This is a genomic window from Roseovarius faecimaris, assembly GCF_009762325.1.
GTDB classification, from domain to species: domain Bacteria; phylum Pseudomonadota; class Alphaproteobacteria; order Rhodobacterales; family Rhodobacteraceae; genus Roseovarius; species Roseovarius faecimaris.
Genome location: NZ_CP034348.1, coordinates 2838778 through 3065362 on the forward strand (window position 1 = coordinate 2838778; position 226585 = coordinate 3065362).

The 226585-nt window shown below is 63.9% G+C and carries 217 protein-coding genes and 1 other RNA gene (1 of these 218 cut by a window edge); 97 read left to right on the plus strand and 121 right to left on the minus strand.

Features of this window, described 5'->3' with window-relative positions; translation table 11 throughout:
• A protein-coding gene (locus EI983_RS14325; RefSeq protein WP_157708041.1) for a translocation/assembly module TamB domain-containing protein crosses the window boundary here: on the plus strand, window positions 1-475 show its 3' end. 3248 nt of this gene lie to the left of the window's left edge; only the last 475 of its 3723 coding nucleotides appear in the window; its start codon lies beyond the left edge, outside the window; the stop codon is at window positions 473-475.
• A gap of 13 nt (window positions 476-488) precedes the next feature.
• On the opposite strand, the gene glpK is transcribed toward EI983_RS14325, so the two are convergent.
• From glpK to EI983_RS14365, 8 genes are all read right to left on the minus strand, one after another.
• On the minus strand, window positions 489-1970 hold the full coding sequence (gene glpK / locus EI983_RS14330) for a glycerol kinase GlpK (protein ID WP_157708042.1): 1482 nt from the start codon (window positions 1968-1970) through the stop codon (window positions 489-491).
• Window positions 1971-1994: 24 nt separating this feature from the next.
• Window positions 1995-3566 (minus strand): glycerol-3-phosphate dehydrogenase, encoded by a 1572-nt coding sequence (gene glpD, locus EI983_RS14335; RefSeq protein WP_157708043.1) that lies wholly within the window; start codon window positions 3564-3566, stop codon window positions 1995-1997.
• A gap of 9 nt (window positions 3567-3575) precedes the next feature.
• The gene (locus EI983_RS14340) at window positions 3576-4862 is read right to left on the minus strand and encodes an amidohydrolase family protein (protein ID WP_157708044.1); all 1287 of its coding nucleotides are present in this window, start codon (window positions 4860-4862) and stop codon (window positions 3576-3578) included.
• Between the two features lie 9 nt (window positions 4863-4871).
• Entirely contained in the window at window positions 4872-5813 is a 942-nt protein-coding gene (locus EI983_RS14345; protein ID WP_157708045.1) for an ABC transporter permease, read from the minus strand.
• Window positions 5813-6886 carry an ABC transporter permease gene (locus EI983_RS14350; RefSeq protein ID WP_425500907.1) on the minus strand — a complete coding sequence of 358 codons (1074 nt, stop codon included), beginning with the start codon at window positions 6884-6886 and terminating at the stop codon, window positions 5813-5815. Before EI983_RS14350 ends, EI983_RS14345 begins: the two co-directional genes overlap by 1 nt.
• Window positions 6886-8403 carry an ABC transporter ATP-binding protein gene (locus EI983_RS14355; protein ID WP_157708047.1) on the minus strand — a complete coding sequence of 506 codons (1518 nt, stop codon included), beginning with the start codon at window positions 8401-8403 and terminating at the stop codon, window positions 6886-6888. The genes EI983_RS14350 and EI983_RS14355 overlap by 1 nt, the downstream gene beginning before the upstream one ends.
• Before the next feature lie 47 nt (window positions 8404-8450).
• Window positions 8451-9446, minus strand: a complete 996-nt coding sequence (locus tag EI983_RS14360) for a BMP family protein (RefSeq protein ID WP_157708048.1) — start codon at window positions 9444-9446, stop codon at window positions 8451-8453.
• 97 nt (window positions 9447-9543) lie between these two features.
• Window positions 9544-10422: a MurR/RpiR family transcriptional regulator gene (locus EI983_RS14365; protein ID WP_157708049.1), complete on the minus strand. Its 879-nt coding sequence runs from the start codon at window positions 10420-10422 to the stop codon at window positions 9544-9546.
• A 90-nt stretch (window positions 10423-10512) separates the two neighbouring features.
• Between EI983_RS14365 and EI983_RS14370 the strand changes: the two genes are divergently transcribed.
• From EI983_RS14370 to EI983_RS14400, 7 genes are all read left to right on the plus strand, one after another.
• Window positions 10513-11286, plus strand: coding sequence for an N-formylglutamate amidohydrolase (locus tag EI983_RS14370; protein ID WP_157708050.1), 774 nt, complete (start codon window positions 10513-10515; stop codon window positions 11284-11286).
• Window positions 11279-11875 carry a TRAP transporter small permease subunit gene (locus EI983_RS14375; RefSeq protein WP_157708051.1) on the plus strand — a complete coding sequence of 199 codons (597 nt, stop codon included), beginning with the start codon at window positions 11279-11281 and terminating at the stop codon, window positions 11873-11875. Before EI983_RS14370 ends, EI983_RS14375 begins: the two co-directional genes overlap by 8 nt.
• On the plus strand, window positions 11875-13197 hold the full coding sequence (locus EI983_RS14380) for a TRAP transporter large permease (protein WP_157708052.1): 1323 nt from the start codon (window positions 11875-11877) through the stop codon (window positions 13195-13197). The genes EI983_RS14375 and EI983_RS14380 overlap by 1 nt, the downstream gene beginning before the upstream one ends.
• Window positions 13198-13244: 47 nt before the next feature.
• The gene (locus EI983_RS14385) at window positions 13245-14279 is read left to right on the plus strand and encodes a TRAP transporter substrate-binding protein (RefSeq protein WP_157708053.1); all 1035 of its coding nucleotides are present in this window, start codon (window positions 13245-13247) and stop codon (window positions 14277-14279) included.
• Window positions 14280-14385: 106 nt separating this feature from the next.
• Window positions 14386-15741 (plus strand): glutamine synthetase family protein, encoded by a 1356-nt coding sequence (locus EI983_RS14390; protein ID WP_157708054.1) that lies wholly within the window; start codon window positions 14386-14388, stop codon window positions 15739-15741.
• 56 nt (window positions 15742-15797) lie between these two features.
• The gene (locus EI983_RS14395; RefSeq protein WP_157708055.1) at window positions 15798-17180 is read left to right on the plus strand and encodes an aldehyde dehydrogenase family protein; all 1383 of its coding nucleotides are present in this window, start codon (window positions 15798-15800) and stop codon (window positions 17178-17180) included.
• Entirely contained in the window at window positions 17177-18322 is a 1146-nt protein-coding gene (locus tag EI983_RS14400) for an iron-containing alcohol dehydrogenase (protein ID WP_157708056.1), read from the plus strand. Before EI983_RS14395 ends, EI983_RS14400 begins: the two co-directional genes overlap by 4 nt.
• Before the next feature lie 24 nt (window positions 18323-18346).
• Here EI983_RS14400 and EI983_RS14405 read toward each other — a convergent pair whose 3' ends face one another.
• Window positions 18347-19294: a GlxA family transcriptional regulator gene (locus EI983_RS14405; protein WP_157708057.1), complete on the minus strand. Its 948-nt coding sequence runs from the start codon at window positions 19292-19294 to the stop codon at window positions 18347-18349.
• 78 nt (window positions 19295-19372) lie between these two features.
• Between EI983_RS14405 and bcoG the strand changes: the two genes are divergently transcribed.
• The 10 genes from bcoG (at window position 19373) to EI983_RS14455 (ending at window position 28651) form a co-directional block, all read left to right on the plus strand.
• The gene (bcoG, locus tag EI983_RS14410) at window positions 19373-20284 is read left to right on the plus strand and encodes a 3-dehydrocarnitine:acetyl-CoA trimethylamine transferase BcoG (RefSeq protein WP_157708058.1); all 912 of its coding nucleotides are present in this window, start codon (window positions 19373-19375) and stop codon (window positions 20282-20284) included.
• Window positions 20281-20616 carry a hypothetical protein gene (locus EI983_RS14415; RefSeq protein ID WP_157708059.1) on the plus strand — a complete coding sequence of 112 codons (336 nt, stop codon included), beginning with the start codon at window positions 20281-20283 and terminating at the stop codon, window positions 20614-20616. The genes bcoG and EI983_RS14415 overlap by 4 nt, the downstream gene beginning before the upstream one ends.
• Complete coding sequence (locus EI983_RS14420) at window positions 20604-20960, plus strand: hypothetical protein (protein ID WP_157708060.1); 357 nt, start codon at window positions 20604-20606, stop codon at window positions 20958-20960. The genes EI983_RS14415 and EI983_RS14420 overlap by 13 nt, the downstream gene beginning before the upstream one ends.
• On the plus strand, window positions 20957-21721 hold the full coding sequence (locus EI983_RS14425) for an SDR family oxidoreductase (RefSeq protein WP_157708061.1): 765 nt from the start codon (window positions 20957-20959) through the stop codon (window positions 21719-21721). Before EI983_RS14420 ends, EI983_RS14425 begins: the two co-directional genes overlap by 4 nt.
• Window positions 21718-22257, plus strand: a complete 540-nt coding sequence (locus EI983_RS14430) for a lipocalin family protein (protein WP_246162194.1) — start codon at window positions 21718-21720, stop codon at window positions 22255-22257. Before EI983_RS14425 ends, EI983_RS14430 begins: the two co-directional genes overlap by 4 nt.
• A 13-nt stretch (window positions 22258-22270) precedes the next feature.
• The gene (locus tag EI983_RS14435; RefSeq protein WP_157708062.1) at window positions 22271-23677 is read left to right on the plus strand and encodes a carnitine 3-dehydrogenase; all 1407 of its coding nucleotides are present in this window, start codon (window positions 22271-22273) and stop codon (window positions 23675-23677) included.
• A 5-nt stretch (window positions 23678-23682) separates the two neighbouring features.
• On the plus strand, window positions 23683-24846 hold the full coding sequence (locus EI983_RS14440) for an acyl-CoA dehydrogenase family protein (protein ID WP_157708063.1): 1164 nt from the start codon (window positions 23683-23685) through the stop codon (window positions 24844-24846).
• A gap of 7 nt (window positions 24847-24853) precedes the next feature.
• Window positions 24854-25753 carry an alpha/beta hydrolase fold domain-containing protein gene (locus EI983_RS14445; RefSeq protein WP_157708064.1) on the plus strand — a complete coding sequence of 300 codons (900 nt, stop codon included), beginning with the start codon at window positions 24854-24856 and terminating at the stop codon, window positions 25751-25753.
• A 70-nt stretch (window positions 25754-25823) separates the two neighbouring features.
• On the plus strand, window positions 25824-27869 hold the full coding sequence (locus EI983_RS14450; RefSeq protein ID WP_157708065.1) for an acetate--CoA ligase family protein: 2046 nt from the start codon (window positions 25824-25826) through the stop codon (window positions 27867-27869).
• On the plus strand, window positions 27866-28651 hold the full coding sequence (locus EI983_RS14455) for a carnitinyl-CoA dehydratase (protein WP_157708066.1): 786 nt from the start codon (window positions 27866-27868) through the stop codon (window positions 28649-28651). The genes EI983_RS14450 and EI983_RS14455 overlap by 4 nt, the downstream gene beginning before the upstream one ends.
• A gap of 60 nt (window positions 28652-28711) precedes the next feature.
• Here the strand turns inward: EI983_RS14455 and EI983_RS14460 are convergent, their stop codons facing one another.
• A complete protein-coding gene (locus EI983_RS14460; protein ID WP_157708067.1) occupies window positions 28712-29479 on the minus strand; it encodes a sulfite exporter TauE/SafE family protein in 768 nt (255 codons plus the stop codon).
• A gap of 145 nt (window positions 29480-29624) precedes the next feature.
• Here EI983_RS14460 and EI983_RS14465 point away from each other — a divergent pair, with 145 nt between their 5' ends.
• A complete protein-coding gene (locus EI983_RS14465) occupies window positions 29625-31313 on the plus strand; it encodes an acyl-CoA dehydrogenase family protein (protein ID WP_157708068.1) in 1689 nt (562 codons plus the stop codon).
• Between the two features lie 29 nt (window positions 31314-31342).
• On the opposite strand, the gene EI983_RS14470 is transcribed toward EI983_RS14465, so the two are convergent.
• The 3 genes from EI983_RS14470 to EI983_RS14480 form a co-directional block, all read right to left on the minus strand.
• Entirely contained in the window at window positions 31343-32044 is a 702-nt protein-coding gene (locus EI983_RS14470; protein ID WP_157708069.1) for a histidine utilization transcriptional repressor HutC, read from the minus strand.
• 82 nt (window positions 32045-32126) lie between these two features.
• Window positions 32127-33089, minus strand: a complete 963-nt coding sequence (locus tag EI983_RS14475) for an SLAC1 anion channel family protein (RefSeq protein ID WP_157708070.1) — start codon at window positions 33087-33089, stop codon at window positions 32127-32129.
• A complete protein-coding gene (locus tag EI983_RS14480) occupies window positions 33086-33793 on the minus strand; it encodes a fumarylacetoacetate hydrolase family protein (protein ID WP_157708071.1) in 708 nt (235 codons plus the stop codon). Before EI983_RS14480 ends, EI983_RS14475 begins: the two co-directional genes overlap by 4 nt.
• Window positions 33794-33895: 102 nt before the next feature.
• Here EI983_RS14480 and EI983_RS14485 point away from each other — a divergent pair, with 102 nt between their 5' ends.
• Window positions 33896-34585 (plus strand): DUF1045 domain-containing protein, encoded by a 690-nt coding sequence (locus tag EI983_RS14485; RefSeq protein ID WP_157708072.1) that lies wholly within the window; start codon window positions 33896-33898, stop codon window positions 34583-34585.
• Here EI983_RS14485 and EI983_RS14490 read toward each other — a convergent pair.
• Both EI983_RS14490 and fosX read right to left on the minus strand, forming a co-directional pair.
• Window positions 34582-35430, minus strand: coding sequence for a DMT family transporter (locus tag EI983_RS14490; protein WP_157708073.1), 849 nt, complete (start codon window positions 35428-35430; stop codon window positions 34582-34584). The two genes, EI983_RS14485 and EI983_RS14490, sit on opposite strands and share 4 nt — an antisense overlap.
• The gene (fosX, locus tag EI983_RS14495; RefSeq protein WP_157708074.1) at window positions 35427-35843 is read right to left on the minus strand and encodes a FosX/FosE/FosI family fosfomycin resistance hydrolase; all 417 of its coding nucleotides are present in this window, start codon (window positions 35841-35843) and stop codon (window positions 35427-35429) included. The genes EI983_RS14490 and fosX overlap by 4 nt, the downstream gene beginning before the upstream one ends.
• Before the next feature lie 124 nt (window positions 35844-35967).
• On the opposite strand from fosX, the gene EI983_RS14500 reads away from it, so the two are divergent.
• Complete coding sequence (locus EI983_RS14500; protein WP_157708075.1) at window positions 35968-36486, plus strand: TetR/AcrR family transcriptional regulator; 519 nt, start codon at window positions 35968-35970, stop codon at window positions 36484-36486.
• Entirely contained in the window at window positions 36483-36881 is a 399-nt protein-coding gene (locus EI983_RS14505; RefSeq protein ID WP_157708076.1) for an META domain-containing protein, read from the plus strand. The genes EI983_RS14500 and EI983_RS14505 overlap by 4 nt, the downstream gene beginning before the upstream one ends.
• Here the strand turns inward: EI983_RS14505 and recO are convergent.
• The gene (gene recO, locus EI983_RS14510; RefSeq protein WP_157709109.1) at window positions 36865-37593 is read right to left on the minus strand and encodes a DNA repair protein RecO; all 729 of its coding nucleotides are present in this window, start codon (window positions 37591-37593) and stop codon (window positions 36865-36867) included. The genes EI983_RS14505 and recO overlap by 17 nt on opposite strands.
• A 166-nt stretch (window positions 37594-37759) precedes the next feature.
• Between recO and EI983_RS14515 the strand changes: the two genes are divergently transcribed.
• Window positions 37760-40315, plus strand: a complete 2556-nt coding sequence (locus EI983_RS14515) for a vWA domain-containing protein (RefSeq protein WP_157708077.1) — start codon at window positions 37760-37762, stop codon at window positions 40313-40315.
• A 33-nt stretch (window positions 40316-40348) separates the two neighbouring features.
• Here EI983_RS14515 and EI983_RS14520 read toward each other — a convergent pair whose 3' ends face one another.
• The 14 genes from EI983_RS14520 to folK form a co-directional block, all read right to left on the minus strand.
• Window positions 40349-40681 carry a DUF1491 family protein gene (locus tag EI983_RS14520; RefSeq protein ID WP_157708078.1) on the minus strand — a complete coding sequence of 111 codons (333 nt, stop codon included), beginning with the start codon at window positions 40679-40681 and terminating at the stop codon, window positions 40349-40351.
• 42 nt (window positions 40682-40723) lie between these two features.
• Window positions 40724-41629, minus strand: coding sequence for a GTPase Era (gene era / locus EI983_RS14525; protein ID WP_157708079.1), 906 nt, complete (start codon window positions 41627-41629; stop codon window positions 40724-40726).
• Window positions 41630-41642: 13 nt separating this feature from the next.
• Complete coding sequence (gene rnc, locus EI983_RS14530) at window positions 41643-42326, minus strand: ribonuclease III (RefSeq protein ID WP_157708080.1); 684 nt, start codon at window positions 42324-42326, stop codon at window positions 41643-41645.
• Complete coding sequence (lepB, locus tag EI983_RS14535) at window positions 42323-43354, minus strand: signal peptidase I (RefSeq protein WP_157708081.1); 1032 nt, start codon at window positions 43352-43354, stop codon at window positions 42323-42325. The genes rnc and lepB (EI983_RS14535) overlap by 4 nt, the downstream gene beginning before the upstream one ends.
• Window positions 43351-44187, minus strand: coding sequence for a signal peptidase I (gene lepB, locus EI983_RS14540; RefSeq protein WP_157708082.1), 837 nt, complete (start codon window positions 44185-44187; stop codon window positions 43351-43353). The genes lepB (EI983_RS14535) and lepB (EI983_RS14540) overlap by 4 nt, the downstream gene beginning before the upstream one ends.
• A gap of 59 nt (window positions 44188-44246) precedes the next feature.
• Window positions 44247-44669: a holo-ACP synthase gene (gene acpS, locus EI983_RS14545; RefSeq protein ID WP_157708083.1), complete on the minus strand. Its 423-nt coding sequence runs from the start codon at window positions 44667-44669 to the stop codon at window positions 44247-44249.
• An 86-nt stretch (window positions 44670-44755) separates the two neighbouring features.
• The gene (locus tag EI983_RS14550; protein ID WP_157708084.1) at window positions 44756-45193 is read right to left on the minus strand and encodes a hypothetical protein; all 438 of its coding nucleotides are present in this window, start codon (window positions 45191-45193) and stop codon (window positions 44756-44758) included.
• Window positions 45190-45627 carry an ABZJ_00895 family protein gene (locus EI983_RS14555; RefSeq protein WP_157708085.1) on the minus strand — a complete coding sequence of 146 codons (438 nt, stop codon included), beginning with the start codon at window positions 45625-45627 and terminating at the stop codon, window positions 45190-45192. Before EI983_RS14555 ends, EI983_RS14550 begins: the two co-directional genes overlap by 4 nt.
• A complete protein-coding gene (locus tag EI983_RS14560) occupies window positions 45624-46388 on the minus strand; it encodes a pyridoxine 5'-phosphate synthase (RefSeq protein ID WP_157708086.1) in 765 nt (254 codons plus the stop codon). The genes EI983_RS14555 and EI983_RS14560 overlap by 4 nt, the downstream gene beginning before the upstream one ends.
• Before the next feature lie 71 nt (window positions 46389-46459).
• Entirely contained in the window at window positions 46460-47068 is a 609-nt protein-coding gene (gene cobO, locus EI983_RS14565; RefSeq protein WP_157708087.1) for a cob(I)yrinic acid a,c-diamide adenosyltransferase, read from the minus strand.
• A 67-nt stretch (window positions 47069-47135) separates the two neighbouring features.
• Complete coding sequence (locus tag EI983_RS14570) at window positions 47136-47792, minus strand: DUF2062 domain-containing protein (protein WP_157708088.1); 657 nt, start codon at window positions 47790-47792, stop codon at window positions 47136-47138.
• A 12-nt stretch (window positions 47793-47804) separates the two neighbouring features.
• Complete coding sequence (locus EI983_RS14575; protein ID WP_157708089.1) at window positions 47805-49946, minus strand: RelA/SpoT family protein; 2142 nt, start codon at window positions 49944-49946, stop codon at window positions 47805-47807.
• Between the two features lie 200 nt (window positions 49947-50146).
• Window positions 50147-50506, minus strand: coding sequence for a DNA-directed RNA polymerase subunit omega (gene rpoZ / locus EI983_RS14580; protein ID WP_157708090.1), 360 nt, complete (start codon window positions 50504-50506; stop codon window positions 50147-50149).
• 110 nt (window positions 50507-50616) lie between these two features.
• Window positions 50617-51186 (minus strand): 2-amino-4-hydroxy-6-hydroxymethyldihydropteridine diphosphokinase, encoded by a 570-nt coding sequence (gene folK / locus EI983_RS14585; protein ID WP_157708091.1) that lies wholly within the window; start codon window positions 51184-51186, stop codon window positions 50617-50619.
• A 139-nt stretch (window positions 51187-51325) separates the two neighbouring features.
• Between folK and EI983_RS14590 the strand changes: the two genes are divergently transcribed.
• The 7 genes from EI983_RS14590 (at window position 51326) to EI983_RS14620 (ending at window position 55832) form a co-directional block, all read left to right on the plus strand.
• Window positions 51326-51898, plus strand: coding sequence for a LabA-like NYN domain-containing protein (locus EI983_RS14590; protein ID WP_157708092.1), 573 nt, complete (start codon window positions 51326-51328; stop codon window positions 51896-51898).
• 117 nt (window positions 51899-52015) lie between these two features.
• On the plus strand, window positions 52016-52966 hold the full coding sequence (ispH, locus tag EI983_RS14595) for a 4-hydroxy-3-methylbut-2-enyl diphosphate reductase (RefSeq protein ID WP_157708093.1): 951 nt from the start codon (window positions 52016-52018) through the stop codon (window positions 52964-52966).
• Window positions 52963-53424, plus strand: a complete 462-nt coding sequence (locus EI983_RS14600; RefSeq protein WP_157708094.1) for a DUF3429 domain-containing protein — start codon at window positions 52963-52965, stop codon at window positions 53422-53424. The genes ispH and EI983_RS14600 overlap by 4 nt, the downstream gene beginning before the upstream one ends.
• A 132-nt stretch (window positions 53425-53556) precedes the next feature.
• Window positions 53557-54168 carry a LysE family translocator gene (locus tag EI983_RS14605; protein WP_157708095.1) on the plus strand — a complete coding sequence of 204 codons (612 nt, stop codon included), beginning with the start codon at window positions 53557-53559 and terminating at the stop codon, window positions 54166-54168.
• Window positions 54165-54758: a class I SAM-dependent DNA methyltransferase gene (locus tag EI983_RS14610; RefSeq protein WP_157708096.1), complete on the plus strand. Its 594-nt coding sequence runs from the start codon at window positions 54165-54167 to the stop codon at window positions 54756-54758. The genes EI983_RS14605 and EI983_RS14610 overlap by 4 nt, the downstream gene beginning before the upstream one ends.
• Window positions 54751-55215 (plus strand): ribonuclease HI, encoded by a 465-nt coding sequence (gene rnhA, locus EI983_RS14615; RefSeq protein ID WP_157708097.1) that lies wholly within the window; start codon window positions 54751-54753, stop codon window positions 55213-55215. The genes EI983_RS14610 and rnhA overlap by 8 nt, the downstream gene beginning before the upstream one ends.
• A complete protein-coding gene (locus EI983_RS14620) occupies window positions 55212-55832 on the plus strand; it encodes a trimeric intracellular cation channel family protein (protein WP_157708098.1) in 621 nt (206 codons plus the stop codon). Before rnhA ends, EI983_RS14620 begins: the two co-directional genes overlap by 4 nt.
• Window positions 55833-56116: 284 nt before the next feature.
• Here the strand turns inward: EI983_RS14620 and EI983_RS14625 are convergent, their stop codons facing one another.
• From EI983_RS14625 to def (EI983_RS14645), 5 genes are all read right to left on the minus strand, one after another.
• A complete protein-coding gene (locus tag EI983_RS14625) occupies window positions 56117-56353 on the minus strand; it encodes a GlsB/YeaQ/YmgE family stress response membrane protein (protein ID WP_157708099.1) in 237 nt (78 codons plus the stop codon).
• Between the two features lie 10 nt (window positions 56354-56363).
• A complete protein-coding gene (locus EI983_RS14630) occupies window positions 56364-56606 on the minus strand; it encodes a hypothetical protein (protein ID WP_157708100.1) in 243 nt (80 codons plus the stop codon).
• A gap of 13 nt (window positions 56607-56619) precedes the next feature.
• Window positions 56620-57528 (minus strand): methionyl-tRNA formyltransferase, encoded by a 909-nt coding sequence (fmt, locus tag EI983_RS14635; RefSeq protein ID WP_157708101.1) that lies wholly within the window; start codon window positions 57526-57528, stop codon window positions 56620-56622.
• Window positions 57529-57604: 76 nt separating this feature from the next.
• Window positions 57605-58102 carry a peptide deformylase gene (def, locus tag EI983_RS14640; protein WP_157708102.1) on the minus strand — a complete coding sequence of 166 codons (498 nt, stop codon included), beginning with the start codon at window positions 58100-58102 and terminating at the stop codon, window positions 57605-57607.
• 6 nt (window positions 58103-58108) lie between these two features.
• Window positions 58109-58627 (minus strand): peptide deformylase, encoded by a 519-nt coding sequence (gene def / locus EI983_RS14645; RefSeq protein ID WP_157708103.1) that lies wholly within the window; start codon window positions 58625-58627, stop codon window positions 58109-58111.
• Window positions 58628-58726: 99 nt separating this feature from the next.
• Between def (EI983_RS14645) and EI983_RS14650 the strand changes: the two genes are divergently transcribed.
• Window positions 58727-59899 (plus strand): MalY/PatB family protein, encoded by a 1173-nt coding sequence (locus EI983_RS14650; protein WP_157708104.1) that lies wholly within the window; start codon window positions 58727-58729, stop codon window positions 59897-59899.
• A 79-nt stretch (window positions 59900-59978) separates the two neighbouring features.
• Here EI983_RS14650 and EI983_RS14655 read toward each other — a convergent pair whose 3' ends face one another.
• The gene (locus EI983_RS14655; protein WP_157708105.1) at window positions 59979-60338 is read right to left on the minus strand and encodes a hypothetical protein; all 360 of its coding nucleotides are present in this window, start codon (window positions 60336-60338) and stop codon (window positions 59979-59981) included.
• Between the two features lie 284 nt (window positions 60339-60622).
• On the opposite strand from EI983_RS14655, the gene EI983_RS14660 reads away from it, so the two are divergent.
• Both EI983_RS14660 and dddP read left to right on the plus strand, forming a co-directional pair.
• Window positions 60623-61597 carry a glutathione S-transferase family protein gene (locus EI983_RS14660; RefSeq protein WP_157708106.1) on the plus strand — a complete coding sequence of 325 codons (975 nt, stop codon included), beginning with the start codon at window positions 60623-60625 and terminating at the stop codon, window positions 61595-61597.
• Window positions 61598-61743: 146 nt separating this feature from the next.
• The gene (gene dddP, locus EI983_RS14665) at window positions 61744-63087 is read left to right on the plus strand and encodes a dimethylsulfonioproprionate lyase DddP (protein WP_157708107.1); all 1344 of its coding nucleotides are present in this window, start codon (window positions 61744-61746) and stop codon (window positions 63085-63087) included.
• Here dddP and EI983_RS14670 read toward each other — a convergent pair.
• Entirely contained in the window at window positions 63071-63841 is a 771-nt protein-coding gene (locus EI983_RS14670) for a GGDEF domain-containing protein (protein ID WP_157708108.1), read from the minus strand. The two genes, dddP and EI983_RS14670, sit on opposite strands and share 17 nt — an antisense overlap.
• Window positions 63842-64082: 241 nt before the next feature.
• Here EI983_RS14670 and EI983_RS14675 point away from each other — a divergent pair, with 241 nt between their 5' ends.
• Window positions 64083-65294, plus strand: a complete 1212-nt coding sequence (locus EI983_RS14675; protein ID WP_157708109.1) for a bifunctional alpha/beta hydrolase/OsmC family protein — start codon at window positions 64083-64085, stop codon at window positions 65292-65294.
• 3 nt (window positions 65295-65297) lie between these two features.
• Here EI983_RS14675 and EI983_RS14680 read toward each other — a convergent pair whose 3' ends face one another.
• Entirely contained in the window at window positions 65298-65660 is a 363-nt protein-coding gene (locus EI983_RS14680) for a response regulator (protein WP_157708110.1), read from the minus strand.
• Between the two features lie 213 nt (window positions 65661-65873).
• Between EI983_RS14680 and cbiB the strand changes: the two genes are divergently transcribed.
• Genes cbiB through EI983_RS14695 form a run of 3 tightly spaced genes read left to right on the plus strand, consistent with a single transcriptional unit; the run spans window position 65874 to window position 69109 of the window.
• Entirely contained in the window at window positions 65874-66788 is a 915-nt protein-coding gene (gene cbiB, locus EI983_RS14685) for an adenosylcobinamide-phosphate synthase CbiB (protein WP_157708111.1), read from the plus strand.
• Between the two features lie 42 nt (window positions 66789-66830).
• Window positions 66831-67997, plus strand: coding sequence for a lytic murein transglycosylase (locus EI983_RS14690; protein ID WP_157708112.1), 1167 nt, complete (start codon window positions 66831-66833; stop codon window positions 67995-67997).
• A complete protein-coding gene (locus EI983_RS14695; protein ID WP_157708113.1) occupies window positions 67994-69109 on the plus strand; it encodes a THUMP domain-containing class I SAM-dependent RNA methyltransferase in 1116 nt (371 codons plus the stop codon). Before EI983_RS14690 ends, EI983_RS14695 begins: the two co-directional genes overlap by 4 nt.
• A gap of 6 nt (window positions 69110-69115) precedes the next feature.
• On the opposite strand, the gene smc is transcribed toward EI983_RS14695, so the two are convergent.
• Entirely contained in the window at window positions 69116-72571 is a 3456-nt protein-coding gene (gene smc, locus EI983_RS14700) for a chromosome segregation protein SMC (RefSeq protein ID WP_157708114.1), read from the minus strand.
• A 250-nt stretch (window positions 72572-72821) separates the two neighbouring features.
• Here smc and EI983_RS14705 point away from each other — a divergent pair, with 250 nt between their 5' ends.
• The 4 genes from EI983_RS14705 to EI983_RS14720 are packed head-to-tail and all read left to right on the plus strand — an operon-like array spanning window position 72822 to window position 76985.
• Complete coding sequence (locus tag EI983_RS14705; RefSeq protein WP_157708115.1) at window positions 72822-73466, plus strand: HupE/UreJ family protein; 645 nt, start codon at window positions 72822-72824, stop codon at window positions 73464-73466.
• Window positions 73467-73486: 20 nt separating this feature from the next.
• Window positions 73487-74485 (plus strand): cobalamin biosynthesis protein CobW, encoded by a 999-nt coding sequence (gene cobW, locus EI983_RS14710; RefSeq protein ID WP_157708116.1) that lies wholly within the window; start codon window positions 73487-73489, stop codon window positions 74483-74485.
• The gene (locus EI983_RS14715) at window positions 74479-74940 is read left to right on the plus strand and encodes a GNAT family N-acetyltransferase (RefSeq protein ID WP_157708117.1); all 462 of its coding nucleotides are present in this window, start codon (window positions 74479-74481) and stop codon (window positions 74938-74940) included. The genes cobW and EI983_RS14715 overlap by 7 nt, the downstream gene beginning before the upstream one ends.
• Entirely contained in the window at window positions 74937-76985 is a 2049-nt protein-coding gene (locus EI983_RS14720) for a cobaltochelatase subunit CobN (RefSeq protein ID WP_157708118.1), read from the plus strand. Before EI983_RS14715 ends, EI983_RS14720 begins: the two co-directional genes overlap by 4 nt.
• Here the strand turns inward: EI983_RS14720 and EI983_RS14725 are convergent.
• Both EI983_RS14725 and EI983_RS14730 read right to left on the minus strand, forming a co-directional pair.
• Window positions 76982-77371 carry a hypothetical protein gene (locus EI983_RS14725; protein WP_157708119.1) on the minus strand — a complete coding sequence of 130 codons (390 nt, stop codon included), beginning with the start codon at window positions 77369-77371 and terminating at the stop codon, window positions 76982-76984. The genes EI983_RS14720 and EI983_RS14725 overlap by 4 nt on opposite strands.
• Before the next feature lie 39 nt (window positions 77372-77410).
• Window positions 77411-78520: a mandelate racemase/muconate lactonizing enzyme family protein gene (locus EI983_RS14730; protein ID WP_157708120.1), complete on the minus strand. Its 1110-nt coding sequence runs from the start codon at window positions 78518-78520 to the stop codon at window positions 77411-77413.
• A gap of 120 nt (window positions 78521-78640) precedes the next feature.
• Between EI983_RS14730 and EI983_RS14735 the strand changes: the two genes are divergently transcribed.
• From EI983_RS14735 to EI983_RS14755, 5 genes are all read left to right on the plus strand, one after another.
• On the plus strand, window positions 78641-78991 hold the full coding sequence (locus tag EI983_RS14735; protein ID WP_157708121.1) for a Lin0512 family protein: 351 nt from the start codon (window positions 78641-78643) through the stop codon (window positions 78989-78991).
• Entirely contained in the window at window positions 78984-79352 is a 369-nt protein-coding gene (locus EI983_RS14740) for a Lin0512 family protein (protein WP_157708122.1), read from the plus strand. The genes EI983_RS14735 and EI983_RS14740 overlap by 8 nt, the downstream gene beginning before the upstream one ends.
• Before the next feature lie 188 nt (window positions 79353-79540).
• Window positions 79541-80941 (plus strand): selenium-binding protein SBP56-related protein, encoded by a 1401-nt coding sequence (locus EI983_RS14745; protein ID WP_157708123.1) that lies wholly within the window; start codon window positions 79541-79543, stop codon window positions 80939-80941.
• A 3-nt stretch (window positions 80942-80944) separates the two neighbouring features.
• Window positions 80945-81604 carry a hypothetical protein gene (locus EI983_RS14750; RefSeq protein ID WP_157708124.1) on the plus strand — a complete coding sequence of 220 codons (660 nt, stop codon included), beginning with the start codon at window positions 80945-80947 and terminating at the stop codon, window positions 81602-81604.
• A 172-nt stretch (window positions 81605-81776) separates the two neighbouring features.
• Window positions 81777-82544 (plus strand): FadR/GntR family transcriptional regulator, encoded by a 768-nt coding sequence (locus EI983_RS14755; protein ID WP_157708125.1) that lies wholly within the window; start codon window positions 81777-81779, stop codon window positions 82542-82544.
• 200 nt (window positions 82545-82744) lie between these two features.
• On the opposite strand, the gene EI983_RS14760 is transcribed toward EI983_RS14755, so the two are convergent.
• The gene (locus EI983_RS14760; RefSeq protein WP_198389306.1) at window positions 82745-83155 is read right to left on the minus strand and encodes a hypothetical protein; all 411 of its coding nucleotides are present in this window, start codon (window positions 83153-83155) and stop codon (window positions 82745-82747) included.
• A 309-nt stretch (window positions 83156-83464) separates the two neighbouring features.
• Here EI983_RS14760 and EI983_RS14765 point away from each other — a divergent pair, with 309 nt between their 5' ends.
• From EI983_RS14765 to preA, 4 genes are read left to right on the plus strand one after another with little or no spacing between them, the layout of a single operon-like run.
• Window positions 83465-84790 carry an NAD(P)-dependent oxidoreductase gene (locus tag EI983_RS14765; protein WP_157708127.1) on the plus strand — a complete coding sequence of 442 codons (1326 nt, stop codon included), beginning with the start codon at window positions 83465-83467 and terminating at the stop codon, window positions 84788-84790.
• A 3-nt stretch (window positions 84791-84793) separates the two neighbouring features.
• Window positions 84794-85174, plus strand: coding sequence for a hypothetical protein (locus tag EI983_RS14770; protein WP_157708128.1), 381 nt, complete (start codon window positions 84794-84796; stop codon window positions 85172-85174).
• A 10-nt stretch (window positions 85175-85184) separates the two neighbouring features.
• Complete coding sequence (locus EI983_RS14775; RefSeq protein WP_157708129.1) at window positions 85185-86018, plus strand: class I SAM-dependent methyltransferase; 834 nt, start codon at window positions 85185-85187, stop codon at window positions 86016-86018.
• 16 nt (window positions 86019-86034) lie between these two features.
• Complete coding sequence (gene preA, locus EI983_RS14780) at window positions 86035-87339, plus strand: NAD-dependent dihydropyrimidine dehydrogenase subunit PreA (protein ID WP_157708130.1); 1305 nt, start codon at window positions 86035-86037, stop codon at window positions 87337-87339.
• 10 nt (window positions 87340-87349) lie between these two features.
• Here the strand turns inward: preA and EI983_RS14785 are convergent, their stop codons facing one another.
• From EI983_RS14785 to EI983_RS14800, 4 genes are all read right to left on the minus strand, one after another.
• Complete coding sequence (locus EI983_RS14785) at window positions 87350-89299, minus strand: tetratricopeptide repeat protein (RefSeq protein ID WP_157708131.1); 1950 nt, start codon at window positions 89297-89299, stop codon at window positions 87350-87352.
• A 91-nt stretch (window positions 89300-89390) separates the two neighbouring features.
• Window positions 89391-89621: an N-(5'-phosphoribosyl)anthranilate isomerase gene (locus tag EI983_RS14790; protein ID WP_157708132.1), complete on the minus strand. Its 231-nt coding sequence runs from the start codon at window positions 89619-89621 to the stop codon at window positions 89391-89393.
• 34 nt (window positions 89622-89655) lie between these two features.
• Window positions 89656-90270, minus strand: coding sequence for a TetR family transcriptional regulator C-terminal domain-containing protein (locus EI983_RS14795; RefSeq protein WP_157708133.1), 615 nt, complete (start codon window positions 90268-90270; stop codon window positions 89656-89658).
• A 46-nt stretch (window positions 90271-90316) separates the two neighbouring features.
• Window positions 90317-90949, minus strand: a complete 633-nt coding sequence (locus EI983_RS14800; RefSeq protein ID WP_157708134.1) for a TetR/AcrR family transcriptional regulator — start codon at window positions 90947-90949, stop codon at window positions 90317-90319.
• Window positions 90950-91074: 125 nt separating this feature from the next.
• Between EI983_RS14800 and EI983_RS14805 the strand changes: the two genes are divergently transcribed.
• The 7 genes from EI983_RS14805 (at window position 91075) to EI983_RS14835 (ending at window position 98053) form a co-directional block, all read left to right on the plus strand.
• Complete coding sequence (locus EI983_RS14805; protein WP_157708135.1) at window positions 91075-92325, plus strand: Zn-dependent hydrolase; 1251 nt, start codon at window positions 91075-91077, stop codon at window positions 92323-92325.
• Between the two features lie 168 nt (window positions 92326-92493).
• Window positions 92494-92784, plus strand: coding sequence for a GIY-YIG nuclease family protein (locus EI983_RS14810; RefSeq protein WP_157708136.1), 291 nt, complete (start codon window positions 92494-92496; stop codon window positions 92782-92784).
• Between the two features lie 46 nt (window positions 92785-92830).
• Window positions 92831-94294: a dihydropyrimidinase gene (gene hydA, locus EI983_RS14815; RefSeq protein ID WP_157708137.1), complete on the plus strand. Its 1464-nt coding sequence runs from the start codon at window positions 92831-92833 to the stop codon at window positions 94292-94294.
• Between the two features lie 2 nt (window positions 94295-94296).
• Complete coding sequence (locus tag EI983_RS14820; RefSeq protein ID WP_157708138.1) at window positions 94297-95082, plus strand: ABC transporter ATP-binding protein; 786 nt, start codon at window positions 94297-94299, stop codon at window positions 95080-95082.
• A gap of 228 nt (window positions 95083-95310) precedes the next feature.
• On the plus strand, window positions 95311-96183 hold the full coding sequence (locus EI983_RS14825) for an ABC transporter permease (protein ID WP_157708139.1): 873 nt from the start codon (window positions 95311-95313) through the stop codon (window positions 96181-96183).
• Window positions 96183-97028, plus strand: coding sequence for an ABC transporter permease (locus EI983_RS14830; RefSeq protein WP_157708140.1), 846 nt, complete (start codon window positions 96183-96185; stop codon window positions 97026-97028). Before EI983_RS14825 ends, EI983_RS14830 begins: the two co-directional genes overlap by 1 nt.
• 32 nt (window positions 97029-97060) lie before the next feature.
• Entirely contained in the window at window positions 97061-98053 is a 993-nt protein-coding gene (locus EI983_RS14835) for an ABC transporter substrate-binding protein (protein ID WP_157708141.1), read from the plus strand.
• 64 nt (window positions 98054-98117) lie between these two features.
• On the opposite strand, the gene EI983_RS14840 is transcribed toward EI983_RS14835, so the two are convergent.
• Window positions 98118-98762: a TetR/AcrR family transcriptional regulator gene (locus tag EI983_RS14840; RefSeq protein WP_157708142.1), complete on the minus strand. Its 645-nt coding sequence runs from the start codon at window positions 98760-98762 to the stop codon at window positions 98118-98120.
• Window positions 98763-98996: 234 nt separating this feature from the next.
• Between EI983_RS14840 and EI983_RS14845 the strand changes: the two genes are divergently transcribed.
• Window positions 98997-99938 (plus strand): homocysteine S-methyltransferase family protein, encoded by a 942-nt coding sequence (locus tag EI983_RS14845; RefSeq protein ID WP_157708143.1) that lies wholly within the window; start codon window positions 98997-98999, stop codon window positions 99936-99938.
• Between the two features lie 295 nt (window positions 99939-100233).
• Complete coding sequence (locus tag EI983_RS14850; protein ID WP_198389307.1) at window positions 100234-101739, plus strand: D-alanyl-D-alanine carboxypeptidase family protein; 1506 nt, start codon at window positions 100234-100236, stop codon at window positions 101737-101739.
• A gap of 33 nt (window positions 101740-101772) precedes the next feature.
• Here EI983_RS14850 and ccoS read toward each other — a convergent pair whose 3' ends face one another.
• The 5 genes from ccoS to EI983_RS14875 form a co-directional block, all read right to left on the minus strand.
• Window positions 101773-101931 (minus strand): cbb3-type cytochrome oxidase assembly protein CcoS, encoded by a 159-nt coding sequence (gene ccoS, locus EI983_RS14855; protein WP_157708144.1) that lies wholly within the window; start codon window positions 101929-101931, stop codon window positions 101773-101775.
• A gap of 2 nt (window positions 101932-101933) precedes the next feature.
• Window positions 101934-104123 (minus strand): heavy metal translocating P-type ATPase, encoded by a 2190-nt coding sequence (locus EI983_RS14860; RefSeq protein WP_157708145.1) that lies wholly within the window; start codon window positions 104121-104123, stop codon window positions 101934-101936.
• 5 nt (window positions 104124-104128) lie between these two features.
• On the minus strand, window positions 104129-104590 hold the full coding sequence (locus EI983_RS14865) for a FixH family protein (RefSeq protein ID WP_157708146.1): 462 nt from the start codon (window positions 104588-104590) through the stop codon (window positions 104129-104131).
• Between the two features lie 2 nt (window positions 104591-104592).
• Window positions 104593-105921 (minus strand): cytochrome c oxidase accessory protein CcoG, encoded by a 1329-nt coding sequence (gene ccoG / locus EI983_RS14870; protein WP_425500874.1) that lies wholly within the window; start codon window positions 105919-105921, stop codon window positions 104593-104595.
• A 207-nt stretch (window positions 105922-106128) separates the two neighbouring features.
• Window positions 106129-107010 carry a LysR family transcriptional regulator gene (locus EI983_RS14875; RefSeq protein ID WP_157708148.1) on the minus strand — a complete coding sequence of 294 codons (882 nt, stop codon included), beginning with the start codon at window positions 107008-107010 and terminating at the stop codon, window positions 106129-106131.
• A 102-nt stretch (window positions 107011-107112) separates the two neighbouring features.
• Here EI983_RS14875 and EI983_RS19260 point away from each other — a divergent pair, with 102 nt between their 5' ends.
• Window positions 107113-107268, plus strand: a complete 156-nt coding sequence (locus EI983_RS19260; protein WP_198389308.1) for a hypothetical protein — start codon at window positions 107113-107115, stop codon at window positions 107266-107268.
• Between the two features lie 138 nt (window positions 107269-107406).
• Here EI983_RS19260 and EI983_RS14880 read toward each other — a convergent pair whose 3' ends face one another.
• The 5 genes from EI983_RS14880 to ccoN all read right to left on the minus strand — a co-directional run bounded on the left by EI983_RS14880 (window position 107407) and on the right by ccoN (window position 112532).
• On the minus strand, window positions 107407-108879 hold the full coding sequence (locus EI983_RS14880; protein ID WP_157708149.1) for a sensor domain-containing diguanylate cyclase: 1473 nt from the start codon (window positions 108877-108879) through the stop codon (window positions 107407-107409).
• Window positions 108880-109106: 227 nt separating this feature from the next.
• A complete protein-coding gene (gene ccoP / locus EI983_RS14885) occupies window positions 109107-109970 on the minus strand; it encodes a cytochrome-c oxidase, cbb3-type subunit III (protein WP_157708150.1) in 864 nt (287 codons plus the stop codon).
• A 4-nt stretch (window positions 109971-109974) separates the two neighbouring features.
• Complete coding sequence (locus tag EI983_RS14890; RefSeq protein ID WP_157708151.1) at window positions 109975-110169, minus strand: cbb3-type cytochrome c oxidase subunit 3; 195 nt, start codon at window positions 110167-110169, stop codon at window positions 109975-109977.
• 13 nt (window positions 110170-110182) lie between these two features.
• On the minus strand, window positions 110183-110911 hold the full coding sequence (gene ccoO, locus EI983_RS14895) for a cytochrome-c oxidase, cbb3-type subunit II (protein ID WP_157708152.1): 729 nt from the start codon (window positions 110909-110911) through the stop codon (window positions 110183-110185).
• A 16-nt stretch (window positions 110912-110927) separates the two neighbouring features.
• Complete coding sequence (ccoN, locus tag EI983_RS14900; RefSeq protein ID WP_157708153.1) at window positions 110928-112532, minus strand: cytochrome-c oxidase, cbb3-type subunit I; 1605 nt, start codon at window positions 112530-112532, stop codon at window positions 110928-110930.
• A gap of 297 nt (window positions 112533-112829) precedes the next feature.
• On the opposite strand from ccoN, the gene EI983_RS14905 reads away from it, so the two are divergent.
• Complete coding sequence (locus EI983_RS14905) at window positions 112830-113669, plus strand: universal stress protein (protein WP_157708154.1); 840 nt, start codon at window positions 112830-112832, stop codon at window positions 113667-113669.
• 474 nt (window positions 113670-114143) lie between these two features.
• On the opposite strand, the gene fnrL is transcribed toward EI983_RS14905, so the two are convergent.
• On the minus strand, window positions 114144-114890 hold the full coding sequence (gene fnrL, locus EI983_RS14910) for a transcriptional regulator FnrL (RefSeq protein ID WP_157708155.1): 747 nt from the start codon (window positions 114888-114890) through the stop codon (window positions 114144-114146).
• A gap of 68 nt (window positions 114891-114958) precedes the next feature.
• Here fnrL and hemN point away from each other — a divergent pair, with 68 nt between their 5' ends.
• A complete protein-coding gene (gene hemN, locus EI983_RS14915; protein WP_157708156.1) occupies window positions 114959-116314 on the plus strand; it encodes an oxygen-independent coproporphyrinogen III oxidase in 1356 nt (451 codons plus the stop codon).
• 75 nt (window positions 116315-116389) lie between these two features.
• Here the strand turns inward: hemN and EI983_RS14920 are convergent, their stop codons facing one another.
• The 6 genes from EI983_RS14920 to EI983_RS19505 form a co-directional block, all read right to left on the minus strand.
• Window positions 116390-117274, minus strand: coding sequence for a sulfotransferase domain-containing protein (locus EI983_RS14920; RefSeq protein ID WP_198389309.1), 885 nt, complete (start codon window positions 117272-117274; stop codon window positions 116390-116392).
• Window positions 117271-118863 (minus strand): ABC transporter ATP-binding protein, encoded by a 1593-nt coding sequence (locus EI983_RS14925; RefSeq protein ID WP_157708158.1) that lies wholly within the window; start codon window positions 118861-118863, stop codon window positions 117271-117273. Before EI983_RS14925 ends, EI983_RS14920 begins: the two co-directional genes overlap by 4 nt.
• Window positions 118860-119966 (minus strand): ABC transporter permease, encoded by a 1107-nt coding sequence (locus EI983_RS14930; RefSeq protein ID WP_157708159.1) that lies wholly within the window; start codon window positions 119964-119966, stop codon window positions 118860-118862. Before EI983_RS14930 ends, EI983_RS14925 begins: the two co-directional genes overlap by 4 nt.
• Window positions 119967-120069: 103 nt before the next feature.
• Window positions 120070-121158 (minus strand): microcin C ABC transporter permease YejB, encoded by a 1089-nt coding sequence (locus tag EI983_RS14935; protein ID WP_157708160.1) that lies wholly within the window; start codon window positions 121156-121158, stop codon window positions 120070-120072.
• Window positions 121159-121232: 74 nt separating this feature from the next.
• The gene (locus tag EI983_RS14940; RefSeq protein ID WP_157708161.1) at window positions 121233-123170 is read right to left on the minus strand and encodes an extracellular solute-binding protein; all 1938 of its coding nucleotides are present in this window, start codon (window positions 123168-123170) and stop codon (window positions 121233-121235) included.
• A 180-nt stretch (window positions 123171-123350) separates the two neighbouring features.
• Entirely contained in the window at window positions 123351-124256 is a 906-nt protein-coding gene (locus EI983_RS19505) for a c-type cytochrome (protein ID WP_343038611.1), read from the minus strand.
• Window positions 124257-124452: 196 nt separating this feature from the next.
• Here EI983_RS19505 and EI983_RS14950 point away from each other — a divergent pair, with 196 nt between their 5' ends.
• A complete protein-coding gene (locus EI983_RS14950) occupies window positions 124453-125286 on the plus strand; it encodes a prephenate dehydratase (RefSeq protein WP_157708163.1) in 834 nt (277 codons plus the stop codon).
• A gap of 12 nt (window positions 125287-125298) precedes the next feature.
• Here EI983_RS14950 and EI983_RS14955 read toward each other — a convergent pair whose 3' ends face one another.
• Entirely contained in the window at window positions 125299-126939 is a 1641-nt protein-coding gene (locus tag EI983_RS14955) for an amidohydrolase (RefSeq protein WP_157708164.1), read from the minus strand.
• Window positions 126940-127026: 87 nt separating this feature from the next.
• Window positions 127027-128562, minus strand: a complete 1536-nt coding sequence (locus EI983_RS14960) for an ABC transporter substrate-binding protein (RefSeq protein ID WP_246162197.1) — start codon at window positions 128560-128562, stop codon at window positions 127027-127029.
• Between the two features lie 202 nt (window positions 128563-128764).
• Between EI983_RS14960 and EI983_RS14965 the strand changes: the two genes are divergently transcribed.
• Window positions 128765-129568: a helix-turn-helix transcriptional regulator gene (locus EI983_RS14965; protein WP_157708166.1), complete on the plus strand. Its 804-nt coding sequence runs from the start codon at window positions 128765-128767 to the stop codon at window positions 129566-129568.
• A gap of 24 nt (window positions 129569-129592) precedes the next feature.
• Here the strand turns inward: EI983_RS14965 and EI983_RS14970 are convergent, their stop codons facing one another.
• Together EI983_RS14970 and EI983_RS14975 are read right to left on the minus strand one after the other, a co-directional pair.
• A complete protein-coding gene (locus EI983_RS14970; protein ID WP_157708167.1) occupies window positions 129593-130918 on the minus strand; it encodes a DUF1513 domain-containing protein in 1326 nt (441 codons plus the stop codon).
• A gap of 4 nt (window positions 130919-130922) precedes the next feature.
• Entirely contained in the window at window positions 130923-131342 is a 420-nt protein-coding gene (locus EI983_RS14975; RefSeq protein WP_157708168.1) for a hypothetical protein, read from the minus strand.
• A gap of 238 nt (window positions 131343-131580) precedes the next feature.
• On the opposite strand from EI983_RS14975, the gene EI983_RS14980 reads away from it, so the two are divergent.
• Both EI983_RS14980 and EI983_RS14985 read left to right on the plus strand, forming a co-directional pair.
• Window positions 131581-133242 carry a sensor histidine kinase gene (locus tag EI983_RS14980; protein ID WP_157708169.1) on the plus strand — a complete coding sequence of 554 codons (1662 nt, stop codon included), beginning with the start codon at window positions 131581-131583 and terminating at the stop codon, window positions 133240-133242.
• Between the two features lie 209 nt (window positions 133243-133451).
• Window positions 133452-134132 carry a response regulator transcription factor gene (locus tag EI983_RS14985; protein WP_198389310.1) on the plus strand — a complete coding sequence of 227 codons (681 nt, stop codon included), beginning with the start codon at window positions 133452-133454 and terminating at the stop codon, window positions 134130-134132.
• 90 nt (window positions 134133-134222) lie between these two features.
• On the opposite strand, the gene EI983_RS14990 is transcribed toward EI983_RS14985, so the two are convergent.
• The gene (locus EI983_RS14990; protein WP_157708171.1) at window positions 134223-135146 is read right to left on the minus strand and encodes a PHP domain-containing protein; all 924 of its coding nucleotides are present in this window, start codon (window positions 135144-135146) and stop codon (window positions 134223-134225) included.
• Window positions 135147-135588: 442 nt separating this feature from the next.
• Between EI983_RS14990 and EI983_RS14995 the strand changes: the two genes are divergently transcribed.
• Window positions 135589-136071 carry a hypothetical protein gene (locus EI983_RS14995; RefSeq protein WP_157708172.1) on the plus strand — a complete coding sequence of 161 codons (483 nt, stop codon included), beginning with the start codon at window positions 135589-135591 and terminating at the stop codon, window positions 136069-136071.
• Between the two features lie 71 nt (window positions 136072-136142).
• Here the strand turns inward: EI983_RS14995 and EI983_RS15000 are convergent, their stop codons facing one another.
• Both EI983_RS15000 and nudC read right to left on the minus strand, forming a co-directional pair.
• The gene (locus EI983_RS15000) at window positions 136143-136622 is read right to left on the minus strand and encodes an SRPBCC family protein (RefSeq protein ID WP_157708173.1); all 480 of its coding nucleotides are present in this window, start codon (window positions 136620-136622) and stop codon (window positions 136143-136145) included.
• Window positions 136623-136679: 57 nt separating this feature from the next.
• Window positions 136680-137648 carry an NAD(+) diphosphatase gene (gene nudC / locus EI983_RS15005; RefSeq protein ID WP_157708174.1) on the minus strand — a complete coding sequence of 323 codons (969 nt, stop codon included), beginning with the start codon at window positions 137646-137648 and terminating at the stop codon, window positions 136680-136682.
• 298 nt (window positions 137649-137946) lie between these two features.
• On the opposite strand from nudC, the gene EI983_RS15010 reads away from it, so the two are divergent.
• Window positions 137947-139749 (plus strand): bifunctional 2',3'-cyclic-nucleotide 2'-phosphodiesterase/3'-nucleotidase, encoded by a 1803-nt coding sequence (locus EI983_RS15010; RefSeq protein WP_246162425.1) that lies wholly within the window; start codon window positions 137947-137949, stop codon window positions 139747-139749.
• 50 nt (window positions 139750-139799) lie between these two features.
• Window positions 139800-139896, plus strand: an RNA gene (ffs, locus tag EI983_RS15015) — signal recognition particle sRNA small type.
• A gap of 104 nt (window positions 139897-140000) precedes the next feature.
• On the opposite strand, the gene EI983_RS15020 is transcribed toward ffs, so the two are convergent.
• Window positions 140001-140483 (minus strand): protein-tyrosine phosphatase family protein, encoded by a 483-nt coding sequence (locus tag EI983_RS15020; RefSeq protein WP_157708175.1) that lies wholly within the window; start codon window positions 140481-140483, stop codon window positions 140001-140003.
• 9 nt (window positions 140484-140492) lie between these two features.
• Window positions 140493-141326: a KPN_02809 family neutral zinc metallopeptidase gene (gene ypfJ / locus EI983_RS15025; protein ID WP_157708176.1), complete on the minus strand. Its 834-nt coding sequence runs from the start codon at window positions 141324-141326 to the stop codon at window positions 140493-140495.
• A gap of 280 nt (window positions 141327-141606) precedes the next feature.
• Here ypfJ and EI983_RS15030 point away from each other — a divergent pair, with 280 nt between their 5' ends.
• From EI983_RS15030 to EI983_RS15045, 4 genes are all read left to right on the plus strand, one after another.
• On the plus strand, window positions 141607-143367 hold the full coding sequence (locus tag EI983_RS15030) for a DNA polymerase III subunit gamma/tau (RefSeq protein WP_246162199.1): 1761 nt from the start codon (window positions 141607-141609) through the stop codon (window positions 143365-143367).
• Window positions 143368-143497: 130 nt separating this feature from the next.
• Window positions 143498-143842 carry a YbaB/EbfC family nucleoid-associated protein gene (locus EI983_RS15035; RefSeq protein WP_157708178.1) on the plus strand — a complete coding sequence of 115 codons (345 nt, stop codon included), beginning with the start codon at window positions 143498-143500 and terminating at the stop codon, window positions 143840-143842.
• Between the two features lie 124 nt (window positions 143843-143966).
• Window positions 143967-144560 (plus strand): recombination mediator RecR, encoded by a 594-nt coding sequence (recR, locus tag EI983_RS15040; RefSeq protein WP_157708179.1) that lies wholly within the window; start codon window positions 143967-143969, stop codon window positions 144558-144560.
• 135 nt (window positions 144561-144695) lie between these two features.
• Entirely contained in the window at window positions 144696-144833 is a 138-nt protein-coding gene (locus tag EI983_RS15045; protein ID WP_157708180.1) for a hypothetical protein, read from the plus strand.
• A gap of 133 nt (window positions 144834-144966) precedes the next feature.
• On the opposite strand, the gene EI983_RS15050 is transcribed toward EI983_RS15045, so the two are convergent.
• Complete coding sequence (locus EI983_RS15050; RefSeq protein ID WP_157708181.1) at window positions 144967-145722, minus strand: DUF1013 domain-containing protein; 756 nt, start codon at window positions 145720-145722, stop codon at window positions 144967-144969.
• A 128-nt stretch (window positions 145723-145850) separates the two neighbouring features.
• Here EI983_RS15050 and EI983_RS15055 point away from each other — a divergent pair, with 128 nt between their 5' ends.
• From EI983_RS15055 to EI983_RS15070, 4 genes are all read left to right on the plus strand, one after another.
• Entirely contained in the window at window positions 145851-146480 is a 630-nt protein-coding gene (locus EI983_RS15055; protein WP_157708182.1) for a ribonuclease T2 family protein, read from the plus strand.
• A gap of 560 nt (window positions 146481-147040) precedes the next feature.
• Complete coding sequence (locus tag EI983_RS15060; protein ID WP_246162200.1) at window positions 147041-147703, plus strand: sugar transferase; 663 nt, start codon at window positions 147041-147043, stop codon at window positions 147701-147703.
• A gap of 141 nt (window positions 147704-147844) precedes the next feature.
• Entirely contained in the window at window positions 147845-148582 is a 738-nt protein-coding gene (locus EI983_RS15065) for a CpsD/CapB family tyrosine-protein kinase (protein ID WP_198389311.1), read from the plus strand.
• A 130-nt stretch (window positions 148583-148712) separates the two neighbouring features.
• Window positions 148713-150020 carry a GumC family protein gene (locus tag EI983_RS15070; RefSeq protein ID WP_157708185.1) on the plus strand — a complete coding sequence of 436 codons (1308 nt, stop codon included), beginning with the start codon at window positions 148713-148715 and terminating at the stop codon, window positions 150018-150020.
• Between the two features lie 80 nt (window positions 150021-150100).
• Here the strand turns inward: EI983_RS15070 and EI983_RS15075 are convergent, their stop codons facing one another.
• A complete protein-coding gene (locus tag EI983_RS15075) occupies window positions 150101-151459 on the minus strand; it encodes an oligosaccharide flippase family protein (protein ID WP_157708186.1) in 1359 nt (452 codons plus the stop codon).
• A 235-nt stretch (window positions 151460-151694) separates the two neighbouring features.
• Between EI983_RS15075 and EI983_RS15080 the strand changes: the two genes are divergently transcribed.
• Window positions 151695-152903, plus strand: a complete 1209-nt coding sequence (locus tag EI983_RS15080) for a glycosyltransferase family 4 protein (RefSeq protein ID WP_157708187.1) — start codon at window positions 151695-151697, stop codon at window positions 152901-152903.
• 44 nt (window positions 152904-152947) lie between these two features.
• Here the strand turns inward: EI983_RS15080 and EI983_RS15085 are convergent, their stop codons facing one another.
• The 8 genes from EI983_RS15085 to EI983_RS15115 all read right to left on the minus strand — a co-directional run bounded on the left by EI983_RS15085 (window position 152948) and on the right by EI983_RS15115 (window position 170940).
• Entirely contained in the window at window positions 152948-153787 is an 840-nt protein-coding gene (locus EI983_RS15085; RefSeq protein ID WP_157708188.1) for a glycosyltransferase family 2 protein, read from the minus strand.
• Window positions 153784-155478, minus strand: coding sequence for a hypothetical protein (locus EI983_RS15090; RefSeq protein ID WP_198389312.1), 1695 nt, complete (start codon window positions 155476-155478; stop codon window positions 153784-153786). Before EI983_RS15090 ends, EI983_RS15085 begins: the two co-directional genes overlap by 4 nt.
• On the minus strand, window positions 155475-156419 hold the full coding sequence (locus tag EI983_RS19265; RefSeq protein ID WP_198389313.1) for a hypothetical protein: 945 nt from the start codon (window positions 156417-156419) through the stop codon (window positions 155475-155477). Before EI983_RS19265 ends, EI983_RS15090 begins: the two co-directional genes overlap by 4 nt.
• A 37-nt stretch (window positions 156420-156456) precedes the next feature.
• Complete coding sequence (locus EI983_RS15095; RefSeq protein WP_157708189.1) at window positions 156457-157164, minus strand: 4'-phosphopantetheinyl transferase family protein; 708 nt, start codon at window positions 157162-157164, stop codon at window positions 156457-156459.
• Entirely contained in the window at window positions 157161-161732 is a 4572-nt protein-coding gene (locus EI983_RS15100; protein ID WP_157708190.1) for a MupA/Atu3671 family FMN-dependent luciferase-like monooxygenase, read from the minus strand. The genes EI983_RS15095 and EI983_RS15100 overlap by 4 nt, the downstream gene beginning before the upstream one ends.
• Entirely contained in the window at window positions 161729-162742 is a 1014-nt protein-coding gene (locus EI983_RS15105) for a glycosyltransferase family 2 protein (RefSeq protein ID WP_157708191.1), read from the minus strand. The genes EI983_RS15100 and EI983_RS15105 overlap by 4 nt, the downstream gene beginning before the upstream one ends.
• The gene (locus EI983_RS15110) at window positions 162742-169203 is read right to left on the minus strand and encodes a type I polyketide synthase (protein ID WP_198389314.1); all 6462 of its coding nucleotides are present in this window, start codon (window positions 169201-169203) and stop codon (window positions 162742-162744) included. Before EI983_RS15110 ends, EI983_RS15105 begins: the two co-directional genes overlap by 1 nt.
• Window positions 169204-169473: 270 nt before the next feature.
• Window positions 169474-170940 carry a hypothetical protein gene (locus EI983_RS15115; RefSeq protein ID WP_157708193.1) on the minus strand — a complete coding sequence of 489 codons (1467 nt, stop codon included), beginning with the start codon at window positions 170938-170940 and terminating at the stop codon, window positions 169474-169476.
• A 203-nt stretch (window positions 170941-171143) separates the two neighbouring features.
• Here EI983_RS15115 and EI983_RS15120 point away from each other — a divergent pair, with 203 nt between their 5' ends.
• Window positions 171144-171902 carry a WecB/TagA/CpsF family glycosyltransferase gene (locus EI983_RS15120; RefSeq protein ID WP_246162203.1) on the plus strand — a complete coding sequence of 253 codons (759 nt, stop codon included), beginning with the start codon at window positions 171144-171146 and terminating at the stop codon, window positions 171900-171902.
• 51 nt (window positions 171903-171953) lie between these two features.
• Here the strand turns inward: EI983_RS15120 and EI983_RS15125 are convergent, their stop codons facing one another.
• The 6 genes from EI983_RS15125 to EI983_RS15150 are packed head-to-tail and all read right to left on the minus strand — an operon-like array spanning window position 171954 to window position 177315.
• On the minus strand, window positions 171954-172913 hold the full coding sequence (locus EI983_RS15125; protein WP_157708194.1) for a glycosyltransferase family 2 protein: 960 nt from the start codon (window positions 172911-172913) through the stop codon (window positions 171954-171956).
• Window positions 172910-173956 carry a glycosyltransferase family 2 protein gene (locus EI983_RS15130; RefSeq protein ID WP_157708195.1) on the minus strand — a complete coding sequence of 349 codons (1047 nt, stop codon included), beginning with the start codon at window positions 173954-173956 and terminating at the stop codon, window positions 172910-172912. Before EI983_RS15130 ends, EI983_RS15125 begins: the two co-directional genes overlap by 4 nt.
• Window positions 173953-174510, minus strand: coding sequence for a hypothetical protein (locus tag EI983_RS15135; RefSeq protein WP_198389315.1), 558 nt, complete (start codon window positions 174508-174510; stop codon window positions 173953-173955). The genes EI983_RS15130 and EI983_RS15135 overlap by 4 nt, the downstream gene beginning before the upstream one ends.
• The gene (locus EI983_RS15140) at window positions 174507-175622 is read right to left on the minus strand and encodes an exo-alpha-sialidase (protein ID WP_157708197.1); all 1116 of its coding nucleotides are present in this window, start codon (window positions 175620-175622) and stop codon (window positions 174507-174509) included. Before EI983_RS15140 ends, EI983_RS15135 begins: the two co-directional genes overlap by 4 nt.
• Before the next feature lie 7 nt (window positions 175623-175629).
• On the minus strand, window positions 175630-176613 hold the full coding sequence (locus EI983_RS15145) for an NAD(P)H-quinone oxidoreductase (RefSeq protein WP_157708198.1): 984 nt from the start codon (window positions 176611-176613) through the stop codon (window positions 175630-175632).
• A 12-nt stretch (window positions 176614-176625) separates the two neighbouring features.
• Entirely contained in the window at window positions 176626-177315 is a 690-nt protein-coding gene (locus tag EI983_RS15150) for a COQ9 family protein (RefSeq protein ID WP_157708199.1), read from the minus strand.
• A 115-nt stretch (window positions 177316-177430) separates the two neighbouring features.
• On the opposite strand from EI983_RS15150, the gene rpsU reads away from it, so the two are divergent.
• The 3 genes from rpsU to aqpZ all read left to right on the plus strand — a co-directional run bounded on the left by rpsU (window position 177431) and on the right by aqpZ (window position 179375).
• Window positions 177431-177637: a 30S ribosomal protein S21 gene (gene rpsU / locus EI983_RS15155; protein ID WP_074220072.1), complete on the plus strand. Its 207-nt coding sequence runs from the start codon at window positions 177431-177433 to the stop codon at window positions 177635-177637.
• Between the two features lie 273 nt (window positions 177638-177910).
• Entirely contained in the window at window positions 177911-178573 is a 663-nt protein-coding gene (locus EI983_RS15160; protein ID WP_157708200.1) for a hypothetical protein, read from the plus strand.
• A 115-nt stretch (window positions 178574-178688) separates the two neighbouring features.
• Window positions 178689-179375, plus strand: coding sequence for an aquaporin Z (gene aqpZ, locus EI983_RS15165; protein WP_157708201.1), 687 nt, complete (start codon window positions 178689-178691; stop codon window positions 179373-179375).
• 19 nt (window positions 179376-179394) lie between these two features.
• Here the strand turns inward: aqpZ and EI983_RS15170 are convergent, their stop codons facing one another.
• A complete protein-coding gene (locus tag EI983_RS15170) occupies window positions 179395-180429 on the minus strand; it encodes a succinylglutamate desuccinylase/aspartoacylase family protein (RefSeq protein ID WP_246162205.1) in 1035 nt (344 codons plus the stop codon).
• A 158-nt stretch (window positions 180430-180587) separates the two neighbouring features.
• On the opposite strand from EI983_RS15170, the gene EI983_RS15175 reads away from it, so the two are divergent.
• The 4 genes from EI983_RS15175 (at window position 180588) to EI983_RS15190 (ending at window position 184794) form a co-directional block, all read left to right on the plus strand.
• Window positions 180588-182030 (plus strand): aldehyde dehydrogenase family protein, encoded by a 1443-nt coding sequence (locus tag EI983_RS15175; RefSeq protein WP_157708202.1) that lies wholly within the window; start codon window positions 180588-180590, stop codon window positions 182028-182030.
• A gap of 10 nt (window positions 182031-182040) precedes the next feature.
• On the plus strand, window positions 182041-182802 hold the full coding sequence (locus EI983_RS15180; RefSeq protein ID WP_157708203.1) for a glycosyltransferase family 25 protein: 762 nt from the start codon (window positions 182041-182043) through the stop codon (window positions 182800-182802).
• Window positions 182795-183649, plus strand: a complete 855-nt coding sequence (locus EI983_RS15185; RefSeq protein WP_157708204.1) for an alpha-1,2-fucosyltransferase — start codon at window positions 182795-182797, stop codon at window positions 183647-183649. Before EI983_RS15180 ends, EI983_RS15185 begins: the two co-directional genes overlap by 8 nt.
• A gap of 101 nt (window positions 183650-183750) precedes the next feature.
• Entirely contained in the window at window positions 183751-184794 is a 1044-nt protein-coding gene (locus EI983_RS15190) for a phosphotransferase (RefSeq protein WP_157708205.1), read from the plus strand.
• 36 nt (window positions 184795-184830) lie between these two features.
• Here EI983_RS15190 and EI983_RS15195 read toward each other — a convergent pair whose 3' ends face one another.
• A complete protein-coding gene (locus EI983_RS15195) occupies window positions 184831-185475 on the minus strand; it encodes an RluA family pseudouridine synthase (RefSeq protein WP_157708206.1) in 645 nt (214 codons plus the stop codon).
• Between the two features lie 107 nt (window positions 185476-185582).
• Between EI983_RS15195 and EI983_RS15200 the strand changes: the two genes are divergently transcribed.
• Complete coding sequence (locus EI983_RS15200) at window positions 185583-186866, plus strand: flavin monoamine oxidase family protein (RefSeq protein WP_157708207.1); 1284 nt, start codon at window positions 185583-185585, stop codon at window positions 186864-186866.
• On the opposite strand, the gene EI983_RS15205 is transcribed toward EI983_RS15200, so the two are convergent.
• The 13 genes from EI983_RS15205 to EI983_RS15265 all read right to left on the minus strand — a co-directional run bounded on the left by EI983_RS15205 (window position 186863) and on the right by EI983_RS15265 (window position 199328).
• The gene (locus EI983_RS15205) at window positions 186863-187546 is read right to left on the minus strand and encodes a hypothetical protein (protein ID WP_157708208.1); all 684 of its coding nucleotides are present in this window, start codon (window positions 187544-187546) and stop codon (window positions 186863-186865) included. The genes EI983_RS15200 and EI983_RS15205 overlap by 4 nt on opposite strands.
• Entirely contained in the window at window positions 187543-189012 is a 1470-nt protein-coding gene (locus tag EI983_RS15210) for a PucC family protein (RefSeq protein ID WP_157708209.1), read from the minus strand. The genes EI983_RS15205 and EI983_RS15210 overlap by 4 nt, the downstream gene beginning before the upstream one ends.
• A gap of 100 nt (window positions 189013-189112) precedes the next feature.
• Complete coding sequence (locus tag EI983_RS15215; protein ID WP_157708210.1) at window positions 189113-189448, minus strand: light-harvesting protein; 336 nt, start codon at window positions 189446-189448, stop codon at window positions 189113-189115.
• A gap of 12 nt (window positions 189449-189460) precedes the next feature.
• The gene (gene pufB, locus EI983_RS15220) at window positions 189461-189613 is read right to left on the minus strand and encodes a light-harvesting antenna LH1, beta subunit (RefSeq protein ID WP_157709114.1); all 153 of its coding nucleotides are present in this window, start codon (window positions 189611-189613) and stop codon (window positions 189461-189463) included.
• 384 nt (window positions 189614-189997) lie between these two features.
• Entirely contained in the window at window positions 189998-192442 is a 2445-nt protein-coding gene (locus EI983_RS15225) for a GcvT family protein (protein WP_157708211.1), read from the minus strand.
• A 76-nt stretch (window positions 192443-192518) separates the two neighbouring features.
• The gene (locus tag EI983_RS15230) at window positions 192519-193415 is read right to left on the minus strand and encodes a homocysteine S-methyltransferase family protein (protein WP_157708212.1); all 897 of its coding nucleotides are present in this window, start codon (window positions 193413-193415) and stop codon (window positions 192519-192521) included.
• Window positions 193412-194482: a zinc-binding dehydrogenase gene (locus EI983_RS15235; RefSeq protein ID WP_425500876.1), complete on the minus strand. Its 1071-nt coding sequence runs from the start codon at window positions 194480-194482 to the stop codon at window positions 193412-193414. The genes EI983_RS15230 and EI983_RS15235 overlap by 4 nt, the downstream gene beginning before the upstream one ends.
• Window positions 194479-196926 carry a GcvT family protein gene (locus EI983_RS15240; RefSeq protein WP_157708213.1) on the minus strand — a complete coding sequence of 816 codons (2448 nt, stop codon included), beginning with the start codon at window positions 196924-196926 and terminating at the stop codon, window positions 194479-194481. The genes EI983_RS15235 and EI983_RS15240 overlap by 4 nt, the downstream gene beginning before the upstream one ends.
• A gap of 42 nt (window positions 196927-196968) precedes the next feature.
• Window positions 196969-197592: a LysE family translocator gene (locus tag EI983_RS15245; RefSeq protein WP_157708214.1), complete on the minus strand. Its 624-nt coding sequence runs from the start codon at window positions 197590-197592 to the stop codon at window positions 196969-196971.
• A gap of 6 nt (window positions 197593-197598) precedes the next feature.
• Complete coding sequence (locus EI983_RS15250) at window positions 197599-197970, minus strand: GFA family protein (protein WP_157708215.1); 372 nt, start codon at window positions 197968-197970, stop codon at window positions 197599-197601.
• Window positions 197967-198350 (minus strand): GFA family protein, encoded by a 384-nt coding sequence (locus EI983_RS15255; RefSeq protein ID WP_157708216.1) that lies wholly within the window; start codon window positions 198348-198350, stop codon window positions 197967-197969. The genes EI983_RS15250 and EI983_RS15255 overlap by 4 nt, the downstream gene beginning before the upstream one ends.
• The gene (locus EI983_RS15260; RefSeq protein WP_157708217.1) at window positions 198343-198744 is read right to left on the minus strand and encodes a GFA family protein; all 402 of its coding nucleotides are present in this window, start codon (window positions 198742-198744) and stop codon (window positions 198343-198345) included. The genes EI983_RS15255 and EI983_RS15260 overlap by 8 nt, the downstream gene beginning before the upstream one ends.
• An 11-nt stretch (window positions 198745-198755) precedes the next feature.
• The gene (locus tag EI983_RS15265) at window positions 198756-199328 is read right to left on the minus strand and encodes a helix-turn-helix domain-containing protein (RefSeq protein WP_157708218.1); all 573 of its coding nucleotides are present in this window, start codon (window positions 199326-199328) and stop codon (window positions 198756-198758) included.
• Window positions 199329-199495: 167 nt separating this feature from the next.
• Between EI983_RS15265 and EI983_RS15270 the strand changes: the two genes are divergently transcribed.
• Window positions 199496-199804: a DUF1294 domain-containing protein gene (locus EI983_RS15270; RefSeq protein WP_157708219.1), complete on the plus strand. Its 309-nt coding sequence runs from the start codon at window positions 199496-199498 to the stop codon at window positions 199802-199804.
• Here the strand turns inward: EI983_RS15270 and EI983_RS15275 are convergent.
• The gene (locus EI983_RS15275; RefSeq protein ID WP_157708220.1) at window positions 199767-200231 is read right to left on the minus strand and encodes a GAF domain-containing protein; all 465 of its coding nucleotides are present in this window, start codon (window positions 200229-200231) and stop codon (window positions 199767-199769) included. The two genes, EI983_RS15270 and EI983_RS15275, sit on opposite strands and share 38 nt — an antisense overlap.
• Window positions 200232-200280: 49 nt before the next feature.
• Window positions 200281-201453, minus strand: a complete 1173-nt coding sequence (locus tag EI983_RS15280) for a thiolase family protein (protein WP_157708221.1) — start codon at window positions 201451-201453, stop codon at window positions 200281-200283.
• 147 nt (window positions 201454-201600) lie between these two features.
• On the opposite strand from EI983_RS15280, the gene EI983_RS15285 reads away from it, so the two are divergent.
• The 3 genes from EI983_RS15285 (at window position 201601) to EI983_RS15295 (ending at window position 204333) form a co-directional block, all read left to right on the plus strand.
• A complete protein-coding gene (locus tag EI983_RS15285) occupies window positions 201601-201942 on the plus strand; it encodes an STAS domain-containing protein (protein ID WP_157708222.1) in 342 nt (113 codons plus the stop codon).
• A 120-nt stretch (window positions 201943-202062) separates the two neighbouring features.
• Window positions 202063-202518, plus strand: a complete 456-nt coding sequence (locus EI983_RS15290; protein WP_246162206.1) for an ATP-binding protein — start codon at window positions 202063-202065, stop codon at window positions 202516-202518.
• A 237-nt stretch (window positions 202519-202755) separates the two neighbouring features.
• A complete protein-coding gene (locus EI983_RS15295) occupies window positions 202756-204333 on the plus strand; it encodes a gamma-glutamyltransferase family protein (protein WP_157708224.1) in 1578 nt (525 codons plus the stop codon).
• A gap of 83 nt (window positions 204334-204416) precedes the next feature.
• On the opposite strand, the gene hspQ is transcribed toward EI983_RS15295, so the two are convergent.
• Window positions 204417-204743 (minus strand): heat shock protein HspQ, encoded by a 327-nt coding sequence (gene hspQ / locus EI983_RS15300; RefSeq protein ID WP_157709116.1) that lies wholly within the window; start codon window positions 204741-204743, stop codon window positions 204417-204419.
• A 225-nt stretch (window positions 204744-204968) separates the two neighbouring features.
• Here hspQ and EI983_RS15305 point away from each other — a divergent pair, with 225 nt between their 5' ends.
• Window positions 204969-205553 carry a transglycosylase SLT domain-containing protein gene (locus tag EI983_RS15305; RefSeq protein ID WP_157708225.1) on the plus strand — a complete coding sequence of 195 codons (585 nt, stop codon included), beginning with the start codon at window positions 204969-204971 and terminating at the stop codon, window positions 205551-205553.
• Window positions 205554-205588: 35 nt separating this feature from the next.
• Here EI983_RS15305 and EI983_RS15310 read toward each other — a convergent pair whose 3' ends face one another.
• From EI983_RS15310 to EI983_RS15325, 4 genes are all read right to left on the minus strand, one after another.
• A complete protein-coding gene (locus tag EI983_RS15310; protein WP_157708226.1) occupies window positions 205589-206188 on the minus strand; it encodes a LolA family protein in 600 nt (199 codons plus the stop codon).
• A 187-nt stretch (window positions 206189-206375) separates the two neighbouring features.
• Window positions 206376-209249 carry a DNA translocase FtsK gene (locus EI983_RS15315; RefSeq protein ID WP_157708227.1) on the minus strand — a complete coding sequence of 958 codons (2874 nt, stop codon included), beginning with the start codon at window positions 209247-209249 and terminating at the stop codon, window positions 206376-206378.
• A gap of 19 nt (window positions 209250-209268) precedes the next feature.
• Window positions 209269-210444 (minus strand): aminotransferase class I/II-fold pyridoxal phosphate-dependent enzyme, encoded by a 1176-nt coding sequence (locus tag EI983_RS15320; protein ID WP_157708228.1) that lies wholly within the window; start codon window positions 210442-210444, stop codon window positions 209269-209271.
• Between the two features lie 159 nt (window positions 210445-210603).
• Complete coding sequence (locus EI983_RS15325) at window positions 210604-211938, minus strand: amidase (RefSeq protein WP_157708229.1); 1335 nt, start codon at window positions 211936-211938, stop codon at window positions 210604-210606.
• Between the two features lie 52 nt (window positions 211939-211990).
• Between EI983_RS15325 and EI983_RS15330 the strand changes: the two genes are divergently transcribed.
• The gene (locus tag EI983_RS15330; protein WP_198389316.1) at window positions 211991-213241 is read left to right on the plus strand and encodes a UbiH/UbiF/VisC/COQ6 family ubiquinone biosynthesis hydroxylase; all 1251 of its coding nucleotides are present in this window, start codon (window positions 211991-211993) and stop codon (window positions 213239-213241) included.
• A 70-nt stretch (window positions 213242-213311) separates the two neighbouring features.
• On the opposite strand, the gene EI983_RS15335 is transcribed toward EI983_RS15330, so the two are convergent.
• The 3 genes from EI983_RS15335 to EI983_RS15345 are packed head-to-tail and all read right to left on the minus strand — an operon-like array spanning window position 213312 to window position 215505.
• Window positions 213312-213710: a hypothetical protein gene (locus EI983_RS15335; protein WP_157708230.1), complete on the minus strand. Its 399-nt coding sequence runs from the start codon at window positions 213708-213710 to the stop codon at window positions 213312-213314.
• Window positions 213711-213757: 47 nt separating this feature from the next.
• Entirely contained in the window at window positions 213758-214303 is a 546-nt protein-coding gene (gene rsmD, locus EI983_RS15340; protein ID WP_157708231.1) for a 16S rRNA (guanine(966)-N(2))-methyltransferase RsmD, read from the minus strand.
• Window positions 214300-215505 carry an NAD(P)/FAD-dependent oxidoreductase gene (locus EI983_RS15345; RefSeq protein WP_157708232.1) on the minus strand — a complete coding sequence of 402 codons (1206 nt, stop codon included), beginning with the start codon at window positions 215503-215505 and terminating at the stop codon, window positions 214300-214302. The genes rsmD and EI983_RS15345 overlap by 4 nt, the downstream gene beginning before the upstream one ends.
• Before the next feature lie 88 nt (window positions 215506-215593).
• Between EI983_RS15345 and EI983_RS15350 the strand changes: the two genes are divergently transcribed.
• A complete protein-coding gene (locus EI983_RS15350) occupies window positions 215594-216082 on the plus strand; it encodes a peroxiredoxin (protein ID WP_157708233.1) in 489 nt (162 codons plus the stop codon).
• A 139-nt stretch (window positions 216083-216221) separates the two neighbouring features.
• Here the strand turns inward: EI983_RS15350 and EI983_RS15355 are convergent, their stop codons facing one another.
• From EI983_RS15355 to EI983_RS15380, 6 genes are all read right to left on the minus strand, one after another.
• A complete protein-coding gene (locus tag EI983_RS15355; protein WP_157708234.1) occupies window positions 216222-216524 on the minus strand; it encodes a 4a-hydroxytetrahydrobiopterin dehydratase in 303 nt (100 codons plus the stop codon).
• Window positions 216521-217711: a GNAT family N-acetyltransferase gene (locus tag EI983_RS15360; RefSeq protein WP_157708235.1), complete on the minus strand. Its 1191-nt coding sequence runs from the start codon at window positions 217709-217711 to the stop codon at window positions 216521-216523. Before EI983_RS15360 ends, EI983_RS15355 begins: the two co-directional genes overlap by 4 nt.
• 51 nt (window positions 217712-217762) lie before the next feature.
• A complete protein-coding gene (locus EI983_RS15365; protein WP_157708236.1) occupies window positions 217763-218518 on the minus strand; it encodes a glycerophosphodiester phosphodiesterase family protein in 756 nt (251 codons plus the stop codon).
• Window positions 218515-218976, minus strand: coding sequence for a RidA family protein (locus EI983_RS15370; protein WP_157708237.1), 462 nt, complete (start codon window positions 218974-218976; stop codon window positions 218515-218517). The genes EI983_RS15365 and EI983_RS15370 overlap by 4 nt, the downstream gene beginning before the upstream one ends.
• Window positions 218977-219092: 116 nt before the next feature.
• Window positions 219093-220397 (minus strand): HlyD family type I secretion periplasmic adaptor subunit, encoded by a 1305-nt coding sequence (locus EI983_RS15375; protein WP_157708238.1) that lies wholly within the window; start codon window positions 220395-220397, stop codon window positions 219093-219095.
• Complete coding sequence (locus EI983_RS15380) at window positions 220394-222127, minus strand: type I secretion system permease/ATPase (RefSeq protein ID WP_157708239.1); 1734 nt, start codon at window positions 222125-222127, stop codon at window positions 220394-220396. The genes EI983_RS15375 and EI983_RS15380 overlap by 4 nt, the downstream gene beginning before the upstream one ends.
• A gap of 230 nt (window positions 222128-222357) precedes the next feature.
• On the opposite strand from EI983_RS15380, the gene EI983_RS15385 reads away from it, so the two are divergent.
• Together EI983_RS15385 and EI983_RS15390 are read left to right on the plus strand one after the other, a co-directional pair.
• On the plus strand, window positions 222358-223140 hold the full coding sequence (locus EI983_RS15385; protein ID WP_246162207.1) for an MlaA family lipoprotein: 783 nt from the start codon (window positions 222358-222360) through the stop codon (window positions 223138-223140).
• Entirely contained in the window at window positions 223130-223735 is a 606-nt protein-coding gene (locus EI983_RS15390) for an MlaC/ttg2D family ABC transporter substrate-binding protein (RefSeq protein ID WP_157709118.1), read from the plus strand. The genes EI983_RS15385 and EI983_RS15390 overlap by 11 nt, the downstream gene beginning before the upstream one ends.
• Window positions 223736-223778: 43 nt before the next feature.
• Here EI983_RS15390 and EI983_RS15395 read toward each other — a convergent pair whose 3' ends face one another.
• Window positions 223779-225959, minus strand: coding sequence for a transglycosylase domain-containing protein (locus EI983_RS15395; protein WP_157708240.1), 2181 nt, complete (start codon window positions 225957-225959; stop codon window positions 223779-223781).
• A 270-nt stretch (window positions 225960-226229) separates the two neighbouring features.
• Here EI983_RS15395 and EI983_RS15400 point away from each other — a divergent pair, with 270 nt between their 5' ends.
• On the plus strand, window positions 226230-226568 hold the full coding sequence (locus EI983_RS15400) for a P-II family nitrogen regulator (RefSeq protein ID WP_157708241.1): 339 nt from the start codon (window positions 226230-226232) through the stop codon (window positions 226566-226568).
• Window positions 226569-226585: the final 17 nt, after the last annotated feature.

Here is a 226585-nt window from a genome sequence, read left to right on the forward strand (position 1 = left end):
TTTGCGGTTTGTGGCAGAAGCGCGCTCCGACGATGCCATGCTCCTGGTAATCCTCGAAGGGTTGGCCAGCGCTCCCAACGTGATCTTCACCTCCAGCCCCGAACTGCCGCAGGAAGAGGTGGTCGCCCGCCTGCTCTTCGGGCGCGACCTGGCCTCGATGTCGGCCTTTCAGGCGGCACAGCTTGTCTCGGCAGTGGCCACACTCTCCGGTCGATACCAGGGAGGTATCACCGGGCGGTTGCGCGACAGTCTCGGCCTGAGCGATCTCGACATTACCACAACCGATGACGGCGCCACGCAGTTCACCGCCGGGGCCTATATCTCGGACAATGTCTATTCCGAGATCACGGCGGACAGCGAAGGCAATCAGGAGATCAACCTCAACCTCGATATCTCCGACAGCGTCACCCTCAAGGGCAGCGTGAACAACGAAAGCAATACCGGGATCGGGGTGTTCTTCGAAAAGGACTATTGATCTTCGCGATGGGTCAGACCGAGAGCGTGGCCGCAACCGCCTTTTTCCATCGGGCATAGAGCGCCTCGCGCGGGTCCGCATCCATCCGCGGCTCAAATCGGCGATCGCGGTGCCATTCACGGCCAAAGGCGTCCATATCGGGATAGACCCCGGCGCGCATCCCCGCGAGCCAGGCCGCGCCAAGAGCGGTCGTCTCAAGCACAACCGGCCGGTCCACCGGCGCGCCGATGATGTCCGCAATAAACTGCATCGTCCAGTCCGAGGCGCTCATTCCGCCATCAACCCGGAGCACGGACTGCCCGCCCTGCCCCTGCCAATCCGCATGCATGGCCTCGAGCAGGTCACGGGTCTGGAAACCCACGCTTTGCAACGCCGCGCGGGCCAGTTCCGCCGCACCGGTATTGCGTGTCAGACCATAGACCGCGCCCCGGCACTCCGCGTTCCAGTAGGGCGCACCCAGCCCGGTGAAGGCCGGGACGATGATCACATCCTGCCCCGGATCCGCCGCATCCGCGAGAGCGTGCGTATCTTCGGCCCGGGTGATGACCTTCACCCCGTCACGCAGCCATTGCACCACCGCACCCGCCACGAAGATAGATCCTTCGAGCGCATAGGTCGGCTGCCCGTCGAGCTGATAGGCGATGGTGGTCAGCAGCCTGTTCTGCGAGGCAACAGGGTCGGGGCCGGTGTTCAGCAAGGCAAAACAGCCGGTGCCATAGGTCGATTTCATCATCCCCGGGGCAAAACACGCCTGTCCCACGGTGGCCGCCTGCTGATCCCCTGCAACCCCCAGGATCGGCAGGGAGGTGCCCAGCAGGTCCACTTCGCTATGCCCGTATTCTGCTGCACAATCGCGCACCTCGGGCAGCATCGTCATGGGCACCCGCAAAAGCGCGCACATCTCTTCGCTCCAACCGCCTTTCCGGATGTCATAAAGAATGGTGCGCGAGGCGTTGGTGGCATCCGTGGCATGGACCTTGCCGCCGGTCAGACGCCAGATCAGAAAACTGTCCACCGTACCAAAGAGCAACTCTCCAGCCTCGGCACGCGCCCGCGCGCCCTCCACGTTGTCGAGGATCCAGGCCAGCTTTGTACCCGAGAAATAAGGGTCCAGCAGCAGGCCGGTGATCTCGCTCACCCGTGCCTCGTGCCCCGCCTCCCGCAGGCTGCGGCAAAGCTCTGCCGTGCGCCGGTCCTGCCAGACAATCGCATTATAGACGGCCTTGCCCGTGACCTTATCCCAGACCACGGTCGTTTCGCGCTGGTTGGTGATGCCGATGGCGGCGATCCCGGCCTCCGGCACCTGCGCCATCGCCGCGCGGCAAGTGGCGAGTGTGGTTGACCACAGATCTTCCGGGTCATGTTCAACCCAACCCGAATTGGGAAAATGCTGGGCAAACTCCTCCTGCGCCACGGCGGCGACATGCATGTCTGCGTCAAACAGGATCGCGCGCGACGAGGTCGTCCCCTGATCAATTGCCAGTACATGTCCCATAGCCGCCCTCCCCTTTACCGCGTCTCAAGTGTTACGTCCGCGCATCCATTCGTCCAGTGCCGATATTTCGGCTTCGCTCATCCGCAATCCCAGCTTGCTGCGCCGCCAGACGATATCCTCGGCCTCGCGGGCATATTCGCGCTGCATGAGCCAATTCACCTCCGCCTCGGTGAGCGTCGCTCCGAAGGTGTGCCCCAGATCATCCGCGCCCTGTGCATCGCCCAGCATCTCCCACGCGTCGGTGCCATAGGCCCGGATCAGCCGCAGCGCCCAGCGATCATTCAGAAACGCATAATCTCCCTTTAGCCGGGCCACGTGCGCCGTAACACCCTCTACCGGGAAGTCACCGCCTGGAAGGGCAACGCCCGCAGTCCAGGCCGCCGACAGACCGGGGAAATCCGGTGCGATTTTTTCAAGCGCGCTCTCGGCCAGACGACGATAGGTGGTGATCTTGCCGCCGAAGACATGCACGGCCGGGGCGCCCAGTGACGTGTCGCGCAGAAGCGTATAGTCGCGCGTCGCCGCCGTAGCACTGCCCGAGCCGTCATCATAGAGCGGCCGCACCCCGGAATAGGTCCAGACGATCTGATCGCGGGTCACGGGTTTCTTGAAATACTGCGAGGCGAAGGCACAGAGATACTCCTGCTCCTGCTCGGTGCAAACCGGCTTGGTCGATGGGTCAGGGTGGTCCATGTCGGTGGTGCCGATCAGGGTGAAATCCGTCTCATAGGGAATGGCAAAGATGATGCGCCCGTCGGTGCCCTGAAAGAAATAGCATTTGTCATGATCGTAAAGCCGCGGCGTCACGATATGGCTCCCCCGCACGAGGCGGATCCCCGCACCCGTATTCGTATGCAGCTTGTCGTCGATGACCTGGCGCACCCAGGGCCCACCCGCATTGACCAGCGTGCGCGCCCGAACGCTCTGTGCCTCGCCGGTCACGACATCGCGCAGATGCACCTGCCAAACCCCGTCCTGCACCTCGGCGCCTGTCACTTCGGTGCGGGTCAGAATACGTGCACCGCGCGCCTCGGCATCGCGGGCATTCAGCACCACGAGCCGCGAATCCTCGATCCAGCAATCGGAGTATTCATACGCCCGCGCAAACCGCTCCTGCAACGGCTCCCCCTCGGGTGCGCGGCGCAGGTCGAGCACCTTGGTGCCGGGCAGGATCTTGCGCCCGCCAAGCGTGTCATAAAGAAACAGCCCCGCCCGGATCATCCAGGCCGGTCGCCGCCCCCGCAGCCAGGGCATGACCGTTCCCAGCAACCGCGCCACCGGGGTTTCGGTGTCAAAGCGCATGTCCTTCGCATAGGGCAGCACGAAGCGCATGGGCCAGCTGATATGCGGCATGGCGCGCAGCAGGGTCTCACGCTCGATCAGCGCCTCGCGCACCAGCCGGAACTCGAAATAGTCGAGATAGCGCAGCCCCCCGTGAAAAAGCTTGGTCGAGGCCGACGAGGTGGCCGAGGCAAGATCGCCCTTCTCGGCCAGAGTGACCTTCAGGCCCCGCCCCGCCGCATCACGGGCAATACCACAGCCATTGATCCCGCCGCCGATGACAAAGACATCGCAGACATCGGTGGGATCAGGCATCGGAAATCCTCAGGCGTTGGGAGCGTATGATGCCGGGTCTAGCGCCTCTGTGCGCCCCGTCAAGGCAAGCTTGGTGATCTGACGCGGGGTTTCGGCAATCACCCGGCCGCCCCGGATCACTGCCAGCCGCGCGGGCCGCAACCTCACCGCCTCGATTGCATCGCGCGCCTGCAGGATCACCATGTTGGCGCGGCTACCCTTGGCAATCCCGTATCCTTCCAATCCGAGGATCTTCGCGGAATTCCGCGTCACCGCATCAAAGCACCAGGCCATATCCTCCCGGCTGCAAAGCTGGCCAACATGCAACCCCATAAAGGCGATGTCGAGCATGTCGGCCTTGCCCAGCGAATACCAGGGGTCCATCACGCAGTCCGACCCGAACCCGATCGTGATCCCTGCATCGCGCAGCTCGCGCACCCGGGTCATGCCACGCCGCTTGGGATAGGTGTCATGTTTGCCCTGGATCATGATGTTGATTGCAGGGTTCGGGATGGCATGCACCCCTGATTCGACCATCAGCGGGATCAGTTTTGAGACATAGTAATTGTCCATCGAATGCATCGACGTCAGGTGCGATCCCGCCACCCGGCCCTGCAGGCCCAAACGCTGTGTCTCATAGGCCAGCGTTTCGATATGGCGGCTCAGCGGATCGTCGCTTTCGTCGCAATGCATATCGACACGCAGCCCGCGGTCCGCGGCGATCTCGCACAATGCTCTGACCGAGGTTGCGCCATCGGCCATGGTCCGCTCGAAATGCGGGATACCGCCCACCACATCGACCCCCATATCCAGCGCCCGGAGCGTATTGCTCATCGCGGTCGGGTCGCGCAACACGCCATCCTGCGGGAAGGCGACAAGCTGCAGGTCGAGATAATCCTTGACCCGCTCGCGCACCTCCAGAAGTGCGGTCACGCCCTTCAGTTCATCGTCGCAGGTGTCCACATGGCTGCGAATGGCCCCGATCCCCTGCGCCACAGCCAGATCGCAATACCGCAAGGCGCGTTCAATGATCTCGTCCACGGTTTGCAAAGGCTTCAACTCGCCCCAGAGCGCGATCCCCTCCAGGAGGGTGCCCGAGACATTCATCCGCGGCCGACCCAGCGACAGGGTGGCGTCCATATGAAAATGCGGGTCCACAAACGGTGGGCTGACCAGGCTGCCCTCAGCGTTGATCACCTGGCCCGCCTCGGCCGTGATCCCGGCCTCCACGGCAGCAATCTCGCCACCGTTGCAGGCAATATCGACACCCGTTTGCCCGTCCGGCAGGGTCGCATTCCTAACGATCAGGTCGAACATGGCCCTCTCCTATCGTTGCCCCTTGAACCAGGGCGTAAGCAGTGCCCGGGGATAATCGGCAGAGCGCGCGGCAATCACAAGAGCGATGATCGAAAGGATGTAAGGCGCCATCAGGAAAACCTGCCCCGGTACCAGCGCCCCCACCTCTGTCTGAAGCCGCACCTGCAGGGCATCGAAGGCCCCGAAGAGCAACGCTCCCAGCAAAGCCTTGCCCGGCCGCCAACTGGCAAAAATCACCAGCGCGATGCAGATCCAGCCGCGCCCGTTCACCATGCCGAAGAAAAACGCATCAAAGGCCGACATGGTCAGGAAAGCCCCGCCAAGCGCCATCAGGGCCGAGCCCGCGATCACCGCGCCCATGCGCAGCGCATAGACCGAAAGCCCCTGTGCATCGACGCTGCTCGGGTTGTCGCCTACCGCCTTCAGGGCCACGCCCAGCGCGGTGCGGTTCATTACATACCAGACAAGCCCGACACACAGGAACGCAAGCCAGGTCAGCGCCGTTTGCTGAAACAGGACCGGGCCAAGAATCGGCAGGTCGGACAGGATCGGAATATCGAGCGCCCTAAAGGGCTCGATCCGGGGCGGAGACGAGACATTGGGCAGCGCCGTGCGATAGGTGAAATAGCTCACCGATGTGGCAAAGAGTGTCACCCCAAGTCCAGAGACGTGCTGACTGAGGCCAAGGGGCACGGTGAGAATCGCGTGAATGAGGCCAAAGAACGCTCCCGCCGACGCGGCCACAATCACCCCGCCCCAGAGGCCGAGCCCAAGCCAGACCGCCATCCAGCCGGCCATGGCTCCGGCAACAAAGATCCCCTCGATGCCAAGATTCAGCACGCCGGATTTCTCACACAGAAGCGCCCCCAGCACCCCGAAAATGAGCGGCGTGGCAATCCGCAGCGACGCGGCCCAGAAGCTTTCGGAGACGAGGATTTGCAGGATGTCCATCACGCCGCGCTCTCCTGCCCGGGGCGCACACGGGTGATCCGGAAGCGTGCGAAAAAGCCACCGATGAGCACGCATAGCAGCGACATGGCGACCACCAGATCCGCGAGGTATGACGACACGCCCATGGCACGGCTCATACTGTCGGCGCCGACAAAAACGGATGCGATGAAAATGGCCGACACCACGACACCAAGCGGATTGAGCCCCGCCAGCATGGCCACAACGATGCCGGTATACCCAAAGCCCGGCGACAGGTCCGAAGTCAGATACCCCTTGAGGCCCGCCACTTCGCTTACCCCCGCCATGCCCGCAAGCGCACCGGACACAAGTGCGACGCTCATCAGGGACCGGTTGACCCGGATGCCCGCATGGCGCGCGGCAGCGGCATTCTCGCCCACGGCACGCAGACGAAAACCCCAGACCGACCGCGCCAGCATGAACTGGGCGACCACCGCACAGACCAGCGCGATGATCAGACCCGAATGCAGGCGCATCCGCTCCATCAGCGGCGGCAGCATACCCTGATCCAGGATGGGCGAGCTTTGCGGCCAGCCAAGGCCCATCGGGTCCTGCAGCGGCCCTTCAAGCATCATTTGCAGGAAGATCAGGATCACGAAGTTGAGCAGCAGCGTGGTGACCACTTCGTCAGCCCCAAAGCGCGTCTTGAGCATCGCAGGCAATGCCATACCCGCCGCCCCCGCCGCGCAGCCCGCCAGGATGATCAGCGGGATCAGCACAAGCCCCGGCGCGTCGATCCAGCCCGCGCCGACGGCGACAGCGGCCATCGCCCCGAGGTAAAGCTGCCCCTCCGCCCCGATATTCCAGAGCTTCGCACGAAAGGCGAGGGCAGCGGCAAGGCCGGTGAAGATCAGCGGCGTCGCCCGCGTGAGCATCTCGGAGACGGCAAACATCGACCCAAAGACACCTCTGGCCATCTCGCCATAGGCGGTAAACACATTGGCCCCGGCAAACGCCAGAGGAACAGCCGCCAGCGCCAGTGCGATCAACGCCGACAGAACCGGCACCCCGAATGTCAGCGCGCGCGAACTGCGGGTGCGGGGTTCAATGCGGATCATGCAGCTTCTCCCGCCATCAGCAGCCCGATCGCGGCGCGGTCTGTGTTGTCTGCCTCGATCAGATGCCCGTCATGGATCACCATGATCCGGTCCGACAGGCTCAGAATTTCGTCGAGGTCTTCGGAAATCAGGATGACCCCTGCGCCCCGCGCCCGTGCCTCAAGCAGGCGCCGCGCCACCTCGGCAGCGGCCCCCATGTCCAGACCGCGCGTAGGTTGATTGGCCAGGATCAGGTCAGGGGATTGTTCGAACACGCGCGCCAGAATGAGCTTCTGGATGTTGCCGCCCGACAGAAGCTGGGCTCGGGCCTGCACACCCGGTCCGCGCACGTCATAGGCCTGCGCCAGACGCTCGGCATTGGCGATGATGGACTCGCCGCGGAGCAACCCGCGCGACTGCACTTCCGGGTCGTCCAGCCGCTCGATCACCATATTCTCGGCCACGCTCATCGCGCCCACGATCCCGTCATGATGCCGATCCTCGGGGATACGCCCCACCCCGGCGCGGATCATGTCGAGCGGCGTGGCGCGGCTGACAGGTTTATCGCCGACGATGACCTCGCCCTTGTCGGCCCGCCTGAGCCCTGAGATCAGCCCGGCCAGCGCCGATTGACCATTGCCCGACACGCCCGCGATGCCGAGAATTTCATGCGCGCGTACTTCCAGCGACACGTTATGCAGACTGTCGCGCTTGGAACTGCCTGTAACAGTCACGCCTCGCATCTGCAGCACCGGCGCGCCCGGGGGGATGGGCGTGCGGTCGGTCACGGGCGTTTCCGCCCCGACCATCATCAGCGCAATGGCGGCCTCGTCGGCCTCTTTCGTGGCCATCTCGCCCACTTTGACCCCATGCCGCAGCACCGCGATCCGGTGCGAAAAGGCCAGCACCTCGCGCAGCTTGTGCGAGATGAAGATCACCGACAAACCGTCGCGCGTCATGGCGCCTATGTTCTCGAACAGCGCATCGGCCTCCTGCGGGGTCAGCACCGCCGTAGGCTCGTCCAGCACCAGAATGCGCGCGTCCCGGTAAAGCGCCTTGAGGATTTCGACCCGCTGACGTTCACCAACCGAAAGGCGGCTCACACGCGTGTCCAGCGGCGCGGTGAGGCCGCTTTGCTCCATGATCCGCCCAACCTTCTCGCGCGCTGCGCGGCGGTTGCGGCGCAGGGACATAAGCGGCTCGGAGCCAAGCAGAATATTGTCGAGAACGCTGAGATTTTCAGCCAGCGTGAAATGCTGATGCACCATGCCGATACCAGCCGACAACGCCGCCTGCGGATGGCCAAGCGGCAAGGCCCGCATCCGACCCGCCTCATCGGCGACCTCCACCGTGCCTGCATCGGGCAGGTAATGGCCAAAGAGCATGTTCATCAGCGTGGTTTTGCCCGCACCGTTTTCGCCCAGCAACGCCAGCACTTCGCCCTTGTGCAGGTCGAGATCGACGGCATCATTGGCCACCACCGGGCCGAACCGTTTGCTGAGGCCCTTCAGGGAGAGAACTTTTTGGGATGTCATGCGATATGTTCGGGGCCGGGTCACCGACCCGGCCCCGTCCTTGAGCTTTAGTTGTCCGAGACCGGGCGCTCGTCGTTCACGTTCACGCGGAACAGACCGTCCATGATCTCCTGCTCTTTGGCTTTCACCGCCGCGACCACCTCGGCGGGGATGAGGGTCTCATCCATCACCAGCGATCCGCCGCCATAAGCCATGAAGCTGTACTGACCATAATCCGCGGCCTCAAAGCTGCCTGCGGCCACACGCTCGATCGCCTTGTCGATGGTGGCTTCCATGTGCCAGATCGCCGAGGCCAGGATGGTTTCGGGATAGTCGCCCGAGGTGTCGATCACGTTACCGATGGCCTTCACACCGCGCTCTACGGCGGCATCGGACACACCAAAGCGCTCGGCATACATGATGTCAGCGCCCGCATCCATCATCGCAAAGGCGCTTTCCTTGGCCTTGGGCGGGTCGTACCAGCTGTCGATGAAGTTCACCATGAACTTCACATCCGGGTTGGTGGCGCGTGCGCCTTCCATGAACGCGTGCATCAGACGGTTCACTTCGGGGATCGCATAACCGCCGACCATACCGATCAGGTTCGACTCCGTCATCTCGCCCGCGATCATGCCGCTCAGATAGCTCGGCTCGTGAATCCAGTTGTCAAAGACCGAGAAGTTGGGCGCCACGGGGCCAAAGCTCGACCCCATCAGGAAAGCCGTGTCCGGATAGTCCTTCGCCACCTTGCGGGCGGCGCGTTCCAGACCGAACACCTCACCCACGATCAGCTGCGCGCCGCCTTCGGCATATTCCCGCATGACACGCTCATAGTCTGTATTGGCGACGTTTTCCGAGAAGGTGTATTCGATATCGCCCCGCTCGGCGGCGGTGTTCAGTGCCAGGTGAATACGGCTGATCCATTGCTGTTCAACGGGCAGCGTATAGATCGCGGCCACCTTGACCTTTTCCATGGCCATTGCCGCGCCCGCACCCAGCGTGACACTGGCCGCAGCCAGCGACGCCAGCACTGTGCGGCGCGTCAGGTTCATCAGTGATTTCATGTGTCATCTCCCCATGTTTTTGATTGGCGTCAGTTTGGTGAATTTTACCGGTTAGTCAAACCATTGCCCCGGTCTGTGGATAAGTTTTCCGCCCCTCTCATCCGGGTGGCTTTCGGAACAGGCGCGATTGGCTGAAAAGTTCATCGAGGCGCTCATATCTTTCGCGTGTTTCGGGCCAGAGCGCTTCTTGTGTGGCGGCGATCAGCGCCTCAAGCAGCATCATCGTGGCGATGTTGCTGTCCCAGGCCGAGGGGATTTCGACCCAGCAGGTAAAGACCAGTTCAGCCACGTCCGCCACCGGGCTGGTCCATTGATCGGTAATCAGAATAACCTTGACCCCGCGCTCCACCGCCAGTTCCGCAAGCCTGAGCAGATTGGCTTCATACCGGCGGATATCGAAAAGCAGCAGGATGTCACCCGCCTCCATATCCAGCACATAATGCGGCCAGGTGGCGGAGGACGCCGTCAGATGCGTCACGCGCGGGCGGATCGCCTGAAAATGGGTAAAGGCATAGTCGGCCAGCGCCCGGGTGATCCGCCCGCCTACCGCGTAAAGGCCGCGATCGTTCTGCGACAAAAGCGCGACCGCCGCATCAAAGCCGACCCTGTCGATATGGGCAAAGGTGTGCTCCAGGTTTTGCGTCATCGCCTGTGAAAACCGGTTCAGCAGATGCCCCTCCGGCGCGTCGGTCACCCAATTGGCACGGCGTGCGGTTGGCCCCGACACGGCCGCCTGCAACTCGGTCAGCAGGGCCTTGTGAAACTGCGGAAACCCCTTGAAGCCCAGCTTCTGGACCATGCGCGCCACCGTCGGCGTCGACACGCCTGCGGTCTCGGCCACCACGGTGATCGAGGCCAGTCCGGCCCCCGGGTAATCCTCCAGCAACGCCTGAGCGAGCTTGCGCTCGGACTGCGTGAGCTCGGCAAACTGCGCACGAATGCGGTCGCGCACCGTGGCTTTCGCGGCTTGGGTCATGCGCCCCTCCCTGGCAGCGCGATGAAGTATCTGAACAAATATTGACAGAAATTTCCAATCATGAAAACAATTTTCCAAACAGGGTGAAAAATGCAGCTTAGCGAATCGGACGTGGTCGAGAAGGTGAATGAGGATGGCCGTGGGCCTGTCCTTTTGCTGTGTGAACATGCCTCAAACCATGTGCCGGGCGAGCTCGGGTCACTGGGTCTGGATGACGCGGCCCTCTGCAGCCACATCGCCTGGGATCCCGGCGCGCGCGCGGTGTCCCTGGCGCTCTCGGCGGCCCTCGATGCGCCCCTTGTGGCAAGCCGCATCTCGCGCCTTGTATATGATTGCAACCGTCCGCCCGAGGCGCCGGGCGCGATGCCCGAACGCTCCGAGACGACGGACGTGCCTGGCAATCGCGGGCTGAGTGCCGCGGATCGCGCCGCCCGGACCGAAGCGGTCTATGTTCCTTTCTGCACGGCCGTGACAGATGTGATCACCCGGCGCAAAGCGGCGGGGCTTGCGACGGTTCTTGTGACAATCCACAGCTTTACGCCGGTTTACTTCGGCCAGCCGCGCGCGGTTGAAATCGGGATCCTGCACGACACGGACAGCGCCATCGCCGATCACATGCTGGCCGAGGCACATGCCCTGCCGCACCGCACCATTGACCGTAACTCACCATATGGCCCGGAAGATGGCGTGACCCATTCGCTCAAGCTGCATGGCATTGCCCACGGCCTGCCCAATGTGATGCTGGAGTTGCGCAACGATCTTATCGCCGATGCCGCCGGGCAGGCAAAACTGACCGAGGAAGTGCTGACCCTGCTGCGGCCTGCTCTGGCCAAGATTGTCGGGGATGTGCATCGCCATGCCTAAAGTGATCCACGCCTATATCCGCGCCATCGACGCGATGAACCGCTTTATCGGGCGCATTGCGATGTATCTCATTTTCGTGCTGGTGGGCGTTTTGCTCTGGTCCTCGATTTCCAAGACCTTGCTTACCCCTGCCCATTGGACGCTGGAAACCGCACAATTCGTGATGGTGGCCTATTACGTGCTTGGCGGCCCCTACTCGATCCAGATGGGCTCCAATGTGCGGATGGACCTTTTCTATGGCAATTGGAGCCTGCGTCAGAAGGCCTGGGTGGACGGATTTACGGTGTTCTTCCTGATCTTCTATCTCGGCGTTCTGCTCTATGGCGCGATCAGTTCAACAGCCTATTCCCTGGGGTATTTCGGCACAGAGCCCTTCTCCTTTTTTGCCGATCTCACTTGGACTTTCCTCACCGGGGGACCGGATGCCGCGCAGGAAAAGCTCGGGTTTCTGGAGCGCAGTTCGACCGCCTGGCGGCCCTATCTCTGGCCTGTGAAGATCATCCTTTGCCTGGGTGTTTTCCTGATGCTGCTGCAATGCCTTGCGGAGTTCTTCCGCGACATCGGCCGGATCAAGGGTGAGGCGCTCTGATGTCTTATGAGATGATCGCCCTGCTGATGTTCGCCTCCATGATGCTGATGCTCATGACCGGGCAGCGCGTCTTTGGTGCCATCGGCTTTGTCGGGGCCGCCGCAGGGATGATGCTCTGGGGTACGGGCGGCTCCGAGATCCCCTTCTCTGCCGCGATGAAGCTGATGAAGTGGTATCCGCTCCTGACCCTGCCGATGTTCATTTTCATGGGCTACGTGCTCAGCGAAAGCCGCATCGCCGATGATCTTTACAAGATGTTTCATGTCTGGATGGGACCGGTCAAAGGCGGGCTGGCCATCGGTACGATTGGCCTCATGGTGCTGATCTCGGCGATGAACGGGCTCAGCGTGGCGGGCATGGCCATTGGCGCCACGATCGCCCTGCCCGAACTGCTGCGGCGCGGCTATGACAAGATCATGGTGACGGGTGTGATCCAGGCGGGCTCGTCGCTGGGTATTCTCGTGCCGCCTTCGGTCGTCCTGGTGCTTTATGCGATGATCGCGCGGCAGCCGGTGGGACAGCTATGGCTTGCGGGGGTGTTGCCGGGGCTGATGATGGCCACGATGTTCATCATCTACATCTATGTGCGGTGCCGGTTGCAGCCGCACCTTGGCCCGCCCCTGCCGGAAGAAGAGCGCAATGTCAGCATGGCTGAAAAGCTGCGCCTGCTGCGCGCGGGGCTTCTGCCTCTGTTGATTTTCGCCGCGATGATGGTGCCGTTCGTGAAGGGCTGGACCAGCCTGGTGGAAAGCTCGGCCATCGGGGCGATGACGGCGTTTCTCGCCGCCATCCTCAAGGGCCGCATGACGCGGCAAGTGTTCGAGACCTCGGTCCGCCAGACGCTGGGCATTTCCTGCATGTTCATGTGGATCATCCTTGCCGCGCTTGGCTTCGGGGCGATTTTCGACGGGCTGGGCGCGGTCAAGGCCATTGAGAACCTGTTTACCGAGCAGTTGCATCTGAGCCCCTGGGTGATCCTGATCCTGATGCAGCTCAGCTTCATCGTGATGGGCACGTTCCTCGATGACACCGCCATGCTTGTCATCGTGGCACCGCTCTATGTCCCGCTTGTGGGCGCGCTTGGCTTCGATCTTATCTGGTATGGTGTGCTTTACACAATCACCACGCAGATCGCCTACATGACACCGCCTTTCGGCTATAACCTGTTCCTGATGCGGGCCATGGCCCCGCCTGAAATCGGATTACGTGATATCTATGTCTCGATCATCCCGTTCGTTGCGGTGATGGTGGTGGCGCTCAGTCTGGTGATGATCTTCCCGCAGATCGCGCTTTGGCTGCCTGACTATGTCTACGGAAAATAACCCAGAAGAGCCTCGTCCGGGGGCCATATTTCACAAGGAGAAAACACATGACCACAAGACGTAAGTTTTTGAAAACCGCCGGGATGGGCGCTGTTGCCGCACCTTTGGCCACGCCCGCGCTCGCGCAGTCGACAATCACCTGGCGGATGCAGACCTATGCCGGGCCCGCGCTCGCCGAGCATGTGGTGAAACCCGCGATCGACATGTTCAACAAGATTGCCGGCGACCGGATGCAGATCGAGCTGTTCTTTGCCGATCAGCTGGTGCCCACGGGCGAGTTGTTCCGAGCCATGCAGCGCGGCACGATCGACGCGGTGCAATCGGATGACGATTCGATGGCCTCGCCCACCGAAGTGACGGTGTTTGGCGGCTATTTTCCGTTCGCGTCGCGCTACTCACTCGATGTGCCGGTGCTGTTCAACCAGTACGGTCTGAACGAGATCTGGGACGCGGAGTATTCCAAGGTCGGCGTCAAGCATATCAGCGCAGGCGCCTGGGACCCCTGCCATTTCGCCACCAAGGATCCGATCAACAGTCTGGAAGACCTGAAAGGCAAGCGCGTCTTCACCTTCCCGACCGCGGGCCGGTTCCTCAGCCAGTTCGGTGTCGTGCCTGTCACCCTGCCCTGGGAGGATATCGAGGTCGCCGTGCAGACCGGCGAACTTGATGGCATCGCCTGGTCGGGCATCACCGAGGATTACACCGTTGGCTGGGCCGATGTGACCGACTACTTCCTGACCAACAACATCTCGGGCGCCTGGGCCGGATCGTTCTTTGCCAATATGGACCGCTGGAACGAACTGCCCGAAGACCTGCAGACATTGTTCCGGGTCTGCTGTGATCAGTCGCATTACTACCGTCAGTGGTGGTATTGGGGCGGCGAAGCCAGCCTGCGCGTGAATGGCACGAAGATGAAGCTGACCTCGATCCCCGATGAAGAATGGGCACAGGTCGAAGCCGCCGCGCGCGTCTTCTGGGACGAGATTGCAGCCGAGTCCGAGACCAAGGCGAAGGTCGTGGAAATCTTCAAGCAATACAACGAAGACATGGAAAAGGCGGGGCGGCCCTACCGCTATACCTGATCCATAAATGTCCCCCGGTCTTGCCGGGCCGGGGGACAATTTTTTGAGAAAAAATTGGCAAAATTCTTACGAAGAATTTTGGCCCCGATGGAAACGGATCGAGACAATGACCCTGAGCTTCGACGCACTGAAAGAGAAAACCAACTCCGGTGAGATCGACACCGTGCTGGCCTGCTTTGTGGATATGCAAGGCCGCCTGATGGGCAAGCGCTTTGTCGCCGCGCATTTCATCGACGGGGCCTATGAAGAAACCCATTGCTGCAATTATCTGCTGGCCACCGATCTGAAGATGGCCACGCCCGATGGCTATGCTTCCACCTCCTGGGAGCGCGGCTATGGCGACTACATCATGAAACCCGACCTCTCCACCCTGCGCGTGACACCCTGGCTGGAGGGCACGGCGATGGTGCTGTGCGACATTCTCGATCACCACACGCATGAAGACGTGCCCCATTCCCCCCGCGCGATCCTGAAACGCCAGATCAAGCGGCTGGAGGCGATGGGCTATGAGGCGATGATGGCGACCGAGCTGGAATTTTTCCTCTTCGCCAAAAGCTTTGACCAGATCCGCGCCGAGAAGTACCGCGATCTGCAACCGATCTCCGGCGTGAACGAGGATTACCACATCCTGCAGACCAGCCGCGAAGAGCATGTCATGCGCCCGATCCGCAACCATCTTTGGAATGCGGGCATTCCGATCGAGAATTCCAAGGGCGAAGCTGAAACCGGCCAGGAAGAGCTCAATATCAAATACGCCGCGGCCATGGCCACGGCGGACCACCACAGCATTGCCAAACATGCGATCAAGGAAATTGCCGATCAGATGGGGCATGCGGCATCGTTCCTGCCGAAATGGCACCATGAGAAGGTGGGCAGTTCGTCCCATGTGCACCAGTCGCTCTGGAAAGACGGCAACCCGGCCTTTTACGACGCGAATGACAGCCTGGGCATGTCCGCACTGATGAAAAGCTACATGGCGGGCCTGCTGAAATACGCACCGGATTTCACCTATTTCCTGGCCCCCTATATCAACAGCTACAAGCGGTTCCAGAAAGGCAGCTTCGCGCCCACGCGCACGATCTGGTCGGTGGACAACCGCACCGCGGGCTTCCGGCTTTGCGGGGACGGCACCAAGGCGGTGCGCGTGGAGTGCCGCATCGGTGGGTCGGACATCAACCCCTACCTTGCCATGGCCGCCCAGCTGGCCGCCGGGATCGCCGGAATCGAGGAGAAATTGGAGCTTTCTCCGCCGTTTTCGGGCGATGCCTACGCAGGCGAGACGGGTATGATTCCGCAAAATCTGCGCGATGCACGCGAGACTTTGATCAGTTCGGCCATGCTGCGCGCAGCGATGGGTGATGAGGTGATCGACCACTATGCTCGTGCCGCGGAAGTGGAGATCGAGGAGTTCGACCGCGTCGTGACCGACTATGAGATCGCGCGCGGGTTCGAGCTGGCGTAAAAGACTATCTTGCCTCCGGCGGGGCTATTTTGACCAAGAAGAAGGACGACAGGGCGATGGCTCAGGTGTTGAAATGCATTTCTCCGATTGACGGCTCGGTCTTTGCCGAGCGCGAGGTGCTGAGCCGGGACGCGGCGCAGGCCGTGGCCGACAAGGCGCGGGCAGCACAGGTCGGCTGGGCCGCGCGGCCGCTGGCAGAGCGGATCGAGCTCGTGCTTGCCGGAGTGGCCGCCGTGGGTGCGATGAATGACGAGGTGGTGCCCGAGCTCGCACATATGATGGGGCGTCCCATCCGTTATGGCGGAGAGTTTGGCGGCTTCGAGGAGCGCGCCACCCATATGGCGAAGATCGCTGAGGACGCGCTGGCGGATATCGCCGTGGGCGAGGATGCGACCTTCAAACGATATATCAAACGCGTTCCGCACGGGGTGGTGTTTGTCGTGGCGCCCTGGAACTACCCTTACATGACCGCGATCAACACAGTGGCCCCGGCGCTGATCGCCGGGAACACGGTGGTTCTGAAACACGCCACGCAGACGCTTCTGGTCGGGGAGCGCATGGCGCGCGCTTTCCATTCTGCTGGCGTGCCGGAAGAGGTGTTTCAGAACGTGTTCCTGGATCATGACACCACGTCGGCCCTGATCGCGGGACGCGCCTTTGACTTTGTCAATTTCACCGGCTCGGTGGGGGGCGGCCAGGCGATGGAGCGCGCGGCGGCAGGCACGTTCACCGGCCTTGGGCTGGAGCTTGGCGGCAAGGATCCGGGCTATGTGATGGAGGATGCCGATCTCGACGCGGCCGTGGACACTCTGATTGACGGGGCGATGTTCAATTCCGGGCAATGCTGCTGCGGCATCGAGCGGATTTACGTTGCCGAGAGCCTTTTCGACAGCTTTGTGGAGAAAGCCGTGGCGATCGTGAAGGGCTACAAGCTGGGCAATCCGCTGAACCCCGAGACCACACTGGGCCCGATGGCCAATGTGCGCTTTGCCGATGAGGTGCGCGCGCAGGTGAGCGAAGCGCTGGCCGATGGGGCGACGGCGCATATCGAGACCTTTGCCGAGGATGATGGCGGCGCTTATCTCAGCCCGCAAATTCTGACCAATGTGACCCATGACATGCGGGTGATGCGCGACGAAAGCTTTGGCCCTGTCGTGGGCATCATGCCGGTCAAGGATGACGACGAAGCCGTGGCGCTGATGAATGACAGCCAGTTCGGCCTGACCGCGAGCCTCTGGACGCGCGACCTTGACCGTGCCGCTGCCGTGGGCGACCGGATCGAAACCGGCACCGTGTTCATGAACCGGGCCGATTACCTTGACCCGGGCCTGTGCTGGACCGGATGCAAGGATACCGGACGCGGCGGCGGGCTCTCGGTTATCGGTTATCACAATCTTACACGTCCCAAATCCTACCATATGAAAAAGGTGACATCATGAGCCTGACAGGAAACTGGTCCTACCCGACCGCCATCAAATTCGGCGCAGGGCGCATTGCCGAACTGCCCGCCGCCTGTGCGCAGGCGGGCATCACCCGGCCCTTGCTGGTCACCGACAAGGGGCTCGCCGACTTGCCGGTGACCCAGGGCACGCTCGACATTCTCGACGCCGCGGGCTTTGGCCGCGCGATGTTCGCAGAGGTCGACCCGAACCCGAACGAACAAAACCTCGACGCGGGGATACGCGCCTACAAGGAAGGCGGACATGACGGGGTGATCGCCTTTGGTGGCGGCTCGGGGCTCGATCTGGGCAAGATGGTGGCCTTCATGGCCGGGCAAACGCGGCCCGTCTGGGATTTTGAGGATATCGGCGATTGGTGGACACGCGCGGATGCCGATGCGATTGCCCCGATCATTGCCGTGCCCACAACGGCGGGCACAGGTTCGGAAGTGGGGCGCGCGAGCGTGATCACCGACAGTGTGAGCCATGTGAAGAAGATCATCTTTCACCCCAAGGTGCTGCCCACCGTGGTGATTTGTGACCCGGAACTGACCGTTGGCATGCCCAAGTTCATCACGGCGGGGACGGGGCTTGATGCCTTTGCCCATTGTGTCGAGGCCTATTCCAGCCCGCATTACCACCCGATGAGCCAGGGGATCGCCCTGGAGGGTATGCGGCTCGTGGTCGAGAACCTGCCCCGTGCTTACAAGGACGGCACCGATATCGAAGCGCGGGCCAACATGATGTCCGCCGCCGCAATGGGCGCAACCGCCTTTCAGAAGGGTCTTGGCGCCATTCATGCCATGAGCCATCCGATCGGCGCGCATTTCAACACCCATCACGGCACCACGAACGCGGTCTGCATGCCGGCCGTTCTGGCCTTTAATGCGCCCGCCATCGCCGACCGGTTCGATCAGGCGGCGTCCTATATCGGCGTGAAGGGCGGGTTTGACGGGTTCCGTAAGTTTGTCGACGAGTTCAACGACTCCCTTGGCATCCCGAAACGGCTCAGCGATCTCGGGGTGACAGAGGACAGCATTCCCGACCTGGTGAAAGGCGCCATCATCGACCCGAGCTGTGGCGGCAATCCGATTGCGCTCACAGAAGAAAATCTGGACGGGCTGTTCAGGGCCGCGCTCTGAACCGGGTGCGTGATATCACGCACCCTACATCCGTCTCAGACCGGAAGGCGTAGCCCCGTAGTAGCGCTTCATCGCGCGGCTGAGTGCTGCGGGGCTTTCATACCCGTTGCGCAGCGCGATCTCGGCGATGCTGAGCGTACTGCCTTCCAGCATCTTGCGCGCCGAGGCAAGTCGCAAGTGGCGATAGACCGTGCCGGGCGGCGCACCAAGGCGGCTGCGATAGCGCCGGTCGAGCGTGCGCGGCTGGCACGAGAGGCGCCGTGAGAGATCATGGAGGCTGAGCGGGCGTTCCAGGTTCTCGCGCATCAAGGCGAGCGCCCGCCGCACCAGCGGATCCAGCACGGCGCCACGCTCCTGCGGGCTGTCCACCGGCGGATCGCCACGCATGAACAGCGCCTCGACATCAAGCCGCGTGGCCAGCCCTGCATGATCGGCAATCAGGTCGAGCGTCAGATCAAGCGCGGACATCGCCCCGGCGCAGGTCATCACACGGCCATCGCGCACGACCCGGACGCGCTCGGCCTCGACCTCCAGAAACCGTTCGGTGAAGCTGTCCAGCAGGTCCCAATGCACCGTGGCGCGCCGGCCATTGAGCAACCCGGCGGAGGCAAGAAGCCACGGCCCGGCATCCATTCCGACCGTTACACGCGCCTTGCCCGTAGCCTGGCGCAGGGCGCGGCGGGTTTGCGGCGTGTCATGCACGTCATGCGCATAGCTTGCCAGAACAAAGAGATAATCGCAGGAACTCAGGCCGCCCAGCCGTGCATGGGGAACCACCTGCATGGCGCTGGAGGACAGCACGGGCGCACCGGTCTGGGTGAGGATATCCCATTCAAAGACACGCGCACGATTGAGCGTATTGGCGGCGCGCAAAGGCTCCAGGCAATTGGCCAGACACAGGTTGGAAAACTGATCGAAGATCAGGATGGCGATGCGCACGGGCGCGGTGGTCTCTTTTGTCCATTCCGGCATAATAATTGTCACTTACAGCAAACTCACGACTCATAGCAGAGCGCTACGCTCTGGCAAACCACATTCCGGAGGATCGTTATGCCGCTTGAAATGAATCGCGAGGTTTTCATCACCTGTGCCGTGACCGGCGGAGGCGGCACGCAGGACCGCAGCCCGCATGTGCCGCGCTCGCCCAAGCAGATCGCCGAGAGCGCGATTGCCGCGGCCAAGGCCGGGGCGGCGGTGGTGCATTGCCATGTGCGCGACCCGGAAACGGGCGCACCGGCGCGTGATCCGAAGCTTTACCGCGAACTCACCGATCGCATTCGCGACGCCGAAACCGACGTGGTTCTGAACCTGACCGCCGGCATGGGAGGCGATGTGATCTTCGGCTCACCGGAATCCCCCCTGCCGCTCTCGAACAGCACCGACATGGTCGGGGCCACCGAACGTGTGGCGCATGTGGCCGAATGCCTGCCCGAGATCTGCACGCTCGATTGCGGCACGATGAACTTCGCCGAGGCCGACTATGTGATGACCAACACGCCCGGCATGCTGACCGCCATGGGCCAGATGATGACCGATCTCGACGTGAAACCCGAGATCGAAGCCTTCGATACCGGCCATCTGTGGTACGCTAAGGAGCTGGTGAAAAACGGCGTGCTCAAAAGCCCCGCCCTGGTGCAGCTGTGCATGGGTGTGCCCTGGGGCGCGCCCGATGACCTCAACACCTTCATGGCCATGGTCAACAACGTGCCGGACGACTGGACCTTTTCCGCCTTCGGGCTGGGCCGTCACCAGATGCCCTATGTGGCCGCTGCCGTTCTGGCCGGGGGTAACGTGCGCGTCGGGCTGGAAGACAACCTGATGCTCGACCGGGGCGTGCTGGCCGAGAACTGGCAATTGGTGGAACGCGCGGGCACGATCATCGAAAACCTCGGTGCACGTGTCATCGGCCCCGAGGAAGTCCGCGCCAAGCTTGGCCTGACGAAACGCGCGCCGGTGTCATGATCCGCACCGGAGCCGTCCTGTTCGCCGTGATGACCCTGGCCGCATGCCAGCCTGAACCGTTCGGGCGCAGCACGATCGAGCTGCGCGACGACCGGCGGCAATGCGAGGCTGAGGGCGGGCGGTTCGAGAGAGGCGGCCTCACCGGTGCGCTGATGTGTTTCCAAGAGACCCCTGATGCCGGGGCGGCCTGCACCAAAGGGACCGATTGCAGCGGTCTGTGCCTTGCAAATGCAGACGGCCCCGGCGGGGCGTGTTCCTCGGTCAGGCCGCTCTTTGGATGCCATGAGATGTTTGACGAACGCGGAGAGAAGGTAGTGATATGCATAGACTGACATGCCTCACGGCCATGATCTGCCTCCCGGCGCTGGCCCAGGCTGCCCCCTGGCACGGCATCTGGAGCGCCGAGCCCGACTGGTGCGTCAACGCCGAGCGGATCGGCAGTGTGACCCCTGCCCCGATCCTGCTGAGCGCGTCCGAAATGCTGGGCTATGAAAACAGTTGCGATATCACCGCCGTGGACGAGGTCGACGGGCTGAGCGCCTGGCAAATCGACATAACCTGCCAATCCGAAGGCGATCTCTATGAAGAGCGCCGCCTGATCATGGTGGATGGCGACCGTATGTGGATGTGGTTCGGCGCGGACGAGCCGCTGCTCTTTACCCGGTGCCCCGCATGAGCCGCCGGGTGCTGATCACCGGGGCGGGCTCGGGCATCGGGTTGACCCTTGCGCGCCGCTTTGCGGCCGAAGGCGATCGCGTTGCCCTGTGCGATGCCCGCGCCGACGCGATTGCGAAGGTGCAAGCCGAGCACCCGGATTTCCTTGCACGCCAGGCGGATGTGATCGACGAGGCGCAAATGGACGCGTTTCTGTCCGAGGTCGAGACCGAGTGGGGCGGCGTCGATGTCGTCTGTGCCAATGCAGGTACGGGCGGGCCCGCGGGCCGGATCGAGGATATGACCTATGACGACTGGAAAGACTGCGTCGCGGTCAACCTCTTCGGCACGTTCCTGACCTGCCGCTGGGCCGCACGCCTGATGCGCGCACAAGGTCATGGGCTGATCATTCTGACCACCTCCACCGCGGGCCTGTTCGGCTACCCGCTGCGCTCGCCCTATGCCACGGCCAAATGGGGCCTGGTGGGCCTGACCAAGACCTTAGCCGGTGAACTGGGATCGGCGGGCGTGCGCGTGAATGCCATTGCGCCGGGGGCCGTGGAAGGCGACCGGATGGAGCGGGTGCTGGCCAATGAAAGCGCCGCTTCGGGGCGGCCCATCGAGGAGCTGCGCCAGACCTATGTGAAGGGCGTCAGCCTCAAAACCTGGGTCAGCGCCGACGATCTGGCGGATATGGCGCTGTTTTTAGCCTCCTCCGCCGCATCCAAGATCTCGGGTCAGATCATGGCCGTCGACGGCCACACCGAAAGCCTGGTGCCATGAGCCTGCGTCCGGCTGCCGCCGCCGGCCTTGCTGCGACGCTTCTGGCGGGCTGCCTTGCGGCACCCTCGTCCGACGACCCCAGTCTGTTGCGCAACCCGACCGTGCCGCTGTCAATCATCTCGCGCGGCGGGGCCGATGCGATGGCAGGGACATGGCAGGTGCGGGCCTCTTCACCGGGCTATGGTGACATTCAGACGCTGGACTTCGATACCAAAGGCGGCGGCCAACACTCTGTCGCGTTCCTGCAAGCGGGATGCGATGCATCCGGTGGCTGCGAGGCCGTCACCGATGGTTGGCTGGCCGAACCTCTGGCACAGAACCGCTGGCGGCTGACCTCGGAAACCGACGAGAGCGATATGGAACTCTGGGTGATCTGGATCGACGACGGCTATCGCACCGCCGCCATCGGCTCGCCCGACAGTGATCTGGCCTTCATCCTCGATCGCAAGCCCAAGGGCGGGGCAGACCGCATCACTGCGGCGCGCGAGGTGCTGGCCTTCAACGGATACAACATGGCCGCGTTCGTGACGCGCTAAGGGAGACACGTATATGACCAAGACAGCAGCAATCATCGGCGGTGGTGTGATCGGCGGCGGCTGGGCCGCACGGTTCACGCTCAACGGATGGGACGTGAAGGTCTATGACCCCGACCCGGAAGCGGAACGCAAGATCGGCGAGGTCATGACCAATGCCCGCCGCGCCCTGCCGATGCTGGTCGATCAACCCATGCCCGAGCCAGGAAGCATGACGCTCTGTTCGACACTGGAAGAGGCCGCGACCGGGGCCGAACTGATCGTCGAGGCCGTCCCCGAGCGCGTCGAGATCAAGCATAAGGTCTATGCCCAGATCGAGGCGGTGAACACCGATGGGATCATTGCCTCCTCCACCTCCGGCATCATGCCCACCGATCTGCAATCGCAGATGGCCCATCCCGGCCGCCTGATCGTCGCGCACCCGTTCAACCCGGTCTACCTTCTGCCGCTGGTCGAGCTGGTGGCAGGCGAAAAGACCGACGCGCAGCATATCGAGGCCGCCAAGGAGATTTACAGCTCTCTCGGCATGTATCCGCTGCATTGCCGGGTCGAGATCGAGGGCTTCCTCAGCGACCGCCTTCAGGAAGCGCTCTGGCGCGAGGCGCTCTGGCTCCTGCATGACGATGTGGCCACCGCCGATGAGATCGACGCCGCCATCGCCTATGGTCCGGGCCTTCGCTGGGCCCAGATGGGCACGATGCAGACCTTCCACCTTGCCGGCGGCGAAGGCGGTATGCGCGCCATGCTGGCCATGTTCGGCCCCTGCCTCAAATGGCCCTGGACCAAGCTGATGGACGTGCCTGAGCTGACAGATGACTTCGTCAACAAGGTCGGCGGCCAGTGCGAGACGCAGGCAGGCGACCTTGGCCCGCGTGACCTTGAGCGTATTCGCGACGACAATCTCATCGGCATTATCCGCAGCCTGAAACAGAACAACTGGGGCGCCGGGGCCGTGGCCCGCGCGCATTCCAACGCCCTGCGCCCGGCGATGGACGACACTAAGCCGCTGCTCACGCAAAACCGTGTGGTGCCTGTGGACTGGACCGATATCAACGGCCACATGAACGAAGGCCGCTATGGCCAGATCTTCAGCGACGCCGCCGAAGAGGTCATGGCCCATGTCGGCGCGGATGAGGCCTATATCGAAGGGGGCCTCAGCTATTTCACCGTCGAGACAACGGTGAAGTACATCGCCGAGACCCATGCAGGCGAGCGTGTGCATGTCTACACCACCGTCACCCAGGGCGAGGGCAAGAAGCTGCGCTGTTTCCACGAAATGAAACGCGCCAGCGACGGCGAGCTGATGGCCACCTGTGATCAGTTCATGCTGCATGTCAGCCTGGAAACCCGTCGTACCTGCGACCCCGCCCCCGATGTCAAAGCCAAAGTCGAGGCGCTGGCCGCCTTGCATGCCTCGGAGTAAGCCCCATGGATTTCGCGCTCACCGAAGAACAGCAGATGATCATCGACACCACGCGCAGTTTTGTCGAGAACGAGCTTTACCCGCATGAGCTGGAGATCGAGCGCACCGGTCATCTGCCGATGGAGCTTATCAAGGAGATCCAGGCCAAGGCGATGGAGGCCGGGCTTTACGCCGCCAACATGCCCGAAGAGGTGGGCGGGGCCGGCCTCGATACGCTGACCTGGCTGATGTATGAGCGCGAGCTGGGCCGTGCCAACTACGCCCTGCACTGGACCTGCGTCGCGCGTCCCTCGAATATCCTGTTGGCAGGCACCGACGAGCAGAAGGAAAAATACCTCTTCCCCTGCATCCAGGGCGAGAAATGGGACTGCCTCGCCATGACCGAGCCGGGGGCCGGCTCTGACCTGCGCGGCATGAAGGCGACGGCGCGCGAGGATGGCGATGATTTCATCCTGAATGGCACCAAGCATTTCATCTCTCATGCCGATATCGCCGATTTCTCCATCGTTTTCATGGCCACCGGTGAAGAGGACACGCCGCGCGGCCCGAAAAAGCTGATCACCGCCTTTTTCGTCGACAAGGGCACGCCGGGCTTTAGCGTGCGCGAGGGCTATCGCAACGTGAGCCACCGAGGCTACACAAATGCCGTGCTGGAATTTGATGACTGCCGCCTGCCCAAATCGGCAGTGCTGGGCGAAGTGCATAAAGGCTTTCAGGTGGCCAATGACTGGCTTGGGGCCACGCGGCTTCAGGTCGCCGCCACCTGCCTGGGACGGGCCGAACGCGCGCTGGAACACGCCACCGCCTATGCCGCCGAGCGTCGCCAGTTCGGCCAGCAGATCGGCAAATTCCAGGGCATTTCCTTCAAGCTGGCCGATATGGCGACTGAGCTGCGCGCCGCCGAGCTGCTCACCTGGATGGGCGGCTGGAAGTTCGATCAGGGCACGGTAACCGAGACAGACATGTCCATGGCCAAGCTCAAGGCCACCGAGATGCTCGCCATGGTGGCCGATGAGGCCATTCAGATCCACGGCGGCATGGGCCTGATGGACGAGCTGCCGCTGGAACGGATCTGGCGTGACGCGCGGGTGGAACGCATCTGGGAAGGCACATCGGAGATTCAGCGCCACATCATCAGCCGCGAGATGCTGCGCCCGCTTGGAGGCTGATCCGCCCATGCCCCCACCGTTTTCCCCCAGCGCCGAAGCCCTGGCCTTTCTCGCGGACCCGGCCAACCGCAACACCTGGAGCTATGACGTCAGCGCCCTCCCGGCGGAACGTGCCGCGCGCCGGGTCGAGGGCGAGGCGATGCGCCCCGGCATCCTGGCGCGCACCGGTGTCACGCTGGACTGGCAGGACGTGGCCGGGATCGAAACATTGGTGATCACGCCGGGCGGCTGGGATGGCTCTGCGCAGGCGCTCTATCTCTTCGGCGGGGCGTTCATCATGGGCGGGCCGATCGAGGATCTGATGATCAGCGCGGCCCTCGCCGCCCAGACCGGCCTTCAGGTGCTCAGCCCCGCCTATCGCCTGGCCCCCGAGGCCCCCTTTCCCGCCGGGCTTGACGATGCGCTTGCCGTTGCCCGCGCCATGCACCCCCGCGCCGTGATCGGCGAATCCGCCGGTGGCAACTTTGCGGTCTCCGTCACACGCGCACTTGTGGAGGATGGCACGCCCCCCGCCGCCCTCGCCCTGCTGTCGCCAGCGGTCGATATGTCGCCCGCGTTCGACCCTTACGATGCACCGGATGATCCCACGCTCTACCCCCCGCTGGTGGCAGACCTGCCGGGACATTACGCTCCCGGAACTGACCCGTTCGACCCGCGCCTCTCACCCCTTTATTGCAGCTTCTCCTCCGCATGGCCGCCCTGCCTGATCACGACCGGCACGCGGGACATGTTCCTCATCCAATGCGCCCGCCTTGCCCGTGCCATGCGCGAGGCCGAGGCCCCTGTCAACCTCCGTGTCTGGGACAGTCTATGGCATGTGTTCGAATACTACCCCGATATCCCCGAAGCCGCGGCCTCGCTCGCCGAAATCGCCCGCTTCCTGACAGAGGTCACGCCGTCCGAATGATGCCCCACCCTTCTTTCATTGTTCCGAAAATACTCAAATCTCTGCCACAGCCGCTTGCGAAAGGCCTGCCATGCCGCGTGATCTGAGCCGCCTGTTCCGCCCCCGCTCCATCGCCGTCGTGGGCGGTGGGGCCTGGTGCGCCAATGTGATCGAGCAATGCCGCAAGATGGGCTTTGATGGCCCGATCTGGCCGGTGCACCCGACCAAACCCGAGATTGGCGGCCTGCCTGCCACGGCACGGCTCGAAGACCTGCCGGAACCGCCCGATGCCACCTTCATCGGCGTGAACCGCTATGTCACGGTCGAAACGGTGCAGCTTTTGTCCTCCATGGGCGCGGGTGGTGCGGTCTGTTTCGCCAGCGGTTTCCGCGAGGCCGAGGCCGAGACCGGCGACGGGGCCAGCCTGCAGGAGGCATTGCTGAAGGCGGCGGGCGAAATGCCGATTGTCGGGCCCAACTGCTACGGCTTTATCAACTATCTCGATGGGGCGCTTCTGTGGCCCGATCAGCATGGCGGACAGCGCGTCGACCGCGGCGTGGCATTGCTTACGCAAAGCTCCAACATGGCGATCAACATCACCATGCAGACCCGTGGCCTGCCGCTCGCCTATGTGGCGACCGCGGGCAATCAGGCGCAGGTCGGGCTGGCCGAGATCGGTCAGGTGCTGCTCGCTGATGAGCGGGTCACCGCGCTTGGCCTGCATATCGAGGGGATCGGCGATCTGCGCGCCTTCGAAGCCCTAGCCGAGACGGCGCGCGCGACTGGCAAACCCATTGTCGCCCTCAAGGCGGGCCGCTCCGAACAGGCCCAGAAAGCGGCCATTTCGCATACCGCCTCTCTCGCGGGTAGCGACGCGGGCGCGCGCGCCCTCTTCCGGCGGCTTGGCGTGGCCCAGGTCGAAAGCCTGACCACGCTCATGGAAACATTGAAACTGCTGCACCTCGCCGGGCCGCTCAAGGGCAACGGCGTCGCCTCCATGTCCTGTTCGGGCGGCGAGGCCAGCCTGATGGCCGATACCGGGCTTGACCATGACATCCGCTACCCGCCGCTCGGCCAGGACCAAATCACCGGGTTGCGCGCAGCCCTGGGGCCAATGGTGGCGCTGGCGAACCCGCTGGATTACCATACGTTCATCTGGACCGACACCGAGCGCATGGCGCAGACCTTCACCGCGATCATGGCCGGGCCCGAGATCGATATGGGCTGTATCCTCTGCGATTTCCCGCGCGAAGACCGTTGCAGCGCCGCCGATTGGGACAGTGTGATCGACGCCGCTGCGGCCACGACCCAGACCACGGGCAAACCGCTGGCGCTTCTGGCCACCATCCCCGATGCCTGCCCCGAACCTTTTTCCGAAAGGATCATCGCGGCAGGGCTCATTCCGCTTCTGGGCATCAATGACGCGCTGGCCGCCATCGCCGCCGCCGCATGGCTGGGGCGACCACGCCCGGCCCCTGCCCCGCTGCTGTTACCGGGTGAGGTCTCAGGGTCGCGGGTGCTGAGCGAAGCCAGCGCCAAGGCCGCCCTCGCACAGCATCGCCTGCCCATTCCCGCTGCCGCCCGCGCCGCCGGTCGCGACGACCTGCCCGCAGTGCTCGGCAGCATCCCCGCCCCTGTCGTGCTCAAATCCGAAGGTCTGGCGCACAAATCCGATCAGGGCGGGGTGGCGCTGGGTCTGACCTCTGCGGAGGAGGCTCTCACGGCTGCCGCCTCCATGCCTGGTGACAGCTTTCTCGTGGAGGAGATGATTGCCGGCGGCGTGGCCGAGCTTCTCGTCGGCGTGCTCAGCGATCCCGCTCATGGCTTCGTGCTGACCCTCGCGGCGGGCGGCGTGATGACGGAAATCCTGCAGGACAGCACATCGCTCCTGCTGCCCACCACCCCCGATGAGATCACCGCGGCCCTTGGCCGGCTGAACATCGCCCCCCTGTTGGCGGGCTACCGCGGCAAGCCCGGCGCCGATATGGCCGCCCTTGTCGAAGCGGTCCTCAGCGTGCAGTCTTATGTCACCGCCCACGCAGCGCATCTGCAGGAAGTGGAGATCAACCCGCTTATCTGCACCCCCACCCGTGCCGTCGCCGCCGACGCGCTGATCAGAACAGGAGAGCCCGCATGACCGACAGCCCCATCAAAACCGAGCGCCGCGGCCCCGTGCTCGAGGTGACCCTCGACCGCCCCAAGGCCAATGCCATCGACCTGCAAACGAGCCGGATCATGGGAGAGGTCTTCCGCGACTTCCGCGACGATCCGGACTTGCGGGTGGCCATCATCACCGGCGCGGGCGAGAAGTTCTTTTGCCCCGGCTGGGACCTCAAGGCCGCCGCTGACGGGGACGAGGTGGATGGCGATTACGGTGTCGGCGGCTTCGGCGGCATTCAGGAGATGCGCGCGATGAACAAGCCGATCATCGCCGCTGTCAACGGCATCTGCTGCGGTGGTGGGCTGGAATGGGCGCTTAGCGCCGATATTATCCTTGCCGCCGATCATGCCAGTTTCGCCCTGCCCGAAATCCGTTCCGGCACCGTGGCCGACGCCGCAAGCGTCAAGCTGCCCAAACGCATCCCCTATCATATCGCGATGGAAATGCTGCTGACCGGGCGCTGGATCGACGCCGAAGAGGCCGCCCGCTGGGGTATGATCAACCAGATCCATCCCGCCGCCGACCTGATGGCCAAGGCGCGCGAAATGGCCGATCACCTCGCCTCCGGTCCGCCCCTGGTTTATGCCGCGATAAAGGAAATCATACGAGAGGCCGAGGCGATGACCTTTCAGGATGCAATGAACCGGATCACCAAGCGCCAGTTCGGCACCGTCGATGTACTCTATTCCTCCGAAGATCAGCTTGAAGGCGCTCGCGCCTTTGCCGAGAAGCGCGACCCGGTCTGGAAGGGACGGTAACGGCCTGGCGCTGCTCATCGCGCTCTTGCGTGCGCGCCTCGCGAGGCTGGCACGCAAGGGTCAGACGAGCCCCCGCCGCACCAGATTGAGCCCCCCGAAAAGCAGCACGAACAGGGTAACCTTGCGAAAGGTCTCCTGATCGAACCGGTCGTGCAACTTGAAGCCAAGCGCCATACCCAAAAGCGCAGGTGGGACGAGAGAAGCGGTCAGCGGCAGCGTCTCGGCGCGCAGCACACCCGAACCGAGATGGGCCACCACCAGAACGAGCGACCCCAGCCCATAGATCACACCCTGCACCCTTATCTGCTCGGCCTTTTCCGTGTTCATCGCGGTCAGCATCGCCACGGTTGGCGGCCCCCAGATCCCCGACAGCCCCCCGAAAAACCCCGCAATCGCGCCGAAGACAGGCTCGGCCCGGCTGCGCGCGCCCGAAGACAGGCGAATCCGTATTCCGAGGATCTGCAACAGAACGAAAAGCGTAATGCTTATCCCCAGAAAGAGCAGCAACAACTGGCCTGGCAACCACGGAACAAGTTGGGCCGACAAAAGCATGATCGCACCGCCGGTAAGCAGAAACGCCCGGAACCGCAGGATCGAGGCCCAGGCGGCACGCGGCCCCTGCCGCAAGGCCTGCCACAGGTTCGTCACCAGTGTCGGCAGGATCATTCCGGCAATCGCCACCTCCGCCGAAGCGATCGTCGCCAGACCCGACACCATCACCATCGGCATCGCAAATCCGACAACACCCTTGATCACGCCGGCTGAAAAGCCGATGAACAGAGCCAGCGCCAGGGTTGCGCCCGTTTCGATGCCAAAGAACATATCCATGGCCTCTTGTAGCAGCGACGCATAGCGCGGGCATGTGCAAAATCAATGCGCAACTTTTGATAATATTTGTCGCATCTGCGGCATTATAGTTGCGCTGCACCTGCGAAATAGATAGAAGGCCGGGAACAGTTGAAGGATGTGATTCATGGCTCATGACGGACAGGATGCTGCAATGGCAAACACGGTGATCCTCGATGATCTGCTGTCGCTTACCGGTGCCGCCATTGCCCCGGTGGAAAGCGTGCTTGAGGCCGCCAAAGCCAGCGTCGGCCAGATGGTCACGGTGGATGGCCGCGTGTCGGGCGGCGCCATCGAAGCGCATCAAACAGCGGCCCACGGGCTGGCCTGGCTGGCCACTTACGTCGAATCGCTGCGGCAGATGCAGGCCTGGGCCGAGCGGCTCAAGGCCGATGGCAAATTCGGCGAGGTCGAAGAGCTCATTCACCAGATCGCCTTTGGCGAATACCTGCACCAGATTGCCGGTGGCATCCCGATGAACCAGGGCGAAATCCTGCGGCTCGCGGATATGGGCCTTGGCTGGGACGCACTGAGCGGCTTCCAGTGCCATGAGGTACAGACCCTGATGAGCAGTGGCAACACCCAGGCCGCGCGCTCCCGTCTGGTGGAACTGATGCAGGAGCGCAGCGCCGAGATCACTGTCGGCGCCTCCGGCCTCGACGAAGAGCTTGAGATGATCCGCGAACAGTTCCGCCGTTATGCCGTCGAAAAGGTGGAACCTGTGGCGCATGACTGGCACCTCAAGGACGAGTTGATTCCGATGGAGGTGATCGAGGAACTGGCCGAGATGGGCGTGTTCGGCCTGACCATTCCCGAGGAATTCGGCGGCTTCGGGCTCTCCAAGGCATCGATGGTGGTCGTGTCCGAAGAGCTCAGCCGGGGCTATATCGGTGTCGGGTCGCTCGGCACCCGGTCCGAGATCGCCGCCGAACTGATTCTCTGCGGCGGCACGGATGAACAAAAAGCCAATTGGCTGCCCAAACTGGCCAGTGCTGAAATCCTGCCCACGGCGGTCTTTACCGAACCCAACACAGGCTCGGATCTGGGATCGCTGCGGACCCGTGCGGTCAAAGAGGAAAACGGCGACTACCGCATCACCGGCAACAAGACCTGGATCACCCATGCCGCGCGCACCCATGTGATGACGCTGCTCGCGCGCACCGATCCCGACAGCAAGGACCACCGAGGCCTCAGCATGTTCCTCGCCGAGAAGACACCGGGCACGGATGAGGCCCCCTTCCCGACCGAGGGCATGTCAGGCGGCGAGATCGAGGTCCTGGGCTATCGCGGCATGAAGGAATACGAGCTCGGCTTCGATAATTTCCACGTGAAGGGCGAAAACCTGTTGGGCGGCGAAGAAGGCAAAGGCTTCAAACAGCTTATGGAAACCTTCGAAAGCGCCCGCATTCAGACCGCCGCGCGGGCGATCGGCGTGGCACAATCCGCGCTCGACGTGGCGATGCAATATGCCGTCGACCGCAAGCAATTCGGCAAGTCGCTGATCGAATTTCCGCGTGTTTCGGGCAAACTGGCCATGATGGCCGTGGAAATCATGATCGCCCGCCAGCTCACCTATTTCTCAGCCTGGGAAAAAGACCACGGCCACCGCTGCGACCTCGAGGCCGGCATGGCCAAGCTGCTGGGCGCGCGCGTGGCCTGGGCGGCGGCGGATAACGGACTGCAGATCCATGGCGGCAACGGCTTTGCCATGGAATACAAGATCAGCCGCATCCTGTGCGACGCGCGGATCCTCAACATCTTCGAGGGTGCGGCGGAAATCCAGGCCCAGGTGATCGCGCGCCGCCTCTTGGGGTAACTCCGTAGGGTGCGTGATTTCACGCACCCTCAAAGCTCGGTCTGCATCCTGTAGCCTTCATGAAAGAATTGCTGCACATGGGTAATGGCCTGACCGCCATCCCATGTGATCCGCGAGATCACAAAGATCGCGGCCCCCTGGCGCAGTGCCAGATGAGCGGCCACTTCCGCATCCGCATTCACTGCGGCAAACGAGATTTGCCCATGTGTGAAGCGCGCATGACGCACCAGCCATTCATTGGCGCTGATCGCCTCGAAATCCGTCTTAGCCGCCTCGGGAACCGTCGTCAGATTGATCCAGCGATCCTCAAACACGAACGGCGCGCCATCGGCCGTCTGCACCGACTTCACGTGCAGGAACCTGTGGCCTGCCCCGGCCTGCATCGCGCTGCGCACCTCTTCGGGCGGAGCGTGCTCGGCGATCTGCACAGCCGTATAGCCATAAACAGCGCCCTGTCCCTCGATCTCATACCTCAGCACCGGAATATCGAGGGTGGCCTTGCGCACCGGGTGCAGCGCCACGCGCGTGCCCGCCTTGCGCCGCCGCTCCAGAAGACCCGCCTCTGACAGGCTTTGCAGCGCCCGGTTCACCGTTGCGCGGGCACAGCCGAATTCCTCGGCCAGCGCCTGCTCATTGGGGATCATCTCCCCTGGCGCCCAGATCCGCGCATGAATCCGGCGCAGCACTTCGGCTTGCACAGCTTGCCAGGAGTTGACGTCAGACTTGGCCAATGGACCCCCATTTCGACAGGGTGATGACAGGGCGCCACCTTAACCCGCATCCCGCCGCCGCGGCAATTGCCCGGTTAAGCCGTTACGCCTCGAACGCAGCACCGCTTCGGATTGCCGCTATGGTGCGCAGGATCAGCATGCCAAGGATCACGCACAAAACGGCAAAAACGCCAAGACCAATCCCGCTATGCACCGGTGAACCCATGGCCCCGCCGTAAAGCAGGCTTGCCGTCGAGAGGGCGGCCACCGGAAAGCTGAGCGCCCAAAAGGACAGGCTGAACGGCACCCGAAGAATACGCGGCAGCTGCACCGCCACGATCAGCGCAAACAGAAACGCCACGTTCAACAGCAGACGCGCGAACAGGTCCACACCACCCACCAGCTGCGTCCACCCGACAAAGCCGATGGCGGGCGGGGCGATCAGGATCACCAGCGTCGGCATCAGCCGTTCGGGAAGAGGATCGTGAAAGATAAGCCGGTTCATCACCAGCGACAAAAGCGACACCCAGAAGATCAGCCCCGCCGCCATGAAGAAGGTGCTCAGCTCCACAAATCCAAGCGGCGCACCGGCAATCGGAGCGATGACATTGCCCACCACCGGGATGAACCAGGCAGGTGTGAGATGTCCATGCTGAAAGGCGCGGTGACTGATCCAGCCCGAAATCACCGAGATCGTCAGCACCAGTTGCAGAGCCACGGCGACAAGCCAGATCACACTGGCCGCGCCCTGTGAATACGGCAGAACGATCGCAGCGATCAGCAGCATGGAGATCGACATCGCCGGGAAGAAGGCCAGCTTCACCGGATGGTTCCACTCAGCGAGCACGGCCTCCCGGTGGCGCAGCAGTTTGACCAGATAGCCCAGCGCGACCACCGCAAATACCAGCGCAGTCAGCATAAACGCCCCGGTCGAAAGAAGGGCGGTCATGCCCAACTGTGCCTCGACCGCCCGCAGAGCGAGCGTGAACCCGGCCAGCCCCATGACAATGGTAAAGAACGCCACCGGCCAGGCGACGAGAATACGGCTCGGGGTGTTCGCACTCATGACAGCTCACCCGCGATGGTCACCGTAATCGGAGTGAGCCCGTCAACCTGTCCCTCAAGCCGACTGCCAGCCGCGACAGGTCCGACACCGGCCGGGGTGCCTGTATAGATCAGATCGCCCGCATCCAGCGCATAGAAACGCGACAGGTGGCTGATGATCTCGGGGACGGACCAGACCATATCGCTCAGCTTTGCCGATTGCACCTCAACCCCGTCATGCATCAGCCGGATCGCCTGATCACCGGGTTGACCGAACGCATCCGAGCGCGTGATCGGCGCGATGAGGGCTGCGTTGTCGAAATCCTTGCCGATATCCCAGGGACGGCGCTTATCCTTGGCCGCGGCCTGCAAATCGCGCCGGGTCAGATCGATCCCGCAGGCATAGCCAAAGACCACGCTCAAGGCATCGTCCTCGCCTATCTCCCGCGCGGAAGAACCCAGTGCGACGACAAGCTCCATTTCGTAATGACAGTCCCGCGTGCCCGCGGGATAGGGAATTTCCGAGCCGGAGAGGCACAGCGCATAAGCGGATTTTGTGAAGTAGAACGGGGCCTCACGGTCCACCTCATTGCCCATCTCGGCGGCATGAGCGGCATAGTTCCGTCCAACACAGAAAATCCGGCGCACGGCGAATCCCTGCCCCTCTGCCCCGTTGATCGGGATCAGGGGCGGCGGGGCAACGGGAAAGATCGGGACCAGGGTCATGAGGCGGCTCTTGTGGCTATAGCGTGGTGAAACGGCATTGGCGTGAGCGGTGCGATGTGTCAAGACGACGAGGCGCAACCGCTTTTCACCGGAGCCTGCAGGATGGCAGCCGCTGCCAGGACATACAAGCGATATGCCCTCTACGTCACGCCTGACGGCGCGCCGTGGGCACGGGTCGCGCAGGCATGGCTGGAGGCTGAGCTGAGCGACCTGCCCGCGTTGCCGCAACCGCTGTCGGAGATCACCGCGGCACCCCGCCGCTACGGGTTGCATGGCACCATTGTTCCGCCCTTCTTTCCTGCCTCACCCGACACCGGGCTCCCGGCCCTGCACGCGGCCGTAAAGCACTTCTGCGCCACTCACGAGCCGATCTGCACCACCGGCCTCAGGATCACCCAGCTCGGGCGTTTCCTTGCCCTGACCCCCGAAAAAGACAGCCCGGCATTGCGGCTTTTTGCCTCCGCCGCGCTTGAGCTTTGCGACCCGTTCCGCGCGCCTCTGTCCCAGGCCGATCTGCAGCACCACCTCGCCAAGGGGCTGAGCCCGGCGCAAGAGGCGCTTCTGCGCCGCTGGGGGTATCCTTATGTGCGCGATGCTTTCCGTTTTCACATCACACTGACATCCAGATTGCCCAAGCGCGATCTGCCCGCGATCCGTGCGCTGCTGGAGGCGCGTCTCGCACCGCTCCTGCCCGCACAGTGGTCAGTCGATCACCTGTCGCTCATGGGCGAAGACGCGGAGGGACGCTTTCATCTGATCGAGCGTTTCGCCCTTGGCTGCCAACCGGCTTAACCCTTGGCAAAACGCAGAAGCGCCGCGCCGGAAAGCGTCATCGCGGTGGCAAGCACCTTGATCAGGTTCAGCGGCTCCTTCAGGACCACCACACCGATCAGCAGCGCAAAGACAATGCTGGTCTCGCGCAAGGCGGTGACAAGCGCGATCGGCGCCTGAGTGAACGCATAGACGACCAGCGAATAGGCCACGAAGGACGCCCCTCCGCCCAGCACCAGGATACGCCAGTTGCGCACCGCAGGAGCAAGCACGCGCGGCCGGATCATGCCACACATGGCGGCGTAACAGATGGCGTTGATCCAGGCGAGCCAGGCATAAAACCCAAGCGCCGTCCCCGCGATCCGCGCGCCAATGCCATCGACCATGGAATATGCGGCGATGAACACCCCCGTCGCCAGCGCCAACCCGGCAGCCTGCCCCTGAAAAAGCCCGTCCGTGCTGCGTACAAGGCTGATACTGGCGATCCCGATGGCGATCATGGCGATGGACAGCATCTCCAGCCCGCTGAAGCTCGCCCCCAGCAAAAGCGCCGAAACTCCAGCCACGATCAGCGGGGCCACACCCCGGGCGATGGGATAGACCTGGGTCATATCCCCGCGCTCGTATGCCGCGACGAGAAACACCTGATAGCCGATATGCAAAACCACCCCACTAACAAGCCACGGCCAGCAGCCAGGATCGGGCAGCGGCGCGCCCGCGGCGATACAAAGCAGCCCGGCCAGACCCTGACCCAGCACCACCGCCGTCATCGACACGGTCTTGTCCGCCCCACCCTTGACCAGCGCGTTCCAGGTCGCATGCAGCAAGGCCGCCAGCAGAACGATGAGAAAAACCGTGGTGCTCATGTTGCTCGCCGCCCTTCCGCATAGCGCCTGAGTCGCTGCTCGAGCGTGCCGGTATGCAGCTCGAACAGGTGATTGTCCGGTCCGTAGAAATACAGGGACCGCCCCTCGCCTTCGACCCGTGGACGCGGCGGGCGCAGCTCCAGCCCTAGCGACAGAATGCGTGTCTGGCGATCATCAAACTCGTCTTCGTCGATCTGAAAAGCGATGTGGTTATAGCTGCGCTCTGTCAAAGGCGCGCCCTTCATCGTGGCCAGCCAGATGTCCCCCACCAGAAAAAACCGTTCCTCGGAAAGTGAGAACGTGTCTTTGCCGCTGTCATACACGCAACGGCCTTTCAGCACCGTTTCGACAAGCGCCTGCATTCGATCGAGATCGGCGGTGATCAGGGTAATATGCGACAGGCCCACGCTCATGACGCCCTCTCTTTAGGCTTGGCGCTCACCATAGAGGCAACAGTCCGGCCTTGACCATGGCAAAGCTTTGCCTGTGGCAAAACGGGGGATTGTCGGGCCTTCGGCACAGGCATAAGACGAGCCCATGAGCAGCCTCGCCAAACCCCGCCTCACCCAAGATACCTGGATCGACGCCGGCCTCGACGCCCTGGCCGAGCACGGGCCCGAGGCGCTGAAGGCGGAGCCGCTGGCGCGGCGTCTGGGCACCACAAAGGGCTCTTTCTACTGGCATTTCAAGGATGTGCCCGACTTTCACCGCGCACTGCTCGGACGTTGGGAAGCCGCGGCACAACCAGCCCTGCCCTCCGGCAGCGCTGTCATACAGCTCCGAGAGCTCGCTCAGGCGCTGGCCACGGCGGACCACTCGGAACCCGCGATTCGCGCCTGGGGCCGCAGCAACGCACAGGCCAAGGCCGCCCTGAAGCGCCTCGATATGGCGCGGTTGGAGCTTCTGGAGGATTTGCTGGCCCAGGTCGGCATTGGCAACCCGGAAATGGCCCGGATCCTTTATGCCACTGCGCTGGGAATGCGGGGAATGGAAAGCGACGCGCCAGGCCCCGACGCCATGGGAACACTGGTTGATCTGGTGCTGGCGCTGCGATGATACGCTCGGCACTTGCCGTTCTGCTCACGGTTCTTGCCCTGGCGGGGTGCCGGGCGGATGAAACCGTGACAGCCTATGGCGGGGCCGACAAGATCTGGCACCTTCAAAGCCTCGACGGCGACGCGTTCCAGGCCACTGCAACGCTCACCTTCCCCGAGCCGGGGCAAATCAGCGGTCAGGCGCCTTGCAACAGCTTCACCGCCACGCAATCGGCCCCTTATCCCTGGTTCACGACAGGCCCGGTCGCCTCGACACGCAGGGCTTGCCCCGCGCTGAAGGCCGAAACCGCCTTTCTCACCGCGCTCAGCGAGATGAGCCTCGTTGAGGTGCTGGGCGACACGATGATCCTGAGCAACGATGCCGGTCGGCAGATGGTGTTCAAAGCCGCTTCATGAACTGATCGACAAAGCGCTGCCGTGCTTCGGGCAGTGGTTTGTGTCCAAGCTCGGGCGCAAGCTGGGTATGCAGGAAATGCCCGGTCACGCGCAAACCCTCGGCAATCTCCTCATCCGGGGCCGGTCCCTGACCCAAAAGACAGGGCGGCAGGGGCAGCAGCCGGTCCGCCCAGTCACCTGCCCCAGCGCGCGATACCGCCCGCCCGGTGCGCGGCGAGATGTAGCTCAGATCGTTCGCCTTGGCCCCGTTCACCGCGCAGGCGCTCAGATCCAAGCCAAAGCCCATCTCTTCGAGAAGGGCCAACTCCCAGTTGAGATAGGCCAGAGGCCAGAGCTCAGCCTGCCCCAGCAGATCAAGCAATGTCTCGGTGCGCCGGTAGAGGCGCGGGTGCGCTTCGCGCTCGGGCAGTGCAAAGAGCAGAAGCGCCGTCACCGCGTTCAGGCCCGCAAGCGACAGACGGTCACCCAGCGACGCCGCGGCGCGTGAGCGCAGCGGTTCGGCCTGAAAGGTGCCGATATGCTCCTCCAGCCGCGCCCGCCACGCCAGATCGAGCTGCGCTCCCGGCTGCAGGACAGGGGCAAGTTTGCGCGAGGCCCCGCCCCGCACCACGCCTGCATGCCGCCCCCGCTCCGGCGTGAACACCTCGATAATGGCCGAGGTCTCGCCGTGGGAGCGGGCCGCAAGCAATATCCCCTGATCGCGCCATTCCATCGACAGAACTGTTCCCTCTGTTGCGTGCATCTCACACCAGCGCGCACCGCTTGCCAAGCCCAAGCCGCACACGCGGCGCCCAAGTTGCAGATCCCGATGGTGACAAACCCCTCCGCCATATGTTTGACTGTGCCCAGATTTGACAAACCTGATTGCGAGGCCCCCCATGACCCGATTGAAACACACCCTCTTTGCCGCCTTTTTTGCCTGCGGCCTTGGCCCCGCGGCGCAGGCCGGTGAAAATGTCATGGTGGTGTTTGACGGGTCCAATTCCATGTGGGGACAGATCGACGGGGTGGCCAAGATCGAGATCGCCCGCAATGTGATGGACAACCTTCTGGGCGACTGGACTGCGGAGCGCGATGTCGGCCTCATGGCCTATGGCCACCGCCGCCGGGGCGATTGCAGCGATATCCAGACCCTGGTCGAACCCGGGGCGGACAACCGCAGGGACATACTGGCACGGATCAACGCCATCACCCCCACCGGCAAGACACCGTTGACCGATGCAGTAGAGCAGGCCGCCATCGCGCTGTCTTACACGGACCGGCCCGCCACGGTCGTGCTGATCTCTGACGGGCTGGAAAGCTGCGAACGCGATCCCTGCGCCCTGGCCGAAGCGCTGGAACAGCGCGGTGTGGAGTTTACCGCGCATGTGGTCGGCTTTGGCCTTGGCGGCGACGAGGATACCGCCTCACTTTCCTGCATCGCCGAGAAAACCGGGGGGCAGTTCCTCTCCGCCTCGAATGCCGAGGAACTGGGCGCGGCCCTGAGCGCGGTCGGCACCGCCGTCGCCCGGACACCGGACCCCGAACCGGTTGTCGAACCCGAGCCCGAGCCGGAACCGGAATTGCCTGAGGTGACGGTCACCGGGCCAGAAACGGCCATCACCGGATCGGATTTCGCTGTAAGCTGGAGCCCGGTTCTGGGAAAGGATGACTATGTGAGCATCGTGCCCGCCGGGTCAGAGGATGGCACCTATGGCAATTACACCGTAACCCGCGACAAGACCGAAGGCAGTCTGCGCGCCCCCGCCGATGCGGGTCTTTATGAGTTGCGCTATGTCGACCGCAGCACGACCGCGACGCTCGGCGCGGCGCCGATCGAGATCGTTGAGCCCGAGATCACCATCTCCGCCCCCGAAGGGGTCATCACCGGCGCCGCATTCGAGGTCAGCTATACCGGCGCGGTGAACAAGGATGACTATGTCACCATCGTGCCCGTAGGCGCCGACGAGCGCAGCTATGGCAACTATCAGACCGTGCGCGACAAGAGCGAACGCACGCTCAGGGCCCCGGCAGAGCCCGGCCTTTACGAAGTCCGCTACATTCTGCGCGAAGGCAACAAAACCATGGCGCGCACATCCGTAGAGGTCACGCTGGCCGAGGTGACGATCTCGGGCCCGGCCTCGGTTCAGACCGGGCAGCCCTTCACCGTCAGCTATACCGGAGCCGTACACGAGGATGATTATGTGACCATTGTCCCCCTCGGGGCCGATGAGGGCAGCTATGGCAATTATCAGACCGTTCGCGACAGGACCGAGCGCGATCTCAAGGCCCCCGCAGAGCCCGGCATGTACGAGCTGCGGTATATCCTGCGCGAGGGCAACAAGACCATGGCAAGCGCGGCCATCGAAGTGACCGACGCGCAGGTGACGCTCACGGGCCCTGCAAGCGCCGTCACCGGAGCCGAGATAGATGTACGCTGGTCCGGCGCCGTGGCGCAGGATGACTATATCACCGTGGTGCCGATGGGGGCCGACGAGGGCGCGTTTGGCAACTATATCCTTGTCCGCGACAAGAGCGAAGGCGCGCTGCGCATGCCCGCCGAAACAGGGATGTATGAGCTGCGCTATGTTCTGCGGCAAGGGTCCAAGACGCTGGCCACGCACCCTATCGAAATCACCTTTCCCGAGGTCACGGTCAGCGGCCCGGCCACAGCCATCGCGGGTGCGGATATCCGCGTAAGCTGGACCGGGACAGTTTCGGAAAACGACTATATCAATATCGTGCCCGCCGGGGCGGATGAGGGGGCGTTCGGCAGCTATCAGCTGGTGCGCGACAAATCCGAGCTCAATCTGCAACTGCCGGGCGATCCCGGCCTTTACGAGCTCCGCTACGTGCTGCGTGAAGGATCAAGGACAATGGCAAGCCAGATGATCGAGGCCAAGCAAGCCGACGTCACTCTGGAGGCCGCCGACCAACTCCGCCTGGGCGACAAACTCCGCGTCAGCTGGTCCGGCACGGTGGGGGCGCGCGACTATATCAACCTTGTCCCCATGGGCAGCGACGAAGACGCCTTCGGAAGCTATTTCCAGGTGCGCGACAAGACGCAGAATGACATGAAATCGCCCGATGCCACCGGGCTCTACGAGCTTCGGTACATGCTCCATGCCAACAATCGTGTTCTGGCACGCAGGACGGTCGAAGTTCTGGCCGCCGATGCCGCGCTGAATGCCGGGGCCAGCCTGAGCGCACCGGAAAGCGCAGCACCGGGCGCTATGGTCGAGATCGGCTGGAGCGTGGACAGCGACAGCGCCGATCAGCGGATCACCATCGCCAACCCCGATCAGGCGATCTTTACCTGGATCCGGGCGGTCAAGACCTCCGAGGGTCCGCCGGTGCAGATGCAGATGCCTGACCAGCCGGGGACCTACGAACTCAGGTTCCTTGATGTCAGCAACCAGGCCGTGCTGGCGCGTCAGGTCATCACGATCGAATGACTTTGCAGGGTGGGCGGGCAGCCCAGTTTGCGGTCAATCGCTCAGCCCCTGCTCGTCAAGCAGGTGCCGCCCGGCGCGGTCCTCGACCTCGATCACCCAGAGATCGGGGTCAAAACTCTTTTGCCGGTCGATGGCCGCATCCACCTCCCGCTCCTCCCCAGTGGCGAGCTCGGCCCAGTTGCGCGCCTCTGACATCAGATCAAAGCTGCGCTGAAACGCCGTGGCCTGCCCGTCGAGCGTGTTGAGCTTCACCAGAACCGCGCCCGCCGTATCATCCCCATGCGCGGTGACAAAGGCCGGGATATCCTGAAGCCGCAGGCGGGTGAGATAGGCCTGCACCCAGAATTCGGAGGTCAGTCGCGCCATCGGCGCACCTCCATTTTGAGTATTTGGGGAACAATGAAAGGGCTAGGTCGCATCTTTGAAATCAAGCCCCATCTCGGTATAGCGCTCCGCCTCATCCAGCCAGCCGGGACGCACTTTCACCTGCAGGAAAAGATGGATGCGCCGACCCAGGAATTCTTCCAGCTCGGCGCGCGCGGCGGTGCTGACGGCTTTCACTGTCTCGCCCTTCTTGCCCAGCACGATGCCCTTGTGGCCGTCGCGCGTGACATAGATCACCTGGTCGATACGCGCGGATCCGTCCTTGCGCTCTTCCCAGTTCTCGGTCTCGACGGTCAGCTGATAGGGCAGTTCCTGATGCAGGCGCAGGGTCAGCTTTTCGCGGGTTATCTCGGCAGCGATCATCCTGAGCGGCAGATCGGCGATCTGATCCTCGGGATAGAGCCACGGCCCCTCGGGCAGCTCTGCCTCAAGCCAAGTGCGCAGCGCATCGACGCCGTGGCCTTTTTCGGCGGAGATCATGAAGGTCTCGGCAAACTCGAACCGCTCGTTCAGAGCCTTTGTCAGGCCCAGCAATTCCTCGGCCTGCACCCGGTCGATCTTGTTGATGGCAAGCGCCACCTTGCGGCCCTTGGTGACGTCGGCAAGCCCCTCCAGGATGCGCTCCACGCCCTCGGTGATGCCGCGATGCGCCTCCACCAGAAGGACGATCACATCCGCATCCGCCGCACCGCCCCAAGCCGCGGCGACCATCGCGCGGTCCAGCCTGCGGCGCGGTTTGAAAAGCCCGGGCGTGTCCACGAACACAAGCTGCGACTCACCCTCCAGCGCCACACCGCGGATGCGCGCGCGAGTGGTCTGAACCTTGTGGGTCACGATCGACACCTTCGCGCCCACCATCCGGTTCAGCAGCGTGGATTTTCCGGCGTTGGGCTCTCCGATCAGAGCGATGAAGCCTGCGCGTGTGGTCATGTTCGTCTCCGTCTCAATCGTCTACGGTCTGGTCAAGCAGGGCGCGCGCCGCCGCTTGCTCGGCCTGCCGTTTCGAGCCTGCCGTCGCCATCGCCGACAGCCCGCTGGAGAGCCGCGCCCGAATGGTGAATTGCGGCGCATGATCCGGGCCCGTGCGCGCCGTTTCCACGTAGTCAGGCGGCGGCAGCCCGCGCGCCTGCGCCCATTCCTGAAGCGCCGTCTTGGCGTCGCGCGCGTCGTCCTGCACATTATGCACCCGCGCGCCCCAGAGCCGCCGCACCAGATCGCGCGCCGCCGCAAAGCCCGCATCGCGATAGACGGCGGCTATCACCGCTTCCATCGCATCGCCAAGCAGCGCCTGTTTGCGCCGCCCGCCCGACATCATCTCGGACCGGCCGAGCTTCAGCACCTTGCCAAGGTCGATCTCGCGGGCAACCTCGGCGCAGGTCTCCTTGCGCACCAGCGCATTGAACCTCGGAGCCAGCTGGCCCTCGCTCGCCTCCGGATCCACTTCGAGAAGCGCCTCGGCCATCACCAGCCCAAGCACCCGGTCACCAAGAAACTCCAAGCGCTGGTTATCGCCCCGCGTGGCCGAGGACATGGACGCATGTGTGACCGCTCGCAGCAGCAGTTCCGGGTCGGCAAAGCTGTGGCCAAGCCGCGTTTCGAATGCCTTGAGATCCGCCGAGAGCTTCATTGCACCCCTTTCAGAAACCGGCCCTTGCGCCAGGTCCAGGCCTTGAGCAGATGCGTGCCTGACGAAGAGAAAAGCACCAGCGCCACTTTGCCGACAAGCTCGTCTCGCGGGATCATTCCCAGCCCTCCGGCGGTATGCGGCAGCCGCGAGTCGGCCGAGTTGTCCCGGTGATCCCCGATGAAATAGTAATACCCGTCGGGAATCGTGACCGGCGCGATATTGTCCGTGGCATGCGGGCTGATATCCAGCACGTCATAGCGGCGACCCCCGGGCAGCGCCTCGGTCAGTTGCGTCTTGATGCATGCCTCGTTTTCGTTCGGCTCATTGAGGCATCGCGGCATGATCCGCAGCGACCCTTGCGGCGCGAAGGCCTCGACAAACTCACGCGGCCTGTCCTGGGGTAGCGCGGCTCCGTTCAGAAAGACGACCCCGTCGCGCAGCTCGACGACATCACCCGGCATTCCGATCAGCCGCTTGATGAACTCCGCATCGCGATTGGGTTCACGAAACACCAGAATATCGCCGCGCTCGGGCTGATTTACCGGGATCACCGCAATGAAATCACCCACCAGCAGCGTAGGCTTCATCGACCCGGCCGGAATCCAGTAAGGGGCCCAGAAGGCCCGGGAAAGCAGCATCGCGCCAAAGGCCAGCGACACCGCGAAGCCAAGCCGCGAATAGCCTTTATCGGCGGCGGCGGTGAGGTCTCCACCCGGCTTGAAAGCGAGCAGGATGGTCAGGATCAGCCCGACGACCGGCAGGATCGCCACCCACATCAACCAGCCCGACCAGCCCACGTCCCGCAGGCGGCGGCGGGTATGTCCTAGCCAGATCGGGAAGATCATCGTCAGCGCAACGAAAACCGCTGTATTGCCCCCGGAGAAGTTGCGCGTGACCGGGATCAGGGACGCAAGGCCAATTGCGGCAACACTGACGAGGATATAGGGCAAGCGCCCGGTGGTGCCTGACCAGTCGAAACCGCGCCGGATCAGGTTGGAGGCGGTGCTATTGCGCGCGGGCGTGTTCACTCAAGCCCCTTGAAGAAGCGGTCGCCCCGCCAGGTCCAGAAAAACAGCATCGAGCGCCCCGAGGAGGAAAAGATCACCCGCCCGGCCCGCCCGATCAGGTTTTCATAGGGGACGAACCCAACCCCGCCCACGGTCTGGGGAAAGCGGCTGTCGGTTGAATTGTCACGGTTGTCACCCATGAAGAAGTAATGCCCCTCCGGCACGGTAAAGACACCGGTTGAATCCGAACGCTGCGTGGTGATGTTCAGGGTCACATAGCTACGCCCGCCGGGCAAGGTTTCCCGATGGCGCGACTTGAGGCACGCGGCCCCCTCACCCACCACGCCGTTTTCACAACGCGGGCGCCGTTGCATCGGTCCCTGGGCGGCGAATTCCTCTTCGAACGTGCCGGCATCCTCCACCTTCACCGCTTCGCCGTTGAGGTGAAGCACACCGTCCTTCATCTGCACGGTATCGCCCGGCAGGCCGATCACGCGCTTGATGAAATCCGAGCCGTTCACCGGATGCCGGAAAACGATGATATCGCCACGCTCGGGCTCGCCCCCCATGATCCGGGTGTTGTCGCCGTCCATCCAGCCACAGATATCCTTGGCATCAATGTCGATGCCCAGCCGCTGGATGCGGACCGACGGACAAGAGGCATAGGAGTAGCCATAGACGAACTTGTTGACGAAGAGAAAATCACCAATCAGCAGCGTGTCTTTCATCGACCCCGAGGGGATCCAGAAGGGCTGAAACAGGATCGTGCGGAAAATGCCGGCGATCACGAGCGCCCAGAAGACCGTTTTGATCGTCTCCCAGATGGCACTGCTTTTCTTGACGTCCGATGACATGCATCACTCCGCTTATCGTCGATGGGTTCGGGGTTACATGAGGGGTGGCTTGGGGGGTGTCAAGCCGTGGCGTCCGCGCGCGGGGCAATTGGGCGGGCTTCGATCACGACGAAAGCCTGCGCCCAGGGGTGATCGTCTGTGAGCGTGACATGGATGATTGCCTCATGGCCCTCCGGCGTCATCTCCGCCAACCGCTCGGCGGCCCATCCGGTCACATGCATGACGGGCTGGCCGGAGCGCAGATTGCTCACCGCCATGTCCTTCCAGGAAATCCCCATCCTGAGCCCGGTGCCCAGCGCCTTGGAACACGCCTCCTTAGCGGCCCAGCGCTTGGCATAGGTGCCGGGCGTGTCTGCCCGGCGCTCGGCCTTGGCCTGTTCGACCTCGGTGAAGACCCGGTTGCGGAACCGGTCGCCAAACCGTTCCAGCGTCCCGGCAATGCGCTCGATATTGGCCAGGTCCGTACCGATACCGAGGATCATCGGGCCACCCGTCTGGTCAGGCCGCTATCGCGTCGGATCGCGCGGAAGTGGAGGGAAGGCGCACGCATCTGTCTCAAGCCCAGCCCCTATTGAAGCGCCGTCGCGATGGCGCCGGTGGCCTGGTTGAGAGTGAAACCCAGGCTTCGCGGAACAACATTACCGCCTGTCCCCATCACGCCGACCTCCATGCCGAAGATCAGGCCGACCGCCGGGTCATAGCCCGCCGTCAGGCTTGTGAAATCCGCCTGGGCAAAGCCCATCCCCTGCCCCAGTCCCAGGGTCCGGCATTGCCGCCCGCCCACCTCATCATAGGGCGGCGACAGGATCAGCAGGTGAAACGCGCCCGCCGCGGGCTCGATCACGTCCAAAAGGGCCAGTCGCACCGCACCATTGGCAAAGGTCCGGCTATGTGCCTCCCACGGCTCGACAATGGCATCGGCCCGCGCGATCCAGTCGCATGGCCGCACCTCTTGCGCCGCGACCGGAGCGGCGAGACCCGCGAGAAGGAGGGCAAGCACCCTCATTCCGCCTCTCCCCGATTGCGCATCAGGCTGAGCTGATTGCCCGCGCCCAGCCCCGCAAAGAAGCGATTGCAGATCAGATATCCGCCCGCATAGAGCCCCAGAAGGATCAGGAATTGCTGGCCCAGGAGGGGCGCAATGGCAAGCTTGTCAAACTCCGGCGCGAACCCGCTCGCGCCATAGGCCAGCGCCACGTTAAGCACCACGGCCACCCCGGTGGCAATCCATGTGAAACCCCAGATCTCGCTGCTGTCGGGCTTGCGTTTCTGCGCCTTGGCGAATTGCTGACCTTCGATCAGGGCAGCGATCATCGCAGGCACCATCAGCTGCGCCGAGGAACCAAGGACCGTATCAAGATTGGTGTTGAGCGCCCGGACCGCCAGCGCCGCGCCAAGGGCGACCACCAGAAAGACCAATCCGTAGCGGATGTAATTCATATGGCTGACCGGTATTCCGGGCCGCGCGCCTCGTCCATCAGACTGCGCATGTGACGGATGGCGGGCTCCAGACCCATGAAGATTGCCTCACCAATCAGGAAATGCCCGATATTGAGCTCCATCACCTGCGGGAAGGCCGCGATCGGCTGCACGCAATCATAGGTCAGCCCGTGACCCGCATGCACCTCCAGCCCCAGCGAATGGGCAAACTGCGCCATTTCCTTCAATGCCGCATATTCGCGGTCGCGCTCCTCAAATCGGCCTTCGGCATGGGCGTCGCAATAGGCGCCGGTATGCAGCTCGATCACCTCGGCCCCGATCCGGTGCGCCGCTTCGATCTGGCGCTTGTCGGCGGCAATGAAAATCGACACCCGGCAGCCAGCTTCGCGCAGGGGGGCAATGAAATGCGCCAGCCGGTTCTCCTCGCGCGCCACTTCCAGCCCGCCTTCGGTGGTGCGCTCCTCGCGCTTTTCCGGCACGATGCAGACCGCGTGCGGCTTGTGGCGCAGGGCAATCCGCTGCATTTCCTCGGTTGCGGCCATCTCGAAGTTGAGCGGCACCGAAAGCGCCTGCATCAGCCCGTCGATATCTGCATCCGTAATATGACGCCGGTCCTCGCGCAGATGCGCGGTGATCCCGTCGGCCCCCGCCTCTTCGGCCAGCTTGGCGGCCCTGACCGGATCGGGATAGGCCCCGCCACGCGCATTGCGCACGGTCGCCACGTGGTCGATATTCACCCCAAGGCGCAGTTTCCCTGACATAATTCAGCTCCTTTGCAGACCGCACCAGTCTAGTGCCTTTGCCACCCCTCCCGCAACCGATGCGTCGAGGCTCAGAATTCCACCCCGCGCTGGGCGACGACCCCATCCTCGAACGGATGCTTTTTCAGCGTCATTTCGGTGACCAGATCGGCGGCGGCCAGAAGCTCGGGCTTGGCGTCGCGTCCGGTCAGGCAGACATGGGTCATCGCGGGTTTCTGCGTCAGCAGAAAATCGACCACCTCATCGATATCGAGGTAATCATAGCGCAATGCGATATTGATCTCATCGAGCAGGACGAATTTGATTTCAGGGTCAAGGATCTGCTCCTTGGCGATCTGCCATCCATTCTCTGCCGCTGCAATGTCGCGCTCGCGGTCCTGGGTTTCCCAGGTGAAGCCTTCGCCGGAGACAAAGAACCGGCACTCTTCAGCAAAGCGGTCGCGCAGGAATTTCTTTTCGCCGGTTTGCCAGTTGCCCTTGATGAACTGCACGACAGCGCATGGGATGCCATGCCCGATACACCGCATGATCATGCCAAACCCCGAAGAGGATTTGCCCTTGCCGTCGCCCGTATGCACGATGATGAGACCCTTTTTCTCTTTCTTGGTCTTCATCAACTCGTCGCGCGCAGCCTTGATCTTGCGCATCTTTTCATTGTGGCGGGCGTTGATATCGTCCATGGCGCGTCTCTCCTGTTGGCAGAACCCCGACCCTAGGCCGTGCTGCCCTTGCGTCAATGCAAACCGGTCAGTCGGTGCTTTTTGGCTTCGCCTTCGCAGTCTTTTCCTTGAGCGCGGCGAGCTTGGCCTTGATCGCCCCTTTGCGGCGATTCTGATAGGCCTTGATCAGTGGCAACGAGATATAATAACCCCCCAGGCCGAAGATTGCGCCGGGGATGAGGCCGCCCACAAGATAAGGCAGGAACACCTCGTCATAAAAAACGGCCAGATGGCTCCAGTCCATCTTGTCATGGGTGAAAATGGCCGTGAAATTGTGCCACAGGTCCTCGCCGGCATCCACGAACTTGCCGCCAAGGGACCGCTGCACTTCTTCTTCGCTCAGCTTGTTGAGGCCCAGAAGAAAATACCCGGTATTGAGCGACATCGCCCCGATGGGCACAAAGGTCAGCGGGTTGCCGAAAAACGTCGCCAGAAGCGAGGCCACGATATTGCCGCGCATCAGCCAGGCAACCATCGCCGCCAGCAGGAAATGCAGCCCGAAAAGCGGCGAGAACGTCACGAAGATTCCGGCAAAGATACCCCGGGCAATCCGGTGCGGCGGATCCGGCAGGCGGCGCAACCGGTGCTTGATATAGTGAAACCCCCGCGCCCAGCCGCCCTTGGGCCAGACGAAGTCTGCAATGGCTTTGTACCAAGGCCGTCTGTCTCGGCGTTTGAAGACCACGCGGGAAGGCTCCTATAGTGCTGTCTGCTGGGCGCCCATGGCGCGCGACGGATCGCGCAGGCGCTCGATGGCGGCAACATCGCTTTCCGCCTCAAGCGCCGAAATAACGCTGTGAAGATGTTCGGCATCGCGCAGTTCCACATCGAGCAGAAGGCGATAAAAATCCGGTTTACGGTCAACGAATGTCAGGTCCGAGATATTGGCCTTCTGTTCGCCAATCAAGGTGCAAATACGTCCCAGCACCCCGGCATCGTTGCTCATCGTGATATCAAGCGTCACGTCCGAGGTCGCCGGATGCTTGCCTTCATGCCAATGCAGGTCCAGCCAGCGCTGCGGCTGATCGTTGTAGTCGGACAATCTGTCGCAATCGATCGCGTGCACAACCACGCCGCGCCCACGATAGGTGATCCCCACGATACGCTCACCCGGCAGGGGCTGGCAGCAACGCGCGCGCTCAAAGCTCTGATCGGCGGCAAGTCCGATCACCGCCCCGTCGCGGCCCACTTCCTCGCCCTCGTCCGGCGCAAGCTCGGGGTAAACCGCCTGCAACACCTGCCGCGAGGTTAGCTCTGCACTGCCCAGCCGCGCCAGGATGTCCTCCGCCGTGCTCAGCCGCAAATGACGGGCCGCAGTTTCCAGCGCCTTGTCGGTGGCTTTCTTGCCGACATGTTCGAAGGCCGCCCGGGCCAGTTCGCGCCCCAGTTTGATGAACCGGTCGCGGTCAATCTCGCGCAGCGCCCGGCGGATGGCCGAGCGCGCCTTGCCGGTCACCGCCATATCAAGCCAGGTCGATTGCGGTATCTGACCGTCGGCGGTGATCACCTCGACCGACTGTCCGTTCTTGATCCGGGTCCAGAGCGGCACGCGCATCCCGTCGATCTTGGCGCCAACCGTGGCATGGCCGATGCGGGTGTGAATGGCATAGGCGAAATCAATCGGCGTCGCCCCGCGCGGCAGCTTGACCACCTCGCCCTTGGGGGTGAAGCAGAACACCTTGTCGGCATACATCTCCAGCTTCACTGCTTCGAGGAATTCGGCATGATCCTCCTCGGCATCGAACTGCTCGGTCAGGCTGGCGATCCAGCGCGCGGGGTCCACGGCAAAGGGGTTCTTGGCCCGTACGCCGTCACGATAGGACCAGTGCGCCGCCACGCCGGTCTCGGCCACGTCATGCATGGCCTGGGTGCGGATTTGCACCTCCACCCGCTTGCCATCGCGCCCCGAAACCGTGGTGTGAATGGAGCGATAGCCGTTGGATTTGGGCTGACTGATGTAATCCTTGAACCGCCCCGGCACCGCTGCCCAGCGCTGGTGAATCACGCCCAGCGCCGTGTAGCAATCCATTTCGCTCTGGGTGATGATGCGAAAGCCGTAGATATCCGACAGGCGCGAGAAGCCGATTTCTTTCTCCTGCATCTTGCGCCAGATCGAATAGGGCTTCTTGGCGCGCCCCAACACCTCGGCCCGGATCCCCGCCTTGTCGAACTCGGTGCGCATATCCGACGTGATCCGTCCGATCACATCATCCGACGCCTTTTGCAGCGTCAGGAAACGCCGGATGATCGAGGCCCGCGCTTCGGGGTTGAGAACACGAAACGCAAGGTCTTCCAGCTCCTCGCGCATCCACTGCATCCCCATCCGGCCCGCCAGCGGCGCGAAGATGTCCATCGTCTCGCGTGCCTTTTGCGCCTGCTTTTCCGGACGCATGGCGCGGATCGTGCGCATGTTGTGCAAGCGGTCAGCCAGTTTCACCAGAATCACCCGCAGATCCTTGGACATCGCCATGAACAGCTTGCGGAAATTCTCGGCCTGCTGGGTTTCGGTCGAACTCAGTTGAAGGTTGGTCAGCTTGGTGACCCCATCCACCAGGTCCGCGATCTCTCCACCGAATTTCTCGGCAACGGTGGCATAGGACGCGCCCGTATCCTCGATCGTGTCATGCAGCAGCGCGGTGATGATCGTGGCATCGTCCAGCCTCTGCTCGGCCAGGATCGCGGCCACAGCGACCGGGTGACTGAAATAGGGTTCACCCGAATGACGAAACTGGCCTTCATGCATCGCAAGGCCATAGTCATAGGCGTGGCGGATCAGCGCCTCTTCGGTCTTGGGGTTGTAGGCGCGGACCAGTTGTAGGAGGTCATCAACAGGGATCATCCGCGCATCGGTCCATCAATAGGAAAAGGCCCCGGGCTGGGCGCACAGGGCCTCTTGGGTTTCGGTACATCTCCGAAGGTGCAGGTATGGCCCCTTTTTGCAAGCAGTCATGACGCAAAGATGGGCGTTTCTGGCGATATTCACCAACCAGCATGCCGATTTTGCAACCATACCGGGAAAGCGGGGCCTCAGACCCGGGCTCAGCCCTCGCCTTGCGCTTCCATCAATGCACGCAGAAGCTTCTCTTCCGACATGTCGTCATCGGCCGGCTTGTCCATCTCGCTGCCGCCCCCCATGAGCAGCGCCATGCTGTCCTCTTCGGGTTCGTCTACTTCGATCTGGGTCTGATTCGATTCGATCAGACGCTCGCGCAGCTCTTCTGCCGACTGGGTCTCTTCCGCGATCTCGCGCAGGGCAACGACCGGGTTCTTGTCATTGTCGCGGTCCACGGTAATGGGCGAGCCAGCCGAGATTTCGCGGGCGCGGTGCGCGGCAAGCATCACCAGATCAAAACGGTTGGGAACCTTGTCGACGCAATCTTCGGTGGTTACGCGGGCCATGGGAACTCCGGGCAGGTTAGGAAAGAAGCCCCGTATCTAAGGGCAAAGGGGCGGATTTACAACCCCCGAATATGTCGGTCCGGACAGGGCGAAACACCTGCCCGGGCAGCTCAGAGAGCGACCACGTCCGACACGTCCTCATCAGGCAGCCCGGCCACCATTTCCGCCACTGTCAGACCAAGCACCGGATGCACCCAGTCCGGTGCCACATCCGCCAGGGGCACCAGCACGAAAGCCCTGTCCTGCAAACGCGGATGGGGCAGAATCAACTCGTCCGGCGTCGCCTCGACCTGGCGCTCGGGCGGCAGGTTGCGCCAGCGTTCATGGGTCGCCTCGTCCGGCAGAACGCGCGACCCCGCGGCAATCAGATCAAGGTCCAGCGTCCGTCGGCCCCAGCGTTCCACGCGCTCGCGCCCCAGGCCGGCTTCGACCGTGTGCAAAAGGTCCAACACCTCTTTCGGGTCACCGTCATACCCGATCTTCGCCGCCGCATTCACATAGTCCGGCCCCGCCCCTGGCGGAAAGCAGGGCGTCCGGTAAAAGGCGCTAACAGCCTTGAGTTGCACGCCAATCTGCTCAAGTCGCGCCAAGGCTGCGCGCAGCGTTTGCTGCGGCACCCCCAGTTCAGACCGCAGGTTTCCGCCGAGAGCGATCAGGTATTCTTGACCGGATGTGACCATAACCTATCCTTTTGCATGGGCTACAAACTGTTGCGCATCTGCTAGAAATACCTAGTTTCACGTGTCGGGTCTGCCTATTTTTTGACCACTCACGACATTAAACCCACGGGCTGACCCTGTCGATCGGAAGGACTTTTGTATGTTTTACAAAGACGAACGGCTTGCGCTGTTCATCGATGGCTCGAATTTGTACGCGGCGGCGAAATCGCTCGGGTTCGACATTGATTACAAACTTCTGCGCTCCGAGTTCATGCGTCGCGGCAAACTTCTTCGTGCGTTCTACTACACGGCGCTTCTGGAAAATGACGAGTATTCGCCCATTCGGCCGCTGGTGGATTGGCTGAATTACAACGGCTTTTCGATGGTGACCAAACCGGCCAAGGAATACACCGACAGCCAGGGCCGCCGTAAGGTGAAGGGCAATATGGATATCGAACTAGCCGTGGACGCGATGGAACTCGCGCCCCGGGTCGACCATATCGTTTTGTTCTCCGGCGATGGCGATTTCCGCCCGCTGGTGGAGAGCCTGCAGCGGCAGGGCGTGCGCGTCTCCGTCGTCTCGACCATCCGCAGTCAGCCGCCGATGATCTCCGATGAACTGCGCCGCCAGGCGGACAATTTCATCGAGCTCGAAGACCTCAAAGAGGTGATCGGCCGGCCGCCGCGCGACCCGTTGCCCGAACGCGAAAACGCCTACGAGCGTCAGGACTGAGCGGAACCGGGGCCATCGCGCCCCGGTTTTCGATTTCGCAGAGACGCATCGTACCGGCAAGGGCTGGACCCGGCACCAGTTTGCCCCTACCTATCGGGGCAAGCAGGAGCCCGACCCATGACCAAACCGCCCCTCACCGTCTATCTCGCTGCCCCGCGCGGGTTCTGCGCCGGGGTGGACCGCGCCATCAAGATTGTCGAACTGGCCCTCGAGAAATGGGGCGCCCCGGTCTTTGTGCGCCATGAGATCGTGCATAACAAATTCGTCGTGGACGACCTGAAGAACAAAGGCGCCGTCTTCGTCGAAGAGCTGGACGAATGCCCCGATGACCGTCCTGTGATCTTTTCGGCCCACGGCGTGCCAAAATCGGTCCCCGCCGAGGCCGCCAGCCGCGAGATGATCTATGTCGATGCCACCTGTCCTTTGGTCTCCAAGGTGCATATCGAGGCCGAACGGCACCATGAAAACGGTCTCCAGATCGTCATGATCGGCCATGACGGCCACCCCGAGACCATTGGCACGATGGGCCAGTTGCCCGAAGGCGAGGTGCTTCTGGTCGAGACGGTCGAGGATGTCGCCGGGCTTGCCGTGCGCGACGAGGCGCAGCTGGCCTTTGTCACGCAGACGACCCTTTCGGTTGACGATACCGCCGATATCGTCGCGGCCCTGCAGGCGCGCTTCCCGGCCATCCGCGGCCCGCACAAGGAAGATATCTGCTACGCCACCACCAACCGGCAGGAAGCGGTCAAGGCGATTGCCACAAAGGCGGAAGCCATGCTCGTGGTCGGTGCGCCCAATTCCTCCAACTCGCGCCGCCTCGTGGAAGTCGGGGCCAAGGCCGGCTGCGCCTATGCCCAGCTTGTCCAACGCGCGACCGAGATCGACTGGCGCGCACTTGAAGGGATCGGCTCCATCGGCGTCACCGCCGGTGCCTCGGCCCCCGAGGTGCTGGTGGACGAGGTCATCGCCGCCCTCGCCGAGCGTTATGAGGTGCGTGTCGAAGAGGTCGAGACAGCTAGCGAATCCGTGCATTTCAAAGTGCCGCGCGTCCTGCGCGAACTGGCATGACCAGAAACATCCCGCGCACCGCGCTCTGGCTCGGCCTTGCCGGGCTGTTGCCGATGGTCTGGGGCGTCGGCGAGACATACCTGCCCTTCGTCCGAAGCTTCACCGAAGTCTGGGGCAATGACTGGTTTCTCGCCCCCTACGCCACCCTGCGCTATGCCGAGATCATCCTTGCCTTCATGTCGGGCGTGCTCTGGGGGTTTGCCGCGCGCTCAAACGCGGCCACGGCGGGCACTGGCTATGTGCTGTCGGTCCTGCCTGCGCTCTATGCCTTCTTCTTTGTCATTGGCGGGGTGCATGAAGTGGCGGTCAAGCTTGCCATCGGCTTTGTGCTGGTGCTCTTCATCGACCGGCTGTTCTCGCGGCAGGGCCTCACCCCGGACTGGTGGATGCCGCTGCGGATCATGCTGACGGCGGGCATGGTCGCCTGCCTTTTGCTCATCGCCTACGCGCATTACTGACACCCGCACAAAGGGCCGTGACCCGGCTTCGTCCGCGGCACGCTAAATCCGCCTCTCGCCACAGCGGCCTGCCGGTTGACTTCACCGGCTCGCTATGGCCTCACTCCCGAAACACTCCTGAGGGGCCGACAGATGACTCTGCAATTCCTGATCACCGCCTTTGTTGTCGTCATCGCCCCGGGCACGGGCGTGATCTATACGCTGGCCATCGGCCTCGGCCAGGGTCACCGCGCGGCGATCTGGGCAGCCTTCGGATGTACAATCGGGATTGTGCCGCATCTTACCGCTGCGATGCTCGGCCTCGCGGCAGTGCTCCACGCCTCGGCCCTGCTGTTCCAGTTGGTGAAATTCGCGGGTGTCGCATATCTGCTCTATCTGGCCTGGTCGGCGCTCAGCTCGGACGGGGCGCTCTCGGTCAAGCCCGACAAGCGGGTGGAAAATGGCTGGATCACCGCCCGGCGCGGCGCGCTGATCAACGTGCTCAACCCAAAACTCTCGATCTTCTTCCTCGCTCTGCTGCCGCCTTTCCTGTCGGGCAATCCGGCCACGGCCAGCGCCGAGATGATCGCAATGGGCGCGGTCTTCATGGCCATGACCTTCGGCGTCTTCGTCCTCTATGGCATCTTCGCCGCCGCCGCGCGCACCCATATCCTTGGCTCCGCCCGCATCATGCGCTGGCTCAACCGCAGTTTCGCGGCTATCTTCGCCGCCCTCGCCGCGCGCCTGGCACTGGAGAAAGCATGAGCAGAGACGATGAAACCCTAAGCGTCTATGCCGCACGCGCCGACGACTATCTGAAGATGGTCGAGAAAGAGGCCGAAAGCCCGATCCTCGCCGCCTTTATCGGCGGGCTACCCAAGGGCGCGCATGTGCTCGATCTGGGCTGCGGGCCGGGCGTGTCCGCCGCGGTAATGGCGCAATCAGGCCTCACCGTTGAGGCCACCGACGCCGTGCCGGAGATGGTTGAACGCGCCGCGGCCAATCCCGGTGTCATGGCTCGGCTGGCCACATTTGACGACATCACGGGCACCGATCTTTACGATGGCATCTGGGCCAATTTCAGCCTGCTGCATGCCCCCAAAGCGGACATGCCGGGCCACCTGGCCCGCCTGCGCGCGGCCCTCAAACCGGGCGGGCTGTTTCACATCGGCATGAAAACCGGCAGCGGCGAGCACCGCGACAGCATTGGCCGTTTCTATGCCTATTACACCGAGGAAGAGCTCTGCGACCTGCTGACCGCTGCCGGGTTCAAGCCCTTCTCCTCCACCCGTGGCAACGAGCCGGGACTGAGCGGTGAGCCCGCTCCCTGGGTCTGCATCGCCGCTCATGGCTGAACTTTTCGCCTATACCGACGGGGCCTGTTCCGGCAATCCCGGCCCGGGGGGCTGGGGCGTGCTGATGCGCGCCATGGAGGGCGAGAGGATCCTGAAAGAGCGTGAACTCTCAGGCGGCGAGCCCGAGACCACCAACAACCGAATGGAGCTTCTGGCCGCGATCAACGCCCTGGAAGTGCTGGAGCGTGCCAGCGCCATCACCATCGTCACCGACAGCGCCTATGTGAAGAACGGCGTCACCGGCTGGATTCACGGCTGGAAGCGCAATGGCTGGAAAACATCCAACAAGAAACCGGTCAAGAACGTGGAGCTCTGGCAAAGGCTCGACGAGGCCCAGGCCCGCCACAACGTCACCTGGGAATGGGTCAAGGGCCATGCGGGCCACCCCGAGAACGAACGCGCCGACGAACTTGCCCGTGCGGGCATGGCCCCCTTCAAGCCGGGCAAGGACACATGAGCCTGCTGTCGTTTCTGGATTATGCCTCTGTTGCGATTTTCGCCCTCACCGGCGCGCTGGTTGCGTCACGCGCCCAGCTCGATATCGTGGGCTTTGCCTTTATCGCCTGCCTCACGGCGGTGGGCGGCGGCACATTGCGCGATGTAATGCTCGACCGAAACCCGCTCTTCTGGATGGGCAACCCGAATTACATCCTCATCGCCTGCGCTGCTGCATTGCTCATCTTTTTCACCGCACATCTGGTCGAGAGCCGCTATCGCTGGCTGCTCTGGCTCGACAGTTTCGCACTGGCCGTGGCAGTGCCCGCCGGGGTCGGGGCGGCAATCCAGATGCACCAGCCTGCGCTGATCGTTGTGCTGATGGGTGTCGTGACCGGCTGCATGGGCGGATTGATGCGTGATGTGGTGGTGGGCGAGGTGCCTCTGGTGCTGCGACAGGGCGAGCTTTATGTCTCGGCCGCTTTCGCGGGTGCGCTGGCAGGGGTCATCCTGAGCACACTCATTGCCCCCGGACCGGCCCTGCTTGCCTGTGCCGGCGTGACCTGGGCGATGCGCGCAGGCTCCCTGCTCTTTGGCTGGCGTTTGCCGGTTTACAAGGCACGACCGCCGAAAAACTAAGCATTTCGCAGGCGCAGCAAAAGCGCGCACAATGCTTGATCAGATATCGCAGGAATGATCAGGTTTTCGGCAATTGGCATTGATATATAAGAAATTTTTGTGAAATCACCCATTCCCCCTTGCGCTAACGCCGCAATGCAGCAAACTGGGGTTACTTCGAAGCGACCCGCGCCCCATTCCTCCTCCTCCCTGGGTGCAACGGTCCAATAAGATAAGTCCAACAGGGCGCGGCCGGGTCACCTTTGACCCGGCCGCTTTTTGTGAAACGGCCCTGCCGTAGGCGCCTATTTCTTCACGTATGTCTGCCAGAGCCAGATCAGAACCAGCGCGCCCAGAACGGCCCCGACAAAGCCCGCAAGCGCCCCCATCACCGTAAGCAGCACCTGCAACACCAGCCCGCCCACGATGGCTCCGGCGATCCCGATCGCGATGGTCGGCAGGATTCCGGCCTCGATCTTCATCATCCGCGTCGCCAGAAATCCGGCCGCGGCCCCGATGATAATCAGCACAATAACATGCATCGCCTTCTCCTTATCCGCGTCCGCGCCAATGGGTCGGCACGATGATCAGCGCCCCCACCGATGAGATGATCGCATCCAGACCAGGTGCGCCGAACTTCACGCCGAACATGATCCGCACGAAGTAAAACAGGAACGCACCCCCCACGCAAATGATGATGGAAGGCAGGTACCCATTGCGCGTGAACCCGGTCTTTTCGCTGACATAGCCAACGATGCCCGCAATCACGACCGTGCCAAAGAGCACCATAAACATCAGCGCATATCCTTCATGTCAGTCGCGTCCCCTTCAGCAGCGGCATGCCGCGCAGGAACTCTTGGGCATCCTGCGCCTTGCCGCCTGCCCGTTGCAAGCGCAAAAGCCGCACCGCACCGCGCCCGCAGGCCACGTTGAGCGCCTCATCCAGAATCTGCCCCGGCGCGCCGCAACCCTGCGCCATCCGCGAGGCCAGAAGCTTGATCCGCTGGCCATCGGCCTCGCACCATGCGCCTGGAAACGGCGACAGGCCTCGGATCTGCCGGTCCACCTCCTCCGCGCGCCAGGCCCAGTCGATCCGCGCCTCCGCCTTTTCGATCTTGGCCGCATAGGTCACGCCTTCCTGCGGCTGTGGCTCGGGCGTCAGCGTCTCCAGCCGCTCCAGCGCCTCGACGATCAGACGCGCGCCCATCTCCGAAAGGCGGTCATGCAACTGCCCTGTCGTCTCCTCCGCGCCGATCGGAGTGGCCTCGCGCCACAGCACCGGGCCGGTATCGAGCCCGGCTTCCATCTGCATGATGCACACGCCGGTCTCGGCATCGCCCGCCATGATTGCGCGGTGAATGGGTGCCGCGCCGCGCCAGCGCGGCAGAAGCGAGGCATGGATATTGACGCAGCCATGTCTTGGCGCATCCAGTACCGCTTGCGGCAGCAGAAGCCCGTAGGCCACGACCACGGCAATATCCGCCTTCACATCCGCGAAGGCCTCTTGCGCACCCGGATCTTTCAGACTGGTCGGATGGCGTACTGGCAAGCCCAGCGCCTCGGCCCGCGCCTGAACCGGGGTGGGCCGGTCCTTCTTGCCCCGGCCGGCCGGGCGCGGCGGCTGGCAATAGACCGCGGCAATCTCATGACCCGCCTCGACCAGCGCATCGAGCACCGGCACCGAGAACTCGGGGCTTCCCATGAAGATCACGCGCATTGTCTCTCTCCTCCGGCGGGGTGGTGCGTGTAAACACACACCCTACATCCTGCCTTTATTGGTAGGGTGCGTGATCTCACGCACCGATCTTCCGCGCCTTGCGCAACAGCATATCGCGCTTCACCTTGCTCAGCCGGTCGAAATACATCCTGCCCCGCAGATGGTCGATCTGATGCTGCACGCTGGTGGCCCAGAGCCCGACGAAATCGCGCTCTTCCACCTCGCCCTCTGCATTCAGAAATCGCACCGTCACCGCGCGCGGGCGCTTGATGGTCGCAGACACACCGGGCAGATTCGGGCTGGCTTCCTCATGTTCGCGCAGCTCGATACTGGCGTGCAGCACCTCCGGGTTGGCCATGCGCACCGCCTGCCCGCGCTCTGCAGACGCATCCACCACCGCCAGCCGCTGCATCACTCCGATCTGAACCGCTGCCAGCCCCACACCGGGCATCGCCTCCATCGTGTCGATCATGTCCTGCCAGATCGCGCGGGTCTCACCGGTGACCGCGTCTACATCCGCCGCCGCGCTCCGCAGCCGCTTGTCCGGCCAGGGCAGGCACCGCCGCACCGCCATCCGCGGTCAGGCCCGCGCCTGTTCGCGCTTGAGCTTTTGCATCCGCCGGGTGATCAGCTGCCGCTTCATGGGCCCCAGATAGTCGATGAAAAGCTTGCCGTTCAGGTGATCGATCTCGTGCTGCACACAGGTGGCCCAAAGCCCGTCGAACACCTGTTGCCGGGGGTTTCCGTCCCGGTCGATCCAGGCCACCTCGACCTCTTTCGGCCGGGTCACATCTGCAAACTGATCCGGGATCGAAAGACAGCCCTCTTCATAGACGTTCTTTTCATCTGAGGACGCCACCACCTCCGGGTTGAAGAGCACCATCGGCTGGGGCGGCTCGCCTTCGCCTTTCACGCAATCCATCACGATCAGGCGGTCGAGCACACCAATTTGCGGCGCAGCCAGGCCGATGCCGGGCGCGTCATACATCGTCTCCAGCATGTCGTCGGCCAGCTCGCGCAGCGCGTCGGAAATATCCGCCACGGGCGCGCAAACCTTTTTCAGGCGCGGATCGGGGTGAATGAGAATAGGCCGTTTCATGGCGCTTCATTTAGGACCAATGCGCGCGCACTGCAACGGCTCTTGAACCCGCGCCGCATTCCGCTAGCTTGCGCTGCGCGTATCCGAGGAGACTTTTTCATGAGTTTTGACGAAATCATCGACCGCTTCGGTTCTCATTCAGCCAAATGGGACATGATGGAGCCGATCTATGGCGTGCCCGCCCAGGACGGGCTGGCCATGTGGGTGGCCGATATGGATTTCCGCCCGCCCGCTTGCGTGGGCGATGCCGTGCAGAAAATGCGCGACCATGGCGTCTACGGGTATTACGGCGACGAGACCTCGTATCGCAGCGCGATCCAATGGTGGATGAGAGAGCGTCACGGCTGGCAAATTGCACAGGATGCAATCTTCACCACACACGGGCTGGTCAATGGTACCGGGCTTTGCGTCGATGCCTATACCGCGCCCGGTGACGGGGTTGTCCTCTTTACCCCCGTCTATCACGCCTTCGCGCGGGTGATCAAAGCCGCCGGGCGCGAAGTGGTCGAATGCGAGCTTGTGAACACCGCAGGCCGCTACGAGATGGATTTTGACGCCTATGACGCGCAAATGACCGGCAACGAGAAGCTGGTTATCCTGTGCTCTCCCCATAACCCCGGCGGGCGCGTCTGGACCCGTGACGAACTGCAAGCTGTGGCCGATTTCGCGCGGCGGCATGACCTGATCCTGGTCTCGGATGAAATTCACCACGATCTGGTGATGCCCGGACAAAAACATATCCCGATGCCGCTGGTGGATGACAGCATCATGGACCGGCTTGTGATGATGACGGCGGCCACCAAGACCTTCAACATCGCAGGTTCACATTCGGGCAATGTGATCATCCCCGATCCTGCCCTGCGCGCCCGTTTCGCCGCGCGAATGGCGGGGCTCGGGATTTCGGCCAATTCCTTCGGTCTGTTCATGACCGAGGCCGCCTATAGCCCCGAGGGCGCGGCCTGGGTTGATAATCTGATGAGATATCTCGACGGTAACCGACGGCTCTTTGACGAGGGCATTAACGCCATTCCCGGTCTTGCCTCCATGCCGATGCAGGCCACCTATCTGGCCTGGGTCGATTTCGGAGGTACCGGAATGCATCGCGAAGAATTCACCGCCCGGGTCGAGAAAACCGCGCGGATCGCGGTCAATCACGGGCCGACCTTCGGCAAGGGCGGCGAGAGCTTCCTGCGGTTCAACTTCGCTACACCCCGCGCACGGGTCGAAGAAGCTGTCAGCCGTATGGCAGAGGCCTTTGGCGATTTGCAGTAACCCCTAACCCCGTCCCGGATCCGGTCCGGGGCTCCGCCCGTTCTGACAGGAGGCCCAGGGTCAAGCCCGGGGCGTTTGGCTAGACTTCCCGCACCGGCCCGAGCAGGGCAATCGGCGCATCGGGGGCGCGGTAGAAATCCAGTGGCTGGGTGTCATGCGCCTCGGTGATGCGCTTGTATTCGAAGCGCAACTCGCCCTCTTCCTCCTCGGAGGCGATGATCAGGCAATGCGACAACAGCCGCGCCCCATCATAGAGCGCCACGCGCCCGCGCAGATGCGGTGCGGTCTCGGCTTCAAGCGCGAAACCTCCGTCCCACGCCCGCAGAACAGGATAACTCCGCTCGCCCGCCTCCACGCGCAAACGGGTGGCCTTGCGTCGTGCCAGACGCCGCGCAGCATCCAGCCCGGCCTGCACCTCCGGCGGCAAATAGGTGGTCATGATAAGCCCCTCACTCCATCCGCGGACAAGTCTGTCGCAGCCCAATACATCGGTCACGTAAAATCTTGATTACGCCGCGATTTAAACCGAAGCTGTCGTATTTCCACTCGGATTGTGCAGGTTTTGAGGACAATGGCCGGTTTTGCGGCTCATTTCCGACGATCCATGCAAAACACCGCAGATTCGCCTTCGTGCATCAGCACACGTGCGCTGTGCGCTCATTCGCCTAGGCGCATCCCCCGAGCCGACCTACATCTGCGGCAACACGCAAGGAGGCAAAGATCATGGGCCAACTGGTCGAAGGCGAATGGCGCGACGAATGGTATGACACCAAATCCACCGGCGGAGCGTTCAAGCGCTCCACCGCGGGATTTCGCAACTGGATCACGCCGGATGGCAGCGCCGGGCCCACGGGCGAAGGCGGTTTTGACGCCCAAAGCGGGCGGTATCACCTGTATGTCTCTTATGCCTGCCCCTGGGCACACCGCACACTGATCTTCCGGGCGCTGAAGGGGCTTGAGGATCATATCGAGGTCTCTGTCGTACACCCGGATATGCTGGGCGAAGGCTGGACCTTCGACACCGATTTCCCCGGCGCCACAGGCGACAGGCTGCACGGCCTGCCCTTTGCGCGCGATATCTATCTCAAGGCCGACCCGAAAGTGTCGGGCCGCGTTACCGTGCCGATCCTCTGGGACAAGACACGCGAGACGATCGTCTCGAACGAAAGTTCCGAAATTATCCGTATGTTCAACTCGGCCTTTGACGCGATCACCGGCAACAGCGACGACTATTGGCCCGAGGAGCTGCGCGACGAGATCGAAGAGGTGAACAGCCGGGTCTATGACACGGTCAATAACGGCGTCTACAAGGCCGGGTTCGCCACCTCGCAAGACGCCTATGACAAGGCGGTGGCCCCCCTCTTCGACAGTCTCGACTGGCTCGAAGACCGTCTGGTTACCTCACGCTATCTGATTGGCGACCGGATCACCGAGGCCGACTGGCGGCTTTTCACGACCCTGATCCGCTTCGATCTGGTCTATCACCTGCATTTCAAATGCAACCGCGCGCGGATCATCGATTATCCAAACCTCTGGGGCTATCTGCGCGAGCTCTACCAATGGCCGGGGGTAAGGGACACGGTGCATTTCGACCATATCGTGCGGCACTATCACTATAGCCACGACACGATCAATCCGAACCGGATCATCCCGACGAACCCGGTGCTGGATTTCGATGAACCGCACGGGCGGGGCTGACCGCGCGCAGATTATCGTAGGCAGCGAAATCGCGAGGTGCGTGAGATCACGCACCCTACATCAAAAAAACGCCGCCGCAGGTCGCTAACTGGCAAGCGGTGCGTTGCCGCGCGTAGGAGCATGGGCCGCAACCAGGGAGGCCCGCGATGAACACCCATTACCGCGATACGCGCAAGATCGACCCGACCAAGGGCAGCATGCTGGGGGACAACACCCCCAATGACAACGACCGGATCGAGATCGGCCCGACGCAGCTTGCCTTTCGCGAATGGGAGGCCGCCGGGCTGACCCTGCCCGACCTGCCGCGCATGCGCGACTATCGCTGGAAACGCCTGACGCAACATATCGTTGATCGTGGCTATGCGGGCCTTCTGATGTTCGACCCGCTCAACATTCGCTACGCCACCGACAGCACCAACATGCAGCTCTGGAACACCCACAACCCGTTCCGCGCGCTGCTGCTCTGCGCCGATGGCTATATGGTGATCTGGGACTACAAGAACTCGCCCTTCCTCAGCAAATTCAATCCCCTGGTCAAAGAGCAACGCTCTGGCGCGGACCTCTTTTATTTCGACCGGGGCGACAAGATTGACGTGGCGGCCGATGTGTTCTCGAACGAGGTGCGCGTGCTTCTGGAAGAGCATGCCCCGGGCAATACCCGCCTCGCCGTGGACAAGATCATGCTGCACGGGTTGCGCGCGCTTGAAGCGCAAGGCTTCGAGATCATGGAAGGCGAGGAAGTGACCGAGAAAAGCCGCGCCGTGAAGGGCCCGGATGAGATCCTCGCGATGCGCTGTGCCTCCCATGCCTGCGAGGCCGCTGTGCAGGCGATGGAGGATTTTGCCCGTGCCGAAGTGCCCAAGGGCGGGGTCAGCGAAGATGACATCTGGGCGGTCCTGCATGCCGAGAATATCAAGCGCGGTGGCGAATGGATCGAAACGCGGCTTCTGGCCTCGGGCCAGCGCACCAACCCGTGGTTCCAGGAATGCGGCCCGCGCATCACCCGGAACAATGAGATCATCAGCTTCGACACTGACCTGATCGGCAGCTATGGCATCTGCATCGATATCTCGCGCAGTTGGTGGATCGGGGACGAAAAGCCGCCCGCCGAGATGGTCTATGCCATGCAACACGCGCATGAGCATATCATGCACAACATGGACCTTCTGAAACCCGGGCTGATGATCCCCGAACTGATCGAGAAATCGCATCGGCTGGATGAGAAATACCAGGCGCAGAAATATGGCTGCCTGATGCATGGCGTGGGTCTGTGCGATGAATGGCCGCTTGTCTCGTACCCTGACAAGGCCGTCGCCGGGGCGTTCGATTATGCACTGGAACCCGGCATGGTGCTCTGCGTCGAGGCGCTCGTGGGCGAAGTGGGCGGCGGTTTCTCGATCAAGCTCGAAGATCAGGTGCTGATCACCGAAGACGGGTATGAGAACCTCACGCGCTATCCGTTTGACGCAGCTCTCATGGGGCAGGCATAGCCGCCATCCGGGTCTCGGCGTGGCGCGAGGCCGGTTCGATATCGAGGCGCGGATCATATGCGCACACCCGGTCGCGCCCGGTGCTCTTGGCCCGGTAAACAGCCATATCCGCGTGATGAATGGCGCGGTCGACATGGGCGACGCTATCCACCTCCGCCACCCCGAAACTGGCGGTAAGCTGGATGTATCGCCCCTTCAGATGAAGCGGCGTCTCCCGCACTTTCTGGCTCAGCCGCTCGGCCGCCTTTACCGTATCGCTCTGGTTGGCATGTTTAAGAAGAATGACAAACTCCTCCCCGCCGAACCGCGCGATAATGTCGTTGTCGCGGCAATGCCTGATGAGCGTCGCGGCAAATGATTTCAGCGCGGCATCGCCCGCCTGGTGACCATAGCGGTCATTGACCAGTTTAAAATGATCGATATCCGCCACGATGATGGCAAGCTTCATATCCACGCAATCCGCGATCTCCTTGTAAAAGCTCAACCTTGTATGCACCCCTGTCAGCGGATCATGATCTGCCGCGTGTTCAAGTTGCTCTGTTAGGTGGTGCACATCGAGCATCTTGGTCCCGACAAAGAACGAAATCGGCGCGGCGAGGATCATCGTGATGATGGTGCCGGGAAGAAGGGTGAGATCCGCCAGGCTGTGCGGCATGAACAGATAGGTCAGAATGAAATTCCCGACCAACGCGATCAGGGTGATCACAAGGGCGAATACACGCACATCCCGCTGGGTTCTCAATCTCAGCTGCATCACCTCGCTCCACCACCTGAGGACAAAGCCATACGCCAAAAAGGTTAACCAACCTCTCGGAGGACAGGGAAACGAGACGTCGATCACCCTTCAATTCGATGCGAATCTTACACAACCGGCAGAAAGGCCATGTTCTGGCCGAGCACACGACACGCTCACCATCGCGTGACAAAACTGTCACAAGGCTGGCAGCCCTTGCGCGCATTCCCTACCTTGACGCGGCAAGCGCGAAGGAACCGACATGCCCACAGAACGCCTTACCTTTACCGGCCATGACGGCTCGACCCTGGCGGCCCGGCTGGACCTGCCCGATGGCCCGCACCTGGCCACCGCGCTTTTTGCCCATTGCTTCACCTGCTCCAAGGACATTCCCGCCGCCCGGCGCATCTCGGCACGTCTGGCCGGGGCCGGTTTTGCCGTTCTGCGGTTCGATTTCACCGGGCTTGGTCATTCCGAAGGCGAGTTCGAGAACACCTCCTTTGCCTCCAATATCCAGGATCTGATCCTGGCCGCCGACGCCCTCGGCGCGCGCGGCATGGCGCCCAGCCTGCTGATCGGACATTCGCTCGGCGGGGCCGCCGTTCTGGGCGCCGCGCGCAAGATCGACAGCGCAAAGGCGGTCGTCACCATCGGCGCGCCCTTCGATCCCGGCCATGTCACCCATAATTTTGGCGACGCGCTGGACAAGATCGGACGCGAGGGCGTGGCCGAGGTAAAGCTTGGGGGCCGCACGGTCCGCATCGGCCGTGATTTCGTCGAAAACGTGAAGGCCGAATCCCTGGAAGGCGAGATCGCAAATCTGCACCGGGCCCTTCTGGTTCTGCACGCCCCTCTGGATCAGACCGTGGGAGTCGAGAACGCCGCTCAGATCTTCTCTGCCGCAAAGCATCCCAAAAGCTTCGTAACGCTCGACGATGCCGACCACCTGATCACCCGGCCCAAGGATGCCGAATACGCCGCCGAGGTCATTTCGGCCTGGGCGCGCCGCTACCTGCAACTCAGCCCGCCCGCCCCGCCGCCCTGTGCCCCCGAAGGTGTCGTCCGGGTCAGTGAGGCCGACCCGGACGGGTTCTTGCAGGATATCAATTCCGGACCGCATCATCATGCGCTCGCTGACGAGCCGGTGGCCTATGGCGGCACCAACAAGGGGATGTCGCCCTATGGGTTCCTGTCCTCGGGGCTCGGGGCCTGCACCTCGATGACGATCCGCATGTATGCCCGCCGCAAGAACTGGCCGCTCGACCATGTGCGCGTCGATGTCTGTCACGACAAGGTCCATGCGCAGGATGCCGAAAAGGCCGTCGGCGGCAAGGCCGACAAATTCACCCGCGTGATCTATCTCGACGGGGATCTGACCGACGACCAGCGCGCCCGCCTTCTGGAAATCGCTGACCGCTGCCCGGTCCACCGCACGCTGGAGCGTACCTCCGAAATAGAGACGCGCGCGGGCTGACGCTCAGACTGCGCGCCCGAAATGCTCGACCACCGCCGTGAGGTCCTCCGGCGGGGTATCGGCCTGCAGGAATGCGCGGGCATTGGCATTGAGCGAAAAAATGGAACCATCCGAGAAAAAGGACGTGCCGGTGACAAAGATAATCTGCGTGTCCGGGTGCCGGTAGGACGCCAGATCCGCCACCGCCAGCGCGCTGCCCTCGGCCAGCACGATATTCATCACGATCACATCAAACCTGTGCTCCACCAGAGCATAAGCCGCCTGGGACTGCCCGTGCACAAGCTGCACATCGAGCCCGTGTCGTTCCATGTGGTTTTGCCAGAGACGCCCCAGATCGGCGTCGCTCTCTACGATCAGAACTTTCATGCGCTGACACCACCTCTCGCCCGGCGTTACCTAGAAGTTAACGCTGGGACCTCCTGTCTGTCGTCCGAAGAGTTAACAATTCATTAACATCAACCTCACCCTATCCTTTCGAAGCAAGCACCGCTTGAGCTTTGTGCGGAAATCCGCTTGAACAGGCCGCGATGGGCGATGCGAGGATGAAAACCTCTGCCATCCGAACCTGAGGAGACGCATGTGGACCTGGCTGTGATTCTCTGCCTCGCGATGCTGCTGGATGCCGCTCTGGGCGAGCCGCGCTGGCTCTGGTCACATCTGCCGCATCCTGCCGTGCTCATGGGCCGGGCCGTGGCCGCACTGGATCAGCAGCTCAATACCGGTGCCGCGCGACAGCTCAAAGGGGTGCTGGCGATGACGATCCTCGCGGCGCTCGCCATCTGCATCGGACTGGCTTTGCAACTGCTCGGAGCCCTTGCAGAACTCATTGTCGCCGCCATCCTTCTGGCGCAACGGTCCCTGGTCGACCATGTGCGCGCGGTGGCCGATGCGCTGCGCCTCTCGGTCCCCGAGGGGCGGCGCGCCGTGGGCCATATCGTCGGGCGTGACACCTCGGCGATGGATGAGGCCGACGTTGCCCGCGCCGCGATCGAATCCGCGGCCGAAAACTTCTCTGACGGGGTCATCGCCCCGGCCTTCTGGTTTCTTGTCGCCGGGCTTCCGGGCCTGTTGCTGTACAAGATCACCAACACCGCTGACAGCATGATCGGCCACCGCACCCCGCGCCATGAGGCGTTCGGCTGGGCCGCGGCGCGGCTTGATGATGTGTTCAACGTGATCCCGGCACGGCTCTCCGCGGCCCTTATCGCGGTTTCCCACCGCCTCAGTGGCACATGGCGCGACATCGCCCGCGATGCCCGTCTGCACCGCTCGCCCAATGCCGGCTGGCCCGAGGCGGCCATGGCCCGTGCGCTGGATGTCGCCCTTGCCGGTCCGCGGTCCTATGACGGCACCCGGCGGCATTTTCCCTTCGTCAACGACCGCGGCGCAAAACAGATCGGCGCGCTCCAGATCGAGGCCGCCTGCACTGTGCTCTGGCGCGGTTGGGGGACGGCCCTGGCGCTCATCGCGCTGATCGCTGTTGTCACGGGCTAAGCGCGACCATAGGTTAACGCGAGATTGCAGAAGAGGATTTCCATGCGCGTTTTTTTCAGCACCCTTGCCCTTTGTCTCACTGCCAGCTTTGCGCAGGCGCAATGCGGCGGCTCTTTCTCCGGTTTCGTGAACGGCCTCAAGGACGAGGCCGCCTCCCGTGGTCATGATCGTCAGAGCGTCGATCAGTTCTTCGGCTCCGTCCGCCAGGACCCGAAAGTGATCGCCGCCGACCGCCGTCAGGGCGTGTTCCAACTGCCCTTCACCGATTTCGCCCGCCGCCTGATCAGCTCGGGCCGGATCAACACCGGCAAATCCAAAGCCAGACAATATGACGCCGTTTTTGACCGCATCGAGCGCGAATTCGGTGTCAGCCGGGGCGTGCTTCTGGCCTTCTGGGCGTTCGAGACCGATTACGGCTCCTTCCAGGGCGATTTCAACACGCTGAACGCGCTCGTGACGCTCAGCCATGACTGCCGCCGCCCCGAGCTGTTCCGCCCGCAGATCTTCGCGGCGCTCAAACTTTTCGAGAACGGGGATTTCGACCCGCGCCGCACCACCGGCGCCTGGGCAGGCGAGATTGGCATGGTGCAGATGCTGCCGCAGGACATTCTGGACAATGGCGTCGATGGCGATGGCGATGGCCATGTCAGCCTCAAGACTTCGGCGCCTGATGCGCTGATGTCGGGGGGCAAGATGCTGCAACACCTGGGCTGGCGCGCGGGCGAACCGTGGTTGCAGGAGGTCAGCGTGCCAGACAATCTCGACTGGTCTCAGACCGGGCTGCGCACCACCAAACCCGCCGCTGAATGGGCCGCGAAAGGCGTCACGCCCCGCCATGGGCAGATCGCGGGCACCCTACCCGCCAGCCTGATCCTGCCGCAGGGGCGCAAGGGGCCCGCCTTCCTCGCTTATCCGAATTTCCGGGTTTATTTCGAATGGAATCAGAGTTTTACCTATGTTCTCACCGCTGCTTATTTCGCCAACCGGCTGGAAGGTGGGCCGGTCTTTGACGCGGGCAATCCCGAGCAGGGCCTCAGCGGCGAACAGATGAAGCGCCTGCAGCAAAAGCTGAGCCAGCGCGGCTATGACGTAGGTGAAATCGACGGCATTCTCGGGGCAGGCACCCGCGCGGCCGTTCAGGATGTGCAACAGCAGCTTGGCCTGCCCGCCGATGCCTGGCCCACACCGGCCCTGCTCAACGCTCTATGAAGGCTGCGCGCAAGTTCGAGATTTTCCTTGCCGCGCCGCCGGGGCTGGAGCTTGTCCTGAAAGCCGAGGCGCTGGAACGCGGCTTCAAAAAGGCCAAGGCGGTGCCGGGAGGCGTGCAGTTTCGCGGCAACTGGCACGATGTCCGGCGCGCCAATCTGGAGCTGCGCGGCGCGGGCCGGGTGCTGGCGCGGATCGACAGCTTCCGCAGCACCCATCTGGAGCATCTGGCCAAAACCGCCCGCGCCTTTGACTGGGCCAGCCTGCTGCGCCCGGATGTGCCTGTGCGGGTCGAGGCCACCTGCGCCCGCTCGCGCATCTATCATCAGGGGGCCGCCGCCGAGCGCGTCGGCCTTGCCATCACCGAAAGCCTCGGCGCGACGATCAGCGACGAGGCCGAGTTGCGCGTCATGCTGCGGATCGAAGACGATACCTGCACGCTCAGCCTCGACACCTCCGGCGCCCCACTTCACAAGCGCGGTCTCAAACAGGCCGTGGGCAAGGCGCCTCTGCGCGAGACGCTCGCCGCCCTCTTCCTGCGCCAATGCGGCTATACGGGGACCGAGCCGGTGCTTGACCCGATGTGCGGCTCAGGGACGATCCCGATCGAGGCGGCTGAGATTGCCCTTGGCCTCGCCCCCGGCCGCGCGCGGTCTTTCGCCTTCGAAAACCTCGCCAATTTCGACGCAGACGCCTGGGCCCGGATACGCGCGTCACAGACCCCACAGACCACCAATATGCACTTTTTCGGCAGTGACCGCGATGCGGGCGCGATCCGCAACGCCACCGAAAACGCCGCCCGCTCGGGCGTGGATGCGATCACCCGCTTTGCCTGCCACGCGGTCAGCGACCTTGAGCGCCCGGATGGCCCGCCCGGCCTCGTTCTGCTCAACCCGCCCTATGGCGCGCGCATCGGGGACAAACGGCAGCTTTTCGGGCTCTATGGCGCCTTAGGCAAGGTGCTGAAGGAGCGGTTCGCCGGGTGGCGTGTCGGGCTGATCACCACCGAAGGCGGGTTGGCCAAGGCCACCGGCCTGCCCTTCGCCGAACCCGGCGCACCGGTCGCCCATGGCGGGCTGAAGGTGCGGCTATGGCAGACAAGCGCGCTGCCCTAGGAGGGCTTACGCCACCATCTGCTCGGCTTTCTTGAGGTCCACCGACACAAGCTGACTGACCCCCTGCTCGGCCATGGTCACCCCGAAAAGGCGGTCCATCCGGCTCATCGTCACCGCATGGTGGGTGATGATCAGGAACCGCGTCTCGGTCCGGCGGCACATCTCGTCCAGCAGGTCACAGAACCGACCCACATTGGCATCATCCAGCGGCGCGTCGACCTCGTCGAGCACACAGATCGGCGCCGGGTTGGCCAGGAAGACGGCAAAGATCAGCGCCAGCGCGGTCAGGGTCTGTTCGCCGCCCGACAGCAGGCTCAGCGTGGCCAGCTTCTTGCCCGGCGGCTGACACATGATCTCCAGCCCCGCCTCCAGCGGGTCGTCGCTTTCGACCAGTACCAGATTGGCCTCGCCGCCCCCGAAAAGATGCTTGAACAGCATCGCGAAATTGCTGTTGACCTGTTCGAACGCCGTCAACAGGCGCTCGCGGCCTTCGCGATTTAGGCTGGCAATCCCGTTGCGCAGGGTGCGGATCGCTTCCTCAAGGTCGGTCTTTTCAGTGACAAGGCTGTCATGCTCTTCCTGGACTTCCTTGGCATCCTCCTCGGCGCGCAGGTTCACGGCACCCAGTGCATCGCGCTGCCGCTTGAGGCGGTTCACATCCGCCTCGATCCTGTCCGAGGCGGGCATGTTGTCGGGATCGGCCTCAAGCTGTTCAAGAAGCGTCTGCGGCGTGGTCTCCTGTTCCTCCTCGATCCGCTCGGCAGCGGCCGCCAGCGTCTCGCGCGCGGCATCCGCCCGCGCCTCGGACCGGGCGCGCGCTTCCCGGGCCTCCGACGCGGCGCGCTCTGCCTCACGCTCGGCCGCGACAGCCTCGCGCGCAGCACCTTCGGCCGCGGACAGCGCATCGGCCGCTGCGGCCCGGCGGGCTTCGGCCTTTGAAATCTCGTTGCCCAACTCGTCGCGCTTGGCGCGGATCACCTCGGGCGCGGTGGTCGCCTCGGCCAGTTCCGCCTCCGAAGCGGTCTTGCGCTCGGCCAATTCGGCACTGCGCGCCTCGGCGGTCTCCAACCGGTGCCGCCAGCCGCTGATCTCCTTGGTGACCTCCTGCGCCCGGCGGGTGCGGGCCTCGCCTTCGCGGCGCAGCTCATCATGGGCCGAGCGGCGCGACATCATCGTCATCCGCGCGGCTTCCACGGTCAGCTTGGTGTCCTCGATCTCGGCCCGTGCCGCATCCAGATCGGCCAGCTCGCCCAGTGCCGCCGTGGCCTGGTCAAGCTGCTTGCGCGCGCTCAGCGCCTCGTCCTCGTGCCGCGTCACGGCAAGGCCAAGGCTCTCCAGCCGGGACTGCGCCAGGTTGCGGTCGGCCTCGGCACGGCTCAGTGCACGGCTGGCATCGTTCATCGCCAGATCCGCCGCGCGGCGCGCCTCTCGCGCCTCCTTGTCCGCAGCCGTCAAGTCCTGCAACTGCGCGCTCAGATGCTCATGCGCCGCCCGCGCGCCATCCGCCCGGGCGGTGACCCGCTCCAACTCCTGCTTCAACTCCTCCAGCCGGTTGAGTTGTTGCAGACGCAAAGCGGCGGTCGAGGGGGCGTCCTCAGCCCAGGCGCGGAACCCGTCCCAGCGCCAAAGGTCGCCTTCGGGACTGACCAGCCGCTGCCCCGGCTGCAACAGCGACTGCAGACGCGGGCCATCATCGGCATCGACCACGCCGATCTGCCCGATCCGGCGGCCCAGCACCTGCGGCGCGGTCACGTAATTCGACAGCGCCTTCACGCCTTCGGGCAGAAGCTGCGGACGGTCATATCCCGGCATAGAGGTCCAGCCCGAGGGGCCATCCTCATCCACTTCGGGCGCGCGCAGATCGTCGGCCAGCGCCGCGCCCAGCGCCTTTTCATAGCCGGGCTGCACCTGCAACTGGTCCATGACCTGACCGCCCTCGGCCGTGTCACGCTCCACCAGCCGCGCCAGCGCGCTCACTTCGGCGCGCAGTGCACCGACCTCGCCCTCGGCTTCGGACCGTTCGGCGCGGGCATCGGCCTCGCGCGCCTGCGCCTCGGCCCGGGCCTCATCGGCGGCGGCAAGAGCAGCCTCAGCGGCCCCGGCGGCTTCGGTCGCGGCGGCTTCGGCGGCCCCGGCGGCATCAAAATCGGTCAGCGCCTTCTGCAAAGCCTGCTGCGACTGCTCGACCGCCTGACGGGCCCGCGCCGCCTCTTCCTCAGAGCGGCGCAGGGTCTTCTGGCTGTCATCAATCAACCGCTGTGCCGATTGGTGGCGCGCGGCCAGCCGGGCCACATCCTCGGTCCGGGTGCTCAGATCGCCCTCGCGGTCCTGCAACACGCTGGCGGCCTCGCGGGCCTCTTCGGCTGCCGCCTCCAGCCGCCCTTCGTGGCCTTCGCTGGCCTTGGCCAGTTCCCTGGCCTCCCATTCCAGCCGCTCAATGGTCTCGCCCGCATCCTTGTTCAGCCCGCTTTCGCGCGCGATATCATGGGCAAGCTGTTCGATCCGGGCCTGCAACGTCTCGATCCGGGTCAGCGCCGAGGCCTCCTGATCGTCCAGCGTATCGCGCTGCACCTGCAGGCGTTGCAACACGGCGGCGGCAATCGCCTCTTCCTCACGCAGGGGTGGCAACGCATCATCGGCCTTCGCGCGCAGCTTGGCCGCTTCGCGCGCTGCCGCTTCGGCCTTCGAGGCCAGCGTCGTGCGCTCGCGCAGCTCGTCCTCGGCGCGGGCGCGGGCCTCGTCCGCCTCTTTCCAGCGGCGATAAAGCAACAGCCCCTCGGCCTGCCGCAGCTCCTCGCCGATCTGGCGATAACGCGCCGCCTGCCGGGCCTGCCGCGCAAGCTGGGCCAGTTGCGCCGCAAGCTGCTCGATCACGTCATCGACACGGGTCAGGTTGGTTTCCGCGCCTTTCAGCTTCAGTTCCGCCTCGTGCCGACGCTGGTAGAGCCCTGAGATCCCGGCTGCCTCTTCAAGGATACGGCGCCGGTTCTTGGGTTTGGCGTTGATCAGCTCCGAAATCTGCCCCTGCCGGACGAGGGCCGGCGAATGCGCGCCGGTGGACGCATCGGCAAACAGCATCTGCACATCGCGCGCGCGCACATCCTTGGAATTCACCTTATAGGCCGATCCCACATCCCGGGTGATCCGGCGCACGATCTCAAGGTGATCGCTGTCGTTGAACCCCGAGGGGGCCAGCCGGTCCTGGTTATCGATATGAATCGAAACTTCGGCGAAATTCCGCGCCGGGCGCGTCGCCGCCCCGGCAAAGATCACGTCCTCCATGCCGCCGCCGCGCATCGCGGTGGGGCGATTCTCGCCCATCACCCAGCGCAGAGCCTCCAGCAGGTTCGACTTGCCACAGCCATTGGGGCCGACAACGCCGGTCAGACCATCGGCGATGATCAGGTCCGTGGGGTCCACGAAACTCTTGAAGCCGGTCAGTCTGAGCTTGGAAAACTGCACAAATGATCCCTCTCGCGCCGGTGATTCCGGTCTTTGCGGTACAGCCTGCGGGCTGGAGGGGCCACGAGTCAACGCCGAACCCCTTCATCTGGGGCAGTGGGGCCAGTTATCCACAAGATATTGCGCAAATAGCGGCCAGACCCCGCCGATCCCAATCTCCGCATCCGACACATCCGGGGGGATTCGGCCTTGACGCGGCGACGCGCGCGCTTTCATCTTCGAGGGCACAGACAGGGACAGGACAATTCAGATGAAAACACCGCTCGCCAGCCTCGCTCTCCTGGCCATCGCCTCCCCAGCCTTTGCGCATCACCCGCTTGACGGGATGCCCATGCAAACCGTCTCGCATGGGCTTTTGTCGGGGCTGGGCCATTCGATCCTGGGCTTTGACCATCTGTTTTTCGTGATCGCCGTTGGCGTGGCCGCCCTGTTCACCGCAAATCGCTTTCTCACCCCCGCCGCCTATATCGCGGCGATGCTGCTGGGCTGCGCCCTCATGTCCGCCGGGATCGGCCTGCCGGTGAAGGAAGCGATGATCGCGCTCTCGCTTCTGGGCATCGGCGCGGTGCTGATGTCCGGCCGGGCGCTCGGGCCGGTCGGCACCCTCCTTGTCTTTGCCGGGTTCGGGCTCTTTCACGGCTCGGCCTTTGGCGACAGCCTCGCGACACAGGAAAGCACCGCGGGCTTGGGTGTGCTCATGGGGTATCTCGTCGGGCTGGGCGTGGTCCAATATCTGATCGCCGTGATCGCCGGGCACTGCGCCCGCGCCGCGCTCAACGCCACACGCGCCGATGCCGTCAACACCCGACTGATCGGGGCGGTGGTGGCAGGCGTTGGCCTCTTCCTCTGCCTTGAGCGGCTCGAAGGCCCGGTGCTGGCGCTGCTGATCGGCTAACCCAACGACAAAGCGACCAGATGCGCCAAAAGACCCCCATCACGATCGTCACGGGCTTTCTGGGTTCCGGCAAAACCACGTTGATCCGGCATATCCTGAGCGCCGCGCAGGACCGCCGCATTGCGCTGATCATCAATGAGTTCGGCGCCCTCGGAATCGATGGGGCACTTGTGCAATCCGCCCCCGATGCCCCGGCTCAGAGCGATATTGTCGAGCTTGCCAATGGCTGCCTCTGCTGCGCGGTGGACGAGGATTTCGTGCCCAGCCTGCAGGCGCTTCTGGCGCGTGATCCGGCCCCCGAGCATATCGTGGTCGAAACCTCGGGCCTGGCACTGCCCAAGCCGCTCATCCGCGCCCTGGGCTGGCCCGACCTCGCGCCGCGCCTGACGATAGACGGGGTGATTGCCGTGGTTGACGGGCCCGCCCTGCGCGACGGGCGGTTCGACACCGCCTCGGGGTCGAACCCGGAGCATCCCGACAGTTCCCTGGCCAGCCTGTTCGACGATCAGACGGGCAGTGCCGATCTCATCATCCTCAACAAAGCGGACCTGCTGTCGGAGGGCGATCAGGCCCGTCTCACCGATGACCTGCGCAACCGTTGCCGCGCGGGCACGCAGATCCTCGCGGCCACGCAAAGCGCCCTGCCGATCGAGGTTCTGCTCGGACAGTCTCACACCCCGTCGGAACCTGAACCGCACCATCCCCACGATCACCACCATCACCATGATCACGGCGGGTTTGACAGCTTCACCCTGACCCGCGCCGAGATCACCGATCCGGCCCTGTTTCAGGAACGGCTGGCCAGGGTGATCGTCGCGCATGACCTGCTGCGCGTGAAGGGCTTCGCCCGCGTCACCGGAAAGCCCATGCGCCTCACGATTCAGGCCGTCGGCCCGCGGATCGAGGCGCGCTACGACGCGCCTATTCGCCCCGACCAACACGGAACCGAGCTTGTGATCATCGGGCGCGCCGGGCTGGACCGGGACGCCATCGTAACCGCACTGGAGGCCACATGCTGATCGTCGAGCCGGGCGACCCGCGCGCACCCGACGCCACCGCCCTTCTGCGGGCCAGTCATGCGCTGATGCTGGAGCTTTTCCCGCCCGAGGACAATTACGCCCTCGACATCGAGGATCTTGTGGCCCCGGATATCCGCTTTTTCATTGCGCGTGAGGGCAAAAGCCTGCTCGGCACCGGTGCTCTGGCCCTGCGCGACGGCTATGGCGAGGTCAAATCCATGTTCACCGCCCCCGCTGCGCGCGGCAAGGGCGTGGCCGCCGCCCTCCTACGCCAGATCGAGGACGAAGCCCGCGCCAACGGCCTGAGCGCGCTCAAGCTTGAAACCGGAGAAGAACTCGCCGCCGCCGTCCGCCTTTACGAGCGCCACGGGTTCACCCGCTGCGGCATCTTCGGCGACTATGAGCCCAATCAGTCCAGCATCTACATGCATAAATCCCTGCGCGCCGCGTCATGAGCCTGCTGCCCGACCTGACCGAACCGCCCGCCGAGCCCTATGACCTTGGACAAAGCCCGGCCGATATCGTGGTGATCTCGGCCCTTGCCACCGATATTGCCGCGCTGAGCGAGGCCCGCGCGGCCCTGCCCGATCCGCCCTCTCTCAGGCTTGCGCATCTGCATCATCTGCGTCACCCGGCGTCGGTCGATCAGCATCTCGATGCCTGCGCAACCCGAGCGCGGCTGGTCATCGCCCGGCTTCCCGATGGCGGCGACGGCTGGCCCTACGGGCTGGCGCAGCTCGGCGCGCGTTGCGCCGCGGCTGGGGTGCCGGTCGCGCTCTTGCCCTGTGGATCCGCGCCCGAACCGCGACTGCAACAGCTCTCCACCGCGCCCGCGGAAACCTGTCTGGCCCTGCATCATTGCCTCGACCAGGGCGGGCCGGACAATGCCCAGGCGTTCCTGCTTCACTGTCAGGCCGTGCTGTCCGACAGTCCGCCCCCCGCTTTGCCGCCCGAATTACCACGCAGCGGGCTCTACTGGCCCGGCGAAGGCCGTTGCACCCTGGACCAGATACAACAGGGCTGGCAGCCCGACCGCCCTGTCGCGGCCCTGCTTTTCGCGCGGGCGCTGGTCCACGGCGCGGGACTGCATCCGGTCAACCGGATGATCCGCGCGCTCCTGCGCGCCGGGCTGAACCCGCTGCCGGTCTTTGTCGGCGATGCGCATTCCATCGAGGCCGATCTGGCCGGCGCGCGGCCCGCCGTCATCCTGTCCTGCCTGCCCGGCTCGGAAACTCCCGCCCTGCCCGGGGACATTCCCGTCCTGAACGCCGCCCTCACCACCTGGTCCGAGGCCGACTGGATCGAAAGCGCAAACGGCCTGCCGCCGCGCGACATCGCTGAACATGCTCTTCTTCCCGCGCGCGCGGGGCAGATCATCACCCGCGCGATCGGCACCACCGATGAGGCGTATTTCGACAACGCCACCGAATGTCCCGTGCTGGCGCCAAGGGCCCTGGGCGACCGGGTGGATTTCACCGCCCAACTGACCGCACAGTGGGCTGGCCTGCTCCGAACCCCGCGCGACGGGCGCAGGGTCGCGCTTGTCCTGGACAGCCCGCAGCCTGCGCTTGTTGCCCGGGCGCACGGGCTTCTGCGCGCCCTGAAAGACGCGGGATATGACACGCAGCCTCCGCCCGGCCCGGATGGCCCTGTCCCTTCCGAGCCGCTGTCGCCAGACGCCTATCAGGAGGCGTTCGGCACCCTGCCGTGGCCCCTGCGCGATGCGGTCGAGCGGCGCTGGGGCGCGCCCGAAGACGATCCCGACTTCACGCCCGGCACCGGCTTTTGCCTGCCCCTGCAGCAATGCGGCCGGATCGTCCTGGCCGTTGCCCGCCCCGGCCCGGACAACAGCCCGCCGCCTCACCGGCTTCTGGCGCTGCATTTCTGGCTCCGGCAGGTTTTTGGCGCACAGGCGCTGGTGCATCTCGGCGGGCATGGCGGGCTTGGGGCGCTGCCCGGCAAAGCCTTGGCCCTGAGCGCGGATTGCTGGCCCGAGCAGGTGCTTGGCCCAACCCCGCATATCGCGCTTTTGCCTGCTGACGGGGGCGATGCCGCCACGCTTGCCCGCAACCGCCTGCATGCCCTCTGCCTGCCGCCGGATGGCACGGATCTGATCGACGCGCTGGATGGCAAGGCCGCTGCCGCCCGCGTCCTCCCCCGGATACCAGACATGGCCGCCTGGCGGCGCGGCCAGGCCGAGGCAGACGCCTGGATCGAAGAGCACCTGCAACGTCATGGGGACTGGCCGCGCGCAACAGAGATCTGCTTTCGCGCCGCGACCACGGCACTGTCATGTGGGGCGGATGTGGCGCGCGCCCTGTCGCTCATGGGGTTCCGCGCCAGCGGCACGGAGGCGCCGGACTGCCTGACCCACGACGACAGCCTCTCACGCCCGCCTGTCGCCGTGACCCCCCGCGTCGCGCCCTGCTTTCGCCGCGCATTCCCCGAACTTGTCACCCTGCTCGACACGGCTTGCCGCCGCGCCCGGACCGGCGCCTAGATCCCCGGAGTGCACACCAGTTCCACCCGGCCCTGATAAAGCTGGCGGTAATCGCAATCATATTCCAGTGCCGCAGGGTCGCGCGCGGCGGTGCCCGCGCCACAGTCAAGCTTGGCCTCGATCAGCACCTGATCGCCATCCATGCGTTTGACCCGGCAGCCGGTGGATTTCTCGATCGCCACCAGCGCGCGCGGCATCACCGCCTCGGGCCGGGGCGCCCATTCGGTATTCACCCGAAGGGCAAGCGCCCGATCACCATCCTGACGCACATCGAAGGTGCTCTGCCCGACGGTGATCCGCTGCCCGGCGATACCCCGATATTCCGGCGGCGGGGTGTCACACCCGGTCAACAGGCACAGGGCACTCAGGGGAAAGATCCAGCGCATATCGCAACTGTGCGGCCCGCCTGGTTAATTATTCCTTAATCAAACGGAAACGCCTCCGAGGCGCGCCAGCGCGTCCTCGTCAATCTCCACCCCCAGCCCCGGAGAGGCGGGCAGGCTCGCAAACCCGTCCTTGATGACATAATCGCAGGTGGCATAGTCCGCCCCCATCGGCAGATAGTCATAGAACAGCTCGGCATAGGTCGCATTGGGCAGCACGGCGCAGACATGCAGCATGGCCAGAAAGGCCACCGTGGTGCTGTTCCAGTTATGCGGAGAAAGCTGCGCACCCGCCGCCTGCGTCATGGCACCGATCTCCAGCATCCGCAGAAGGCCGCCCACCCCGGCGATATCAGGGTTCAGCACATCCGCCGCACGCGCCCTGAGCAGCGCGTTGTAATGCGGCAGACCCGCCTGCCGCTCGCCCGTGGTCACGCGCTGATCGGTCCGGGCGCGGAACTCGGCCAGCAGATCGATCTGATCCCCGGCAACAGGCTCCTCGATCCAGTAGGGCGCATAAGGCGCAAAGAGCCGGGCAGCCTGGAGCGCACGGCGCGGATCGGTCTCGACCGCAAAATCCAGCATCAGATCCACCTCCGGCCCGACCGCCTCGCGGGTCAGACGCACCACGGCTTCCGACGCCGCCAGCGTGGCCTGGCGCAACGGATAGATCTTGACCGCGCGGTAGCCTTCCCGGCACATCGCCCCACAGCGCGCCGCGATGGCCTCCGGCGGCTGAACCGGGTTATCCCAGGCATTGGCATAAAGCGGGATCCGCTCTTTCACCGCCCCACCCAGAAGCGCATGCAACGGCAGTCCGGCCGCCTTGCCCGCCAGGTCCCAAAGCGCGATCTCGATCGCACTCACAGCTGCGGCATAGTCAATGCCGGGATGTTTGCTCTCCATCGGGCGGGCGACATGATCCAGAAAGCGGCGCGGGCTGGCCTCGGACATCTCAGTCACAGCGCCGCCGAGGGTCAGGATGACCTCTCGGATCGCCCTTTGCCGATGCTCCAGCGCATAAGCCTCGCCCCAGCCGATCAGGCCATTCGCGGCCTCCAGCCTGACCAGAATCACGCTGTGCCCCTGCGACCAGCCATCGGCCCCCGGCCGGGCCGGGATCAGATAGGGTGTCACCGCCACGATCCGCATCTGTCACATCTCCAAGTGTCCGGCGCATCCTTGCGGCATGCAGGGGACAGGTCAATCCACCTTGCACCCCTGCGCGCGGGGCCTAAACTGCACCGGCAACCGATCCCAAAGAGAGCCCTCATGCCCAAACACCGCATCCTCACCGAATTCGGCCAGGGCGCCTCCCTGCGCCGGCAGGACTATACCGAGGCCGCGCGGCGCGCCATCAAGGATGCGCTCTGGCGCAACTCGATCAACGTGGCCGAGCTTTTTGGCCACCCGAAGGAGGCCATGCTGATCGACGTCGAAATCGCCGCGCAGCAGCCCGAGAAGGTGGATTGCGCCGCCCTCAGATCGGTCTTTCCCTATGGCCAGGTCAGCGTCACGGCACAGCCGGGCGGGCTCGACATCCCGCGCCCCGACGGCCTGCCCACCGTGATCGCGACCGCCGCCATTTCCGTCAGCTTCGAAATGGAACGCGCCGATGACTGATCAGCGCTTCATCATCGAAATGGGCATGGGCAACGACCTGTGGAACATGGATTATCAGGCCGCCGCCCGCCGCGCGATTAAGGATGCCTATGCCCATGTCACCCTGCCCATGCTGGCCACTCTGGGCCTCGACCTTTCAGCGCTGCGCGTGCAGGTCACGGTGGGGGTGCAGGCCCCCGAGGCGCTCGATACCGGTGCCTTGTCCACGCTGATCTCGAAGGGGCAGGTCAGCGTGCGCGCGGTGTTTGGTGGCCAGAACGTCGTGAACCCCGACACCGGTGACACGATCGTGATCGCCTCTGCGGCGATCGAGGCGTTCCTGCCCTATCAGGGAAATTGCTGGACAGGCGGAACCACCTGATACCTTTCAGTCCCGAATGCAGAACGGGTTTCCTCAATTTGCCGCCATTCCGGAATGGCGTTCGCCAGCCCATTACCCCGGATTATTGAGAATATAATTGTCAGACATTTGATTCTGTGCCAGCCTGCCCGGGAGGCGCATTGCTGCAAAAGCCATATTACCGCGCCCGCAACAGGGAGATTTGATATATGAACCTAAGACCCGATCCGACATTCTATCCCAGCCCCAAAATGGCCATGGAAGCCCCCGCCGAAACGCTGGCCTTTACCCTCATGCTCAGCCCCGACGGCTCGCAGCCCGACGGGCTCGCCGTGGTGGATGTCGACCCGGCCTCGGACACCTATGGCCAGATCGTGCACAGCCTGTTCATGCCCAACAAGGGCGATGAATTTCACCATTTCGGCTGGAATGCCTGCTCCTCGGCCCTGTCGCCGCTGACCGGCCACGCCTTTTACGAACGCCGCTACCTGATCATCCCCGGCATCCGGTCCTCGCGCATCTATGTGATCGACGTCAAAGAACCGCTCAAGGCCAAGATCCACAAGATCATCGAGCCCGAAGAGGTGTTCGAGAAGACCGGCTATTCCCGTCCGCACACCATCCATTGCGGCCCCGAAGGCATCTATGTGTCGACCCTCGGCGGTGGCGGCGAGGACGGCACCGATGGCCCTCCGGGCATCTTCATCATGGATTGCGAGACCTTCGAGATTCTCGGCCGCTACGAAATGGACCGCGGCATTCAGGACAAGCACTATGATTTCTGGTGGAACCTGCCGCGCGACTACATGGTCAGTTCCGAATGGGGCCTGCCGCCGCAGTTTGAGAACGGGATCGTGCCCGAAGACCTGCTCAGCAACAAATACGGCCACACGATCCATTTCTGGGATCTGCGCGGGCGCAAGGTGGTCAAAAGCATCGACCTCGGTGAAAATCACCAGATGGCGCTGGAAATCCGGCCCGCCCATGACCCGGTGAAGGAATACGGCTTCTGCGGCGTGGTGGTCGACACAACCAACCTGCAAGGCGCGATCTTCACCTGGTGGCGGGATGAGAATGGCGAATGGCAGGCCAAGAAGACCATCACGATCGACCCTGTTCCGGCCGATCCCGATGATCTGCCCGAGCTGCTCAAGGGCTTCGCCGCCTGCCCTCCGCTGGTCACGGATATCGACCTGAGCCTTGATGACAAATATCTCTACGTGGCCTGCTGGGGCCTCGGTGAGATGCACCAGTATGATGTCTCGGATCCGATGAACCCGGTGCTCGCCGGCAAGGTCGAGATCGGCGGAATCGTCAAGCAAACCCCGCACCCCAATGGCAAGACCTTCGGCTACGGCCCGCAAATGGTCGAGATCAGCCGCGACGGCAAGCGGGTCTACTGGACCAACTCGCTCTATTCCACCTGGGATGACCAGTTTTATCCCGGTGACCGCGGGGCGGCCATGGTCATGGCCGAGGTGGGCGAAAATGGCGGCCTGACGCTGAACAAGGACTTCTGGGTCGAGTTCCCCGAGGGCTACCGCAGCCACCAGATCCGGCTCGAAGGCGGCGACTGTTCGACCGACAGTTTCTGTTACCCGTCCGTCTGACGCGTGCCTGAAGTGACAAGTGTGACGGCCCTCTGGTGGGCCGTCATTGCCTCGGGGCTCTACCACGGGGTCAACCCGGGCATGGGCTGGCCCCTGGCCGTCTCCTCCGCGCTTATGGAAAGCCGCAAGGCCAGCCTTTACAAGGCCCTTTCCGCGCTTGCCATCGGGCATCTGCTGGCCATGACGGCGATCCTGCTGCCGTTTTCCCTGCTGTTTGTGCTGGTCGAATACCAGCGCGAGATTCAGATCGGCGCCGCCTGCCTCGTCATCGCGCTGGGGGTCTATCTGCTGATCAACCGCCGCCATCCGCGCTTTCTTGCGCGTGTGCCGCCCTCCAAACTGGCGCTGTGGTCCTTTCTCGCCGCCATGGCCCACGGCGCGGGGCTGATGCTCGTGCCCATCTATCTCGGCATCTGCGCCACGGTTGAGACGGATGCAGGCCACGCCGCCGCCGATCAGCTCATGCGCGGCAATATCGGCATTGCCCTCGCGGTGGCCGCCGTGCACACGCTGGCCATGACCACCGCAGGCGGGACACTCGCTCTCGGCGTCTACCACTGGCTCGGCCTCAAATTCCTGTCGAAAAGCTGGTTCAACCTCGATGTGGTCTGGGCGCTCAGCCTGATCCTCGTCGGCACTATCGCTCTGCTCACGACGCATTGACGCCCCGATCCCCCTTCATTGTTCCAAAAATACTCACACCCCACCGCCAGCCGCTGTGCGCACCGCCCCCCTTGGGCGAAAGGGGTGGGTGGGCGGGCTTTCGGCCAAGGGGGGCGCTTGCGCATCGCTGCAACCGGTCATATCGTTTGACCAGTTCATTCCCCGAGGCCCCATGCCCTTTCAAAAAGTCATTCCCGAGAAACTCTCCACCGCCGTCACCCGCCAGATCGAGCAACTGATCCTGCGCGGCATCCTGCGCCCCGGGGAGCGTCTTCCCTCCGAACGCGATCTGGCCGAACGGCTGGGCGTCTCCCGCCCCTCCCTGCGTGAGGCGGTGGCCGAACTGCAAGAGAAGGGCCTTCTCAGCTCCCGCGCGGGTTCCGGCATTTATGTGGCCGATGTGCTGGGCAACGCCTTCTCGCCCGCCCTCATTCAGCTCTTCGCCGATCATGATGAAGCGGTGTTTGACTACATCTCCTTCCGCCGCGATCTCGAGGCCATGGCCGCCGACCGCGCCGCGCGCCTCGGCTCCGACACCGACCTGCAGGTGATCCAGACCATCTTCGACAAGATGGAAGCCGCACACGGCAAAAAAGACCCCACGGATGAGGCCACACTTGATGCCGAGTTCCACCTCGCCATCCTTGAGGCCAGCCACAATGTGGTGCTCCTGCACATGATGCGCTCGATGTTCGAGATGCTGCGCGAGGGCGTGTTCTATAACCGTCAGGTCATGTTCGCCCAGCGCACCACCCGCTCGGCCCTGCTCGACCAGCACCGCGCCATCAACGACGCGATCCAGGCCCGCGATCCCGCCGCCGCCCGTGCCGCCATCGAGGCCCATCTCGGCTTCGTCGAGACCGCCCTGCGCGACCAGCAACGCGCCGACGCCCACGAAACCATCGCCCAACAGCGGCTCGATCAGGAACGCAAGCGGTAAGGGAGCAGTTGCATTTTTGGATGATGGGGTACGGGCGGCTTTCGAGACGGTGTGCAATTGCCGCGGCAATCAGCCAGATAGTCGTGTTTCTAATGGCAATTTTGATCAAGACCTAGGAGGCAACATCTGAAAGGTTGAGCGAGATAGGGGAGTGACTAAGGGTTACTGTTCAAAAGTAGGCTTGGTAATTAGTGATGTCTTCACCTAGTGCCCAAACATTTCATTTCTTTGATTGACCTATTCAGAATTTCTTCAAACGCGTAGATTTCAGAGTCAGAGGCACCAAGTTTTTTAAGTTGGCTGGACGCTTCTTTGAGCCCTCCAACATACTCATGCAAAACCTCTTCCCAGTTTCCATCTTCGAATATTTGGTAGTTGAGTTGCGGGCAACACTCACAGGTTCTACTGTCTTCCTTTAGTTTTGATCGAGCAGGGTAACTCGCTCGATCCTTTTCGCGCATAATTATCGGCACATATAGCAGTTCAACATCGCCTCCTTTGAACTTCATAATGCCAAATTCTCTTTCCAAACAAGGCACCACCTCTGCCCAAATCTTATCTAGAACAACATCTATTCCGCTGCTCGTTTCCGCTGACGCAAGGAATTTCATTTGTGATCCATTTGGTATTTTAAACTCATTCGGGGGGATTTCCGCACCTTGCTTCAAAGTCATTGTTTGCGGCAAGTTTGTGCGCTCTCGCGAAAAACCTACTTCAATAAGTTGCCACTTTCTACTGTCCCACCTTTTTTACTCGCCGGTTCGCTAGCGCGATGTCTACCCTTTGCCAAACGGACATTATGCGCCGATCTCAGGTCACCAAGACGTCAAAACATTGCAACACTTCTTAATTTTACCAATTGATAAAAAATTTTTCTGTGGCATACTGGCAGGCAAAACAGATCAAGCCGGGAGCCCCCCATGCCAGACAGCACACTGACCCCAGGCATCACCGCTGGCCGCCTGCCCGCCGAGGCGCTGGACGAAAACTTCTCCGACCTGCACCCGCCGCTCGACGATCACGAGGCGCTTGTGGCCGCCGACCGCTGCTATTTCTGCCATGATGCCCCCTGCATCACCGCCTGCCCCACGGATATCGACATCCCGCTGTTCATCCGCCAGATCGCCACCGGCACGCCCGAGGCGGCGGCGAAAACGATCCTGACCCAGAACATCCTGGGCGGCATGTGTGCCCGCGTCTGCCCGACCGAGACACTGTGCGAGCAGGTCTGCGTGCGCGAGGTGGCCGAGGGCAAGCCGGTACTCATCGGCCAGTTGCAGCGCTACGCCACCGACACGCTGATGGAGACGGGCGCGCATCCCTTCACCCGCGCTGCTCCGACGGGCAAGAAGATCGCCGTGGTGGGCGCGGGGCCTGCGGGCCTCTCCTGCGCGCATCGGCTGGCCATGCATGGGCATGATGTGACGCTCTATGATGGCCGCGCCAAACCCGGCGGGCTCAACGAGTTCGGCATCGCCGCCTACAAATCCGTCGATGGCTTTGCTCAGGCCGAAGTGGACTGGCTGCTGAAGATCGGCGGCATCACTGTCGAGACCGGCCAAAGGCTGGGCGAGACGCTCTCGCTGGACCAACTCACCTCAGATTTTGACGCCGTGTTCCTCGGGATCGGTCTGGGCGGGGTGAATGCGCTGGGCGTCGATGGCGAAGACAAGGACGGCGTGCTCGATGCCGTGGATTTCATCGCCGACCTGCGCCAGTCCACCGACCTCTCCAAGCTCCCCATAGGCCGCGATGTGGTGGTGATCGGCGGCGGGATGACCGCCGTGGATGCCGCCGTTCAGTCGAAACTGCTGGGCGCGCTCAATGTCTCCCTCGTCTATCGCCGGGGCCGCGACCGGATGAATGCGAGCGTGTTCGAGCAAGACCTCGCCGCCTCCAAAGGCGTGCGCATCATCACCAACGCCTCCCCCGTCGCCGTGCATGGCAATGGCGCGGTGCGCGAGATCGAGTTCGAATATACCGATAACGATCTTTCCCCCACCGGCCAGACCTTCCGCCTTGCTGCCGATCAGGTGTTCAAGGCCATCGGCCAGACGCTGAAGGGCGACGCCCTGCCCGCGCTCGACGGCCGCAAGATCGCCGTCACCGGCGCGGGCCGCACCTCGATCGATGGCGTCTGGGCAGGCGGCGATTGCGCCGCGGGCGGCGATGACCTGACCGTGACGGCTGTTGCCGAAGGCCGCGACGCCGCCGAAGACATCCACGCTCAGTTGACGGGAGGCTGAGCGATGCAAGCTCTCCCCGGACCCGCATTGGCAACGAGCCTCGCCCTGGCCTGGCCCGTCGCCGGTGCGGCGTCTGGAGTGGAGGGCACATGGTGCTCGGGCGGCGAGATGATGCATATCGACGCCTATGGCATCGGTTTCAACGACCACACCGTGTGCGAGGTCGAAAACCTGCCCGTCGCGCTGGATGGCACAGGCCGCTGGACCTCTCCGGTTGCCTGCCGCAACATTTACGCTACCGGCTATGACGACAGCGGCAATGTTCTCATTCATGAACAACCGATCGACGGGCTGACGCAGATCACCCTGCGCGCCGTCGAAAACACCCTCATTCTCAGCACCAACGACCGCGAGGATGAACTCTCCTACGAGCTGTGTACCTGAGGAGGCTGCAATGGTTGACCATTCCGATATCGCCAGCGACATCGCCCGCCATTACAGCCCGGGCGGGCTTTACGAGCGGATCCTGAACGCCCTGGCAGAGAACGGAATTGCCGAGGCTGAACTGGAACCGGCACATCTGCGCGCCGTGGAAGAGTTTCATATCGGCGGTGGCCCGGCGACCGAACATCTGCTCGACCCTCTCGGCATCGGTCCAGACACCCGTGTGCTCGACATCGGTTGCGGCATCGGCGGGGCGGTGCGGCACATGGCGCGGACCTATGGCGCTCAGATCACCGGCATGGACCTGACCCCCGATTACGTGGAAACCGCAGGGCTTATCACGGACCGGTTTGGCATCGCCGCCCGGTTCACCGTGGGCAGTGCGCTCGATCTGCCCTTCGACGCGGACAGCTTCGATCTGGCGACGCTCCTGCATGTCGGCATGAACATTCCCGACAAGCCCCGCCTCTTTGCCGAAACGGCGCGCGTGCTGACGCCCGGGGGCACCTTCGCGGTCTATGACGTCATGCTGACCGGGGCGCATCCCGACTTCCCCCTGCCCTGGTCGACCGATCCCGAAACGTCATTTCTGGCCTCGCCCGAGGCCTATCTCGCGGCGGCCGAGGCAAGCGGCTTCACGCTGCAACACCGCGAGGAACGCGGCGAGGTGGCCCGGACGTTTTTTCAGCAGATGAAGGCACGCATCGCCGCAGAAGGCCCGCCTATCGTAGGCCCGCCCCTGATGATGGGCGACACCGCGCCACAGAAAGTAGACAACATGACCCGCGCCGTGATGGCGGGCGATATCACGCCCGTCGAAATGGTGTTCCGCGCGCCGGACTGACAAAGGAGACCCCGCAATGGCCGACCTCACATCCGACTTCATCGGGATCAAATCCCCCAACCCGTTCTGGCTGGCCTCAGCGCCGCCCACGGACAAGGAATACAACGTCCGCCGCGCCTTCGAGGCCGGCTGGGGTGGTGTCGTCTGGAAGACGCTGGGCGAGGACGGCCCGCCCGTGGTCAACGTCAACGGGCCGCGCTACGGCGCCATCTGGGGCGCGGACCGCCGCCTTCTGGGTCTGAACAATATCGAGCTGATCACCGACCGGCCCCTGCAGGTGAACCTCGATGAAATGACCCGCGTGAAAAAGGATTACCCGGACCGCGCGATCATCGCCTCGCTCATGGTCCCGGTGAATGAGGATGCCTGGAAAGCCATCCTTGAACGCGTGGCCGAAACCGGCTGCGACGGGGTGGAGCTGAATTTCGGCTGCCCGCATGGCATGTCCGAACGCGGCATGGGCTCGGCCGTGGGACAGGTGCCCGAATATGTGGGCCAGGTCGCCGAATGGTGCAAGAAACACACCGATCTGCCGGTGATCGTGAAGCTGACGCCCAACATCACCGATATCCGCAAACCCGCGCAGGCGGCCAAGGATGGCGGGGCCGATGCGGTGTCGCTGATCAACACGATCAATTCGATCACCGGTGTGAACCTCGACAATTTCGCGCCCGAACCCACGATTGACGGCAAAGGCGCACATGGCGGCTATTGCGGCCCGGCGGTCAAGCCGATTGCGCTGAATATGGTGGCCGAAATCGCCCGCACACCGGGGCTGGGCGGCATCCCGATCTCGGGCATTGGCGGGGTCACGACATGGCGCGACGCGGCTGAATTCATGGCGCTGGGTGCCGGCAATGTGCAGGTCTGCACGGCGGCCATGACCTATGGCTTCAAGATCGTGCAGGAAATGATCTCGGGCCTCAGCCAGTACATGGACGAAAAAGGCTTCACATCGACCTCCGAGCTTGTTGGCCGCGCGGTGCCGAACCTGTCCGATTGGCAGCACCTCAACCTCAACTATGTCACCAAGGCGCGGATCGACCAGGACCTCTGCATCAAATGCGGGCGCTGCTATGCGGCCTGCGAGGACACGTCGCACCAGGCGATCACCATGTCCGAGGACCGTGTCTTTGACGTCGATGACAGCGAATGCGTGGCCTGCAACCTCTGTGTGAATGTCTGCCCGGTCGAGGGTTGCATCACCATGGAAGAGCTGGCCCCCGGCACGGTGGATGAACGCACCGGCAAAGTGGTTGAGAAGGAATACGCCAACTGGACCACGCACCCCAACAACCCGGGCACCTGCGCCGCCGAGTAGGCCGCGGCGTTTACGGCTCCAGCATCATGCGGTGCCGCTCTGCCTCGTCAGGGCGGCCCGCCGATGACAAAAGCTCCGCCACGGCGCCGCGCGATTGCGACTGATCCGGATCGACCGAAAGGGCCTTGAGATAAGCCGATATGGCGCGTTCCGGATCGCCCTCCTTGTCTGCGATCATGGCCATCAGCCGCCATGCCTTGGCGTGGGTCGACCGCAGCGCCAGCACCTGCTCCAACTGCTCCCGGGCGGTCTGCAGCTCGCCCTGCTCGACCAGAAGCCGTGCCAGGTTATACCGCAGATCCACGTGCTCGGGGTACTCGTCCAGCACAGTGCGCAGCATGGCGATGCCGAAACCGGTGTCACCCGCCAGCGCATAACTCAGCGCCACCACCTCCTTCATCTTCGGATGATCCGGCGCTTTTGCCAGGGCCAGCGGGGCCAGCGCCAGCGCCTCATCGAGCCTTTGCTGCTTCAGGTAACTCTGCAAAAGGGCAAGGTAAGGCTCAAAATGCGCCGTCGGGGCCGCGTCCAACTCCTGCGCCAGCCGGTCGGTTGCGTATCCCGCCTGCCGTGCCGTGTATTCCAGAATGGCAATGAGCTGGAGCACCAGCGCCTCCCGCTCTGGCAACGATCCAGGCTCTGTCATGAAAATCTCCTGCACCACGGCAGGCTCCTTCGGGATCGGATCACGCAATCCAGGGGCCGCGTAACGGGTGATTTTGTGATCGGTCATCCAGACATCGACCACATCCTGTGTGCGCCGCTCCGGCATATGACAGCTTGTGCAATCGTCCTGCGCGGCGACCTGCGGATGTTCTGCCGTGCCCTGCATCTCCGGCTGCCCGGCGGGATCGAGCGTATGGCAGCTCAGGCAGGCTTGCCGGTAATGCGCCGCGCGTTCCTCGGGTTTGATCTTCACATGCGGATCATGGCAGGTCAGACAGCCCAGTTGCCCCTGGCTCTGGGTGAAACAGGCTGATTGCTCCATCCGGTAGGGGTGATGATTGATGTCGAACCGCTCATCCTGCGCGCGGGTCGCGTCCACGATGTCGATCATGGCCAGGAAATCGCGCAGGTCCTCGCCGGGCCGGAACGAATAATGCCCGCGCCCCAGACGAACCTGAGAGTTGACCGCGACGGTGGGTTGCATGTGGCAGCCGTAGCAGATCGAGTAGAGCCGCTCGCGCGGCAGCTTGCCCGGATGGACAATGGCCGCGCGCAACGCGTCGATTTCCCCCTCGCCGGACAACGCCCGCGCCACATGCTCGCCCCCCGGCCCGTGGCACCTCTGGCACCCGATCCCTTCGGGCATGTCCTTGGGATAGAGGCGGGGCATCTGTGCCCGCCCGCTGCCTTCGGGATAGTCGGCAAAAGCGTTGTGACAGGCCATGCATCGCTGCGGCACATCCCGCGCCACCCCGAGGTGCCGGTCAAACTCGAAACCCGGCGCCATCGCCCATTTGCCCTCTTGGCTGTACCAGGCCAGCGGCAACTGGAACAGCGCGCCGTCTTCGGTCTGATACAGATAGACGCGGCTGTGATTGCCCGAGCCCATGATCCAGTCGACCTTGACACTGAACCCATCGATCAGACTTCCGTCCGGCGCGCGGGAATGGCGGGTGAAGATATACTCCCCATCGCGATACGCCATCCCGTAAAGCCGGTTCGTGGCCTCGTGGAAAAAGGCGTCGGGACTGAAATTCTCGATCACCTTGTCCGGATGCGGGCGATAGAACGAACGCGCCATGCCCATTTCGGCAAAACTTTCAGCCTTGTCGGCATGGCATTCGGCACAAATCGCGTCGGGTACATAACCCGGCACATCGCCCGAGGTGACGGCAATACCCTCATCGGACAGGAAGGTGCGGTAGGACAGGGCCGGGTCCGCGAAGGAAAGCCCTGAAAGTGCCGACAGGAGAAATAGGGCGATCAGCCCTCGCAGGAGAAAGACCTTGATCATAATGCTGCAACGCTACGCCAGTCATCGGCCCGCACAAAGATTTTTCGTACGAAAAATCTCAATTGAGAAAATTCGTACGAATTTTCTTGTCTCAGAACAGAATACGGATCGGACCGTTATGGCACACCACGATGAACTGATCGGCGGTTTCGATCAGGTGGTAGCCCCGGCGCTGGATCTCGCGGACAAACTCCTCACGCCCAACCTCGCGATGCACCCAGGCCATGGACCGGCGCACGACGGCCCCCTTTCTGGCTGATTTCGCATTGAAAAGCTGCGCAATCCAGGGGGCGGCGGGCGTGGGACGGGTGATCATCTGCATGCCCCGATCCTCCCGGATCAGGGTAAACAAGCCCTTAAGGCTTGAGCATCCGCCGATACATCAGATCCAGAAACGCCACCGCACGCGCCCGCAGGTCGTCCTCGGCCAGCATCCGCACCTGCACTTCGAAATCCGCATAATGCTGGGTCGTCGCCCAGATCGAGAATATCAGGTGCCGCGCATCCACCGGGGCCAGCCGCCCTGCCCCCACCCAGCCGTCGATCAAATCCGCCGTCCGGTCCACCAACGGTTTCAGATCTGCCTCCAGATGCGGCGCGATCCGCGGTGCGCCCTGCAAGATCTCATTGGCGAAAAGCCGACTCTCGCGCGGATATTCAAACGACATCTCCACCTTGCGCCGCACATAGCGCAAAAGCTCCTCCAGCGGCTCGCCTCCGGGGTCGATCTCGCGCATCGGATCCAGCCAGGTGTCCATCAACTGACCCAGAAGCGTGACGTGGATGTCCTCCTTACCGTCGAAATAATAAAGGATATTGGGCTTCGACAGCCCCGACGCCTCCGCGATCTGATCCAGCGTCGCGCCGCGATAGCCATGCTGCGCAAACACCTCCAGCGCCGCATCGAGAATCTTCGCGCGGTTGCGCTGCTGGATGCGGCTCGGCTTTTTCTGCGGGGTCTCCACGTTCATGGCCTCAGAATGCGGCAAATCAGACGCCAAGAAAAGCCCCGCGGGCTCAGAGCGCGCCGATCCCCTTGAGGATGATCGTCTTGACCGAGGCCTTGACCTCCTCCCACTGATCCGCCGACAGCGGCGCGCCGCCATTCAGCGTCTCGATCTGGTGCCCGAAATCCGCGTAATGCTGGGTCGTGGCCCAGAGCATATAAAGCAGATGCCGCGGGTCCACCTCGTCCATCTGCCCCTCGTCGATCCAGCGCCGGATCACCGCCATGCGCCCCTCGGTCCATTCGACCAGCGTCGTCTCCAGATAATCCTGAATGACCGGCGCGCGGTGCATCACCTCGCTGGCCCAGACTTTCGAGCCCGCCGGATGGCGGCGGCTGATCTCCAGCTTGGCGTCGATATAGGCCCCGATTCCCTCTACCGGGCCGGGGGCCGCGTCAAATACATCCGCCGCCTTCAGCCAGTCCTGAAAGATGTTCTGCACCACCTGACGATAGAGCGCCTCCTTGGTGGGAAAATAGTAATGCAGATTGGCCTTGGGCAGCCCCGCCACATCGGCAATCAGCTGCATTGTCGCCCCGCCAAACCCCGCCTCCGCAAAGGTTTTTTCCGCCGCCTCCAGGATCAGCCGTTCATTCTCCTGGCGGATTTCTTTCTTGCTTACAGGTCGGGCAGTTTGCGGCATCTTTCAGCAGGTCCAGAAAAATCTTGACCAGATGGTCAGGGTGTGGTGCTCTCATCTTGACCATACGGTCAGGATCAGACTGATTGCAAGAGGCCCGTAAGAGGCCGCACCAAGGGAGAGACGACATGGCAGCCCCAGGGCAAAACCTCAAAATCAATGGCGACCGGCTCTGGGACAGCCTGATGGAGATGGCCCAAATCGGCCCCGGCGTGGCGGGCGGCAACAATCGTCAGACCCTGACAGATGAGGACGGCGAAGGGCGCAAACTGTTTCAGGAGTGGTGCGAGGCGGCGGGCTGCACCATGGGTGTCGATGCCATCGGCAACATGTTCGCCACGCGCCCCGGCACCGACCCCGACGCCTTGCCGGTCTATGTCGGCTCCCACCTCGACACACAGCCAACGGGCGGCAAGTATGACGGTGTGCTGGGCGTGCTCGCGGGGCTGGAACTGGTGCGCACCCTGAATGACCTCAACATCAAGACACGCCATCCCATCGTTGTCACCAACTGGACAAACGAGGAAGGCACACGCTTTGCCCCTGCCATGCTCGCCTCGGGCGTCTTTGCCGGTGTGCATGATCAGGCCTGGGCCGAGGACCGCGAGGATGCAGACGGCAAGAAGTTCGGTGACGAGCTGGACCGGATCGGCTGGCGCGGTGAGGAAGAGGTCGGCGCGCGCAAGATGCATGCCTTCTTCGAGCTGCATATCGAACAGGGGCCCATCCTGGAGGCCGAAGGCAAGGATATCGGCGTGGTCACCCATGGCCAGGGCCTCAGCTGGACGCAAGTGACCATCACCGGCAAGGATGCCCATACCGGCTCCACCCCGATGCCCATGCGCCGCAACGCAGGCCTCGCCATGGCCCGTGTGCTGGAAAAGGTCGAAGAGATCGCGCTCAGCCACGCCCCCGATGCTGTGGGGGCTGCCGGCCATATCGACGTCTACCCCAACTCGCGCAACGTGATCCCGGGCAAGGTGGTCTTCACGATCGATTTCCGCTCGCCGCAGAAACACGTGATCGAGGACATGGTCACCCGCATGAAAGCCGCCGCGAAGGAGATTTGCGCCGATATGGGCTGCGAGGTCGAATTCGGAGTCGCGGGCGGCTTTGACCCGGTGGAATTCGACGAGGGCTGCGTCGCCGCCGTGCGCAACGCCGCCGAACGTCTGGGCTATTCCCACCGCAACCTTGTATCCGGTGCAGGCCACGACGCCTGCTGGATCAACCGCGTCGCCCCCACGGCGATGGTGATGTGCCCTTGCGTCGATGGCCTGTCGCATAACGAGGCCGAGGAGATTTCAAAGGACTGGGCCACAGCGGGCGCCGATGTGCTGATGCATGCGGTGGTCGAAACGGCGGAGATTGTGGAGTGATCCTTTTCCGCGCCTCCAGCGTAGCGCGCTCTGACACAGGGGGGCCGGCCTCGGATCCCGCCGGTTTCGGTGCCTGCATCGCATCGCAATCAGGCGCGCCAAAACCCTCCCTCTCAACGCCCGGATCGCGTCAACTTTCTATTAACCAAGATGCGCCAAGTTTCTCGCATGGCGTTCTACACCTACATACTCACCTGCCACTCCAACACCGCGACCTTCATCGGCGTTACCGGAGACCTGTCCAAACGCGTCGGAAGGCACAAATCGGGCTGCGGATCGGAATACACTGCCAAGCACAACATCAACAAACTGGTCTATTTCGAGGCGCACGACACACTCTCGCAAGCCTTCGCGCGCGAGCGCAAACTGAGACGTTGGAGACACGCACTGAAAGATGTGCTGATCAACGACACAAATCCAAGCTGGTCCGACCTGAACCCGGAGGCCTCCTACGCGTGAGGTCCCGGGCTTTGTCCGGGACCGCATTCTTCAAGGGAGGATCAAAATGACCACCAAAGTCATCAAGGGCGGGCAGGTCTGCACCGCCGACCGTACGTGGAAGGCCGATGTCCTGATCGAGGACGAAAAGATCAAGCAGATCGGCGAAGACCTGAAAGGCGACGAATATATCGACGCCGAAGGGGCCTATGTCATCCCCGGCGGGATCGACCCGCATACCCATCTGGAAATGCCCTTCATGGGCACCACCGCCGCCGAGACATTCGAGACCGGCACCTGGGCCGCGGCCTGTGGCGGCACCACGATGCTGGTGGATTTCTGTCTGCCGGGCGCTGACGGCTCCATCAAGAACGCGATCAACGAATGGCACCGCAAATCAGCACCCCAGATCTGCTCGGACATCGGCTATCACATGGCGATCACCGGCTGGGACGAGACGATCTTTAACGAGATGAAGGACGCCGTGGATATGGGCGTCAACTCCTTCAAGCATTTCATGGCCTACAAAGGCGCCCTGATGATCGAGGATGACGAAATGTTCGCCTCCTTCAAGCGCTGCAAGGAGCTGGGCGCTTTGCCCATGGTCCATGCCGAAAACGGCGATCTGGTGGCCGAGCTGCAGGAGAAATATTTCAACGAGGGCATCACCGGCCCCGAAGGGCACTGCTATTCCCGCCCGCCCGAACTGGAAGGCGAGGCCGCGAACCGCGCCATCACCATCGCCGACACCGCGGGCGTGCCGCTCTATATCGTGCATGTCAGCTGTGAGCAGGCGCATGAGGCGATCCGCCGCGCGCGCCAGAAAGGCATGCGGGTCTATGGCGAGCCTCTGGCGCAGTTCCTGATGCTGGACGAGACCGAGTATTTCAACGTCGACTGGGACCACGCCGCGCGCCGGGTCATGTCGCCCCCCTTCCGCTCCAAGGATCATCAGGATTCGCTCTGGGCCGGTCTGCAAGCGGGCTCGCTGCAAGTCGTCGCCACCGATCACGCCGCCTTCAACACCGAGCAGAAACGCGCCGGCCGCAATGACTTCCGCATCATCCCCAACGGCTCCAACGGGCTGGAGGAACGCATGCCGACGCTCTGGACCTATGGGGTTGAGACCGGCCGGCTCACGCCGAACGAGTTTGTCGCCGTGACCTCCACCAACATCGCCAAGATCCTCAACATCTACCCCAAGAAAGGGGCGATCGTCGAAGGGGCCGATGCCGATATCGTGGTGTGGGACCCGAAGATTTCCAAGACCATCTCTGCGGCCAACCACCATTCGATCCTCGACTATAACGTGTTCGAGGGCTTTGAGGTGACCGCCAATGCCCGCCACACGCTCTCGCGCGGTGAAGTCATCTGGTCCTGGGGACAGAACTCGCAACCGCAGCCCGGCCGTGGCCGCTTCGTCCCGCGCCCGCCTTTCCCCTCGGCGCATGAGGCTTTGTCGAAGTGGAAGGCGCTGACCGCACCGAAGATGATCGAACGTGATCCTCTGAACATTCCGGCGGGGATTTGAGTTTGGGCACAGACACAATCATCAGTGCGAATAACCTCTCACTGACCTTCCAGACCAACGATGGCCCGGTGCATGCCCTGAAGGACGTCAATCTTGACGTGCACAAGGGCGATTTCGTGAGTTTCATCGGCCCCTCGGGCTGTGGCAAGACGACCTTCCTGCGCTGCGTGGCCGATCTGGAGCATCCCACGGCGGGCACGATCACCGTCAACGGCATGTCCGCCGAAGAGGCCCGCCGCAAGCGCGCCTATGGCTATGTTTTCCAGGCGGCGGGCCTGTATCCGTGGCGCACCATCGGCGGCAATATCCGCCTGCCGCTGGAGATCATGGGCTATGCCAAATCCGATCAGGATGAGCGTGTCGCCCGGGTGCTGGAACTGGTGGACCTCGCCGGGTTCGAGAAGAAATTCCCCTGGCAGCTGTCAGGAGGAATGCAGCAACGCGCCTCCATCGCCCGCGCGCTGGCCTTCGATGCCGATATCCTGCTGATGGACGAACCCTTCGGCGCGCTGGACGAGATCGTGCGCGACCACCTCAACGAACAGCTTCTGCATCTGTGGGACACCACCCACAAGACCATCGGCTTCGTCACCCATTCGATCCCCGAGGCGGTGTATCTGTCGACCAAGATCGTCGTCATGTCGCCGCGCCCGGGCCGCATCACGGACGTGATCGAAAGCCCCCTGCCGCGCGAGCGCCCGCTGGAAATCCGCGACACGCCCGAGTTCATCGAAATCGCCCACCGCGTCCGCGATGGCCTGCGCGCGGGGCATGGCGATGACGTCTGAGCCCGTGGCCTGCTCACCCGCCCTTGCGGCCGGTTTCGCGATTGCCTCCACCCCTGTGACGGGGCGGAGGACTTTCATCGTTCACGGTCATCGGCTCTCCAGCCTGTACCGCAGGGATAAAAGAGCAGCCAATCCTTTCATTGTTCTTAAAATACTCAAAAAACTGCGTTCAAATTTGCACTGTCGATTGAGTATTTGGGGAACAATGAAAGCAGGGGGCGGCGCGAGATGAAAAACATCCTGCCCATTCTCACCGTTGTCGCCGCGATTTTCGTGATCTGGTACGCCGCAGCCGTGGCTCTCAATGCGCCCTGGGCCAAGGACAAGGCCCAGCGGGCGGGGGTGAGCCTCGGCTTTTCCGAATTGGTGGCCGACACCTGGAGCCAGGACAAGCCCAAGCTGCCCGCGCCGCATCAGGTTGGCGCGGAGATCTGGAAAACCACGGGCGGGATGGTGCTGGCAGGCCGCGCCTTTTCCAAGCGGTCGCTGATCTATCACTCCTGGGTCACGTTCAGCTCTACAGCTCTTGGTTTTTTGCTGGGCACGGCGCTTGGCGTCGCGCTGGCGGTGGGGATTGTCTATAACCGCACGATGGACATGTCCGTCATGCCCTGGGTCATCGCCAGCCAGACGATCCCGATCCTGGCCATTGCGCCGATGATCATTGTGGTGCTCAATGCGGTGGGCATTTCGGGGCTGCTGCCCAAGGCGATGATCTCGATGTATCTCAGCTTCTTCCCCGTGGTCGTCGGCATGGTCAAGGGTCTGCGCAGCCCCGGAGTGATGCAGCTTGACCAGATGCACACCTGGAACGCCTCGCCGTCGCAGATGTTCTGGAAGCTGCGCCTGCCGTCGTCGATGCCCTATCTCTTTACCTCGCTCAAGATCGCCATGGCGGCGAGCCTGGTGGGCGCCATCGTCGGAGAGCTGCCCACGGGCGCTGTCGCGGGGCTTGGCGCGCGGCTCTTGGCAGGCAGCTATTATGGCCAGACGATCCAGATCTGGAGCGCGCTCATCATGGCCGCGACGCTGGCCGCCCTGCTGGTCGGGCTCATCGGCCTCTTGCAGCGGGTCACCCTCAAACGCATGGGGATGGCGTGATGGGCTGGCTGATCGCAGGGCTCGCCATCTGGGCGCTTGGATGGGCACTCAACACCTATCTGGCGGCAGGCCCCAAAACCCGCGTCACGCGGCTGGCCGTGCCTGTCATCTTCGGCGTGACGGTCATCCTCATCTGGGAATGCGTCGTGCGGGGGCTTGAGATTGCTCCGGTCCTGCTGCCGCCGCCCAGCATGATCGCCACGCGTTTCGCGGCCTCCACGCATATTCTCTGGCAGGATTTTGTACAAACCGCCATCAAGGGCGCCTTGACGGGCTATATCCTGGGCTGCGGTGCCGCGTTCCTCACGGCCATCGCCGTGGACCGCTTCCCCTTTCTGCAGCGCGGGTTGCTGCCGGTGGGCAATTTTGTCGCCGCCCTGCCGATCATCGGCATGGCGCCCATCCTAGTCATGTGGTTCGGCTTCGACTGGCAATCGAAGGCCGCAGTGGTGGTGGTCATGGTGTTCTTTCCGATGCTGGTGAACACCGTGCAGGGCCTGCAGGACACGGACGCCATGCAGCGCGACCTGATGCGCACCTATGCCGCTGGCTATTGGAAGACCCTTCTGAAACTGCGCCTGCCTGCCGCCATGCCCTTCATCTTCAACGGCTTGAAAATCGCCACAACGCTGGCGCTGATCGGGGCGATCGTGGCCGAATTCTTCGGCTCGCCCATCCAGGGCATGGGCTTTCGGATTTCCACCTCCGTGGGGCAACTGGCGATGGATCTGGTCTGGGCCGAGATCGTCGTTGCCGCCCTGGCAGGCTCCGGCTTTTACGGCGCGGTTGCATTGGCCGAGAAAGCCATGACATTCTGGCACCCATCACAACGGGGCCGAACCTAACCCACAACAAAACCAAACAGGGAGAACGACCAATGAACAAGTTTACAACCACGCTGGGCCTGGCCACAGCCGCGCTCTGGGGCACGGTGGCGCAGGCCGCTGACGATGTGACGCTGCAACTCAAATGGGTCACGCAGGCGCAATTCGCGGGCTATTACGTGGCGCAGGATCAGGGCTTTTACGAAGAGGAAGGCCTGAACGTCACCATCAAACCCGGTGGTCCGGATATCGCCCCCGCACAGGTGATTGCCGGTGGCGGCGCCGATGTGGTGCTGGACTGGATGCCCTCAGCACTGGCCAGCCGCGAGAAGGGCCTGCCTCTGGTGAACATCGCCCAGCCCTTCAAAAGCTCAGGCATGATGCTGACCTGCCGCAAGGATGCCGGGATCGAAAGCCCCGAGGATTTCCGCGGCAAGACGCTGGGCGTCTGGTTCTTCGGCAATGAATACCCGTTCCTGAGCTGGATGAGCCAGCTTGGCATCCCCACCGAGGGCGGTGAGGACGGCGTGACCGTGCTCAAGCAAGGCTTCAACGTCGATCCGATCCTGCAAGGTCAGGCGGCCTGTGTGTCGACCATGACCTATAACGAATACTGGCAGATCATCGACGCAGGCCTGACCCCCGAAGATCTCGTCGTGTTCAAATACGAGGATCAGGGCGTCGCCACGCTTGAGGACGGCATGTATGTGCTTGAGGACAACCTGAACGACCCGGCCTTCGTCGACAAGATGACCCGCTTCGTGCGTGCCTCGATGAAAGGCTGGAAATGGGCCGAGGAGAACCCGGATGACGCCGCGATGATCGTGCTCGACAATGACGCGACCGGTGCCCAGACCGAAGAGCATCAGAAGCGGATGATGGGCGAGATCGCCAAGCTCACCGCAGGTTCCAACGGCGCGCTCGACCCGGCGGATTTCCAGCGCACGGTGGACAGCCTTCTGTCAGGTGGCTCTGACCCGGTGATCACCGCCGATCCGGGCGCAGCCGCCTGGACCCATGCGATCACGGATGCCGCGCTGAACTGATCTCGGTAGGCAACAACAAGAGGGGCGGCCTTTGCGGGCCGCCCTTTTTCTGTGTCAGCCCTTCTCAGTGCGTGCCGCGCGGCTGCGGGCTCAGAAAGATCGACTTGATGAACTGCCGGTAAAGCTCGATCTGCCGGGGCAGCACCTCTTTCTCGCGGAAGGTCTTTGACAGGATGATCCCGCCATCGGTGAGCACCGTCACCATATCCGCGAGCGCCACCAGATCGACCTCGACCTTTGGCGGATAAATCTCCGCGATCTTTGTCAGACGGGTATGAAACTGCTCGCGCCATTTGCGCAGGGCGGCGTCGGCCAGCTCATGCACGTCGCGTTCGAACAGCCTCTCCTGAAAACAGGTGGCCGCGATCAGGCAGCCGGGATGCACATCGGGAAGGCTCTCCATGCTTTCGCGCAGCAGCCGCAGGAAAATCAGGTATTCCTGCAACGGGTCATCGCTCAACTCTCGCGCACGGGAAAACATGCTTTCAAACCACGCATCCTCGGCGATCAGATGACGTTCCAGAATGGCCTTCACCAGTTCGCTCTTGTCCCGGAAATGGTAGAAGAAACCGCTCTTGGTGATGCCCACCTCGGCGATCACCTCCTCGATCGAGGTGGCGGCATATCCCTTCTCCAGAATGGCCAGTTCTGCCACGGTCATCAACTTGTCGCGGTTGGTTTCGGTGCTGCGCGGTTTCAGAAATGTCATGTCGCGATCTCCCCGGTCTCGCTTACGCTCACTGTACCAGCGGCAAAGCCCTGCGCATACCGCGCGCAAACCCTGTGTCGTGCCAGCGTCACAACCCTATGAAACCATACATAGTTTCGGGCCACACAGCCAGTGTACCATTGGTTCACTAGCCAGCATAACCATGCCCGCCCATCCTCAGAGCAAGCCTTCGAAGCCCAGATTTTCAATGGTTCGGAATGAGGAGATATCCAGATGTCACTTGATTTTACCGATGGCAGCGGCACGCAACGCTATCTCTGTGAAGGCGGGACCGAGACCGAGATCATGTATCGCCACGGCTTTGAATTCCCGCATTTTGCCGTGTTCGAGCTGCTCAAAGACCCAGATGCCACCGCCGCGCTGCAGGCCATGTATGCGCAATATCTCGATGTGGTGGCCGAAAGCGGCCACGCGGCGTTGGTGTGCGGGCTGGACTATCGCGCCAGCCCCGATTGGGGCAGGCTGCTGGGCTATTCCGATCAGGGGCTGGCCGACATGCAGGCCCGGTGCATCGACTTTCTGAGGGACGTGGCCCGCCCCTATCAGGACCGGATCGGCGAAATCAGGATCGGCGGCAATGTCGGCCCGCGCGGCGATGCCTACGCCCTGAACAAGACGATCACCGCCGAGGAGGCGGAGGCGTATCACTCGGTGCAACTGCACACGCTCAAGGCGTTGGAGGTGGACATGGCCTGGGCCGCCACGTTCAACAACGTGCCCGAAGCCGTGGGCGTATGCCGGGCGGCGGCCCGCATCGGCCTGCCGCTGGTGGTCTCCTTCACACTGACCAGTGACCACCGTCTGCGCTCGGGGCCAAGCCTGCGGGAGGCGATTGAAGCAACCGATGCCGAGGCCGGGGCCGCCCGTCCGATGGGCTATGGCATCAACTGCTCTCACCCGCTCGAATTCGACCCCGCGCTCGAGGATGGCGACTGGACCCGTCGCATCCGAAGCATCCGGCCGAATGCCGCGATGATGGACAAGATCGCGCTGTGCAAGCTCGACCATCTGGAAGAGGGCGATCCGGTGGAACTGGGCCAGCAACTGGGCGCTCTGGCGCGGCGCTATCCCGATATCGACATCTGGGGCGGGTGCTGCGGGACATGGGACAAGCATCTGGCCGAGATCGGCCGCGCGATACGCCCCTCCCGCTGAGCGCACGCCGCGCGTCGCACTCCGGCACGGACCAAACGGGCAAATCAGGGGCCCGTGGCCGCAATGTCACGGGCCATTTTGCTGCCCGATCTTCGCCACATTCTCGCCACATTCGCCTCTCTTGGTGGCCATTCTGCACCACCCACAAGATGTGGGTGCCGCGCCCGCGAAATTTTTGAAAAGCTTTTCACTATGAACACTTTAAAGAAAATGCCGCCTATGCTAGGCTTTGCGTAATCATAAAACACAAGCCAGCCGGAAAACCGGCGGCACGAGGCAGAAAAAGAGTGGTTCCATGAGAACGCGGAGCAGGACGCCAATCCGGCTGGGATTGGTCATACTTGCAACGATCTGGATGGTGGTGATCGTCCCGCTGAGCGCGGCGGCGGCCCCCTATGCGGCGTTGGTGATGGATGCGCGCAGCGGCAAGGTGCTGCACGCGCGTAACGCGGATACCCGGCTTCACCCCGCCTCGCTCACCAAGATGATGACGCTCTACGTGGTGTTCGAGGCCATCGAGAACGGCGAGATCTCTCTCGACACGCAGGTGCGCATTTCCAAACATGCCGCGTCCGAGCCGCCCTCCAAGCTGGGGCTCAAGGCGGGCCAGCAGATCAGGCTGCGCTACCTGATCCGCGGGGCCGCCATCAAATCGGCCAATGACGCCGCGACCGCCATCGCCGAGGCCGTTGAAGGCTCCGAAGCCAAATTCGCCCGCCGGATGAACCGCACCGCCAAGGCGATGGGCATGACCCGCACCACCTTCAAGAACGCCCATGGCCTGACCGAAAGTGGCCACCTCTCGACCGCCCGCGACATGACCGTTCTCGGGCGGCATTTGTTTTATGACTACCCGGAATATTACAACCTCTTCTCGCGGCTGACCGCCGATGCGGGCGTGCGCACGGTGTCGCACACCAACGCGCGCCTTCTGAAAAGCTACAAGGGCGCTGATGGCATCAAAACGGGCTATACCCGTGCGGCCGGCTTCAACCTGACCGCCAGCGCCGAGCGCAATGGCGAGCGTATCATCGCCACCGTCTTCGGGGGCCGCTCCACCGCCTCGCGCAACGCCAAGGTGGCCGAACTGCTGGACCTGGGCTTCAAACGTGCGCCGCGCCGGGTGGCGCTGCACAAGCCCCAGAAACCGGCCTATATGGGCAAGATCCAGGGCGGCACTACCGCCATAGCCAGCGCCGCCCCCGCCGAAAAGGCACCTGACGGGCATTACGGCAAAACCGTCCGCCTCGCCTCGGCTGCCGCCGTCAAGACCAGCCTGCGCCCGCAACTGCGCCCCGGCGCCGAACCCCAGCCCGTGGCGCTTGCCGAGAAAGACGATATCGACAAGGCCGTGCTGGCCGCGCAACAGGTGGCGCTTGCCGCCAGCCAGCAGGCCCAGCCCACAGCCAAACCCGCAGCCCGCCCGAAAGACCTCGTGCTGGCCTCTGCCTCCCCCGCCGCCTCTGTTGAGAAATCCGCGGTGGATGAGGCCGTGCTGGCCGCCGTCAGAGAGCCCGCTCCCGACCCGGTGCAGGAGGTTGTCACCCGCATCTCCACCTCCGGCGGGCGCTATTGGGGCATCAATGTGGGCCGCTATCCCTCCGAATACAAAGCCCGCAAGGTGCTGCTGACCGTGGCGCTCAATGAAATGAGCACGCTCGACGGATCCCTGCGCAAAGTGGTCAAACGCAAGGGCGGGTTTGATGCGAATTTCATGGGCATGACCCAGGAAAGCGCCGATCTCGCCTGCCGCCGCCTTCAGGCCAAGCAGGTCACCTGCTTTACCATCGGGCCAGGCTGATCCCGCCCCCGACCTGATCCGGGGCCATCACCTTCAGCGTTTCGGCTTGTCGTCGTAATCGGTGTTGAGAATACGCCGCGCGTCGCCCTCCGGGTCGTCATACTGGTTCGAGCGCACCGTATAGACAAAGGCAATCAGCCCCACCGTACCCAGAAACAGCGAAATCGGGATCAGATAAGCCAGGACGTTCATCTCTACCTCAGGCGCAGCGCGTTCAGGGACACGGTAATCGAAGAGGCCGACATCGCCAAGGCCGCGATCAGCGGCGAGCAGAGCCCCGCCACCGCCAGCGGCACCGCGATGACGTTATAGACCGTGGCGATCCGGAAATTCTCGCGAATGCGCCGTGTCGCGCTCCGGGCGGTGTCGCAGGCTTCGGAAATCGGGCTGAGGTCCCCGCCCAGAAGCACGATATCGCTCGCCACCCGCGCCGCATCCAGCGCGCTCGCAGGCGAGATCGACACATGCGCCGCCGCCAGTGCCGCGGTGTCATTGAGCCCGTCACCCACCATCAGCACCCGCGCGCCCTCTTCGGTCAGCGCCTGAATGCGCGCGGATTTGTCCGCAGGCAGCGCCTCGGCCATCCAATGCGTGATCCCCAGCCGCTTGGCCAGCGCCTCCACGGCAGGGGTCGTATCGCCCGACATCAGATAGGTTTTCTTGCCCGCCGCCTGCAACGCGGCCACGGCCTCCTCGGCCCCGTCGCGCAGCTGATCCACGAAGGTGAAGCTCACCGGCGCCTGTCCCTCGATGCTCAGATGCGCCGCCGTCTGCGCGCCCGGAGTGGCCCCGGTCCAGCTTGCCCGGCCCAGCCGCACCTCCTGCCCGTTCCACATGCCCTTGGCGCCATAGCCCGGCACCTCCGTGATCTCGCTCACCCGCGCGGGGGTCAGCCCCCTCGCCTCTGCCGCCCGCGCCAGGGCCCGCGCCAGCGGATGCGACGACCCTTGCGCCAGCGCATAGGCCACGCGCATCGGCTGTTTGGGATATGTGCCGGGATGCTCCAGCTCCGGCGCGCCCGAGGTCAGTGTCCCGGTCTTGTCAAACACCACCGCATCGACCTCTGCCAGCCGCTCCAGTGCGGTTTCGTGCTTGATCAGCATGCCGCGGCGAAAGAGCCGCCCGCTCGCCGCCGTGGTCACCGCCGGCACCGCCAGACCCAGCGCACAGGGGCAGGTGATGATCAGCACCGCCGCCGCGATATTCAGCGCCGTGCGAAGGTCGAACGTGTAGAGATACCAGCCCACAAAGGCCAGCGCCGACAGGATATGCACGCCGGGCGCATAAAGCTTCGCCGCCTTGTCAGCAAGCGAGGTATAGCGCGAACGGCCGCTTTCCGCGATGGCCACCAGATCCGCCATCTGATGCAGCGAGGTGTCGCGCCCCACCGCGCGCGCCTGAACCGTCAGCGGCCCGGTCAGGTTCACCTCCCCTGCCGATACCTCCTGCCCCGGCTGCGCCAGCACCGGCAGCGTCTCTCCGGTCAGCAGCGACCGGTCCAGCTCGGACATGCCCTCGATGATCACACCATCCACTGGCATCCGCCCGCCCGGACGCACCAGCACGCGGTCGCCCACGGCCAGCTCGGCCACGTTCACCTGTTCTTCGATGCCCCCGTTCACCCGCAGGGCGCGCGGCACTTCCAGCGCCGTCAGCTCTTCCGCGGCTGAACGCGCAATCGCGCGCGTGCGATGATCCAGGTACCGCCCCGCCAGCAGGAAGAAGGTCAGCGTCAGCGCCGCATCGAAATAGGCATGTTCCCCGCTCAGCGCGGTCTCCCACAGCGATGTCACCACCGCCAGCAGAATGGCCAGCGTGATCGGCACATCCATGTTCAGCCGCGCCTGCCGCAGCGCCCCCCAGGCATTGCGGAAGAACGGCTGACCGGAAAAGGCAATGGTCGGCAGGGCAATCGCCGCGGAAATCCAGTGGAACATGTCGCGCGTCGCCGCCTCCGCCCCGGACCAGACCGAGACCGACAGCAGCATCACGTTCATGCTGGCAAAGCCCGCCACCGCCAGCCGCATCAGCAAATCGCGCCCGGCCTTGTCGGTGGCCGTCGCGTTCAGAGTCCCCGCGTCCAGCTCATGCGCCTCATAGCCCAGGCTCTCGACATACTCGGCCATCTCCTGCGCGGTCACGTCCGGTTCGGCCTCGATACTGGCGCGTTTCAGGGTCAGGTTCACCCGCGCCGAACGCACGCCGGGATGCGCGGCAAGCCCCTTTTCCACCTTCGAGATACAGGCCGCGCAATGGATCGTCGGCAGCGACAGGGCAATCTGCGCCTCCGTTGGCGCCGCGCTCTCGGCCAGCGCTTCTGCCGCCGGGGCGGCCACGCAGGCCGGACAGGCCGACGCAGAGGGAGGGCGCATCGTCGCGGTCATACGCGTCAGTCCTTGATCAGCACGACGCGCTGACGAAACTCAGTGCCGTCTTCGGCCAGCGCCACCATGCGGATATTCCAGTTGCCCCCGCCCAGCTCGACCGGGGCCGAATAGACCTGCCCATCGAAATAGAACACAGGCTCGCTGTCTTCCTTCACATGGGTCGCACGGCCCAGCACCGCATGCAGTTTCGCCGCTTTCACCGGCTGACCGCTTGCATCGGTAATGGACAGCGTCAGCAGCCCGTCCTTGTGATGCGCCTCCACCGTCCAGCCCAGGGCAAGCTGCGCATCGCGGCGTTCGTCAAATTGCTGGCTCGCAACATAAGAGTTCTTCACCTCCAGCCCCGGAAAGGTCTTTACCGCCGAAAAGGCCAGAAGCAGGTTGACCGCGATGATCACCGAAAAGGCCGCCGCAAAGCCAATAAAGACATGGCGCCCCGTGATCTGTTTTTCCGTCTTGGTCATCATCATTCCACCCCGTTGAAAATGGTGTCCTTATAAGCGCGCTCGCCGTTCGAGATATCCTCGACCCAGAGCCGCACATCGGTCCGCTCGACCTGTGCCGCCGCTGCCCCCGGGGCCGCCACCAGGTAAACCCGTTGCAGCTTCGTGGTGTCGGCAGGCACGTCCACCGTATCATAGGGCGTGCCTTCCAGTTGCAGCCGGATCGCCGGATCGCCCTTGACCGACAGGCGGAACGGCCGGTCCTCGCCATGCTTGTTCAGCAGGCGCACCTCATAGGTGTTGCGGATCGACCCGTCGGACAGCACGACATAGGTCGGGTTGCGCACGGGTGCGACGGTCATCTCGATATCGGCGCGGATGAACAGCGCAAAGACCAGCAGAACGCCCACCAGCGACCACAGCGATGTATACATGATCGTGCGCGGCCGCAGGATATGCTTGATGATCGGCTTGGGCGGCTTGCCCTCCCGCTCCAGCGTCTCATCGGTCAGCGCCATATAGTCGATCAGCCCGCGCGGCTTGCCGATCTTTTCCATGATGTCGTCACAGGCATCAATACACAGCGCGCAGGTGATACATTCCAGCTGCTGACCGTCGCGGATGTCGATCCCCACCGGGCAGACATTGACGCAGGCCATGCAGTCGATGCAATCGCCCTGCTCCGCACCCGCCTTCACCTCTTCCGAATGCTTGCGCGGCTCGCCCCGCCATTCGCGGTAGCCGACGATCAGCGTGTCCTCGTCGATCATTGCCGCCTGAATACGGGGCCAGGGGCAGGCATAGATGCAGACCTGCTCGCGCGCCACACCGCCGAAGAAAAAGGTCGTCGCCGTCAGAATCCCCACCGTCGTGTAGGCAATCGGATGCGCATTCAGCGTGAACAGATCGACCAGAAGCGTCGGCGCATCTGCGAAATAGAACACCCACGCCCCCCCGGTGGCCGCCGCGATCAGGATCCACACGATATATTTCGTCAGCCGGATCCGCGCCTTGCGCACATCCCATTTCTTCTGCCGGTGCAGGCGCAGACGCGCGTTGCGGTCGCCCTCGATCCAGCGTTCCACGAGGATAAAGAGGTCCGTCCACACCGTCTGCGGGCAGGCATATCCACACCACACCCGCCCCAGCGCCGAGGTAAACAGAAACAGCCCCAGACCCGCCATCACCAGAAGCCCGGCAATGAAATAGAACTCATGCGGCCAGATCTCGATCCAGAAGAAAAAGAACCGCCGGTTCGCCAGATCCACCAGCACCGCCTGATCCGGCAGGTTGGGCCCCCGGTCCCAGCGAATCCATGGGGTCAGATAGTAAATCCCCAGGGTCACAATCATGATGACCCATTTCAGGTTACGGAATTTGCCGCTGACCTTCTTGGGAAAAACGGGTTCACGGGCCGCATAAAGGCTCGGCGGCGACGATGGCTCTGCATTTGCCACAGGTAAAAAACTCCGGATAACTTGATCAAGATCAGCGCCCTTTTGGCAGGATTGCCGGGGTGCAGCTTTGATATGAGTCAATTTCTGACTTTTGCATTGAGGTTATTCGTCGCGTGCCGTCGCGCAGCGGCGCAGCCAGTTCGCAAAGGCCCGGGCCTTGGGCCGCAACGGACCGGGGCGGGTGACGATGAAATAGCCCGTTTCCTCCGGTTCCTCGAAAAGCAGCCGGAGCCGCCCGGCCCGAATGTCATCCTCCACCCAGTGCAACACCGTCAGCGACACCCCCTGCCCCTGACGCACCCCTTCAAGAAGCAGATTGCCCGGCACCTGCATCATCGCCCCCGCGCGCACGCCGCTCAACCCGCGCCGCCGCAGCCAGTCGGTTGATTCAGAAGTCCCGAACTCCTGCACCCAGGGAAGATCCAGCAGGTCCGCAGGCTCTCGGATGTCGCGGCCATCGATCAGCGCCGGGGCCGCCACCACCACCAGCGGCGAAATGAAAAGCGGGCTCACATCGACCCCGGACCAGTCGCCCGTGCCATAGCGGATGGCAATGTCGATCCCCCCCGGCTCCAGCGGAACGCGTTCGGGCGTCGGGTTGATCATGACATCCACATCCGGGTGCCGGTGCCGAAAGTCCAGCATGCGCGGCATCAGCCATTGCGCCGCAAATCCCGGCGTGGTGGTGATCTGCAGCGGCCGGTCCGCATCGGCCGTGGTCAACTCCTCCACCGCGCGCGCAATCGCCCCGAAGCCAAGCTTCAGCGCCTCGGCCAGATGCGTCCCCTCCGGCGAAAGCTGCAACTGCCGCCCGGACCGGTCCACGAGCTTCAGCCCCATATGCGCCTCCAGCGCCTTGATCTGCTGGCTGATCGCCGCGTGGCTGACATTCAGCCGCGCCCCCGCCGCCACGGCAGAGCCCGTCTCGGCCAGCGCCGAAAAGGCGCGCAGCGCGGTCAGCGGGGGCATGGTCAGCCAATCCATTATGTAATTTTTCCTTACATATTAGAAAACTTCCTGAGTCGCATTATGGCAGGGTTCAATCCATATTCAAATGAGTAAAACGAGATACGGAAAGGACGGACCATGCTGAACATCTTCGCAAATTCTTTCATGACTGCGACGCGGAACACACCGTCGGAGCAGCGGGACAATCATTCGCACTGGGCCCCTAGCGAACGGTTCGATAACCGCCGCAATGCCGAGATGGAGGCGCATCTGACCGCGCGGCGCCGTGATTGATCCTGACCTGGTCGATGCCTATCTGGGCCACCCGGCGCGCCGCGCGACGCGCCGCTGGCCCTGGCGCGGACGCAGATGGGCCGCTCTCCCGCCCGATCCCCTGCCTCCGCGCCGCTGATGCGGCAGGCACGTGCGGCCCTAGGCGCCGCGCGTGCCGACCAGTTTCAGCCGACGGGAGGCCGAGGTCCGGCCCGGCCCGAACATGTCGCGCACCTGGTCCGTTCCGGCACAGGCCACCCGGTTCCTTCCCGCCGTCTTTGCGGCGTAAAGTGCGGCATCGGCCTCGGACAGCCACGCATCCGGCACCGTCAGCCCCCGGTGCAGCGCGGCGATGCCAAGGCTGACGGTAAACCGCAGGTCGCCCCCGGGCTGATGCAGCCGCATCCGGGCCACCGCCTCCCGCATCTGCAAAGCCAGCTCTCGCGCCTCGCCAACCGCGTGGTCGGGCAGCAGACAGGCAAACTCCTCTCCGCCGATCCGATAGAGCCTGCCCCCGAAGGGCAGCAGCCTGCGCAGACGCTCCGCCAGTTCGCGCAGCGCCATATCTCCGGCAGCATGGCCGAACCGGTCATTGATCTGTTTGAAATGATCAATGTCGATCATCAGCAGGCTCGCCTGCCGCCCGCTGGTGCAATATTCCACCAGCGCTGCTTCCAGATCGGGCTGAAACTGCCGCCGCGAGGCCGCCCTGGTCAGCCAGTCGGTCGAGGCGGCCCGGCTCAGTTCCTCACAGGCCCGGGTGATGGCGATCTCCTGCGCGACCCAGGCAGCAAAGAGCTTGATCAGGTCCACCTCCTCGGCGCTGAAGGCCGAGCGCGCGATCGGGCTTGAAAAACTCAGCGTCCCGAACCGCTCTTTGTCCACCGTCAGCGGAATGCCGATATAACACCGCTGGTTCAGCCCCGCGATACAGCCCAATGCCGGAAAACCGCCACGATGCGCGTCGGCAATGGTTAACGGCCCATCCTCGCTCAGCGCGAGCCCGCAAAACATGTCGGACAGGGCGAACTGCATCCCTGCCGACAGATCCACAATCGTGGATTGAGCATGTAAAACAGTGCATTGCCCACCTTGCACCTGCGTGACCATCGCTGTGGGCAGGCGGAAATACTCACAGCCGATCCGCATGATCGCATGGATTTTTTCCTGCCCGCTCATGTCCTGGCTGGACGACACATCGTAAAGCCGCGACATCACATCATGCAGATCAAGCAGCTCATCCATATCGCGGATCAGCGCGGCAAATCCGATCACCTCACCGGCCTTGTCCCGCACCGCCCAGCCAATCGTCTCGCTTCGGATCAGGCGGCCCGCCTTGTGGCGGTAATTGACCATGTAATCGGGCTTTACCGGGGCACGGCTGGTGTAATGGCGGGTGCGGCCAATCTGTGCGTTATCGCGGGTGCGATCATAGAGGATCTCGGTCTTGCGCCCTCGCAGATCATCAAGCGTATACCCCATCAACTCGGTAAACGCCTGGTTCACCCAGGTGATACGCCTGTCGGTATCGGCGAGGATCACCGCCTCTTTCAATTCGCCAAATACCTGCGCTGTCTTGGCAATCGCCTCTGATCGGGCCGGGTCCGGCCGCTCCCTTTCTCCAGAACTCACCGCATTGCTCCTTTTAAGAGTTTTGACACGCTGAGTAGAGATGAACGACGTTTACTAAAATTAGCTTAAAAAACGATAGCCAAAGGCCGTGACGCAGTCGGAAAGATGCGGTTTTCGGTGCCCGAAAAGGTGCACCGGTCCACCCTGGAAACGCGCGAACAGATCAGCGGGACCGGTGCTGACCCGCCCGCAAGGGACTGCAGGCGGGTGTCTTTGTCAGGCGGGGCTTATTCGCCGCCGCCCAGTTGGTGGACATAGGCCGCCACAGCGCGCAGCTCGGCCTCCGACAGGCGCTCGGTCCAGGGCGGCATCACCCCGTAGCGGCTGTAGGTCACGGTTTCCACGAGCGTGTCGTAATCCCCGCCATAGAGCCAGATCGCATCGGCCAGGTTGGGTGCACCCTGATAGATGTCCCCGGTGCCGTCCTCCATGTGGCAGGCCGCGCAATTGTCGGCAAAGACGGTCTCGCCCGCCTTGGCTTTCTCGGCATCCACCGGCTCACCCGAGAGCGACATCACGTAGTTGACCACCTGATCGATCTCTTCCGCCTCCAGGATTTCACCAAAGACCGGCATCTCGGAATAGCGTGCATCGTCATCCTCTTCATTGCGGATGCCGTGGCTGATCGTGGTATGAATATCCTCGATCGTGCCGCCCCAGAGCCAGTCATTGTCCAGCAGGTTCGGATAGCCCTTGGCGCCGGCAGCGCCCGAGCCGTGGCATTGCGCACACCAGGTGCGGAACACGGCGGCCCCGGCCGAAGAGGCATAGCCCTGCAGCTCCGGGTCTGCGCTGATCTCGGTCAGCTCGGTCGCGGCCAGCTTGGCGTTGATCTCGGCATTGGCGGCCTCGGCCTCGGCGATCTCGGCGGCCACATTGGCGCGCGTCGACCAGCCCTTGTAGCCTTCGGTCGCCCCGCTCAGCATCGGCCAGGCCGGGTAAGCGATCACATACCAGATCCCCCAGGCGATACAGGCGTAGAAGATCCACAGCCACCAGCGCGGCAAAGGGTTGTTCCACTCTTCGATACCGTCCCACTCATGCCCGGTGGTCGAGTACCCGTCCTTGTTTGTCTTCTTTTCGTTTGCCATCGTCTTACGCCTCCTTGGCGTCGGCGCTGCGCACGGGCGCAGGCTTGTCTTCATGCCGGAAGGGGATGTTCGCCGGGTTCTCATAGGTCTTGGTGGATCCGGGTCTGAAGACCCAGATCACCATGGCCACGAAGAAGACGAACAGCGCCAGGAGCATCCAGCTATCTGCGAATTCGCGCAGCAGGGAATAGGTTTCCATCGGTCCTCCTCCCTTACCGGCTGGCCACGGGCGTGAAGGTCGAGAAATCGACCAGCGTGCCCAGCATCTGCAGATAGGCGATCAGCGCATCGGCCTCCGAAATTCCGTCATTGCCGTCGAAATTGCGGATGTTGACCTTCTCGCCATAGCGCTCCACGAGCCCGTCCGTGTCACCGAAAGGGTCGATCTGCACGGCAAAGTCGGCCTGCGCGTTCTCGATCATCTCTTCGGTATAGGGCACGCCCACAAAGCGATGGGTCTTCAGCGAGTCCGCGATGTACTTCCCGTCGATCATCCGGCGTTCGAGATAGCCGTATTTGGGCATCACCGATTCCGGCACCACCGATTGCGGGTTGCGCAAATGGTCCACATGCCATTCGTCCGAATAGCGCCCACCGACGCGGGCCAGGTCCGGCCCGGTCCGCTTGGAGCCCCACTGGAACGGATGATCATACTGGCTTTCAGCGGCAAGGCTGTAGTGGCCATAGCGCTCCACCTCGTCGCGCATCGGGCGGATCATCTGGGAGTGGCAGACATAGCAGCCCTCCCGGATGTAGATATCGCGCCCGGCAAGCTCCAGCGGGGTGTAGGGGCGCATGCCCTCCACATCCTCGATGGTGTTTTCCAGGTAGAAGAGCGGTGCGATCTGCACGATGCCGCCGATGGTCACCACCAGGAAGGCGAAGATTGCCAGCAATGTGACGTTCTTCTCCAGTACTGCGTGTTTGTCTAGGATAGCCATTCTATTGTCCCTCCTCTTATTCAGCCGGGACAACGGAGTTGTCGGTTTCCACCGCAGGGCTCCGTCTGGCCGTCATGTAAAGGTTGTAGCACATGATGATTGCGCCGGTGATGAACAGCACGCCGCCCAGGCCCCGCACGATGTACATCGGCAGCTTGGCACTCACGGTGTCGGCGAAGGAGTTCACGAGGAAGCCATTGGCATCCACTTCACGCCACATCAGGCCTTCCATGATCCCCGTCACCCACATCGAGGCGGCGTAGAGCACGATCCCGATCGTGGCGAGCCAGAAGTGCCAGCTCACAAGGCGCAGGCTATAGAGCCGTTCCTTGTTCCACAGTTTCGGCACCAGGAAGTAGAGGCAGCCAAAGGTGATCATGCCGTTCCAGCCCAGAGCGCCGGAATGCACGTGGCCAATGGTCCAGTCGGTATAGTGCGACAGGGAGTTGACCGCGCGGATCGACATCATCGGACCCTCGAAGGTGGACATGCCGTAGAACCCGACCGAGATCACCATCATCCGGATCACCGGGTCGGTGCGCAGCTTGTCCCAGGCGCCCGAAAGCGTCATCAGACCGTTGATCATGCCACCCCAGGAGGGCATCCACAGGATCACCGAGAACACCATGCCCAGCGTCGACGCCCAGTCAGGCAGCGCGGTATAATGCAGGTGGTGCGGACCGGCCCAGATATAAAGGAAGATCAGCGCCCAGAAGTGAATGATGCTGAGCTTGTAGCTGAAGACCGGCCGCTCGGCCTGCTTCGGCACGAAGTAGTACATCATGCCAAGGAAGCCCGCGGTCAGGAAGAAGCCCACCGCGTTGTGGCCATACCACCATTGCGTCATCGCATCCTGCACGCCACTGAAGACCTGCACCGATTTGGAGCCCCAGATCGAAACCGGAATGCTCAGGTTGTTGAAGAGGTGCAGCATCGCCACCGTCAGGATGAAGCTGAGGAAGAACCAGTTGGCCACGTAGATATGCGGCTCCTTGCGCTTCACCAGCGTGCCGACGAAGACGGCCAGATAGGCCAGCCAGACGATGGTCAGCCAGATATCGACATACCATTCCGGCTCGGCATATTCCTTGCCCTGCGTCGCCCCGAGCAGATAGCCCGTCGCCGCCAGGACGATCACCAGCTGATACCCCCAGAAAACGAACCAGGCGAGGTTCCCGCCCCAAAGGCGCGCCGCCGAGGTCCGCTGAACGACATAGAACGAGGTACAGAGCAGGGCGTTGCCGCCAAAGGCGAAGATCACCGCCGATGTGTGCAGCGGACGCAGCCGCCCGAAATTCAGATAGCCTTGCGCCCATTCGAAGTTGAGCACCGGAAAGGCCAGCTGGAAGGCGATGATCGTGCCCACCAGAAAGCCCACGACGCCCCAGAGCGCGGTGGCGATCACCCCATAGCGGATCACCCCGTCCATATATTCACCGGACAGGTCCACATTGGGTTTCGGTTCATCCGTGTGGCGCAGCGTCCACACGAACAGCACGCCGGCCACCAGAGCGATGGTCAGCGCATTGACCATATAGGCCAGGTCGCGAGCGTAATTGGCCGCAATCAGCGCAAAAAGCGCGATCACACCCAACACGATCAGCTTTATATAGTTTGTCATATCCCGTTCCTTCGTCTCTTTACCTCGCACGACTCACAATTGCCGCGCGCGGGGGTCTGGACTGAGGCTGTATTGATATGTCGCGCGCGGGGCTGCCTTGATCTGAATCAAGAATTCCCGGTTTCTGCTGACTGCGCGCCCTTGCCGCAGGCACTGCATAAAACTGCGAAATATCAAGTCATTCGCGGCTTTTCCTTTTAAAAGAACAGCTTGGCGCTCATCTATTGACAGGGATCAAAGTGGGCGGCCCCGCGCGGTGATAAACTATTCAAACCGACTTGGAGAAAGGGAACCGCCATGACCTATTCGAGCCTTTATTGTGTATTGACCGACCCCGCCCTGGTGAAGGACACGCTGCGCCACGCCATCGCGGCAGCGCAGACCCATGACGCGCATCTCGATGTGCTCTGTCTCGGGGTCGATCAGACCCAGACCGGATATTACTACGCCGGGGCCTCTGCCATCGTGCTGCAGGATTCCATCGAACGCGCGCAGGATCTCTCGGCCGAGATCGACGCCGCCGCCCGCGCCATACTGGACGGAGAGAGCCTGCTCTGGGCGATCGAAACCGGCATGACGCAGCTGATCAGTCTTAACCGGCTGATCGCCGCCCGGGCGCGATTCTCCGATCTGGTGATTCTGCCCCAGCCCTATGGCGAGGACCGTGGGATCGAACTGGAAACCATCACCGAAGCCACGCTCTTCGAAGGCAGCACGCCGGCGCTGATCCTGCCCGCCGGTTCCGCCCCCGAGCCGCGCTTCAACAATGTGGTGATCGCCTGGAACGAAAGCGCCGAGGCGCTCAACGCCACCCGCGCCGCCATGCCGCTTCTGAAAGCGGCCGACAAGGTGCATGTGGTTGTGATCGACCCGCCGACCCACGGGCCCAACCGCTCGGATCCGGGCGGGCTTTTATCGCAATATCTGGCCCGTCATGGCGTGACAGTGCAGGTGGAGGTGCTGTCCAAGACATTGCCGCGTATCTCCGACGTGCTCAGCCGCCACGTGGCCGATATCGGCGCCGATCTCGTCGTGATGGGAGCCTATGGCCACAGCCGGGTGCGCGAGGCCGTATTTGGCGGCGCCACCCGCGACTTGCTCGAGACGTCGACAGTGCCCGTTCTGATGGCACATTGACAAAGCGCTCCGGGGCAACGGTCCTGGCACGGCGGCCACGCGCGGGGAAAATCTCGCGTGTGGTTCGCCTCGCTTTCCTTGCAAACGCCCGCAACGGCTGAGCGACGCAGCCCCTTCATTTGCCCTCTTTTGGGCTAAACCAGCGCATGCACGACCGTAATCAGCAATCCGGTTTGTGGACGGAGCGGACGTTTGATCTGCGTACCTAGCCGGTTAACAGGCCGAAGGCCCCGGCCATCGTCAGGCCCCCCCTTGGCCTGGCGATATGGCAGACACAAGCGCGTCGAACAGTCTGTGGAGGTGCTTGGCCAACATAAAGCGCAATCGATCAAAGGTCAGGATCGCCAGTCCGGGGCCTGACGTTGGCCTCTCATCGTGAAAACTGGCAATGTCCGCCAAGGGCTCAGCGCGGCGATGCCACTCCGTTTGACGCGCCATCGCGTCCCGCTCAAGCGCCGCGGCGCTCAGAGCGTGTCAGGCCAGCATCCCGCCATCGCTGTCGTCGCCCGCCTCATCCAGCAGGCGCTCGAAATCGGGCACGGTGACATGCCGCTTGCCCTTCAGCTCGATCACCCCGTCGCGCTTCAGCGCCGAGACCTGGCGGCTCACCGTTTCCAGCGTCAGGCCCAGATAATCGGCCATCGCCTCGCGGGTCAGCGGCAGATCGAACACCATCTGCCCTTTCGGCCCCTGCATGTTCAGCGTGGCATTGCGCCGCGCGATGATCGACAGAAGCGACGCGATCTTCTCGCGCGCGGTCTTGCGGCCCAGCACCAGCATCCATTCCCGTGCGGCGTCCAGCTCGTCCAGCGTCATCTCCAGCAGACGCTGGGCGATATGCGGCGTGCGCCCCATCATCTCTTCGAACGGCGCCTTGCGGAAGCAGCACATCACCAGATCCGAGGTGGCCACCACGTCATAGGCCGCGGCCCCCCGGCCCGGACGGCCAACGAAATCGCTCGGCAGCAGCAGGCCCACCATCTGCGTGCGCCCGTCCTCCATCGTCTGGGTCAGCGTCGCGATGCCGGAGACGACCGAGCCCACGAAATCCATCTGATCTCCGGACCAGATGATCGTCTGACCCGCCTCAAAGCTGCGGTAATACTTGATCATGTCGAGCTCGGCGAGCTCATCAGGCTCGCACCGCGCGCAAACCGCACGATGACGGATGGGGCACTCTCCGCAATTGCGAGAGAAGACTTCAGCGTGTTCCTGAGGCATCCCCGCCCCCTTTCCGACACTTGATCTGTGTCAAAGTAATTTCCGTCCGCGCCCCTAAAGGTATGCGCATGACAACAAAAGCACAACTGGGCAAACTGGGTCTCTTTGACGCAAAAGTGCCACGCTACACCAGCTACCCGACCGCCCCGCATTTCAAGCCGGGTGTCGGAGGCGACGTTTTTGCCTCCTGGATCGCAAAGATCCCGGAAGGCGCCCAAATCTCGCTCTACGTGCATGTGCCGTTTTGCAGGCGTTTATGCTGGTTTTGCGCCTGCCGCACCCAGGGCACACAGACCCTGACGCCGGTTGCCTCCTATGTGGAAACACTTAAATCCGAGCTTGCGCTTCTGAAGGCGCATCTGCCCCGGGGCGTCACCTTGTCGCGGCTCCACTGGGGCGGCGGCACACCGACCTTGCTCGATGCCGGGATGATCACCGCGCTGGCCGAGGCGGTCAAGGATGTAGCCCCCTTCGCCGATAACACCGAATTTTCGGTCGAGATCGATCCCTGCGAACTTGATTCGGATCGCCTGCAGGCATTGGCCCGCGCGGGCATGACCCGCGCTTCGATCGGCGTGCAGGATTTCGACCCCGAGATTCAGAACACGATCGGCCGGATTCAGGGCTACGACATCACCCGCAAGGTGGCCGAGGACATCCGCGCCGTGGGCGTCGAGAGCCTGAACGCCGATATCCTGTTCGGTCTGCCCGACCAGTCCAAGGCGCGCATCACCGAAAGCGTCCAGAAACTTCTGTCGCTCAACCCGGACCGCGTGGCGCTCTATGGCTATGCGCATGTGCCCTGGATGGCCAAGCGCCAGCAGATGATCCCCTCGGATCGCCTGCCCACCCCCGAGGAACGGCTGGAGCTCTTTGATACCGCCCGCCGCCTGTTCATGTGGGACGGCTATGACGCGATCGGCATCGACCATTTCGCGCGCCCCGAGGACGGGCTGAGCCGGGCGTTGAAAGCAGGCACGCTGCGGCGGAATTTCCAGGGCTATACCGACGACACCGCCGAGGTTCTGATCGGCGTCGGCGCCTCGTCCATCTCGCGCTTCCCGCAGGGTTATGCTCAGAACGCACCGGCCACGGGCGCCCATACCGCAGCGATCCGCGACGGGCGCTTTTCCACGGCACGGGGCCATGTCTTTGCCGGTGAGGACAAGCTTCGCGCCCGCATGATCGAAGCGCTGATGTGCGATTTCTTCGTATCGGTCGAGGAGCTGCACAACACATTCGGCACCCCGGTCGCCAAGCTGCGCAAGATGCTCAAGGACACCTCGGACGCCTTCCCGGGCCTGCTCAACCTCTCCGATGAAGGGCTGCATATCCCCCATGCGGCGCAGCCCCTCACCCGGATGATCGCCCGCAGCTTTGACGCCTATGACCTGAGCATGGCGGGCCACAGCTCGGCCATCTGAGCCACTCTTACGGCCCCGCCAGCACGCCATTGACCCGCTACCAATCCGGAGCGGGCGTGGCTCTTGCCGGTTGGGTCAGCCCAGCGCCTCGGAAAGCGCCTGGTAATCCGCCAGCCCATGATGCGCGCCCAGGCTCTCCTGCCAGCGCTCGGCGAACCGTGCCCGCAAGGCATCGCTCACCTCCGCCCGGCCGCGCCCGGCCTTGCCGTCACTCACCTTGTTCGACGCCCCGCCCTCTGGCAGGCCACAGGCGGCATCCCTCGCCGCGCGCACCAGGTTATCGTCGAACTGCCCGGCATGGGCCTTCATGAAGGCAAAACCCGCCTGCTCTGTCGCCACATCCAGCCGCGCCTGATCCGCCTTCACCCCGATGAACCGCGCCACATCCGCCACCACGCCGGGCAGATCGCGCTTCATCCGCTCATAGCTCAAGAGCATCACCTCCTCGCGGTCGCGCTCGGCCCACCACGAGGCCGCATGCCCCCAATAGCTGTCTTCCTCCGGGCGGCTCAGCACATAGTCGCCGAATGCCTCGACCGAAATCATCCCCCTCTCAAAGAACCATCCCTCCATGAACCGGAAAAAGGACAGGAACGCATCCAGCGGGTCGCGGAACACGACGATATAGCGCGCGCCTTTCGGCACCTCCTGCCATCGCAGGTGGCTCTTGAAGGCCCGTGGCTCCGCCGCCTGTTCGGCCTCCAGATCAATCCCCAGGTCATGCGCCAGTTCGATCCACGGCACCACTTCCGTGATCTCGGCAAACGCCATGTCGCCGCCCGTGCGCAGCCCGTGCACGATCTGCTGCATCCAGGTGGTGCCGCATTTGGCATAAGGTGAAATGATCACGTCCGACGCCCTCGGCCGGAAGCGCAGCCCCTTCGCATATCCCTCCCCGGTCGCAAAGCGCGCCGTGGCGGCCAGAAATCCGGTCATGCTGCGGGGACGGGCGGCGCTCACCGCCCCGTATCCAGCGCCGCACTCAGCAAGGTCCGCGTATATTCCGTGCGGGGCCGTTCGAACACATCCTGCGCCGTGCCCGCCTCCACGATATCGCCCTGCTTCATCACGATCATCTTGTGGCTCATCGCCCGTACCACCTTCAGATCATGACTGATGAACAGATAGGCCAGCCCGTATTTCTTCTGCAATGCGCGCAACAGGTCCACGATCTGCACCTGCACCGTCATATCCAGCGCGCTTGTCGGCTCATCCAGCACCACCATCTTGGGCCGCAGGATCATTGCCCTCGCAATCGCGATCCGCTGCCTCTGCCCGCCTGAAAACTCATGCGGATAACGGTGCATCATCGCGGGGTCCAGCTCCACCTCGCGCATCACCTCGGCCACCAGATCGCGCCTGGGCCGCCCGTCGCCCCGGTCGCCATGCACGCCGAGCCCCTCTGCAATGATCTGCTCGCAGGTCATGCGCGGGGAGAGGCTCCCGAACGGGTCCTGAAACACAATCTGCATATCCGCCCGGCGGCGGCGCAGCGCGCGTGTGGACCAGCCATGCACATCCTCGCCATCAAATCGCAGACCGCCCTCCGAGCCGATCAGCCGCATGATCGCCAGCGCCAGCGTCGTCTTGCCGGACCCGCTCTCGCCCACGATGCCCAGCGTCTCGCCTGCGCGCACGGTGATCGTCGCGTCATTGACGGCCTTCACATGGCCCACCGTCCGCTTGAGGAACCCGCGCTGGATCGGAAACCAGACCTTCAGGTTCTGCGTCTCGATCAGCGTTTTCGCCTTCTGCGGCACCGGCTCCGGCGCACCCGACGGTGCTGCGGCCAACAGCTTTTGCGTATAGGGATGCTGCGGATTGGCAAAGATCTCCTTCGTCGGGCCCGTCTCGACGATCATCCCGTCCTTCATCACACAGACCTTGTCGGCGATCCGTTCCACCACGCCCAGATCATGGGTGATGAAAAGAAGCCCCATATTCTCGCGGCGCTTCAACTCCGCCAGCAGCTCCAGGATCTGCGCCTCGATCGTCACATCCAGCGCCGTGGTCGGCTCGTCCGCGATCAGGATGTCGGGCTTGTTGGCCAGCGCCATGGCGATCATCACCCGCTGCCGCTGCCCGCCGCTCAACTGATGCGGCAGCGCAGTCAGCCGGCTTTCAGGGTCGCGGATGCCCACCTTGGTCAACAATTCGATGATCCGCTCGCGGGCGGCGTCCCCGGTCAGCCCCTGATGCAGCTCCAGGCTCTCCCTGATCTGCTTTTCCAGCGTGTGCAGCGGGTTGAGCGAGGTCATCGGCTCCTGAAAGATGAAGCTGATATCGTTGCCCCGCACCTTGCGCAGCAGCCTCTCATCGGCGCCGACCATCTCCTGCCCGTCATATTTGACCGAGCCCTGCACCTCCGCATTCGCCCCAAGCAGGGACACGGTGGAAAGCGCCGTCACCGACTTGCCCGAGCCGCTTTCACCCACCAGCGCCACCGTCTCGCCCCGGTCCACGGTAAAGCTGATCCCGTGAACGCAGGCCACGGTCTGCCCGTCCTGGCGGAACGCGATGCCAAGGTTGTTGACCTCCAGCAGGCTCATGAAAACGTCTTCCTGGGGTCAAACGCATCCCGCACGCCTTCGAAGATGAAGACAAGCAGCGACAGCATGATGGCAAAGGCGAAAAACGCGGTAAAGGCCAGCCAGGGCGCCTGCAGGTTCTGCTTGGCCTGCAATGTCAGCTCGCCCAGCGACGGCTCTGTCGAAGGCAGCCCGAAGCCGAGAAAATCCAACCCCGCCAGCAGGCTGATCATCGAGGTGATGACAAAGGGCATCATCGTCAGCGTCGCCACCATCGCATTGGGCAGCATATGGCGGAACATGATCGTCAGGTTGCTCACCCCCAGCGCCTTCGCGGCGCGCACATATTCCAGGTTCCGCGCCCGCAGGAACTCGGCCCGTACAACGCCGACAAAGGAAATCCAGCCAAAGAAAATCACGATCCCCGCCAGAAGCCAGAAACTTCGCGGCAGGATCGCGAAAAGGATGATGATCACATAAAGCTGCGGCGTCGAGGACCAGATCTCGATGATCCGCTGGAACAGCAGATCCAGCAGCCCGCCGAAATACCCCTGCAGCGCCCCGGCGAAAATCCCGATCACCGTGCAGGCCGCCGTCACGATCAGCGTGAACATCACCGACAGCCGGAAGCCATAGATGACCCGCGCCAGCACATCGCGCTTGGTGTCATCCGTGCCCAGCAGGTTCTGGCCGTCGGGGGGCAGCGGGGCCGCCCCGGGGCGGTCCACAGAGGTGTCATAGCTATAGGGGATGATCGGCCACAGCGCCCAGCCCTTGTTGATCGTCTCGCCATTGACCACGCCATCCTCTGCATCTTCCAGAATGCCCTCCGGGTCGTCAAAACAGTCTTCCAGCCCACCCGAGGCAATCAGGCACCGCACCTCCGGGTCCCGGTACACGGCCTCGGTCTCGAAATCCCCGCCAAAGGCCGTCTCGGGATAGAATTTCATGATCGGCATGTAAAATTCGCCCTGGTACTTCACCAGGATCGGCTTGTCATTGGCCACGAACTCGGCACAAAGTGCGACGCCGAACAGCACCGCGAAGATCCACAAGGACCAATAGGCGCGGCGGTTGCGCTTGAAATTGCGCCAGCGGCGCTGGTTGAGCGGAGACAGTGCCATTACCGTGCTCCCCTCCGCCACCAGACCCGAGAAAATTCGTACGAATTTTCTAGGCCACCGCCCATCCGGAGCCACATCGGGCTGATGTCACGCAACACGGTCATCACCCCTCCCGCCGCTCGAAATCGATGCGCGGATCGACCAGCACATACATCAGGTCGCTCAGGATATTGACCACAAGGCCGATAAGCCCAAAGAGGAACAGCGTGCCGAACATCACCGGATAATCCCGGCTCAGCGCTGCCTCAAAACCCAGCCGCCCCAGCCCGTCCAGAGAGAAGATCGTCTCGATCAGAAGCGAGCTGCCAAAAAACACCCCCATGAAGGCCGCCGGAAAGCCCGCGATCACGATCAGCATCCCGTTGCGGAAGACATGGCCATAAAGCACCCGCCCTTCACTCAGCCCCTTGGCCCGCGCGGTCATCACATAATGCTTCTTGATCTCGTCGAGGAAACTGTTCTTCGTGAGCAGCGTCAGAAAGGTGAAGGCCGAAATGCTCGACGCCACCACCGGCAGCGTGATGTGCCACAGATAATCGGTGATCTTGCCAAAGAGCGTCAATTGCTCCCAATTGTCCGAGGTCAGACCCCTCAGCGGGAAAATCTGCCAATAGCTGCCCCCGGCAAAGAGCACCACCAGAAGGATCGCAAACAGAAAGGCCGGGATCGCATAGGCCGCGATGATGATACCCGAGGTCCAGCTGTCAAAGGAGGTCCCGTCTTGCACCGCCTTGCGAATGCCCAGCGGGATCGAGATGAGATATGCAATCAGCGTCGACCACAGCCCCAGCGAGATACTCACCGGCATCTTCTCCAGCACCAGCTCGGTCACCTCGATCTTGCGGAAATAGCTCTCGCCAAAGTCGAACCGCGCGTAATTCCACAGCATGTTGAGGAACCGCTCCAGCGGCGGCTTGTCGAGGCCAAACTGCTCTTCCAGCTCCTTGATCAGCTCCGGTGGCAGGCCCCGCGCGCCCATATAGCGGCTATCGACCTCCGCCGCGAGCTCCTGCCCGCTATCGTTGCCAGACCCCGAGAAGCTTTCGAACACATCGCCCTGCCCCTGCATATTGGCGATCATCTGCTCCACCGGCCCGCCCGGAAGGAACTGCACCAGGGCAAAATTGATCACCAGAATCCCGAACAGCGTCGGGAGGATCAGCATCAGCCGCCGCAGGATATAGGCCCCCACTCAGTCAGCCCTCCCCACTGCCGTAGGGTGCGTGATCTCACGCACCTTACCCCGGTCCGCCTGGCGTGCTCGGCTCACCTGAGCGCCCCCGCCTCTTTCAGCTTCGCGGCCTTTTCTTCGTTGTACCACCAGAAATCCAGCACGCCCAATGCGTATCGGGGCAACTCTTCGGGATGCTCATACATATCCCAATAGGCCACCCAGTATTCGGGGTTGTACCAGGTCGGGATCATGAACCGCTCATAGCGCAGCGCCCGGTCCAGCGCCATCAGCGCCGCATCCTGATCCTCCCGCGTGGTGGTTTCCAGCGAGGCGTCGATAATCGCATCGACCATCGGACTGGCCAGCCCCGCCGGGTTGAACAGGCTGAACGCCGCCTCCTTGGAGCCGTACATCTGGTGCAGCCCCGTGCCCGCCTCCAGGAAGGGGCGGTAATTGTCGAAGACAAGATCGTAATCGCGCTCCCGGTTGCGCAGCGTGTATTGCGACGGGTCGACCTTCTCATAACTCGCGTCGACCCCCATCTTCTGCAGATTGCCGATATAGCTCTCCACCACCGCGCCCAGCGTCGCCGCCCCAGAAGAGATGATCGGGAAGTCGATGGTCAGCACCTCCCCCGCCGCATTGCGCCGCAACCCATCATCGCCCACGGTCCAGCCCGCCTCGTCCAAGAGCTTCATCGCCTTTCGCAGATTGCGCCGGTCGTTCAGCCGCTCGGGCTTGGAGCTGTGCGCCATCACCGCCTCTTCGCTCAGCATCTCCGGCGGGATCACATCACCGAGGGATTTCAGCAGCTCCAGCTCTGCCCCCTCCGGCACCCCCTTGGCCTCCAACGGGCTGTCCTGCACGAAGGAGTGGCGCTGCTTGAACAGGCCAAACTGAAGGCTTTCATTGGTCCACTCGAAATTATAGGCGAGCGCCAGCGCCTTGCGCACGCGCACATCCTTCAGCGTCTCCCGCCCGAGGTTGAAAACGATGCCGGTCGGCGTCGGCGGCGTCCCATCGGGCAGCGCCTTTTTCACGACCCATCCGTCCTTCAGCGCCGGAAAATCATAGCCCGTCGCCCATTGCTTGGAATTGCTCTCGGCGCGGAACGTGTATTCGCCCGCCTTGAACGCCTCGAACGCCGCGCTGTCATCGGCGAAATACTCGATCCGGATCATATCGAAGTTATGCCGACCCTTGTTGATCGGCAGGTGCCAGCCCCAGTAATCGGGATTGCGCTCATAGACGATCCGCCGGTTCACATCGACCGAATAGACCTGATAGGGCCCCGAGCCCACCGCCGCATCCAGCCGCGGCTCATCCAGCCGCGCGCCGGTTTCCTCATACCATTTCTTCGGAAACACCGGCGTGCCGCCCACCTGATCAATCAGCGACCGGCGCGAGATGCCTTCCGCGAAGGTGAACTTGACCCGGTGATCGTCCAGCGCCTCTGCGCTCAACACCCGGCGCTTGACCGCCTCGGCATAGCTTTTCAGCCCCTGCTCCAAAAACAGGTTATGCGAAAACACCACGTCATGCGCGGTGACCGGCGTGCCATCGGCAAACTTTGCTTCGGGGCGCATGTTGAAAATGACCCAGGTCTTGCCCTCGTCATATTCCAGGCTTTCGGCCAGAAGCCCATAGCCCTCGCCATAGACATCCGCCGGCACGCCGCCACCGCTGGCCGGCATCTCGCCCAGAAGGCTTTCATAGACCATCCAGGAATAGCGCCCGGCGCGGCCCTTGCGCGAATAGGGGTTCATCGAATCAAACGTGCCCGGGGCATAAAGCGCGATCTCGCCCCCCTTGGGGGCGTCGGGGTTCACATAGTCGAAATGCGTGTAATCCGCCGGATAGGTCAGATCACCGAAATAGGAATAGCCGTGGCTCTTGATGATCTTGTCCTGCGCCAGTGCAAGGCTCGCCCAAAGTGCGGCCAGCGACAGCGTGACAAGGGCGGCAATCCTGGGGATGGGGTTCGTCTTCGCGTCGGCCCGGCTTTGGGCCCGCCTGCGGGTGTCGATCATACTCACCTCCTGTTGTCGCCCCTTGATGTGGCGCTTTTTGTCTCGACCGCAAGGTAGAAAGGGGCGGCGGCACATTCAAGCGCTCATCCGGGGCCATGCCGGGCAAACCGGCCGCCAGACGCAAAAAAGCCGCCAACCCGGACCGGATCGGCGGCTTTTGAAGGTGCTTTCAGGCGCGGATCAGTTGGCCACGCTCTCCAGATAGGCAATCACGTTGGCCCGGTCCTCTTCCTTTTTCAGACCGGCAAAGGCCATCTTGGTGCCCGGCGCAAAGCCTTTCGGGTTTTCCAGGAAGGCGTTCAGCGTGTCGGCAGTCCAGGTTTCGGCCACGGCCGAGAGGCTGCCCGAATACCGGAACCCGTCCACCGAGTCGACCGCGCGACCGACCACACCATAAAGGTGCGGGCCGACGCCGTTCTTGCCGTCTTCCAGCTTGTGGCAGGCCTTGCACTTGTTGAAGACCTTCTTGCCCTTGTCCGCGTCCGCAGCCGCGACCACGGCGGCAAAGCCCGCCGCATCGGCACTGGCCGCTTCCTCTGCCGCAGGCTCCTCAGCCGCTGCTTCCTCGGTGGCCGCTTCTTCCGCCGCAGGCTCTGCCGCCGCTTCCTCTGCCGGGGCCGAGGCCAGCTCGACCCGGTCGCCGTCCAGCAGATCGAGATACAGAATCACATCCGCGCGGTCCTCAGCCTTCTTCAGACCCGAGAAGGCCATCTTGGTGCCCGGCGCAAAGCCTTTGGGGTTTTCCAGGAAGGCATTCAGCTCTTCCACACCCCAGACCTGCGCCACCGCCTGCATCGCGCCGGAATAGGCAAAGCCGTCTGCCGTGCCCACGTCACGCCCGACCACACCATAAAGGTAGGGGCCGGTGGCATTCTCGCCCTTTTCCAGCTTGTGACAGGCCTTGCACTTGCCAAACACCTTGGCGCCCGACGCTTCGTCCGCCGCTGCATAAAGCGTGGCCAGATCGGGGCCTTCTTCAGCCGCCTCGTCGCCGCCATGATCGTCGCCGGTGTCAATCACATAAGCCTGATGGTGATCATCGCCTTTGCCATGCCCACCGCCCATCGCATACAACGATTCGGACACCCATTTGCCCACCAGGAAAACCAAGAGTGCACCGCACAGAGCTCCTACGAGCTTTGTCATCGTCATCGTGTCAAACATAAGACCCGTCCATATCAAGTTTCTGGGGGCGTATGTATCCGCTTCCCCCCCGGGTGCGCAAGGTGTAGTTTCCGCGACCAAACGCCCGACCTCGGGCCAGGGAACAGGAACACGTCCGATGACCAAACGCATTGCCTTTCAGGGCGAGCTCGGGGCCTATTCGCACCAGGCCTGCCATGAGACCTATCCCGAGATGGAGGCCCTGCCCTGCCGCACCTTCGAGGATGCGATGGAAGCGGTCCGCTCGGGCGAGGCGGAACTGGCCATGCTGCCGGTCGAAAACTCCACCTTCGGACGCGTCGCCGACATTCACCACCTGCTTCCGCAATCGGGGCTGCATATCATCGGCGAGGCTTTCGTGCGCGTGCATATCAACCTGCTGGCCCTGCCCGGCACCGCGCTGGACACGGTCGAACGCGCCATGAGCCACACCATGCTGCTGGGCCAGTGCCGCGCCTTTCTGGAGGCCAACGGCATCCACCGCGTCACCGGCGCCGACACCGCCGGCTCGGCGCGCCATGTCGCCGAACAGGACGACCCGACGCTGGCTGCTCTCGCCTCGGAACTGGCGGGCGAGATTTACGGGCTTGACGTGCTGGCCCGCCATATCGAGGACGAAGGCAACAACACCACGCGTTTTCTGGTGATGTCGCAAACGCCCGATTACACGCGCCGCGGCGAGGACGGGATGATGACCAGCTTTGTCTTCCAGGTCCGCAACATCCCCGCCGCGCTCTACAAGGCGATGGGCGGGTTCGCCACCAACGGCGTGAACATGACCAAGCTGGAAAGCTACATGGTGGGCGGCTCGTTCAGCGCCACGCAGTTCTATGCCGATATCGAAGGCCACCCCGAGGATCCGGCAGTGAAACGCGCGCTGGACGAACTGGACTACTTCACCTCCGACATCACCATGCTGGGCGTCTATCCCGCCGATCCGGGGCGGCACTGATCCGCCGCCTCGTCAGGCCGGAACCGGCGTGCTCTTTGCAAAGGCCACTTTGCCCCGCCGCACCGTCTCGACAACCGTGCAATCGGCCAGGGCCTGCGCATGCATCAGCGGATTGCGGTCCAGAATGGCGAAATCCGCGATCTTGCCCGGCGTGATCGAGCCTCTCTGATCCTCCTGGAACACCTGCCAGGCGGCGTCGATGGTCTGCGCCTTCAGCGCCGACAGAACCGGGATTCTCTCCTCCTCGCCCAGCAACCGCCCGCTCGCGGTCCGGCGGTTGACCGCGCAATGCGCCAGGTGCAGCGGCCGCGTCGGCGTCACCGAGGCGTCATTGTGAAGCGTATAGCGCAGCCCGACCCGCTCGGCCGTGCCCGCGGGCGAAATCCGCTCGGCCCGCTCCGGGCCTAGGAAGGTATCGTAATGCCGGTCGCCCCAGAAATGGATATGAGCCGAGAAGAAGCTGACCGTCATGCCAAGCTCGACCATGCGGCGCATCTGATCCTCGCGCAGCACCTGCCCGTGAATCACCGTGTGCCGGTGATCCTGCCGGGGATGCGCCGCCTGCGCGGCCGCGACCGCCTCTATGAAGGCCTCGCTGCCCGCATCGCCATTGCAATGGCAATGGATCTGAAAGCCCATCCGGTGCAGCTTGAGCACCTCCGCACACAGCACCTCGCGATCCGTATAGGCCATGCCACAGGGCGCCTCGGGGTTCGACACCTTGTGATAGGGCCTGCTCAGAAAAGCGGTCTGAAGCTGAAACGCCCCGTCGGTAAACAGCTTGCGCGGACCCAGCGTGACATAGGCGCTCGGCGGCCAGTCAAACGCCTCCGGACCCTGGCTCAGACCCGGCTCCAGCTCACCAATGGGCAGCAACAGCAGGTCGATCCCCGGATCGCGCCCTTCGGGCAGACTGGCAAAATGCTCCAGCATCTCGCGCGTGGCCCAGGCGTTCTGCGCATAGGTCACCCCATGCGCGAGATACTCGTCGCGGCAGGCGTCGAACCCTTGCCAGAACCGCGCCCGGTCGATCAGGAAATCGGTGTCGCCCATCTCGCCCATCGCCGACAGCCCCTCGATGAGGCCGGTCAGCGCGCCGGTTTCCGGGTCTCGCCCATACCGGCCCCCGGCAGGGTCCGGCGTGTTCCGGCCAAGCCCCTGCCTGCGCAGCGCATGGGAATTGGCCACGCCATTATGGCCCGACGCATGCAGCACCCAGACCGGATGCTCGGTCGAGACGGCGTCCAGCTCCGCGCGCGTCGGCATCCGGCCCTCGGCAATCGCGGTATTGTCGAACAGAACGCCCATCACCCACTCGCCGCGCGGCGTCGCGGCCGCCTTCTGCGCCAGCCGCGCCAGGGCCGTCGCCATATCGGCACAGTCCCCGCGCGGCGGCGCGGCCAGATCGACCCGAAACAGCCGGATGAACCCGGGATCGGGAAAATGCCCATGCGGGTCGATAAAGGCGGGCATCATCGTGCGCCCGGCCAGATCGACCTCTTCGGCCCCCGGCGACAGCAGCGCGCGCAGCGCCTCCGCCGGGCCGACCGCCAGGATACGATCCCCCTCGGTCAGCACCGCCTCCACACTCGGCTGTGCGTCATCCATCGTCAGGATCGTGCCGCGACTATAGAGCGTCTGCCCGTTACCCATCTCTGCCCTCCCCGCCGGGGTCTATCCCAAAGAGACCCTCCGCGCCATCTCGGGCGCGAAGGGCCGGAGCCGTGACCCGGGAGCCGGTCACACCATCCACCAGCGCTCCATGATACGCCGGCCGTCGAACCCACGAACCCAACTCAGGTCGCCGTGGGCGATCTTCTCGTTGCGGGCATGCACCTCGTTGGCGAACATCGGGACGATATTGCCCCCCTCGTCGCGCAGGATCACCTGCATCTCGCGATACATCTCGGCGCGCAGCCCCTCGTCCAGCTCCGCCCGGGCCTGCACCAGAAGTTCGTTGAACCGCGGGTGATCCCATTGCGTGTCATTCCACGCCGCCCCGGCGGCAAACCCGGTCGAGAACATCGTGTCCTCGGTCGAATACCCGCCCCAATAGCTCGCGCTCCACGGCTTTTTCATCCACACATCGGACCAGTAGCCATCGTTCGGCTCGCGCACCACGTTGATGTTGATGCCCGCCGCCTTGGCCGACGCCTGGAACAGCACCGCCGCATCCAGCGCCCCGCTATAGGCCGCATCCGAGGCGCTCAGGTTGATCTCGATATCGCCCAGCCCCGATTTCTCGTAATGATGGCGGGCCTTGTCGGGATCGTACTCAAGCTGCTCGATATCCGCCGCGTGATAGCGATAGGACGGCCCGATCGGATGGTCATTGCCCACCACCCCGTGGCCGAACAGGATCTTGTCCACGATCTCCTGCCGGTTGATCGCGTATTTGAGCGCCTGGCGCAGATGCAGATTGTCGAACGGCGCCACTTTCGTGGCCATCGGGAAGGTATAGTGCAGCGGCCCCGCGCCTTCCTCGATCACCACGCCCGGCGTACGCGACATCAGCGCCAGCGTCTTCAGTTCCACCCGGTCGATGCAATCCACCTCGCCGGTGATCAGCGCGTTCTGGCGCGCGGCCGGATCGGTGATCGAATGCAGCTCGACCGAGTCGGCATGTGCCGCCCCGTCCTTCCAGTAATTCGGGTTGCGCTCGAACTCATAGCGCTGGCCCGGCTGTTCGGTCTTCAGGATATACCCGCCCGAGCCGCCCGCCTTCCAGTCGATGCCGCCATCCTTGGCCGGATAGATGCCAAAGGTGGCCTCGTTGAAGTTGAACGGGAAATCCGCATTGCCGTTCTCAAGCGTGAAGACAACCGTATTGCCGTCGGCGCTGATATCGGTCACCGCCGCCATCACCGGCTTACCAACCGACTTGGAGTCGTCGCCGCGGTGATAGTTGATCGAGGCAATCACATCCTCGGCGGTCATCGTCTTGCCATTGTGGAACTCGACCCCGTCGCGCAGCTTGAACGTCCAGACCCGCGCATCGGGCGACGACCCCCACTCGGTGGCAAGCGATCCCACCAGATTGCCCTGCGCATCAAGTTCGGTCAGCGTGTTGGCCACGCCATAGGCCACCACCCATTGCAGACCATTGGTCAGCGTCGCCGGGTCCAGCGTGTCGGACGTGGCGCCATGCCCCATGGCAAGCCGCATATGCCCGCCCTTGACCGGCGTGGCGGCATGGGCCTTGTCAAACAGACCTGCCCCGACACTCAGCGCCATACCCAGGGCCGTGCTCCGCCCAAGAAACTCGCGTCGAGACATGCGGCCCTTCTGGGCCTCACGGATCAACCATTGTGCATGCTTTTCCTGTGCCGTCATTTTCTTTCTCCCCAAATGTGCCGGCCGCAAGGCCGCGCCATGGCCTGAGATTTGGAAAAAAGCTTGATTCTGAAAACTTCGCGGATGTACGCTATTGTTAGCGATCTGACGCTATATACCTGCAACCCGCGAACCATATACCATCGTGTCCGACACTTTCCCGAAAAACCTGCGCAGCCTCTGCGCCGAGTATGGCTCGATCGCCGAGGTTTGCCGTGGCGTCGGGATCAACCGGCAGCAATTCAGCCGCTATCTCAGCGGCGCCGGGATGCCCTCCGCCCATAACCTGCGCCGCATCGCCCGTTACTTCTCGATCAGCGAGGCCGACCTGTTCGCCAACCACCAGGACTTCACCCAGCGGCATATCCTCAACCAGAAGCGGGCGGCGCACGGTCCCGTGGACCTGATGATCGGGCCGTTCCGCGATCAGGCCAAGCTGCTGCGCCGCTACCTCGGCTTCTATCACGGCCATTTTCAGACCCCTTCCTGGGACAACATGGTGCTGCGCAGCCTGGTGTGGCTCTATGAAAAGGACGGGTTCGTGATGACCCGCTCTCTGGAACGGGTAACCGCCGCCGATGGCAGCATACGGCAGAAATCCCGTTACGAAGGCATGGCCATGCAAAGCGGAAACCGGATTTACGTCATCGAGCAGGAGCTTGCCCGCGAAGGCTCGGTCGTGGAAACGATCCTGACCCCCTCGCACCGGCAGCAGGTCAAATATCTGCGCGGGCTGACCATGGGCGTGGCCTGGCGCCCGCATGTCATGCCCTACAGCTCCCGCGCCATCTGGAAGCGCATCGAAGACCGGGTCGCGGCGCGTGACGCCTTGCTGGCCTGCGGCGCCTTCCCTCTCGAAAGCCGCGACATCGATCCGACCATCCGCAGCTTTCTCAGGGACGATCCCGCCACCGACAGCCCCGCATCGCCGCGCAACATCTTGGTATAGCGCCACACGCGCCCGCTGGCCCCGTCACGCCGCCACGATATGGCTGTGACCGAAGTTGAGCGGATAATGGCACAGCTCGCGATGCAGCCGGTGGGTGCCGCGCTCGAAGACATAAAGATTGCGCATATAGCCTGCGACCACGTAAAACTCCTGCCCCGGCAGCAACGCGATCCCGCAGGGATATTGCAGGCCGATGGGCTGGCACTCGGTCCGGTGCTTCAACGCGCCGCTGCCCGCGTCGAACACCATCACCGTATGGGTCGCCGGATAGCTTGCAATCACCTCCTCATGCGCCTCGTCAAATTCGATGCTCAGACCGTGGCGCATCAGCGTGCGCGCCGCGGCCGTGCCCACCTCGACCAGACGCCCCGACGCCGTGTTCACCCGCACCGTCGGCGCCACCGCATAGCTGGTGCCCTCCGAATTGGTCGGATCGGCATCATGCGCCGCCGCCTGCCCCTTGAAAAAATGCCGGTCCTCGCCCTCTCCGATCAGCTCCGCCTGAATCGCGAAGATCGTTTCCCTGTCACGGGCGCACAGGTGGCGCAGTTGCTCCCGCGCATTGCCAAGATACTTGTCCACCAGCTTGCCGCTCTCCATCTCGACCACCGTGATCGACGGCTCCACGATATGCCGTGGCAGGCCATAATCGGTCTCCCCCGGCGCGACGGTCGAGCCGTAATTGGCAATCGCGGCATGTGAGCCGTCGCTCAGGATCCTGATCTCATGCGGCGCGATCCCGTGGGTCGAAAAATCGCCCACGATCTTCAGGCTGCGCGGGTCGCGCAGGGTCACATGCCCGAAATGATCCTGCGGTTTACCGCTATAGGGCCGTTTCGGCGCGCGCTCGGTCACCGCCACCAGATCATTGCCCAGAAACGCGCCATGCCCGCCGCCGATCCAGTATGGCCTTACCGGTTTGCCCAGGGCGATCCGGTCCAGGGTCTTGGGGTCGAAAGCCACATAGGTGTCACGCTCCATCGACCCGAAAAAGCCCAGCCTCTTGTCCGGGCTGATCGCAATGTCATGGCCGCGCACCGGAAACAGCGCCTGCCGCACCGACCCGTCAAACCCGAACCGGGTCAGCATTGTGATGTTCTGGTCATAGCCCTTGGGGATGGCCCTGCGCATCCTCGGATGCTCCAGCACCGGCACGCCTTGATACTTCGCCAGCCAGGGCGCATAGCCCGGAATATAAAGGTCGATGCCCGAAAGGTCTGGCGGCGCGGCCTGCTGTGTCGCGCCAAACGCCAGGCGATCCGCGCCGCCCAGGCGGGGCGCATCGCACCCCGCCAGCACCGCTGAAACCCCGCCCGCCAGCACGAACTCACGGCGTTTCATCCTGGTCATCGGCTCAGCCCTCGCCGCCGCCGCCTCCACCGCCGCCACCTCCGCCGCCGCCTTCACTCCCCATGGCGGGTGCGGGGATCGGCGGGGCACTGGCAATCGACGCTTCACCAATGCGGATACACTCGGCGCGCGAGCCGCATTTCTGCCTCTGACCGTCAGGGGTGAGTACCGTCATCGTCGTGATTTCCGGGTTATACCTCATGCCATAAGATGTGGTCGCAAATACTGTGTCATCCTCGTAGCTTTCGGTCACAATCTCAAAGCTGTATCCATCGATTGTAATCACTTCAGACTCTGTATTCGGGTTCACCGAGCTTGTGCCTTTTTCCATCCCCGCACAGCCCGCAAGACCGCCAAAGCACACAGCCGCAATCAGCAAGCACGCTGACTGTCGGCGGGGCCGAAGAGTGCTGATGAATGTCATTTGAATATCCTTTCCATTCCCTCAAATCCGCCCCCGCGCTGGTGTCGGCCGCGTCACGATCGGCCGATGCGGGGGTAGGTATGAGTATGCCGGGCAAGGACGGCGCCGAGAATCCGCAGCGCTACGTAGAAAGGCTACGTAGTGATACGGATCGACAAACCGGGGGGCAGATGCGCTACTCTGAAAGTGCGACGTCATTCCCAAGCAAGGTGCCCCCTTGACCCAAGGCTCCCCTGCAATGACCCCGCCCGCCCCCGTGCGGGCTCCGCGCTGGTTGCCCCTGCTGGGGCTTGCGGCGGGGCTGGCCTATCTGCTGATCATGCAGTTTGCCGGCGCCCTGCTTGGCGACACATCGCCGGACTACCCCTTTGACATACGCCCCGTCAGCTATACCGGCCCGGCCGGGGACATGACCTGTGCTCTGGCGGACAGCACGGCGCCTCCGCTCGATCGCACCACCTTTGTCTCCGGCTATGGCATGACGCCGGATGTCTTTGCCATCCGCCTCGCCTCCGGGCCCGCGGACCCCGTTCTGGTGCTCCGCGCGGTGCCCGACAGCGCGGCCCTGCTGACCTGCCGCAACGGTGTCGCCGCATCGCCACCGGTTGCGCAGGGCGAGGCATTCCCCGCCTCCCGGCGGGTCTTCGCGACCCCCCTGATCGCCTTTCCCCTGGCCGCTCCGCACGCCGAGACAACCTACCTGCTTCATGTCGTGCAGGGGGCGGCGCTGGCCTTTCCCCTGATCGTGCAGACCCGCGAGGGGTTTCTGTCCGACACCGACAAGCGGCTGAAACTGCATATCGCCTTCACCAGCATCATCGCCTTCATGGTGATGTACAACATCATCCTCAGCGCCCTGACCGGCCAGCCCGCCTTTGTCTTCAATGCGCTCACCATCGCCAGCTTTCTGCTGCTGGGCCTTATCCTCAACGGTCTCGGCGCTCTCTATCTCTGGCCCGAGCGGCCCGCCCTGACCAACCCTTTGGTGATCGTCGGGCTGTCCGGGGCCACCCTGTTTGCGCCCTTCTATGTCTTCCGCTTCCTCGTCCCCGAGGATCAGCCGCTGCTCGCCAGTGGCCTGCGCCTGCTGATCTGGCCCGTGGTCTCGGCGGTCCTGGTCCTGCTCGCGCTGGTCACACCTTATTATTATTACGCCCTGCCGATCACGGCCTGGTGGATCCTCTTCGTCATCGTGGCGTTGATCCGGCTACTGCGCTCCGCCCGCGTCGGCAATCCGCGGGCGGCGGTCCTGCTCGTGGCGGCGCTCGGGGCCATCGTCCCGGCGATGATCGCGGGCGCCGCCAAGGAATTCTTCGGCCACAGTTTCGGCAGCATGGCCCCGCATCTGAACGAACTGGCCCTGGTCTTCGAGGCAACGCTTTTCACCCTCGCCCTGGCCTATCAGATCCGCCTGGCGCGCTGGCGCGAAATGGACGCCCTGACCGAGCTGAACCTGCATTCGGAACGCGCCCGGCAACAGCTGCTCGATACGATCGACACCGAACGCACGCGGCTCGCCAGCGACCTGCACGATTCCGCCGGGCAGATGCTCGGCCTCATCTCGTCGCGGCTGAAAAAGGCCGCACAGGCTGACGGGCCCGATGCCGGGCACACCGCCGACCTGCTGGAAACCGCCAGTCTGACAAGCGACACCCTCTCGGAAATCCGCCGCATCTCGCACGAGCTGCACCCCGCCACGCTGGCCCATCTCGGGCTTGAAAAGGCGCTTGTCGCGCTCTGCGACGCGGCCAGCGAGGCCGGGCCGGTCCGCATCGACCACCAGCTTTCGTTTGATCCCGAACGGCTCGACGACGGGCAGAACCTGCAAATCTACCGTATCTTCCAGGAACTGATCGCCAACACCATCCGCCATTCAGGGGCCAGCGACGCCATGCTCTAGCTGCATTCCTCAGGCCCCGAATTTCACCTGCGCTTCAGTGACAATGGCCGGGCCGCCGCGCCATCCGCCACACCCCAGGGCATCGGCCGCACCATCCTGAACGAACGCGCGGCGCGGCTCGCGGGCACGCTCACCCTCAAACAGGGCAGGATGGGCATGGTGGCCTCCCTTGTCTTCACCTCTCACACATCGCCATCCGGGGACATGCCGTGACATCCGTGATCATCGCCGACAATCATCCGCTCATCCGCGCCGGCGTGCGCCAGCTGATCGACGCGCATCCCGGCTACCGCCTGCTTGACGAGGCCGGCGATTGCGACGCGTGCCTCTTCAAGGTCCGTGAACTGCGCCCCGACATCCTGTTGCTCGACCTCAACATGCCCGATACCGGCGGCTTCGGCGTGGTGCGGGCGCTCAAGGCGGACAACATCCCCTGCCGGATCGTGATCCTGTCGATGTATTCGACCCGCGAATTCGTTGACGCGGCCCGACAGCTCGGATGCGCCGGCTTCGTCGCCAAAGAGGATGCCGGATCGGAACTGATCGAGGCCCTGAACAACCTGTCCCGCGGCTTCCAGATGAGCAGCTCGGTCGGGCGCGGCGAAAAACCCCTGCACGCGCGCGACCAGACCGACACAGCGCCGATCGCCGGCATGGATCAGCTCACCTGGACGGAATTACGGGTGCTGGCCTCTGTGGCCGCCTCCTCCACCACGCAGGAAATCGCGCAGCGCATGGGCATATCGCCCCGAACCGTGGACACCCACCGTCAGAACATCTCGCGCAAGCTTGACCTCTCGGGGGCCAACAGCCTGGTGCGCTATGCCGCCGAGCACCGCCAACAGATCACCGCCCTGCTGACCGACGCCCGCACCAACCGCGATCACTGACGCGGCGCAGCTCAGCGGCGTGGCCCCCGGGCCCCGCCGCCCCTGATCTGTCCTCTTGGTCCCGGCCGCGCGGGCAAACGCCCGCGCCGATCACCCGCGCCAGATCGGGTTCGACCAGGCCCGGCGTCCAAGCCGGTCGATCACCGCCACACGAATATACGGGCTGTCCTCGAACTTGCGCAGATCGACAGCCGCCCCGCTCAGCGAATGGCCATATTCCACAATCGCCCGGTTGCCCGTGCCCGCCACAACCACCCGCTCAGCGGTCGAACAGCGCACATGCACCGTCTGCCCGTCCAGCGCGATGTCATGTATCTCCGGCCCCTGACTGGCATAGAACTGTCCCGCCTTCAGCGCCGCCAGCAATGCCTCGGGCGTGTTCTCTTCGGCCTTGACCATCACCCAGCCGCCAAAGGCGTCGATCCCGGCAAAATGCGCATCATCCGTCGCGATCAGGGTGATCCTCCGCCCCTGCTCCAGCATCAGCTCGGCCATGTGCATCCCGTCAGGCCGGTCGGCATCGACCGCGCAGGAATGGTTATAGACCTCCACCGCATGCGCCGCCTCGATCTGCATCGCATCGGCCTCGGTCAGCCCCGACCATTGCGGATGCGCAACCGCCACGAAGGCCCCCGCCGCCCGCGCCCGCGCGGCCAACTCCGCCGCGCTCTCCTGTCCCGGCACCGGGGCGAAATCCGGGGAGTTGGACGGTGCGAAATCCGGCGGCAGCCCCACCGCCAGAATATGCCAGATCATCCCGTTTTCCTGCGTACCGGAATGCAGCTCGGCCCCCAGGATCGTGGTAAAGCCGTCCCCACGATATGCCGCCGTGTCGACAATGGGATAGCCGTACAGCCCCACGAAATGATCGGTCAGAGCGATAAAGTCATAGCCTTCCGCCTTGTAACGGCGACACACCTCTTCGGGGCTCAGCCGCCCGTCCGACCGTGTCGAATGCGTGTGAAGATTGCCGCGAAAGAACCGCCCCGGCGCGGTGAAAGCGCTCAGCCCCATGTTCAGGCCCCTTATAGCTCTGGTCTCGGCGACAGAAGCTTATGTTTTCGCGGCCCCGTCAAGCCCCGCGCATGCCCGCCCCGTTCCGCCCGGTGCGCAGCGTGTGGAAAAACTGAAACATTTGGCCCCGGCATGCGCGTCTCACGACGTTGAGAGCGGACGTGTGCCCCCGGTCGAGAAACACCGTTATCGCATTGCTTTCATTGCTTTAATTTTCCTTCAACCCGGATTTTTCCGTGATCGCCTCGCCGCTTCGGCCACGGCGCCGTGATCCGCGTTCACAGAAATGAAATCGCCCGTGACCGGCTTTTCACGCCGTTGCGACCGGCCATTTTCCAGCCGCCTCAAGGCCCCAGATTGTTTGGCAGAGCCGGGGCAGAACGCACCGGCACAACAGACACCCACCCAGGCGGAGACGTCTCCGCAAGAAAGGAAAAGACCCATGCGTAACCTGAGTATTCTGGCCCTGATCGCCGCAACCGCAACCGCCGCCCCCGCCTTGGCCGGCTATGACATCGATGACCGCACCGAGAATGGCGTCTACTCCGCCCTCGACCTCGGTGACCGCGCCGAAGACAACACTTTCGCTCAGGTCGACCTTGGTGACCGTGCCGAAGACAACACCTTCGCACAGGTCGACCTCGGTGACCGCGCCGAAGACAACACCTTCGCTCAGGTCGACCTTGGTGACCGCGCCGAAGACAACACCTTCGCTCAGGTCGACCTCGGTGACCGCGCCGAAGACAACACTTTCGCACAGGTCGACCTTGGTGACCGCGCCGAAGACAACACTTTCGCTCAGGTCGACCTTGGTGACCGCGCCGAAGACAACACTTTCGCACAGGTCGACCTCGGTGACCGCGCCGAAGACAACACCTTCGCGCAAGTCGACCTTGGTGACCGCGCCGAGCGTCTGATCGGCTAATCTCCACTCACTTTAAAACCGAAAAGGGCACCCCACCGGGTGCCCTTTTTGCATGTCTCATTGGTCTGCGGTCAGGACAGGCCGGCTTGCTGCTTCTGATAGCGGTCTTCCAGTTCCTCGGCATACCCCGCCACGCGCTCGCGGAACCGTTTCGACAGCTTGCTGCGCGCCAGCTTCAGGGATTGCACCATCAGCCGCGCCGACAGGGTCTTGGGGCTCAGCTCCACTTCAAGGCTCATCCGCGTGCGCCCGCGCGACAGCGCCACAAGATCAATCGTCATATGCCCGCCCATATTCGGCGAGCGCGATGAGACCACCATGCCCGTCGGCGGGTCGAACTCCGTCAGCTCCACCTGCACCTCGCGCTTGCGTCCACGCAGTTTGAAGGACGCATCCCATTTCATGCCAATCCCGACATCCGCCTTGCTATCGACCCGCTGCACCTCGGCGCCCCGGCGCAGGGCAGACCGTTCAAAGCTTTGAAAATCAGAGAGTTGCTCGAATACAAACTCGATTGGCGCTGCCACATCTTCCTGTGCGGTAAACTGCATGATCCGGCCTCTTTGCTTTATGGTTCAGGCGCTTTTCTGCTCGCCTGTATTGTCGCGTCAATCGACCTTATCCGCAAGCCAGTTGTGCAGCAAAAAATGCGCAATCGCCCCTTTGCGCGCGGGCAGAAGGCGGGGGTTGTCGCCGGTCCAGGCCTGCAAAAGCTCCTCGCGCGTGACCCAGATCGCCTCTTCGATCTCGCTCGGATCGATGACGATCTCCGTGTTCAGCGCCTCGCCCTGCGCACCCAGCATGAGCGAGCTTGGAAAGGCCCAGGGCTGGCTCGCCAGATAGCGCACCCGGCCTACCCGGATGCCCGCCTCCTCCCAGACCTCGCGGCGCACGGCCGCCTCCAGCGTCTCGCCCGGCTCGATGAACCCCGCAAGACAGGAATACATCCCCTCGGGCCAGCCATGCGACCGGCCCAGCAACGTGCGGTTGCCATGGGTGATCAGCATGATCACCACCGGGTCGGTTCGCGGAAAATGCTGCGCGTTGCAGGCCGGGCAGGACCGTTGCCAACCCGAAAGGATCATCTCGCTCTCGGCTCCGCATCTGGCGCAGAAACGGTGGCTTTCCTGCCAGCCCGCCAGCGCCTTGGCGGTGGCTGCCAGCTCCGCGTCACGCGGGGTCAGCCGGGTCATGATCCGGCGCAGCTCGGCAAAAACCGCATCCTCCAGGTCCGGGTGCCGCTGTTCGCTCTGGTCCACGAAGGCGCCAAGGCTCTCCGCCTCCGGCCCGGCCGGCTCCCAGCCGGATATGTCGGTGGCAAAGACCAGGATCCCGCTCTCCTCGCGTCCCAGCAGGATCGGCGGCAGGGTGGCATCGGCCAAAGCCGGATGCTCCAGCGGCAGCCGCACCAGCCTGTCCAGCTCCCCGGCACGGACCAGCGGCTTGCCGCGCCACAGCACGATCGTCCGGGTCAGCCCCTGACTGCGGGCATAGTCAATCGCCTGCGCATCGCCACGCAACTCCGCCACCCGGTCCAGCCCCGAGCCGCCAAAGGTCACCGTTTCCGCATGATCCATCTCTGCCCCTCCCTCAGCTCCATCAGGTGACATGAACCCCGGCAGGACACAAGCGCCCAAAGATGGTTGTAAAACTAACAATATACTCTACCATAAGGAGTGTTCCCCCGGATTTGCATGAGTGATGGGTGCAGGGATGGGCTGCCCTGCCGCGTCCAGACCCCTGCTCCGCCAATGACCGGCAAATCCCAACCGGCCGCGTTTACGAAAGGAAAACCGACAACTGTCAAACCCCCACATTCTCTCCCAAGCCAGGCCATCTCCGCCACAGGAGGGGGCGCGGATTGACCTGCGCCTGCTGCAAACGACAGATGTCCACGCCAATCTTCTCGATTACGACTATCACAGCGACCGCCCGGTGGAGCATTACGGGCTTGTGCGCACCGCCACGCTGATCCGGCGCGCGCGCGCAGAGGCCGCCAATTCTCTGCTCTTCGACAATGGCGACTTCCTGCAGGGCACGCCGCTGAGCGATATCGTGACACGGCGCTGCCGGGACTGGCAGAGTGCGCATCCGGTGATCGCCGCGATGAACGCGCTCGGCTATGACGCCGCCGGGCTCGGCAACCACGAATTCAACTTCGGGCTGGACGCTCTGCGCGCGTTTCTGGCACAGACCGCCTTTCCCCTGACCTGCGGCAATGCCCTGACCCATCTCGGCGACGATCCCGCCCAGGATCAGCACCTCCTGCCGCCCTACCTCCTGTTGCGCCGCAAGCTCTCCGACCGGACGGGCATCGCCCGGGATCTGACCATCGGCGTGCTTGGCCTCATTCCGCCGCAGGTGGCCGCCTGGGATCACTATCACCTTGCCGGGCGGCTCTGGCTGCGCGACATCCTTCAGACCGCGCGCCACATGGTGCCCCGGATGCGCGCCGCCGGTGCCGATCTGGTGATCGTTCTGGCCCATAGCGGGATCGAGCAGGGGCCGGACCGGCCAGGCATGGAAAACGCCGCCCTGCCGCTGTCGCGCCTGCCCGGTGTCGATGCGGTGCTCGCCGGGCACACCCATCAGGTCTATCCCCCCCGGCCCGCGCATGGCCCCACCGACGGCGCGGCACCCATCGTCATGGCCGGGTTCCGGGGCTCGCATCTGGGCGTGCTGGATCTCGCCCTTACCGCGCGCGACGGGCGCTGGCAGGTCACCGGCACCTCAAGCGAGGCGCGCCCGGTCGCCGCCCCCGACCCGGCCCCGCCCGATCCGGCGCTGTCAGAGCTGCTGCGCCCGGCGCATGGGGCCACGCTTCGGCTGATCCGGCATGAGCTTGGACAGACACGCCGCGCGCTGCACAGCTATTTCGCGCTCGTCGGCCAGTCGCGGGCCCTGCACCTGGTGAGCGAAGCCAAACGCGCCGCCGCGCTGGAGGTGCTGAAGGGGCAAACGGACCCGGCCCTGCCGATCCTGTCGGTCTCGACCAGTTACAAGACCGGCGGGCGCGGCGGGCCGCAATATTACTCGGACGTCGCCCCCGGTGCGCTGTTTCTGCGCCATGCGGCCGATCTTTATCCCTTTCCCAATGTGCTTTGTATCGCGCGCATCACGGGCGCCGAGCTGCGCGACTGGCTGGAACGGTCCGCATCGGTCTTTCAACAGATCACACCCGGCCCCATGCCACAGCCCCTGCATACCGGCGAGATGCCCGGCCATGCCTTCGACGTGATCACCGGGGTCACGTATGAGATCGACCTCTCTCGCCCGGCGCTCTATGACGCGCAGGGCAACCGCCGCGCGACCGGGCCGGGGCGGATCCGTCGGCTGACCCATGACGGCGCGCCGGTGACGGACGCCCAGCCCTTCCTGATCGTCACCAACAATTACCGCGCCAATGGCGGCGGCCCGTTCCGCCCTCTCGGCAAAGAGCAGATCCTCCACACGGGCGAGGTGCAGGTGGTCGACCTCCTGATCAGACATCTCAAGGCCGCCTCCCCGCTCGATCCGGTCGATGCCCCGAACTGGCGCTTTGCCCCGCTGCCCGGCGCCGAGGTGATCTTTGACACCGGCCCCGGCGTGCGCGCCTACCCCGAGGATATCGCCGCCCTGGGCGCGACCGACCTGGGCGATACCGACGCGGGCTTTGCCCGGTTCTCCCTGCGGCTCTGAACATGGCGGGGTGCTTGCGAATCCGCGCCCGCTCGCCTATATCGGCATTCGAGAGGTTGGCGCGGGCAGGCGCCTCGCCAACCCGGTCAGGTCCGGAAGGAAGCAGCCGTAACGAGCCCCGCTTGGGTCGTTGTCCAGCCTCTCACCTTTTCCCCTCCCGCCGATGATTCGCCTGTGCAAAGGTTTCGCGTTCGTTAACGGCTGACCGATTGTACAAAACAGGGGGTGATTTTGTACAAAACGTACAAAATTCAGCCCCGCAACGCCCAGGCCATCTGGCCCTCGGTTTCCACCGCGCAGGGCCGCACGGACCTGAGCCGCCGAAGCGCCTCTTTGGGGTCTTCGCCTGCCTCGATCATCATCCGCAAGGCGGCCATCCCCGAGCGCCCGCACCCGCCCTTGCAATGGATCAGCACCCGCCCCCCGCCCTGCAACGCGGCCAGCGCGCTGCGCGAGGTTTCATGCCACAGCTCTTCCTGCTCGGCCTCCGGTGTGCCGTAATCCGGCACCGGCAAATGCGCCCAGCGGGTGCCCGCATCCTGCAGATGCGGTCCGAGATTGGCCGCCTCATGCGCCGCCATCTCGGCTTCTGTCGTCAGGGACAGAACCAGCGCGGGCTTCCAGTCCTTGAGATGCGCCAGATCCTCCGCATACGCCCCGCCCCGCCCCGGCAGCGGCGCCAGAGCGAGGATCCCGCCTGCCACGGGAAGCGCATGGATCACAAACTCGCTCATCTCCCGGGTTCACAGTCTCTGTGCGCCGAACGTATCGCAGCTATTGGGATCGCCGGTCTCGAAACCGCGGGCAAACCAACGCTGGCGCTGCTCTGATGTTCCATGCGTAAATGTATGAGGTTGCGGCACTTTTCCGGCATTCCGCTGCAAGGTGTCATCGCCGATCTGACGTGCGGCATTCAGCGCCTCCTCCAGATCGCCCGGCTCCAGAAGATTGCCCACCTCCCGCGCCCAGACCCCGCTCAGGCAATCCGCCTGAAGCTCCAGCCGCACGGTGAGGGCATTGGCCTCCACCTGCCCAACGGCCTGACGGCGCTGGTTGACCTGGGGCAGGATGCCCAGCTCGTTCTGTACATGATGCGCGACCTCATGGGCGATCACATAGGCCGCGGCAAAATCCCCGCCCGCGCCAAGCTGCCGCTGCATCGTGGCAAAGAACGCGGTGTCGAGATAGGCCTTGCGGTCCGCCGGGCAGTAAAACGGCCCCGTCGCGCCCGAGGCCCCGCCACAGGGGCTTTGCGTGACGCCGGAATAGAGCACCAGAACGGGCGGGGCATAATTCTGGCCCAGCCGCTCGCGAAAGACGCCGGACCACACATCCTCCGTCGTGGCCAGCACCTTGCGCGTGAAGTCCGCCGCGCGTTCCTCCTCGGCGCTGATCTGGCGCGGGGCCCCGCCTTGCCCGCCCTGCCCCTGCAACAGCGGCGTCACATCGACCCCCGCGAAATACCCAAGCGCCAGAATGACCAGCAGACCGACGCCGCCAATTCCACCTGCCCTGCCGCCGCTCATCCGCCGCCTGTCTTCGACATTCCGACTGGAGCGTATACCTTTCAAGCGCATGTCATCCCCCGAGGTCTGATGCGTTACATGATAACAGCTTAGGCACAAAACCCTCGATTTTCCTAGAAATAAGGGGCTTGCCGCATGCTGCCCTTGCGTCACCCGCCACGGGGTCGCCGCCGGGCGGATGAGAAAGATGCGCGTTTGCCTGGCCGTTTCCGATGCAGGATGCGCGCGCGTTGCGGCGCCCGCGCTGTGCGATAGTGGCCCGCAGGTCATGGACCTTGCTCCGCCTGCGCTCTAACCTGATGCGCGTATGGCGAATCCGAAGGCTTCCGACATGAGTGACCCCCAAGACACCGGCTATCAGGTTCTGGCGCGCAAGTACCGGCCCGAGACCTTTGCCGATCTGGTCGGTCAGGAGGCCATGGTGCGCACGCTGAAAAACGCGTTTCAGGCGGACCGGATCGCGCAGGCCTTCATCATGACCGGCATTCGCGGCACCGGCAAAACCACCACCGCGCGCATCATCGCCAAGGGGATGAACTGCATCGGGCCGGATGGTCAGGGCGGCCCCACCACCGAGCCTTGTGGTCAGTGTGAGCATTGCACGGCCATCATGGAGGGCCGCCATGTCGACGTGATGGAGATGGACGCGGCCTCGCGTACCGGGGTCGGCGATATCCGAGAAATCATTGACTCCGTTCAATATCGCGCGGCCTCGGCGCGCTACAAGATCTACATTATCGACGAGGTGCATATGCTCAGCACCTCGGCGTTCAATGCTTTGCTGAAAACGCTCGAAGAGCCGCCCGCGCATGTGAAATTCATCTTCGCCACCACCGAAATCCGCAAGGTGCCGGTGACGGTGCTCTCGCGTTGTCAGCGCTTCGATCTGCGCCGGATCGAGCCGGAAGATCAAATCGCGCTCTTGCGCCGGATCGCCGATGCCGAAGGCGCGGAGATTTCCGAGGACGCTCTGGCGCTGATCACCCGCGCTGCCGAAGGCTCGGCCCGCGATGCCACCTCGCTTCTGGATCAGGCGATCAGCCACGGCGCGGGCGAAACCACGGCCGACCAGGTGCGCGCCATGCTGGGGCTGGCGGATCGCGGCCGGGTGATGGACCTCTTTGACCTGATCATGAAGGGCGAGGCCGCGGCGGCCCTGACCGAGCTCAGCACGCAATATGCCGATGGGGCGGACCCTCTGGCGGTGCTGCGCGATCTGGCGGAGATCACCCACTGGATTTCCGTGGTCAAGATCACCCCGGACGCCGCCGAAGACCCCACGATCAGCCCCGATGAGCGCGCACGCGGGCAACAGATGGCCGAGGCGCTGCCGATGCGGGCGCTGACGCGGATGTGGCAGATGCTGCTGACCTCGCTGGAAGAGGTGTCCTCAGCCCCCAATGCGATGATGGCCGCCGAAATGGCGGTGATCCGGCTGACCCATGTGGCCGATCTGCCCTCTCCGGAAGAGCTGGTGCGCAAACTGGGCGACATGCCTCCTGCGCCGATGCCGGGCGGAGGGGGCGGTTCTGGTCACGCAGCAGCCCCGCAAGGTGGGATGACCCGAGCGCAAGCCACGCACAGCACCCATTCCGGCCCTGGCCCCGACGGTCCCCGGATGAGTGCCGTACCTGCCGCCGAGCTGGAACAGGCGCTGGCGCGCTATCCGACATTCGACCATGTGATCGAGCTGATCCGCGCCAATCGCGATGTGAAGCTGCTGGTGGAGGTGGAAGGCTGCGTGCGGCTTGCGGCCTACAGGCCCGGACGGATCGAGTTTGTCCCCACCCCGGACGCGCCGCAAGACCTGGCGCAGCGGCTGGGCGGGGCCTTGCAGCGCTGGACCGGAAACCGCTGGGCGGTCAGCATCGTCAATGAAGGCGGGGGAGAGACCATCGCCGAAAAGCGCGATGCGGCGGAAAACGACCTGAAGGCACAGGCGGCGGCGCATCCTCTGGTGCAGGCGGTGCTGGCGCAGTTCCCGAAGGCGAGGATCACCCAGATCACCACCCCCGAAGAGCAGGCGGCCGAGGCCGAGGCCCAGGCGCTGCCGGAGGTGGACGAGGAATGGGATCCGTTCGAGGAAGATTGAGCAGGCGGGCCGGATGGCGGCGGGATGACCCCTGACCCAGCACAGGAATGTGCGGTACGCCGCCTTGTCCCTGACGCCAAGCCCCCGTATCTAGAGCTGAAGCAACGCGACAACCCCGGAGAGACACGACATGTTCAAAGGATTGGGCCAGATGGGCGATATGGCCAAGATGATGAAGGCCGCCCAGGAAATGCAGCAGAAGATGGCCGCCCTGCAGGAAGAGATGCGCACCCTGACCGTCGAGGGCCAATCGGGCGCGGGGCTGGTCAAGGCGACCTGCACCTGCAAGGGCGAGCTCAAGGGGCTGGACATCGACCCGTCGATCTTCAACGCCGATGACAAGGAAGTGGTGGAGGATCTGATCCTGGCCGCGATCAAGGACGCCCAGACCAAGGCGGACGCGCGCGCCAAGGAAGAAATGGGCAAGATCACCGAGGGCATGGGCCTGCCCAAGGACATGGACCTGCCGTTCTGAGCGTGATGCGTCTGGTCGCCTTTCTCGGTACTTTTTGTCCGCCCGGCGAGACGGGCATGGCACCCATGCTGCGCCGGGCGGGATATACCGTCGAGCGTATCCCCTTACCCGGAGACGCACCCGGATGAGCTCCACCCGCGAGATCGACGCCCTGATCGAGATGATGGCCAAGCTGCCGGGGCTTGGCCCGCGTTCGGCGCGGCGGGCGGTGCTGCACATGATCCGCAAGCGCGAGCTGTTGCTGACCCCACTGGCCGATCTCATTGAAAAGGTGGCCGTTTCGGCCCGCGAATGCCTCAATTGCGGCAATGTGGGTACGACGGATATTTGCGATATCTGCGCCTCGGAAAAGCGCGGCAATGGGCAGCTTTGCGTGGTCGAGGATGTGGCGGATCTTTGGGCGATGGAGCGCTCCGGGGCCTTCAAGGGACGCTATCATGTCCTCGGCGGCACGCTTTCGGCGCTGGATCAGATCGGGCCGGAGCAGCTGCGCATTCCCAAGTTGATCGACCGGGTCACGTCGGAGGACATCACGGAAGTGATCCTTGCGCTCAATGCCACGGTCGATGGTCAGACCACGGCGCATTACATCGCCGATCAGCTTGACGACACGGTGACGCTGACCTCGCTCGCGCAGGGCGTACCGATCGGTGGCGAGCTCGATTACCTCGACGATGGCACGATCAGCGCCGCCCTGAACGCCCGCAAGAACATCTGACAGGCCGGTACAACCGGCCAATTGCGGCGAAATCTTCGAAATTTTGCCACAAATTGTCAGTTTTCCGGCACGGTCTTGCCGGTTTACGCCTCTAGGGGTGCAGTGTCGTGACCAAGTGATGAAAGGAAACGCGCCATGAATACCTCTATCATTGTCGTGCTGATTGTGATCTTTGGGGCTGCCCTTGTGGGCAAGATGCTCAAGGATATTTATCCCGGGTCGATGTCCAACCTGTTCCGCAAGGAGACGGATAAGACACCCACCGCCGAGTGAGTTTGCAGCCGGAGTCGGCCGCCTCAACCGGGCGGTCGGCTTCGGATTGCGCCCTGACAGCAGCCCAGCAAAAAGCCCGGCACATTCGGACCGGGCTTTTCTGTGTTAGCGGATATGCGGTAATCCAAGCGGCTCAGGGCTGCTCGTCATCATCGTCATCGCTATCGCCGGGCAGGTTGAAGAAGCTGTCGGCGTCGATCTTGTCGTCCGAGCGGTCATCCTCGTCATCATCGTCCCCGCCCAGGCTGAACGTCTCCAGACCTTCGATCGCGGTCGGAATTTTCGGCTCTGTCTCCATGCCAAGGCTCTGCTCGGTGCTCAGCAGTTTGCGGCGCTCGTCATCATCCATCGGCACCCCTTCCTTGGCGCGTTTGGCGGCGGCCTTTTGCACGGCGGCATCAAGCTCGGTCTGCTTGCACAGTCCCAGCGCCACCGGGTCGATGGGCTGCATGTTGGAGATGTTCCAATGCGTGCGCTCGCGGATCGACTGGATGGTCGGTTTGGTGGTGCCGACCAGCTTGGCAATCTGGCTGTCGGCCAGTTCCGGGTGAAACTTCACCAGCCACAGGATCGCGTTGGGCCGGTCCTGACGCTTGGACAGCGGCGTGTAACGCGGGCCGCGGCGCTTTTCCTCGCCCACGGCAGCGGCGTTGAACTTCAGCTTGAGCTTGTGCAGCGGATCGCTCTCGGCGGCGTCGATTTCATCCTGGGTAAGCTGGTTGTTGGCAATCGGATCAAACCCTTTCACCCCGGCGGCCACATCGCCATCGGCAATGCCCTGGATCTCCAGCTCGTGCATGCCAACGAAATCGGCGATCTGCTTGAAGCTGATCGTGGTGTTGTCCACCAGCCAGACGGCTGTGGCCTTGGCCATGAGCGGTTTTGCCATGTCGCGTCTCCTTTGCGCATATCTTTCCCGTCGCCTGGAAGGGCGGTCCCGGGGCCGGGACGGGTTTCCGTTGTCGGGGAACTTGGGCGGTATATACTCAGGCGCGGTGCAAATTGGAAGGCCAAAGAATGCGGGTGTTTCTGTTTATTATTCTGCTCCCCTTGGCGGCATGGGCCGAAGGCGACCGGGCGGGCGAGTTTGACTATTACGTGCTAAGCTTAAGCTGGTCGCCGACCTGGTGCGCCCTGGAAGGCGATGCGCGCAACTCGCCGCAATGCGACGCGCGGGCCGATTTCGGCTGGGTCATGCACGGGCTCTGGCCGCAATATCATCGCGGCTGGCCGGATTACTGTCCAAGTGTGGAGCGCCCGCCCTCCCGTGCCATGACCCGCGACATGGCCGATATCATGGGCTCCAGTGGCCTCGCCTGGTACCAGTGGAAAAAACACGGCGTCTGCAGCGGGCTGTCGGCACCCGATTATTACGCTCTCGCGCGTGAGGCCTATGAACGCGTGAACCGCCCTGAGGTGTTTCGCAAATTGCAGGACCCGGTCAAGCTGCCCGCGCGGGTGGTGGAAGAGGCGTTTCTGAAGGCCAATCCGGGCTGGGAGCCGGACATGCTGACCATCACCTGCCGCGACGGACGCATCGAGGAAGCGCGGCTGTGCCTGTCAAAAGATCTGGAACCGGTGCCTTGCGGTCGCGATGTGGTCAATGACTGCAGCCTGCCCTCGGCCCTGTTCGATCCGATCCGCTGATTCCAGCCGATTCTGTGCCAGATGAGGCAGAATTGTGGCAATTCACGAACCTGATCATGGCGAAGAGAGGACAGGGCGATCCTGAATTGCGGCAAGCGTTTCCAGACTGGAAACAGTGACGCATCGAAAAGATCATTTATGACGCAAACGCGGCAAAATTCCCCCCTCATTGCGCGTCCCGAAACAATTTGTTGCTGGAAAAACAGGCCAAATTTAGGCAAAATCCTGCTAGTTTCAACGAACAAGCGCTGGTGGAGCGACCTGTTGTTCTGATCCCTGCGGTGATGCGTGTGCGGCGACGCACCGGTCACGTCACCGAGTAATTTCATGCGGACCGCCAATCCGCAGATGTTTTCAAAGAGACCAGGACAGAGCGCGTCAGACCTCAGCAATCGTTTGTGTAATGGTAACCAAGTTGCTGGGGGGCAACGATGAAGGATAATGTGTTTGACGATGCGACGTTTGAAACAATCTCTGCGTTCACGCCGGGAGGATCTCGGAACCTGGCTCAGCCTGTTCTGGCAACCGCCGGCCCTGCAACCGGTTCTTCTGGTGCAACGGTGCACCTGCCCGCGCTCGGCTGGGCCGTGGACGAAGACGAGCGGCCAAAACCAGGCGTCTATCGCCAGGCGGGCAAGCGGATCGCGGACATACTCTTCGTTCTGATGGCCCTGCCGATGATCCTGCCGGTGGTCGCGTTCTGCGCGCTGGCACTCTGGATCGAAGGCGGCAACCCGTTTTATCGTCAGGATCGCCTGGGCGCGGGCGGCAAGGTCTTTCGGATCTGGAAGCTGCGCACCATGTGCCGCGATGCCGACACGATGCTGAAAAGCTATCTGGCAGCCGACCCGGCCCTGCGCGAAGAATGGGACCGGACGCAAAAGCTGAAGAATGATCCGCGCATCACCCGCGTAGGGAACTTCCTGCGCAAGATCTCGCTGGATGAGCTGCCGCAGTTTTTCAACGTGCTGCGCGGCGAGATGAGCGTTGTCGGGCCGCGCCCGATGATGCCCGAGCAACTGCCGCTTTATGACAACCCCGCGCCCTATTTCGACATGCGCCCCGGGATCACCGGCGAATGGCAGGTCTCGGACCGCAACGAAAGCAGCTTTCAACACCGGTCAACGGTCGATGCGCGGTATTACGCACAGCTTTCCTTCCTGGTGGATCTGCGGATCCTGTTCCAGACCTTCGGCGTGGTTCTGCGCCGGACGGGATACTGAGCCCCGCACGAGTTGCCGCAACCTGAGAGGCCTGATATGAACATGTGCTACCCTCTGCCGACGTCCTCGAAACCGGCCCTTGCCGGTCGCGCAGCGTCGGATCGTGGGCATCCTCAGGCTTTGAGTGACGAGGCAGGTGCCATGCCGTCTGGGAATATGCTGATCGAGAGCGGCCACGACAGTGGCGATGCCTGGGATATGCTGCCGCTTGTGCTGCCCGATGTGCAGGCGCATGCCACCTCCGGCGCGCCTCTGGTGGATTATCACCGCGATCATCCGGCCTCCAAGGCGTTCGATCTGCTGCGGACCCGCCTGGTGCAGGCCCTGCGCAAGAACAACTGGACACGCATCGCCGTTGTCGCCCCGACCTCGAGCTGCGGCGCCACCTTCACGGCGGTCAACCTTGCCCTCAGCCTCGCGCGGGTGCCCGGCTCCCGTTCGGTTCTGGTGGACCTCGATCAGCGCAAGCCCGGCGTGGCTCAGGCGCTGGCGCTCGATGGCGACTGGCCGATCAGCGACTTCCTGTCCGGGCGCCGCCTGATGGAAGAGCATATGGTGCGCCTGTCGGACACGCTCGCGCTGGCGCTCAACAGCGAGGTGAACCAGAACGCCTCGGAGCAGTTGCACGACCAGGTGACCGCCGCGGTGCTCGAAGACGCCGAGGCCGATCTGAACCCCGACGTGGTGCTCTACGACATGCCCGCGATGCTGGAATATGACGATCTGGCCGCCTTCCTGCCCGAACTGGACGGCGTGCTTCTCGTGTCCGACGGCACCCAGACGACCAAGGCCCAGATCGAGGAATGCGAGCGTATCCTCGACGGTCAGGCGCCGCTTCTGGGCGTGGTGCTCAACCGTGGGCGCGATGCCGCGCAGTAAGCGGACGGGCCTGCAAAACAAGCTGCATTTGCCATAGTTTTGCCGGGTTCCTATGTCACAAAGCCCGCAAGGCAGGATCAACGCCCGGACCAATACCGGGCTTTTCGAATGAAATGAAACAGGCGCGCAGGTGGAACAGCTCCCTTCCCTTGACGATCTGATCGACATGATCAAACGGCGGTTCAATGTGATTGCCGCTGTCACGATTCTGGGCACTGTCGGGGCGCTGTTCTATGCTCTCAGCCAGACCCATCTTTACCAAAGCTCCGAAGTGATCCAGGTCGCCCGCCCCAAGATCGACGGGGACCTCGCCCGCACCACGGTTGATGGCTCCTCCGCCCGGCGCCTGCAGCTTATTGAACAACAGTTGATGACGCGCGGCACGATCCTCGACATTGCCGACAAATACGCGCTTTTGGCCGATGCACCCGATATGCGCCCTTCGGAGCGCGTCAGCCGCGTGCGGGATTCCGTGACCATTCAGGGCGTCGCGGCCGCGCGTGAAGGGTTCACCGACGACGGGACCGTTTCGGTGCTGACCATCACAGCCACCTTCGACAGCCCCGAGAAAGCGCAGAACGTCGCACATGAATTCGCGCAGCGCACCATCGCGCTCAGTGCCGCCTCGCGCATCGAGCAGGCCCGCGAAACGCTGGCCTTCTTTTCCGGCGAAGAACTGAAGCTGCAACGCGAACTGGCGCAGCTCGATCAGGAAGTGGCCGATTACCGCCGCCAGAATGAGCTGACGCTGGAAGGTGGGCTGGAATTTCGTCAGACCCAGATCGCCTCGCTCAGCGACGCGGTGCTCGGGATCGAGCGCGAACGTATCACGCTGGAGCAGGAGCTGGCACAGCTTGACCAGACACAGCGCGCCAGCACCCTGGAGCGCCAAACCCGAGAGATCGAGGCACAGCTCAAGATCCTGGCCGATCAGGAAGCCTTGCTCAGGGCCCGGATCGAAACGCTCTCGCAGGCGCTGGACACCAGCCCGCAGGTGCAGCGCGATCTTGATGCGTTCGAGCGCCGCCGCGAGAAGCTACAGGGCGAGCTTGACGTGATTTCAACCCGCCGGGCCGAGGCCGAGGTGGGATTCAAGCTGGAAGAACAGAACCAGGCCGAGCGTCTCACGGTGATCGAAGAGGCGGCCTATCCCGACTATCCGATCACCCGCAGCCGCAAGAGCATCGCGGTCATGGGCAGCATCGCCAGCCTGATCCTGGGCTTCGGCATCGCCTATCTTCTGGAGCTGCGGCATCCGGTGATCCGCACGGCGCAACAGATGCAATCGCGGGTCGGCATCACGCCGGTCGTCACCGTGCCCTCGCTGGAGCCGACACGGCGCAAACGCAAGATGCTGGCCAAGACCAGGATTGCCCTCGCAGGCTATATCCATGACGCCCGCAACCGACAGACCCTCCGCGACAGGAAAAAGAGCTGAGCCCGCTCTGACAGGACGAACCGCCGGGGCGTGCCGCTGCGGCCCGCAGATGGTGGCACATCAGGGTATCGAAAGACGCGTCAAAGCGTGGCGAGCGCCGCAATGCTGTCCCAATGCAGCCAGAGCGCAAGCCCGATAAGCCCGGCGGATGCCACCGCCGCCGCCAGATCATGCCGCGCGTCCCAGGCCCCGTGCACCCGCGCCAGCCAGATCAGCACCGGATGCACCACCAGCACCGACAAGCCCAGCCCGGTGATTGCGCCGACAAGTCCGAACTGGGTGATCCCGATCAGCAACGCCAGCACCTGCACCACCGCCCGGCTACCGGAAAAGACGAAGAAGCGCCGCGAATCCCCTGCCGCCAGCGCCGCCTGATCATAGGTCATCCCGATCGCCTGCGGGATCAGGGCGCAGGCGATCAGCACCACGATCCCGCCCGCCTGAATATAGCGGTCGTCATATAACAGCCCGACCAGCGACGGCCCCGCCAAGGCCATCAGCGCCAGCAGCCCGATCACGCCCGCGCTGATCACTGCGTGCATCTTGGCAAGCTTGGCCGCATTCTGCGGCGAAGCGGACGGGGGCGCATCACGATAGACCGGGATCATCACCCGCTGGTTCACCGCATGCCCCAGAAGCAGCGGGAAGGAGGCCAGGAAATAGCCGATATTATAAATACCCAGGCTGTCGAGCGACAGGAACTTGCCAAGGATCGCCTTGTCGCCCTGAGAGCTGACAAACCAGAAAGCGGTGCTGAGGAAGATCCATTTGCCGAAGGTGATCAGCTCTTTTGCGGCGGTTTTTTCCCAACGGAAGCGATTGGCGTCACCGGGCAAGTAGAGATGCGTCAGCGCCAGCTTGGCGGCGGCGCCGATCACGCCGCCAATGACCAGCGCGATCACCGATTGCGTGATCCATGCCAGTACGACCATCGAGGCGATGCCAATGAACTGGCTGATCAGGTCAAGCACCGTCAGCCGGCCCACCAGCAGATGCCGGTGCGCGGTTTCGATCCGGGTCGGGTTGAACCCCGCCAGAGCCAGCGAAATACCGGCGATGGGCAGGTACAGCGCCAGCTCGGGTGCTGCGTAGAACTGCGCCATCGGCCAGGCCAGCGCACAGGCCCCCGCCCAGAGCGCAAAGCCCCGGAGTACCTGAATTGTCCAGGCGGTATTGAGAAACTCCGGGTCGTCGCCGCGTTTGTTCTGCGCAATCGCAGGGCCGATGCCCACATCCGAGAACATCATCAGCCCCACCGTCACCACGCTGACCAACGCCATCAGGCCGAAGGCTTCGGGAAACAGCAGCCGCGCGAGGATGAGGTTGGAGACCAGCCGCAGGAATTGAGAGCCGCCATAGCCCAGCACCAGCCAGCTTGAACTGCGCAGCACCCGCGCCAGAAGGCGGTTGCCCTGAAACGCTGAGATCAGGTTGCGCATGGCGGGGCCTTTGGCTGGATCGGGTTCGCCGCAGAGCCTAGGAGCACAACACGCGCCGGTCAACGCCGGGCACGGAACGCCTTCGATTTCTTCAGGTTTTTCGCTGCAATGTCACAGGTTTGGCCGACAATCCGGTGGTTTTGCGGCCACTGTCGCGCATTCGTCGCCAACCCCGCTTTGCGCTGCCTCAGGAACGCGCTACCAAGGGGAAACACCCACGCAAGGGCCGCATCCCGTGACCGTCGCCTATATCCTCAACACCTATCCTCAGCCCTCGCACAGCTTCATCCGGCGCGAGGTGACCGCGCTGGAGGCGCAAGGCACCCCGATCACCCGTATCGCCATGCGCAGGCCAACCATGCCGCTGGTGGATCCGGCGGACAAGGCCGAGGAAGACAAGACGCAATATGTGCTCGAGGCCGGGGCGGTCTCACTGGCCCGGGCCGTGCTCAGGGTGGCGCTCACGCGCCCGGCGGGTCTGGCCAGGGCGCTGCGCTGCGCCTGGCGGATGGGTGCGGCTTCAGAGGTCGGGCGTCTGCGGCATCTGATTTATCTGGCCGAGGCCTGCGATGTGGCCGCGCGCTGTGCCGGGGCCGGGGTGCGGCACATGCATGCGCATTTCGGCACCAACAGCGCCACCGTGGCGATGCTGACTCATCTGCTCGGCGGGCCCGGCTTCAGCTTCACGGTGCATGGCCCCGAAGAGTTCGACGCCCCCCGCGCGCTGCATCTGGGCGAGAAGATGCGCCAGGCCGCCTTCACCGTCGCGATCAGCCAGTTCGGCCGCAGCCAGCTGAGCCGCTGGGTGGAGGCCGAACACTGGCCCCGCCTGAACGTGGTGCATTGCGGCATCGAGCCCGCGAAATTCCTTGATCCCGATCCGGTGCCCGAAGGCCCGCCAAAGCTGGTCTCCATCGGTCGGTTTTCCGAGCAGAAAGGCCAGCTTGTGCTGATCGACGCCATGGCCGGGATCGTGGACCGGCACCGCGAGGCGCATCTGACCCTGATCGGCGACGGCGAAATGCGCCCCGAGATCGAGGCGGCGATTGCCCGGCATGGCCTGCAGGATCATATCACCCTGACCGGCTGGCTTGCCGAAGCAGAGGTGCGCGCGGAACTGGCTAGGGCGCAGGCGCTTGTCATGCCAAGCTTTGCCGAGGGTCTGCCGATGGTGATCATGGAGGCCATGGCGGCCGGTCGACCGGTCATCGCCACCTATATCGCGGGCATACCCGAACTGGTGCAGGACGGGCGCACCGGCTGGCTCGCTCCGGCGGGGGATGCGGACGCGCTGGTGGCCGCGGTGGACAAGCTTTCCGGGACCGACCCCCACACCCTGACCGATATGGGCCATCTGGGCCGCCTGCGTGCGCTGGCGCGCCATGACATCAATCGAGAGGCCGCCAAACTCGCCCGTCACTTCGCCGACAGCCTGTCGCCATAGGGTGCCGTGGTTCTGGCGGCGTCAGCCGACAGGTTCACGCACCTTTATCGCCCGCGCTCCCATCTCTGGGAGTTTTCGAACACAGGCAGCTTCACCGCCAGTTTCACCGCCAGATACACCGCGAACCCGACCGGGTCGCGCAGCGCAAGCGGCAACAGCACCCCCAGCCCGGGCCGCGCCACGTCTTCGTTGCGCAAAAGAGCGGGGTACCGCGCGGCAATCTCGGCCACGCCCGCATCCTGCCGTCTGCGCACGCGCACCAAATTGCGCAGCCCCTCCACCATCGGCCAGCTATAGGGGGCAGAGACGCGCACGCGCTCTTCGGGCGCGAATTGCAGCCGCACGAAATGATCGTCGGCGATGATATCGGGGAAGTCCTGCCACCGTGCCCGGCCTGCTGCGTTCACGGCAAAAAGGCCAAAGCCCGGCACGCCCCGGGTGACGAACGGCAAACGCTGCCAGATACGTGCATAGGCCCGGGTAACGCCCGATCGCGCGGCGCTCACCACCGGGCTGCCGGAGGCATAGCGCGGCTGGTCCGTGTCCAGCGCCGCGACGATCTCGGAAAGAAGCCGCGGCGAGACGATCACATCCGCATCGAGATAGGCCCGTATCGTCCCGCGTGCGGCCGCATCGCCCTGGTTCAGCGCGTTGAGCTTGCCAGGGGTGGCCGTGTCGATCACCGTCATCGCCCACCCGGCCGCCTGCGCCCGGCTTTCGAGCCGTCTTGCCACCTCGGCGGTCTCATCCGTGCAGGCATTGGCCACGACGATCAGCTCCGCCCGGACATCGGCAGAGGCCAGCACCGCCTCGAGGCACGCACCGATATAAGCCGCCTCGTTATGGGCGGGCAGGATCACGCTCAGGAAAGGCGCGCCACTCATTCCGCGGCCCGATCAGCCAGGGCGCGCCAGCGCGGATTGTCGTCACTGAGCCAGCGGCGGCTCCCCCAGCTGCCCCATTTGCTGGGCGCATAGACGTCATTATAGGCAACAAACGCCCCGCCGCCCAACGCCGCCCATCCTTCCAGCAGCTGCGCGTAAAGGGCCGCCATCTCGGGCGTATAGTTGAAGGCCATGAAAAAATCGGTCAGCGCGTCGTCATCCACCATCGGCCCGATCCCGACAACATGGCTGCCGCCCTCATAGATCACCATCTCAAGCCCGTAGCCCTCGGCAATGGCCGCATGATAGGGCAGCACGCGGGTCATCAGGTCGCTCACCGTGTCGAGCGCATCGCCGCTCACCGACCCGTCACGCAGCTCGGCCCCGGCCCGGGCATGCGCCGCGTCATACCGATGCGCCTCCACATAGGCCGCCCGCGCCTCGCCGCTGAGGCCCTGTGCCTCTGCGTCGGCTTCCGCCGCCGCCCGGCTTTCCTCGATCCAGCCACGCACCATCGGCGCGCGCTCTTCCACCCCAAGGATACCGCCGAAATACCCGGTGACCGCATAGGCATCGAAGTAGATCCAGGGCGGGTTGCCGGGGCTGGTTTCCTCGGCCACCCAGAGCGGGGCTTCGAGGATCAGCTCTTCCAGTCCGAGCCAGCCTGTCTGGGACGAGATCACGTTCTTGAGCGCCGCACCACCTTCGGAGGCGTCGAAAACCTCTGACAGTATCGCCGCCAGCTGAGCCGCGCGCATACCGTAGAATTGCGGCCCGGTATCGGGTTGCCCCCACCGTGCTTCGCCCTGCGCATTGGCCCAGGCGGTTTGCTCGAACTGCCAGTTCCAGACCTCGTTGGAATATTCGGCATAAAGCGTCTGCCCCTCGGGCAGAGCATCATCCATCAGCGCCGCGAAGTTGCGCGCATAGCCGTCCGTTGCCAGATGCGGCAGGGTGAACCACCCGTCCGCCCCGGTTTCGCGCAGCAGGGCGATCATGATCTCCAGCGGCACGCCATTGCGCGCATAGGTGTAATCGGGCGGCAAGGGCCGGTCCTGCCAGTCCGACACGCGGGCATTATTCGTGGCCATCCAGTCCATGAAGCGGTAGAGCGCAAAATCGTCGATCAGGGCAATCCAGTCGGGGTTGAAGATCTGCCCCGCCTCAAAGGCCGCACGATGGTCCTCTTTCACCACGGTGATGCCCCGCACGTAATCCTCGGGGTTCGAGCGCTGGATCCGGATCTCCACCGGCCCCGGGCCGGGCGTGTAGTCAAACAGGACATCGCCCCTGGCATAGCGCACATTTCTGGCGATGCCGCCCACCTCGACGATCCCGTCCCCTTCGAAACGCAGCCGGTAGGTGCCCGCAAGCGACCGCGCCTCTGCGGGGATATCCGTCAAAATCAGCGTGCCCACCGTGCCAAGTTCCCGCGGGAGCCGCCGGGGCCAGCCATACTGATCGAGATACCCCCCTTCGATCAGTTCGGCCTCACCCGCACCGCCCCATTGACCGGCGCGGTGCACGATCCAGGGCCGCGCGGTTTTCATAACGTCGATAAACGGCTGTTGCGTGGACCAGTCGGTGATCGGCGCAAGGTTGAGCCCCACCGGCGCGCCGGGCGCATCCCCGGCCCAGGCCAGCGGCGCTGAAAGCAAGGCAAGCAGGGGCAGGCAAAATAAGCGGATCATGGGCCGACCCCGGTCAGTGGCGTATCGCGCACCACCTGCCAGACAATGCGCTGCATCAGGCGTGCGGCCTCTTCGGTAGGAGCCTCGGCAGGTGTCCCGTCGGCACGCATCAGCGCATGGGGCAACCCCTCGGGCGAGCGGTGATAGAGCACTGCATAATGCGTCAGCGCCACGAGATAGGCCCCAAGATCATTGATGTGAATCGGGTCCAGCGCCCCTTCGGACGTCCGGGCAAAAAGGCTCTCGCGGGTGTCGATATTTCCAATGCCGCCCTTTGCCTCGACCGCGCGCACAAACGCCGCCATGACCTGCCCTGCCGGGATCACCCGCACCGGCCGGACGCCCTGATTTGCCCGAAGATCGGGGCCAAGCACACGACCGACCCAAAGCGCATCGAGATCCGCATCGAGCCGCTCGAGCCAGCCATCGGGATCATCCAGACGGTGCCAGCTTTCATAGAGATAGATCCGCGTGTCCGGACCCGCGCCGCGCACAAGATCGGCCCAGCGGGCAAGGTGCCCGGCGCTGTCGTGATATTTGATCGCATCGCGCAGCTCGACCATTTCGGTCAGCACCACGGCGTCATAATCGCCCGAGCCGATGGCCGCCCGCGCGTCGCGATAACGCGGATGGTCATTTTCGGCTTCGAACCCGTTGATCGCCGCGCCGCCCTGCCAATGCTCCTTGAGCGAGGTGCCCCAGCCAAGCTGGCTTTCATACCGGTGCCCCGCCCCCGCAAGCTGGGCCAGCATCGCGGGCATGTCGCGGCCGACAAGCGAATGGCCCAGGTGAAACACCGCCAGCGGCCCCTCCGGCGCGGGCAGGGGCACGTCATAGGCGGCACGCAAAAGCGCGGGATCGGGTTTGCGCGGCTCCAGCAGCGGGCGCAGAAACGGAATGGCGGCCAGCACGACCAGAGGCAGCAACAACAAGGCGCGCATCGGGAGCAGGCTCCTTTTCACACGAGGGGCGCAGACGTTATCCGGCGTGCATGTTAGGGGCAAGGGCAAGGCCCGTCATCACCATATCGGCCTCAAAGACAAAGCGCCCGGGGAAATGCATCCGCGCCGGGAAGGGGCCGATATCCGCGGTCAGAACCGCCTCGAACTGGCCGGTTTCCAGATCCGGGGTAATCTCGAACGCACTGAACTCCAGAAATTGCCCGGTGACAGGATACTGCGCCTTATAGGCCGCTTCCTTGGCGCTGAAGATCAGCCGGGCAAGGCGCCCCCGATGCGGCTCGGGCTGAACCGAAAGCCAGGCAAGCTCGGCCGGGGTGCAGATCTCGGGCCAGAGATCGGCGGGCAGATCGCCGCCCTCCTCCAGGTCGATCCCGATCGCCAGGTGATCCGCATCGCGGGCAACCGCGGCAATCGCAAGGCTCTGGATGTGAGTGATGCTGCCGGTGACCCCAGCGGGCCAGTCGGGCGAGCGGTCGGTGCGATGCAGGATCGGCTGCGGTGCCAGCCCAAGCGCGGCCATGGCACGGCGCGCGGCACGGCGCCCGGCGGCAAACTCGCGCAGGCGGGTGTCCACCGCACGCGGCATGCAGGCGGCTTCGCGGGGATCAAGGTCATCGGCGGGCTCCCAGGGGAAGGCCACGCCGATCTCAACACCTTTCGCAAACAGGCTCCGCGCCAGGGCTTCGGTCACATCGGGGTCAAAGATCAGGCCGCCATCACTCATCCCGCACGACGCCCCCGTGCTGCGCGCATCGCCCGGCGGCGCGACATGGTCTCGGACCGCTCGGCCTCATCCGCCCCTGACGTGTCGGCCTCGGCCTGTTCGGGCGTCGTGCCCATGAGCGTATCGAGATGCGCCGCAAGGGCATTGAGCGTCGGGAAGCGGAATATATCGGTGATCGACAGGCGCGGCACGTCAAGCTCGGCCCGCAATTCGCGATGCGCCTGCACCGCCAGAAGAGAATGCCCCCCGAGATCAAAGAAACTGTCCGATCCGCGCGGGTTGGGCACGCCAAGAATGCGCGTCCAGATCGCGGCGACCTCGGCGGCAGCCCCGGTTTTGGGCGCGCTCTCCACGGCCTCCGACGCGGTTGCCGCCTGCGGTGCGGGCAAGGCCTTGCGGTCGATCTTCTTGTTCGGTGTGAGCGGGAAACGCTCCAGCCCGACGATATGACGCGGCACCATGACTTCGGGCAGGTTGGCCGCCAGATCGCGCCGCAGCGCCGCCTCGTTCAGCGCATCGGCAATCACATAGGCCGCCAGTTCAGGCTCGCCCGTTGCGGCCTCACGGGCGATGACCACGGCTTCGCGCACACCGGGGAAGGCGGCGATCCGCGCCTCGATCTCGCCCAGCTCGATCCGCTGGCCGCGGATCTTGACCTGATGATCGGTGCGGCCCAGAAACTCCAGCCGCCCATCGGCACGCCAGCGCACCAGATCACCGGTGCGGTAAAGCCGCCCCTGCCCAGAGATGTGATCCGGCACGAAACGCTCGGCGGTCAGCGCGTCGCGCTGCCAATACCCGCGCGCCACGCCCGCCCCGCCGATCAGCAGCTCTCCGGCCACGCCGACGGGCACTGGCTGACCGGCGTCGTTCAGCACATAGGCCGTCTGGTTGGCCAGCGGTTTGCCCACCGGCATCGCCGCCTGCCCCTTGCCATCGCCGTCAATCGCATGGGTGGCGGACCAGATCGTCGTCTCCGTGGGCCCGTACATGTTGGTGATCTTTGCGCGGGTCACGCGGCGCAGCTCATCCACGAGCGACCCCGGCAGGGCCTCACCCCCCAGATAGAGATGCTGCACCCCGCCCAGGGCCATACGCGCCTCGTCATTCATGGTCAGCATGCGCGCCATCGACGGGGTGCATTGCATATGGGTAACCCGGTGGCGGATCAGTTGCGCCGCGATCGAGAAATCATCCTCGCGCAGGGCGGCCCCGGAATTGGACCGCTCGCGCACGGCGTTGAGATAATCAAGCCCTTCCAGAACATGCGCGTTGTCGATGCCATAGTCGATCAGGCAGGCAATCTCGCCCACGCCAAGCCGCTTGAGCTGTTCGACGCGTGCAATCCCATCCTCGACCGTGCCGAAGAGACCGGCATCGAAGAAATACCGCTCAAAGGCGAAGTCCAGAATGGCCTCCATCTCCTCGGGCTCCAGCTCGCCCAGGTCGAGCTCGAACGGGTTGCTCACCCCCTCGGGTTTCTTGAAGGCCGGGAAGGCCCAGGCATATTGCTTGATCAGGCCCGCCGCAGAGCGCAGATAGTCCTTGAGCGGCCCCTTGGCGATGTCCATCACGCGGTCGCGGTCCTCGCCGATCAGCGTGTGCAGCATGACCGTTACGGTCTTTTCCGCCGGGTCGAACCCGTTGTCGCGCAGCGCCTGATGGTAAAGCGTGATCTTCTCGCCCACCTCCTCGATGCTCTGGCCCAGAAGGTGGGTCAGCACATTCGCGCCGATCTCGCCCGCGCGTTTCCAGGTGGCCGGGTTGCCGGCAATCGTCACCCAGATGTTCAGCTCCGGGCTGACCGGGCGCGGCTGTGTGACCACAGGCACCATCGCGCCGTCCTTGCCCGCGAATTCCACCGCCTCGCCACGCCACAACCGGCGCACCTGGTCGATGGTGGCAAACATCGCATCGTTGTTGTTGGGCGGTGCATTCTCGGGGCGCAGAACAAAGTCATTGGGGTGCCAGCCCGACGCCATGGCCAGCCCCGTGCGTCCGTTGGTGAGATTGTCGATGACCGACCATTCCTCGGCAATCCGGGCCGGATGGTGCAGCGGAGCGACGCAAGAGCCCGCGCGCACCTCCAGATTGGTGGTGATCGCCGCCACGGCGGCGCCGGTCACGGCCGGGTTCGGATAGGGTCCGCCAAAGGCGTGGAAGTGCCGTTCGGGCGTCCAGAGCGCATCGAACCCGTTGGCGTCGGCAAACTTCGCCCCTTCAAGCAGAAGCTCATACTTGCCCCGGCCGGCATCGCAATCGTTGGACCAGTAATAAAGCGAGAAATCCGCCCGCTTGCCCGAGCCGGTGATGGGCCCGCCCGAGACAGAGGCGCGGCCTTCGTCACTGACCAGCACCAGTTTGAAGCCGCGCGCGAGGGTATAGAACAGCTCCAGCACGGATATATCGAAGGCCAGCGACGTGACGGCCATCCAGACACCGCCCTTGTCGTGGTCCACCACACCGTCCATGCCGGTGAAGAAATTGGCGACGTTGCGGTGTTCGATCATCACGCCCTTGGGGGTGCCGGTCGAGCCGGAGGTATAGATCACATAGGCCAGATCCTCCGGACCTGCGCCGCCGCTTACTCGCCCGTCCTGACGGCCAGTCTCGTCGGCAAGCACCACCGCTGCGTCACTGGTGGGCAGGCTGTCGCGCAGCGCCGCTTCGGTGACGATCACGCTGGCCCGGCTGTCGGTGACATAATGCGCCAGCCGATCCGCCGGATAGGCCGGGTCAAGCGGCACGTAAGCCCCGCCCGCCTTGAGGATCGCCAGCGCGCCAATCAGCAGAAGCGGGCCGCGTGCGACCATCAGGCCCACATGGCTGCCCGGGGCCACACCTTGCGCCTGCAACCTGGCCGCAAGGGCATTGGCCCGCGCATCAAGCTCGGCATAGCTGAGGCTCTGATCCTCGAAGATCAGCGCGGTCGCGTCGGGGGTCCGGTCTGCCTGCGCCTCGAACGCTGCATGAATGGTCAGCGGGCCGGTGACGTCCTGGCCCGTCCGGTTCCAGTCGCGAGTGACAAGCTGCGCTTCTTCGTCGGGCAGAACGGTCAGATCGGCAAAGCGCTCCGCCCGATCCAGCCGCTCCAGGATATGGGTCAGGCGCGCACCCAGTCGCGCCGCCGATGCCGTGGTCACGCGCCGCCCATCCACATGCAGCACAAGCGCACCGGTATCGGCGAGGCTGACGGTGACGGCCGCCCCGTCAAGCGGCGCATCCTCATTAAGGTTCAGTGCCAGATCGGGGGTGCCATGCCCCGCAAGCGCCGGATCGCGCAGGAACAGATCGGCGGCAAAAGCCCCATGCTCGGCACGCGCTGTCAGATGCGCTGAAACGGCCTCAAGCGCCACGCCAAGTGTGGCCTCCTGCGGTGCGGTGACCGGCACCCAGGCAGATCGCAGGCCGGTGTCGGTCTGACCGGCAAGGGCGATCAGGGCGGTGTCTTCGCCTGTGCTCAGCCGCGCCAGCGCCAGAACGGCGGTGGCCAGACGAGCCGGGTCCGACGGTGCCTTGACCTCAAGCGGGTGGCGGGCCGGTTGGGTCCGTTTCGCCGGGGCCTTGGCCAGCGGCAGCGGGGCCGGTTGCGCCGCGGTTAGAATCCGGGTCCAGCGCGGCTCGGCCTTCGCGGCATGCATCGCTGCGGTCTCGATCGCCTGGGCCTGCCCGGCCTCCGGGGCGCTCAGAACCATGCCAACCTGCAAAAGGCTCGCCGGATCCACCGCGCCACCGCGCATGTCGCGCAGCCCGCTCAGGTGGACCACACCCGCAGCGCTCGCCACGCGCAGCCCCATGGCCGTCACCTCGAGCACCGTGCCGGGCTCGGAGGCGCTGATCGTGTCCTCGGCCTCGACCGTGCCAACCGCCACCCAGGTTTCCCCGGTCAGAAGCTTCGGTGTGGTCAGCGGATTGCGATAGCCGCCGAAATCCAGCGCGCGGGCCTGACGGGCCAGCTCGACCGCCGGTTTGGCAAAGTCCAGCAACCCGCCCATCGCGGGCCGGTCGTCGCGGGCAAAATAACTGCGCTGGCTCAGGTCTTGCCGGGTGCGGTTGAGGGGGCCCGACACCAATTGTTCCACCACGCCGGGAAAGCTCTCCATCGCGGCGGCATAGCATTTGGAATTGAGCGAATAGGCGGTTTCGTCCTCGGCAATGTCGATCAGCCGCTGGTCGAGGATGTCGCCCTCATCCACGCCGCCCTCGATCAGGTGCCAGGTGATCCCGTGCTGTGCTTCGCCATTCCAGATGGCCCAGGCGGGCGTGTTCAGCCCTGCATAGCGCGGCAACGGGCCGTCGTGGAAGTTCACCGCGCCCTGGCGCGCCAAAGCCAGAACCGCGTCCGGGATGATCTTGAGATTGGCGATGCTCAGAAGCCAGTCGAACCCGCCGTCGGTCAACTCGGACGCCTTGTCCAGCACGCGCAGTCCCTTGCCTTCGGCCCAGCCGCGCACGGCATCGTCGGTGCTGACCACCGCTTTGATCTCATGCCCCTGATCCAGCAGGTGCTGCCCGCAGCCGACAGTGAGGGATTCGTCGCCCAGAAGTACGGTTGTCAGATGGGTCATTTGCTGTCCTCCGTGAGGGGTCGAGAAAGCGGAACGGCGCGGGGCTTGGGCGCAGGGCGCGTGAGCCCGTTCAACGAGAACGCGATAAGATCGCGCAGGAAATGGGGCGGGTCGGCCTGGGGTTTGCCCTGCACGAGCCGCCTGAGCCGCCAGATCAGCGCGCCGGTGATCCGCGCGCCGGTGGCAAGGGCGGCATAGGCCCGGCCATGCACCGTTGTGAAATAATAGCGCCGCGAGGCGAACCAGTAGGTCGGTGTCCGCGCCCATGTTTTCAGCCCGGTCGAGGCCGAGCCCACATGCACCGTGCGGCTTTGAGGCACATAATAGCAGTCCCACCCGGCACGGCGGGCGCGGTGGCACAGCTCGGTTTCCTCGTAATAGAGAAAGAACGTCTCATCGAAACCGCCGATCTGCCGCAGCATGTCAGCCCGGATCAAGAGGGATGCCCCGGCGGTCCAGTCCACCCGGGTCGTTTCGGCAGGGATCTCCATCGGCACCACCGCGCGGCGCAACATCCGCGTGATCAGCCCGGTGCGCGCCGCCCCTTCCAGCTCTCCGGCGATGGAGGGGAAACGGAAGACCGTGCAATGATCCTCGCCATCGGTGCCGCGGATATGCGACCCGGCGAACCCCGCGCGGGGGTGCTGGGCCATCACATCGAGCAGCTTTTGCACCGCGCCCTCATCGGGCCAGGCATCGGAATTGAGCAGGTAGTAGAAATCCGGCGCGCTGCCGTCGCTCATCCCCTGACGCATGCCGAAATTGTTGCCCGCGCCAAAGCCGCCATTCACCGGGCTTTGCACAACCCGCAGCGCCTCGCCTGCCTGCCACGCTGTCACGGCCCGGGTGATCTGTTCAAAAGAGTCGTCACCCGACCCGTTCTCGACAATCACCACCTCGCCGCCCAGGGCGCGCATTTCGCGCAGGGCGGCCTCGGCCGCCTTCACGGTCAGATCCGGCGTGCGGTAGTTCAGGATGATGGTCAGGATCTTGGGAGAGGTCACTGTCATCACTCCGCCGCTGTGATCGCGCCGGGCAGGTCGGCGGGTTTCGGTCGGTCTGGCTCGCGGGTCCGGAGCCGGGCGATCTCGTCGCGCAGATGCCGGGCGAGCACGGCCACATTGGGATCAAGCACCATGCTGTCATGATCGCCGGGCACTTCGATCACCTGCGTGCCGGGCACCCAGGGCGTCCATTGATTGTCGTCAAAGACATATTCCCGCTCGGCGCTGACGTAATTGCCTTTTGACACCGCCCAATGCCGGTCCAGCGGCGGGCGGAAGAGCAGCATGCGCCCGTCCCACGGCCTGAGCTGGTATTGGCCCACCGCATGGCGGAAGGCCATTTCGATCTTGTGATTGTTGAAGCCCTGGCCGCTGTCGCCCTGCACCTGGCGCTTGCTCAGCTCCCATTGCAGGCGGTTCAGCGCCCATTCTCTCAGATAGCCCGGCCCCTTGCGCCGCAGTTCCGCCAGCTTGATCATCGCCTTGTCACGGCGGCTGAGCGACGGGCGCACCGGCAGCGGCGTATCGAGCATCGCCAGAAGGTCCACCCTCTCGCCCATCGCCTCAAGCTGGTGGGCCATCTCATAGGCGGTGATCCCGCCCCCCGAGAAGCCCGACAGCCGGTACGGGCCGTGCGGCTGTACCTGACGGATCTCGGCGATATAGTCGGCAGCGGCCTGCTCGACGCTCATATGCGGCTCGTCCTCGCCCATCAGACCGCGCGCCTGCAGGCCATAGACCGGCTGATCGGGGCCCATCTGCTGTGCCAGGTGACGCAGGTTGAGCACATTGCCGAACATGCCCGCGACGATAAAGAGTGGCGGGGTTTTACCCTCGGAACGGTTGAGCGCCACCAGATGGGTGAAGCCCTGTTTGCGCGGCCCCTCGTCGGGCTCTGACGTGCCCGCCTCGGCAGGTGCGGTGCCGCCCCCGGTGCGCTCGTCGATCAGGGCGGCGATTTTGGCAATCGTCGGGGCCTCGAACAGCACCGAGATGGGGAATTGCGTGCCCCACTCCTTCTTGATCATCGCAAAGAGCCGCACCGCGATCAGCGAATGCCCACCAAGATCGAAGAAACTGTCTTCGGCGCCCACCGGGCTCACCCCAAGAAGCTTCTCCCAATGCGCCGCAAGCGCCTTTTCGGTGGGCGTGTCGGGGGCGACGAAATCGCCGTCCAGATCGGGCCGCTCAAAGCTTTGACCCTCGGCGGTCTCCTGCGCCGTGGCGGCGTCGGCCTGGGCCACCAGCCCGGCAAGGTCGAGCGATGACACCGTCACCTGCGGCAGGCCGAGCGACAGCGCCCGCATCAGCGCCTCGGTCCCCTCCTCGGGGCGGATGCCCTGGGTGATATTGTGCTGCAGCCGCTCTTCGTCCGGTGAAAGCGGCGCGCTGGCGTTCGCATCGTCAAATTCGATCTCGGCCGCACTCAGCGGGGCCGGTTTGCCAAAGGCCGCCTGATCCGCCAGCCGCTGCATCTGAAAGCCGGTGACCTCCATACAGACAAGGCCCGCCGCATCAGTCAGCGTGATGTCGAAACTGGCGAACCCGTCGCCATGCTCGGCCAGCCGCACCCAGCTTCTGATCTCACCCGGAAGCGGGCGCAGAAGCGCGATGCGCTGATAGCTGAGCGGCACCCACAGATGCCCGCCTTTGTAACCTGGGATAAGATGCATCGCCCAGCCGGTGGCCGGGTCGAGCAGACCGGGATGCGCAAGGTAGCCTTCGGCGATATCGGCCTGGCAGGCCTCGGGCAGGCGCAGCGTTGCGATCCCCTCGCCCTCGCCGATTGCCGTCTCGCGCAGCACATGCCAGCGCGGACCGAACGTCAGATGCGCCTCCTGCGGGGCCTTGAGACGGCCACCCTCCGGGGCCACATCGCGGTGGGTACAACGTGCGGCGATGGCGTCAAGATCCACATGCCGGATCTCCTCCTCGGGCAGATGCACCACCTGCGCCTGCGCGTTCAGCACGCTGCCGCTGCGCCCGTCGAGCGTAGCCGCACTGCGCAATTCCATCTCGCCGGAGGCGCTCAGATGAAGGCGCATCTCCCGTGTCTCGCCCTCGCCCACATCCAGCGCCCGAAGGAAGCTCAGATCCGTGATCTCGATCGGCAGGCTGTCCCCGCGCGCCGCCATCGCCTGCGCCGCCAGCTCGACAGACCCGGTGCCCGGCATCAGCGCATCGCCCGCCGCGGTGCGGTGCCCGTCGATCACCCAATGGCGCGCGGCACTGAGCGCGGTGCGCGCGATCTGCACATCATCGACGATCTGGCGTTCGTCCAGCAGGGGCTGGCCTGTCGGCATCCAGTGATCGTCCTGATCCTCGCCCAGCCGCGCGGCCATGGCTTGCGCCGCCATGCCGACCTCGGCCCAGACACCCCAGTTGACGGCGACCACCTTGGTTTTGGCCCCGCGCCGGGATTTCGCAAAAGCGTTCAGGTACTCGTTGGCGGCAGCATAATCCACCTGCCCCGCCGGGCGCGTCACGGTCGAGGTCGACGCAAACAGCACCATCAGCTCCAGCGTGCCGTCGGGGAACACCTCGTCGAGCACACGCAGGCCGGTGATCTTGGGGGCAAAAACGGCCTCCACCTCGGCCGTTTCCTTGGCCAGAAGGGGCGCGTCATGAATGGCGCCTGCGGCATGGATCACCCCGGTCAGCGAGCCGAACCGCGCCTGAACCTCCGCCGCCACGCGGGCCATGTCGAGCGTGTTGCAGACATCCCCCGCAACCGGCAGAACCTCTGCCCCTGCCTCTTCCAGCGCGCGTATGGCCTGGATGCGCCGTGCCGTCTTGTCGGCGGCGCCATGGCGGGCGAGATAGCTCTCCCATTCGTTACGGGCGGGCAAGGCGTCGCGCGACAGAAGCGCGATTTTCGCGCCATAGCGCGCGGCGATATCCCGCGCCAGCGTCAGCCCGATCCCGCCAAAACCACCGGTGATCAGGTAAACACCACCGCTGCGGAACGCCGCCGCCTCAGCGGGCGCGGCCAGCGGCGCAGGCTCGTGCGATTTCTCGAACCGCTTGTCGCCGCGATAAAGCACCTGCGCGCATCCGGGCGTGGCGGTCACCTCTTCCAGAACGCGCATGGCCAGCGGGCTCAGGCCCTCGCCGTCTGAGCCGCGCGCAAACCAGCCGCGCTGTGCCCTGCGGGGCAGTTCCAGATCAATCGTCCGGCAGGTCACGCCCGGCAACTCGCGCGGGATCACACCCGCAGGCCCCGCGACCAGGGCCTTTTCCGGATAGGGCAGCGGCTCATCGCGCAGCTGCTCGGCCCCGTTGGTGAAGATGTCCATCTGCACCGGATTGTCCGCATCCGCATGGCTCAGCGACTGGCCCAGATGCATCAGGCTGTAGAAGCCCAGCTCCAGGTTGCGGTCGAAGAAATTGCTGCCGGGGCGGAAGGTTTCACGCTCGGTCACGCCCCAGAAATGCGCGATGCGGCCAGGCAGGGCGTCATCCTCGGCCAAAAGCTCCATCAGCGCCTCATACGCCTCGCGCCCCATCTCTGCGGCCAGCGTATAGCGCCCCTCGCCGCTGCGCGCGGTCATGTCGCCAGGCCACACACGGGCCACCGGATGCGTCGCCGCTTCGAGCGCTGCGGCCACCGCCTCGCCCAGCCCCGCATCATCCATGAAGACAAGCCAGTTCTGCGTATCGACACGCGACAGATCCTGATCGGCGGCAAAACTGCTATCGGCAAAACGCGGACGCCAGAGCGGGCGATAGCCCCAGTTCTCCATCTCTTCCTGCCGCATCAGGGCGGCGGGCGCCGTTTCGGTGGCCGCGGCCTTGCCCGGCTCGATGAAATAGCGTTTGCGCTGGAAGGCGTAGCGCGGCAGCGGCACGCGGTTGCGCCGGGCCTCACCCCAGATCTGCGCCCAGTCCGCCTCGACCCCGCAGGCCCAGAGGCGGCCGATCACGCTGAGGAAATAGGCGTCATCCGCGATCTGCTGATCGGGGTGGCGCAAGCTGCTGATCACCTGTCCGGGCTTCAGGTCCGGGCACATCTGCGCCAGCGCGCTCAGCGCCTTACCGGGGCCCACTTCGAGATAGACGCGCTGTGTTTCCTCCGCCAGCTTGCGGATACAGGCCCCGAACTCCACGCGATTGCGTAGCTGGCCGACCCAGTATTCCGGGTCGGTGGCCTGCTTAGCGGTCAGCACCTCACCGGTGCGGTTCGAGAGGATCGGCAAGGTGGGGGCTTTCAGCTCCAGCCCCTGAAGGAAGCTGCGGAAATGGCCCAGGATCGGGTCCAGCATCCGCGAATGTGCGGCAATGTCGATGGCGACGCGCTGAAAGTCGATCTCTTCGGCCTTCAGCCGCTCGGCCAGCGCGTCAAGCTTGGCATCGGGGCCGGAAACCGCGCTCAATTCCGGCGCATTGACCGACGCGATATCCAGATCATCGCCCACCAGCTCTTCCAGACGCTCGACCGAGACCGACACGCTCAGCATCCCGCCCTTCGGCACCGTGTCAAAAAGCCGCCCGCGCAGCAGCACAAGGTCGATGCAGTTCTCGAAACTCATCACGCCCGCCAGCGCGGCGGCGGTGTTTTCGCCCATGGAATGCCCGACAAGCGCCGCAGGCTTCACCCCCCAGCTCATCCAGAGCTGGGCCAGGGCAAACTCCACGATCATGATCAGCGGCAATTGCACCGAGGGCTGTTTCAGCTTCGCCTCGGCAGCGGCCTCTTCGCCCTCTTCCGGCAGCCAGAGCGCGCGAATGTCATAGTCAAGCTGCGCCTGAAGGTGATCAAGCCCACGGTCCATCCATTCGGCAAAAACCGGCTCGGTCTCATAAAGATCGCGCGCCATATGGGTGTATTGCGCACCCCCGCCGGGGAACATGAAAACCGTCTCGGGATCCGCACCCAGATGATCATGGTTAAAGACCCGGCGCGCATCGCCCTCCTCCAGCAGGGCCGCGGCCTCTTCATGGGTCTCTGCCACGACCACGCGGCGTTTCTCAAAGGCCCGGCGGCCGTTCTTGAGTGTCCAGGCAATATCGGCCAACGGCTGGTCCGGATTGGCGCGCAGATGCTCGGCCAGCGCCTTGGTATTGGCCTCCAGCGCCGCTTTGGAGCGGCCCGAGACACAGAGCACATGGAAGGGCCAGTCACTTTCCTCCGAAGCGGGCCGCGCCGGTGCTTCCTCAAGGATCGCATGGGCATTGGTGCCACCCACGCCCAGGCTGTTCACCCCCGCCCGCCGGGGCGAGCCGCGCCCGTCCCAGTCGCGCAAGCTGTCGTTCACCGAGAACGGGCTGTGCTCGAAATCAATCGCCGGGTTCGGCGCCTCATAGCCAAGGGAGGGCGGCATCTGCCGGTTATGCAGCCCAAGCGAGGCTTTCACCAGGCTCGCCACACCCGCCGCCGTATCCAGATGGCCGATATTGGTCTTGACCGACCCGATCCGGGCAAAGCCGGTTTTGTTCGTGGTTCTCGCATAGGCTTCGGTCAGGGCCGACACCTCGATCGGGTCGCCCAGATAGGTGCCGGTGCCGTGGCATTCGACGTAATCCATCGTGTCCGCCGTGACGTCCGCCACCTGAAGCGCGCGGGCCACCGCCTCGGCCTGGCCATCCACCGAGGGCGCCAGATAGCTCGCCTTGTCGGCGCCATCGTTATTGACGGCCGATCCACGGATAATCGCATAGATATGATCGCCATCGGCCTCGGCATCGCTCAGCCGCCGCAGCGCCACACAGCCCGCGCCCGAGCCAAACACCGTGCCCTGCGCGCGGTGGTCAAACGCATGGCAATGCCCGTCAGGCGACAGGATCTCGTTTTCCTTGAACACATAGCCGCGTCCATGCGGCAACTCGATGGTCACGCCGCCCGCCAGCGCCATGTCGCAATCGCCCTGCCTGAGCGCATTGCAGGCATAATGCACCGCCACAAGCGAGGTCGAACAGGCCGTCTGGATGTTGATGCTCGGCCCCTTGAGGTCGAGGATATGGCTGATCCGGGTGGCCAGGAAATCCTTGTCATTACCGGTATGGCGCAACAGGAACAGCCCCACATCGTCCAGAAGATCCGGGTTGGAACACAGGTTGAAATAGAAATAGCTGCCCATGCCGCAGCCCGCATAGACACCAATCGCGCCCTTGAAGCTTTCGGGCATATGCCCGGCACTTTCCAGGGCACCCCAGCTCACCTCCATGAACTTGCGGTGTTGCGGGTCGAGAATGGCCGCTTCCTTGGCGGAAAAACCGAAAAACTCGGCGTCGAACTCGTCAAACGCCTTCAGCCGTGCGGCGTGACGGACATAATTGCGATGGGCAAGTTTCTCGGGCGCTTCGCCAGCCGCCAGAAGCGCCTCGTCATCCAGCGCCTCGATGCTTTCCACGCCGTCGCGCAGGTTTTCCCAGAACTGGTTGATCCCGGGCGCGCCAGGCAGGTCCACATCCATACCCACAATCGCAATGGGCTCAACCGGCACCGAATGCGCATTCACATTTTTCATAAACTCAACACCTGCATTCGACATGGTCAAAACCCGCAAATGCTCCCCACCCTGTAATATAGGGGAGTCTCCGCGGTTTCCCTAGGGTCTGCTTCTCAGCCATAGATATGACCTCTGAAATTTGTTCTAAATGTGAAAATTAAGGCAAATTCCCCCCTTAATGGTTCTCCATTCGGGAACAATTGCGGATTTGCTCCCGCATTGAAGGAGGAGGTGCAACAGACTCTCCCAAGGCGTGTAAAACAAGGGCTTACACAAGCAAACCGCGCGTCACAAAACGGTGCGGCGGCCCCTCGGATCGCGCGGCTGGCCCAGAATGGGCGGGGTCACCGCCCCAGGGCTGCGCGCTGTGCTGTCCGTCCGGCCAAAACGGATGCGCTCGGCATAGCCCAGAACCGCGCCCGCCATCAGCCAGACAAACGGCACCAGCGTGTCATTCAGAAGCATGTCCACCAGGGTGATCGCCAGGCAAAGAGCCACCGCCGCGGCAAGCGGCGACACCACTTGCGAGCCTGACTTGCGGCCATACCAGCCCAGCAGAATGAGCGGCAGCGCAAGAAGCCCCATCTCGCTCAGATACCCGAGCCAGCCATAGGTGCCGAAGGTCAGAATCCAGCGCCCGTCGGGGATAGTCAGGATCTCGGACGTCTCGATATCACGCACCAGGTTACGGCCCCACCCGCCCCAGCCAAAGAGCAGCTTTTCCTTGGCGCGCTCCAGCAATTGCTCTTCATTTCCAAAGCGATAGTTCAGCGAGTGCGCGCGTTCGGGATTGATCGCCTCGGCTTGCGCCAGGATCCAGTCCAGCGGGATCAGCCCGAGGTTGCGCAGCACCGGGTAGCTTACCGCCAATGCGCCGAAGACCAGCGCCAGCAGAAGCTGCAGACGCACGCTTGCCAGAAAGATCACCGGCAGTATCGCCGAGGCATAAAGGATCGACGCCAGGCTTTTGCACAGCAACAGAACCGCCGCGAGATAGACCGTGGCCATGAACAGCTTGGCCTTCATCTGCGTCTCGGCGCTGCGTTGCAGGGCGGCGGCGGCCACCACCGTGTAGACGAAGAACAGCGCAATCCAGAGCCCATGCGGCAGGAACACGATGGGCCGGAACCCGCCGCTGCGTATCATCTGCTCGAAACTGTGCTGGAAGAAGCCGTAGACCATGATGTTGATCTGCGGGCTGAACCGAATTTCGATCAGCGCCAGCACCGAATAGGCCAGCCCGGCGATCAGCAGCGCGCGTAAAAGCTCGCGCATCCCCTCTTCGGTGGCGAAGAAATGCCGCCCCAGCAGAAGCGGCAGAAGCACGATAAGCTGGTTCGACAGCACCGAGGCGATATCGATCGTGCGCAACCCCGGCAGGCGGTCGGTTTCGAAGATGATCGGATCAGACCCCACCATGACCTGAAACAGCAAGGGGTCCGAATTGGTCAGCACCGTCGGGATCGCCCCCAGCACGAAGCCCAGCATCAGCACCCGCGCCGTCCACATCCGCGGCCAGAGAGCGATCCGTTCCCTGAGCAGAAACAGCGCCAGAGCAAAGGCACAGATATTGGGGATCGAGAACTTGTCCATATCCGGCACGAGCGGCAGGTCGAACTCGGCCAGCGGCGGCAGCAGCAGATAGCCCGCCAGCAAGGACCAGATCACCGCCCGCTGCGGGCTGAGTCTGCGGAACAGCAGCACACAGACCAGCGGCCAGATCATCAGGGCCAGATATGCAAGCGCGTTGGGCATGTTCGGTGCGGGTTGTCCTGTCGCGGCCTCTTGCGGGCCAGTTTGATATGGCCGAGCTTAGCACGGATGCCCGGCCCCGTCGCCCGCCCAGCGTTTCCAATGCGGCATTTCAGTGTTTACATGGCACACAAACCACGCAAGCCCTTGGCGAAAGAGGGATATGCCGGGTAAAGGGAGGCAGGCTCAGGGAGCGCGTAACACAAGTGCAGTTTACCTTTCACACCCGGACGATCACCGTCAACATGCCCACGCGCGGCCAGTTGATGGAGGAAATCCACCGCCGCTTTGCCGCGCGACAGGGCTTTGCGCTGGCCACGGTGAACCTCGATCATCTGGTCAAGATGCAAGGCTCCGAGGGGTTCACCGCCGCCTATGCCGCGCAGGATCTCGTGGTCGCTGATGGCTGGCCCATCGTGGCGCTTTCCCGTCTGGCGCGCCGCCCGGTCGAACTGATGCCGGGCTCCGATCTGATCCTGCCGCTGTGCCATCTGGCCGCCGATACCGGCGTGAAAGTGGGTTTTGTCGGCAGCACCGATGAGGCGCTTGAGGCCGCGCGCGAGGCGTTGCAGACGACGGTGCCAAAGCTTGATGTGGCCATGGTCCACGCCCCGCCCATGGGTTTTGACCCCGAGGGCGCAGCAGCCGCAGAGATTTTGGAAGAGCTTGAAAGCAAAGAAATTTCCCTGTGCTTTCTGGCCCTTGGCGCGCCAAAGCAAGAGGCTCTTGCCGCGCGGGGCCGCCGGGTTGCGCCGTCGGTCGGATTTGCCTCCATCGGCGCGGGGCTCGATTTCTTGTCGGGCCGGCAGCACCGCGCGCCGCGCCTGTTTCAGCGGCTCGGACTGGAATGGCTCTGGCGCGCGCTCTCCAGCCCCCGGCGGCTGATCCCGCGCTATGCCAGATGTTTTGCCATCCTGCCCGCACAGGTGGGCCACGCGCTCAGTCTGCGCCGCCGCACGCCATAGCACCGCCCCGGACCTGATCCGCTGAGATCCCGCGTCACGGCGCGCAAGGGTTTACTTGTATTCGATAATGCCGCGTCTCTGGCCCCGCCAGCGCCCGACATAATAACCCAGCGCGCCCTGCGCTTCGGCGAATTTGCCAAGCACGCTCAGCATCGCCCGCGCCCAAGGCCGTGGCCCTCCGTCACGCAGCGCCAGCCGGATCACCTGCGCCGGATAGGCCAGCGCCAGAAGCAAGGCCCAGGGCCAGACCAGCGCGCCGAGCAGGATCACCACGGGCAAACCCGCGCCCCAGACCAGCGCCCGCCGCGTTTCGCGCACCCAATGCCGCTCGGGCGGGGCACCGTGCAAGGCCGCCCCTTCGGCAAAGGCATGGCCGGCGCGGCGTGTCCGCTGCCACCACTGGCCAAAGCGCGTCATCGCCGCGTCATGCCAGGTCATCTCGGCATCGAGCCGCTCAATCCTCCAGCCCGCCTGCCTGAGCCTCACGCAAAGCTCCGGCTCTTCGCCCGCGATCAGATCATCGCGGTAAAGACCAACCTCCTGCAAGGCCGACAGCCGCATCATGGCATCGCCGCCACAGGCGCTGGCCGGTCCGACGGGCGTGTCCCATTCCATGTCGCAGATCAGGTTATAGAGGCTCGACCCGGGGTGCCGCTCGCGCCTGCGCCCGCAGACCACCGCCAGTTTCGGATCGGCGTCCAGCGCGTCCTGCGCGCGCATCACCCAACCTTCTCGCAGCGCGCAATCACCGTCCAGCAGCTGGACATACTCCACCTGCGTCCCGTTGAGCCGTTTCAGCCCGGCATTCCGGGCCCGCGCCGCCGTAAAGGGTTGGCTCATATCCAGCGCCACCACCTCGGCCCCGTGGGTCTGCGCCACCTCGACACTGCCATCGGTCGAGCCGCTATCGACATAGATCACCGGCGAAAGCTGCCCGGGCAGCGCCTCCAGGCACGCCCTGAACCGCGCCCCCTCGTTGCGCCCGATGATCACGGCAGCAATCCGGCTCATTCCGCGATCTCGCGCAGATAGGCCTCGAACGCCGCCGACCGCTGAAGAAAGCCCGCGTCCTGCAAGGGGCGCAACCCGGCAAACCGCTCGGCCTGCTCGGACCACAGGGTCAGGTCCGGATCGGCGCGGAACTGTTCCAGCCGCCTGCGGTCCTCGCCATGCGGGATCACCCCGCGCGCGGCGGTATCGGCATCGCGGGCCATGGGCGCGTTGGTGAACTTGTAATGCTGGATCAGGGCGCTGAAATCAGCGCAGGTCACGCCCGCCGCCACATGCGGATGCACGCCCGGCGCCACACCGGGCAGCACCTTCACCAGCGGGTGCTTGGTCAGACAGCACGCTTCGCCGAACACCCGCGCGCGCGTCCCGCCAAACAGCACCGGGATCTCGGCATTGGCCACCCGGTTCTGCGCCAGGAACCAGGCAAAGCCGATCCCGGGGTCATGATAGTCGCGCGCGTCGGTGTCGCGCAGGTCGTAATAGACGAACTCGCGCAGCGCTTCCTCATAGCTCATCTGCCCGGCATCCTGCAGCGGCAGACGCGGGAACATCTCCAGCATCTGCGCCACAAGCGCGGTGTAGCCTTCGCGCTCCAGATAGGCCACCAGCCCCGGCAAACCGATCTGCGCGGCACGGTCGAAGGTGAAAATCTCGTCCATATCCGCGTAAAGCACCCAATGCCCCGGTGCGCAGGTCTCGGCGGCATGACGGCGCAGGTCATTCTCGACCTCGCCCCAGGGCAGGGTTGATTGCAGCACCGTGCAATCCGGCTGGGTGGCCAGCCGGGTCAGCGTGTCATCGGTCGAGCCATTGTCGCAAAAGACGAAATGCGCCGCCCCAAGACCGCGGTAATGGGCGAGAAACGCATCGAGGTAAAACGCCCCGTCGCGCACCAGCGCAATCACCACCACGTCACCCGGGCCGATCAGTGGCTGCCCCGGCCCCGAGAGATGCCGAACCGAGCGGCGGAACCGGCGGTGATGCAGCGCCTGCGCCAGCCGCCGCCGCACCCGGGCCCAAAGCGAGGGCGACGGCGTGCTCATAGCCCGATCATCCGCGCGATCAGCACGACCACGGCGACGGGCAGGAGGCTGACATGCAGAATATGGTCGAAGTAATTGCTGCTGCCGATCCGCAAGACCCAGGCCGCCTGCCCTGCCACGGCGATAACAGCGATGATCCCATGCCCGCTCAGCGCCGCATAGGCACAGAGCGCCAGCACCATGCCGCCCACCGGCAGGGCGCGATACCCCACCCGGTAAGGGTCGAACGGCATCAGCTCGAACGTGCAGATAAGAAAGGCCGAGTAGAACAGGATGAAGGCAAAGAGTTCCAGCGCGCCGAAGGGTGCGAAGGACACGCCCACCGCCCCCAGCATATGCCGCAGCATCAGCAAAGGCAGCACGATCCCGATCGGCTCCAGCAGCGCCGCCAGCCCGCGCACCACCATGTTCTGGCGCAGCAATATGGCGGCACCGGCCCCCAGCACCAGCCCGACCGGCAGCCCGAGAGCCCCCCCGACAAAGAGCGAGACCAGCCCCCAGCACAGCCAGCCCAGGATCAACGCCAGGCTCACATCTGTCAGCCGCTCGTTCATTGCTCCAGCACCCATGCCATGTTGAAATAGAAGGCACGAATGCCCCGCTTGGTGCCATGCGAATAGCTCAGCACGAACCCGTCCTCGCCCAGACGCCGCAGCATCGGATAGCGCGCATCGCCTCCGTCTTTCTCCAGCTCTTTCAGCACCCGCCAGGTCAGACCCTCGTCCTCTGACAGCACCAGTCGAAGCGTGTCGGCGGCGGCCGGCTGGTCGTTCATCGCCATCAGGACAAGCCCGTTGCCAAGCGCCAGCGCGGCCACCGGCGCGCTCGGGTTGGCGATGTCGATCGGTTGCGCCACGCTCCAGCTTTGCCCGCCATCCTCGCTGCCCGAGATCAGCAGCCGCCCGCCCGGCTCGAAGTTGCGCAGGAACGCCACCGCGTCGGTCTCGTTCAGCGGCACGACCATGGGCTGGATCGGCTTTGTCCGCTGCCCCGTCATGCGCCGCGCGTCACAGACCCGACCATGCCTGTCGAAACGGATGAAGCTGCCATAGGTGGCCCCCATTTCGAAATAGGCGGGCAGGGCATAGGTGCCGTCGGCCATCGCAACCATCGGCGATTTGACCAGATACGACCGGTTGAGGAATGGCGACAGGCTGAGCTTTTCAGCCAGGGCCGGGCCCCGGGGCCCCATCCGCACCCGCGCGATCGAGGCCATGGCCCAGCCGCCGACCGAGACGACAGTGGCAAAAAGCGAATGCGGATTTGCATCATCCTGCACCGTGTTGCCCAGGGTCACGACAAGCTGATCCGGGGTGAAGGCATCCGACAGCTCGCCCCGCGTCATCATCAGGTCCGGCCCGACGGTCTTCCAGCCCTGCGTGCCGGGACAAAGCCGCACGCCACGGATGTCGACATCGGCCTGCGCCTCTTCCGACCCCTCGAACCAGGCCAGGACAACATCGCCGTCGTCCAGCAGAATCGCCGGAGAATGCGCCTGCCCCGTCTCGGCAGTGTAGTCGAAGATCTTCTCGAAACGCGCAGCGTCCACCGGCGTCACGGTCTCCGGCGGCACGAAGCGCCAGACAAGCCGGGGCTCCCGGCGCCAGGCCAGAACGGTGAGCCCAAGGCTCACCAACGCCATTATCTGGATGAGCACGCCCTCCATGCCCGGCTCACGCCACCTTCAGCACGATTTTGCCAATATGGTCACCCGCCTCCATACGGGCATGCGCCTGCGCGGCCTCGGCAAGGGCAAACTCGCTGTCCATCACCGGGGCCACCCGGCCCGCATCGAGCAGCGGCCAGACCTGCCTGCGCAGCGCCTCGGCAATCCGCGCCTTGGCCAGATCGCTTTGCGGGCGCAGGGTGGAACCGGTGATCGTCAGCCGCCGCATCATCACGGGGGTAAAGTTCAGTTCGACCTTCGGCCCCTGCAGAAAGGCGATCTGCGCAAGCCGGCCCTCATCGGCCAGCGCCTTGATATTGCGTGGCAGGTAAGACCCGCCCACCATGTCGAGGATCAGGTTGGCCCCGCCTTCGGCCCGCAGGATCTCGACGAAATCCTCTTCGCGATAGTTGATCGCGCGCTCCGCGCCCAGCTCCGCACAGACCTTCGTCTTGGCGTCGGACCCGGCGGTGGCGAAGACCCGCGCGCCGAAACCCGCTGCCAGCTGGATCGCCGTGGTGCCGATCCCCGAAGACCCGCCATGCACCAGAAACCGCTCTCCCGCCTGCAGGCCGCCGCGCTCGAAAACATTGGTCCAGACGGTAAAGAAGGTCTCGGGCAGGCAGGCCGCCTCGCGCAGGCCCATCCCCTCCGGGATCGGCAGGCAATGCGCGGCGGGCGTGGCCACATACTCGGCATAGCCGCCGCCGGGCAGCAGGGCACAGACCTGATCGCCCGGCCCCCAGCCGGTCACGCCCTCGCCCACGGCCACGATCTCGCCCGAGGCTTCCAGACCGGGCAGATCGCTCGCGGTGGGCGGCGGCGCATAAAGCCCGGCCCGTTGCAGCGCATCCGGGCGGTTGACCCCGGCCCAGGCCACGCGGATCACGACCTCACCGGGGCGCGGCTCGGGGATGGGACGGGTTGTTTGCTTCAGCACCTCGGGCCCGCCGGGCGCGGTGATCTCGATGGCGTGCATGGATTGGCTCATCTTTTGTGTTCCTTATTTCGGGCCCGACCAGCGGCCCGGCATACCTGTGGGGGACGGCGCGTCCGGGGCCTTGATACGGCTCAGAAAGGCCAGAGGACCGGCCATCAGGCCACTGACCAGCTTGTTGTCGCGGGCCTGCGCCTTGAATTTTTCAAACTGCATCACATTGTCGATGCGCCGGTCCAGAAAGTCCCAGCTTGCGGCGTGACCGGGGCTGTCATCCCCCAGCCAGTAAAGCACGGTCGAGCTGTAAACCCCCGACAACGTGGCGCGTTTGGTGTACCAGTTGATATCGCGCGAGGTGTCCCCGAGTGCCGTCCAGATATGATCGCAGGTGTTCCAGATCAGCCGCGCCCCATCCCCGGCATAGGGCGGCAGGGCAAAAAGCGCCATGCCCCGGCGCACCAGCTCCTTGTCCTCGACCGCCTCCAGACGCGCGCGCACGGCAAAGGCCACCCGGTCGCGAAACCGCATGCCGCTCAGGTCGGTCTCCTCAAGGCGGCGGAGCATCGCCTGATCTCCGGCCTCGTGATAGGCCACCGCCAGATCGACCGCCCCGCGCGGGCAGGCAATACGGACCATCGCCGCATCGAGCCCGGCATCCCGGGCGGCTTCGCGCAGGGTCGTCTCGCTCCAGCCGTCAAACGGGACATGCGCGAGCGCGGCGTCGAGAAGCTGTATTTTCGGGTCGGTTTCCGCCATCAAACACCCCATCGAATTGACTCGACCGCACCCTAGACAAATAAATCGGGCTTTGCTATACGGCCACTTCCTGCAAATCCTTGCAACTTCAACTTAGAAAGGTGGTGAAAACCACATGCAGGTAACGGTTCGCGACAACAATGTCGATCAGGCGCTTCGTGCCCTGAAGAAAAAGCTGCAGCGTGAAGGTGTGTTTCGCGAAATGAAGCTCAAGCAACATTTCGAGAAGCCGTCCGAGAAAAAAGCACGCGAGAAAGCCGAAGCCATCCGCCGCGCGCGCAAGCTCGCCCGGAAAAAGGCCCAGCGTGAGGGGCTGCTCTAAGCATCCCGTCCAGCTTTGGATGACCAGAGATGACGACCCCCGGTGCCTTGTGCTCGGGGGTTTGTCTTTTCCGGGGCAGTGGATCCAAAGGAGTGGCTGCGCCACGCTCTTTTTGTTTGGTGATGGGGGGCGCTGCCCCCCAAACCCCCCGGAGTATTTCCGGAACGCTGAAAGCAGGACCGCCCGGGCAGAAGCGCGGGGGGCTTGATGCGCCGGGCCGGGTGGCCTATTTGGGCCGCATCGCCGTGCGCGGCGCTTTGACAAAGGTCTGCCATGCCCAGTGCTCTTGAAATTGACCGGATGATCCTGGCCCTGATTGTTTTCGTTCTGGTGCTGACGGTGGGCATTTACCTGGTCAGCCCGACCTATTTCGCATTGAGCTATGCCGCCGAGGACCGGCTGGTGGAATACGGCACTGCGGTTTCGCTTTTCGTGGCCTGCCTGATCCTTTTGCGCAACGGGATGCGGCTCAGGGGGCGGGCGACAAAGCTTGCCGTTGGGCTGACGTTTTTCTATGCCTTCATGTTCTTTTTCGGCGCGGGCGAAGAGATCTCCTGGGGTCAGCGCATTTTCGGCTGGGAAACCAGCGAAGCGATGAAACAGATCAACCGCCAGGACGAAACGACGATCCACAATATCGAGATCGGCGGTGTGGCGCTGACCAAGCATCTCTTTGGTCCGGTGCTGACCGTAACGATCCTGCTCTATCTCATGGTCCTGCCCCTGCTATACCCGCGTGTGGCCGGGATCAGGGCCTGGGCCGATCGCATCGCCCTGCCGGTGCCGGGGCGGCGGCACGCGGTGCTGGCGCTGCTGAGCACCATCGTGATCGCCCTCATCAGCGTGGACCGCAAGTGGGAAGTTTATGAGCTGATCTTCGGTCTGCTCGTGGTGTCGATCTTCCTGCTTCCGCAGAACCGCGAGCATGTGCAGTAGGCCGCTCAGGGGCCTTTCTCGATGATTTTCCCCGTGACGACAGGACGCCAACCCGATTTGGCTCCTCCCCAGTTCACAAGCCCGATGGTGGGCTGTGCTGTGTGGAGTGTGTGTCATGAACAAGATGATTGCCGAATGTATCGGCACCTTTACCCTCGTGCTTTTGGGCTGCGGCGCGGCGGTGATCGCCGGGGCGGATATCGGCCTGACCGGGATCAGCTTCGCCTTCGGGCTGGCGCTGATCGGGATGGCCTATGGCATCGGCCCGGTCTCGGGATGCCATATTAACCCGGCGGTGACGCTGGGCGTGGTGGCCGCGGGCCGGATGCGGATGGGCGAGGCCATCGGATATATGATCGCGCAGGTGGCGGGTGCGATTGCGGCCGCGCTGGTGCTGATGATCATCGCCTCGGGCAAGGCGGAGTATTCCATCGCCGAGAACGGGCTGGGCCAGAACGGCTGGGGTGCGGGCTATCTGGGGGAATACGGCATGGCTGCGGCGTTTCTCTTTGAAGTTGTCGCCACCTTCCTTTTTGTGGTCGTGATCCTTGGCGCCACGGGCGCAGGCGCGCCTGCGGCGATGGCGGGGCTGGCGATTGGCCTGACGCTCGTGGTCATCCACCTTGTCGGCATCAACGTGACCGGCGTGTCGGTGAACCCGGCGCGCTCTATCGGGCCCGCGCTGTTTGCCGGGGCCACAGCACTCAGCCAGCTTTGGCTGTTCATCGTGGCGCCCGTCATCGGCGGCGTGCTGGCGGGGGTGCTGTTCAAATCCGGTCTGCTCGACAGTCAGGGCGACTGAGCCTTGGTCGGGGACGGGGTCAGATGATCTCGTCCTCGTCAAAGAGGGGGGCGGCCTCAAGATGGGCATTGACCCCCTCCGCGGCCGCATCGGCCTGCGGTGTGCGCGCGATGTGAAACAGCGCATCGCCCTCATAGACCACCGGCATGATCGTGCGCCCGATGACGATGCCTTCGCGGCTCGCGGTCAGCTCTGCCTCCACATCGCCGAACGGGTCCGTCACCGCCCCCAGCACCGTGCCGGGTTCCACCGTATCGCCAATTGTCAGGTAACCGCGAAACACACCGCCCGCCGGCGCACGGTACCAGTGCGATTCGGTGCACAGCACCGGCTCCGCCCCGGCCTCCGGCAGGCTTTCGGCGCCGATCATGCCGAGGTGATGCATCACCCGCAAGATCCCGGCCACCCCGGCGCGCGCGGCCAGCTCGTCAAAGCGCAGCCCCTCGCCCGCCTCATAGAGCAGCACATCCACGCCTTCCGCCTCGGCCGCCATACGCAGCGACCCGTCGCGCAGCTTGGAATACATCATCACCGGCGCACCAAAGACCCGCCCCAGCTCGGCCAGCCGGTCATTGTCGGGCGTCAGCCGGATCTGCGGCAGGTTGGTGCGGTGAATGGCGGCCGAATGCAGGTCGATCCCCACATCGGACCGCGTCACCACCTCGCGCATGAAGATATGCGCCAGCCGTGAGGCCATCGACCCTTCGCTGAGCCCCGGAAACACGCGGTTCAGATCACGCCGGTCCGGCAAATAGCGGGAATGGTTGAGAAACCCGAAGGAATTGACGATCGGCACCGCCAGAAGCGTGCCCGCGATCTCATCCAGCCCCTCGGCCTTGAGCAACCGGCGCACGATCTCGACGCCGATCACCTCATCGCCGTGAATGGCGGCCGAGACAAACATGACCGGACCGGGCCTGCGCCCGTGGATGACATGCACCGACAGATCCACCGGCGTGTGGTCCGACAGCATACTGACCGGAATGTTCACCGTCTCGCGCGTGCCCGGCGCGATGCGGTGATTGTTGATCTCGAAGGCGTCGCGCGTGGTCACGATGGTCTCTTTGCCCTTTTGACTGCATGCGATACGCAAAATTGCGGGCCAAGTCCATTGGGATCGGCTTGCAGCTTCGGCACGGCAGTGACAGTGTGGCGCGCAACGCGCGGGGGCATCCCGCAGCCGCAGATTTTCACGGTCAAAGGAGCAAAGAAATGATCGAGAAACGCCAGTTTTACATCAACGGTGCCTGGGTCGATACGATTGACGGGCGCGACCATCACGTGATCAACCCCTCGACGGAAGAGCCTTGTGCCGTGATCTCGCTGGGTGGGCAGGCCGACACCGATGCCGCCGTTGCCGCCGCCAAGTCCGCACTGCCCGGCTGGATGGCGACACCGCCCGCCGAACGCATCGCCGCCTGTCAGCGCATCCTCGAAGAGTATCAGAAGCGCCCCGAAGACATGGCGCAGGCGATCAGCCTCGAGATGGGCGCGCCCATCGACATGGCCCGCCAGCAACAGGTGGGCGCGGGCACCTGGCATATCAGCAACTTCCTGAAAGCCGCCGAAAGCTATCCGTTTGACGCGCCGCTTGGCGATCACGCCCCGAATGACCGCATCATTCACGAGGCGGTAGGCGTCGCGGCCCTGATCACCCCGTGGAACTGGCCGATGAACCAGGTCACGCTCAAGGTCATCGCCGCCCTCATCGCGGGTTGCACCATGGTGCTGAAACCGTCGGAGGAAAGCCCGCTCAACGCGCTGGTCTTCGCCGAAATGGTGGATGCCGCCGGTCTGCCGCCGGGGGTGTTCAACCTCGTCAACGGCGATGGCGCGGGCGTGGGCAGCCAGCTCACCGCGCACCCGGATGTGGACATGGTCAGCTTCACCGGCTCGTCCCGCGCGGGCAAGCTGATCTCGAAAGCCGCCGCCGACACGCTCAAGCGGGTCAGCCTCGAACTGGGCGGCAAGGGCGCGAACCTGATCTTTGCCGATGCCGATGAGAAAGCCGTCAAGCGCGGCGTGCTGCATTGCATGAACAACACCGGCCAATCCTGCAACGCCCCCACCCGGATGCTCGTACAGCGCGAGATCTATGACCAGGCGGTCGAGACAGCGGCCGAAGTGGCCTCGTCCATCACCGTGGGCCCGGCCAGCGAGGAAGGCCGCCATATCGGCCCGGTGGTCAACGAGGTGCAGTTCAACAAGATCCAGGACCTGATCCAGAAAGGGATCGACGAAGGCGCGCGGCTTGTCGCGGGCGGCACGGGGCGGCCTGACGGGCTGAACCGGGGCTTTTTCGTCAAGCCCACGGTCTTTGCCGACGTGACCAACGACATGACCATCGCGCGCGAGGAAATCTTTGGCCCGGTGCTGTCGATCATGGCCTTCGACACCGAGGAAGAGGCGCTCGCCATTGCCAATGACACGATCTATGGCCTGACCAACTATGTCCAGACAACGGACCCCGCAAAGGCCAACCGCTGTGCGCGCCTGTTGCGCTCGGGCATGGTCGAGATGAACGGCCAGGGCCGCAGCGCGGGCTCGCCCTTCGGCGGCATGAAACAGTCGGGCAACGGGCGCGAAGGCGGCACCTGGGGCATCGAGGATTTCGTCGAGGTCAAGGCCGTCTCGGGCTGGACGCCCGGCGCCTGAGCCATCGCCGATGCTGCTGCGCGCCTATATCCTGCATCTGGTCCGGGCCACCGCCCGGCGGGACAACGCGCAGCAGCTTCGCGAGGCCTGCGGCGTGCCGGGCGGGCTCTGGCCTGCGGTGGACGGGGCCAACATGTCCTCCACCGACCTGTCGGACGTGGTCGGCGCGCAGCTTTTCGAACCGGAATACCCCTTCACCCTGAAGACCGGCGAGATCGGCTGTTTCCTCAGCCACCGGCAGATCTGGGCCGATCTGCAAATGCGCGACGAGGATGCGGCGCTGATCATCGAGGATGACGCCGCCCTTGATCCGGACATCTTCCCGCGTGCGCTGGAGCTGGCAAGCAGCAACATATCCGCGCTTGGCTATATCCAGTTCCAGACCCGGACCGCAGAGGGCCCCGCCGCCCTTGTCGACACCAACGGCCCCTGTCAGCTTACCGTGCCGCAACTCGGCGGCCTGCGCACCACCGCCCAGATGGTCAGCCGCGAGGCCGCCGCCCACCTGTTGCACCTGAGCGAAATCATCGACCGGCCCGTGGACACATTTGTGCAAAGCCACTGGCACACATTGCTGCGGCCCGCGCGGATTTTCCCCTCCGGCGTCAGCGATATCGCGGATCAGCTTGACGGCTCCACCATTCAGTCCGGCAAAAAGCCCCTGCTGGAAAAGATCGGCCGCGAGTTCTCTCGGGGGCGCTACCGCCGGGCCGTCACCCGGCTCTCCGCGCAAAGCAACGCGCCGCTCAAAGGCGGGCTCGATCATGGCTGAGCGCCGCGTCTACTCCCGGCTGTTCGGCGGTGCGGGCAACCAGCTCTTTCAATATGCCGCCGGGCGCGCACTCGCTGACCGGCTGGGCTGCGAACTGGTGCTCGATGCGCGCTATGTGGCGCGCAGTCAGGACCGGGGCGACTGCTTTGCGCATTTCTCGAACGCGCGGTTCACCCGCGATGCCCCCCTGCCCCCCGCGAAACAGGACGGGCTGATCCGCTACGGGCTGTGGCGGCTCTTCGGGCGCAGCCCGGCGCTTTACCGCGAAAACGGGCTGGGCTTCGATCCAAGGCTGGCAACTCTGCCCGCGGGCACCTACCTGCATGGCTACTGGCAATCCGAGCGCTATTTCGGCGACACCGCCCGCCTGCGCGAGGATCTGCGCTTCACCACCCCGCTCGATGCGGCCAACGCGGCCATGGCCGACCGGATCGCGGCCGCGCAAACCCCGGTCTCCTTTCATGTGCGGCGGGGCGACTACCTTGCCGCCGGGGCCTATGCGGCCTGTTCGCCCGAATATTACCGCGCGGCGGCGGCGCAGCTTGCCGATACGCTCGGCCCGCTCACCTGCTTCGTCTTTTCCAATGATCCGGCCTGGGCGCGGGACAATCTGGCGCTGGGGCAGGAGACGGTGGTGGTCTATATCAATGACGAAACCGGCGGGCATTTCGACATGCACCTGCAATCGCTTTGCGCGCATCACGTCATCGCCAATTCGACCTTTTCCTGGTGGGGCGCCTGGCTCAACCCCTCCCCCGACAAGCAGGTGATCGCGCCCAAAGACTGGTTTTCCGAAGGGGGGCTGTCCAATCCCGACCTTCTGCCCGCAAACTGGACGCAGCTCTGAGACACCGCTCTTCGGGCCCTTACGTGCCCGCCTCGCGAGGCCGCCTGTCAGGGCGGATGAGCAACTTCCCCTGCCCTGCCAAACCCTCTAAGACAGGCGTCATGAAACTCACACCCGAGATCGCCAAGGCCCGCTTCCTGCCCGAGACGGTGCACAAGCGCGATGTGTTTTCCGAAACCATCTCGGGCCAGCTTGACGGCGTCCCGGATCTGCCGGTCGTGCTGCGCAAGCTCGACGGGGTGCCGCTCTGGGCGCGGCCCGTCGCCTGGTGGCTGGCGCGCAAGGAAATCAGGGGGTTGCGCGCAGTGCAGGGCATCGAAGGCTGCCCCCTTCTGATCCGTGCCGACCGTACCGGCCTGTTGCGCAGCTGGACCAAAGGCACACCGCTTCAGCTTGCCAGACCAAGCGACCCGGCCTGGTACCGCGATGCCAGGCGGCTGCTGCGCGAGATGCGCCGCGCGGGTGTGACCCATAACGATATCGCCAAGCCGCAGAACTGGCTGATGACGCCCGAAGGCCGTGCCGCCGTGATCGACTTTCAGCTCGCCACCGTGCACCGTCGGCGCGGCCGCCTCTTCCGCACCATGGCGCGTGAGGATCTGCGCCACCTGCTCAAGCAGAAACGCGCCTATGCGCCGGAGCTTCTGACACCATCCGAGCACCGCATGCTGAAACGCAAGGCCCTGCCCGCGCGGATCTGGATGGCCACGGTCAAACCGGCCTACAACTTCGTCACCCGGCGGCTGATGAACTGGTCCGACGGCGAAGGCACCGAGGACCGGATCGAGCGGGACGGCCCCGCCCTGCGCACCGCCCTGCTGGCGCATCCGGAAGTTTCGGATGTGGCGCTCTGCACCTATGCGCTGCCTGCCAAGGGCGTGGGGCTTTATGCCTTTGTCGAAACCGGTCTGGAGGCGGACGCGCTGGCAAAGCTGGCCCCGGCCCCGCGCCCGGAATTGATTCAGCCTGTCGCCGCCCTGCCCCGCCACGCCGATGGCACCCCGCGCATGGACCTGTTGCAGCTTGTCGCCACCAACCGGCTGGATGAGTTGGAGGAGGTCCTGAAGCAAGATCCCGACCTGGAGCGCGGCCTGAAGCCGCTGATTGCCCAGCGGCTGAACCTGACGGACCGGATTCTGAGATAAACCGGTGGCAGGTGCGTGAGATCACGCACCCTACGGTCAGAACGGCGCTTTCGCCCGAAAACTCATGCCGCGCCCGCTTTCGGGGTGGCTCAGCCGCAATTCCTCGGCATGGAGCATCATCCGCGGATGGTCCAGTGCCGCGCCGTCCGCATAAAGCGGATCGCCGAGGATCGGATGACCCAGGCTGAGCATATGCACGCGCAGTTGATGGCTCCGCCCGGTCCTCGGCATCAGCCGCACCCGGCTCTCCGTGTCGCCCGCCTTCAGCACCCGCCAGTCGGTCACCGCCTCCTTGCCGGTCTCGTGACAGACCTTCTGCCGCGGCCGGTTGGGCCAGTCCACGATCAGCGGCAGATCGACCGTACCGGTCTTGCCCCCGATCCGCCCGGCCACGCGCGCGACATAGGTTTTCTTCACCTTGCGCTCTTCGAACTGCTTCGACAGATGCCGCTGCGCATGCGGCGTCAGGCCAAACACCATCACGCCAGACGTGTCCCGGTCCAGCCGGTGCACCAGAAGCGCCGTCGGAAACGCCTCCTGCACCCGGCTCAGCAGGCAATCGGCCAGATGCGCGCCCTTGCCCGGCACCGACAACAGCCTGGCAGGTTTGTTCACCACCACGATCTCGTGGTCCTCATGCAGCACATCCAAGGGCGTTTGCGGGGGGTCATAGTCGCTCATGTGCCGGGCTCTACACCAAGCGACAGGAGGGCGCCACTCCCCAACGGGCTTGCAATGGTGCGGGCGGGTCCTAAGCTGCACCCCAAACCCCATTGAAAGGTCATTCAATGATCAACAGCGCGCATACCGGCACGAACGGCGCCTATGACGTGATCGTCATCGGCGCGGGCGCGGCGGGTCTTGCGGCCACCAGGAAGCTGTCCAGCGCGGGCGTGTCGGTGATCTGCCTTGAGGCCTCGGGGCGGATCGGGGGCCGGGCCCATACCGATCACCAAATCTTCGGCATCCCCTTCGACCGGGGCGCGCATTGGCTGCATGATTTCAAGCGCAATGCCTATGCCCGGATCGGCCGCAAACTGGGCTTCGATCTCTACAAGGTGCCCGAGCATTACCTGCTGCATGGTGCAGAGGACCCGGACCCGATCTGGGACATGTTCGACGCCATGGGCGATCACCTGAGCGCGGTGGCACAAAGCTCTGAGGACAAGCCCCTGTCAGAGGCGCTCGACCTGTTCCCCTGTGATGACCCCTGGGCGCGCACCGCACGGTTCATGCAATGCTTTCCCAACGCTCAGGATGAAACGGCCCTTTCCCTGCACGACTGGTACAATTACGAGGACGGACCCGACTGGTTCTGCAAACAGGGCTTCGGGGCGATTGTCGCAGCTTTCGGTGACGGGCTGCCGGTGCGGCTCAACACGCCCGTCACGGCCATCGCGCGCACCGCCGCCGGTGTGGAGGTCACAAGCAGCGCCGGCACGGCCCGTGCCCGCGCGGTCATCGTGACCGTCTCACAAGGCGTGCTCGCCGCCGAGGCGATCCGCTTCGACCCACCTCTCGGCAACGCCCGGCTCAGCGCCATCGACGGTATCCGCATGGGCCATTACAATCACAACGTCCTGCACCTCGCCCCCGGCGCGCTGCCGGTGCGGCCCGACACATGGATCACCTACCGGATCACCGAAGAAAAACACGGCGCGCCGCAGGGCGGCGGGTTTCTCTGCGATGTGAGCGGTTCGGGCCTGACCTATTTCGAAACCTCCGGCAGTTTCGCCCGCGATCTGGAAGCGGCAGGCGAAAAGGCCGCTCTGGCCTATGCGACCGACACGCTGGCCGATCTTTTCGGTGCGGAAATCCGCAAGGCGGTGATCAAGGGGCACGCGACGACCTATGGCCGGGATCCGCTGTTTCGCGGCTCCTATTCCGGTGCGCGTCCGGGGGCGGCGGCACAGCGCAAGACCCTGCGCCAGCCCCATGCCGACCGCATCCACTTTGCAGGCGAGGCCACACATCTCAGCCAGATGGCCACCGTCTCAGGCGCGCATAAATCCGGGCGCCGCGCGGCAAAGGCCGTGCTGGCACAGCTCCATGGGCCGGACCAAGTCAGCTAGACGCGGGTCGGCCAGTGCAGCAGCCGCGACAGGGTCAGCCCGCGAAACGTCTTGTTGCTGCGCTCTGTGCGCGTGACCAGCGGCATCGGCCAGAACCCGCGCGACACGAAGCGCCCGCCCCGAATGACCGAAGAGTTGCGCTCCTTGCGCGAGATCAGCGGCATGGGCCAGAAGGCGCGCGACACGTGGCGGCTTCCCCCGATGGCCGAGCGCCGGTCGCGCCGCGGGCTCAGCAGGCGCAGGCCCAACCCTTCCGATATGGGCCGCCCTTCATACCTGCTTCGGTCGATCCGCATGGTCAGAAACAGCGGATGATCCTTCAGAATATTGGGCGCGTGGTCCGGCCCGTCGGGCATGTAATAGTCGTCGGTGATCCCCTTCACCGGGATCGCCTTGCGCTTGGCAAGCTCCGTGCGTGTGATCGTCGCTGCGGTCAGCGGCACATGCGTGGCCCGCACCACAAGAAGCGCCCGGCCTTTCTTGAGCGCCTCGGCATAGGCGTCAATGGCGCTGTCATGCACCCCGGCGCGGCTCATCCTGGCCTTGAGATCGGTCTTGGCCCTGCCCGGCGGGGCCGGGATCAGGTCGATGGCGCGTCGGGGAAGGCGGCGATCAAGCAGCTTTTCCACCGCCTTGCGCGCCTCTTGTTCGTCGAACAGGCGTGTGATGACTGTTGTCATGGGACCTCCACTGCGGTTTGTCTGCTGTCCGGCAGCGCCCTGCCGGTCTGGGATTGGCCTGTCTCGTCCGCGCGCGGCTTCAACACCGGAAGCAGCACCGCGCAGGCAAGCGCCAGGCACAGGATCTCGATCGAGAATACTATAGTGTAGGGCGTTTCCACCGCCGCGCCAGCGCCAGCGCCAGCGCCAGCGCCAGGATCAAGCCCGACGATCACATCGCGCACAAGACCCGCAAGCGCGATGCCGATACCCGCCGCTGTTGCCTGAACCGCGCCCCACGCCCCCAATGCCAGGCCAACGCGATCCTTTTGGGTTGCGCGCAGCGTCGCGGTCAGCGTGGCATGACCAAAAAGCCCCGTGCCCAGCCCGGTCAGCGCCGTGCCCAGCAAAAAGGCCGGCACCCCGGCCCCAAGCGAGGAGGCAATGATCGCCGCGAAGCCGACAATGCCCAGAAGCGTGCCAAGCACGCTGATGCGGCCTGGCTGCGCGGCCCGGTCCAGCGCCCAGGACGCATAGGCAAAACCCAGCAGCGTGCCGCTGGCAAAAAGCGCGGTCAGCTTGGTCGTGCTGGCCACCGACAGACCAAGCGCCTGCCCGCCATAAGGTTCCAGCAAAACATCGGCCATGCCGAACCCGAACGTGCCAAGCGCGATCACAAAGAGAAGCCGCTTCATGCCCGGGGCCTGCATCAGCTCCGCGAAGGCATCGGCAAAACGCTGGCGCCGCATGGTTTTCATCGCTTGCGCACGCTCCCGGTCACGCGCTTCCTGTTTCCACAAGGCCAGCAGGTTCAGCGCCACGGTCACCACCGCCGCGCCCTGGATCACCTGGATCAGCCGCCCGGGCGTATAGGGCTGCAACAGCGCCCCGAAGACAAGCGCACTCACCACCATGCCCAACAGCAGCATCGCATACATCAGACCCACCACCTTGGGCTGGTCGTCTTCTTTCACAAGGTCCGTCGCCAAAGCCAGGCCAACGGTCTGCACCATATGCACCCCGGCCCCGACCAGCAGAAAGGCAAGCGCCGCCGAACTGATCCCCAGCCAGCGCGGCGCATCCACTGCCTCGGCATAGCCCGACAGCACCAGAAGCGAGAACGGCATGATGGCAAACCCGCCAAACTGATACATCGTGCCTTTCCAGATGTAAGGCACACGCCGCAGCCCCAGCGCCGAGACATGCTGATCCGATCTGAACCCGATCAGCGTGCGGAACGGGGCAAAGACCAGCGGCAGCGCCAGCATCATCGCCACCAGCGAGGCAGGCACGTCAAGCTCGACGATCATCACCCGGTTGAGCGTGCCGATCAGCAGCACCAGCGCCATGCCCACCGTGACCTGAAACAGCGAAAGGCGCAGAATCCGCGACAGCGGCACCTCCGCCGTGGCCACATCGACAAAGGGCAGGTATTTCGGCCCGAGGGCCGTCAGTTTGCGCATGGCAAAGCTGCGATAGTCGAACATGGTCATCACCCTCTGCGCCGCCCGGGCGTCATCGCCGGCCGCGCGTCTGATCGGTGAGCAAAAGCGAACGGCCCGCCACTCGAGCGGCGGGCCATGCGCGTCAGTTCTGGAGGGTCTGCACCGAGGCCAGCGTCGTCTCGGGCCGTTCCAGCACCGCCTTCATGACCGTGCCATCCGACAGGATCAACGTCACATCGCCGCTGCCGTCCTGTGATGGAACCACATAATTCACCTTGGCGGTGTCCGCTTTCTCCTGCGTCATGGCGGCGGTCTGATCCCCCGCGCCAATCGGCTGGCCGGACAGGTAATCGGACACCCAGGACGTATTGCTCAACACCGCCACATGCACGGCAAACGAGCTGACAGCCACAGCGCTCAGAAACAGCGGGATGCCCACGGTCGGCTTCACAACGAGCCACATTTTCGCATTATTCATGACAGGCCTCCCTTATCCAAGCCAGGGCGTTGTAACCGCCACCAGCACATGCGCGATTGCCGCGATCACACCAAACACCCGCGTGCCGTCAATGAGGTAGCTATGCACCTCCTCGGCTTCTTCGAGCGTCAGGCCGGTCGGCCAAACTTTATCACTGTCTGCCATTTTAGTTCCTCCGTTGGTCATAGCTTGCAGCGGCGACCAAACGCTCGGAATGGCCATGCCACCAATGAAAACTGCATAAAAATTACTCACCACTATGTCAGTCATAGTTAACATAAACAAGTGTGTTGTTTGCTTTACATTGCCAACTGTGATGTTTTCGCTTTCTATAACATTTTCATACAATTAAACGCCTCCTGACGCTCAGAAAGCGCATCTGAAGGTGGCTGTTTTGCTGAATATTGGCGTGTGTGTCGGGGCAGCGTCCGGCGCGGGGCCGGTCCGTATCACTGCTGAGTCGCCCGGCTCCGCACAGGGCCTGCACGGCCGCGGGGGCAGGCGGCCGGCCCCGCAATCTCGGGCGGGGCCGACCTTGGTTTTGCGCTGTCAGACCTTCACGCGTTCGGCCTTGGGGTCATACATCGGGCGCAGGCTCACCTCGGCGCGCACGCGTGAGCCGCAGACGTCGATCTCATAGGTCGAGCCCAGCACATCGGCCGCAGTTTCGCCCTCGCAGGGCACATAGCCCATGCCGATGGCGGCCCCCAGCGTGTGCCCGTAATTGCCCGAGCTGAGATAGCCCACATACGCGCCATCCCGGATAATCGGTTCGTTATGGTAAAGCAGCGGCTCCGGATCGGTCAGCCTGAACTGCACCATGCGCGCTTTCGGGCCGCTCTCCTTGCGCGCCGCCACGGCGGCCTTGCCGATGAAATCGGGCTTGGAGAGGTCCACCGCAAAGCCGAGCCCCGCGTCGATGACGTTATCCTCGCAGGTGATGTCATGGCCGAAATGGCGGAACGCCTTCTCGATCCGGCAGCTGTCCATCATATGCATCCCGCACAGCTTCAGCCCGTGGTCCTGCCCGGCCTCCCACAGCGTCTCGAACACATGGCCCGACATCTCGGCGGGGATATACAGCTCCCAGCCCAGCTCGCCCACATATGACACGCGGTGCGCGCGCGCCAGGCCCATGCCGATCTCGATCTCCTGCGCCGTGCCGAACGGATTCACCTCGTTCGACCAGTCGGCGGGCGAGACAGCTTGCAAAAGCTGGCGAGCGTTCGGCCCCATCACCGCCAGCACCCCTTCGGTCATGGTCACATCCGTCACCACCGCGCTGAAGCCGCCCATATTGCGCCGCAGCCAGGTCTGATCCGCCAGCCGCGTCGCCGCCGGTGTCACCACCAGATAGGCCGTCTCGGTCAGGCGCGTGACGGTCACATCCGCCTCGATCCCGCCGCGCGCGTTCAGGAACTGCGTATAGACGATCTTGCCCACCGGCACGCTCATATTGGCGCCGCAGACATGGTTCAGGAAGGCCTCCGCCTCCGGCCCCTCGACGCGCAGCTTGCCGAAGCTGGTCATGTCATACATGCCCACATTCTCGCGCACGGCCTTATGCTCGGCGGCAGCATTCTCGAACCAGTTCTGCCGCTTCCAGCTATAGCGATACTCCCGCTCCTGCCCGTCATTGGCATACCAGTTGGCGCGCTCCCAACCCGCCACTTCACCCATCACCGCGCCCCGCTCCAGCAGGTGATGATGGAACGGCGTGCGCCTCACTCCGCGCGCCGTGGCCTTCTGGCGATAGGGGAAGTGATCGGCATAGAGCAGGCCCAGCGTCTCCTTCGAGCGCTCGAAAAGGTAGTGCTTGTTGCCCTGGAAGGGCTGCATGCGGCTGATATCCACATCGCCCAGATCAAACGGTTTCTCGCCACTGTCCATCCACTGGCTCAGGGCATGGCCCGCACCCCCCGCCGACTGGATCCCGATGGAGTTGAATCCGCAGGCGACCCAGACATTGTCCATCTCCGGCGCAAGACCCAGGTGATAGGCATCGTCGGGCGTGAAGCTCTCAGGCCCGTTAAAGAAGGTGTGAATGCCCGCCTCCGCCAGCATCGGCAGCCGGTTGCAGGCATTTTCCAGGATCGGCTCGAAATGGTCGAAATCCTCCGGCAGCTGGTCGAATTCGAAACTGTCGGGAATGCCGTTCATGCCCCAGGGCTTGGCATTCGGCTCGAACGCGCCCAAGAGCATCTTGCCCGCGTCTTCCTTGTAATAGGCGCATTCATCCGGCACCCGCAGGACCGGCATCTGGGTCAGCCCCTCGATGGCTTCGGTGACGATATAGAAATGCTCGCAGGCATGCAGCGGCACGTTGATCCCCGCCATGCGGCCCACTTCATGGCCCCACATGCCGGCACAGTTCACGATCGCCTCACAGGCAATATGGCCCCGGTCGCCATCCTCGGCCACCCAGTCCACCCCGGTCACGCGGCGGCCGGTCCGGGCGATACCCGTCACCTTCACGCGCTCCTTGACGGTCGCTCCGTTCTGACGCGCACCCTTGGCCAGCGCCAGCGCGATATTGGCCGGGTCCGCCTGCCCGTCGGTGGGCAGCCAGACACCGCCCTTCACCCCGTCGAGATTGATATGCTCATAGCGTTCCTTGACCTCCGCCGGGCTCAGCTCTTCGACCGGCACGCCGAAGGCGCGCGCCATGGCGGCGGCGCGATAGAGCTCCTCCAGCCGCTCTGCGGTCAGCGCGGCAGACACCGACCCCACCTGCCGCATGCCCGTGGCCACGCCGGTCTCTTCCTCCAGACCCATGTAAAGCTCGGCCGAATAGCGCGCCAGCTTGGTCATGTTCGAGGTTGCGCGCAGCTGACCGATCAGCCCTGCCGCGTGCCAGGTGGTGCCGCTCGTGAGCTGCTTGCGCTCCAGCAGAACCACGTCGCTCCAGCCCAGCTTGGCCAGGTGATAGGCCACCGAGCAGCCCACGACGCCGCCGCCAATGATGACCACGCGGGCCTGTTGAGGTAGTTCCATTTCCGTCTCTCCCATTTGCGAGGCGGGCTGTCAGGCCCGACGAGCCACTCGCCGCCCCTTTACATGTGCGTCTCGTTCAGACGATCCGATGTCCTGCGGCGCCCAACTGTCGCGCCAGCTCGGCGATATGCGCGGGGCCGACTTCACAGCAGCCGCCGACGATCGTCGCGCCCTGCTCCACCCAGCCCATGGCAAAGCTTGCATAAGCCTCCGGCCCCAGATCGGTGCGCTGCTCCAGCGCGTCCACCGTGGGCCGGTCCACCAGAAAACCCTCGCTGATCCGGGTGAAGCCGTTGGCATAGGCCCCGAACGGCCTGCCAAAACCCTTGATGATATCGAGGGCCGCCGCCACCGCCTCGGGGCGCGAACAGTTGACCAGCACCGCATCCGGCTGATGCTGCGCCACCAGCGGCGCCAGATCGCCCACCGGCTCGCCCGAGCGCAGCTTCGTTCCGTCATCGTCATTGACGGTCACCGACAGCCACACCGGCACGCCCTGCCCCATCGCCGCGCGCAGCGCGCCATCGGCCTGATCGACCGAGGACATCGTCTCGATCAGAAACAGGTCCACATGATCCTTCATCAGGCTCACCGGCTCGGCATAGCGCTCGGCGGCCTCGGCGGCAGGCGGGCAGATATCCGGGCGATAAGACGCCATCAGCGGCCCGAGAGAGCCCGCAACGCGCCCACCGCCCGAAGCCGACCGCGCCCGACGTGCCGCCATCACCGCCGTCTCGGTCAGTTGCTCAAGCAGCTCACCCATGCCCGCGGGCGTCAGCCGGTCGCGCAACACCGCATAGGTGTTGGTCGTGGCAATCGTGGCCCCGGCCTTGAAGTAATCCAGATGCACCTCGCCCACGAGCTTGGGATGCTCGATCATCACCGAGGTGGACCAGAGCGGCGTCGCCCGGTCGCCCGAGCGTTTGACCAGCTCCTGTCCGATTGAGCCGTCAAGCAATGTGATATCAGTCATCTGTCCTCCTCCCAGGGCAGCAGCACCAGCTTGCCCGGATAGCGTTTGGTCTGAAAATCCGCCTGCGCCTCGGCAATCTGCGCCAGAGGGTAGGTCTTTGAAATCAGCGGGCGCACCTGCCCGGCATTCACCTGTGCGACCAGCCGGGCAAATACCTCGCGCGACTGAAAGGTGCAGCCGTGGATCGTGATGTCACGCAGATAGATGCGCCGCAGATCGGCGGTGACGATCGGCCCGGCAATCGCCCCGGCGGTGGCATAATGCCCGCCCGGTTTCAGCGCGTCGATCAGCGCGGCAAACGCATCGCCCGCCACAAGGTCGATCACATGGCTGAACCGGTCCTGCGGCAAGGCATCGTCGCGCCCGATGGCCGCCCCGGCCCCCGCCGCCAGCACCGCCTCCGCTTTCGCGGGTGAACTGACCCCGGTCACCCGCGCGCCCATCGCCGCCGCCAGCTGCACCGCGGCAAGACCCACGCCGCCCGACGCGCCGGTGATCAAAACCTCGCTGCCCTCGCCCACGCCAGCCCGGTCCAGCAGACCCGCAGCCGTCCCGAACGCGCAGGGGATCGCCGCCAGCTCCACATCCGTCAGCGGCGCATCGCTCACATCATAAAGATCCGCCGCAGGCACCACGCAATATTGCGCGAAAGCCCCGTCATACTCCGACCCGATCGCCTCAAATCCAACCGGGTTTTCCTCTGTCGGGCGCGGCTGGTTGATCGGGCAGATCATGCGCGCCCCGGGATCAGGACCATCCACGCCCTCCCCCAGTGCCACCACCTCACCGCACAGATCGCCCCCCTGGATCAGCGGAAACCGCAGCGCCCCGCCCCAGCCACCGGCCTCAACCTCCTGGTCGGTCTCCTCCGTGGCTCCGGTCATCTCCGCGGCATACCAGCCGATACGCGTGTTGATGTCGGTGTTATTCACACCCGCCGCCAGCACCCTGACCAGAACCTGCCCCGGACCGGGAGGCGGCACAGGGATATCCTGCCGCCACTCCAGCGCCTCCGGCCCGCCGTGGCGGGTCAGATAAACGCCGGACATGGTGGCAGGCAGGCTCACGCCCGCAGCCTTTCATTGTCGGGGTCCCACATCGGCGCATCAGGCTGAGCAACTGCCTTGCACCGCTGGCCATAGATTTCCACCTCCAGCTCGGTCCCGGGGCTGGCCAGATCGGCCCGCACCATGCCCAGCGCGATAGAGGCGCCCACGCGGTAGCCCCAGGCGCCCGATGTGGTCTCGCCTACAACCTCGCCATTATGCCAGATCGTCGACATATAGGGCGCATCGGCATCGCCTGCCTCCACCTTCAGCGTGACAAAGCCCTTCTTGCGGCCCTGCTGCTTCTCGGCCAGCAACGCGGGTTTTCCGGTGAACTCCTGCGGCTTGTCGAACCGGATGAACCGGTCAAGACCCGCCTCCAGCATCGAATAATCGGTGCTGAGATCGCCCTTCCAGGCGCGATAGCCCTTCTCGATCCGTAAGCTGTTGAGCGCATACATGCCAAAGGGCTTCGCCCCGGCGGCAATGATCGCGTCATAGATGGCGGGCATGTCCTCATTGGCGGCATGCACCTCCCAGCCCAGCTCACCGGTAAAGCTCACCCGGATCAGAAACGCCTTGCGCCCAGCCACCGTGCAATGCTGATGCGTCAGCCACCCCATGCTCAGATCGGCATCGGTCAGCGGGCCCAGCACCTCGCGGCTTGTCGGCCCGGCCAGCAAAAGCGCATCGCGCTCCGTCGTGGTCTCGTTCACGCTCAGCCCCTCGGGTAGATTGCGCCGGATCAGCTCGCCGTCATGCCACTGCGCCGTGGCGGCGGTGATCAGCACGAAACTGTCCTCGTCGAGCCGGATACAGGAAAACTCGGTCAGCACCCGGCCCCGCGCATCGGCCACGTAAACAAGGTTCATCCGCCCGATCTTGGGCAGGCCCCCGGTCACGAAGCCGCGCAGCCACTCATCGGCCCCCTCTCCGGTGATCCAGAACCGCGAGAAGCCGGGCAGATCGAGCACGCCGCAGGCATCGCGCACCGCCTCGCATTCCTCTTTGATGCGCTGCTCCCACGGCCCTGACCGGCCCCAGGTATGCGTCGCCTCCAGCGAGGTGTCGTCGCCCGGTTGCGCAAACCAGTTGGCCCGCTCCCAGCCGTTATAAGCGCCCATCACGCCGCCCAGCTCTTTCACGCGGTCGTGCACCGGGCTCAGCTTCTGGTCGCGCCCGGCGGGCCATTCGTGCCAGGGGAAATGCATGGCATATTCGTTGCCATAGACCTCCATGCCCTTGGCGACACAATAGGCATGATCGGTGTAATCGGTGTAGCGGCGCGGATCGACCGCCCACATATCCCATTCGGTCGCGCCATCGACAATCCATTCGGCCAGCACCTTGCCGGCCCCGCCGCCCTGCGCGATCCCGAAGGTGAAGACACAGTTTTCAAACGCGTTTTCCACCCCCGGCATCGGCCCGATCAAAGGCAGCCCGTCCGGCGCATAGGGAATGGGGCCGTTGATGATCCGGCTCACCCCCGCCTCGCCCGAGACCGGCACGCGTTCCATCGCGTCGGCCACGATATCTGCAATCCGGTCAAGGTCATCCGACCACAGCTGGAAACTGAAATCGTCCGGAATGGCATCGCCCGACTCGGCCCATTCGGCCTTACAGTTGGGCTCATAGGGGCCAATGTTGATCCCGTTCTTCTCCTGCCGCAGGTAATAGGACACATCCACATCGCGCAGAAGCGGCAGCTTGCGGCCGTTTTCCTTCGACCAGGCTTCCAGCTCGGGGATCTGCTCGGTCAGCAGGTACTGATGGCTCATCACCATCATCGGCACGGTGCGCCCGCCATAGGGCTTGAACCACTCGCCCACGCGCTGCGCGTAATAGCCCGCGGCGTTGACCACGTACTGACAGTCGATATCGCCTTTCTCCGTATGCACCGTCCAGCTTTTGTCAGCCTTCTGGGTCACACCCGTCGCGGGGCAGAAGCGGATGATCTTGGCCCCCATATCCCGCGCGCCCTTGGCCAGCGCCTGCGTGACCTGCGCCGGGTCGATATCGCCATCGGTCGGATCATAGAGCACGCCTTCCAGGTCATGCGTCTCAAGGAACGGATACATCTCCTTGGCCTCGTCCGGCGTCAGCATCTTCATGTCGATGCCCTGATAACGGCCCATCGAACAGGCGCGCTCGAACTCCTGCACCCGCTCTTTCGAATGCGCCAGCCGCAGCGACCCGGTCTGGTGGTAGTTCATCGGATAATCCACCTCCTCGCCCAGACGCGCATAAAGCTCCGTCGAATATCGCTGCATGTTCATGATCGCCCAGGAGGTCGAGAAGGTCGGCACATTGCCCGCCGCATGCCAGGTGGACCCGGCCGTCAGCTCGTTCTTCTCCAGCAGAACGCAATCGCTCCACCCCTTCTTGGCCAGATGATAGAGCGTCGAGGCCCCCACAACCCCGCCCCCGATGATCACCACCTTCGCTGTGCTTGGCAGATCAGCCATTTGTCATACTCCCTTCCTGGCCCGCTCCGGGGCCGTGATGTTTCAATCCCAGATAAGGCGCGCTGCAAGCCCGCCAAACATGATCGCCGAAACCCGGCTCAACAGGCGCGCGCGCGCCCGCAAAATCTGTGCGAAAAGCCCCGCCGCCGCCCCGAGGCAAAGCGCAAAGGCAAACCCCACGATCAGGAAAATCGCCCCCAGAACAACGATTTGCACCCAAAGCGGGCCAATGGCGGGGTCTGTGAATTGCGGAATGAACGCAAAGATGAACAGCCCCGTCTTGGGGTTCGCCACATTGGTCAGAAACCCCCGCCGCACCGCCCGCCAGGCGCTGCCCGCCGCACGGCCCTCACCCAGTTCCCCGGCACTGCGCCAGGCCTGCACCGCCAGCCAGATAAGATACGCCGCCCCCGCATAGCGAATGGCATCATAGGTCCAGGGCGACGCCATGATCAGCGCCGACAAGCCCGCCGCCGCCAGCGCGATATGCAGCACGATGCCAAGGTTCACCCCCACCGCCGCCGCCATGCCCACGCGCGGCCCGCCGCCAATTCCGCTGGCCGAGATAAAGACGAAATCCGCCCCCGGCGTCAGGTTCAGCAGCAGCCCGGCCATCACGAATGTGGCCAGCAAGCCCGGATCAAACCCTGTCAGAACCTCCCACATGCCCGCTCAATCCTTCTGCGGCAGCCCGTCGGCGATATCGTAATAATCGCCCTTGTCCGCCACAAAGATATGCTTCTCCAGACGCAGCCCGGTCGGCCCGTCCACCGCGCCCAACGCAATGCTGATCATGTCCTCGTCATGCGCGTGCCAGAACAGGAATGACCCGCAAGCCGGGCAAAACCCGCGCTCCGCCGCCGGGCTGGCCGCATACCATTTCATTGTTCCCAGAATACTCAATTCCGCCTTCGGCACCTGCGCCGACGACCAGACATGACCGGATTGCTTGCGGCATTGCGAACAATGGCACACCGACGCGCCGCGCGGCGTGGCCGCCGTTTCAAAGCGCACACCGCCACATAAACAGCTTCCCCTGATCATGGCATCGCCTCCTCATATTGCGGCAGCCCATCGGCAATCTCATAGTAATCGCCCTTGAACGCGGTCCAGATATGCCCCTCCAGCCGCACCCCCGTCGGCCCGTCAATCGCGCCCAGGGCAAATTCGATCGACGGCTCGTCATGCCCCCGCCAGAACAGGAAAGACCCGCAGGTCGGGCAAAATCCGCGCTCGCCCACCGGGCTGGCCGCGTACCAACTGACCGCGCCTTTGATCTCCATCCTGTCCTTGGGCACACTGGCCAGCGCCCAGACATGACCCGATTGTTTCCGGCACTGCCCGCAATGACAGGCCACCGCCCCCTCCGGCGTGGCATCAACGCGGAATGTCACCGCCCCGCAAAGACAGGATCCCTCAAGCATCTTCCCCTCCGCTGAACCGCTCATGCTGCGGCAGACCATCCGCAATCTCGTAATAATCGCCCTTGTCCGCGACAAAGACATGGCTCGTCATCTTCAGCCCCGTCGGCTGTTCCAGCCCCCCCACGCCTACGGCAATGCGCGGCGCGTTGTCGGGCTTCCAGAACAGGGTCGCGCCACACTCCCGGCAAAACCCGCGCTGCACCGTATCGGACGCACGATACCAGGCCAGCCCGTCCTGGTGCGTCATCTCCAGCGCCTCATCCGGCACCGAGGTCGCCGCCCAGAAATGCCCGGTCTGCTTGCGGCACTGCCCGCAATGACAGCCCAGCACATCGCGCAACGGCCCCCTCAGGGTGAAGCTTACCGCACCGCAAAGGCAGGACCCGGTCACCATCGCGCGCCTCCTCAATAGACCGGCGGGGCGATCACCCAGATCACCACCGCAGGCACATCATACGGATTGGACCAGGCATGAACCTCGCCGCGAATGCGGAAACTGTCGCCCTGACCCACGGTAAAGCCGCGCCCCCCGATCGTCAGGTCAAGCTGTCCCGACAGCACATAGCCCAGCTCCTGCGTCGGGCGCTGTTGCGGCGTGGCCAGCCGCGCGCCGGGCCGGAAGGTTGAATGGATCACCTCGAAATCATCCGTAAGATCGGGCGACAGCAACTCCTCGATCAGCCCCTCCTCGCCCGAGCCGATGCGCCGCCGCGCACCCGCGCGCACGACATAGCCCTGCTCCTCGGCCGGGGCGCTGTCATGACCGAACAGAAGCGACATCGGCACGCCCAACGCCTGCGCGATCTGGCGCAGATCCGACACCGACGGCTCAGACATGTCGCGCTCCACCTGGCTCAGCCAGCCCACGGATCGGCCCAACTGCTCGGACAGCCCCGACAGGGTCAGGCCGCGCGACTTGCGCAGCGCGCGCAGGTCAGCGCCCAGCGTATGCGGCTTGTCAGGATCGAACTGATGCATGGCCTTGGGGAATACCCGTGAAAATTTCCGCGATAATTTCACGCTGCGCCGATTCTGTGAAAAAAGCAAACGAATTTTCATGACGCGAAGTCAACGAAAGCCTTAGTAGACAGGCACTCCCATTTATGGGATGATTATGGTTGAAGTGCTTTTCTGGTTTTCTTGATATGATTGCGTTTCTCGGATTTGTTTTTGCTTATTTTTGCGTGGTCAATGCGGCCACCTGGGTCCTCTTCCGGTTTGACAAACATCGCGCCCGGAACGGGGGGCGCCGGGTGCAGGAGCGCCATCTGCTGACCCTCGTGGCCCTGGGGGGCTCGCCCGCCGCCGAGCTGGCCCGCCGCCGCTTCCGCCACAAGACCCAGAAACAGCCCTTCGCCCGGCAGATGGGCCGGATCATCCGGATTCAAAAGGATGTATCGCTGCCTGCGTTGATGCTTATTGCAGTTGCGCTTTGGCAAATATCCCAGCCATGAGCGCCTCCAGCCGGGCCGCATCTTCCTGCGTAAATGCCGCCGGCTGATCGGAATCGATATCCAGCACCCCCAAAAGCGCGCCCTCCGCGTTGCGCACCGGCAGGACAAGCTCGGACCGGGTCGACGCCGCACAGGCAATATGATCCGGGAACGCCTCCACATCGTCGACGATCTGCACCTCTCCCGTGCGTGCCGCCGCTCCACAGACGCCGCGCGCAAACGGGATGACAAGGCACCCATGCCCGCCCTGATAGGGCCCGATCTTCAGAAGCTCCGGTGCGACGACACGATAAAACCCGGTCCAGTCGAACCGGTCATCGGCATGATGCAACTCGCACACGACCGTCGCCATCAGCGCGACCGTGTCCGTCTCGCCCTCCGTCAGCGCGGCGAGGGTCTTGCCCAATTCTTCGTAATCCACGCGCATCGCGCCTCCCCGGGCCCAAGAAAATTCGTACGAATTTTCTCAAACCGCCTCACATCCGTTCAATCGCGATCGCCGTGCCTTCACCGCCGCCGATGCAGATCGCCGCGACACCGCGGGTCAGCCCCCGGTTTTCCAGCGCGCTCAGAAGCGTCACCATGATCCGCGCGCCGCTCGCCCCGATCGGATGACCCAGCGCACAGGCGCCGCCATTCACGTTCACCTTATCCCGCGGCAGGCCCATCTCGCGCATGAAGGCCATCGGCACCACCGCGAAGGCCTCGTTGACCTCCCACAGGTCCACATCGTCCTTGCTCCAGCCGATCCGCTCCAGCAGCTTCTGCGCCGCGGGCACCGGCGCCGTGGTGAACCAGCCCGGCGCCTGCGCGTGGCTCGCATGGCCCAGAATGCGCGCCCGGATATTCATCCCCCGCGCTTCGGCCACATCGCGCGCCGCCAGCACCAGCGCCGCCGCCCCGTCCGAGATGGACGACGCATTCGCCGCCGTCACTGTCCCGCCCTCGCGGAAGGCCGGGCGCAGCTGTGGGATCTTCTCGGGCTTGGCCTTGCCGGGCTGCTCATCGCGGTCGATCACCACCTCGCCCCTGCGGGACTTCAGCGTCACCGGCACGATCTCACCGTCGAAGGCACCCGTCGCCTGCGCCTCGAGCGCGCTGGTCAGCGACCGGATGGCATAGTCATCCTGCTCTTCGCGGGTAAACTGGTAATGCTCGGCGCAATCCTCGGCAAAGGTGCCCATCAGCCGGCCCTTGTCATAGGCATCCTCCAGCCCGTCGAGGAACATGTGATCCTTGACCTCCGCATGCCCGATCCGTGCCCCGCCGCGCATCTTGGGCAAGAGGTAAGGCGCGTTCGACATGCTCTCCATCCCGCCCGCGATCATCGTATCGGTCTGGCCCAGGGCGATCTGGTCAAACCCCATCATCGCCGCCTTCATGCCCGAGCCGCACATCTTGTTGAGCGTCGTCGCAGGCACCTCCTCGCCCAGCCCCGCGGCAAAGCCCGCCTGCCGTGCGGGCGCCTGGCCCTGCCCCGCGGGCAGCACACAGCCCATCAGCAGCTCATCCGCAGTCTCAGAGCGCGCATCGGCCAGCGCCGCCCGGATCGCCGCGCCGCCCAGCACAGCCGCCTCCACACCGTCGAAATCTCCCTGAAATCCCCCCATCGGGGTGCGTGCCGCCCCCGCGATCACAACCTCTTTCATCTCGGCCCTCCCTGAGTCTGCTGTCTTCATAGCCAATTATATGCGCGGCGAAAAACCCCGAATCCGGCCATCGGCAACACACCGAAAGGGTTTCGAAAGGAATAGGCGCTAGCCTCGCGCGGAAATCAGACCATCTTGGAGGCGGATATGGACCTGCAGAACACTGTTGAAGGCAAAATCAATATCATCACGATCAACGCCGCGCGCATAGACGCCAGCATCGCGATCCAGTTCAAGGACGCCATGCGCGCCGCCACCACCGCGCCCACAGATCGTGTCATCCTCGACATGCGCCAGGTCAATTTCGTGGATTCCAGCGGGCTTGGCGCCATCGTCGCCGCGATGAAGGGTCTGGGCCGTGACACAAGGCTCGAACTCGCCGGGCTGACGCCGGATGTGGACAAGGTTTTTCGCCTGACCCGGATGGACACGGTCTTTGACATCCATCCCGATCTGGCGGCAGCCACATCGGCGAAGAGGGCCGGATAGGACGGGTATGGCGCCACCGGCGTATCCCTGCGCCGCATCGCGCGCTCTCTGGAAGGGCCAAGAACACATAAGAGGTGGATTTTTCCGATGTCCTGCCCCCGCCCTGACCGGAGCAATGATTTGACCGCACCCGCCGCAGAACCGCCATTCGCGCTGGAGTTTGATGCCTCCGAAGATTCTGTGCGCGGGGCCCTGGGCGCGGTCCGTCGGCACCTGTCCGAGCGCGGATATGACGCCGAGTGTTGCAGCACCGTCGAGGTGGTGCTCGCCGAAGCGCTGAACAACATCGTTGAACATGCCTATGCGGGCACCGGAACCGGTGAGGTGCGCCTTGAAATGCTACGGACAGGCACCGGCCTGCGCTTTGTTCTGTGCGACAAAGGTGCGCCTTTACCGGGCCTCACCTTGCCGCCGCGCCGCCTGCCCCGGCGCGACGTCTCCCGCGCCAATCTGCCCGAAGGCGGATTCGGGTGGTTCCTGATTCACACCCTGACCACGGCGCTGGACTACTCCCGCGCACAGCACGAAAACCGGTTATCCTTCGAAATCGAAACAAACTTCGGCCCCTCCGCCTGATTGTTTCCAAAATCGGCGGTGTTGCCCAAGAATGGCCCCGGTCTGAGCGAAAATCAGCCTGAAAGAATGCGGATAACAGAGGGGTAGCTGCAAAAAGCTTCCCTCGGCGCCGCGCTGTAATAGCCCCCACCCAGTGCGCGGCGTCGAGGCACTTTATCGCTCTGCGGCACGTCCCCCCATTGGCAATTCGCAACACCCGCCCTAGGGTCTGGCCAAATCCATGACGAGGGGCATGCCATGCGCGATTTCCAACTTCCGGGCCGATCGGCCCTCTATGCCAGCAACGGGCTCTGCGCCACCTCACACCCCCTGGCTGCGCAGACCGCCATCGATATTCTCAAACAGGGCGGGAACGCCATGGATGCGGCCATTGCCGGGGCGGTGCTTCTGGGCTTTTGCGAGCCGCAAAGCACCGGGCTTGGCGGTGACTGCTTTGCCCTGTTCACCGATCCGGGCGGCGGCAATATCCGCGCGTTCAACGGCTCGGGCCGGGCCCCCGCCGCGGCCGACCCCGACGCCCTGCGCGCTCAGGGGCATGACATTGTGCCCGAATATGACGCCGCCGCGATCACCATCCCCGGCGCCGTCGAAGGCTTCTGCCGCCTCGCCGCCGATCATGGCCGTCTCGGGCTCGAGGCCATCCTCGCCCCCTCGATCCGCTATGCCGAAGAGGGCGTGCCGGTCGCACCCCGCGTGGCCTTTGACTGGCAGGCGGCGCGCGACGTGCCGCGCGGTCACGGCAAAACGCATTACCTCTCGGGCGGCGCCCCCCTGCCCGTCGGCGCCATCTTCCGCTCCCCCGGCCAGGCCGAATTGCTCCGCCGCGTGGCCCGCGACGGGGCCGACGCCTTCTACACGGGCGAAATCGCCGAGGACATGCTCAGCACCCTGACCGCCCTTGGCGGGGTCCACACCGCGGATGATTTTGCCAGCCACAGAGGCAATTATACCGACGCGATTTCAGGCACATACGGCGGCAAGGACCTGCTGGAACACCCGCCCAACGGCCAGGGCGCCACGGCGATCCTGATGCTCAATATCCTCAAGCATTTCGATCTGTCGGGCCTCGATCCGCTCGGTCCTGAGCGGACCCATCTCGAAGCGGAGGCCGCAAAGCTCGCCTATGACGCGCGCAACCGGCTCATCGCCGACCCCGATCACACAACGCGGATCGCGCATATGCTGGCCCCCGAAACAGCGGCCAAACTCGCCGCGCTGATCCGGCCCGATGCGGTCATTGCCGATCCGGTTCCGCTGACGGAATCCGTGCACCGCGACACGGTCTACATCACCGTGGTCGACCGCGACCGCATGGCCGTTTCAATGATCTATTCGATCTTCCACAGCTTCGGCTCGGGCTACGCCTCGGAAAAGTTCAGCGTGCTCTTTCAGAACCGCGGTGCGGGTTTCTGTCTGTCCCCCGGCCACCCCAACGAGCTGGGCGGCGGCAAGCGGCCCATGCACACCATCATTCCCGCCATGCTGGCCGAGAACGGCCAGGCCACCACCAGTTTCGGGGTGATGGGCGGCGCCTACCAGCCCTGCGGACATGCCCGCTATGTCAGCAACCGGCTCGATTACGGGATGGAGGCGCAGACCGCGCTCGACGCACCGCGCGCCTTTGCCGAAGAGGGCGTTCTGAAACTCGAGCGTGGCTATAGCGAAGCGACACGGGCCGCGCTCAGCGATCTGGGCCACAAGGTCGTCACCCCCGACGCCCCGATCGGCGGCGCGCAGGCGATCACCATCCTGCCCGATGGCGTGCTCGAAGGCGCAAGTGATCCGCGCAAGGATGGCTGTGCTTTGGGATATTGACCCATTGGTGCGTGCAAGCACGCACCCTACATCCACCGCGTAGGGTGCGTGATTTCACGCACCTTCGCCGGTTTGACTTATCTTCAATTCAGCTGGAAATGCAGCGGGTAATGCCCGTCCTGAAAAGGCCCGAACAGGTCCGGGATATCCGGATGGTCCACCGGCTCCCCGGAATAATCCGCCACCAGGTTCTGCTCACTCACATAGGCCACATAGTAGCTCTGATCATTCTCGGCGAGCAGATGGTAAAACGGCTGTTCCTTCTCTGGACGGCTGTCCTCGGGAATGGCGTCATACCATTCCTCGGTATTGGAAAACTCCGGATCCACGTCAAAGATCACCCCCCGAAAGGGATGTTTCTTATGGCGGACAACCTGGCCCAAATGGTACTTTGCGCGCGATTTTAACATCATTGATTCAGCCCCTCGACCCGCACATTAGTCTTTTCCGTTGCCCTTTGTCCAACCTCTGAGGCCAATTTTGTCGGAAACAAACTGTGGAAACGGCCTTAACAGTGGGTTTCCGCCTACCTGATCTTCACAATTTCGCCGCCAGACCGGCCGACCCGGCATTTACCATTCCCCCGGATCGCGCTTTGCGATAGACTCAAGGAAAACAAAACGAGCGAGAGGCAGATGAGCAGAACTCTTCGCGTATTGATGATCCTGCTGCTGGTGGCATCCTGCGGCGGGCGATCCGGCCCCGGTGTGTCGTCCAACCAACTGGATGACGCCTGTGCGATCCTGCGCGCCAACCCCGATTACAAACGCGCCTTCCGTGCGACCGAACGCAAATGGGGCGTGCCGATGCATGTGCAGATGGCCACCATCCATCAGGAAAGCAAATTCGACGCCGAGGCGCGCACCCCCTTCCGCTATGTGCTGGGCGTGATCCCGATGGGCCGCCAAAGCTCGGCCTATGGCTACAGCCAGGCGCTGGATGGCACCTGGGAAGAATACCAGAAGGACACCGGCCGCACCCGTTCACGCCGCAACAGCATCCGGGATGCCACCGACTTCATGGGCTGGTACATGAACGGCAGCCGAGACCGGCTTGGCATTCCGCTGACCGATGCGCGCAACCAGTATCTGGCCTATCACGAGGGCCGCAGCGGCTTTGCCCGGGGCTCCTACAACAGCAAGCCCTGGCTTGTCCGTGTCTCCGGCAGTGTCGAGGAACGCTCGAAGATGTATCAGTCACAGCTGCGCCGCTGCCGCTGATCGCGTCGGGTGGGCGCACCCCACCCGCCCTTGTCTCAATCGCGGGCCGACCCGCTACCCTTTCCGGGGATCACGAACTCACCGTCGTCGATCCGCACACCCGTCTTCAGGTCACCCAGCACCACCGTCGTGCGGCTGCCCGCGTCGTCATTGATCACCCACTGGCGAAGCTCCACCGGGTTGGCGGTAAAGACCAGCTCGATATTGCCATATTCCGGATGCTCCGGGTCCTGCGCCCTCACCGTCGTGGTTTTCCCGTCCGAGCTGTGGCCCATCACCATCCGCTCCTGCCCGAGGTTCACGTTGCGCGCCAGGATGATCTTCAGCGGCGTGCGGTGCAGCGGATAGGCCTCGGGCCCGGTGTTGGACTTGGGGTCGATGATCCCCACCGTGTCGCCATCGGCCACCACCAGTATCTTTTCCGGCGGGTTATACTCAAACCGCACCCGGCCGGGGCGCTTGATGAAAATCTGGCCGGTCGAGATCGTGCCATCATCGTTGATCTGGGTGAACTCGCCCGTGGCGGTTTTCATGCCGTTCAGATAACGGGAAATCTCGTTCAACGAGAGCTTTTCAGCGGTGGCAGGGCTGGCAACGACAAGTGCTGCGGCCACAAGGGTACGAAACAGGGTCATGCAAACTTACCTATGCTGTGTCTGCGTGGATTACACCCCTGACATGTGGGGAAAGACGGGCTGCTAGGCAATAACATGCCCGCGTTTTGGTGCGCCCGGCCCATAGCCAGCCCAGATAGGGGGCTGGCTATGGCCGGGCGCCTTCGGCGCTGTTAACCGGCCTGTTGGCGCATCTGAGCCAGGTTGCTCAATGCTGCTCCGGCACCAGAATTTCGCGCTTGCCGACATGGTTCGCGGCACTCACGACGCCCTCATCCTCCATCTGCTCCACCAGACGCGCGGCCTTGTTATAGCCGATCGCCAGTTTCCGCTGGATATACGAGGTCGAGCATTTCCGGTCGGTGATCGCGATCTGCACCGCCTGGTCATAAAGCGCATCCTCGCCATCGGTATTGCCGCCAAGGCCCAGAACCGCGTCGATATTGCTGACCTTCTCCTCTTCCGGCCCATCGACCACGCCACCCACATAATCCGGCGGGCCATAGGCTTTCAGATTGTTGACCACCTCTTCCACTTCCTCGTCCGACACAAACGGGCCGTGACAGCGGGTGATTTTACCTCCGCCCGCCATATACAGCATGTCGCCCATGCCCAGAAGCTGCTCGGCCCCCATCTCGCCCAGAATGGTCCGGCTGTCCACTTTCGACGTCACCTGGAAGCTGATCCGCGTGGGGAAGTTGGCCTTGATCGTGCCGGTGATCACGTCGACCGACGGGCGCTGCGTGGCCATGATCAGGTGAATTCCGCTCGCCCGCGCCATCTGCGCCAGCCGCTGGATACAGGCCTCGATCTCCTTGCCCGCCACCATCATCAGGTCGGCCATCTCATCGACGATCACGACGATATAGGGCATCTTCTCGGGCACGATCTCTTCGGTCTCGAATACCGGCTCGCCGGTCTCGTCATCAAAACCCGTCTGCACCGTGCGGCTGAACATCTCGTTCTTGGCCAGCGCCTCGGCGACGCGGCCATTGTACCCGTCGATATTCCGCACGCCCATCTTGGACATCTTGCGATAGCGGTCTTCCATCTCGCCCACGACCCATTTCAGCGCCACCACGGCCTTCTTCGGGTCGGTCACAACCGGGCTCAGCAGATGCGGAATGCCGTCATAAACACTCAGTTCCAGCATCTTCGGGTCGATCATGATCAGACGGCAATCCTCCGGCGTCAGCTTGTAAAGCAGGCTCAGGATCATCGTGTTGATCGCCACGGATTTCCCCGATCCGGTCGTCCCCGCGATCAGCAGGTGCGGCATCTTCGCCAGCGAGGACACCACCGGATCCCCGCCGATGTCCTTGCCCAGCGCCAGCGGCAGCTTCATGTTGCTGTCGCCGAAATCCCGGGTGGAAAGCAGCTCGCGCAGCACCACCATCTCGCGGTTTTCATTGGGCAGCTCAATCCCGATCACCGACCGCCCCGGCACGGTGCTGACCCGTGCGCTCAACGCGCTCATCGACCGCGCTATATCATCGGCCAAACCAATCACGCGGGAGGCTTTCAACCCCGGTGCCGGCTCCAGCTCATACATGGTGACAACGGGGCCGGGCCGCACGCTCACGATCTCGCCCTTCACGCCGTAATCATCCAGCACGTTTTCCAGCATCCGCGCGTTTTCCTCCAACGCCTCGTCGCTCAGATGATGACGCTGGATATTCACCGGATTGCTCAAAAGGCTCAGCGGCGGCAGCTCGTATTCCACCGACGGTTTGTCCTCGAACTGCAACGCGGGCTGCGCCTCGGCACGGGCCTGGCTCGACGGTTGCGGCGCTTTCTTCGGCGGGTGCTGCACCACCTTGCGCGGCTCGGCCACGGGGATCTGCACGCTCTGCGCCCCCGGCTCCGGCAACAGCTCATCCAGCGGATCGGGCTGGCGCGGCACCGCGCTCATCGGCGGCTCCGGCGGCAGCGCATGCGCCGCGGTCAGCGGCGGCTCCGGCGGCAGGGCGTTCGGCCGTTCGGTGTTCAGCACCAGCGGATCGGGCCCGCGCCCCCGCCCTTTGGTCAGCGGGGCCACCTCGTTGATCTGCAATTTCGGCGTCTGGCGCACGCGGTTCTTGATCACATCGGCAATCCGCGACCTGATCCGATCCTCGCCCGGGGCCTCCATATCCTCGGCCACCACTTCGGTTTCCACCAACTCGGCCTGGGGCATCTGCACCGGCTTGCGCATCAGCGACGGCATCAGCGCCCTCAACCCGCCCGGCTTTTCCTCCAGCTCCGGCTCAAGACTGTCGTCGTCCAGCACATCCTCCAGCGACGGCTCGCGATAGCGCACCACGCGCGGCTCGGCCACGGCGCGTTCGGCCCGCAGCTCCGCCTCACGGCGTCCGGCCTCCTCCGCTTTCAGCGCCCGGCGCTCGTCATTGCGCAGTTTCATCGCCTGCGCACCCGCGGCCAGCCCCGCCGCACCCCGGCCCAGCACGGTCATGATCATCGCATAGGTCATGATCACACTGACCAGCAGGAACCGGCCAAGGCGCGTCACCTCGGCCCGCGTAAAGCCCAGCACATACGACCCGAGCCACAGCATCAGCCCAGCCAGCACCACCGAAACCAGCTTCAGCCCCGTCGTGGCGCTGATGGGCAGAATACCCAGCACAGCGCCCAGCGCCATCTCGCCGAACATGCCGCCATAATCGAAGCTATGCGCGTTCGACCACGTCTCGCCCGGCAAAAGAGAGGACGCATACATCGACAAAAGCGCGATCCAGATCGGCGCAAAGATCAGCCGCCCAATGGCCCGTTCCTGCCCCCAATGCAGCGCAAACCTCAGCCCCCAGGCCCCCAGCACGATGGCCAGCCCCCAGGCGCCCCAACCCACGATCATGAAAAGCGGTGCCGCAATCGCCGCCCCGGTCGCGCCCAACAGGTTGCGCACCGGCGCATCGGTGGCCGACCGCCAGCTCGGATCGTCCGGGTGATAGGACCAGATCATCGCCGCCGCTGCCACCGCCACGGCCAACAGGCAAAGCCCCAGCAATTCCTTGCCGCGCTTTTCAATGGCCTCGGCCATGTTGCTGTCCAACAGGGGGTCGCGCCCGCGTGTCTGATAAGCCATATCGTCCCTCGTCCTCAGTTCATTTGTAAAGACAGTCACGCAGGCGGGTCAGCCCGTGCGCCATCTCTTCTGTTGGGGCCACCATGGCGACCCGGATATATCCGTGACCGGGGCTCGTGCCCCGGGTCTCCTTGCTCAGGTAAGCGCCGGGCAATACCCGCACGCCGGTTTCCTGCCAAAGCCGCAACGCCGCGGTCTCGCCATCCTCCACCGGCAGCCAAAGGAAAAACCCCGCCTCCGGCCCCTGATATCCCGGCACGCCGCGCATGATCTGATCGGCGCGGGCGTATTTCTCCTGATAGAGCCGCCGGTTCTCGGCCACATGCCCCTCGTCGAGCCAGGCCGCCTCGGCCGCATATTGCAGCGGCATCGGCAGGGGTGCCCCGGCATAGGCGCGAAGCTGGCGCATCCGCCGGATCGTCTCCGGCCCCCCGGCCACGAAACCGCTGCGCAGCCCCGGCAGGTTCGACCGCTTGGACAGGCTGTGAAAGATCACCACGCGCTCCGGGTCCGCGCCCATCTCGCGCGCCACCTGCATCGCACCCGCAGGCGCCTCTCCGCGATAGATCTCCGAATAGCACTCGTCGGCAAACACCTTGAAATCATAGCGCTCCGCCAGGCCGATCAGCTCGCGCCAATAGGCGCGGCTGGCCACCGCCCCCTGCGGATTGCTGGGCGAACACAGATAGACCACCGCCACCCGGTTCAGCACATCCTCGCTCACCGCCGAAAAGTCGGGCAGATACCCCGTTTCGCGCGTCGCAGGCAAAAACACCGGCTCCGCCCCCACACTCAGGCTCGCCACCATATAGACCTGGTAAAACGGATTCGGCAGCAGCACCTTCGGCACGGCGCCCCCCTTGGTCTCGGGGCAAAGCGCCATCATCGCGTTATAGAGCCCCTCGCGCGTCCCGTTCAGCGCCATCACCTGCCCGGGCTCAAGCTCCACGCCATAGCGCCGCTGCACCCAGCCGCAAATCGCGGCCAGCAACCCCTCATGCCCTTCATTCACCGGATACTGCCCGAACCCTTCGGCATGGCGCGCGATCACATCCATCACGAAAGGCGGGAAGGCATGTTTCGGCTCCCCGATGGTCATATGCACCACCTCGCCGCCCGGCGCATGGGCGTCAAGCAGGCTCCGCAGGCGCGGAAACGCATAGGCCGGTAGGTTCGAAAACCGCTCGGGGAACATCCAAAACTGCCTCAGTTGCCGGGGTCATTTGCCGCCCCGTTTCCCCGAAATTACCCAATGCGCCCGGTTTCGTCCAACAAAAACCGCCTCCAAAGCGGAATTTGTGGCCTTTTTACCCATTTGCCTTTCATTGTTCCAAAAATACTCGATTCCAAAGGCTTACCCTTGGCGCAACGCTGCTTCACAGGCGGCTGCGACGCGCAAAAGCGCCTCTTCCCCAAAGGCCCGCCCGCACAGCATCACCCCCGTGCTCGGCACACCCGTCGGCAGCGTGACCGCACTCAGTCCCATCAGGTTGCCCACCCGCGTATTGCGCAAGGCCAGCAGGTTCTCGGTCAGGTAATACGCCTCATCGGTCATCAACCGGTCCGCATCGGGGGGCAGGTTGGGCGCGGTGGGCATGATCACCGCGTCATACCCCGCCACCCGCGCCGCCCAGTCTGCGCGCAACCCGTCAAGCCTGTGCCAGGCCGCCACGTAATCGGAAGCCAAAAAGCCCTTGCCCGACCTGAACCGCTCCAGGATCGGCGCGAACATCTTCTCGGGCGCCGCCTCGATCTCGGTCGCCCATGTCCCGTAAGCCTCTGATGTATATAGGATACCCGAAAGCGGCATCGCCTCGTCCACCTCCGGGGCCTCCAGCGGCTCCACCTCCGCGCCCGCATCCCTGAGCCGGGCAACCGCCGCCTCGTATCCGGCCATCGGCGCGGCGCGCACATCCTCCAGAACCACGTTCTGCAACGCCGCCAGTCGCACCCCCTTCAGCGACGCACCGCGCAGATCGGCGGCCTTGCCGCCCTCCAGCGCCGCCAGCATCAGCGCGCAATCCTCGACCGACCGCGCCAGCGGCCCCACCGTATCGAACCGCGCGCAGAGCGGCACAACCCCCTGCAGGGACACGCGGCCCGCCGTCGTCTTCAGCCCCACCAGGTCATTCCACGCCGCCGGGATACGCACCGACCCGCCCGTGTCCGACCCGATGCCCGTCGCTGCCAGGCCAAAGGCCACGCTGGCCGCCGCCCCCGAGGACGACCCCCCCGGCACCGCCTTCGGATCGTTCACACAAGGCGGCGTCGCCGTCTGCGGGTTCAGCCCCAGCCCGGAAAAGGCCAGCTCGCTCATATGGGTCTTGCCAAGGCAGACCAGCCCCGCCGCCGTGGCGTTGTTCAGCACCTCCGCGTCGCGCCCCGGCACCCGCCCGCTCAGCAGGTTGGAGCCCGCCTCCGTCGCCGTGCCCGCGCTGTCAAACAAATCCTTCCAGCTCACCGGCACCCCGTCGAGCAGCCCCCGCCGCTGCCCGGCCCGGGCCCGCTCTGCCGCCGCTGCGGCTTCGGCCCGCGCGCGCTCGGCCGTCACCGCTGAATAGATGCGTGGCGTATCCGCATGCGCCGCGATGGCCCCGAGATAGGTCTCGGTCAGCGCCACGGGGTCAATCTCTCCCGCGCCGATCTCCCGGCCCAGATCCCCCGCACTTCTGCTCAGCCACTCCTGCATCCCGCGCCCTCCCTTGCGACATTTGCCCGCGACGGTAGCGGCAGCGCGTCCCATGGACAATCCCGCACCGCTGGCCATATTGAAGCGCATGACACGCAACGCGGATATCCTCATCGTCGGCGGCGGGCTGAACGGCCCCGCCCAGGCGCTCGCCCTGGCACAGGCCGGGTTCACCGTGACAGTGATCGACACCCTGCCCGAAGCCACCCGCAAGGATGCCGGGTTCGACGGGCGCGCCTATGCTCTGGCTCTGGCCTCGGTGCGGCTGCTGAAGGCCATCGGTATCTGGGAGCGCGTGGCGGATCACGCCCAGCCCATGCTGGAAATCAAGGTCTCCGACGGGCGCGCGGGCGAAGGCCCGGCCCCCTTCTTCCTGCATTTCGACCACGCCGAGATCGAAGAAGGCCCGATGGGCCACATGGTCGAGGACCGCTACCTGCGCCGCGCCTTTCTGGAGGCTATGGCTGAGACGCCCGGCATCACACAGGTTTCGAAAGAAACCGTTGTCGGTCAATCGGTTGATGCGGGCGGCGTCACCCTTACCCTGGCCTCGGGCAAGGTGCTTGCCGGCGGGCTGCTCATCGGGTCCGACGGGCGCAGCTCGGGCACGGCACAACGCGCGGGCATTCAGCGCACCGGCTGGGACTATGGCCAGACCGCGCTGGTGGCTGCGGTGGCGCATGACCAGCCGCATCACGGCATCGCGCATCAGTTCTTCATGCCCCCCGGACCGCTGGCGATCCTGCCTTTGCCGGGCAATGTCAGCTCCATCGTCTGGTCGGAAACGGCCGAGACCGCCGCCGAGTTCGCCGCGCTCAGCGATGCCGAGTTCATGCAGGTTCTGCGCCCGCGCTTCGGCGATTTTCTGGGCGACATCGCGCTCAAGGGCAAACGGTTCACCTATCCGCTGGGCCTGACCATCGCCAACAGCTTCGTGGCCGACCGGCTGGCGCTGATCGGCGACGCCGCGCATGGGATGCACCCGATCGCGGGCCAGGGGCTCAATGCCGGTCTGCGCGATGTGGCGGCACTCACCCAGGTGCTCAGCGAGGCGCGCACCCGCGGCGAGGATTTCGCCGCACCCGATGTGCTGGCCCGGTATCAGCAATGGCGCCGGTTTGACACGGCCACGCTGGCCATGGCCACGGACCTCACCAACAAACTGTTTTCAAACGACAATCCCCTGCTGCGCCTCGGGCGGGACCTCGGCATGGGCGCGCTTGGCGCTATGCCCGGCCTGCGCCGCGCCTTTATCCGCGAAGCGGCAGGGCTGACCGGAGAGCTGCCCGCGCTGATGCGTTAGGGCCGCTCATCCGCCCCTTGCGTGTCGGCCTCGCGAGGCGGGCACGTCAGGGCCCGAAGAGCGGCAGCGCCTACATCGCCGCATGTCGGCGCGGGGGCTCCTCCCTCTCGATCACCTCAAATTCCGCCGTCTCCCAATCCTCCACCGGATCGCCCGGACGTGTCGCCCGCAACACCAGCGCAGGCGCAGGCGCAGGATCAGGCGCTCTGGTCGTCAACGGCCTGCACACCACCGTCACCGTCTCCCGCTCCTCCCAATAGGCCGGGTTGTTCAGCACCGCCGCCGGCAGCTTCTCCCGGCACAGAACCCGCCGTCTCGAACGATGCAGAGAAACCTGATGCGCCTCTCCGCACACCTCCTCCGGCCCGTGCAGCAACAGCTTGCGCAGCGCCGCTTCGCGGGCCTTCAACGCCTTGATATCACGGCGAATATCTCCGATTTCATCGGCGGGGTGGCGGTTCGGCCTCATGCGATTCTCCTCCGGGGCAACCTCCCCGACAGGCTCGCAAACGAGGGTTAATCGGCGGTGAACAACCGCATGACCGTATCCCCATAGCGCCGCTCATCCTCAAGCGTCAGCCAGTCGGGCGCCGCCACCGCCCCGCCTTCCTCCCAGACGATCAGCGCGCCCGGCGCGATCCAGCCGCCCGAATGCACCGCCTCCAAAGCAGCCTCGCCCAGACCCTTGCCATAGGGCGGATCGAGGAAAATCAGGTCATAGCCCGCCCCCGGACACGGTCCCAGCCGCCGCGCATCACGCGTCAGAACCTCCGCCTCAACGCCGCATAACCCGATATTTTGCCTCAGCAGTTTGAGCGACGCCCGGCCCGTCTCGACAAAGGTCACATGCGCCCCCCCGCGAGAGGCCGCCTCCAGCCCCAGCGCACCCGTCCCGGCAAACAGGTCCAGCACCCGCGCGCCCTCCACCGCGCCGCGCCCCATCAGGATGTTGAACAGGCTCTCGCGCACCCGGTCCGCCGTGGGCCGCAAATGCGCCGCCGCGTCCCCCTTGCCAACGGATGCCAGCCGCCGGCCGCGAAACGCGCCGCCAATGATCCTCACGCGCGCAACAGCGCCTTGAGATCGGCCTCCGGGTCTCCGACCACCTCGGGCGAGGCGGATTTGCCCATGTCGATCAACCGCTTGCCCACCATATAAGCGCGCGCGTCATTGGCCGCATCGACCGCCAGAAGCCGCTCCCCGGCAAAGTACCAGAACGAGATGCCATCCCCCCCGTCCCGCGTCACCACCCGGTCATAGCCGGTATTCAGCCCCGCGATCTGAAGCTTCACGTCATACTGATCCGACCAGAACCACGGCTGCGGGACATAGGTCTTGCCCGCGCCCATGATGTTCTCGGCCACACATTCGGCCATATCGATCGCATTGGGCACGCTCTCCAGCCGCAGCATCCCGTCGCCATGCGGGAAGGACGCACAATCGCCCGCGGCCCAGATGCTCGGGTCGCTGGTCTGGCCCAGCGCGTTCACCTTGATGCCATTCTCAATGTCCAGCCCCGCCGCCTCAGCCAGCGCGGTCGCGGGGGTGATCCCCACCCCAACGATGACAAAATCCACCTCCAATGTGGTCCCGTCACCCAGGATCGCACCACTCACCCGGCCCTCGCCGGTGAGCCTGTCCAGCCCTACGCCTTCACGGATGTCCACCCCGTGCGACTTATGCAACTCCCGGAAATAATTTGAGGTTTCCGGTGCCGCCACCCGTTGTAGGATCCGCTCGGCCATCTCCACCAGGGTCACTTTGACGCCCTTGCTGGCACAGACCGCCGCCGCTTCCAGCCCGATATAGCCGCCCCCCACGATCAGGCAGCGCGCGCCCTCGACCACGTCCGGCGCCATCGCATCCACGTCGCGCAGATCGCGCACCACATGCACGCCCTCCAGCGCCCCGCCGATGGCCGCAGGCAACCGCCGCGGCACCGATCCGGTGGTCAGCACCAGATGATCATAGGGCACGCTCTGGCCCCCTGCGATCACCGCCTTCGCATCGCGATCAATCGCCGTGACCTCCTCGCTCAGATGCAGGTCGATCCCGTTCTCGGCATAAAAGCTTTCCGGCCGCAGATAGAGCCGCTCCAGCTCCATCTCGCCCAGCAGGTACTTCTTCGACAGGGGCGGGCGCTGATAGGGCGGTGCCGCCTCGGCGCCGATCAGGGTGATCTTGCCGTCAAACCCTCCGGCGCGCAGCTTGGCCACGCAGGACGATCCGGCCTGCCCTGCCCCGATGACCACCACATCTCCCATGACGCCCTCCGATTTTTCATGGTCAGTTCCGCGAACCGACCCTATATCCTTGCCAGAGACAAACGCAATCACCGAACAGGGGACCGACATGACGATTTCTGTAGGCGACACACTGCCCGATGCCACACTGGGCCACATGGGGGCCGACGGGCCGGAACAGATCAATCTGGCCGACAAGACCAAGGGCCGCAAAGTGGTGATCTTCGCCGTGCCGGGGGCCTACACCCCCACGTGCCATTCCGCCCACGTGCCCAGCTTCGTGCGCACCAAATCCGAGTTCGACGCCAAAGGCGTGGACGAGATCATCTGCGTGTCGGTCAATGACCCCTTCGTGATGAAGGCCTGGGGCAAGGACACCGGCGCGTCGGACGCAGGCATCACCATGCTGGGCGATGCCGAAGCCGCCTTCACCAAAGCCATCGGGATGGACTTCTCCGCGCCCCCCGCCGGACTGATCGACCGCTCCAAGCGCTACGCGATGGTGGTCGAGGACGGCAAGGTGACCGTGCTTCACGCCGAGGAAAGCCCCGGCGTCTGCGAAGTCTCGGGCGGCGAGGCGCTGCTCAAGGCGCTCTGAATTTATCCGCGCGCGCCCCGGACCCGATCCGGGGCCGCTGCCTCTCCCGGGCGTGACGGGCCGGGCGACAGATTGCCGCGATCCGCGTTTTGTACAAAACAGGGGGTCATTTTGTACAAAACGTACAAAATTCGGCGCGTTACAATTCGCCCAGCAGGGTATCCATCTTGCGCGCCAGTTTCACGTCCAGCGCACTCAGCCCCTTGACGTCATGGGTGGTCAACAGCACCTCGACGCGGTTGTAGACATTGAACCACTCGGGGTGATGGTTCCACTTCTCCGCCCAGATGGCGGCGCGGGTCATGAACCCAAAGGCTTCCACGAAATCACTGAATTTGAACGTTTTCTTGATCGCATCCCGGGTATCGTCCAGCTCCCAACCACTTTCCAACAGCGGCTGCAGCGTGGTCTTGCGGGCCGTGTCGCTCAGGCGTTCGGTCATTCGTGTTCCTCCTCATGGGGTGTCTTGAACGGGCCATAGCTGGTCAGAACCTCGATGTCCTGATCCACCGCCGCCCGTTCAGCCGTTAAATAGTCGTCAATCGCCCGCGCGAAACCCGGATCAGCGATCCAGTGCAGCGAATGCGTGCTGACCGGAAGATAGCCCCGCGCCAGCTTGTGCTCCCCCTGCGCGCCCGCTTCAACGCATTGTAATCCTTGGGCAATTGCATAATCGATGGCCTGATAATAGCACAGTTCGAAATGTAGGCAGGGGTGGTGTTCAACGCAGCCCCAATAGCGGCCATAAAGGGCGTTTCGTCCGATCATGTTCATCGCACCGGCAACGGGCATACCGTCCCGCTCGGCCAGAATCAGCAGGATGTCATCACGCAGTTTTTCATGCGCGATCTCGAAAAACGCGCGTGTCAGATAGGGCGTTCCCCATTTCCGCGCACCGGTATCCTGATAGAAGGTCCAGACCGCATCCCAATGCTCCGGCGCGATCTGATCACCGGTTAACTGTCTGATATTCCCGCCGAAATTCTGGGCCTGTCGGCGCTCCTTGCGGATGGCCTTGCGTTTGCGCGAACTGAGCGCGGAAAGAAAGGCGTCAAAATCCGCATAGCCCCGATTTTCCCAATGAAACTGTTGGGTTACGCGCTCCAAAAGGCCCATCGCACCACCCGCTATGCGCTCTTCCTCGGTGCAAAAGGTGACATGCAGCGATGAGATATGGTTGCGCTCGGCCACCTGCACCGCACCCTGAATCAACGCCGCACGCCCCTCCGCCTCATGGCCCGGGCGGGTCAGAAAACGGCGGCCCGTGGCCGGTGTGAAGGGCACCGCGATCTGCAATTTGGGATAATAACGCCCCCCCGCCCGCTCATAGGCATGCGCCCAGTTGTGGTCGAAAATATATTCGCCCTGGCTGTGGCTCTTGCCGTAAAGCGGCGCGCATCCGATCACCTGACCGGCTTTTTCTGCTGTTAAATAAAGGGGTTGCCAGCCCGTGCCGGTCCCGACAGAGCCGCTGTCTTCCAGCGCTTTCAGGAAACGGTAGGTGGTGAAAGGGTCCTGCGGACGGCCCCCGTCCGACACATCCGGGCAGGCGCACGCATTCCAATCCGCCTCGGCAATCGCGCCAAGGTTTTCATGGGTGCTGATCGTGATCTCCGCGCCGCCATCCATTGCATCGCCGCCCTCCGCCTGCCGCTCAACCTGTGTCTCAGGCTGCCAAGTTCAAGCCAGATAGCCCTCAAAGGTGATGTTATCGGCAATCCTGCGCGCCTCGGCTTCCTGCTCGGGCGAGGTAACCGTCCAGCACAGCACGTTGGCCCCCTGCGCCTTGAGCGCAGCCACCCGGGGATTGGCCAGGTCAATCACCTCATGGCTGATGAAACTCGCCTGCGCGCGGTCGTAATCCGGCACGCCCCGCAGATGCGCGCGCGTCTCTTCGCGCAAGAGCGGCCAGTCCTCGGCAGGGTAGTCACAGGTGACGATGCCGCGCGGCCTGTCCGGCACCAGCTCGGCCAGAAGCGCCACCGAATTGGGATTGAAGGACATCAGAGCCACATCACCGGAATATCCTTTGAGATCAGTGGCTACCGCCCTTTCCAGCGTGCCGTCTGTGACGCCCATCTGGCCGTGCTGATCTTTCAGTTCCACCAGCAGCGGCACCTGGCCCGCGACCAGCGCCAGCACCTCGGCAAAGCCTGGAATGCCCTCGTCCCCGCCCAGCAGCGGGACCCGGGCCAGCTCGGCGGCAGAGCGCTGACGGATCGGTCCGGGCTCTCCCGTCAGACGCCGCATGTCGTAGTCATGAAACACCATCGCCCGGCCATCATGGCTGAGCTGCAGGTCCATTTCGATTCCATAACCGCGCGCCATCGCCGCCCGGATCGCCGCGCGCGAGTTTTCGGGGCGATGGTCGGTAACGTCATGCAGCGCCCGATGCGCCAACGGGGCCTGGAAAAACGCGGGCGGAAGGCGCGTCATTTGATCTGGAACACACCGTCGATTTCAACCGCGACACCAAAGGGCAGCGAAGGCGCGGACACCGCAGCACGCGCATGTTTGCCCGCATCGCCCAGTGCGTCTCCGATCAGGTTCGACGCCCCGTTGATCACGGCGGGCTGCTCGGTGAAATCGGGGGTGGAGTTGACAAAGCCGGTCAGTTTGACCACCCGCACGAGCCGGTCAAGATCACCGCCACAGGCCGCCTTGACCTGGGCCAGAAGGGCGATGGCGCAGACCTTGGCTGCCTCGGCCCCCGCGGCGGTGTCCATGTCATCGCCAAGTTTGCCGGTGAGCAGCGTATCGCCATCCTTGGCAATCTGGCCCGAGACATAAACCATGTCGCCGACCTGCACATAAGGCACGTAGTTGGCGGCAGGTGCCGGAGCTTCGGGCAGGGTGATGCCCATCTCGGCAAGGCGCGATTCAAACTTTCCCATAACTGGTCTCCCATTGGATTTTCGCGCGACGTTAGATCGTACGGGCCGAACTTTGAACGGGTAAAAAGATTTTTCGTACGAAAAATCTCAGCCAAAGAAAATTCGTACGAATTTTCTCAATCACGCAGCGCCTTGGCAAAATAATCTGCCAGAGGTTTCACCAGATAGGCAATGGGCGTGCGATCCTCCGTGCGGATAAACGCCTCGACCGGCATACCGGGGATAAGCGTTGTCCCTTCCGGCAAGCGGGCCTGCTCTCCTTCGCTCAGAACGATCTCGGCGCGGTAATAGCTTTGCAGCGTGGCTTCGTCCTGAAAGGCATCCGCCGAGATCTGCACAACTTGCCCGGTCAACTCGGGTGTCTGACGCTGATCAAGCGCGGAGAAACGCAGGGTAACATCCTGCCCGAGATAAATCTTGTCGATGTGGATGGGCTCCACCTGCGCGTTGATGATCAGCGGCCGGTCCTGCGGCACCACAAACAGCACCGGTTCGGCCGCCTGAACAACCGATCTCAGCGCAAAGATGCGCAATCCATAGACAACCCCGCTGACCGGAGCGGTGATTTCCAGCCGGGCCATCCTCTCGATCAGCGCGCGGCGCTCTTCGCGCAGCTCAAGTTCGCGGAACTGCAGATCGCGCAGGGTGCTGATCGCCTCTTCGCGGCGCCGCGTTCCGAGCTTGATGATTTCCACGTCGATCTCGGTGATCCGGCCCGCCGCCTGCGCCTTTTGCGCGGTCAACTCGCCCGACACCCCGGCCAGACGCGCCTCTTCACGTTGCAGGCTGAGCACGCGCGTGGCCTGCGCAAGGCCCCGGTCAAGCAGCGATTGCTGATCGGCCAGCTCCTGCTGGATCAACTCAAGCTGACGCGCGAGCGACGTTTGCTGCGCCTCGATGCCGACGATCTGATCCTCGATCTGGCCGCGCCGCTTCTGCAATTGGTCGATCTCCTGGGCGATTGACGTCGCACGCGCCTCAAGCAGACGTTCCTGCCCGGCGATCAGATCGGCCGCATCCGGGTTTTCCGCGGCCGCCTCCAGAAGCAGCGGATCGAAACTGATCGTGGGCTGGCCATCGCGCTCGGCCTCCAGCCGACCACGCCGCGCCATCAACTCGAACAACTGGCTTTCAGTGATCGCCAGGCGCGACGCCAGCTCGGTTGAATCCAGCCGTAACAGCACCTGTCCGGCCTCCACCGTGTCGCCCTCATCCACCTCGATCGCGGCCACGACGCCGCCATCGGGGTGCTGCACAACCTGTCGGTTCTGATCCACCTCGATCCGGCCGCTGGCGATGATCGCGCCCGACAGCTGCGTGCCCGCCGACCAATAGCCAAAGCCGCCCAGCAAAAGCACGAGGCCGATCAGCCCGACGGTCATCGGCCCGCGCACGGGCCAGGTGGGTTGTGCCGCGCTCATTGAACCCCTCCCGGACCGCTGTTCTTGGTCACTTCGGCGTGGTTCTTAAGCACCTCGCGCAGCACCTGTTCCTTGGGCCCGAAGGCGCGCACCTGGCCATGATCGAGCACCAGCAACAGATCGCATTCCTTGATCGCCGCAGGACGGTGCGCCATGATCAGGATCGACCGGCCCGCCTCCTTGAAGCCGCGAATGGCGGCGTTCACCGCTTCTGAGCCTTCGTTGTCGAGGTTTGAATTGGGCTCGTCCAGCACCAGGATCACCGGATCACCATACATGGCCCGCGCCAGGCCGATCCTCTGCATCTGCCCGCCCGAAAGCCGCCCGCCACCTGGCGTCACACGGGTATCGTACCCGTCGGGCAGGCTGAGGATCATCTCATGCGCATCCGCCCGGCGCGCGGCGGTGACCACCTGTTCGTCATCCGGCACCTCGGCGAGGCGGGCGATATTCTGGGCGATACTGCCTTCGAAAAGCTGCACGCGCTGCGGCAGATAGCCGATGTGACGGCCCAGCACCTCCGGGTCGAACTGATCAAGCGACGCCCCGTCAAGCCGGATCTTGCCGCCGGCGGGCGGCCAGACCCCGGTGAGCGCGCGCGCCAGGGTCGACTTGCCCGCGCCGGACTGGCCGATCACACCCACCGCCTGCCCCGGTTGCAGCTTGAAACTGACCATCTTCAACGCGGGCTGGGTCTCGCCCGGGGGCACCACCGTGAGTTGCTGCACATCGAGGCTCGCCTTGGGGCGGGGCAGTTGGGTCTTGGGCTCTTCGGGGCGGACCTTGCCAAGCAGCATCGCAAGATCCTCCCAGCCGCGCATCGCGCGCTGCACCAGCGGCCACTGGCCAATCACCTGTTCAATGGGGGCAAGCGCCCGGCCCAACAGGATCGAGCCTGCGATCATCGCGCCCGGTGTCAGCTCCTGCTGGAGAACGAGATAAGCCCCGAGGCCCAGCATCGCCGATTGCAGAAACAGCCGGAACGCCCGGGTGATGGTGGAAAATGTCCCCCCAAGATCGGATGCGGACATCTGATCGGACATGGACCGGTCGCGTGCCGCCTGCCAGCGCCGGAAGGCGGCGTCGCTCATGCCCATTGCCCGCACCATCTCCGATTCGGCGCGCACCTGGCCTAGAAGCTGCTCGGCCTGCACCGCCGAGGCGTTGGCGCGCTCCACCGGCCGCCGCGTGACCGACTGGTTGATTATCGTGATCAGGATCAGCAGCAATCCGCCGACAATTGCGAGCGTGCCCAACCAGGGGTGAAAGATCCAGATCGCAGCCAGGAAGAAGGGGGTCCACGGAATATCGAACAGCGCCATGAGCACCGGCGACGCCATCAGCCGCTGCACCGCGCTCAGGTCGCTCAGACCGGTGGTGGCCGTGGGGTCCGTTGTCTGCGTCGAACGGCGCACGACAGCATCGAACACCCGTTTGTCGAGCCGCGCCTGAAACCGCGCGCCAACCCGGCCCATCACCCGGCCGCGGGCATAATCGAGCAGACCCATCATCGCAAAAAGGAAGGCCACAAGCACAGATAGCGCGATCAGCGTCTCGACCGAGCGGCTTCCCAGCACCCGGTCATAGACCTGCAACATGTAGAGCGGACCGGTCAGCATCAGCAGATTCACGAAGAAGCTGAAGACGAAAACGAACCAGTAGAGCAGTCGGCTCTCGCGCCGTGCCGCGCGCAGCTCGTCCAGTCCTGCACTGTATATGCGTTTGTCCATAACCTGCTCTCGGATCGTGCGGCCGCACCGCCCATCCTGACATTATATCGTTTTGCCCACCATATATCAGGCGCCCGGTATTGCCACCGAATTGACGCCGCCCCGCAATTGCGACATATCGCGAATGTCGCCATTCTGCCACAATCGCAGCCACAGATGATCCGTCCGGCTGGGTTCACAGGCGGGATGGGTTATGTACCCGAGTGAACACTTAATTTCGTGATAGAGCTTTGCCTGTTTCAGCCCCCGATACCCGCTTTCGCACATGGCGCAACGCGCTGGCCCTGATGGGGCTGGGACTTCTTGTGGCTTGCGGACCCAAGGTGGCGCACCCGGTCGGCGAGCCGTTTGACCCCTATGAAGAGCGCAATCGCAAGGTGCATGAGCGGTCCAAGAAAATCGACAAGACGATCATCCGCCCCGTGGCCATCGCCTATAGCGAGACCATGCCGGACGATATCGAGATCCTGGTCGGCCGCTTCTCGGACAACCTGTCGCTGCCGCAATCGGTGGTCAACAACACCTTGCGCGGCAACATGAAGGGAGCGACGGAAGATCTCTATCGCTTCGTCGTCAACAGCACGATCGGTCTGGGCGGTTTCTTCGACCCGGCGACCGAGCTCAACATGCCCGCCTCCTCCGAGGCCGATTTCGGCATGGTGCTGCATGCCTGGGGCGTCCCGCAAGGGGCCTATCTGGAACTGCCGATCCTTGGCCCCTCGACCGAGCGCGACGCCGCCGGGCGCATCGTCGATCTGTTCACCGATCCGCTGAGCTATGTGCTCGCCTCTCCCGAAAGCTATATCCCGACGGCGGCCAGTGTCTCGTCCAGGATCAGCGACCGGGGCCGCTATGCCGAAACGGTCGATTCCATTTTGTACGACAGCGCCGACAGTTACGCTCAGGCGCGCTCGATCTATCTGCAAAATCGTGCCTTCGAACTTGGCGGAGGCAGCTCGGATGCCTATCTCGACCCGTATGACAGCCCCTATGAGGACCCGTATGATGAATGAGTTTCCGCGTCGCCGTTTTCTGAGCCTTACTGCCATGGGCGCTACGGCGGCCATGATGCCCGTCAGTGCCTGGGCGCTGAACGACGCCGAGGCCAAGGCCCTTGTCGGCAAGGTCGTGGACGATATCAACCTGGTGATCGCCTCAGGCAAATCGCTCAGCAGCATGATCTCGGATTTCGAGAAGATCTTCCGCAAATATGGCGATGTGAACATCATCGCCGCCTCGACCCTGGGGCCGGATTACAAGCGGATGAGTTCCAGCCAGAAATCGGCCTATGTGCAGGCGTTCCGTGGCTATATCTCGCGCAAATACGGCAAGCGGTTCAAGGAATTCGAGGGCGGGCGCATCGAAGTGAAAGGCGCGCGTCAGGTCAAATCCTGGCATGAGGTCAAATCGACCGCCTATCTCAAGGGCGAAGCGCCGTTCGAGGTGCTGTTCCTGGTGTCGGATCGTTCCGGCAAGGATCTGTTCTTTGACATGGTGATCGAAGGCGTGAGCCTGCGCCTGAGCGAGCGCACCGAGATCGGTGCGATGCTGGACAAGCGCAAGGGCGATATCGACGCCCTGATCGCGGACCTGAACAAGGCCGGCTGACCCCGGCCGCCCGCGGGTGCCATTGCGGCACGCCTGCGGGCAATCAGCGGTCGATACCCCCCGTTGCATTGCCGGGGGTGATCTCGCCCGAGTTGATCAGATCGCGCAGGATGCCCTCGATCGCATTCTCCGGATCTATCCGCATTTGCGGCACCTGCTCTTGCGATTGTTCCGAAATCCCGCCACTGCGCCGCGACATGGGCAGCGGCGTCGCGGGCAGGCCCGCATGCACGCGGATCATCGTCTCGCGCCAGACTTCGGCGGGCAGCCCGCCGCCGGTCACTCCCTTCAGCGGGGTGTTGTCGTCATAGCCCATCCAGACGCCGGCCACGTAATCCGCCGTAAAGCCCAGGAACCACGCATCGCGCGCGGCCTGGGTCGTGCCGGTCTTGCCCGCCGCCTGGCGGTCGGGCAGGTTGGCGCGCCCACCGGTGCCCCCCTCGCCATTCACCACCTCATGCATCATGTAAATCAGCTCGCGCGCCGCATCCTGCTGGATCACCCGCTCTCCGATGCCGCCGCCGGTGCCCATCAGCGGCGCTTCGTCCCCCAGCAGGCGCAGCTCCACGAGGCCATAAGGCGTGACCGATGAGCCGCCGTTGAGGATACCCGCATAGGCGCCCGCCATCTCAAGCAGCGTGCTCTCCGACGCACCCAGCGCCAGCGCCGGACCATCGGCCAGGTCGCTTTCAATACCGAATTCACTGGCCACGCGGCGCACAAGATCGCGCCCCACCGATTCCGAGATTTTCACCGCCGGGATGTTCAGCGATTTCTTGAGCGCCTCGGTCAGCGTGACGGGGCCGTAATATTTCCGCGTATAGTTTTCCGGGCACCACTGACCGGATCCGGGGATATTCTGGCAATAGGGCTCGTCGACGATGATGCTGTCGCTGGTATAGCCAAGCTCCAGCGCCGTGGCATAGACGAAGGGCTTGAAGGCCGAACCGGTCTGTCGCCGGGCCATGGTGGCGCGGTTGAACGCGCCCGTGACCTTGGAGTTGCGCCCGCCCACCATCGCGCGCACAGCGCCATCGGCGGACATCACCACAATCGCCGCTTCGGCCTTGGACCCGTCGCGCACCTTGTTCTCGAACGTGTAGGCCAAGGCCTCTTCCGCCGCGCGCTGAATGCGCTGATCGAGCGTGGTCTTGATGATCACGTCCTCGGTGGTGTCGCGGGTGAAGAACTCGGGCCCTGAATCCATCACCCAATCGGCGAAATACCCGCCCGCCTGCGCCTCTGCCGCCTGGCTGAGCGTTGCGGGATCGGCCTGCGCCGCTTTCATCTCGGCCCCGGAGAGATAGCCCTGCTCCTGCATGAGGCGGAGCACAGTGGCCGCCCGCGCCTGCGACCGCTCAAGATTGGTGGTCGGCGCAAACCGGGAAGGCGCGGTCAGAAGCCCCGCCAGCATGGCCGCTTCCTGCGCGTTAAGCGCCGCGGCGGGTTTGCTGAAGTAACGCTGTGCCGCGGCTTCGGCCCCGTAAGCTCCACCCCCCATATAGGCGCGGTTGAGATAGATCGAGAGGATCTGATCCTTGGTGTATTTCACCTCCATCGCCATGGCAAAGATCGCTTCCTTGGCCTTGCGCTGAAGCGAGCCGCGGCGGCAATCGGCAACGTAATCCTTCTCTGATTCCCATTGCGACGGATCGTATTTCACCCCCAGACACAATAGCTTGGCCGTCTGCTGCGTGATGGTCGAGCCACCATGACCGCTGAGCGGCCCACGCCCTTCGGACAGGTTGATCTTGACCGCCGAGGCAATACCGCGCGGGCTGAGGCCGAAATGTCGGTAAAACCGTTTGTCCTCGGTGGCGACCACGGCATTCTTGAGGTGCTTGCTGACCGACTCTGCCGTCACCACCCCGCCAAACTGATCGCCGCGCCAGGCAAACACCTCGCCATCACGGTCCAGCAGCGTCACCGACCCGCGCGCACGCCCGTCCAGAAACGCCTCCACGCTGGGCAATGTTGTGTAGGTATAGCCGACCCAAAGCCCCAGCACGAGCAGACAGACCGCCGTCACCCGCCAGGTCACCCACCAGATCAGCCGTAAAATCCATTTGAAGATACCGATGAAGAACGCCGCGATGGGATTGCGCTTGCGCGTGGCCTTGCGCCGCTTTGGCTTGGCCGCACGGGTCTTGCGCTTGGGGGCCGGTTTCTTCGGCTCCCGCTTGGGCGCGACAAGGCGGGGTTTTTTACGGCCTGTGTTACTCATGCTCTGACTGCCCGTTAACCGGTTTTGTCCCATCCTACCCTGCACGTGCCGGAATGTAGACCCCTCATGGCCCTGGCACGCTCGCTTTTTGCCATGCCTATTTTTCAGGCAATGGCAAAAACTTGCCGATAATTTGTGCATACCCTGATCTTTTTAACCGCAGATTCACGCCCCCTCCTGTCTCTCACGGCCCCGACTCGCACATTCTGCGTGTGCAAATACGTCATGCCGCACTGCAGCAAGCGGTGCCGCAGAAGAAAGGAAAGCCTGTTGAAACTCATCATCGCAACACTCAAGCCGTTCAAGCTCGACGAGGTCCGCGAAGCGCTGACCGCGATCGGCGTGCGCGGCATGATGGTCACCGAGGTCAAGGGGTTCGGATCACAATCGGGCCATACCGAGATCTATCGCGGGGCCGAATACACCGTGAATTTCGTGCCCAAGGTCAAACTCGAAATCGCAGTCAACGCAGACATGGCCGATCAGGTGATCGAAACCATCAGCACAACCGCCCGTACCGGCAAGATCGGCGACGGCAAGATCTTCGTCCTCGACCTTGAGCAGGTCATGCGCGTGCGCACCGGCGAAACCAATCAGGACGCGCTTTAAGGCGCGGGAGAAGGAGA

Bases quoted from the DNA above. Each gene is read 5' to 3' on its own strand.
- EI983_RS14475 (WP_157708070.1), bottom strand. From the start codon at position 33,089: ATGAGTGCGAACACCCCGAGCCGTATTCTCGTCGCCTGGCCGGTGGCG.
- EI983_RS14745 (WP_157708123.1), top strand. From the start codon at position 79,541: ATGAACCTAAGACCCGATCCGACATTCTATCCCAGCCCCAAAATGGCC.
- EI983_RS14445 (WP_157708064.1), top strand. From the start codon at position 24,854: ATGCCCCCACCGTTTTCCCCCAGCGCCGAAGCCCTGGCCTTTCTCGCG.
- EI983_RS15090 (WP_198389312.1), bottom strand. From the start codon at position 155,478: ATGATCCGCTTATTTTGCCTGCCCCTGCTTGCCTTGCTTTCAGCGCCG.
- EI983_RS14680 (WP_157708110.1), bottom strand. From the start codon at position 65,660: ATGAAAGTTCTGATCGTAGAGAGCGACGCCGATCTGGGGCGTCTCTGG.
- EI983_RS14775 (WP_157708129.1), top strand. From the start codon at position 85,185: ATGGTTGACCATTCCGATATCGCCAGCGACATCGCCCGCCATTACAGC.
- EI983_RS14890 (WP_157708151.1), bottom strand. From the start codon at position 110,169: ATGGAAACCTATTCCCTGCTGCGCGAATTCGCAGATAGCTGGATGCTC.
- EI983_RS14465 (WP_157708068.1), top strand. From the start codon at position 29,625: ATGGCTCATGACGGACAGGATGCTGCAATGGCAAACACGGTGATCCTC.
- EI983_RS14550 (WP_157708084.1), bottom strand. From the start codon at position 45,193: ATGAGGGTGCTTGCCCTCCTTCTCGCGGGTCTCGCCGCTCCGGTCGCG.
- EI983_RS14520 (WP_157708078.1), bottom strand. From the start codon at position 40,681: ATGGCGCGACTGACCTCCGAATTCTGGGTGCAGGCCTATCTCACCCGC.
- cobO (WP_157708087.1), bottom strand. From the start codon at position 47,068: ATGGACGATATCAACGCCCGCCACAATGAAAAGATGCGCAAGATCAAG.
- EI983_RS14650 (WP_157708104.1), top strand. From the start codon at position 58,727: ATGAGTTTTGACGAAATCATCGACCGCTTCGGTTCTCATTCAGCCAAA.
- EI983_RS14560 (WP_157708086.1), bottom strand. From the start codon at position 46,388: ATGTCAGGGAAACTGCGCCTTGGGGTGAATATCGACCACGTGGCGACC.
- EI983_RS14860 (WP_157708145.1), bottom strand. From the start codon at position 104,123: ATGACCGCGACGATGCGCCCTCCCTCTGCGTCGGCCTGTCCGGCCTGC.
- EI983_RS14370 (WP_157708050.1), top strand. From the start codon at position 10,513: ATGCAGCTTAGCGAATCGGACGTGGTCGAGAAGGTGAATGAGGATGGC.
- EI983_RS15320 (WP_157708228.1), bottom strand. From the start codon at position 210,444: ATGTTCCCCGAGCGGTTTTCGAACCTACCGGCCTATGCGTTTCCGCGC.
- EI983_RS14365 (WP_157708049.1), bottom strand. From the start codon at position 10,422: ATGACCCAAGCCGCGAAAGCCACGGTGCGCGACCGCATTCGTGCGCAG.
- glpK (WP_157708042.1), bottom strand. From the start codon at position 1,970: ATGGGACATGTACTGGCAATTGATCAGGGGACGACCTCGTCGCGCGCG.
- EI983_RS14455 (WP_157708066.1), top strand. From the start codon at position 27,866: ATGACCGACAGCCCCATCAAAACCGAGCGCCGCGGCCCCGTGCTCGAG.
- EI983_RS15375 (WP_157708238.1), bottom strand. From the start codon at position 220,397: ATGAGCGCGGCACAACCCACCTGGCCCGTGCGCGGGCCGATGACCGTC.
- EI983_RS14845 (WP_157708143.1), top strand. From the start codon at position 98,997: ATGTCACTTGATTTTACCGATGGCAGCGGCACGCAACGCTATCTCTGT.
- EI983_RS14930 (WP_157708159.1), bottom strand. From the start codon at position 119,966: ATGGCACTGTCTCCGCTCAACCAGCGCCGCTGGCGCAATTTCAAGCGC.
- EI983_RS15000 (WP_157708173.1), bottom strand. From the start codon at position 136,622: ATGCAGTTTACCGCACAGGAAGATGTGGCAGCGCCAATCGAGTTTGTA.
- EI983_RS14590 (WP_157708092.1), top strand. From the start codon at position 51,326: ATGTTTTACAAAGACGAACGGCTTGCGCTGTTCATCGATGGCTCGAAT.
- EI983_RS14440 (WP_157708063.1), top strand. From the start codon at position 23,683: ATGGATTTCGCGCTCACCGAAGAACAGCAGATGATCATCGACACCACG.
- EI983_RS14380 (WP_157708052.1), top strand. From the start codon at position 11,875: ATGTCTTATGAGATGATCGCCCTGCTGATGTTCGCCTCCATGATGCTG.
- EI983_RS14695 (WP_157708113.1), top strand. From the start codon at position 67,994: ATGAAGGCTGCGCGCAAGTTCGAGATTTTCCTTGCCGCGCCGCCGGGG.
- EI983_RS14865 (WP_157708146.1), bottom strand. From the start codon at position 104,590: ATGACCAAGACGGAAAAACAGATCACGGGGCGCCATGTCTTTATTGGC.
- EI983_RS15295 (WP_157708224.1), top strand. From the start codon at position 202,756: ATGCGCGATTTCCAACTTCCGGGCCGATCGGCCCTCTATGCCAGCAAC.
- EI983_RS14765 (WP_157708127.1), top strand. From the start codon at position 83,465: ATGCCAGACAGCACACTGACCCCAGGCATCACCGCTGGCCGCCTGCCC.
- acpS (WP_157708083.1), bottom strand. From the start codon at position 44,669: ATGATCCTCGGTATCGGTACGGACCTGGCCAATATCGAGCGCATTGCC.
- EI983_RS14575 (WP_157708089.1), bottom strand. From the start codon at position 49,946: ATGATCCCTGTTGATGACCTCCTACAACTGGTCCGCGCCTACAACCCC.
- EI983_RS15205 (WP_157708208.1), bottom strand. From the start codon at position 187,546: ATGACAACAGTCATCACACGCCTGTTCGACGAACAAGAGGCGCGCAAG.
- EI983_RS15245 (WP_157708214.1), bottom strand. From the start codon at position 197,592: ATGTGGGAGGTTCTGACAGGGTTTGATCCGGGCTTGCTGGCCACATTC.
- EI983_RS15255 (WP_157708216.1), bottom strand. From the start codon at position 198,350: ATGCTTGAGGGATCCTGTCTTTGCGGGGCGGTGACATTCCGCGTTGAT.
- EI983_RS14850 (WP_198389307.1), top strand. From the start codon at position 100,234: ATGAGAACGCGGAGCAGGACGCCAATCCGGCTGGGATTGGTCATACTT.
- EI983_RS15150 (WP_157708199.1), bottom strand. From the start codon at position 177,315: ATGGCGGAAACCGACCCGAAAATACAGCTTCTCGACGCCGCGCTCGCG.
- EI983_RS15390 (WP_157709118.1), top strand. From the start codon at position 223,130: ATGATGAATGAGTTTCCGCGTCGCCGTTTTCTGAGCCTTACTGCCATG.
- EI983_RS15200 (WP_157708207.1), top strand. From the start codon at position 185,583: ATGATCAACAGCGCGCATACCGGCACGAACGGCGCCTATGACGTGATC.
- EI983_RS14515 (WP_157708077.1), top strand. From the start codon at position 37,760: ATGACCCGATTGAAACACACCCTCTTTGCCGCCTTTTTTGCCTGCGGC.
- EI983_RS14810 (WP_157708136.1), top strand. From the start codon at position 92,494: ATGGCGTTCTACACCTACATACTCACCTGCCACTCCAACACCGCGACC.
- rpsU (WP_074220072.1), top strand. From the start codon at position 177,431: ATGCAGGTAACGGTTCGCGACAACAATGTCGATCAGGCGCTTCGTGCC.
- EI983_RS15095 (WP_157708189.1), bottom strand. From the start codon at position 157,164: ATGAGTGATGGCGGCCTGATCTTTGACCCCGATGTGACCGAAGCCCTG.
- glpD (WP_157708043.1), bottom strand. From the start codon at position 3,566: ATGCCTGATCCCACCGATGTCTGCGATGTCTTTGTCATCGGCGGCGGG.
- EI983_RS15045 (WP_157708180.1), top strand. From the start codon at position 144,696: ATGAATACCTCTATCATTGTCGTGCTGATTGTGATCTTTGGGGCTGCC.
- EI983_RS14390 (WP_157708054.1), top strand. From the start codon at position 14,386: ATGACCCTGAGCTTCGACGCACTGAAAGAGAAAACCAACTCCGGTGAG.
- EI983_RS14355 (WP_157708047.1), bottom strand. From the start codon at position 8,403: ATGACATCCCAAAAAGTTCTCTCCCTGAAGGGCCTCAGCAAACGGTTC.
- EI983_RS15130 (WP_157708195.1), bottom strand. From the start codon at position 173,956: ATGAGCACGCCGTCGCCCTCGCTTTGGGCCCGGGTGCGGCGGCGGCTG.
- EI983_RS14715 (WP_157708117.1), top strand. From the start codon at position 74,479: ATGCTGATCGTCGAGCCGGGCGACCCGCGCGCACCCGACGCCACCGCC.
- EI983_RS15230 (WP_157708212.1), bottom strand. From the start codon at position 193,415: ATGACTGATATCACATTGCTTGACGGCTCAATCGGACAGGAGCTGGTC.
- EI983_RS15085 (WP_157708188.1), bottom strand. From the start codon at position 153,787: ATGAGTGGCGCGCCTTTCCTGAGCGTGATCCTGCCCGCCCATAACGAG.
- EI983_RS14385 (WP_157708053.1), top strand. From the start codon at position 13,245: ATGACCACAAGACGTAAGTTTTTGAAAACCGCCGGGATGGGCGCTGTT.
- EI983_RS14830 (WP_157708140.1), top strand. From the start codon at position 96,183: ATGGGCTGGCTGATCGCAGGGCTCGCCATCTGGGCGCTTGGATGGGCA.
- EI983_RS15215 (WP_157708210.1), bottom strand. From the start codon at position 189,448: ATGAATAATGCGAAAATGTGGCTCGTTGTGAAGCCGACCGTGGGCATC.
- EI983_RS15315 (WP_157708227.1), bottom strand. From the start codon at position 209,249: ATGGCTTATCAGACACGCGGGCGCGACCCCCTGTTGGACAGCAACATG.
- EI983_RS15145 (WP_157708198.1), bottom strand. From the start codon at position 176,613: ATGAGCCAATCCATGCACGCCATCGAGATCACCGCGCCCGGCGGGCCC.
- EI983_RS14960 (WP_246162197.1), bottom strand. From the start codon at position 128,562: ATGTCTCGACGCGAGTTTCTTGGGCGGAGCACGGCCCTGGGTATGGCG.
- EI983_RS14660 (WP_157708106.1), top strand. From the start codon at position 60,623: ATGGGCCAACTGGTCGAAGGCGAATGGCGCGACGAATGGTATGACACC.
- def (WP_157708103.1), bottom strand. From the start codon at position 58,627: ATGAAACGGCCTATTCTCATTCACCCCGATCCGCGCCTGAAAAAGGTT.
- EI983_RS15100 (WP_157708190.1), bottom strand. From the start codon at position 161,732: ATGACCCATCTGACAACCGTACTTCTGGGCGACGAATCCCTCACTGTC.
- EI983_RS15185 (WP_157708204.1), top strand. From the start codon at position 182,795: ATGGCTGAGCGCCGCGTCTACTCCCGGCTGTTCGGCGGTGCGGGCAAC.
- lepB (WP_157708082.1), bottom strand. From the start codon at position 44,187: ATGTCATCGGACGTCAAGAAAAGCAGTGCCATCTGGGAGACGATCAAA.
- recO (WP_157709109.1), bottom strand. From the start codon at position 37,593: ATGGAATGGCGCGATCAGGGGATATTGCTTGCGGCCCGCTCCCACGGC.
- EI983_RS15020 (WP_157708175.1), bottom strand. From the start codon at position 140,483: ATGAGCGAGTTTGTGATCCATGCGCTTCCCGTGGCAGGCGGGATCCTC.
- EI983_RS15310 (WP_157708226.1), bottom strand. From the start codon at position 206,188: ATGACCCTGTTTCGTACCCTTGTGGCCGCAGCACTTGTCGTTGCCAGC.
- rnc (WP_157708080.1), bottom strand. From the start codon at position 42,326: ATGAAGCTCTCGGCGGATCTCAAGGCATTCGAAACGCGGCTTGGCCAC.
- EI983_RS15370 (WP_157708237.1), bottom strand. From the start codon at position 218,976: ATGGGAAAGTTTGAATCGCGCCTTGCCGAGATGGGCATCACCCTGCCC.
- EI983_RS14970 (WP_157708167.1), bottom strand. From the start codon at position 130,918: ATGACCAGGATGAAACGCCGTGAGTTCGTGCTGGCGGGCGGGGTTTCA.
- EI983_RS15140 (WP_157708197.1), bottom strand. From the start codon at position 175,622: ATGGAGGGCGTGCTCATCCAGATAATGGCGTTGGTGAGCCTTGGGCTC.
- EI983_RS14795 (WP_157708133.1), bottom strand. From the start codon at position 90,270: ATGAACGTGGAGACCCCGCAGAAAAAGCCGAGCCGCATCCAGCAGCGC.
- EI983_RS15050 (WP_157708181.1), bottom strand. From the start codon at position 145,722: ATGGCAAAACCGCTCATGGCCAAGGCCACAGCCGTCTGGCTGGTGGAC.
- EI983_RS14905 (WP_157708154.1), top strand. From the start codon at position 112,830: ATGACCTATTCGAGCCTTTATTGTGTATTGACCGACCCCGCCCTGGTG.
- EI983_RS15380 (WP_157708239.1), bottom strand. From the start codon at position 222,127: ATGGACAAACGCATATACAGTGCAGGACTGGACGAGCTGCGCGCGGCA.
- ccoN (WP_157708153.1), bottom strand. From the start codon at position 112,532: ATGACAAACTATATAAAGCTGATCGTGTTGGGTGTGATCGCGCTTTTT.
- EI983_RS14670 (WP_157708108.1), bottom strand. From the start codon at position 63,841: ATGCAGCTGAGATTGAGAACCCAGCGGGATGTGCGTGTATTCGCCCTT.
- EI983_RS15035 (WP_157708178.1), top strand. From the start codon at position 143,498: ATGTTCAAAGGATTGGGCCAGATGGGCGATATGGCCAAGATGATGAAG.
- ccoP (WP_157708150.1), bottom strand. From the start codon at position 109,970: ATGGCAAACGAAAAGAAGACAAACAAGGACGGGTACTCGACCACCGGG.
- EI983_RS15285 (WP_157708222.1), top strand. From the start codon at position 201,601: ATGGACCTGCAGAACACTGTTGAAGGCAAAATCAATATCATCACGATC.
- EI983_RS14655 (WP_157708105.1), bottom strand. From the start codon at position 60,338: ATGACCACCTATTTGCCGCCGGAGGTGCAGGCCGGGCTGGATGCTGCG.
- EI983_RS14420 (WP_157708060.1), top strand. From the start codon at position 20,604: ATGCATAGACTGACATGCCTCACGGCCATGATCTGCCTCCCGGCGCTG.
- EI983_RS15260 (WP_157708217.1), bottom strand. From the start codon at position 198,744: ATGGTGACCGGGTCCTGCCTTTGCGGTGCGGTAAGCTTCACCCTGAGG.
- rnhA (WP_157708097.1), top strand. From the start codon at position 54,751: ATGGCTGAACTTTTCGCCTATACCGACGGGGCCTGTTCCGGCAATCCC.
- EI983_RS14690 (WP_157708112.1), top strand. From the start codon at position 66,831: ATGCGCGTTTTTTTCAGCACCCTTGCCCTTTGTCTCACTGCCAGCTTT.
- EI983_RS15135 (WP_198389315.1), bottom strand. From the start codon at position 174,510: ATGAACGAGCGGCTGACAGATGTGAGCCTGGCGTTGATCCTGGGCTGG.
- EI983_RS14375 (WP_157708051.1), top strand. From the start codon at position 11,279: ATGCCTAAAGTGATCCACGCCTATATCCGCGCCATCGACGCGATGAAC.
- EI983_RS14630 (WP_157708100.1), bottom strand. From the start codon at position 56,606: ATGTTTATGGTGCTCTTTGGCACGGTCGTGATTGCGGGCATCGTTGGC.
- EI983_RS15395 (WP_157708240.1), bottom strand. From the start codon at position 225,959: ATGAGTAACACAGGCCGTAAAAAACCCCGCCTTGTCGCGCCCAAGCGG.
- EI983_RS14425 (WP_157708061.1), top strand. From the start codon at position 20,957: ATGAGCCGCCGGGTGCTGATCACCGGGGCGGGCTCGGGCATCGGGTTG.
- folK (WP_157708091.1), bottom strand. From the start codon at position 51,186: ATGGTCACATCCGGTCAAGAATACCTGATCGCTCTCGGCGGAAACCTG.
- EI983_RS15160 (WP_157708200.1), top strand. From the start codon at position 177,911: ATGCCCAGTGCTCTTGAAATTGACCGGATGATCCTGGCCCTGATTGTT.
- EI983_RS15325 (WP_157708229.1), bottom strand. From the start codon at position 211,938: ATGCAGGAGTGGCTGAGCAGAAGTGCGGGGGATCTGGGCCGGGAGATC.
- EI983_RS15055 (WP_157708182.1), top strand. From the start codon at position 145,851: ATGCGGGTGTTTCTGTTTATTATTCTGCTCCCCTTGGCGGCATGGGCC.
- EI983_RS14705 (WP_157708115.1), top strand. From the start codon at position 72,822: ATGAAAACACCGCTCGCCAGCCTCGCTCTCCTGGCCATCGCCTCCCCA.
- EI983_RS14500 (WP_157708075.1), top strand. From the start codon at position 35,968: ATGAGCAGCCTCGCCAAACCCCGCCTCACCCAAGATACCTGGATCGAC.
- EI983_RS14805 (WP_157708135.1), top strand. From the start codon at position 91,075: ATGGCAGCCCCAGGGCAAAACCTCAAAATCAATGGCGACCGGCTCTGG.
- fosX (WP_157708074.1), bottom strand. From the start codon at position 35,843: ATGAGCGTGGGCCTGTCGCATATTACCCTGATCACCGCCGATCTCGAT.
- EI983_RS14450 (WP_157708065.1), top strand. From the start codon at position 25,824: ATGCCGCGTGATCTGAGCCGCCTGTTCCGCCCCCGCTCCATCGCCGTC.
- EI983_RS14485 (WP_157708072.1), top strand. From the start codon at position 33,896: ATGGCAGCCGCTGCCAGGACATACAAGCGATATGCCCTCTACGTCACG.
- EI983_RS15350 (WP_157708233.1), top strand. From the start codon at position 215,594: ATGACGATTTCTGTAGGCGACACACTGCCCGATGCCACACTGGGCCAC.
- EI983_RS14755 (WP_157708125.1), top strand. From the start codon at position 81,777: ATGCCCTTTCAAAAAGTCATTCCCGAGAAACTCTCCACCGCCGTCACC.
- EI983_RS14605 (WP_157708095.1), top strand. From the start codon at position 53,557: ATGACTCTGCAATTCCTGATCACCGCCTTTGTTGTCGTCATCGCCCCG.
- cobW (WP_157708116.1), top strand. From the start codon at position 73,487: ATGCGCCAAAAGACCCCCATCACGATCGTCACGGGCTTTCTGGGTTCC.
- fmt (WP_157708101.1), bottom strand. From the start codon at position 57,528: ATGCGCGTGATCTTCATGGGAAGCCCCGAGTTCTCGGTGCCGGTGCTC.
- EI983_RS15195 (WP_157708206.1), bottom strand. From the start codon at position 185,475: ATGAGCGACTATGACCCCCCGCAAACGCCCTTGGATGTGCTGCATGAG.
- EI983_RS15330 (WP_198389316.1), top strand. From the start codon at position 211,991: ATGGACAATCCCGCACCGCTGGCCATATTGAAGCGCATGACACGCAAC.
- EI983_RS15075 (WP_157708186.1), bottom strand. From the start codon at position 151,459: ATGCGCAACCTGATCTCAGCGTTTCAGGGCAACCGCCTTCTGGCGCGG.
- ispH (WP_157708093.1), top strand. From the start codon at position 52,016: ATGACCAAACCGCCCCTCACCGTCTATCTCGCTGCCCCGCGCGGGTTC.
- EI983_RS15030 (WP_246162199.1), top strand. From the start codon at position 141,607: ATGAGTGACCCCCAAGACACCGGCTATCAGGTTCTGGCGCGCAAGTAC.
- hydA (WP_157708137.1), top strand. From the start codon at position 92,831: ATGACCACCAAAGTCATCAAGGGCGGGCAGGTCTGCACCGCCGACCGT.
- EI983_RS14730 (WP_157708120.1), bottom strand. From the start codon at position 78,520: ATGCGGATCGTGGCGGTGACACCCTATCTGATCCCGGCCCGGCCGGGG.
- EI983_RS14950 (WP_157708163.1), top strand. From the start codon at position 124,453: ATGACCAAACGCATTGCCTTTCAGGGCGAGCTCGGGGCCTATTCGCAC.
- EI983_RS14955 (WP_157708164.1), bottom strand. From the start codon at position 126,939: ATGGGTAACGGGCAGACGCTCTATAGTCGCGGCACGATCCTGACGATG.
- EI983_RS15355 (WP_157708234.1), bottom strand. From the start codon at position 216,524: ATGACCGAACGCCTGAGCGACACGGCCCGCAAGACCACGCTGCAGCCG.
- EI983_RS15345 (WP_157708232.1), bottom strand. From the start codon at position 215,505: ATGGGAGATGTGGTGGTCATCGGGGCAGGGCAGGCCGGATCGTCCTGC.
- ypfJ (WP_157708176.1), bottom strand. From the start codon at position 141,326: ATGCGCTTGAAAGGTATACGCTCCAGTCGGAATGTCGAAGACAGGCGG.
- era (WP_157708079.1), bottom strand. From the start codon at position 41,629: ATGACCACACGCGCAGGCTTCATCGCTCTGATCGGAGAGCCCAACGCC.
- rpoZ (WP_157708090.1), bottom strand. From the start codon at position 50,506: ATGGCCCGCGTAACCACCGAAGATTGCGTCGACAAGGTTCCCAACCGT.
- EI983_RS14625 (WP_157708099.1), bottom strand. From the start codon at position 56,353: ATGCATGTTATTGTGCTGATTATCATCGGGGCCGCGGCCGGATTTCTG.
- EI983_RS14505 (WP_157708076.1), top strand. From the start codon at position 36,483: ATGATACGCTCGGCACTTGCCGTTCTGCTCACGGTTCTTGCCCTGGCG.
- fnrL (WP_157708155.1), bottom strand. From the start codon at position 114,890: ATGCCTCAGGAACACGCTGAAGTCTTCTCTCGCAATTGCGGAGAGTGC.
- EI983_RS14490 (WP_157708073.1), bottom strand. From the start codon at position 35,430: ATGAGCACCACGGTTTTTCTCATCGTTCTGCTGGCGGCCTTGCTGCAT.
- EI983_RS15115 (WP_157708193.1), bottom strand. From the start codon at position 170,940: ATGCCCAACGCGCTTGCATATCTGGCCCTGATGATCTGGCCGCTGGTC.
- EI983_RS15190 (WP_157708205.1), top strand. From the start codon at position 183,751: ATGAAACTCACACCCGAGATCGCCAAGGCCCGCTTCCTGCCCGAGACG.
- EI983_RS14360 (WP_157708048.1), bottom strand. From the start codon at position 9,446: ATGAAATCACTGATGAACCTGACGCGCCGCACAGTGCTGGCGTCGCTG.
- def (WP_157708102.1), bottom strand. From the start codon at position 58,102: ATGGCGGTGCGGCGGTGCCTGCCCTGGCCGGACAAGCGGCTGCGGAGC.
- EI983_RS15250 (WP_157708215.1), bottom strand. From the start codon at position 197,970: ATGATCAGGGGAAGCTGTTTATGTGGCGGTGTGCGCTTTGAAACGGCG.
- EI983_RS14430 (WP_246162194.1), top strand. From the start codon at position 21,718: ATGAGCCTGCGTCCGGCTGCCGCCGCCGGCCTTGCTGCGACGCTTCTG.
- EI983_RS15175 (WP_157708202.1), top strand. From the start codon at position 180,588: ATGATCGAGAAACGCCAGTTTTACATCAACGGTGCCTGGGTCGATACG.
- preA (WP_157708130.1), top strand. From the start codon at position 86,035: ATGGCCGACCTCACATCCGACTTCATCGGGATCAAATCCCCCAACCCG.
- EI983_RS14735 (WP_157708121.1), top strand. From the start codon at position 78,641: ATGCCCAAACACCGCATCCTCACCGAATTCGGCCAGGGCGCCTCCCTG.
- EI983_RS14400 (WP_157708056.1), top strand. From the start codon at position 17,177: ATGAGCCTGACAGGAAACTGGTCCTACCCGACCGCCATCAAATTCGGC.
- aqpZ (WP_157708201.1), top strand. From the start codon at position 178,689: ATGAACAAGATGATTGCCGAATGTATCGGCACCTTTACCCTCGTGCTT.
- EI983_RS15210 (WP_157708209.1), bottom strand. From the start codon at position 189,012: ATGTTCGACTATCGCAGCTTTGCCATGCGCAAACTGACGGCCCTCGGG.
- EI983_RS14620 (WP_157708098.1), top strand. From the start codon at position 55,212: ATGAGCCTGCTGTCGTTTCTGGATTATGCCTCTGTTGCGATTTTCGCC.
- EI983_RS14925 (WP_157708158.1), bottom strand. From the start codon at position 118,863: ATGAGCCTGCTGGAGGTCAACAACCTTGGCATCGCGTTCCGCCAGGAC.
- EI983_RS14480 (WP_157708071.1), bottom strand. From the start codon at position 33,793: ATGACCCTGGTCCCGATCTTTCCCGTTGCCCCGCCGCCCCTGATCCCG.
- EI983_RS15105 (WP_157708191.1), bottom strand. From the start codon at position 162,742: ATGACAGTGACCTCTCCCAAGATCCTGACCATCATCCTGAACTACCGC.
- EI983_RS14785 (WP_157708131.1), bottom strand. From the start codon at position 89,299: ATGATCAAGGTCTTTCTCCTGCGAGGGCTGATCGCCCTATTTCTCCTG.
- EI983_RS19265 (WP_198389313.1), bottom strand. From the start codon at position 156,419: ATGCGCGCCTTGTTGTTGCTGCCTCTGGTCGTGCTGGCCGCCATTCCG.
- hspQ (WP_157709116.1), bottom strand. From the start codon at position 204,743: ATGTTAAAATCGCGCGCAAAGTACCATTTGGGCCAGGTTGTCCGCCAT.
- EI983_RS14725 (WP_157708119.1), bottom strand. From the start codon at position 77,371: ATGCGCTGGATCTTTCCCCTGAGTGCCCTGTGCCTGTTGACCGGGTGT.
- EI983_RS14995 (WP_157708172.1), top strand. From the start codon at position 135,589: ATGCGTAACCTGAGTATTCTGGCCCTGATCGCCGCAACCGCAACCGCC.
- pufB (WP_157709114.1), bottom strand. From the start codon at position 189,613: ATGGCAGACAGTGATAAAGTTTGGCCGACCGGCCTGACGCTCGAAGAA.
- EI983_RS15125 (WP_157708194.1), bottom strand. From the start codon at position 172,913: ATGAGCCGGATTGCTGCCGTGATCATCGGGCGCAACGAGGGGGCGCGG.
- hemN (WP_157708156.1), top strand. From the start codon at position 114,959: ATGACAACAAAAGCACAACTGGGCAAACTGGGTCTCTTTGACGCAAAA.
- EI983_RS14800 (WP_157708134.1), bottom strand. From the start codon at position 90,949: ATGCCGCAAACTGCCCGACCTGTAAGCAAGAAAGAAATCCGCCAGGAG.
- EI983_RS14435 (WP_157708062.1), top strand. From the start codon at position 22,271: ATGACCAAGACAGCAGCAATCATCGGCGGTGGTGTGATCGGCGGCGGC.
- EI983_RS14555 (WP_157708085.1), bottom strand. From the start codon at position 45,627: ATGAATTACATCCGCTACGGATTGGTCTTTCTGGTGGTCGCCCTTGGC.
- EI983_RS14760 (WP_198389306.1), bottom strand. From the start codon at position 83,155: ATGAAATTCCTTGCGTCAGCGGAAACGAGCAGCGGAATAGATGTTGTT.
- EI983_RS14825 (WP_157708139.1), top strand. From the start codon at position 95,311: ATGAAAAACATCCTGCCCATTCTCACCGTTGTCGCCGCGATTTTCGTG.
- EI983_RS14835 (WP_157708141.1), top strand. From the start codon at position 97,061: ATGAACAAGTTTACAACCACGCTGGGCCTGGCCACAGCCGCGCTCTGG.
- ccoS (WP_157708144.1), bottom strand. From the start codon at position 101,931: ATGAACGTCCTGGCTTATCTGATCCCGATTTCGCTGTTTCTGGGTACG.
- EI983_RS14740 (WP_157708122.1), top strand. From the start codon at position 78,984: ATGACTGATCAGCGCTTCATCATCGAAATGGGCATGGGCAACGACCTG.
- EI983_RS14610 (WP_157708096.1), top strand. From the start codon at position 54,165: ATGAGCAGAGACGATGAAACCCTAAGCGTCTATGCCGCACGCGCCGAC.
- EI983_RS14340 (WP_157708044.1), bottom strand. From the start codon at position 4,862: ATGTTCGACCTGATCGTTAGGAATGCGACCCTGCCGGACGGGCAAACG.
- EI983_RS15240 (WP_157708213.1), bottom strand. From the start codon at position 196,926: ATGGCTGATCTGCCAAGCACAGCGAAGGTGGTGATCATCGGGGGCGGG.
- ccoG (WP_425500874.1), bottom strand. From the start codon at position 105,921: ATGATTGTGACCCTGGGGATTTACTATCTGACCCCATGGATTCGCTGG.
- EI983_RS15335 (WP_157708230.1), bottom strand. From the start codon at position 213,710: ATGAGGCCGAACCGCCACCCCGCCGATGAAATCGGAGATATTCGCCGT.
- EI983_RS15110 (WP_198389314.1), bottom strand. From the start codon at position 169,203: ATGAAAAATGTGAATGCGCATTCGGTGCCGGTTGAGCCCATTGCGATT.
- recR (WP_157708179.1), top strand. From the start codon at position 143,967: ATGAGCTCCACCCGCGAGATCGACGCCCTGATCGAGATGATGGCCAAG.
- EI983_RS15360 (WP_157708235.1), bottom strand. From the start codon at position 217,711: ATGGATGGCGGCGCGGAGATCACGATCAGCACCCATGAAAACCTTGGC.
- nudC (WP_157708174.1), bottom strand. From the start codon at position 137,648: ATGGATCATGCGGAAACGGTGACCTTTGGCGGCTCGGGGCTGGACCGG.
- EI983_RS14975 (WP_157708168.1), bottom strand. From the start codon at position 131,342: ATGACATTCATCAGCACTCTTCGGCCCCGCCGACAGTCAGCGTGCTTG.
- EI983_RS15270 (WP_157708219.1), top strand. From the start codon at position 199,496: ATGATTGCGTTTCTCGGATTTGTTTTTGCTTATTTTTGCGTGGTCAAT.
- ccoO (WP_157708152.1), bottom strand. From the start codon at position 110,911: ATGGCTATCCTAGACAAACACGCAGTACTGGAGAAGAACGTCACATTG.
- EI983_RS14345 (WP_157708045.1), bottom strand. From the start codon at position 5,813: ATGGACATCCTGCAAATCCTCGTCTCCGAAAGCTTCTGGGCCGCGTCG.
- EI983_RS14720 (WP_157708118.1), top strand. From the start codon at position 74,937: ATGAGCCTGCTGCCCGACCTGACCGAACCGCCCGCCGAGCCCTATGAC.
- EI983_RS15280 (WP_157708221.1), bottom strand. From the start codon at position 201,453: ATGAAAGAGGTTGTGATCGCGGGGGCGGCACGCACCCCGATGGGGGGA.
- EI983_RS15225 (WP_157708211.1), bottom strand. From the start codon at position 192,442: ATGGAACTACCTCAACAGGCCCGCGTGGTCATCATTGGCGGCGGCGTC.
- EI983_RS14875 (WP_157708148.1), bottom strand. From the start codon at position 107,010: ATGGATTGGCTGACCATGCCCCCGCTGACCGCGCTGCGCGCCTTTTCG.
- EI983_RS14990 (WP_157708171.1), bottom strand. From the start codon at position 135,146: ATGGGGCTGAGCGCTTTCACCGCGCCGGGGCGGTTCTTTCGCGGCAAT.
- EI983_RS15305 (WP_157708225.1), top strand. From the start codon at position 204,969: ATGAGCAGAACTCTTCGCGTATTGATGATCCTGCTGCTGGTGGCATCC.
- EI983_RS14460 (WP_157708067.1), bottom strand. From the start codon at position 29,479: ATGGATATGTTCTTTGGCATCGAAACGGGCGCAACCCTGGCGCTGGCT.
- EI983_RS15180 (WP_157708203.1), top strand. From the start codon at position 182,041: ATGCTGCTGCGCGCCTATATCCTGCATCTGGTCCGGGCCACCGCCCGG.
- EI983_RS15365 (WP_157708236.1), bottom strand. From the start codon at position 218,518: ATGACGCGCCTTCCGCCCGCGTTTTTCCAGGCCCCGTTGGCGCATCGG.
- EI983_RS14600 (WP_157708094.1), top strand. From the start codon at position 52,963: ATGACCAGAAACATCCCGCGCACCGCGCTCTGGCTCGGCCTTGCCGGG.
- EI983_RS14840 (WP_157708142.1), bottom strand. From the start codon at position 98,762: ATGACATTTCTGAAACCGCGCAGCACCGAAACCAACCGCGACAAGTTG.
- EI983_RS14675 (WP_157708109.1), top strand. From the start codon at position 64,083: ATGCCCACAGAACGCCTTACCTTTACCGGCCATGACGGCTCGACCCTG.
- dddP (WP_157708107.1), top strand. From the start codon at position 61,744: ATGAACACCCATTACCGCGATACGCGCAAGATCGACCCGACCAAGGGC.
- EI983_RS14395 (WP_157708055.1), top strand. From the start codon at position 15,798: ATGGCTCAGGTGTTGAAATGCATTTCTCCGATTGACGGCTCGGTCTTT.
- EI983_RS14415 (WP_157708059.1), top strand. From the start codon at position 20,281: ATGATCCGCACCGGAGCCGTCCTGTTCGCCGTGATGACCCTGGCCGCA.
- EI983_RS14790 (WP_157708132.1), bottom strand. From the start codon at position 89,621: ATGCAGATGATCACCCGTCCCACGCCCGCCGCCCCCTGGATTGCGCAG.
- EI983_RS14405 (WP_157708057.1), bottom strand. From the start codon at position 19,294: ATGCCGGAATGGACAAAAGAGACCACCGCGCCCGTGCGCATCGCCATC.
- EI983_RS15275 (WP_157708220.1), bottom strand. From the start codon at position 200,231: ATGCGCGTGGATTACGAAGAATTGGGCAAGACCCTCGCCGCGCTGACG.
- EI983_RS19260 (WP_198389308.1), top strand. From the start codon at position 107,113: ATGCTGAACATCTTCGCAAATTCTTTCATGACTGCGACGCGGAACACA.
- EI983_RS14980 (WP_157708169.1), top strand. From the start codon at position 131,581: ATGACCCCGCCCGCCCCCGTGCGGGCTCCGCGCTGGTTGCCCCTGCTG.
- EI983_RS14770 (WP_157708128.1), top strand. From the start codon at position 84,794: ATGCAAGCTCTCCCCGGACCCGCATTGGCAACGAGCCTCGCCCTGGCC.
- EI983_RS15265 (WP_157708218.1), bottom strand. From the start codon at position 199,328: ATGCATCAGTTCGATCCTGACAAGCCGCATACGCTGGGCGCTGACCTG.
- bcoG (WP_157708058.1), top strand. From the start codon at position 19,373: ATGCCGCTTGAAATGAATCGCGAGGTTTTCATCACCTGTGCCGTGACC.
- EI983_RS15065 (WP_198389311.1), top strand. From the start codon at position 147,845: ATGCCGTCTGGGAATATGCTGATCGAGAGCGGCCACGACAGTGGCGAT.
- EI983_RS14940 (WP_157708161.1), bottom strand. From the start codon at position 123,170: ATGATCGACACCCGCAGGCGGGCCCAAAGCCGGGCCGACGCGAAGACG.